The organism is Paucibacter sp. KBW04 (genome assembly GCF_003852425.1).
Lineage (GTDB): Bacteria > Pseudomonadota > Gammaproteobacteria > Burkholderiales > Burkholderiaceae_C > Paucibacter_A.
In genome coordinates this window covers 114,531-300,291 of the sequence record NZ_QAJN01000007.1, presented here as the reverse complement: position 1 = coordinate 300,291, position 185,761 = coordinate 114,531, and the positions used below count along the sequence as shown (strand labels likewise).

The 185,761-nt window shown below is 64.7% G+C and carries 158 protein-coding genes and 1 pseudogene; 82 read left to right on the top strand and 77 right to left on the bottom strand.

Translation table 11 applies throughout. The features are described 5' to 3' along the window. Positions 1-38: 38 nt before the first annotated feature. From DBR47_RS09465 to DBR47_RS09455, 3 genes are all read right to left on the bottom strand, one after another. The gene (locus DBR47_RS09465) at positions 39-719 is read right to left on the bottom strand and encodes a hypothetical protein (RefSeq protein WP_124449296.1); all 681 of its coding nucleotides are present in this window, start codon (positions 717-719) and stop codon (positions 39-41) included. A gap of 176 nt (positions 720-895) precedes the next feature. Then, complete coding sequence (locus tag DBR47_RS09460; RefSeq protein ID WP_124449294.1) at positions 896-2,893, bottom strand: cation:proton antiporter; 1,998 nt, start codon at positions 2,891-2,893, stop codon at positions 896-898. A 23-nt stretch (positions 2,894-2,916) separates the two neighbouring features. Further along, entirely contained in the window at positions 2,917-3,465 is a 549-nt protein-coding gene (locus tag DBR47_RS09455) for a GNAT family N-acetyltransferase (protein ID WP_124449292.1), read from the bottom strand. 183 nt (positions 3,466-3,648) lie between these two features. Here DBR47_RS09455 and DBR47_RS09450 point away from each other — a divergent pair, with 183 nt between their 5' ends. From DBR47_RS09450 to DBR47_RS09440, 3 genes are read left to right on the top strand one after another with little or no spacing between them, the layout of a single operon-like run. After that, a complete protein-coding gene (locus tag DBR47_RS09450) occupies positions 3,649-4,884 on the top strand; it encodes an efflux RND transporter periplasmic adaptor subunit (protein WP_231512214.1) in 1,236 nt (411 codons plus the stop codon). Beyond that, complete coding sequence (locus DBR47_RS09445; protein ID WP_231512213.1) at positions 4,881-5,603, top strand: ABC transporter ATP-binding protein; 723 nt, start codon at positions 4,881-4,883, stop codon at positions 5,601-5,603. Before DBR47_RS09450 ends, DBR47_RS09445 begins: the two co-directional genes overlap by 4 nt. Beyond that, positions 5,600-6,817 (top strand): ABC transporter permease, encoded by a 1,218-nt coding sequence (locus tag DBR47_RS09440; protein ID WP_231512212.1) that lies wholly within the window; start codon positions 5,600-5,602, stop codon positions 6,815-6,817. The genes DBR47_RS09445 and DBR47_RS09440 overlap by 4 nt, the downstream gene beginning before the upstream one ends. Before the next feature lie 586 nt (positions 6,818-7,403). Here DBR47_RS09440 and DBR47_RS09435 read toward each other — a convergent pair. The 3 genes from DBR47_RS09435 to DBR47_RS09425 all read right to left on the bottom strand — a co-directional run bounded on the left by DBR47_RS09435 (position 7,404) and on the right by DBR47_RS09425 (position 10,556). Beyond that, positions 7,404-8,102, bottom strand: coding sequence for a DUF4160 domain-containing protein (locus tag DBR47_RS09435; protein ID WP_231512211.1), 699 nt, complete (start codon positions 8,100-8,102; stop codon positions 7,404-7,406). 122 nt (positions 8,103-8,224) lie between these two features. Further along, positions 8,225-9,358, bottom strand: a complete 1,134-nt coding sequence (locus tag DBR47_RS09430; RefSeq protein ID WP_124449286.1) for a DUF3696 domain-containing protein — start codon at positions 9,356-9,358, stop codon at positions 8,225-8,227. After that, positions 9,336-10,556 carry a DUF262 domain-containing protein gene (locus tag DBR47_RS09425; protein WP_124449284.1) on the bottom strand — a complete coding sequence of 407 codons (1,221 nt, stop codon included), beginning with the start codon at positions 10,554-10,556 and terminating at the stop codon, positions 9,336-9,338. Before DBR47_RS09425 ends, DBR47_RS09430 begins: the two co-directional genes overlap by 23 nt. A gap of 934 nt (positions 10,557-11,490) precedes the next feature. Here DBR47_RS09425 and DBR47_RS09415 point away from each other — a divergent pair. Next, positions 11,491-12,762, top strand: a complete 1,272-nt coding sequence (locus DBR47_RS09415; protein ID WP_124449280.1) for a Glu/Leu/Phe/Val dehydrogenase — start codon at positions 11,491-11,493, stop codon at positions 12,760-12,762. 84 nt (positions 12,763-12,846) lie between these two features. Here DBR47_RS09415 and DBR47_RS09410 read toward each other — a convergent pair whose 3' ends face one another. The 3 genes from DBR47_RS09410 to DBR47_RS09400 all read right to left on the bottom strand — a co-directional run bounded on the left by DBR47_RS09410 (position 12,847) and on the right by DBR47_RS09400 (position 14,443). Then, positions 12,847-13,224: a ribbon-helix-helix domain-containing protein gene (locus DBR47_RS09410; protein WP_124449278.1), complete on the bottom strand. Its 378-nt coding sequence runs from the start codon at positions 13,222-13,224 to the stop codon at positions 12,847-12,849. 34 nt (positions 13,225-13,258) lie between these two features. Then, positions 13,259-13,840: a DJ-1/PfpI family protein gene (locus DBR47_RS09405; RefSeq protein WP_124449276.1), complete on the bottom strand. Its 582-nt coding sequence runs from the start codon at positions 13,838-13,840 to the stop codon at positions 13,259-13,261. An 87-nt stretch (positions 13,841-13,927) separates the two neighbouring features. Beyond that, the gene (locus tag DBR47_RS09400) at positions 13,928-14,443 is read right to left on the bottom strand and encodes an HPP family protein (protein ID WP_124449274.1); all 516 of its coding nucleotides are present in this window, start codon (positions 14,441-14,443) and stop codon (positions 13,928-13,930) included. A 144-nt stretch (positions 14,444-14,587) separates the two neighbouring features. On the opposite strand from DBR47_RS09400, the gene DBR47_RS09395 reads away from it, so the two are divergent. From DBR47_RS09395 to DBR47_RS09365, 7 genes are all read left to right on the top strand, one after another. Continuing rightward, entirely contained in the window at positions 14,588-15,157 is a 570-nt protein-coding gene (locus tag DBR47_RS09395) for a TetR/AcrR family transcriptional regulator (RefSeq protein WP_124449272.1), read from the top strand. 74 nt (positions 15,158-15,231) lie between these two features. Further along, positions 15,232-16,221 carry an SIS domain-containing protein gene (locus DBR47_RS09390; protein ID WP_197046962.1) on the top strand — a complete coding sequence of 330 codons (990 nt, stop codon included), beginning with the start codon at positions 15,232-15,234 and terminating at the stop codon, positions 16,219-16,221. After that, positions 16,221-16,811 (top strand): HAD family hydrolase, encoded by a 591-nt coding sequence (locus tag DBR47_RS09385; RefSeq protein WP_124449270.1) that lies wholly within the window; start codon positions 16,221-16,223, stop codon positions 16,809-16,811. The genes DBR47_RS09390 and DBR47_RS09385 overlap by 1 nt, the downstream gene beginning before the upstream one ends. Before the next feature lie 68 nt (positions 16,812-16,879). After that, the gene (gene lptC, locus DBR47_RS09380; protein ID WP_231512210.1) at positions 16,880-17,548 is read left to right on the top strand and encodes an LPS export ABC transporter periplasmic protein LptC; all 669 of its coding nucleotides are present in this window, start codon (positions 16,880-16,882) and stop codon (positions 17,546-17,548) included. Then, on the top strand, positions 17,545-18,342 hold the full coding sequence (locus DBR47_RS09375) for an SDR family oxidoreductase (RefSeq protein WP_124449266.1): 798 nt from the start codon (positions 17,545-17,547) through the stop codon (positions 18,340-18,342). Before lptC ends, DBR47_RS09375 begins: the two co-directional genes overlap by 4 nt. Before the next feature lie 2 nt (positions 18,343-18,344). Beyond that, positions 18,345-19,058, top strand: coding sequence for an autoinducer binding domain-containing protein (locus tag DBR47_RS09370; RefSeq protein WP_124449264.1), 714 nt, complete (start codon positions 18,345-18,347; stop codon positions 19,056-19,058). Between the two features lie 442 nt (positions 19,059-19,500). Beyond that, positions 19,501-21,807 (top strand): carbohydrate binding family 9 domain-containing protein, encoded by a 2,307-nt coding sequence (locus DBR47_RS09365; protein WP_124449262.1) that lies wholly within the window; start codon positions 19,501-19,503, stop codon positions 21,805-21,807. Between the two features lie 103 nt (positions 21,808-21,910). On the opposite strand, the gene DBR47_RS09360 is transcribed toward DBR47_RS09365, so the two are convergent. Then, positions 21,911-22,384: an RNA-binding protein gene (locus tag DBR47_RS09360; protein ID WP_124449260.1), complete on the bottom strand. Its 474-nt coding sequence runs from the start codon at positions 22,382-22,384 to the stop codon at positions 21,911-21,913. A 299-nt stretch (positions 22,385-22,683) separates the two neighbouring features. Here DBR47_RS09360 and DBR47_RS09355 point away from each other — a divergent pair, with 299 nt between their 5' ends. Then, complete coding sequence (locus DBR47_RS09355; RefSeq protein ID WP_124449258.1) at positions 22,684-23,628, top strand: hypothetical protein; 945 nt, start codon at positions 22,684-22,686, stop codon at positions 23,626-23,628. 2 nt (positions 23,629-23,630) lie between these two features. Beyond that, the gene (locus DBR47_RS09350) at positions 23,631-24,416 is read left to right on the top strand and encodes a helical backbone metal receptor (RefSeq protein WP_370454895.1); all 786 of its coding nucleotides are present in this window, start codon (positions 23,631-23,633) and stop codon (positions 24,414-24,416) included. Here DBR47_RS09350 and DBR47_RS09345 read toward each other — a convergent pair. Further along, entirely contained in the window at positions 24,389-25,273 is an 885-nt protein-coding gene (locus tag DBR47_RS09345) for a DMT family transporter (protein ID WP_124449254.1), read from the bottom strand. The two genes, DBR47_RS09350 and DBR47_RS09345, sit on opposite strands and share 28 nt — an antisense overlap. Positions 25,274-25,386: 113 nt before the next feature. On the opposite strand from DBR47_RS09345, the gene DBR47_RS09340 reads away from it, so the two are divergent. Genes DBR47_RS09340 through creD form a run of 5 tightly spaced genes read left to right on the top strand, consistent with a single transcriptional unit; the run spans position 25,387 to position 30,958 of the window. Beyond that, positions 25,387-26,721: a PLP-dependent aminotransferase family protein gene (locus tag DBR47_RS09340; protein WP_124449252.1), complete on the top strand. Its 1,335-nt coding sequence runs from the start codon at positions 25,387-25,389 to the stop codon at positions 26,719-26,721. Between the two features lie 25 nt (positions 26,722-26,746). Then, the gene (locus DBR47_RS09335; RefSeq protein WP_124449250.1) at positions 26,747-27,385 is read left to right on the top strand and encodes a MarC family protein; all 639 of its coding nucleotides are present in this window, start codon (positions 26,747-26,749) and stop codon (positions 27,383-27,385) included. Positions 27,386-27,389: 4 nt separating this feature from the next. After that, complete coding sequence (gene creB, locus DBR47_RS09330) at positions 27,390-28,064, top strand: two-component system response regulator CreB (RefSeq protein WP_197046961.1); 675 nt, start codon at positions 27,390-27,392, stop codon at positions 28,062-28,064. Positions 28,065-28,073: 9 nt separating this feature from the next. Further along, complete coding sequence (gene creC / locus DBR47_RS09325) at positions 28,074-29,543, top strand: two-component system sensor histidine kinase CreC (protein ID WP_124449246.1); 1,470 nt, start codon at positions 28,074-28,076, stop codon at positions 29,541-29,543. Positions 29,544-29,602: 59 nt separating this feature from the next. Further along, positions 29,603-30,958 carry a cell envelope integrity protein CreD gene (gene creD / locus DBR47_RS09320; RefSeq protein ID WP_124449244.1) on the top strand — a complete coding sequence of 452 codons (1,356 nt, stop codon included), beginning with the start codon at positions 29,603-29,605 and terminating at the stop codon, positions 30,956-30,958. Positions 30,959-30,982: 24 nt separating this feature from the next. Here the strand turns inward: creD and DBR47_RS09315 are convergent, their stop codons facing one another. Continuing rightward, positions 30,983-31,777, bottom strand: coding sequence for a spondin domain-containing protein (locus DBR47_RS09315; RefSeq protein WP_124449242.1), 795 nt, complete (start codon positions 31,775-31,777; stop codon positions 30,983-30,985). 224 nt (positions 31,778-32,001) lie between these two features. Here DBR47_RS09315 and DBR47_RS09310 point away from each other — a divergent pair, with 224 nt between their 5' ends. The 5 genes from DBR47_RS09310 to DBR47_RS24950 all read left to right on the top strand — a co-directional run bounded on the left by DBR47_RS09310 (position 32,002) and on the right by DBR47_RS24950 (position 38,470). Then, on the top strand, positions 32,002-32,790 hold the full coding sequence (locus tag DBR47_RS09310) for a response regulator transcription factor (RefSeq protein ID WP_124449240.1): 789 nt from the start codon (positions 32,002-32,004) through the stop codon (positions 32,788-32,790). Then, positions 32,787-34,316, top strand: a complete 1,530-nt coding sequence (locus DBR47_RS09305; RefSeq protein WP_124449238.1) for a cell wall metabolism sensor histidine kinase WalK — start codon at positions 32,787-32,789, stop codon at positions 34,314-34,316. Before DBR47_RS09310 ends, DBR47_RS09305 begins: the two co-directional genes overlap by 4 nt. A gap of 35 nt (positions 34,317-34,351) precedes the next feature. Beyond that, complete coding sequence (locus DBR47_RS09300) at positions 34,352-36,007, top strand: GMC family oxidoreductase (RefSeq protein WP_124449237.1); 1,656 nt, start codon at positions 34,352-34,354, stop codon at positions 36,005-36,007. A gap of 111 nt (positions 36,008-36,118) precedes the next feature. Beyond that, positions 36,119-37,690, top strand: coding sequence for an oligopeptide:H+ symporter (locus DBR47_RS09295; RefSeq protein ID WP_231512209.1), 1,572 nt, complete (start codon positions 36,119-36,121; stop codon positions 37,688-37,690). 144 nt (positions 37,691-37,834) lie between these two features. Further along, the gene (locus DBR47_RS24950) at positions 37,835-38,470 is read left to right on the top strand and encodes a PEP-CTERM sorting domain-containing protein (protein WP_231512208.1); all 636 of its coding nucleotides are present in this window, start codon (positions 37,835-37,837) and stop codon (positions 38,468-38,470) included. 117 nt (positions 38,471-38,587) lie between these two features. Here the strand turns inward: DBR47_RS24950 and DBR47_RS09285 are convergent, their stop codons facing one another. After that, positions 38,588-39,796 carry a PAS domain-containing sensor histidine kinase gene (locus tag DBR47_RS09285; protein ID WP_124449233.1) on the bottom strand — a complete coding sequence of 403 codons (1,209 nt, stop codon included), beginning with the start codon at positions 39,794-39,796 and terminating at the stop codon, positions 38,588-38,590. Further along, positions 39,786-40,367 carry a response regulator gene (locus DBR47_RS09280; protein WP_197046959.1) on the bottom strand — a complete coding sequence of 194 codons (582 nt, stop codon included), beginning with the start codon at positions 40,365-40,367 and terminating at the stop codon, positions 39,786-39,788. Before DBR47_RS09280 ends, DBR47_RS09285 begins: the two co-directional genes overlap by 11 nt. 104 nt (positions 40,368-40,471) lie before the next feature. Between DBR47_RS09280 and DBR47_RS09275 the strand changes: the two genes are divergently transcribed. The 5 genes from DBR47_RS09275 (at position 40,472) to DBR47_RS09255 (ending at position 47,252) form a co-directional block, all read left to right on the top strand. After that, positions 40,472-41,737: an efflux RND transporter periplasmic adaptor subunit gene (locus DBR47_RS09275; RefSeq protein ID WP_124449229.1), complete on the top strand. Its 1,266-nt coding sequence runs from the start codon at positions 40,472-40,474 to the stop codon at positions 41,735-41,737. Next, positions 41,734-42,420, top strand: a complete 687-nt coding sequence (locus tag DBR47_RS09270; protein ID WP_124449227.1) for an ABC transporter ATP-binding protein — start codon at positions 41,734-41,736, stop codon at positions 42,418-42,420. The genes DBR47_RS09275 and DBR47_RS09270 overlap by 4 nt, the downstream gene beginning before the upstream one ends. Continuing rightward, positions 42,417-44,903, top strand: a complete 2,487-nt coding sequence (locus DBR47_RS09265) for an ABC transporter permease (RefSeq protein ID WP_124449225.1) — start codon at positions 42,417-42,419, stop codon at positions 44,901-44,903. The genes DBR47_RS09270 and DBR47_RS09265 overlap by 4 nt, the downstream gene beginning before the upstream one ends. Before the next feature lie 50 nt (positions 44,904-44,953). Continuing rightward, positions 44,954-46,258 carry a hypothetical protein gene (locus DBR47_RS09260; protein ID WP_124449223.1) on the top strand — a complete coding sequence of 435 codons (1,305 nt, stop codon included), beginning with the start codon at positions 44,954-44,956 and terminating at the stop codon, positions 46,256-46,258. Between the two features lie 166 nt (positions 46,259-46,424). Continuing rightward, positions 46,425-47,252 carry a DUF5694 domain-containing protein gene (locus DBR47_RS09255; RefSeq protein ID WP_124449221.1) on the top strand — a complete coding sequence of 276 codons (828 nt, stop codon included), beginning with the start codon at positions 46,425-46,427 and terminating at the stop codon, positions 47,250-47,252. Positions 47,253-47,270: 18 nt separating this feature from the next. Here DBR47_RS09255 and DBR47_RS09250 read toward each other — a convergent pair whose 3' ends face one another. From DBR47_RS09250 to DBR47_RS09240, 3 genes are all read right to left on the bottom strand, one after another. Further along, positions 47,271-48,020 (bottom strand): hypothetical protein, encoded by a 750-nt coding sequence (locus DBR47_RS09250; RefSeq protein ID WP_124449219.1) that lies wholly within the window; start codon positions 48,018-48,020, stop codon positions 47,271-47,273. Positions 48,021-48,236: 216 nt separating this feature from the next. Then, entirely contained in the window at positions 48,237-49,685 is a 1,449-nt protein-coding gene (locus DBR47_RS09245) for a M17 family metallopeptidase (RefSeq protein ID WP_124449217.1), read from the bottom strand. Between the two features lie 125 nt (positions 49,686-49,810). After that, positions 49,811-50,224, bottom strand: a complete 414-nt coding sequence (locus DBR47_RS09240; protein ID WP_124449215.1) for a thioredoxin family protein — start codon at positions 50,222-50,224, stop codon at positions 49,811-49,813. Between the two features lie 244 nt (positions 50,225-50,468). On the opposite strand from DBR47_RS09240, the gene DBR47_RS24560 reads away from it, so the two are divergent. Then, positions 50,469-50,639 (top strand): hypothetical protein, encoded by a 171-nt coding sequence (locus DBR47_RS24560; RefSeq protein ID WP_156089041.1) that lies wholly within the window; start codon positions 50,469-50,471, stop codon positions 50,637-50,639. 57 nt (positions 50,640-50,696) lie between these two features. Here DBR47_RS24560 and DBR47_RS09235 read toward each other — a convergent pair whose 3' ends face one another. Then, entirely contained in the window at positions 50,697-53,561 is a 2,865-nt protein-coding gene (locus DBR47_RS09235; RefSeq protein WP_370454892.1) for a DEAD/DEAH box helicase, read from the bottom strand. Positions 53,562-53,642: 81 nt separating this feature from the next. On the opposite strand from DBR47_RS09235, the gene DBR47_RS09230 reads away from it, so the two are divergent. Beyond that, entirely contained in the window at positions 53,643-54,884 is a 1,242-nt protein-coding gene (locus DBR47_RS09230) for a hypothetical protein (protein ID WP_124449213.1), read from the top strand. Then, the gene (locus tag DBR47_RS09225) at positions 54,875-55,471 is read left to right on the top strand and encodes a tRNA-uridine aminocarboxypropyltransferase (RefSeq protein WP_124449211.1); all 597 of its coding nucleotides are present in this window, start codon (positions 54,875-54,877) and stop codon (positions 55,469-55,471) included. The genes DBR47_RS09230 and DBR47_RS09225 overlap by 10 nt, the downstream gene beginning before the upstream one ends. Positions 55,472-55,602: 131 nt before the next feature. On the opposite strand, the gene DBR47_RS09220 is transcribed toward DBR47_RS09225, so the two are convergent. The 3 genes from DBR47_RS09220 to DBR47_RS09210 form a co-directional block, all read right to left on the bottom strand. After that, positions 55,603-57,072, bottom strand: a complete 1,470-nt coding sequence (locus DBR47_RS09220; RefSeq protein WP_124449209.1) for an alginate export family protein — start codon at positions 57,070-57,072, stop codon at positions 55,603-55,605. A gap of 42 nt (positions 57,073-57,114) precedes the next feature. Beyond that, on the bottom strand, positions 57,115-59,070 hold the full coding sequence (locus DBR47_RS09215; RefSeq protein WP_124449207.1) for a radical SAM protein: 1,956 nt from the start codon (positions 59,068-59,070) through the stop codon (positions 57,115-57,117). Positions 59,071-59,168: 98 nt separating this feature from the next. Further along, positions 59,169-60,623, bottom strand: a complete 1,455-nt coding sequence (locus tag DBR47_RS09210) for a TIGR03790 family protein (RefSeq protein ID WP_124449205.1) — start codon at positions 60,621-60,623, stop codon at positions 59,169-59,171. Between the two features lie 479 nt (positions 60,624-61,102). Between DBR47_RS09210 and DBR47_RS09205 the strand changes: the two genes are divergently transcribed. Beyond that, positions 61,103-61,864, top strand: a complete 762-nt coding sequence (locus DBR47_RS09205) for a TSUP family transporter (RefSeq protein ID WP_124449203.1) — start codon at positions 61,103-61,105, stop codon at positions 61,862-61,864. A gap of 182 nt (positions 61,865-62,046) precedes the next feature. Here DBR47_RS09205 and DBR47_RS09200 read toward each other — a convergent pair whose 3' ends face one another. Together DBR47_RS09200 and DBR47_RS09195 are read right to left on the bottom strand one after the other, a co-directional pair. Then, a complete protein-coding gene (locus tag DBR47_RS09200) occupies positions 62,047-64,563 on the bottom strand; it encodes a sensor histidine kinase (RefSeq protein ID WP_197046958.1) in 2,517 nt (838 codons plus the stop codon). Between the two features lie 20 nt (positions 64,564-64,583). Then, on the bottom strand, positions 64,584-65,363 hold the full coding sequence (locus DBR47_RS09195) for a DNA-binding response regulator (protein WP_197046957.1): 780 nt from the start codon (positions 65,361-65,363) through the stop codon (positions 64,584-64,586). 201 nt (positions 65,364-65,564) lie between these two features. Between DBR47_RS09195 and DBR47_RS09190 the strand changes: the two genes are divergently transcribed. Further along, positions 65,565-66,383: an HDOD domain-containing protein gene (locus DBR47_RS09190; protein WP_124449199.1), complete on the top strand. Its 819-nt coding sequence runs from the start codon at positions 65,565-65,567 to the stop codon at positions 66,381-66,383. 32 nt (positions 66,384-66,415) lie between these two features. Here the strand turns inward: DBR47_RS09190 and DBR47_RS09185 are convergent, their stop codons facing one another. From DBR47_RS09185 to recA, 11 genes are all read right to left on the bottom strand, one after another. Then, on the bottom strand, positions 66,416-67,633 hold the full coding sequence (locus DBR47_RS09185; RefSeq protein WP_197046956.1) for a GGDEF domain-containing protein: 1,218 nt from the start codon (positions 67,631-67,633) through the stop codon (positions 66,416-66,418). Positions 67,634-67,763: 130 nt separating this feature from the next. Beyond that, on the bottom strand, positions 67,764-68,429 hold the full coding sequence (locus tag DBR47_RS09180; protein ID WP_124449195.1) for an FHA domain-containing protein: 666 nt from the start codon (positions 68,427-68,429) through the stop codon (positions 67,764-67,766). Positions 68,430-68,658: 229 nt separating this feature from the next. Further along, positions 68,659-69,447 (bottom strand): Stp1/IreP family PP2C-type Ser/Thr phosphatase, encoded by a 789-nt coding sequence (locus DBR47_RS09175; RefSeq protein ID WP_124449193.1) that lies wholly within the window; start codon positions 69,445-69,447, stop codon positions 68,659-68,661. Beyond that, the gene (locus DBR47_RS09170; RefSeq protein ID WP_124449191.1) at positions 69,444-70,523 is read right to left on the bottom strand and encodes a serine/threonine-protein kinase; all 1,080 of its coding nucleotides are present in this window, start codon (positions 70,521-70,523) and stop codon (positions 69,444-69,446) included. Before DBR47_RS09170 ends, DBR47_RS09175 begins: the two co-directional genes overlap by 4 nt. Before the next feature lie 27 nt (positions 70,524-70,550). Further along, positions 70,551-71,297 (bottom strand): TerC family protein, encoded by a 747-nt coding sequence (locus DBR47_RS09165; RefSeq protein ID WP_124449189.1) that lies wholly within the window; start codon positions 71,295-71,297, stop codon positions 70,551-70,553. A gap of 140 nt (positions 71,298-71,437) precedes the next feature. After that, the gene (gene sucD / locus DBR47_RS09160) at positions 71,438-72,331 is read right to left on the bottom strand and encodes a succinate--CoA ligase subunit alpha (RefSeq protein WP_124449187.1); all 894 of its coding nucleotides are present in this window, start codon (positions 72,329-72,331) and stop codon (positions 71,438-71,440) included. 34 nt (positions 72,332-72,365) lie between these two features. After that, positions 72,366-73,526: an ADP-forming succinate--CoA ligase subunit beta gene (sucC, locus tag DBR47_RS09155; protein WP_124449185.1), complete on the bottom strand. Its 1,161-nt coding sequence runs from the start codon at positions 73,524-73,526 to the stop codon at positions 72,366-72,368. A 24-nt stretch (positions 73,527-73,550) separates the two neighbouring features. Beyond that, the gene (locus DBR47_RS09150) at positions 73,551-74,153 is read right to left on the bottom strand and encodes a DUF2889 domain-containing protein (RefSeq protein WP_124449183.1); all 603 of its coding nucleotides are present in this window, start codon (positions 74,151-74,153) and stop codon (positions 73,551-73,553) included. A 188-nt stretch (positions 74,154-74,341) separates the two neighbouring features. Beyond that, positions 74,342-74,965: a regulatory protein RecX gene (locus tag DBR47_RS09145; RefSeq protein ID WP_124449181.1), complete on the bottom strand. Its 624-nt coding sequence runs from the start codon at positions 74,963-74,965 to the stop codon at positions 74,342-74,344. A gap of 45 nt (positions 74,966-75,010) precedes the next feature. After that, positions 75,011-75,412, bottom strand: coding sequence for a nuclear transport factor 2 family protein (locus tag DBR47_RS09140; RefSeq protein WP_124449179.1), 402 nt, complete (start codon positions 75,410-75,412; stop codon positions 75,011-75,013). Positions 75,413-75,466: 54 nt separating this feature from the next. Continuing rightward, positions 75,467-76,504, bottom strand: coding sequence for a recombinase RecA (gene recA / locus DBR47_RS09135; protein WP_124449177.1), 1,038 nt, complete (start codon positions 76,502-76,504; stop codon positions 75,467-75,469). A gap of 156 nt (positions 76,505-76,660) precedes the next feature. Here recA and DBR47_RS09130 point away from each other — a divergent pair, with 156 nt between their 5' ends. Both DBR47_RS09130 and DBR47_RS09125 read left to right on the top strand, forming a co-directional pair. Then, positions 76,661-77,332, top strand: coding sequence for a response regulator transcription factor (locus DBR47_RS09130; RefSeq protein WP_124449175.1), 672 nt, complete (start codon positions 76,661-76,663; stop codon positions 77,330-77,332). 30 nt (positions 77,333-77,362) lie between these two features. After that, the gene (locus DBR47_RS09125) at positions 77,363-78,868 is read left to right on the top strand and encodes a sensor histidine kinase (protein WP_124449173.1); all 1,506 of its coding nucleotides are present in this window, start codon (positions 77,363-77,365) and stop codon (positions 78,866-78,868) included. On the opposite strand, the gene rodA is transcribed toward DBR47_RS09125, so the two are convergent. The 5 genes from rodA to DBR47_RS09100 all read right to left on the bottom strand — a co-directional run bounded on the left by rodA (position 78,869) and on the right by DBR47_RS09100 (position 84,905). After that, positions 78,869-80,023: a rod shape-determining protein RodA gene (gene rodA, locus DBR47_RS09120; RefSeq protein ID WP_124449171.1), complete on the bottom strand. Its 1,155-nt coding sequence runs from the start codon at positions 80,021-80,023 to the stop codon at positions 78,869-78,871. Further along, positions 80,020-82,194: a penicillin-binding protein 2 gene (mrdA, locus tag DBR47_RS09115; protein WP_124449169.1), complete on the bottom strand. Its 2,175-nt coding sequence runs from the start codon at positions 82,192-82,194 to the stop codon at positions 80,020-80,022. Before mrdA ends, rodA begins: the two co-directional genes overlap by 4 nt. A gap of 27 nt (positions 82,195-82,221) precedes the next feature. Further along, positions 82,222-82,743 carry a rod shape-determining protein MreD gene (gene mreD, locus DBR47_RS09110; RefSeq protein WP_124449167.1) on the bottom strand — a complete coding sequence of 174 codons (522 nt, stop codon included), beginning with the start codon at positions 82,741-82,743 and terminating at the stop codon, positions 82,222-82,224. After that, positions 82,740-83,717, bottom strand: a complete 978-nt coding sequence (mreC, locus tag DBR47_RS09105; RefSeq protein ID WP_124449165.1) for a rod shape-determining protein MreC — start codon at positions 83,715-83,717, stop codon at positions 82,740-82,742. The genes mreD and mreC overlap by 4 nt, the downstream gene beginning before the upstream one ends. Before the next feature lie 144 nt (positions 83,718-83,861). After that, positions 83,862-84,905, bottom strand: coding sequence for a rod shape-determining protein (locus DBR47_RS09100; protein ID WP_058722426.1), 1,044 nt, complete (start codon positions 84,903-84,905; stop codon positions 83,862-83,864). Positions 84,906-85,265: 360 nt separating this feature from the next. On the opposite strand from DBR47_RS09100, the gene gatC reads away from it, so the two are divergent. From gatC to gatB, 3 genes are read left to right on the top strand one after another with little or no spacing between them, the layout of a single operon-like run. Beyond that, positions 85,266-85,565 (top strand): Asp-tRNA(Asn)/Glu-tRNA(Gln) amidotransferase subunit GatC, encoded by a 300-nt coding sequence (gatC, locus tag DBR47_RS09095; protein ID WP_124449163.1) that lies wholly within the window; start codon positions 85,266-85,268, stop codon positions 85,563-85,565. After that, a complete protein-coding gene (gene gatA, locus DBR47_RS09090) occupies positions 85,565-87,064 on the top strand; it encodes an Asp-tRNA(Asn)/Glu-tRNA(Gln) amidotransferase subunit GatA (protein WP_124449161.1) in 1,500 nt (499 codons plus the stop codon). The genes gatC and gatA overlap by 1 nt, the downstream gene beginning before the upstream one ends. Positions 87,065-87,077: 13 nt before the next feature. Further along, positions 87,078-88,538: an Asp-tRNA(Asn)/Glu-tRNA(Gln) amidotransferase subunit GatB gene (gene gatB, locus DBR47_RS09085; RefSeq protein WP_124449159.1), complete on the top strand. Its 1,461-nt coding sequence runs from the start codon at positions 87,078-87,080 to the stop codon at positions 88,536-88,538. Between the two features lie 45 nt (positions 88,539-88,583). Here gatB and DBR47_RS09080 read toward each other — a convergent pair whose 3' ends face one another. The 3 genes from DBR47_RS09080 to DBR47_RS09070 form a co-directional block, all read right to left on the bottom strand. Next, entirely contained in the window at positions 88,584-89,351 is a 768-nt protein-coding gene (locus DBR47_RS09080) for a hypothetical protein (protein ID WP_124449157.1), read from the bottom strand. Further along, entirely contained in the window at positions 89,351-90,031 is a 681-nt protein-coding gene (pyrE, locus tag DBR47_RS09075; RefSeq protein ID WP_124449155.1) for an orotate phosphoribosyltransferase, read from the bottom strand. The genes DBR47_RS09080 and pyrE overlap by 1 nt, the downstream gene beginning before the upstream one ends. A 271-nt stretch (positions 90,032-90,302) precedes the next feature. Continuing rightward, positions 90,303-92,543, bottom strand: a complete 2,241-nt coding sequence (locus DBR47_RS09070) for a TonB-dependent receptor (protein ID WP_370454891.1) — start codon at positions 92,541-92,543, stop codon at positions 90,303-90,305. A gap of 319 nt (positions 92,544-92,862) precedes the next feature. Between DBR47_RS09070 and DBR47_RS09065 the strand changes: the two genes are divergently transcribed. Next, positions 92,863-93,663, top strand: a complete 801-nt coding sequence (locus DBR47_RS09065) for an exodeoxyribonuclease III (RefSeq protein ID WP_124449153.1) — start codon at positions 92,863-92,865, stop codon at positions 93,661-93,663. Here the strand turns inward: DBR47_RS09065 and DBR47_RS09060 are convergent. After that, positions 93,653-94,111: a hypothetical protein gene (locus DBR47_RS09060; RefSeq protein ID WP_124449151.1), complete on the bottom strand. Its 459-nt coding sequence runs from the start codon at positions 94,109-94,111 to the stop codon at positions 93,653-93,655. The genes DBR47_RS09065 and DBR47_RS09060 overlap by 11 nt on opposite strands. A 67-nt stretch (positions 94,112-94,178) precedes the next feature. Continuing rightward, entirely contained in the window at positions 94,179-94,568 is a 390-nt protein-coding gene (locus DBR47_RS09055) for a hypothetical protein (protein WP_124449149.1), read from the bottom strand. A 100-nt stretch (positions 94,569-94,668) separates the two neighbouring features. Between DBR47_RS09055 and DBR47_RS09050 the strand changes: the two genes are divergently transcribed. The 3 genes from DBR47_RS09050 to rnk all read left to right on the top strand — a co-directional run bounded on the left by DBR47_RS09050 (position 94,669) and on the right by rnk (position 97,119). Next, positions 94,669-95,640 (top strand): GlxA family transcriptional regulator, encoded by a 972-nt coding sequence (locus DBR47_RS09050; protein ID WP_124449147.1) that lies wholly within the window; start codon positions 94,669-94,671, stop codon positions 95,638-95,640. A 123-nt stretch (positions 95,641-95,763) separates the two neighbouring features. Beyond that, on the top strand, positions 95,764-96,321 hold the full coding sequence (locus DBR47_RS09045) for an NUDIX domain-containing protein (protein ID WP_124449145.1): 558 nt from the start codon (positions 95,764-95,766) through the stop codon (positions 96,319-96,321). 378 nt (positions 96,322-96,699) lie between these two features. After that, positions 96,700-97,119, top strand: a complete 420-nt coding sequence (gene rnk, locus DBR47_RS09040) for a nucleoside diphosphate kinase regulator (RefSeq protein ID WP_124449143.1) — start codon at positions 96,700-96,702, stop codon at positions 97,117-97,119. Between the two features lie 9 nt (positions 97,120-97,128). On the opposite strand, the gene DBR47_RS09035 is transcribed toward rnk, so the two are convergent. Further along, the gene (locus DBR47_RS09035) at positions 97,129-98,274 is read right to left on the bottom strand and encodes an HD-GYP domain-containing protein (protein ID WP_124449141.1); all 1,146 of its coding nucleotides are present in this window, start codon (positions 98,272-98,274) and stop codon (positions 97,129-97,131) included. Between the two features lie 311 nt (positions 98,275-98,585). On the opposite strand from DBR47_RS09035, the gene DBR47_RS09030 reads away from it, so the two are divergent. Continuing rightward, on the top strand, positions 98,586-99,308 hold the full coding sequence (locus DBR47_RS09030) for a type 1 glutamine amidotransferase (RefSeq protein WP_124449139.1): 723 nt from the start codon (positions 98,586-98,588) through the stop codon (positions 99,306-99,308). Between the two features lie 78 nt (positions 99,309-99,386). Here the strand turns inward: DBR47_RS09030 and DBR47_RS09025 are convergent, their stop codons facing one another. After that, positions 99,387-99,575 carry a hypothetical protein gene (locus DBR47_RS09025; protein WP_124449137.1) on the bottom strand — a complete coding sequence of 63 codons (189 nt, stop codon included), beginning with the start codon at positions 99,573-99,575 and terminating at the stop codon, positions 99,387-99,389. A 210-nt stretch (positions 99,576-99,785) separates the two neighbouring features. Here DBR47_RS09025 and arsC point away from each other — a divergent pair, with 210 nt between their 5' ends. Next, positions 99,786-100,214 (top strand): arsenate reductase (glutaredoxin), encoded by a 429-nt coding sequence (gene arsC, locus DBR47_RS09020; protein WP_124449134.1) that lies wholly within the window; start codon positions 99,786-99,788, stop codon positions 100,212-100,214. 44 nt (positions 100,215-100,258) lie between these two features. On the opposite strand, the gene DBR47_RS09015 is transcribed toward arsC, so the two are convergent. Both DBR47_RS09015 and DBR47_RS09010 read right to left on the bottom strand, forming a co-directional pair. After that, positions 100,259-100,954, bottom strand: a complete 696-nt coding sequence (locus DBR47_RS09015; protein ID WP_124449132.1) for an MOSC domain-containing protein — start codon at positions 100,952-100,954, stop codon at positions 100,259-100,261. A 101-nt stretch (positions 100,955-101,055) separates the two neighbouring features. After that, positions 101,056-101,604 carry a carboxymuconolactone decarboxylase family protein gene (locus tag DBR47_RS09010; RefSeq protein WP_124449130.1) on the bottom strand — a complete coding sequence of 183 codons (549 nt, stop codon included), beginning with the start codon at positions 101,602-101,604 and terminating at the stop codon, positions 101,056-101,058. Between the two features lie 137 nt (positions 101,605-101,741). Here DBR47_RS09010 and DBR47_RS09005 point away from each other — a divergent pair, with 137 nt between their 5' ends. Both DBR47_RS09005 and DBR47_RS09000 read left to right on the top strand, forming a co-directional pair. After that, positions 101,742-102,638: an AraC family transcriptional regulator gene (locus DBR47_RS09005; RefSeq protein ID WP_124449128.1), complete on the top strand. Its 897-nt coding sequence runs from the start codon at positions 101,742-101,744 to the stop codon at positions 102,636-102,638. A gap of 224 nt (positions 102,639-102,862) precedes the next feature. Next, positions 102,863-103,789, top strand: a complete 927-nt coding sequence (locus DBR47_RS09000; RefSeq protein WP_124449126.1) for a hypothetical protein — start codon at positions 102,863-102,865, stop codon at positions 103,787-103,789. 13 nt (positions 103,790-103,802) lie between these two features. Here the strand turns inward: DBR47_RS09000 and DBR47_RS08995 are convergent. Beyond that, a pseudogene (locus DBR47_RS08995) lies at positions 103,803-105,254 on the bottom strand (coniferyl aldehyde dehydrogenase); the annotation flags it as partial. Positions 105,255-105,388: 134 nt separating this feature from the next. After that, positions 105,389-106,396 (bottom strand): AraC family transcriptional regulator, encoded by a 1,008-nt coding sequence (locus DBR47_RS08990; protein WP_124449122.1) that lies wholly within the window; start codon positions 106,394-106,396, stop codon positions 105,389-105,391. A gap of 153 nt (positions 106,397-106,549) precedes the next feature. On the opposite strand from DBR47_RS08990, the gene DBR47_RS08985 reads away from it, so the two are divergent. From DBR47_RS08985 to DBR47_RS08960, 6 genes are all read left to right on the top strand, one after another. After that, on the top strand, positions 106,550-107,149 hold the full coding sequence (locus DBR47_RS08985; RefSeq protein ID WP_124449120.1) for an HD domain-containing protein: 600 nt from the start codon (positions 106,550-106,552) through the stop codon (positions 107,147-107,149). Then, on the top strand, positions 107,146-108,060 hold the full coding sequence (locus DBR47_RS08980) for a sterol desaturase family protein (protein ID WP_124449118.1): 915 nt from the start codon (positions 107,146-107,148) through the stop codon (positions 108,058-108,060). Before DBR47_RS08985 ends, DBR47_RS08980 begins: the two co-directional genes overlap by 4 nt. Next, positions 108,057-108,839, top strand: a complete 783-nt coding sequence (locus DBR47_RS08975; protein ID WP_124449116.1) for a class II aldolase/adducin family protein — start codon at positions 108,057-108,059, stop codon at positions 108,837-108,839. Before DBR47_RS08980 ends, DBR47_RS08975 begins: the two co-directional genes overlap by 4 nt. Before the next feature lie 195 nt (positions 108,840-109,034). Further along, positions 109,035-110,549, top strand: a complete 1,515-nt coding sequence (locus DBR47_RS08970; RefSeq protein WP_197046955.1) for a peptide MFS transporter — start codon at positions 109,035-109,037, stop codon at positions 110,547-110,549. A gap of 233 nt (positions 110,550-110,782) precedes the next feature. Further along, complete coding sequence (locus DBR47_RS08965; RefSeq protein ID WP_197046954.1) at positions 110,783-111,463, top strand: LuxR C-terminal-related transcriptional regulator; 681 nt, start codon at positions 110,783-110,785, stop codon at positions 111,461-111,463. Positions 111,464-111,603: 140 nt separating this feature from the next. Continuing rightward, positions 111,604-112,245: a Crp/Fnr family transcriptional regulator gene (locus DBR47_RS08960; RefSeq protein WP_124449112.1), complete on the top strand. Its 642-nt coding sequence runs from the start codon at positions 111,604-111,606 to the stop codon at positions 112,243-112,245. A gap of 8 nt (positions 112,246-112,253) precedes the next feature. On the opposite strand, the gene DBR47_RS08955 is transcribed toward DBR47_RS08960, so the two are convergent. After that, positions 112,254-113,246 carry a M48 family metallopeptidase gene (locus DBR47_RS08955; RefSeq protein WP_124449110.1) on the bottom strand — a complete coding sequence of 331 codons (993 nt, stop codon included), beginning with the start codon at positions 113,244-113,246 and terminating at the stop codon, positions 112,254-112,256. Positions 113,247-113,364: 118 nt separating this feature from the next. On the opposite strand from DBR47_RS08955, the gene DBR47_RS08950 reads away from it, so the two are divergent. From DBR47_RS08950 to DBR47_RS08935, 4 genes are all read left to right on the top strand, one after another. Continuing rightward, on the top strand, positions 113,365-113,880 hold the full coding sequence (locus DBR47_RS08950) for a flavin reductase family protein (protein ID WP_124449108.1): 516 nt from the start codon (positions 113,365-113,367) through the stop codon (positions 113,878-113,880). A gap of 341 nt (positions 113,881-114,221) precedes the next feature. Beyond that, positions 114,222-116,990: a TonB-dependent receptor domain-containing protein gene (locus tag DBR47_RS08945; RefSeq protein WP_197046953.1), complete on the top strand. Its 2,769-nt coding sequence runs from the start codon at positions 114,222-114,224 to the stop codon at positions 116,988-116,990. A gap of 9 nt (positions 116,991-116,999) precedes the next feature. Next, on the top strand, positions 117,000-117,599 hold the full coding sequence (locus DBR47_RS08940) for a biliverdin-producing heme oxygenase (protein WP_124449105.1): 600 nt from the start codon (positions 117,000-117,002) through the stop codon (positions 117,597-117,599). 8 nt (positions 117,600-117,607) lie between these two features. Next, entirely contained in the window at positions 117,608-118,774 is a 1,167-nt protein-coding gene (locus tag DBR47_RS08935; protein ID WP_124449103.1) for a TonB family protein, read from the top strand. Here the strand turns inward: DBR47_RS08935 and DBR47_RS08930 are convergent. Beyond that, on the bottom strand, positions 118,764-119,027 hold the full coding sequence (locus DBR47_RS08930) for a hypothetical protein (protein WP_124449101.1): 264 nt from the start codon (positions 119,025-119,027) through the stop codon (positions 118,764-118,766). The genes DBR47_RS08935 and DBR47_RS08930 overlap by 11 nt on opposite strands. A gap of 34 nt (positions 119,028-119,061) precedes the next feature. Further along, complete coding sequence (locus DBR47_RS08925) at positions 119,062-120,984, bottom strand: potassium transporter Kup (protein WP_124449099.1); 1,923 nt, start codon at positions 120,982-120,984, stop codon at positions 119,062-119,064. Between the two features lie 453 nt (positions 120,985-121,437). On the opposite strand from DBR47_RS08925, the gene DBR47_RS08920 reads away from it, so the two are divergent. After that, positions 121,438-122,585 (top strand): IS3 family transposase gene (locus tag DBR47_RS08920; RefSeq protein WP_124449097.1). Its coding sequence is split into 2 segments (ribosomal slippage): positions 121,438-121,699 and positions 121,699-122,585, totalling 1,149 coding nucleotides; the frame shifts between segments, so codons are not numbered across the junction. Between the two features lie 222 nt (positions 122,586-122,807). Here DBR47_RS08920 and DBR47_RS08915 read toward each other — a convergent pair. The 10 genes from DBR47_RS08915 to DBR47_RS08870 all read right to left on the bottom strand — a co-directional run bounded on the left by DBR47_RS08915 (position 122,808) and on the right by DBR47_RS08870 (position 132,921). Continuing rightward, the gene (locus tag DBR47_RS08915) at positions 122,808-123,227 is read right to left on the bottom strand and encodes an NUDIX hydrolase (protein WP_124449095.1); all 420 of its coding nucleotides are present in this window, start codon (positions 123,225-123,227) and stop codon (positions 122,808-122,810) included. A gap of 64 nt (positions 123,228-123,291) precedes the next feature. Next, entirely contained in the window at positions 123,292-123,768 is a 477-nt protein-coding gene (locus DBR47_RS08910; RefSeq protein WP_124449093.1) for a GNAT family N-acetyltransferase, read from the bottom strand. Positions 123,769-124,325: 557 nt separating this feature from the next. Continuing rightward, positions 124,326-126,035, bottom strand: coding sequence for a serine hydrolase (locus DBR47_RS08905; RefSeq protein WP_124449091.1), 1,710 nt, complete (start codon positions 126,033-126,035; stop codon positions 124,326-124,328). A 37-nt stretch (positions 126,036-126,072) separates the two neighbouring features. Further along, a complete protein-coding gene (locus DBR47_RS08900) occupies positions 126,073-126,765 on the bottom strand; it encodes a response regulator (RefSeq protein WP_124449089.1) in 693 nt (230 codons plus the stop codon). Then, a complete protein-coding gene (locus DBR47_RS08895; protein WP_124449087.1) occupies positions 126,762-128,393 on the bottom strand; it encodes an ATP-binding protein in 1,632 nt (543 codons plus the stop codon). Before DBR47_RS08895 ends, DBR47_RS08900 begins: the two co-directional genes overlap by 4 nt. Before the next feature lie 68 nt (positions 128,394-128,461). Next, positions 128,462-129,166 carry a hypothetical protein gene (locus DBR47_RS08890; protein ID WP_124449085.1) on the bottom strand — a complete coding sequence of 235 codons (705 nt, stop codon included), beginning with the start codon at positions 129,164-129,166 and terminating at the stop codon, positions 128,462-128,464. Positions 129,167-129,542: 376 nt separating this feature from the next. Then, positions 129,543-130,073, bottom strand: a complete 531-nt coding sequence (locus tag DBR47_RS08885) for a hypothetical protein (protein WP_124449083.1) — start codon at positions 130,071-130,073, stop codon at positions 129,543-129,545. A 25-nt stretch (positions 130,074-130,098) separates the two neighbouring features. Then, positions 130,099-131,571 (bottom strand): hypothetical protein, encoded by a 1,473-nt coding sequence (locus tag DBR47_RS08880; RefSeq protein ID WP_124449081.1) that lies wholly within the window; start codon positions 131,569-131,571, stop codon positions 130,099-130,101. 1 nt (position 131,572) lies between these two features. After that, a complete protein-coding gene (locus tag DBR47_RS08875; protein ID WP_124449079.1) occupies positions 131,573-132,508 on the bottom strand; it encodes an ABC transporter ATP-binding protein in 936 nt (311 codons plus the stop codon). After that, positions 132,505-132,921 carry a GntR family transcriptional regulator gene (locus DBR47_RS08870; protein ID WP_231512205.1) on the bottom strand — a complete coding sequence of 139 codons (417 nt, stop codon included), beginning with the start codon at positions 132,919-132,921 and terminating at the stop codon, positions 132,505-132,507. Before DBR47_RS08870 ends, DBR47_RS08875 begins: the two co-directional genes overlap by 4 nt. Before the next feature lie 93 nt (positions 132,922-133,014). On the opposite strand from DBR47_RS08870, the gene DBR47_RS08865 reads away from it, so the two are divergent. After that, entirely contained in the window at positions 133,015-134,820 is a 1,806-nt protein-coding gene (locus DBR47_RS08865) for a PglL family O-oligosaccharyltransferase (protein WP_197046951.1), read from the top strand. A gap of 11 nt (positions 134,821-134,831) precedes the next feature. Here the strand turns inward: DBR47_RS08865 and moaC are convergent, their stop codons facing one another. Next, entirely contained in the window at positions 134,832-135,329 is a 498-nt protein-coding gene (gene moaC, locus DBR47_RS08860; protein ID WP_124449075.1) for a cyclic pyranopterin monophosphate synthase MoaC, read from the bottom strand. 178 nt (positions 135,330-135,507) lie between these two features. On the opposite strand from moaC, the gene DBR47_RS08855 reads away from it, so the two are divergent. Beyond that, positions 135,508-137,124: a M48 family metalloprotease gene (locus tag DBR47_RS08855; protein WP_231512204.1), complete on the top strand. Its 1,617-nt coding sequence runs from the start codon at positions 135,508-135,510 to the stop codon at positions 137,122-137,124. Between the two features lie 9 nt (positions 137,125-137,133). Here DBR47_RS08855 and DBR47_RS08850 read toward each other — a convergent pair whose 3' ends face one another. Further along, entirely contained in the window at positions 137,134-137,490 is a 357-nt protein-coding gene (locus DBR47_RS08850; protein ID WP_124449071.1) for a phage holin family protein, read from the bottom strand. Between the two features lie 452 nt (positions 137,491-137,942). Here DBR47_RS08850 and DBR47_RS08845 point away from each other — a divergent pair, with 452 nt between their 5' ends. From DBR47_RS08845 to DBR47_RS08810, 8 genes are all read left to right on the top strand, one after another. Continuing rightward, complete coding sequence (locus DBR47_RS08845) at positions 137,943-138,905, top strand: TerC family protein (protein ID WP_124449069.1); 963 nt, start codon at positions 137,943-137,945, stop codon at positions 138,903-138,905. 294 nt (positions 138,906-139,199) lie between these two features. Beyond that, positions 139,200-140,039 carry an energy transducer TonB gene (locus DBR47_RS08840; protein WP_124449067.1) on the top strand — a complete coding sequence of 280 codons (840 nt, stop codon included), beginning with the start codon at positions 139,200-139,202 and terminating at the stop codon, positions 140,037-140,039. Positions 140,040-140,104: 65 nt separating this feature from the next. Then, positions 140,105-140,845: a MotA/TolQ/ExbB proton channel family protein gene (locus DBR47_RS08835; protein ID WP_124449066.1), complete on the top strand. Its 741-nt coding sequence runs from the start codon at positions 140,105-140,107 to the stop codon at positions 140,843-140,845. Between the two features lie 20 nt (positions 140,846-140,865). Continuing rightward, entirely contained in the window at positions 140,866-141,285 is a 420-nt protein-coding gene (locus DBR47_RS08830; protein WP_124449064.1) for a biopolymer transporter ExbD, read from the top strand. A gap of 305 nt (positions 141,286-141,590) precedes the next feature. Then, positions 141,591-143,858 carry a TonB-dependent siderophore receptor gene (locus DBR47_RS08825; RefSeq protein ID WP_124449062.1) on the top strand — a complete coding sequence of 756 codons (2,268 nt, stop codon included), beginning with the start codon at positions 141,591-141,593 and terminating at the stop codon, positions 143,856-143,858. Between the two features lie 83 nt (positions 143,859-143,941). Beyond that, positions 143,942-144,625 (top strand): Fe2+-dependent dioxygenase, encoded by a 684-nt coding sequence (locus tag DBR47_RS08820; protein WP_124449060.1) that lies wholly within the window; start codon positions 143,942-143,944, stop codon positions 144,623-144,625. After that, positions 144,622-145,737 carry an alpha-hydroxy acid oxidase gene (locus tag DBR47_RS08815; RefSeq protein ID WP_124449058.1) on the top strand — a complete coding sequence of 372 codons (1,116 nt, stop codon included), beginning with the start codon at positions 144,622-144,624 and terminating at the stop codon, positions 145,735-145,737. Before DBR47_RS08820 ends, DBR47_RS08815 begins: the two co-directional genes overlap by 4 nt. Before the next feature lie 216 nt (positions 145,738-145,953). Continuing rightward, on the top strand, positions 145,954-146,382 hold the full coding sequence (locus DBR47_RS08810) for an SWIB/MDM2 domain-containing protein (protein WP_124449056.1): 429 nt from the start codon (positions 145,954-145,956) through the stop codon (positions 146,380-146,382). A 96-nt stretch (positions 146,383-146,478) separates the two neighbouring features. On the opposite strand, the gene DBR47_RS08805 is transcribed toward DBR47_RS08810, so the two are convergent. Next, entirely contained in the window at positions 146,479-146,877 is a 399-nt protein-coding gene (locus tag DBR47_RS08805) for a response regulator (protein WP_124449054.1), read from the bottom strand. A gap of 390 nt (positions 146,878-147,267) precedes the next feature. Here DBR47_RS08805 and DBR47_RS08800 point away from each other — a divergent pair, with 390 nt between their 5' ends. Then, positions 147,268-148,077 carry an MHFG family PEP-CTERM protein gene (locus DBR47_RS08800; protein ID WP_255420741.1) on the top strand — a complete coding sequence of 270 codons (810 nt, stop codon included), beginning with the start codon at positions 147,268-147,270 and terminating at the stop codon, positions 148,075-148,077. Positions 148,078-148,148: 71 nt separating this feature from the next. On the opposite strand, the gene uvrA is transcribed toward DBR47_RS08800, so the two are convergent. Then, positions 148,149-151,070, bottom strand: coding sequence for an excinuclease ABC subunit UvrA (gene uvrA / locus DBR47_RS08795; protein WP_124449050.1), 2,922 nt, complete (start codon positions 151,068-151,070; stop codon positions 148,149-148,151). 320 nt (positions 151,071-151,390) lie between these two features. On the opposite strand from uvrA, the gene DBR47_RS08790 reads away from it, so the two are divergent. The 4 genes from DBR47_RS08790 to DBR47_RS08775 all read left to right on the top strand — a co-directional run bounded on the left by DBR47_RS08790 (position 151,391) and on the right by DBR47_RS08775 (position 158,612). Continuing rightward, positions 151,391-151,684, top strand: coding sequence for a hypothetical protein (locus DBR47_RS08790; protein WP_124449048.1), 294 nt, complete (start codon positions 151,391-151,393; stop codon positions 151,682-151,684). A gap of 389 nt (positions 151,685-152,073) precedes the next feature. Beyond that, on the top strand, positions 152,074-154,086 hold the full coding sequence (locus DBR47_RS08785; protein WP_197046950.1) for a PAS domain-containing sensor histidine kinase: 2,013 nt from the start codon (positions 152,074-152,076) through the stop codon (positions 154,084-154,086). Between the two features lie 61 nt (positions 154,087-154,147). Further along, on the top strand, positions 154,148-155,407 hold the full coding sequence (locus DBR47_RS08780) for a hypothetical protein (protein WP_124449044.1): 1,260 nt from the start codon (positions 154,148-154,150) through the stop codon (positions 155,405-155,407). Positions 155,408-155,501: 94 nt separating this feature from the next. After that, positions 155,502-158,612 carry an AAA family ATPase gene (locus DBR47_RS08775; RefSeq protein WP_124449042.1) on the top strand — a complete coding sequence of 1,037 codons (3,111 nt, stop codon included), beginning with the start codon at positions 155,502-155,504 and terminating at the stop codon, positions 158,610-158,612. On the opposite strand, the gene DBR47_RS08770 is transcribed toward DBR47_RS08775, so the two are convergent. Beyond that, positions 158,601-162,146 carry a Dyp-type peroxidase gene (locus DBR47_RS08770; protein ID WP_124449040.1) on the bottom strand — a complete coding sequence of 1,182 codons (3,546 nt, stop codon included), beginning with the start codon at positions 162,144-162,146 and terminating at the stop codon, positions 158,601-158,603. The genes DBR47_RS08775 and DBR47_RS08770 overlap by 12 nt on opposite strands. A 275-nt stretch (positions 162,147-162,421) precedes the next feature. Between DBR47_RS08770 and DBR47_RS08765 the strand changes: the two genes are divergently transcribed. The 7 genes from DBR47_RS08765 (at position 162,422) to DBR47_RS08735 (ending at position 172,022) form a co-directional block, all read left to right on the top strand. Beyond that, entirely contained in the window at positions 162,422-162,682 is a 261-nt protein-coding gene (locus DBR47_RS08765; protein WP_124449038.1) for a hypothetical protein, read from the top strand. Positions 162,683-162,858: 176 nt separating this feature from the next. After that, positions 162,859-164,916, top strand: coding sequence for a hypothetical protein (locus DBR47_RS08760; protein ID WP_124449036.1), 2,058 nt, complete (start codon positions 162,859-162,861; stop codon positions 164,914-164,916). Between the two features lie 182 nt (positions 164,917-165,098). Then, the gene (locus DBR47_RS08755) at positions 165,099-165,383 is read left to right on the top strand and encodes a hypothetical protein (RefSeq protein WP_124449034.1); all 285 of its coding nucleotides are present in this window, start codon (positions 165,099-165,101) and stop codon (positions 165,381-165,383) included. A gap of 126 nt (positions 165,384-165,509) precedes the next feature. Further along, positions 165,510-166,451 carry an ABC transporter ATP-binding protein gene (locus DBR47_RS08750; protein WP_124449032.1) on the top strand — a complete coding sequence of 314 codons (942 nt, stop codon included), beginning with the start codon at positions 165,510-165,512 and terminating at the stop codon, positions 166,449-166,451. Positions 166,452-166,480: 29 nt separating this feature from the next. Then, positions 166,481-167,782 (top strand): ABC transporter permease, encoded by a 1,302-nt coding sequence (locus DBR47_RS08745; RefSeq protein WP_124449030.1) that lies wholly within the window; start codon positions 166,481-166,483, stop codon positions 167,780-167,782. 143 nt (positions 167,783-167,925) lie between these two features. Continuing rightward, on the top strand, positions 167,926-169,953 hold the full coding sequence (locus DBR47_RS08740; RefSeq protein WP_124449028.1) for a hybrid sensor histidine kinase/response regulator: 2,028 nt from the start codon (positions 167,926-167,928) through the stop codon (positions 169,951-169,953). Next, the gene (locus DBR47_RS08735; protein WP_124449026.1) at positions 169,950-172,022 is read left to right on the top strand and encodes a hybrid sensor histidine kinase/response regulator; all 2,073 of its coding nucleotides are present in this window, start codon (positions 169,950-169,952) and stop codon (positions 172,020-172,022) included. Before DBR47_RS08740 ends, DBR47_RS08735 begins: the two co-directional genes overlap by 4 nt. A 7-nt stretch (positions 172,023-172,029) precedes the next feature. Here DBR47_RS08735 and recQ read toward each other — a convergent pair whose 3' ends face one another. Continuing rightward, positions 172,030-173,907, bottom strand: a complete 1,878-nt coding sequence (recQ, locus tag DBR47_RS08730) for a DNA helicase RecQ (protein WP_124449024.1) — start codon at positions 173,905-173,907, stop codon at positions 172,030-172,032. Between the two features lie 29 nt (positions 173,908-173,936). Here recQ and DBR47_RS08725 point away from each other — a divergent pair, with 29 nt between their 5' ends. After that, positions 173,937-174,440 (top strand): cupin domain-containing protein, encoded by a 504-nt coding sequence (locus DBR47_RS08725; protein ID WP_231512203.1) that lies wholly within the window; start codon positions 173,937-173,939, stop codon positions 174,438-174,440. Between the two features lie 14 nt (positions 174,441-174,454). Here the strand turns inward: DBR47_RS08725 and DBR47_RS08720 are convergent, their stop codons facing one another. The 3 genes from DBR47_RS08720 to DBR47_RS08710 are packed head-to-tail and all read right to left on the bottom strand — an operon-like array spanning position 174,455 to position 177,106. Beyond that, on the bottom strand, positions 174,455-175,189 hold the full coding sequence (locus tag DBR47_RS08720) for a head GIN domain-containing protein (protein WP_124449020.1): 735 nt from the start codon (positions 175,187-175,189) through the stop codon (positions 174,455-174,457). Next, positions 175,186-175,980, bottom strand: coding sequence for a LytTR family DNA-binding domain-containing protein (locus DBR47_RS08715; RefSeq protein WP_124449018.1), 795 nt, complete (start codon positions 175,978-175,980; stop codon positions 175,186-175,188). Before DBR47_RS08715 ends, DBR47_RS08720 begins: the two co-directional genes overlap by 4 nt. Before the next feature lie 25 nt (positions 175,981-176,005). Then, positions 176,006-177,106, bottom strand: a complete 1,101-nt coding sequence (locus DBR47_RS08710; protein ID WP_197046949.1) for a sensor histidine kinase — start codon at positions 177,104-177,106, stop codon at positions 176,006-176,008. A 178-nt stretch (positions 177,107-177,284) separates the two neighbouring features. On the opposite strand from DBR47_RS08710, the gene ssb reads away from it, so the two are divergent. Both ssb and DBR47_RS08700 read left to right on the top strand, forming a co-directional pair. Beyond that, positions 177,285-177,851 carry a single-stranded DNA-binding protein gene (gene ssb, locus DBR47_RS08705; protein WP_124449014.1) on the top strand — a complete coding sequence of 189 codons (567 nt, stop codon included), beginning with the start codon at positions 177,285-177,287 and terminating at the stop codon, positions 177,849-177,851. A gap of 260 nt (positions 177,852-178,111) precedes the next feature. Then, a complete protein-coding gene (locus DBR47_RS08700) occupies positions 178,112-179,419 on the top strand; it encodes an ATP-binding protein (protein WP_124449012.1) in 1,308 nt (435 codons plus the stop codon). A 19-nt stretch (positions 179,420-179,438) separates the two neighbouring features. On the opposite strand, the gene DBR47_RS08695 is transcribed toward DBR47_RS08700, so the two are convergent. The 5 genes from DBR47_RS08695 to DBR47_RS08675 all read right to left on the bottom strand — a co-directional run bounded on the left by DBR47_RS08695 (position 179,439) and on the right by DBR47_RS08675 (position 185,686). Next, on the bottom strand, positions 179,439-180,080 hold the full coding sequence (locus DBR47_RS08695; protein WP_124449009.1) for a PEP-CTERM sorting domain-containing protein: 642 nt from the start codon (positions 180,078-180,080) through the stop codon (positions 179,439-179,441). Between the two features lie 293 nt (positions 180,081-180,373). After that, a complete protein-coding gene (locus tag DBR47_RS08690; protein ID WP_124449007.1) occupies positions 180,374-181,039 on the bottom strand; it encodes a thiol:disulfide interchange protein DsbA/DsbL in 666 nt (221 codons plus the stop codon). Positions 181,040-181,113: 74 nt separating this feature from the next. Next, positions 181,114-182,490 carry a Gfo/Idh/MocA family protein gene (locus DBR47_RS08685; protein WP_197046948.1) on the bottom strand — a complete coding sequence of 459 codons (1,377 nt, stop codon included), beginning with the start codon at positions 182,488-182,490 and terminating at the stop codon, positions 181,114-181,116. Between the two features lie 46 nt (positions 182,491-182,536). Further along, positions 182,537-184,123 carry a sodium/solute symporter gene (locus tag DBR47_RS08680; RefSeq protein ID WP_124449005.1) on the bottom strand — a complete coding sequence of 529 codons (1,587 nt, stop codon included), beginning with the start codon at positions 184,121-184,123 and terminating at the stop codon, positions 182,537-182,539. Next, complete coding sequence (locus tag DBR47_RS08675; RefSeq protein ID WP_197046947.1) at positions 184,124-185,686, bottom strand: HAD-IB family phosphatase; 1,563 nt, start codon at positions 185,684-185,686, stop codon at positions 184,124-184,126. Positions 185,687-185,761: the final 75 nt, after the last annotated feature.

Sequence of the window (185,761 nt, the reverse complement as noted above, 5' to 3'; positions counted from 1 at the left end):
TTAAATCACTCTGACCCCATATTCCGGGATTTAGGGGATCAAGACTTGCGTGTTTGGCGGCGCACCATGGCCATGGCGGCCAGGGCCGTCAGGCCCAGGGCCAAGCCGGCGGGCTCGGGCACCTGATTGGCATCGGGCTTTTGCGATTCTTTGGCGACGATGAAATCCTGGCTGTTGGCGTTGTAAAGCCTTTGCACCTGATAGCTGCTGGTGATGCCCGACAAGCCCGCCAGCCAGGCCGAGGCCTGGTTGCGCACCGCGGTGCTGCCGCCGGAGTCCAGCGAGAAGTTGCCGCTGCTCAGGCTCAGGCTGTTATTGGTGTCGTAGAGGATTTCCCAGATGGAGAGCTGGAAGGCCGCGCTCTTGGTCGTGCTGTCGATGGCGCCGGCCTCGGTGTAGAGCCGGCCCAGCAGATCGGCCTGCTTCGCGGTGAAGCCATTGGCCGAGCCATTGGCCACCAAGGTGTAGTCGTAATTGGTGTTCCAGTTGAAGCTCTGGTAGATGTCGGTGCAGAAGGTCAGGATGTCCACCGGGCCTGCACCCAGGTCCATCTTGCCCTTGAACTGGCCGACCGAGACCAGATTGGACATGCTGGTGTCGATGTTCTCGTAGCCCATGGAAAAACCGCTGAGCGTGAGCGGTGAAGCCTGTGCGCCAGCGCAGGCCGCCAGCAGGCTGAGGGTGGCGGCGAGGCGGGGGAGTTTGGATTCGGTTTTCACGGGGGGGCTCCGGTCTTGCAGATGGCTTGACCGCAGTGTCTGCCCGGAGCTCTCGCTCAGTCACCCCCTATCGCAGGGGTTCTAGGCCCCGCCAAGGCCTTGTGTGTGAACAAATGCGCAAGCCCGAGCGGCTTTGTCGCGGCTTTGTCGCGGCTTTGATGCCGCTTGCCCCGCCTTTACGCCCGCAGCAGCTTCTCTTCGGCCAAGGCCAAGGCCTCGGGCACGCCCGACAGCACCAGGGTGTCACCGCCATGCAGCAGCAAATCATCAATGGCCTGCACCACCGCGCCATTGGCCCGCCGCACCGACACCACCGACACGCCGGTGGCATGCAGGGCGAGCATGCCCAGGGCTTGCTGGGCGTAGGCACTGGCCGTGGGCAGGGTGACGGAGCGCAGGCGGGCGTGGTTGTGGTCCTCGGCACTGTCATCGTCGGCGCCGTGGAAGTAGCCGCGCAGCAAGCCGTAACGCGCATCCCGCGCGTCACGGGTCAGGCGAATCACCCGCCGCATGGGTACGCCCACCAGGGCCAGGGCATGGCTGGCCAGCATCAACGAGCCCTCGATAGCCTCGGGCACCACCTCGGTGGCACCGGCGGCGCGCAGGCGCTCCAGATCGCTGTCGTCGATGGTGCGCACCACCACCGGCACCTGCGGCGCATGCGAATGCACCAGATGCAAGATCTTCAGGGCCGAGGCGGTGTCGGGGTAGCTCACCACCACGGCGCTGGCGCGGGCCAGGCCGGCGGCCATCAGGCTTTGCAGGCGAGCGGCGTCGCCAAACACCACGCTTTGGCCGGCCGCCGCGGCCTGGCGCACCCGGTCAGGGTCCAGGTCCAGGGCCATATAGGGAATGCCTTCGCCCTCCAGCAAGCGGGCCAGGTTCTGCCCGCTGCGGCCGTAGCCGCAGATGATGACGTGGGCGTCCGCCTTGATCGCCTTCTTGGCAATGGTGGTCAGCTGCAGGGACTGCAACATCCAGTCGCTGCTGGACAGCTTCATCACGATGCGGTTGCTGTACATGATGAGGATGGGCGAGGCCAACATCGACAGCACCATGCTGGCCAATACCGGGCTCACATACTGCGCGGGGATCAGCTGGTGCTGGCTGGCCAGGGTCAAGAGCACAAAGCCGAACTCGCCTGCCTGGGCCAGAAACAGGCCGGTGCGCAGCGAGACGCCGGTGGGCGCCTTGAACAGCTTGGCCAGGCCGGTGATGAGGGCGAACTTGGCCAGGATGGGCAAGGTGCTGAGCAGCAGCACCAGCGGCCATTGCGCCAGCAGCAGGCGCCAGTCCAGCTTCATGCCAATGGTGATGAAGAACAGGCCCAAGAGCACATCGTGGAAGGGACGGATGTCCGTTTCCACCTGGTGCTTGTACTCGGTCTCGGCGATCAGCATGCCGGCCACAAAAGCGCCCAGGGCCAGGGACAGGCCCGCATGCTCGGTCAGCCAGGCCAGGCCCAGAGTCACCAAGAGCACGTTGAGCATGAACAGCTCTTCGCTCTTGTGGCGGGCCAGGAGGGTCAGCCACCAGCGCATCACTTTTTGCCCACCCACCAGCAAGAGCGTGAGCAAGACCCCGGCCTTCAGCGTCGCCCAGGCCAGGCTTTGTGCCATCTCAGCTCCGCTGCTGTTCAGGGCCGGGATCATCACCAACAGGGGCACGACGGCCAAATCCTGGAACAACAGCACGCCGATGACGCGCCGGCCATGCTCGCTCTCCAGCTCCAGGCGTTCGGCCATCAGCTTGACGACGATGGCCGTGCTGCTCATGGCCATGGCCGCGCCCAGCACCAGGGCGCCCTTCCAGCCCAGATCCCACTCGACGCCAAACCAGGCGAACACATGGTCCAGGGCCCAGTTGCCGAAGATGGCGCCCAGAATGGTGAGCAGCACCTGCAGCAGGCCCAGGCCGAAGACCAGATGGCGCATGCTGCGCAGCTTGGGCAGATTGAACTCCAGCCCGATCACAAACATCAGGAAGACCACGCCGAACTCGGCCAGATAGTGCACATCGGCCGTGTCGCCCGACAGCGCCAGGGCATGCGGGCCGATCAACACACCGGCGGCCAGATAGCCCAGCATGGGCGGCAGCTTGAGGCTGCGGCAGACCACCACGCTCAGGACGGCGGCGATCAGATAGAGCAGGGCGAGGTCCAGGGAGGAGATCATGCCTCCATATTAAACGCCGGGCCTCAGTGCCGATGGCCGGGCCGCCGCTCGCGGGCTAGCAGCCAGTCTGCGCGGCTCATATCGTGGCGGGCCATGTCCAGGTCGTACCAGTGTTCGATGCCGGTGTAGCCCATGCCCAGCCGCTCCATCACCTTGCCCGAGGCGGCGTTGGCGGGGTCACGCACAGCGCACAGCGATTCGGCTTGCAGGTCCTCAAACGCGAAGTCGGCCATGCGTTCGGCGGCCTCGGAGGCAAAGCCCTGGTGCCAGCGGTCGCGCCGCAGGCGCCAGCCGATTTCCAGCGGCCCGCTCTTGACCCGGCCCAAGTGCTGGATGCAGCCCGCGCCTATCAGCTCGCCCGTGGCCAGCTCGATAAAGCCCCACCAGGAGTAGCCCCACTCGGCCCAGCGCGCCTTGACCCGGTCGATCATCAGCTGGGTGTCGGCCAGGGTGTCGGGCTTGCCGGTGATGTAGCGCATCACCTCGGGGTCGCTATTGAGCCGGTGCAGGCCTTCGAGGTGCGCGTCCGTCAAGGGCTCCAGACGCAGGCGAGGGGTGTGGAGAACAACCATGGGCAAGCCTCCCGGCAATAGGTTTGTGAGATCTGACCCTTCATTCTTGCATTTGAAGCATCAGCACTGAGATGGGGGCAAGACCTGACCCTGGGGTATCTAAGAACCATGACTTTGGGTGAGCCCGCCCGAGCCCGACGATACTGCAGCACGCTGGAAACCTTTGCCTTTTTGGAGCTTGCTTTGACTCGACTTAAAAAACGCCTGAGCCTAGGCCTGATTGCTTTGGCCGTTCTGGGGGGTGGTGGCTGGTGGATGAAGTCGCAATCGGCTCATGCACCCAAGCCCGCTCAGTTCCGCAGCAGCGAGATCGACGAAGGCGCCATCACCCAGGTGGTGATGGCCAATGGCAATCTGCAGCCGGTGACGGTGGTGACCGTGGGCTCCCAGGTCAGCGGCACGGTGGCCCAGCGCCTGGTGGACTTCAATGACAAGGTCACGAAGGGTCAGGTTTTGCTACGCCTGGACCCGGCGAACTTTGAGGCCCGTGTGCGCCAGGCCCGCGCCAGCATGCGGGCGGCCGAGGCGCAAGTGGCGTTTGCGCGCGGCAACTTCGAGCGCAACGAGGGCTTGGTGGCCAAGGGCTTTTTGTCCCTGCCTCAGCGCGACCAGAGCAAGCGCGAGCTGGACGCGGCCCTGGCCCAGGTGGAGGTCAGCCGCGCCCAACTCGACGCCGCCCAGACGGACCTGGGCAATAGCGTGATCCGCTCGCCGGTGGATGGCGTCGTGATCAAGCGCAGCGTGGACGTGGGCCAGACCGTGGCCGCCAGCTTCCAGACGCCCGAGCTGTTCCTGATCGCCAAAGACCTGCGCGAGATGGTCATCCAGACCAATGTCTCCGAGGCCGATGTGGGCCTGCTGCGCGAGGGCCAGGCGGTGCGCTTTGTGGTGGATGCCTTTCCTAACCGCGAGTTCGAGGGCAAGGTGCAGCAGTTCCGCCTCAACGCCACCAATACCCAAGGCGTGGTCACTTACACGGTGATCGTCGATGTGCCCAACGAGGACGGCTCGCTCAAGCCTGGCATGACGGCCCAGACCCGCATCGTCGTGGCCCAGCGCCCCAAGGCCTTGCGCCTGCCCACGGCGGCCCTGCGCTTTGTGCCGACCGAGGAGGAGTTGAAGGCCTCGGCTGCTGCCAGTGCTTCCGCTTCCGCGGCCTCTGCGCCGGCCTCGGCCACAGCCGCCGCCTCCGCGCCGTTGAACCGGCCGGACGATGACGGCGTGCTCTCCACCCTGCGCGGCAGCTCACGCGTCTACAAGGTCTACACGGTGGACAAGGATCAACGACTGACCGCGCATGAGGTCACGGTGGGCATCTCCAACACCAAGTTCACCGAACTGCTCAGCGGCAATTTGAAGCGCGGCGATACGGTCATCACCCGCCGCATCCTCAAGGACGGCAATAAGGACGGCTTGTGAGCGGTGCCAGCCAAAATTCTCCGGTGCTGGCCCTGCGCGGCATCACCAAGAGCTACCGCACGGGCGATGTCATAACGCCTGTGCTGCACGGCATCGACCTGACCGTGCAGCGCGGCGACTACCTGGCCTTGATGGGTTCCAGCGGCTCGGGTAAGAGCACCTTGATGAATCTGATGGGTTTGCTGGATCGCTGCGACGGCGGTGAGCTGCTGCTGCAAGGGCGCGACGTCAGCCAACTCTCCACGGCCGAGCACGCGACCCTGCGCAACCGCGAGATCGGCTTTGTGTTCCAGAGCTTCAATCTGCTCAAGCGCATGAGCGTGCTCGACAACGTGGCCCTGCCCCTGATTTACGCGGGCAAGAGTCGCAGCCTGGCGCGGGCCCGGGCGCAAACCTTGTTGGACCAAGTTGGCCTGGGTCAGCTGGCCAAGCGCATGCCCAATCAGTTGAGCGGCGGCCAGCAACAGCGGGTGGCGATTGCCCGCTCGCTCGCCAATGAGGCGCCCCTGCTCCTGGCCGACGAGCCCACCGGCAATCTGGACACCCAAACCACCACCGAGGTGCTGGCCATTCTGGAGCGGCTCAACCGCGAGATGGGCCTGACCATCGTCTTGGTCACCCACGAGCCCGATGTGGCCCTGCAAGCCAAGCGCCTGGTGCGTTTGAAAGACGGGCGAGTCGCCTTTGATGGCGCCCCCTCAGAACAGGCCCACCTATGAACGCAGCCCAAGTTTTCCTCGAAGCCCTGCGCTCCCTGAACGCCAACCGCCTGCGCAGTGCCCTGACCATGCTGGGCGTGGTGATCGGCATTGCCTCGGTGCTGATGATGCTCAGCGTGGGCGACGGCGTGCGCAACTTCATCGACAAAGAACTCTCGGTGCTGGGCAGCAACCAGCTCATCGTGCAGCCAGGCACGCCGGTGGACGGCGGCGGCGTGCGCCGGCGCAGCGGTGAGGTGCCCAACCTCACCGTGGACGACGCCCGCGCCCTGGCCAAGCTGCCCTCGCTCAAGGGCGCCGCGCCGGCATTGCAAGGCTTCTTCCAGCTGCAATACGGCGACAGCAATAGCAACCAAACCGTGTTGGGCGTGACGCCCGCCATGATCACCCTGCGCAACTGGCGGGTGGAGTCCGGCGTGGCCCTGGATGAGCGCGATGTGCAGGCCGCGAACCGGGTGGTGGTGATCGGTTCCAAGCTGGCGCAAACCCATTACGCGGGCCGCGACCCTTTGGGCCAAGTGCTGCGCATGGACGGCCAGCCCTTCACCATCATCGGCGTGATGGGCGGCTCAGGCCGCACCCTGGACGGCACCGAGCTGGGCGAGCTGGTGCTGGTGCCCATCAGCGCCATGCCCTTGCGCCTGGCCCGGCCCGGCCTGGTGCACTACATCAGCCTGCAGGTCAAAGACGCCAGCGGCATGGAAGACGCCAAGCTCGACGTGGCCGAGCTGCTGCGCGACCGCCACCGCATCACCGGCGACAAGCTGGACGACTTCGCCATCACCGACCTGGCCAGCATCGCCAAGACCGGCGCGGCCATCGGCACGGGCTTGTCGCTAGGCCTGGGCGTGATCGGCGCCATCTCCCTGCTGGTGGGCGGCATCGGCATCATGAACATCATGCTGGTCAGTGTGAGCGAGCGGGTACGCGAAATCGGCATCCGCATGGCCATCGGTGCCAAGCCGCGCGATGTGCTGTGGCAGTTCCTGGGCGAAGCCGTGTTGCTCTGCGTCCTGGGCGGCCTGATCGGCCTAGGCCTTGCAGCCCTGGGCGTGGCCGGCGTCAACGCCACCGGCAAGTTCGAGATGGTGCTGGCCTTCAAACACATCCTGGTGGCCGTGGGCTTTGCCAGCGCGGTGGGCATCTTCTTCGGCTACTACCCGGCGAGAAGGGCGTCCAAGCTGTTGCCGATTGAGTGTTTGAGGCAGGATTGATGGCGCTTGGCTGCCATTTCGCTTTGGGCCGCATGCCTGGAGGGTCCGGTCGGAAATGACTCAGTCCATGCCCCACCTAAGCATGACTGGGAATTCCAAGGCTGCGATCGCTGTGCCCGCTGACGGGATGAAGTTCTCTGTGGCCGTTTAAATATCCATAGCCGGATGGGGGTTCCCAAAGCGAAGTTCACACTCAAGCTTGGAAGTCAGCTCTGCAGCGGCTGTCGACGCTGACCGGTGGCGGACGTACTCACGGTTACTACCCCAAAGCGGGCATGGGCCGTGTGGCCTCCGCGAGTCCGAACGGCCGCAGGACGAGGTGGCGCAGTTGTAGGCCTCGTGTGATCTGGAAAGCAAACCGCCCCCGACAGCCTAGCCGCTACCTGGACTGGCGGTACCGCCATTTCCGGGCTTAGCCCGACGGCAGCGCTCGGCAAGTCGACCTCTCATCGCCGGCATGGGTGGTCAGCAAGACTGGACTCTGCAGTTGGTCAAACTTGTTTGGCCCGGTTGGTCAGAATGGCCTGTTGATCTGTAGTTATGCACGTAGGCGCGCCGGTCACTAAGTGGTAGCGAATGCGCATGCTCAGAGCTTGAGGGGGAACTTGCCTGCTTGACAACGCTCCCAAGACTTAAGCAGGGCATTCCGATGTTCGGCTATCCACGCACCCATCTTTGCGTCCAGCCCCGCTGGATTTCGGCTCGTTAACGCCTCGAACTTGTCGACCCGATACTTTGCATTCAGTGAACTATCGTCTTGAGCGTGCACGTGAAGGTGAGGGTGACCATGGTCAAGTGGATACATGATGAACAGAAGACCATCAACCTGAGCAATAACGTGATTGGCTGAGACGGTCTGGCCCCATGTTGAGAATTCATCTGCCCAGTTCTCGGCGTGCGGGTCAGACGCCAAGTTGCGCACTTCAACCTCAGTGACTTGGTCATGTTCAACGGATACCCTATCAGCCCGGATCATCGAATCGATTGCCCCGGTCTCAGGAAGTGCCAAACTCCAGGCCCAGGTGTCAGCCAGATGTGCTCGAGTGACTCCCTCGCCCGGCCTTCCAAGAACGGAGAGCTCACAGTCAAGCTCTGCGAATGGCGGCACCCCTTGCTGCATGGGCTGAACTGCTCGTCCCTTTAGCTTTTGGGCCCGCTCCTTGCCGAGCCACAGTTCCAGCCAACTTAGGAACGGTCTTTCTGCCACTATGCCGTGGAAGAATCCGCGCGAAAACGAGATTCGCACATCTGGACGCAACTTTTGGGCCTTGAAGAACTCATCCATAGCGCTACGGGCCAATTTAGGCCATCGCGGATTAGTTTCGAGGTCTTCGGGTGTTGCATTCTGCGGAACTGAGATCTCGTTCCAGTGCAGTAGTAGGAGTCGATCGGACATTGAAAATGCCCTTAGTCCAGCAGGGCGTCTAAGCTCTTGTCCCACTGGTCAAAGAACCCTTCAGGCCACCTGTCCAGTTGTCCGTCAGGAAGTATCCTAGGGGACTCAGTCTGACTTTCGCCACTAAGAATTTCGCGCTGGAAGTAGTGCAGCGCGACGCTATCTGCATCGATTGCTTTCTGCTTTACTGCAACCCGTATGCCATTCAACAAGTGATCGCTGTGCGTTTCGACAATTATCTGAACTCCATCGGCGCAGCACATGGCAAGAAGCCGTCCAAGCGCAGCTTGGCCCCTTGGATGAAGGTGCGCCTCGGGGTTCTCAAGCAGCAATATGGCGCCAGATTCTGCGGCTAGGCACGCGACGATGATCGGCAGGGAGTAGGTTAAGCCGAAGCCCACGTTTGAGGGCCGATGCTCCCGGGTACTGGATGCAATATCGGTACTGGTGTATTGGAATCGAAGCGACGTTGCATCAGCGAGGTCTACGGGAATCGCCCTCAGACGAACACCTGGACTGAGCATCTGCAGCCACGCAGCAGTCTGGTCGCCAAGCCTTGGCGTGGGCGCTATCAGCCTTAGAAGAGCCGCATCTAACTTGAAAACATCGCCGGGGCAAAGTCGTCCGTCTGTTACGCGCTTACCTTCGTTTCGCTGAAGATAGTCGACAGTGAACTCACCACGACAACCCAGCCAGCCTCGCTGTTGGTCGGGCGTACTAGCTTGGTCATACTGCGGCGCAGGCGTCATACGATCAGCTTGAATGAACTGAAACCAAGTGCCTAGTTCACGCTTAAGCAACGCCCAGTCGCCTTCGACAGTTAATTCCAGAGTGTCAGCTTCATCTTTGGCTGCACTGACGAATCGGACGAGGCCCGCAGAGGAGCGAATCGCCAACGCTAACTTCGAAGTTTCGGCGCCCTCAAAATGAACATCCTCACTGCGGCCTAGTCGAACAAGTGCGCCTCGGAGAGGAAGCGTCTTGGGCGCTTCGCCTTGATCCAGTGTTTGCTTCAGTAGAGCCACTGCCTGTAGGACTGAACTTTTGCCTGATCCGTTCAAACCAGCGAGAACAGTGAGCGGGCGCAGGTCAATCTCCAGATCCTTGGCTGACTTGAAGTTCTCAAGCTTCAGATAGCTCAGCATTTATCACCTCGTTCATGATCACAGCCAGAGTTTTGATTCGGATATTTGATGCAGTGGCCGACCCCGTGGCATACAGCAACGACTGAATGAAGTCACCATCGCTGTCCAGCGCCTCGGCAAACTTCATCTCAACGAGGTCCCGTCTGAGTTGCACCTTCTGAAGATTTTCGGGGCTAAGGATTCCGCATACGACAAGTTGCGACTCGAAAAGTCCTCGGTTGATAGGTCGCCGCCGCTGACCAGGCACGCTCTTGCGAAACGCGTGTTTGCCAAAGACCGATCGGGTAGCTTCGATCGAGTGGATAAAGGCATTCCCCGCGTCTTGCCACATTCCGTCAGACCACTGAGAAAGCTGTTCCTCGACAACCGCATTCAAAAACTCGTCAAGTGTCTGATTCGCAGGACGCTGGAAAGGCGCCCCAAGCTGCCATAGCGCAATAAAGCGCAGCACAAGTTCAACATCTTGCTGGCGCTCCGTTCGTACCTTACCGTCTGTCGCCTTTCGGAAGGCTTCGCTCTCAGCCAGTGCCTTGATCTTCTTTCTCCAAACGCCAGGGAAGATCGCATTTCGAATCTCCTGGGCATTTAGTGGCATGCCCCCTTGATTCAGACGAGCGAAGACATTGAACTTCACTGCTGGCGGAGTGTTAGCACGAATGACGTTCGCAGTTATTTCAAGCTCTGAAATGCGCCGCTGGAACTTGCGATCCAATTCGTCGAAGGTCTTGCCATTTAGCTCCTTGAGGTACTGCAGATCCTGCAGCTCGAGGGGCGCTAGTTTCACGCCAGTTGCGGCCGCCAACGCCCTCGGCTTCATAAAGTGAAAGATGGCGCAAAGGCGCTGAAGTCCATCAACCACGGAATAGGTGCCTTCGCTGTCCTCACTGAAGTAGAAAGAAGGCAGAGGGATCCGCAAGAAGATCGATTCGATGAGTCTCGACTTTCGCTTGTAATTCCACACGTTGGCTTGCCGCTGGAAGTCTGGTGTAAGGTCTAATTCCTCGTTCTCTAGCCTTGTCTCAAGGCTTCCAATCGTCATTGCCTTGACAATGATGTCGATCTTCATCGGATCGAACGGCACCTCAATCTCAGAGCCTTCATCGCTCTCCGGGTCCAAGCCGCTTGCATCGGATTCGTCGCCCTCGACGAGTTCGTCTGGTTCATCGGCCCCCACGCTGTATGTCTTTGGTCCGGACATGGCTAGCTTTCTTATGATGTGGTTCAGGATGCTTGGGCTCGCTCAGCTGCACTTGAGCCCACGTGGCCTGCGGTGGATAAGGGCGTGACTTGTTCAATCAAGATATCCGCCTCGTTCATGCTCATGGCGCTTCCCTTGCGCCTTGGTCTTCGCCGCTTTCACCAACACCGCCAGCTCGTACCCACGCATCCACCACATAGAGCTGGAACCTCCAAAGGAGACCGACTTTGTGCGCCGGCAAGCCCTTGTGCTCCCGCCAGCAATAAACGGTCCTCATTTGCCTGCTACCTGTTCTGCTGCCACCCATGGTTCTTTGTCCTGGTGCACTGCGTCGGCCATGTCGCCTAGAGTCGTCTTCAAGGGTCGTCAGTCTACCCTGGCATTCCTTCGGAATGAACAGATGCAGTAGGCCTCGGCAACCTGAGCGCGAACGTCCCGGCGTGACGTTGGGTACCGGGACATTGCCAAGCCTTGCATAAGGCTCACGAGCGACATGGATTCAGGCTGTTGGCGGTCTTGCCCGTTCTCGTTTACACGCCTTGTGGGGCGGGAACTTGCCGGGCGCTCGGCGATGTGCGACAGCTTTGAATTTACAGCGGCCGGACAACGATGGGCCGGTTCCGGCGGCGGCAGCCATTCGGCCGCCAGTCCTGACCGGCAGCAACCAGCCTGTAGCCGAAGTTCGTGCAACTTCGTCTTTGGGCACCAAGTCGCCTCCCTCCTGTCCACGTTCCCGGGCGCATGCTTTGGTCAATCTGCGCCGGCCCAGAGGTGCAACAGGCGAACCACTTGTGCGAAAGCCGCGGCTAATAGGCCGCCGCACCCACCCTATGCGCAAGCCGCATAGCCGCATGTGCACTCGGCTTCGGACTTTGGGGCCGGACAGGGTCAAGTCTTGATACCGTTCGGGCCATCAAAAGTTACGGAGCATTACATGCCCAATTTGTCCTTCGTTTCGCCGACCCGCAACAGCCCCTGGGGCACGTATTTGTCGCAGATCGACGCGGTGGAGCCTTACCTCGGCAATCTGGCGCGTTGGGTTGAGACCCTGCGCCGCCCCAAGCGTGCGCTGATCGTCGACATCCCCATCGAGTTGGACAACGGCACCATCGCTCACTATGAAGGCTACCGCGTGCAGCACAGCCTGACGCGTGGCCCGGGCAAGGGCGGCGTGCGTTATCACCCCGACGTGACGCTGGAAGAAGTGATGGCGCTGTCGGCCTGGATGACGATCAAGAACGCGGCCGTCAACCTGCCTTACGGTGGCGCCAAGGGCGGCATCCGCCTGGATCCCAAGACCTTGTCGATGAAGGAGCTGGAGAAAGTAACGCGCCGTTACACCAGCGAGATCGGCATCATCATCGGCCCGCAGCAAGACATCCCCGCGCCTGACGTCAATACCAATGGCCAGATCATGGCCTGGATGATGGACACCTACTCGATGAACACCGGCGCCACCTCCACCGGCGTGGTGACGGGCAAGCCCATCGCCCTGGGTGGTTCGCTGGGCCGTGTGCAGGCGACCGGCCGTGGTGTGTTCGTGATCGGCCGTGAAGCCATGCGCCGCCTGAACATCGAGATGGAAGGCGCACGCATCGCCGTGCAAGGTTTCGGCAATGTGGGCTCCATCGCCGCCAAGCTGTTCGCTGCTGCGGGTGCCAAGATCGTGGCGGTGCAAGACCACACCGGCACCATCCTGAACGAGCGTGGTTTTGATATGCAAAACCTGCTGGACCATGTGGCCAAGACCGGCGGCGTGGGCGGCTTCTCGGGCGGTGACCGCATTGCGAATGAGGACTTCTGGAAGGTCAAGAGCGACGTTCTGATCCCGGCCGCACTGGAAGGCCAGATCAGCAAGGAACGCGCCGAAGGCCTGCAGACCCGCCTGGTGCTGGAAGGCGCCAACGGCCCGACCACGCCCGACGGCGACGCCGTGCTGGCCGACCGTGGCATCGTCGTCGTGCCCGATGTGATCGCCAACTCGGGTGGCGTGACCGTGTCCTACTTCGAGTGGGTGCAGGACTTCAGCTCCTTCTTCTGGACCGAAGACGAGATCAATGTCCGCCTGGACAAGATCATCACCGGCGCCTTCAAGCACATCTGGGACACCAGCGAACATCACAAGATCTCGCTGCGCACCGCCGCCTTCGTGGTGGCTTGCACCCGGGTGCTGGAAGCGCGTGAAGAGCGCGGCTTGTATCCCTGATCTAGTGCTGATCCTCGACGGATTGCTGCACCAAAACAAAAGGCCCGTGAGGGCCTTTTGTCGTTTGGCAAGAGCGCGCGCGGCTTAGCCCAGCCTCACCCGCTGCGCTGGGCTGGCCCAGCTGGCGGGCAGGTCTTGCAAGACCTGGTGAGGCTCCAGCGAGCGAATGGCCACGCTCAGGTCGGTGGGGATGCGCTGGCGTGCCTGCAAGGCCATGTAGCGCAGAGCGCTGACGCGCAAGAAGGAGGCGAAATTGCCCACCGCGCCGCGCGCCTGCACCAGCTCGTCGTAGAGTTTTTCGATCAGCTGGGTGACGCTCATGCCGTCGCGTCGGCCGATTTCTTCCAGCACCTCCCAGTGCAGGTTTTCCAGCCGGATGCTGGTGATCACGCCGTGCAGACGAACCGAGCGGGTGCGCGATTCATAAGACTCGGGATTGGCGCTGATGAAGACTTCGCACATGGCTGGCTCCGGCGGGTGAGGGCTTATTCTCGGCTCAGTGGCTGATCCGCGTGCCCAGCAGGGCCAGGAACTGCGCCAGCCAGGCCGGATGGGCGGGCCAGGCCGGGGCGGTGACGAACTGGCCATCGGTGACGGCCTGGTCTACCGCGATCTCGGCATAGCTGGCGCCGGCCAGCTCCACCTCGGCGGCGCAGGCCGGGTAGGCCGAGATGCGCTTGCCGCGAATCACGCCCGCCGCCGCCAGCAGTTGCGCACCGTGGCAGACGGCGGCAATCGGCTTGCCGCTCTGCGCGAAGTGCCGCACCAGGGCCAGCACGCCGGGCATGGTGCGCAGGTACTCGGGCGCGCGGCCGCCGGGAATGACGAGCGCGGCATAGTCCTCGGCCTGGATGTCGGCGAAGGTGGCGTTGAGCACAAAGCGGTGGCCGGGTTTTTCGGAATAGGTCTGCGCGCCCTCGAAGTCGTGGATGGCGGTCAAGATGTGCTCACCCGCCTTCTTCTCGGGGCAGACCGCGTCCACGCTGTGGCCCACGGCCAGCAGGGTTTGGTAGGGCACCATGGTTTCGTAGTCTTCGGCATAGTCGCCGACCAGCATCAGCAGCTTCTTTCCAGTCATCACGGTCTCCAAGCGTTGTGGGTGTGAGCCGATTGTGGAAAGCAGCACCCCTGGGCAGGTAACAGCCGACTATTGCAATGCCCCGGATTACCACCAGTAACGCGGGTAGCTGCCGCGCTGCCTGGCGTTGTTGAGCAGCCAGGCCAGGGCCACGATGCTCAGCGCCCCGGCCAACACCGGGGTCAGCAAAAATTGCAAGGAGGCCGTCTGGCCAGCGAACAGCACCAGCGGGTCGGCACCGGCCGGCGCGTGGACGCTGCGGCTGAGCTGCATCAAGGCCAGGGCCAGGCCCACGGCCAAGCCGGCCGCCCAGAGGTTGTTGCCGATGAAGTGCAGGACCAGCAGGCCCGCCAGGCTGGACAGCAGATGACCCAGCACAATGCTGCGCGGCTGGGCCAGGGGGCTGTCCGGCAGCCCAAAAGCCAGCACGCAGCTGGCACCAAAGGGCGCCATCAACCAGGGGTGGCCGCTGGCCAGGCTCAGCCAGCCCGTCAGGCTGATGGCCAGGGCAGCGCCCAGGGCGGAACTGAGCACAAAGCCCAGCGAGGGGCGGGCCGGGGCGGCCGAACGGCCTAAGCGGAGCAGGAGGTGGTGGCTGAACATGGCTATTGCTTTCGAGTGCGGTGAGGGTGGGTGAGTGAGCGAATGCCGGAATAGTAAACAGATCGGTATACCTCGGTCAACCGATCGGTTTACTTTTGTCGCTTGGGAAGGGATACTCGCTCCATCGCTTCGACTCCCTCTGCAATGAAGAAGTACGACCAATTGCTGGACAGCGCCATGGCCTTGTTCTACCGCCAGGGCTTTCATGCCACCGGGGTGGACCAGCTCAGCCAAGAGGCCCAGCTGACCAAGAAGACGCTGTACCGCTACTTCCCCACCAAGGAGGCGCTGGTGCAAGCCGCCCTGCGCCAACGCGATCAATGCTTTATGGACGGCTTGCGCAGCCGCCTGGAGGCGGTGCCGGTGGCCGAGCGGCCGCTGAGCTATCTGGACTTCATCGAGGACTGGACGCGGGAGCCGGGCTTCCACGGCTGCGCCTTCATCAATGCGGCGGCCGAGTACCCCGATCTGGCCGACCTCAGCCATGCCATCGCGGCCGAGCACAAGCAGGGCCTGCGCGACTACCTGACCCAGGTCTGCGCCGAAGCCGGTCTGGCCGAGCCATCCCAGGCCGCGGCCCAGCTCTTTTTGCTGGGCGAGGGCTTGACGGTGGCGGCCCAGGTCTCGGGGCCGGACGAAGACTTGCTGGCTCAGGCGCGGGCCATGGCGGCGCAGCTGCTGGGCAAGCGCAGAAAAACCGCCCATCGGGCTTAGGCCTGAGTAAAACAGGCCCGGGCAGAGCCCAGACTGGCCCCGCCCCCAGAGGTGCCCTCGATATACTTCCGCCCATGAACAACGCCCCCTCTCTAGACACGGCCCGCGCCATCCAAATGGGCCAAAAAGCCCTGAGCATCGAGGCCGCTGCGCTGACGGCCATGGGCCCGCGCCTGGGTGCGTCCTTTGTGGCCGCCGTGCAGGCGGTGCTCAATTGCGGCGGCCGTGTGGCCGTGATGGGCATGGGCAAGAGCGGCCATGTGGGCCGCAAGATCGCCGCCACCCTGGCGTCCACCGGCACGCCCTCGCTCTTCGTCCACCCGGCCGAGGCCAGCCATGGCGATCTGGGCATGGTGACGCCCGGTGATGTGGTGCTGGCCCTGTCCAACTCGGGCGAGAGCGATGAGCTCAACGCCGTGCTACCCGTGCTCAAGCGCCTGGGCGTGACCATCGTGGCCATGACGGGCCGCGCCGAATCCAGCCTGGCCAAGCACGCCCACATCGTGTTGGACAGCTTTGTGGCCGAGGAGGCCTGCCCGCTCAATCTGGCTCCCACCGCCAGCACCACGGCCCAGATGGCCCTGGGCGATGCCCTGGCCGTGGCCTTGCTCGATGCACGCGGCTTCAAGCCAGAGGACTTTGCCCGCTCCCACCCCGGTGGGGCGCTGGGCCGCAAGCTGCTGACCCATGTGCGTGACCTGATGCGCAGTGGCGCCGAGCTGCCCCGCGTGGCGCCCGAGCTGCCCTTCACCGACATGATGCGCGAGATGTCCGCCAAGGCCTTGGGCGTGGCCATCGTGGTCGATGCGCAAGACCGGGTGCAAGGCATCTTCACCGACGGCGATTTGCGTCGTCTGGTCGAGAAGGGCCAGGTTCTGCGCGATTTGACCGCCGGTCAGGTCGCCTCCAAGAACCCCCGCACCGTTTCCGCCGAAGCCCTGGCCGTGGACGCGGCCGATCTGATGGAAGCGGCCCGCATCACCGTCGTGCTGGTGGTGGATGAGACGCGGCAGCTGCAAGGCGCCATCACCATCAATGATTTGATGCGCGCCAAGGTGATCTGATGTCAGTCACGCTGCAAGCTGCTCTGCGTTTCTCGCCCGAACTCCTGCTCAAGGCCCAAGGCCCCGGCCTGGGTCTGAAGGCCGCCATCTTCGATGTGGACGGCGTGCTGACCGATGGCCGCATCTATATCAGCGAGGCGGGTGAGAGCTTCAAGGCCTTCTCCACCCTGGACGGCCATGGCCTCAAGCTGCTGGACCAAGCCGGCATCACCCCCATCATCATCACCGGGCGTGATTCGCCCGCCGTGCGTCGGCGCGTGGCCGATCTGGGCCTGCGCCATGCCGTTTACGGCGCCAAGGACAAGCTGGCCGTGGCAACGCCCCTGCTGGCCAGCCTGGGCCTAGCCTGGGCTGAGGTGGCGGCCATGGGCGATGACTGGCCCGATCTGCCCCTGATGACGCGCGCCGGTTTTGCCTGCGCACCGGCGCAAGCCCATGCCGAGGTCAAGGCCGTGGCCCACCACATCACCCAGGCCGCTGGCGGCCATGGGGCGGCGCGCGAGTGTTGCGACCTGATTTTGCAAGCCAGCGGCCGTTACCAATCGCTGCTGAACAGCCATCTGGATACCTTGGACGGGGGCGCGCCCTGATGGGCAGTCCCGCTTCCACGCCGACGCCCGCGGGCCTGCAGCCCGCCCGGCCTCGGCTGACGCCGCTTGTGAAGCAGCCGCTGAGCTGGCGCATCCAGGCCTTGCTCTCGTCCTATCTGCCCCTGATCCTGATGGCCTTGCTGGCCAGCTTCACCTGGTGGCTGCTGAAGAACACGCCCAAGCCCGACGCGCCCAAAGAGGCCGCGCCGCTGCGCCATGAGTTCGACTACCGCATGCGCAACTTCGATCTGCAGCGGGTCGGTGCCGACGGCAAGCTGCGCGTCCATGTGCAGGGCAGCGAGATGCGCCACTTCCCGGATACCGACACGCTGGAGATCGACGGCATACGCTTGCGCGCCGTGGCCGCCGATGGCAGCCTGACCCTGGCCAGCGCCGGCCGCGCCCTGGCCAACGGGGATGCCAGCGAGATCCAGCTGCTGGGCGCCGTCCATGTGCAGCGCTTTGATGTGCTGCCCAATGGCGAGGCGCAGGCCAAACCCAAGCTGGAGATGCGCGGCGAGTTCCTGCACGCCTTTGTCAACACCGAGGTCTTGAAATCTCACGTGCCCATGCAGATCAGCTATGCCAATGGCCAGATCCAGGCACAGGGCTTTGAGTACAACAATCTGAGCGGCAAGCTCAGCTTCAGCGGCCAGACCCGCGCCCAATTCAGCTCGCTGGCCGGGCGCGCCATACGTGGCCCGGTGAGCAGCAAGCCAGCAGGTCAGCAGCCATGAGTTCAAGCGCCAAATCCACCACGCCCCTGGTCTACATCACCGGCGCCTCCAGCGGCATCGGTCAGGCCCTGGCCTTGCAGTACTACCGCAGCGGCTGGCGCTTGGCCTTGGTGGCGAGGCGCACGGCAGAGTTGCAGGCTTGGGCCGAGGCGCAGGGTTTGAGTGCCGAGCGCTATGCCATCTACGGCGCCGACGTCTGCGATGTGGAAGCGATCGCCGGAGCCGGCCAGCGCTGCATCGCGGCCCAGGGCCTGCCCGATGTGGTGATCGCCAACGCCGGCATCAGCATCGGCATGGACACGGCCATCTTCGAAGACCTGGCAGTGATGCAGCGCGTCTACGCCACCAACAATATCGGCCTGGCCGCCACCTTCCAGCCCTTTGTCGCGGCCATGAACGCACGCGGCAGCGGCAGCCTCGTCGGCATCGCCAGCGTGGCCGGCATCCGCGGCCTGCCCGGCCATGCGGCTTATTGCTCCAGCAAGGCGGCCGTCATCAGCTATTGCGAAAGCCTGCGCGGCGAGTGCCGGCCCTTTGGTGTCAAGGTGGTGACCATTGCGCCGGGCTATATCGACACCCCGTTGACGCGCGAGAACCGCTACAGCATGCCCTTCTTGATGCAGCCCGAGGCCTTTGCCAAGAAGGCCTTCGACGCGATTCATGCGGGCGCCAGCTTCCGCGTCATCCCCTGGCAGATGGGCGTGGTGGCCCGGCTTTTGCGCCTGCTGCCCAATGCCTTGTTTGACCGCGCCTTGAGCGGCCGCCCACGCAAGCACCGCGCCGGCGAGTCCTGAGCATGAAGGGGTGGCAACTCAGCCAACTGCGCCTGGTGCGCTCGGCCCAAACCCAGGACGAGGCCTTTGTGGCCTTGCTGCCCGAGGTGCAGGCCCTGGGCTTTGAGTACTGCTCTTTTGGCATGAAGTCGCCCGTGCCCCTGGCCGCGCCGCGGGTGGTCTGGTGCAGCAATTACCCACCCGCTTGGCAAGCGCGTTATGTGGAGCAGGGCTATCTGAACAGCGACCCCATCGTGCAGCGCGGCCTGATGAGTGATGAGGCCTTTCTCTGGACGGACGAGCTTTTCGCCAGCAACCCCCAGCTCTATGCCGAGGCGCAGAGCTTCGGCCTGCGCTATGCCTGGTGCCAGCCGCGCCGCGATATGCGCGGCATGTCCAGCCTGTTCAGCGTGGTGCGCGGCGGCCCGGCTCTGGAGGCCGAGGAGTTGGCGGCCAAGATCGAACGCCTGCAATGGTTGAGTTATCTCTGCCACGAGGCCATGGCCAAGGTCTGGGTGAAGGAGTTGCAAGGCGATCTGGAGCTAGGGCTGAGCGAGCGGGAGCTCGAAGTGCTGCGCTGGACTTGTGATGGCAAGACTTCGTCCGAGACGGCTCAGATCATGGGCGTCGCCGAGGCCACGGTGAACTTCCACACCCGCAACGCTTGCAGCAAGCTGGGCGCCAGCAACAAGACCGCTGCGGCCGTTCGCGCCGCCGTGCTGGGGCTCTTCCACTGAGTTTTGCGCTTGTTGCTGGGGCGGCTCTGGCGCGCCCTGCAGCGGGGCCAAGGGGTCGATCAAGGTCAAAAGCAGGGCGCTCGCCAGCGCGCCGCAAAGCGCAGCGGCGTGGAGGGGAGTGGCGGCCTGTAGATTCGACATGATGGCTTGAATGCTAGGGACAAAGCCTGGCTTTGACAGCTAGCAAACTTGATAGTGCGAGCAGCAACAGGCCGGGCCCAGCTCGGCTTGGTCGCGGCAAAAGCCCTGGCTATACTGCGACCCAAACAAAGCGCCCGCGCTGTGAAGCGGCGGGCAAGGAGCACAAGATGAACAAGGTTCTGCATCCCTGCTAGCTGGCCGTTCCAGCACCTTTTGCAGCTGACGTGCGTTCGCGCGTCGAGCACCTTTGTGTTCCGAGCCATGGCCCTTTTTGCGTCGCCAGGCTCTATCGGCATCTCTTATGAAACAAGTCTTTTGGGGCCTGGTGCTTGCCTGCACCCAGCTCATGCCCGCCCATGCTTCGCTGGGCCCCCAGGTCTTGCGCCTGGCTGAATCGCAAGCGGCCGAGCTGCGCATCGACGGGCGCCTGGACGAGGCTGTCTGGCAGCGCGCGCCGGTCTTTGATCGCTTTGTGCAGTTCCAGCCCGAGGACAAGAAACCCGCGGCCTGGCGCACCACGGTGCAGGTGCTGGCCAGCGAGGAAGCCCTGATCATCGGCATCCGTGCCTATGACCCGGTGCCCGAGTTGATCCGCGCGCCGCTGTCCCGGCGTGACAAGATCGCGCGTGATCAGGACTTTGTCGCCGTCTATCTGGACCCGGTCGGCCACCGTCGCTCGGCCCAGTTCGCCCGCATCAGCGCGGCCGGGGTGCTGGCCGACGGGCTCATCATGGCGGCCGACGACGCGGTGGACTACTCGCCCGATTTCGAGCTGCAAGCCGCCGCCCAGCGCCTGCCCGATGGCTATAGCGTGGAGCTGCGCTGGCCTTTGTCGGCCCTGCGTTTCCCGCACAGCGAGGGCCTGCCCTGGCGCATCATGGTCGCGCGCAACATCCCGCGTGAGGCGGCCACTCTGGTCGTCAGCGCGCCCTTGGATCGCGAGTCGCAGAGCTTTATCGCCGAACTGCAGGTGCTGGAGGGCCTGGGCGATCTGGCCCAGCAGGCGCGCGAGCGCAGCTTTCTTAGCCTGCGACCCGAGCTGACCCTGCGCCAGCGCCGCGACGAGCCTGGCCCCGGCCAGCCAGTTCAGCACCAGCGCGAACTCAGCTTGGGCGCCGAGCTGAAATGGCGACCCCGCGCCGACTGGGTGATCGACGCCACCCTCAACCCCGACTTCTCCCAGGTGGAGCTGGACGCGCCGCAGCTGGCCGGCAATACCCGCTACGCGCTCAGCCTGCCAGAGAAGCGCGCCTTCTTTCTGGAGAGCGGCGATGTGGTGGGGCAAAGCCTGGTCGACGGCAATGCCCACACCCTGGCGGCCTTTTACTCGCGCGCCATCACCGATCCCGACTGGGGTCTGCGCGCCACCTGGCGAGGGGCCGCCGCCGAGGCCACGGCCTTGAGCGTGCGCGATGCCGGTGGGGGTCAGGTCTTGCGTGCCGATGCCTATGGCACCGAGGTCTATGCTCAGCCAGGCGCCTCGCGGGCGAGCTTTCTGCGCGGCCGCCAGCAGCTGGCGCCGGGTCGGGATCTGGGCCTGCTGCTGTCCGAGCGTGACTATGGCGGCGGGCTCTACAACCGCGTGCTCGGTGCCGACGGGCATTGGCAGCTCAACGAGCAGCATCAGCTGCGCGGCCATCTGCTGCTCTCGCGCAGCAGTCTGGGCTTTGACGAGCAGGGGCAGGCGCAGGCCATCGCCGCGAAGGCGGGCCAGCACCTCTGGCTGGGTTGGCGTCATCTCAGCGAGGACTGGAGCAATCTCTGGGACCTGGAGGAGGTCAGCCCCGGCTTTGCCCACGACAACGGCTTCATCAGCCAGGCCGGCTATCGCCGCCTGACGGCGCATCTGGCCAAGCGTCAGCCGGGCCTGGAGCTGGCGCCCTTGGGCGAGTGGTCGCGTTTTCCCATCTACGAGCTGGAGTGGCAGCTGATGCTGCAGCAGTCGCAAACCCTGGCCGACGCACGCTTGGGTGTGCCCGGGGCCGAGCTGATCGACCGCAAGCTGCAACCCGGCTTCTGGTTTGCCACGGCGCGCAATAGCGGGGTCTGGGGTCATCTGGGCCTGGATGCCGTGCGTGCCCACAGCGGTGGCCGTCTGCATGCGCCGCGCACGCTGAGCTTGGGCTTTGAATCCAATCCCAATGCCTGGTTGAGCTTTTTGATGGCCGAGCTGGAATGGGGGCGTCGCCTGGATGTGGCTGCCGACCGCCTGGGGCGCGGCGCCAATCTCACCGTCGAAGCCAAATTGCGCATTCCCCTGCCCCAAGGTTTTGGGCTGGAATGGGAACAGCGCTGGGGCGAGGGTTTTGTGGCCGGGCCACAGGGCGGACGCAGCTTGACGGATAGCAATCGTCAAACCCTGCTAATTCTCCATTTAAGCGCACGCGATTCTGTCCGCCTGATTCATCAGGCCACTTATTTCGAGCGGCGCGCCGAATTGGGACTATTTCCCGCTGAGGAGAAAACCCGCCATCGCTCCCTGGTTTATCAGCACCGGGACGGGCTCGATCGGGTGTTCAGCCTGGGCCTGAGCCAGGCCGATGAGTCGCCCACGCAGGCGCGTGGCACCGAGCTGTTTGCCAAGGCGCTGTTGGCCTGGCAACGCTGAACAAAGGAAGTGGCCCTGCAGCAGGGGCCGCCCTTGGCAAAGTCCAGACGTGAAAAAGGCGCCCAAGGGCGCCTTTTATTCGCTGTGCGAGCTGGGGGGCTGATTAATAGCCGCCGCCACCCGAACGGCCACCGCCGTAGCCGCCGCCGCCACCGGAACGGCCACCGCCGCCACCGAAGCCGCCGCCCGAACGGCCACCGCCGCCGTAGCCGCCACCGCCGCCACCACCGTAGCCGCCACCGCCGCCGCCGAAGCCGCCGCCACCCGAGCGACCGCCGCCGAAGCCGCCGCCACCCGAACGACCGCCGCCGAAGCCGCCCGGACGCTCTTCACGAGGACGAGCCTCGTTCACGACGATGGCACGACCGTCCAGGTCTTGACCATTCATGCCGTTGATGGCCGATTGTGCTTCTGCATCAGAGCCCATTTCCACGAAGCCAAAGCCCTTGGAACGACCTGTGTCACGATCCATCATGACCTTTGCAGAGGTCACCGAACCAAATTGCGCGAACGCTTCGTGCAGCGACTCATCACGCACGCTATAGGCAAGATTGCCGACGTAAAGCTTGTTTCCCATGGGGAAGCCCTTTCAATACCAAGAAATACCATGTGGAGCTTCAGCCCATCGTGAACCATTCAAGCGAAGGTGCGGCTTCCAAACACAGGTAAAACATTATGGGCGAAGGGTCTAGCGCTAGGTAAAGCTGGGGTGGCAAGTGTTGTTTTTCGGAAGATAGAAGAAACCCTGGGGGTTTGGTGTGTGCGATTCATGGATTAGTTTGGTCCGCCATCGCCCTTCTCCCGGCTTGGTTCGGCGACAGAGAGTGTCTGCATGGCGGCGGCTTGCCTGCTGAGCGGCTGGCTATGATCCCGCCCATGTCCCCAAGAAAACTCAGCCTGCAAGACTTGAACCGGGTGCTGGCCAGCCTGGATGCCCCGCGCAACGGTCAGGCGCTCTATGCCTTGCTGAGTGCCTTCTGCCTGGCGGGCCTGATGCTGGCTTCGGCCGAGTCCGCGCTGGCCAAGGCCAATGCCCTGTCGGGCGGGCTCTGGGCCGCTGGCGCCCTGGTGGCGGCCTTTCTGGGCCTGAACACCACCGGCCTGCTGCTGATGGACCAGGCGCGGGGGCGGCCGGTGCGCGACCTGGTCGATGCCTTTCGGGCCTCGCTGCGCTGCGCGCCCAAGGTTTTACTCTGCCTGGCTTTGATGTTGGCCTTGGTCGGCCTGGGCGTGGCCGCCTTGCTTGGCCTGCTGTGGGCCGTGCGCCTGCCCTGGGTGGGCGTGCCCTTGTTTGCCTTGCTCGTGCCTCTGGGCGTGGTGTTTCTGGGGCTGGTCACCTTTGCCTCGGTCGTGCTGGTGGGGCCTTTGACGGGCCCCTCGATCTGGACCGGGCATGGCGTGTTGGAGACCCTGCGCATGCTCTTGACTCAGCTGCGTCGTGGGCCATTGGAGGCGGCGGCCTTGATGGCGGCTGCGCTCCTGGTGTCAGGCCTGGTCAGCGCCGCCGTCAGCCTTGTGGTGATGAGTGGCGGGCGGGCCTGGTCGCTGCTGGTGGTCTGGCTGACCGGCATCGATGTGCCGGCCCAGCAGCTGATGGCCGGCCTGTTCGGCTACGGCCTGCGCAGCCTGGGTGCGGCCGGTGCGCCTGTGGCCGCCACGCCCTTGGGCATGGCGGCCCTGGTGGGTGGCGGCACGGTGTTTGCCGTGGCCCTGGTCTTGCCCACCCTGGTGTATCTGCGCGGCTGCTGTGCTGTTTTTCTGGTGCTGCAAGACGCCCAGAACGAGGAGCGCGCCCGCGCTGGCGAAAGCCGCCTGCTGTGAGCCTGGCCACGCCCGCATCGGCTGCGCCGCGCATCGCCAGCCTGGTGCCCAGCATCACCGAGTTGCTGATCGCACTGGGTTTGGGGCCCTATCTTGTGGCACGCACAGGCTTTTGCATCCATCCGGCGGCCGCGCTGCGCGAGGTGCCCAAGGTCGGCGGCACCAAGGATGTGAACCTGGACAAGCTGCGCCGCCTCGCCCCCAGCCATGTGATCGTCAATGTGGACGAGAACCGCCTGGAGACGGTGGAGGCCTTGCGTGAGTTTGTGCCGCACATCGTCGTCACCCACCCGCAAGGGCCCGAGGACAACGCCGCCCTGCTGGCGCAGATGCTGGCGCTGTTCGGCGGCAAGCCCGGCGTGGCCGAGGCCGTGGCGCGGCTGCGGGCCGAGCTTCAACAGGCGCTGGCGCGCTGCGCTGCTCAGACCTGGCCTGCGCAGCGGGTGCTCTATCTGATCTGGCGCGAACCCTGGATGACGGTGGCGCGCGACACCTACATCGCCCGCATGCTGGCCCAGGTGGGCTGGCAGAGCTGGCCCGAGGCCTGGGGCGGCGAGTCGGGCGCGGCCCGTTACCCGGTCTTGCAAGGCGATGAGCCTTGGCTGGCCCGAATCGACCGGGTCTTGCTCAGCTCCGAACCCTATCGCTTTGATGTGAACCATCTGAGCGAAGCCCAGGCCCTGTGCCCGCAGGCGCGGGTGCAGCTGGTGGATGGCGAGTTGCTGAGCTGGTACGGCCCGCGGGCGGCGGCCGGGCTGGACTATCTGCGCGAACTCGCCTCGGCCTGAGCGGCGCGCCTGGCCCCGGCCACGCAGAAGAGCACGGCGCCGGTGATCGCCAACATGGCCGGGCTCACCGGTTCATGCAGCAGCCAGGCCGCCAGGCCCAGGCCCATCAAGGGCTGCAGCAACTGCAGCTGACCCACGGCCGCGATGCCGCCTTGCGCCAAGCCGCGGTACCAGAAGACAAAGCCGATCAGCATGCTGAACAGCGAGACATAGGCCAGGCCCAGCCAGGCCGGCGTTTGCACCTGAGCCAGCGTCATCGGCCGCTGAACAACAGCCAGCGCCAGCATCAAGGGCAGGGCCAAGACCAGGGCCCAGCAGATCACCTGCCAGCCCCCCAAGCTGCGCGAGAGTTTGGCGCCCTCCGCATAGCCCAGGCCGCAAACGAGGATGGCTGCCAGCATGAGGCCGTCGCCCCAGAGCGAGGCCGACAAGCCCTGCGACAGCGCAAAGCCCGCAATCAGCAGGCTGCCCAGCAGGGCGAATCGCCAGAAGGTCGGCCGTGGCCGCTCGCCGCCTCGCCAGACACCGAAGACCGCCGTGGCCAGGGGCAGCAGGCCCAGAAAAACGATGGAGTGCGCCGCACTCAGCTCGCGCAAGGCCAGGGCGCTCAGCAGGGGGAAGCCCAGCACCACGCCCAGGGCGACAAGGAGCAGGCCGCGCCATTGCCCGGCCCTAGGCCGCGCTTGCCGGAACAAGAGCAGGAGCGCCAGCGCCAGCAAGCCGGCAATGCTGGCCCGGGCCGCGGTCAGGAACAGGGGCTCGAAACCCTGCACCGCCAAGCGGGTGGCGGGCAGTGAGCCGCTGAAGATGAGCACGCCGATAAAGCCGTTCAGCCAGCCGCCGCTGCGCTTGTCCATGGTTTGATGTTCCAGTGAGTGGGCGGCCAGACTAAAACCCTCACTCAATACAATCAAATAATTGTCATGGATACATCAAGAGTCCATGGCCCAGCCGACGGAGGCGGCGAGACATGGCAGGTGCGCGCTACAAGACCCTGGTTGACCGCTTCGCCGAGGACATCCGCTCGGGCCGGCTGGCCCCGGGCACACGCCTGCCCACTCACAGACAGCTGGCGGCCCGCGAGGGCTTGGCCCTGGTGACGGCCAGCCGTGTCTATGCCGAGCTGGCCGCCATGGGTTTGCTCAGTGGGGAGACGGGCCGCGGCACCTTCGTCAAGGAGATCGCCCTGCCGCCTGGCCTGGGCCTGGATCTGGTGGCCGCGGCCGCCGATGTGGTGGACCTGAACTTCAACTACCCGGCCTTGCCCGGCCAGGCCGATCTGCTGCGCAACGCCCTGCGCCGTTTGGCGCGCGGCGGCGAGCTGGAAGCCTTGCTGCGCTATCAGCCCCACGGTGGCCATGCCCGCGAGCGCGCCATCGTCGCGCGCCATTTGGCGCGTCGGGGTTTGGCGGTGGAAGGTGCTCAGCTGAGCCTGGTGGATGGCGCCCAACATGGCCTGAGCAGCAGCTTGATGGCCTTGCTGAAGCCGGGCGATGTGGTCGCGGTGGATGCCCTGACTTACCCGGGCTTCAAGCTGATCGCCGAGACCTTGCATCTGGAGTTGCTGCCCCTGCCCGCAGCGGAAGACGGGCCCGATCTGGAGGTCTTGAATCGTCTGTGCAAGCGCCGCAAAGTACGCGCCATCTACACCATGCCCACCCTGCACAACCCCATGGGCTGGGTGATGAGTTTGCAGCGCCGCCAGGAACTGGTCGAGCTGGCGCGCCGCCACGGGCTGATCATTCTTGAAGATGGGGCCTATGCCTATCTGGTGGACAAGGCGCCGCCGCCCCTGGCGGCCCTGGCCCCGGAGCTGACGGTCTATATCAGCGGCTTTTCAAAGAATCTGGCCGCTGGTTTGCGGGTTGGCTATGTGGTCTCGCCCCTGCCCTGGGTGGCCAAGATTGAGCGAGCCCTGCGCGCCACGACCTGGGCCACGCCGGGGGTGATGACGGCCCTGACCTGTGCCTGGCTGGAAGACGGCACGGTGGACAGACTGGAGGCCGAGAAGCGCCAGGATGCCCGCCTGCGCCAGCGCCTGGCGGCCAAGATACTCGGCGCCTGGCCGCGCATCGCGCATGCCAACTCTTATTTCGTCTGGCTGCCCCTGGCCGAGGGCATGCGCGCCGATCAAATCGCCGCCGAGCTTTTGGCGGCCCGGGTCTCGGTGTCCACCGCCCAGCCCTTTGCCACCACGCCCCAGGTTCCGCATGCGATTCGTCTGGCCCTGGGTTCGGTGGCATTGCCAACCTTGCAGCAGGGTTTGTTACGGGTCAGCCAAGCCCTAGAGACGAGAAGTTTTTAGTCGGTTTACCCGCACAATCTCGCCCATGGATATTTACAAGCCCCTGGTCGCCCTGCTGACCATCGTGAATCCGATCGGCGTCGTGCCCTTCTTCATTCACTTCACCGGTCATCTGACCCGTGAGCAGCGCCGCCACACCATTCTGGTCAGTTCCTTTACCGCCTTTGTGGTGATCGGCTTGAGCTCCTTGCTGGGGCTCAAGATCCTGGAGTTTTTCAATATCTCGTTGGCGTCCTTCCAGGTGGGCGGCGGCACGCTGCTCTTGATCAGCTCCATCCAGATGCTTAGCGCCAAGCAGGTGGATTCGGGGCCCGAGGTGGTGGATGCTGCCGAGAGCAAGGCCGACGCCGGTGCCAGCATCGCCGTCGTGCCGCTGACGATTCCCTTGCTGACCGGCCCGGCCACCATCTCCACCATGGTGATCTATGCCGAGAAAACCCGCCACTGGTGGGAGCTGGCCGTGCTGGTGGGTTATGGCGTGGTGGTGGGTGTGATCACCTATGTGGTGTTCTCCGCTGCCGGACGTATCGCCAAGGCCTTGGGCCGCACCGGCATCAATATCATGACCCGCCTGATGGGTTTGATCCTGGCCGCCCTGGCCGTGGAGCTGCTGGCCGATGGCTTGATGAAGTTGTTCCCAGTGCTGGGATCGCATCTGGGTTGAACCGGTGGCCGCCCGCATCCTGCTGCTGGAAGATGATCCTGCCATTGCTCAAACGGTGAGCTTTGCGCTGGAGCGCGAGGGCTTTGTGGTCGAGCACAAGAGCTGGTTGCACGAGGCGCGCAGCAGCCTGGCGGCCAGCCCGCCCGATCTGGCTTTGCTGGACCTGGGCCTGCCCGATGGCAATGGCCTGGACCTCTGCCGCGAGCTGCGCCAGCAAGGCGGCCGCCTGCCGGTGATGATTCTCAGCGCCAGGGCCGAGGAATGGGACCGGGTGCTGGGCCTGGAGCTGGGCGCCGACGACTATCTGGCCAAGCCCTTCAGCCCGCGCGAGCTGGTGGCGCGGGTGCGCGCCCTGCTGCGGCGGGCGGGCCCGGCCCCCAGCCCGCAGGCGGAAGGATTTGTGATCGAGCCGGATGGCTTGCAAGTACGCTTTCGGGGTCAGGTCTTGCCTCTGACGCGGCGCGAGCTGGGATTGCTTCGTCATCTGCTGGCCGCGCCCTCGCGCATCCACAGCCGCGAGGCCTTGCTCTCGGCCGTCTGGGGCCAGTCGGCCGAGAGCCTGGATCGCACGGTGGACACGCATATCAAAACCCTGCGCGCCAAGCTGCGCGTGGCCGCACCCGAGCTGGACCCGATACGCACCCATCGCGGCATGGGTTACTCGATAGAACTGGCCTGAAGTGCCGAGATGAAGATAGGCCTGCGCCTCTTTCTGGCCTTTTTCTTGATCGCGGGCCTGAGTGCGTTTTTCATCCTGCGGGTGATCCTGGCCGAGGTTAAGCCCAGTGTGCGCGAGGTGATGGAAGACCTGATGGTGGACAGCGCCCATGTGCTGGCCGCGCTGGCGGTGGATGAGATGCAAGCCTATGAGCAAGGCCGGGGCCAGCCGCTCGCCCAGACCCGCCTGGCCCAGCAATTGCGTGAGTACGCGCAGCGGCCGGTGGACGCGCAGATCTGGGGCCTGCGCAAGCAAAGTCTGGACTTTCGCATCTACCTCACCGACGCCCAGGGTCAGGTCTTGCTGGACACCGGCGAGCAGCCCGCCGTGGGCCAGGACTATTCCCAGTGGCGTGACGTGGCCCGGGTGCTGCGCGGTGAGTACGGCGCCCGCACCAGCCAGTCGGTGCAGGGCGATCCGAGCAGCCATGTGATGTATGTGGCCGCCCCGGTGCTTGAGCCCGGCAGCGGCCGCACCCTGGGCGTGCTCACCGTGGCCAAGCCCTTGGCGACGGTGCAGCGCTTCATCGACCGGGCCGAACAGCGCATCTTGTTTGCGGGGCTTTCGCTCTTGGGCCTGTCCTTGCTGATCGGCGTGGCCGTGACCGCCTGGTTGGTGCTGACGGTGCGGCGCTTGCGCGATTACGCGCAGAAGGTGCAGGCCGGCGGCGAGCGTCAGGCGGTGCCCCGGGTCAGCGGCGAACTGGGTGAGCTGGCCCAGGCCATGGATGCGATGCGGGCCCGCCTGGAGGGGCGTGAACATATCGAGCAAACCGTGCGGGCGCTGACGCATGAGTTGAAAAGCCCGCTGGCCGCCCTGCGTGGCGCGGGCGAGTTGCTGCAAGAAGAGCTGGCTCCGGCCGACCGTCAACGCTTTGCCACCCAGGTGGTGGAGCAGACTGAGCGCCTGCGCGAGCTGGTGGACCGCATGCTGGAGCTGTCCAAGCTGGAGCTGCAGAGTGCGCCGGCCCACCCCGAGCGCTTGCAGCTGGAGCAGGTCTTGCAGCGGGTGCTGGACCGGGCCGAGCCGCGCCTGAGCCAGCGCGGCTTGCAGCTGCAATGGCTGCAGCGCGAGGCCATCGCCCTGCAGGCCGACCCCGAGCAGCTGGAGCTGGCCCTGTCCAATCTGCTGGGCAATGCCCTGGACTTTGCGCCGCCCGGCTCCAGCCTGGAGCTACGCCTCTGGCGCGAACCCGGCCGCGCCTGCTTCTCTGTGCGCGACCACGGCCCCGGCGTGCCGGCCCTGGTCTGGGCGCAGCTGGGTCAGCGCTTTTTCTCCACCGCCAGACCCGCTTACGGGAATGCCGGTGGCGGCAAGGGTTCGGGCCTGGGCCTGGCAATTGCCCGCCAGGTGGCCTTGCTGCATGGCGGCACGCTGCAATTCGAGGCGGCCGAGCCGGGTTTGCGCGTGATCTTCACACTGGCTTCACACAGCACCTAGAGCCCTCACCCAAGGCGGCCAGACTGCAGTCCTTCGATTCAAGAATGAGGAGTGCAGAAATGGCGAAACCTTGGGTGATCAAGCTGATGATTTTGTCGGCCGTGGGCTTTGTATTGGCCCTGGTTTTGACGCGCATAGGCTGGTTGGTGGACGAGCGCCAGGGCCGCCAGGCCGAGGCGGTGCAGGGGGTGGAGGAGTCGCTGGCCGGCGCGCAAACGCTGATCGGCCCGGTGCTGTTCCGCGCCTGTGCGGAGACCTGGGACGAGGTGCAGTTGGATGAAAAGAACGGGGGCAAGTACCGCCGCCTGGTCAGCGAGAAGCGTGAGTTCATCCTCAGCCGCGTGCCCACGGTTTTGCAGGTGGGCGGCAAGCTCGATCACGAGGCGCGCTACCGCGGCCTCTTCAAGGTCAATGCCTATGCCGGCCGTCTGCAACTGGATGCGCAATGGGCCTCCCTGGACGGCCTGACGGCCAAGCCCGAGCACAAGGGCGGGCAGATCACATGCGGCGGCTATCGCGTGATGCTGGCCACCTCGGATGTGCGGGGCCTGCGCGGTGTGGCGCTGCGCCGGGGCGAGCAAAGCCTGACCGTGCTGCCAGGCACCCAGTACCCCAGCTATCACAAAGGCCTGCATGCCGAGTTGGGTGAGCTGAACCCGGCCGAGGTCAATGCCAAGACGCCGCTGGCCCTGCGCCTGCAGCTGGACCTGGTCGGCACGCAGCGCTTTGCCCTGGTGCCGGCCGCGCAGTCCACCCGCTTGGACCTGCAGTCCAACTGGCCCCACCCCAGCTTTGGCGGCCGCTTTTTGCCCAATCAGCGTGAGGTGGGTGAGCAAGGCTTCACGGCGCATTGGCAGGTGTCTGAGCTCGCCTCCACCGCCGCCCGCGCGGTGGAGCAGGCGGAGAGCCCGGAGAAGCTGGAGCACCTCGGCTTCGAGATGCTGGACCCGGTGAACCCCTATGTGATGAGCGACCGCGCCATCAAATACGGCCTGATGTTCATCCTGCTCACCTTCACCTGCGTGGGTCTGGTGGAGTTGCTCTCGGGCCGCCGCGTGCACCCGGTGCAATACCTGTTGGTGGGTCTGGCCATGAGCTTGTTCTTCTTGCTGCTCCTGAGCTTGTCCGAGCATCTGAGCTTTGCTCAGTCCTATCTTTGGGCGGCAGGCGCGGCCCTGAGCCTGCTGGCTTTTTACGGCGCTCACATCCTGGGTGGCTGGCGGCGCGGCCTGGGCTTTGGCGCGGCCTTGGGCCTGCTGTACGGCGCGCTCTACGTGCTGCTGCAACAGGAACAGGCGGCCTTGCTGCTGGGCTCAATGCTGCTCTTTGGCGTGCTGGCCACGGTGATGGTGCTGACCCGCAAGCTGGACTGGTACAGCCTGACCTTGCCCAACGAGAAGGCGGCAAGGTCCTGAGCCCCTGCCGCGCTCGCCGCTCACTCAGAGCTTTTGCTGGCGACGACGCAGGACGGCGCCCATCAGCAGCAGGCCGGCGCCCATCAGCGCATAGGTCTGCGGCTCGGGCACCGCCGCCACGCTGAAGCTGATGCGGTAGATGTCCTGGTCATAGCTCAGGCCGCTGTTGAACACATAGCCTGCGCCGGTCGTCAGGCCGTTGAAGGCGGCCAACTCGGCGAAGTTGGTATTGATCACCCCGCCTTGCGCGGTGCGAAGGCCTGCATTGCCCACAAAGGCAGCGGCGGCGGGGTCATAGACCTCGGAGCCTGCGTCCCAAATCTGCCGAGCTTTTTGGGTGATGCTGCTGATCTGCAGATGGCCGGCGCTGTCGAAGAGTTGGTATTGCTTGGCATTGTCATTGCCGATGAAGAAGTCGTTGCTGGGCACCACCATGCCGATGAAGGAGAAGTAAGTGTTGGCCGAGGTGTCCACCGTGAAGGTGGCGCTGCTGGTTTGCCCGGGCTGTAGCAGGCCGCCGACAGTGCCATGGCTGGCGCTGGGGTTGGCGGCGGCCAGGGCTGCCTGCCACAGAGAGCCGTCGCCGAGTTCAGCGGCGCGTTGTACCGCGGCGCTGGCCGTCTCGCCCAGATTGAAGGCGTCGAAACTGCCGTTGTGGAAACCCACGTTTAATGGCGCGAAGGTCACGCTATTGGGGGCGACCAGGCTTTCCACCGTGACATGAACTTGCATGGTGGCGGCTTGAGCGGGGCTCAGGCCGAAGGCAGCGATGGCCACGCCGATGGGGCCTAGAAGAAGGGGTGAGAGCTTGAATTGCATCATGCGTCCTTGCGATTGAGTTTGGGGGAAAAAGGGCCTGCCGCATGACGCGTTCAGCTGCGGGCTGCGCAGCCGTCATCACGGTGGCCCGATGCTAGAAAGCCCGGGCGGCGCAGTTATCACCAATTGCTAACGCAGGTCTAAACAATTGAGATCCGGGGTGGACCCTGGGCATGTGATCAATTCGTGAAGATTTTTTCCGCGCCAGGCGTTCCAATGCATTCATGTCCGCCCCTTCTCACCTCGCGTCTCACCCCGCGTCTCACCCCACCTCTGGCCCAGACCCGCTGCCGCTGTCTGGCGCGACACCCAAGGCCGGCTTGCGGCGCATCCTGGTGGTGGAGGACGAGCCCGATATCGCGGCCCTGCTGCACCTGCATCTGAGCGAGTTGCCGGCCGAAGTCGTTTGTGCCAGCGACGGGCCCCAGGGGCTGGCGCTGGCCCTGGGGCAAGGCCCTTGGGATGCTTTGGTGTTGGACCTGCGTTTGCCTGGCATGGGCGGCTTGGAGCTGTGCCGTGAGCTGCGCGAGCGTGGCCAGCGCCTGCCCATCCTGATGTTGACGGCGCGCAACTCCGAGTTGGACCGGGTGCTGGGCTTGGAGCTGGGGGCCGACGACTATCTCACCAAGCCCTTCAGCATTCTGGAATTGCAGGCGCGCATCCGTGCCCTGTGGCGACGCCTGGCGCATGCCGAGGTCTCGGTGCTGGCGGGCAAGGCGCCGGGCGAGCTGAGGTTTGGGGCCTTGCACATTCATCTCGGCCAGCGCCAGGCCTGGTTGGAGGGCAGGGAGCTGGTGCTGACGCCGCGCGAGTTTGACCTGCTCTGGCATTTCGCCTGCCAGCCCAAAAAGGCTTTCAGCCGGGCCGAGTTGCTGGATCAAGTCTGGGGTTACGGCCATGATGGCTACGACCACACGGTCAATACCCACATCAACCGCCTGCGCAACAAACTGGGCGCGGGCTATATCCATACCGTCTGGGGGATTGGTTATCGCTTCGAGGCGCAAGCATGAGCGTGGCCGCCGAGCCGCGCCCGCGCCTGGCCTGGCGCAATCGCCTGGACCTGCGACTGGCCCTGGTCGTGGTGGTGGTCTTGACCCTGCTGTGTGGGCTTTTGTTGAACTGGCAGGGGCGCCAGGCGCAGCGCCGCTTTGACGCCTACGAGCAGTGGCAAAACTTCAAGCTGGCCCGCTATATCGCCGATCGCCAGCCCCAGGCCATGATCGATGCGCAAGGCCAGGTTCGACCCCATGCCCTGGCCGATACGGCCATGTATATCGGCATGATCCACCCGGCCTTGGAAGTCTATTTGCTGGACCGCCAGGGGCGCGTCATCCAGCACAGCTTGCCCGCGCCTGGCCCAGCCTTGAAGCAGGTGGACTTGGGCAAGGTGCAGAGCTTGATCATGGCCAGTCCACCCAAGGTCTTGCCGGTCTACGGGGATGACCCCCGCCTGCCCGGCCAAGCCAATCTGGTCTCTATCGCGGCCTTGCCCAACGATCTCAATCCTCAGGGCTATCTCTATGTGGTCTTGCGCGGCGCCGCCGCCGGCTCATTGCAAGCCGAGACGGCGGGCCAGTCGGCTCTCGGCCCGGCCTGGGGACTGACCTTGGCGGCCATGGCCGTGGCTGGGCTTTGCATTGTTGGGGTGCAGATGAGCATCACCCGCCGCCTGCGCCGCTTGGTGAATCAAATGCAAGCCTTTCGCCAGCCCGATGGTGCCCAGCTGCTGCAGATCGAGGCCGGTCAGGACGAGATCGATCTGGTGGCCAGCGCGGCAGACCGGCTCCAGCAAAGAGTGCAGCAGCAGTTCCGCCAGTTGGAAGACAGCGACCGGCTGCGCCGTGAGTTGGTCAGCAATATCACCCACGACTTGCACACCCCGCTGGCCAATGTGCAGGGCTATATCGAGACCCTGCTCTTGCGCGGCGAGGGCCTGTCCGCACCGACCCGGGATCAGTACCTGCGCATCGTGCTACAGCACTGCAAGCGGCTGGGGCGGCGGGTGGCGGAGTTGTTCGAGCTGGCGCGCCTGGAGTCGGGCCAGGCCCAGGCGCAGTTCGAGCCTTTTTGCATGGCCGATCTGCTCAACGATGTGGTCCAAAGCCATCAGCTAGCGGCCAAGCAGAACGGGGTGAGTCTGTGCATCAGTGCGGATATCGAGCCCGCCGCGCTGCAGGCCTTGGTCCTTGCCGATGTCCGCCTGATTGAGCGTGTCTTGCAAAACTTAGTCGACAACGCCTTGCGGCATACCCAGGCGGGAGGGCTTGTTGAGCTGACGGTGCAGCTGGCGGGCTCGCAGCTGATCGTGCGGGTGCGTGACAACGGCCAGGGCATTGCCAGCGAGGACTTGCCGCATATTTTTGAGCGCTACTGGAGCACCCGTGAGCGCCAAGATGAGCAGCCCCTGCCCGCTCAAAGTGCGGGCCTGGGTCTGGCCATCGTGCAGCGGATTCTGGCCCTGCACGGCAGCCGCGCCGATGTGCAGTCCAGCCCCGGCCAGGGCAGCGTGTTCAGCTTTGCCTTGCCGACTCAGTAACAACGCCCTTGTTCTTGTAAGCCTGCTGAGTCAGCATGGCCGCCATGAGCTTTGACTACATCATCGTGGGGGCCGGCACGGCCGGTTGTTTACTGGCCAACCGTTTGTCGGCCGACCCGGCCAAGCGGGTGCTTTTGCTGGAGGCCGGCGGGCGGGACGACTATCACTGGATCCATATCCCGGTCGGCTATCTCTATTGCATCGGCAATCCGCGAACCGACTGGTTGTTCAAGACCGAGCCGGATGCGGGCCTGAACGGCCGCAGCCTGCGCTACCCGCGCGGCAAGGTCTTGGGCGGCTGCTCCAGCATCAACGGCATGATTTATATGCGCGGCCAGGCGCGTGACTACGACGCCTGGGCCGTGGCCGCGGCCGACCCCGCCTGGCGTTGGGACCAGTGCCTGCCCCACTTCATCCAACACGAGAACCACTGGCGCCTGGACAAGGGCCAGACCGCCTCGGCCGCCTTCCGCGCCCTGCACGGCCATGGCGGCGAATGGCGGGTGGAAAAACAGCGCCTGCGCTGGCCGGTGCTGGACGCTTTTGCCGCCGCCGCGCAACAGGCCGGCGTCCCGGCCAGCGATGATTTCAATAGCGGCACGAACGAGGGCGTGGGCTATTTCGAGGTCAACCAGAAGAGCGGCTGGCGCTGGAACACGGCCAAGGCCTTTTTGCGCCCGACCTGTTATGGCCGCCCCAATTTCGAGCTGTGGACCGGCGCTCAGGTGCAGCGCCTCAGCCTCAGCCGTGAGTCCGGCACCCTGCAATGCACGGGCGCCGAGGTAGCCACGCCGCAGGGCCTGCAAACCCTCGCCCTGAACCCGGGTGGTGAGGTCTTGCTGGCGGCCGGGGCCATAGGCTCGCCGCAGATTTTGCAGCTCTCGGGCCTGGGCCCGGCCGAGCTGCTGGCCCGCCACGGCATTGCGGTTCAGCAGGATCTGCCCGGCGTGGGCGCTAACTTGCAAGATCATCTGCAGATCCGCGCCGTCTTCAAGGTGGAGGGCGCCAAGACGCTCAACACCATGGCCAACACGCTCTGGGGCAAGGCCAAGATCGGCCTGGAATACGCCTTTACGCGCAGCGGGCCCATGAGCATGGCGCCCTCGCAGCTGGGTGCCTTCACCCGCAGCTCGCCCGCCAAGCGCTGGCCCGATCTGGAATACCACGTTCAGCCGCTCTCGCTGGAGGCTTTTGGCGAGCCCCTGCACGACTTCAATGCCATCACCGCCAGCGTCTGCAATCTGAACCCGACGAGCCGGGGCACGGTGCAGATCCGCTCCGCCGATGCCTCGGAGGCGCCGGCCATCGCGCCCAACTACCTCAGCACGGCCGAGGACCGCCGGGTCGCCGCCGAGAGCCTGCGTTTGACTCGTCGCATCGTGGCTCAGCCCGCGTTTGCTGCTTACCGGCCGCAGGAATACAAGCCGGGCCTGCAGTTCCAGAGCGATGAGGAACTGGCCCGCCTGGCCGGCGACATCGCCACCACCATCTTCCATCCGGTGGGCACTTGCAAGATGGGCCGCAGCGACGATGCGATGGCCGTGGTCGACAGCCGCCTGCGTGTGCGCGGCGTGGCCGGCCTGCGGGTGGTGGATGCCAGCATCATGCCCTTGATCACCAGCGGCAACACCAATTCACCGACGCTGATGATTGCGGAGCGGGCGGCCAGCTGGATTCTTGCGGGCGAATAGCGCCCAAGGGCGACGGGTAAAATCTCGGGGCTCGGCCTTGCAGCATCTCAGCATCTGCGAGGCCTTTTCATTTCCGCCCCAATAAGAATTCCCTGAACAAGGATGCCTGCCATGCAGCAAGTCCCGGTCAAGTCTTCCGACCACGCCGCCGCCCCCAAGATGCCGGGGCAGATCCCCTACATCATCGCCAGCGAGGGTTGCGAGCGCTTCAGCTTCTATGGCATGCGCAACATCTTGACGGTGTTCCTGATGACCAGCTTGCTGATGTCCATGCCCGAATCCATGCGGGCGGGCACGGCCAAAGAGGTTTTCCACACCTTCGTCATCGGCGTCTACTTCTTCCCCTTGTTGGGCGGCTGGCTGGCGGACCGCTACTTCGGCAAATTCAACACCGTGCTCTGGCTGAGCCTGGTGTATTGCGCGGGTCATGCCTGCCTGGCTATTTTTGAGAACAACCGCAACGGCTTCTTTTTCGGTCTGTTCCTGATCGCCCTGGGCTCGGGCGGCATCAAGCCTCTGGTCAGCTCCTTCATCGGCGACCAGTTTGATCAGAGCAATCGCTCGCTGGCGCAAAAAGTCTTTGACGGCTTTTACTGGATCATCAATTTCGGCAGCTTCTTTGCCTCGCTCTTGATGCCCATCTTCTTGCAGAAGTTTGGCGCCAGCGTGGCCTTCGGCATCCCTGGCATCCTGATGTTCATCGCGACCCTGCTGTTCTGGGCCGGCCGCAAGAAGTATGTCGTCGTGCCGCCAGCGGCCAAGAACCCGCATTCCTTCCTGAACGTGGTGCGCACCGCCTTGCTGGCCGAAGCTCCGGGTCAAGGCCGTGGCGGCTTGTTCCTGGCCTGTGCGGGTGTGGCGCTGGCCATTGGCTCCATGTTCCTGATCCCCGGCATCAGCATCGTCGCGGCCCTGTGCCTGGCCCTGGTGTTTGTCTTGGGCTTTGGCGGCATGGGGGCCTGGATGCAGCTGGAGCGAGCACGCGGCCTCCACCCCGATGAAGCGGTGGACGGCGTGCGCGCCGTGCTGCGCTTGCTGGTGCTGTTTGCCCTGGTCACACCTTTTTGGTCTTTGTTCGACCAAAAAGCCTCGACCTGGGTGCTGCAGGCCGATCAGATGACGAAGCCCGAGTGGTTCCAGTCCTCCATGATGCAGTCGCTCAACCCGGCCCTGGTCATGATCCTGATCCCCTTCAACAACTTCGTGCTCTACCCCCTGCTCAAGCGCATGGGCCTGGAGTTGACGGCGCTGCGCCGCATGGGGGCAGGCATCGCCTTCTCCGGCCTGGCCTGGATCGTGGTGGGCCTGATGCAGCTTTCGCTCGACGAGGGCAATGCCTTGTCCATCGTCTGGCAGATCCTGCCCTATGCCTTGCTGACCTTCGGCGAGGTGCTGGTCTCGGCCACCGGCCTGGAGTTCGCCTACAGCCAGGCGCCCCTGGCCATGAAGGGCGTGATCATGAGCTTTTGGAGCTTGTCGGTCACCATCGGCAATCTGTGGGTGCTGCTGGCCAACTCCAGCGTCAAGAGCGCGGCGGTGACGGAGCAGATCAAACAGACCGGCATCAGCGTCACCGGCTTCCAGATGTTCTTCTTTGCTGGCTTTGCCTTGCTGGCCGCCTTGCTGTTTGCGCTGTATGCGCGGACCTACAAGCTGCAGAACAATTACCGGCAGGCGGCTTGATCGGCCTGGCCCCGGCCGCCGCACTGTGGTTTTTCATCCTAGGGATTTCCACTGGCACCTAAACGCGGGATTGCGGGAGTGGACCATGTTTGGAAAAGTACGGAGGCCGAGGCAAATTTTTGTGCCTCAGGAATTGGGGAACAAATGAAAAAGACATTGGGAATGCTTCGCGCGGCGGCAGTCGTCGCCCTGGCTTGTGCCTCGCAGGCGCCGGCTTTTGCGGCCTTGGGAATTGCCGAGGACTTCCAGACGGGTCTGGGCGGCTGGACGGATCGCGACCCGCGCAGCCCCGAATCGGCCGTGGTGGCGGACCCTCTCGATGCTGGCAACAGCGTGCTGAGCTTCCTGCGTCTCGGCTATGGCGGCAGCCTGATGTCCAACACCGCGGTGACCTCCAGCGGCCTGTTCACCATCTCTTTTGACTACCTGGGCCAGCCGGGCAAGGGCGGTGTGGCGGGCAATCTGGGCGGCTATCTGGGCGTCAGCTCGGGTGTGTTCAGCGGCAGCGAAATGTGGCTGGCCGGCACCGGCGGCGGCACCCCCATCGACCTGATCGATGATGGCAGCTGGCACCACTACACCCTGACCTTCCAGTCGACCATCGGTCAGTCTCTGCACGTGATGATTGAAGACTTTGACGGTTCCGGCGGCGTGGCTGGCGACGTCTATTTCGACAATGTGCGCATCACCTCGGCCGTGCCGGAACCCACGTCGGTGGCCATGGCTCTGGCGGGTCTGGTCGGCCTGGCCGTGGTGCGTCGCCGCGCCAATCGCGCCTGAGTTTCTTGATCGCAAGCGAGACCTGATTTCGCTTTGATCTACACAAACAGACACAAGAAAGGGCCGTCATCGACGGCCCTTTGTTTTTGTCTCGCGCCGCCTTGGCCTTTGTCTTGCTCAGAAGCTCAAGACAAAGGCTGCCCCGCCTTCCAGCGGCCGCACATGGCGCACCCGGCCACCCATGCCGTGCACCAGCTGACGCACCACGGCCAGGCCTATGCCTTGGCCGCCTTCAAGGGATTCACCATCGTCTCTGGCGCTGAAGAAGGGCAGAAAGATCTGCCGCTCCAGCCCCGCCGGCACGCCGGGGCCGTTGTCCCGCACACTGATCTGCAGTCGCCCACCACGCCCCTGGCGGGCTTGCACCCACAGGCGCGGCAGCGCCAGTTTGGCGGTGGCCTGGGCGGCGTTTTGCAACAAGGCCAACAAGGCTTGTTCCAGCTGGGCCTCATCGGCCAGCAGCTGCAAGCGGGGTGAACTCAACTCGAAGCTGGCCTCGCCGCCTCTGGCAAGCCAGGCCGGCGCCGTGGCTTGCTGCAGGCGTTGGAAGAAGGCTTGCAAGTCTAACGGGGCCATTCTGGGCGCCGGCCATTGGCTGACCCGGCGGTAGTTGCGCACAAAGCGGGACAAGCCTTCGCTGCGATGCGCGATGCCGTTCAAGGCCGTGCGCAGATCCGCTTCACTGTTCTTGGCGCTGGCCGGCTCGTCTGAACGCTCGTCTAAAAGCATCAAGGCCGTTTGGCTGAGGCTTTTGATGGGGGTGAGCGAGTTCATGATCTCGTGCGTCAGGATCTGCACCAGCTGCTGCCAGGCCTGCAGGGATTCGCTCTCCAGCTCCTTCTCCAGCGGCACCAGCACCAGCAGGGTCTGGGCCTGGCTGTCCAGCGTCAGCGCCTGGCGCTGCAGCTGCCAGCGCTCGCTGCCGCGTTCGGTGTCCAACAGCACGGGGCCGCTGCTGCTGGCGCTGAGCAGCAGGGCTTGCAGCGCGGCCTTGTCGCGCACGCCGCCCGGCGCGCTGAGTCGACGCGCGCGGTTGGATAGCGCCTGTAGGCCTTGCTCGCTCAGGCACCAGGCAGCCACCGGCAGATGCTCCAGCTGGGCCTGCAGCTCGGTCAGACGCTGTGCGTCCACAGCAGGAGCGGGCGGCTCGCTCAAGTGCGGGACGGGTTTGCGTTTGAGCGTGCTCAGGGCCAGCCCCAGGCCGATGAATGCCAGCAAGGCCGCGCCCGTCAGCAGCCGCGCCGAGCCCTGGCCCGCCTGCGCCAGGGCTCCGGCGGCCAGCCAACAAGCGGCCGCCAGCAGCAGACGCAGGGTTTCATAAACCATGTTTTTCCAGGCGTCGGTACAGGGCTGCACGCGAGAGCCCCAGCAGGCGCGCGGCGGCGCTCAGATTGCCTTCGGCCTCCGCCATGGCCTGGGTCAAGGCGGCGCGTTCCTGCACGGCCAGGGAGCGGGCAGGTTCGGCGTTAGGAGCTGCCAGGCTGGGCAGGGCAGGCGCCGAACCTGCTCGGGCCTTCTGCAAGGCCTCCTGGCAGGTGGCGATCAAACGAATATTGTCCCAGGGCTTGGTGATGAAGTCGAATGCGCCCGCCTTCAAGGCCCGGATGGCCAACTCCAGCTCGGCATAGGCCGTCATCACCACAACGACAGGCGCTTGTGGCCGGGCCAGGACCTCGGCCAGCAAGCGCATGCCTTGGGCGCCATCGCTGCGGCCGGGGCCGAAGTTGAGGTCCAGCAGCAGCAGGGCGGGATGGAGCTTGTCCAAAGCGGCGCTCAGCTCGGCTGGCCGGCGCAGCAGCTGCAAGGGCGCCACCCGGCGCTGCAGCAGCAACTGAGCGGTCAGGCCCACATCGGGGTCGTCGTCCAGCAAAAGAATGGTGGGCAAGGATTCGTTCACGGCTCGCATCTTCGCTTCAAAACGCGCGCGCGCGCCAGGGCCCTGTTCGGAAGCGGACAGGGGGCTTGGCTGGGCGGGTGCAGGTCGCGATGCTGTGAACCCTGATGAAGACGAAAACCCAAGATCTCAGCGGCGCAGCCATGGACCGCCGCCTTAGCCCCCCGCCGCCTTGGCGCCGCTGGGCGCCGCGCCTTGGCGCGGGCTTGGTTTTGAGCGGCCTCGTCGTGGGCCTGCTGCTGTGGGGCCGCCAGGCGCAGACAAAAACGGTGGTCGCGCCTCAGCTCGCGACCGTGCGTGCCGGTGAATTTCGGGATGAGTTGCTGCTGCGCGCCCGGGTCGAGCCCTTGCGCTCCGTCCAGCTCGATGCCGCCGAGGCCGGCCGCGTCCAGGCCGTGCTGGTTCAAGAGGGCGAGCGGCTGGCTGCCGGCGCCCCGCTCTATCGTCTGCACAGCCCCGAACAGGAGCAGCTCTTGATGCAGCGCAGCGCCGAGGTGGCGCAGCAGATGGCTAACGTTTCGGTGCAGCGCAGCGCCCAGGCGGCCAGCCTGGCGCAGAACCGGCGCGAGCTGGCGCAGATGCAAATGGCTCAGCAGCAGGCCGAGGCCGAGCATCAGCGTCAGATGAAACTGGCGGCTGCGGGCTTTGTCTCGGTGGCCGCGCTGGAGCAGGCGCAGCGCCAGGCCCAGCTGGCCAGCCAGCTCTTGCAGCAAGCGCAAGCCGACCAGCGTCTGGAGGCCGACACCCGCCAGCAGTCTCTGGATGAAATGGCCCGCGCCGTGCAGGGCCTGCAGCGCGGCCTGCTCCTGCTGGAGCGCTCGCGCGAGCGCCTGCTGCAGCGCGCGCCCATTGCGGGCCGGCTCAGCGGCTTTGTGCTGCAGGTGGGGGCCAGCGTGCGGCCGGGTGATCGCCTGGGCCGCATCGACGATCTCAGCGGCGGCGTGCAACTGGTGGCCGAGGTGGATGAGTTCTATTTGCCGCGCCTGCAGGTTGGGCAGGCGGCCTTCGTCGGCCAGGGCGAGGCGCCCGCCGAGCTGCATCTGGCCCAGGTCTTGCCGCAGGTGCTGGCGGGCAAGGTCAAGGTCCTGCTGCGCTGGGGTGAGGGGCGATCGCCAGCCCACCTGTCCCCCGGCCAGGCGGTGGACTTGCGCCTGCAGCTGGACCACGCCCGGCCCGCCTTGCTGCTGCCCGAAGGCCCGGGCGTGCAGGCGCAAATCTATGTGCTGGAGGGGCGTGAACTGCGCCGCCGCAATATTCAGTTAGGCCGTCGTGCCGCCGGCCAGGTTGAGGTGCTGGCCGGCCTGCAAGCCGGTGATCAAGTCTTGCTTTCACAAACTCCGAATGACTCAGCAGAAAGTTATCGACTGCCATGATTGAACTGACCCAACTCAGCAAACGCCACCGCAGCGGTGAGATTGAAACCACGGCGCTGGATGCCATCGACCTGCAGATCGAGGCGGGCGAATACCTCGCCATCACGGGGCCCTCGGGCTGCGGCAAATCCACCCTGCTGGGTTTGCTGGGACTGCTGGATGCGCCCAGCAGCGGCAGCTACCGCCTGCAAGGCGAGGAACTGGTGGGCAAAAGCCCGCGCGAGCTGGCCGCCATACGCCGAGGGCGCATCGGCTTTGTGTTCCAGAGCTTCAATCTGATCGACGAGATGACGGTGCAAGACAACGTCATGCTGGCCCTGCGCTACGGCCCCTTGCCTGAGAAAGCCCAGCGCGCCCGCACGGCCGAGGTGCTGGAGCGCTTGGGCCTGGCCCACCGCGCGGCTCATCACCCCAGCCAGCTCAGCGGCGGCCAGCAGCAGCGGGTGGCGATTGCGCGTGCCATCGCGGCCCGGCCCGCGCTCTTGCTTGCGGACGAGCCCACCGGCAATCTGGACAGTGCGCATGGCCAGGAGGTGATGCGTTTGCTGCGCGAGTTGAATGAAGAGGGGACGACTTTGGTGATGGTGACCCACAGCGCCGAGCACGCCGCCCTGGCCTCGCGCACCGTGCGATTGCTTGACGGTCGGGTGCTGGTGGATGCCCATGCGGGGCAGCTGCAATGAAGGCCTTGCTCATGGACGTGTTGCGCGGTCTGCGCAGCCGCAGCGCTGCCACCGCCGTGGCCCTGGGGGGCTTGATGCTGGCCCAGGCGGCCTGCCTGCTGGTGGCCTTGCTGGCGATGGCTTTGTCCGACCCCGACCCCGGCATCACGGCGCCCGAGCGGGTGGTGTTGCTGGACTTCAAGGGTAATCTTCCGGGCGAGAGCAACTTCTGGTTCACCGCTGCGCCCCTGTCTTTCGCCGACATGCTCAAGCGCCGCCAAGTGCCCTTGGAGCACATCAGCCGGGTGGCGCAGGGCGGCCTGGATATCAAGATCGAAGGCCGCTTGCAAGCCAGCTATCTGTTGATGGCCGACCCGGACATTGCGCCCCTGCTCAATCTCAAGACCTTGGCGGGTGATTTGCCCGCCAGCCTGGCTCGGCGTGATGGCATCGCCATCAATACCGACCTGCTGCGAAAACTCTGGGGAGAACTGCCTCCGGCCCAGGCCATGGGCCGGAGCATCGAGGCTGAGGGGCGGCTCTACACCGTGACCGCCGTGCTGCCCGACTTGGACCCGCGCAACCCCTTGGCCAATGCCGGCACCCTGCCCTCGGTGGGCCGTGCCATGGCCATGGTGGGCTATGACTCCCAGGCCAATACCCGCACGCCCGAACAGCGCGAGGCTATCTACCTCATCAACGGCCGCGTCTTTGCGCGCTTGAAAGCAGGCGCTTCTGCCGCCCAAGTGGGTGGCTGGATGCGTGAGGCCTTCGAGGCCAATCCGCTCTACGCCAAGCTGCCGGCCGAGTGGAAGTTGAATGGTCGTCAGGCCGCTTTCTTTCGCGGCCTGCCCCTGACCCAGCTGCCTTTCGAGGGCGATGCGGGGCAATTGCGCTGGCAACTGCTGGGCGCTGTGGGCGCGGCCTGCGCCTTGCTGCTTTTGCTGGCCGCCTTCAATTCCATGAATCTGCAGACGGCCAGCCTCTTGCAGCGCCAGCGTGAGACCGCGCTGCGCCGCAGCTTGGGTGCGGACGGCCCGCGCCTCTTGCAGCTTTGGGGCCTGGAAGTCTTGCTGCCCCTGCTCCTGGCCGCCGCCGGAGCCTGCCTGCTGGCCTGGTGGCTGGCGCCCGCCCTGGCCGCGTGGATAGGCCTGGATCCTCTTCACCCGATAGCCGACCCCATGCCTGGGCGTGCCCTGCTGGGCCTGGGGCTGAGCGTCTTGCTGCTGCTGCCCATGACTCTGGCCCTGCCCGCTTGGGGCGCCTTGAAGCGTGCGCCCGCGCCGGCCTTGCAAGGCCGCACAGCCAGCGAGGGGCCTTGGGGGCGTCGCCTGCGCCAGATTTTGCTAACTTTTCAATTGAGCGGGTCTATTTTGCTCTTGGGCATGGCCGGTGTGCTGGCCTTGCAACAGCAGCATCTGCTGACCTTGGATCGGGGTTTTGAAACCCACAATCGCCTTTGGTTGGGCCTGGTGGTCAACCCAGAAAAAGTCCCCAATCTGCAGCCCTTGATCGCCGCGTTGAACCAACACCCCGCCATCAAACACTGGGCCTTCAGCGAAGTGCGTCCGGCCCGCGACACCATGGGCGAGCGCGATCCGCATGTGAGCGCCAGCGGCCACAAGCAGACGCTGCGCATCAGCCGCGTCTCGGCCAGCTTCTTCGACACCTATGGCATGACCGTGCTGGCCGGTGACCCCAGGGCCGGTGGCGCTTCAGCCAGCAGCGATGCCAAGGGCGAGGGCGAGAAGCGCCTGGTGATCGACGCCAAAGCCGCGCGCCTGCTGGGCTTTGCCACGCCGCAGGCGGCAGTGGGCGCCTTGCTGAGCGGTGGGGGTGAGTGGCTGCAAGCGGGCACGGAGCCGCGCCGGGTGATTGCGGTGGTGAAGGATGTGCGCCTGGAGTCGGCCCGCGAGCCGGCCTTGCCCCAGGGCTTCTTGATCACCGAGGCGCCGCAATGGGACATCAGCGTCTACGGGCCCGAGCCGGTGGCCCTGCGCCGCGCCCTGGATGAGATCTGGGCGGCGCACGGCCCGGCAGTCCATGGCGTTGAAATCAGGCATGAGATCCAGTCCGTCGACGAGCAACTGGCCGAGGTCTATCAACAAGAGCAACAGATCACCGCCTTGCTCAGCGGCATCGCTCTGATGGCCGTGGGCGTGGCCATGCTGGGTGCTTATGCCCTGGTGGCCAACACCCTCAACCGCCGTCGCACCGAGTTCGTCTTGCGCCGCCTGCACGGCGCCAGCGATGGGCAGATCGCTGCCCAATTGGCGCGTGAGTTTCTGACGCCCTTGCTCAGCGCCGCGGCCCTGGGCCTGCCCCTGGCTGCCTATCTGGGCTGGCTGTATCTGGGCGGCTTTGAGGAGCGGGCGGGCCTGGGCCGGGGCTTGTTCCTGCCTCTTGCCCTGGCCTGTGTTGTTACCCTGCTGGTGACCGCGCTGGCGGCGCTGCGGCATCTGCGCCAGGCCCTGGCCTTGCCGCCGATGGAGGCTTTGCGCTGAGAAGCTGCGGTGTCGCAGGGCGCTAGACTCCCAGCCAAAAAGGGGGGCTGATGACTCGCATACGCCGCTGGATCGTGGCTGCTTTCTTGGGGGCAATGCTCTTGCTGCTGGTCAAGTTCCTGGCGACGGGAAAGCAGGCCAGCGAGGCCGTGGCGCACGAGCCCCCGCAGGTTAGGCCATCTTCCGCCAGTGATGCGCAAGCACCTAGCCCGGCTGTACCTGTTCCTGTCCAGCCTGGGTCAGCCACGCAATTTCAGCCGCCGGGCTTGTCGGAGCGGGCCCGTCGCATGCAGGCTGACTGGTGCGGGTTTGGCGCCAAAGAGTTGGCGGCCGAACAGGCCAAGCACTTCGAAGGCAAGGAGATGATTGGCCCTGCCGAGATCGCCGAACAGGCAGCCAAGCCCAAAGGCGAAGGCGAGCAGGTGTTGGCCCTGGCAAGGGAAGAGGTGGTCCAGCGTTGGATCCATGCCTTGCGCCAGCGGGGCGAGCCGCGGGCTTTGGCCCTGGCCGAGTTTCTGGGGGCAAGCGGCGTCGGCAGCAAGGCCCGCTTGCAAGCGATGGCATTGAGCTCCACCGATCCCATGCTGACGGCCTTGGCCCTGCAGCGCCTTTGTGATCCAGGGGCTTGCAGAAATGTGGAAGCGTCGCAATGGTCGCGCTTGGAGCCTGAGAATGTTTATGCTTGGTTGCAGATGCTCAGCGAGCCTGGCCAAAAGCAAACGCAGGGTGCCTACCTCTTGGAACGGATGGCCACCCAGGCCCGCTACGCTCGCGGCTATCAGCAGGAAGTTGGGCAGTTGTTGGTGAGTGTTTTGCAAGCTGGAGCACCGGGCCTGGCGCATCAAGCCGAAACCGAGAGCCTGATGGGTGTTCTCGCCGCTTGGCCTATCCCAAGCTTTTCCACTTTGATGCGGCTCTGCCGCGAGAGTCCAGGGCAGCCGGGCCAGGCGATGCGCTGCGAAGCCGTGGCGGCGGCTGTTTGGTCGCAGGGCCACATATTGGACCGGCTTATCGCTTTGGCCTTGGCTCGCGTGGTGGCGCCCAAGTCCACGCCGCAGCGGCCACTTTGGGAGCGGCGGGCGCTGGAGTTCGAGGCGGTGCAAAGCTATGAGGACGAGCGTCGGCGTCGAGAGCTGGAGGCCATGTCAATGCCTGCAGACGCGGAGTCCAACTACTGCTGGGGCCAGCCACTCATGCGGACTTTGATACAGGACTACGCCATTCGACACGACTGGGACGAGGCCCGTGCTCATCTGCATGCGGAGGGCGCAGATCTCAATGCCTGGGCCAAACGTTGGCGAGACAGCAATGGCCGCGGCGTTCTGGATCCCATGCCACAGAACTCCGAGAAGTGAGGGCAGCCGCGCAGGTCGCGCCCGTTCGGCGCTGTGTTTTTGCGCTTCGTCAACGCTTCTTTGCAGCCTGTCGAATCCAAAGTCTTGCCCCGGGCCAAGCGAGGCAAAGTTCGCACTTTCAAGTTCGACTGGCCAGCCAAGGGTCAGCAAGAAGAAGGGAAAAGCCATGCGCAAACCAATCGCCGTCTTGTTCTGCTGGGCCTTGCTGGGCTCGTCTAGCGCCTTCGCGCAGGAGGCCCCGGGCGGCAGCTCCGCGGCCAGGGCCGAGGTGCTGGTGCTGGGCACTTATCACATGGCCAATCCAGGGCGGGACATTTTCAATATGCAGGCCGACGATGTGCGCTCCGAAAAGCGTCAGGCCGAGATCGCCCAAGTCATCACGGTGCTCAAGCGCTTCAAGCCCAGCAAGATCGTGGTGGAGCGTGAACCCGGCGATGCCCGCCTGGGCAAGGACTACCCCGCTTATCTGGCAGGCAGCTATGAGCTCAAGCGCGGAGAGGATGAGCAGATTGCCTACCGCCTCGCCAAAGAACTAGGCCACAAGGCCGTGTACGGCGCCGATGCCGACGGTGAGTTTCCTTATCCGCGCTTGCTCAAGTATGCCCAGGCCACCAACCGAGCCAAGGAGTTGGAGGCGTTGATGGCGGGCTTTGGCGCCAAGTCCAAGGCGCAGGCGGCTTATCTGGCAAGCCACTCCATCCTCGACACCTTGCTCGCCATGAACTCGGATGAGGAGGTCAGACTTGAGATGGGCTTGTACTACCGGCAAGCCCATTTTGGAGAGCCCGGTGATTGGGCCGGGGCCGATCTGCTTGCCGATTGGTTCCGCCGCAATATGCGCATCCACAGCAATATCGTGCAATTGGTGGACTCAGGGAATGAGCGAATTTTGGTGATCTACGGTGCCGGCCATCTGGGCTGGCTGCAGAACAGCATCGCAGCCGATCCCACGCTGCGTTTGCGCAAATTGGCGGAGTTTGTCAGCGGCCCCTGAGCCTCTCAATGCTCGCGTCTAGCTTCTTGCCGCAGCCAGGCGCTTGAGCACCGTCTCATTCATCTCGCGCGTGGCGCGGGTCCACTGCTTGGTAATGCGCGTCATCTCGAGATCCAGGCTCTGAACGGTGGCCGCTTCGCTTGCGCCCTGCCCGAGCGCCCAGATGCAGTACTCGGCATAGGCCTCAAAGCTGCCGAAGCGTTGGATGGCGGATTCATACTCGGCCTTGGCCAGCGCGTGCTGATTCGTGCCGGCTAGCGCACGGGCCCGCAGCAGGCTGATCTGATCCTGGCGAAAGCTGGGGTTGGTCTGGCGTATGAAGTCCAGATGACTCAAGGCCTGGCTAGGCTGCTGGCAATCTGTGTAGGCCTGGGCAGCGCCGAAGCGCACTTCAAGATCCGAGGCAAAAGGGCCTTGGAGGCAGGCCGCGTAGACCTCGGCGGCCTCTTGCGCCTGGCCTGCCGCCAGCAGGGCTGAGGCCAGCCGCATCTGGTTTTGCGCAGTTGGCGTGGCATCCAGAAGTTCGCGCGCGAGGCGGACTTCTCGCATCGGGTCTATGACCTTGGTCGCCACAGAAACCGCGCGCTGGGCGCCGCGCTGCAGATTGCGCGAATCCGGCAAGTAGATGGCGATGAAGTAAACCACGCTGCCGAGCAGGGGGAACATGAACAAGATCAGCAGCCAGTACAGGGGCTGGCCCGAACGCACGGCATGAACTGCGCAAAACAGCGCCAAGAGGATGTGTAGACCTATCCCAAGAAACGGCATCGTTGATTCCCTCCGGGCGCGCGCGGCTTGTTGCTGCACCGGGTCGCGCTCTCAGTTCGAAAATTGCTATTCGAACACAGGTGCAAGCCTCATTGAGGCCGTGGAAAAGCACAAAGCCATCGCGCCGCGCCGATAAGACGCGAGGCGATGGCCCGATGTCTGGCAGGCTCGCTGGCTCAAGGACTGAGCCAGTGCCTGCATTCATCAATCTACGCTTCAAGCCGCGTAGCGCTGCTCCAAATAGTTCAGCAAGGTGCGAATGGTCTGGGCTTCGCCGCCGATGGGGCGGCCGGCACGGGCGGTGTCGTTCCAGGCGAACAGGTCGATGTGCAGCCAGTCCTGGTTTTCGTTGACGAAGTACTCCAAGAACAGGGCGGCATTGATAGCGCCGGCGAGGGCGCTCTTGCCCGTGTTGACGATGTCGCCAATCGTGCTTTCGATGCCGCTCTTGTAGGGCGCCCACAGCGGCATATGCCACAGCGGGTCGTCCAGCTTTAGCCCCAAGTCAACCAGGTCACGGGCGGTGTCGAAATGCTTGCTGAACAGGGCGGGCAACTGGGCGCCCAGGGCCACGCGGGCGGCACCGGTGAGGGTGGCCATGTCGATGATGAGGTCGGGCTTGCCTTCGGAGGCATAGGCCAGGGCGTCGCTGAGCACCACGCGGCCTTCGGCATCGGTATTGCCGATCTCGATGTGCAGGCCCTTGCGGGTCTTGATCACATCGCCGGGGCGGTAGGCATTGCCGGCGATGGAGTTTTCCACCGCGGGGATCAGCACTTGTAGGCGCACGGGCAGCTTGCAAGCCATCACCAGGGCGGCCAGGCCCAGGGCGTTGGCGGCGCCGCCCATGTCCTTTTTCATCTGGCGCATGCCCTCGGCGCCCTTGATGTCCAGGCCGCCGGTGTCAAAGCAGACCCCCTTGCCGACGATGGTCAGCAGCGGCGCCTTGGCCGAGGCCGAAGCGGCGACGCCGGACCAGTTCAACTCGATTAGGCGCGGCGCGCGGGTGGAAGCGCGACCCACGGCATGAATGGCGGGGAAGTTGTGCTTGAGCAAGGCGTCGCCAACGATCTGTTTGAACTTGGCGCCATGCTGCTTGGCCACGACTTGGGCGGCCTGGGCCAGCTCTTCCGGGCCCATATGTTCGGCCGGGGTGTTGACCAGATCGCGGGTGGCGCAGATGGCGGTGGCTTGGGCCAGACCGCGCTGCACCTCGGGGCTGCTCTGCAGCTGCAACTGGGCCGGGGCACGGCGGCGCGGCTTGTAAAGGTCGAACTGATAACTGCCCAGCTCCCAGGACAGGGCGGCCTGCTCGGCGGCCACCGTGAGGCCAAGGGCTTCGTTCAGCGCATACACACCCTCCGGCAGGGCCTGGGGCAGGGCAGACAGGGCGAAGGGGTGAGCGGCATGGGCCACGCCGGCGAAGACCTCGCCCAGCCGGCCATCGGCGCCGGGCACCAGGGCGTGGCTGTCGGCAGCGCCGGTGAAGCCGACGGCGGCCAGCCAGTTGCGCGTGGCTGTGGGCAGCGAGGGGGCCAGGGCTTGGAAGGACGCCCGGTCCACCACGGTGATGGGGGTGAGGGCTTGGGCGGCTGTGCTGGCTTTGCTGCTACGACCCTTGGTGGGGGTCTTGGCTGTGCTTGTCTTTTGGAGCAGAACGGTCATGGCTTGGGCTCACGCGGGTCGCGCAAGAGTTAGAAACGGGAGGGAAATGAAAGATTTTGTAGCCGCGAGGGCGGGAAAGACAGCAATTGTCCCTCTCTTGCCCGGCATCGAGCGCTGGGGGGCGCTCAGCAGCTGCTTTGCAAGCGCACCAGCAAGGCCTGGGCAGCCGGGCTGGCGCTGACCATGGCGGCTTGGCCGCTGGCCTGGGTGGCGGTTTCCAGCAGGCGTTGGGCGGTGGCCAGCTGGGGCGTCACCGGGCCGACAAAGCGCAGTTCCTCACCCACGCCGATCAGCAAGGTGGGAAAGGTCTCGACGTCCAGATCGCCCACCAGCTCCTCATCGTCCTCGGTGTCCACCCAGACGAAGCGGAACTCGGGGAACTGCTGGCGCAGGGCGGCAAAGGTCTCGTGATAGCCGTCGCAGGTGCGGCACCAGGCCGCGCAGAGGCAGGCGACCAGGGTGGTGTGGGCGTGGCGGGTGTGGGCGTCGGTGGGCACGCCGCTTGAGGCGGTCGCCGGGGAATTCGCAAGAGGCTTCATAAGCTGCCAAGCTTAGCGAGAAACCGCCCGCTCCAACCCGAGCGGTGGCTTGGCGGGCGAGTTTTTCCACGCATTTGCTTACTTTTTGAGCAGCAAGCACGCCCATACTGGGGGCGAAAGGAGTTGAAAAATCTTTCGCCAACGCTGTCAACCTCGCCTCCGGGGTCGGCGTTGAGATCAGCAGACGGCCCGAAAGCCCATAGGGATGGACCCCAGGGACGTCAGGAGAAAAGGCAAGAAAGCCATGAAAACTCAGCAGCACCCCGAACAACAACCGCGTCGCGTCCCCTGCCCTGAATGGCATATGGGTCAGCTGGACAAGGGCCGCAAGCACGAAGCGTTTGAAGCCGGATTTGGCGGCGGCGACCGCCGCAGCTTGGCACGCGCCGGCATCCGCTTCGACCGCAAGCGTTGATTTTTTCTTCTTTGAATTGAACCGGCCGGGTCTCCCCGGCCGTTCTCATTTCTGGCATCAGGCCAGCGGCGCCAGCAGCAGATCCAGATCCTCGGGTTTGAATTTGAGCGTCTCGGCCGCGTCCGAGCCCAGCACCCCTTCGGCCAGTTTGAGCTTGCGGGCCTGCAGCTCCAGCATGCGCTCCTCGATGCTGCCCGCCACCACCAGCTTGTAAACAAACACCGGTTTGTCCTGCCCGATGCGGTGCGCCCGCGCGCTGGCTTGCGCCTCCACGGCCGGGTTCCACCAGGGGTCCACATGGATGACGGTGTCGGCCGCCGTCAGGTTGAGCCCGACCCCGCCCGCCTTCAGGCTGATCAGCAAAATCGGCACTTCCTCGGCCTGAAAGCGCCGCACCAGCTCGGCCCGTGCGCCCACCGGCGTGGCCCCTGTCAGGCTCAAAAAGGGCAGGCCCAAACGCTGCAACTCGGCGGCGATCAGGCTCAGCATCTCGGCAAACTGCGAGAACACCAGCACCCGCCGCCCTTCGCTGACCAGCTCGGGCAGCATCTCGCCCAGCAGCTCCAGCTTGGCGCGCTCCATGCCGGGGGCGATCTCCATGCTTTTCACCAAGAGCGGGTCGCAGCAGACTTGGCGCAGCTTGAGCAAGGCATCCAGCACCGAGATCAGCGCGCCCGAGAAGCCGTGTTTGGCCAACTCGCGCCGCACCTGCTTGTCGGCCGCCACCCGCACGCTTTCGTACAGCTCTTTTTGCGTCCCAAACAAGGGGATGCGCCGTATCACCTCGCTCAGGGCCGGCAGCTCGGTCGCCACCTCGGTCTTGCGGCGGCGCAGGATGAAGGGTCGCACCCGGGCGGCCAGCAGCTCGGCGCGCAGGCTCTCGCCGTTCACCTCGATGGGTTTGCGCCAGAGCCGGGCAAAGCTGCGCGAGTCACCCAAAAAGCCGGGCATCAGAAAGTCGAACTGCGCCCACAACTCGCCCAAATGGTTTTCCAGCGGCGTGCCGGTGAGGCAGAGGCGATGCCGCGCAGACAACTTGCGTACCGAGCGGGCCGCGCGGCTGGCGGCGTTCTTGACCGTTTGCGCTTCGTCCAGGATCAGCAAATGCCAGGGCTGGGCGGCCAGGGCCGAGATATCGCGCCACAGCAGGGGGTAGGTGGAGAGCACCAGGTCGTAGTCGCCTAACTGCTTGAAAAAGCGGGCCCGCTCCGTGCCTTGCAAAACCAGCACGCGCAGATCGGGGGCGATGCGCTGGGCCTCGGCCAGCCAGTTGAAGAGCAAGGAGGTAGGCAGCACGGCCAGGGCCGGGCGGTCCAGGCGGCCGGCTTGTTTCTCGACCAGCAGATGGGCCAGGGTCTGGGCCGTCTTGCCCAAGCCCATATCGTCGGCTAGGATGCCGGCCAGACCTTGCGCACGCAGGTATTGCAGCCAGGCTAGGCCGGCCAGCTGATAGGGCCGCAGCTGCAGGCCCAGGCCGGCCGGCGGGGCCACGGGCTGGGGCGTGCCGGCAGCCTGCAGGCGGCGGGCCAGCAGGCGCAGATCGGCGTCGCCCTGGATCTGCCAACGGCTGCGTGCGTCGATGTCCAGCAGGGCCAGGCGGGTGGCGTCCCAGTCGCTGATCTGCAGCGGGCCGGCGGCGCGCTTGGGGTCGGTGAGCAGGTCCACCATGGCGCCGATGATGGTCTTGAGCGTCAGCGCCGGAGCCTCGATGCGCCGCCCGCCGGGGGCGTGCAGCAGCACGGTGGCCTCGTCCTCGATCTCATCCAGCTCCTCGCGCTTGAGCCAGCGGCCGTCGCGCTTGATCAGATCGGCAATCATGGGGGCCAGATCCAGGGTCTCGCCCTCGATCTCCACGCCCAGGCTCAGCAGCCAGGAGCCCTCGCGCGATGGCAGGCTGAGGCGGTCAATCTTGATCTTCCAGCCCTCTGCCTGGGCGGGACGGTGGGCAAAGCCCGGCAGCACCTGGATCGCCCAGCCCTGGGCCTGCAACTGGGGTACGCGCTCCAGATAAAAGGCGCCAAAGAATTCCTCTTGCGCCAGGGTCCACCAAGGGCCGGGCAGGGCGGCGGCCGGGTTGCGCCATTGCAGCAGCTTGGCGTCCAGGGGAATGAGGTTAAGGCTCCAGAGCTGATCGCGTGCATCGGCCTCTTTGATCAGATCGCGGGCCAGCAGGCGGCCCTCCTCCAGCGCTTGCAAGGCAGCGGGGCGGCCGCCCAGCAGGCTGCGGGGAGCGGGGGTTTCCCAGCGCAGGCCGGCTTCGCCCGTGTAGGTCCAGTCCACCTTGGCCACCGTCACTGCATCGCCGCGTGGCCCTAGCTTGCCGCTGGGCGAGAGGCCTAACAGGCCATCGCCACGGTGCAGGGTTTGCAGGGTGAGGCGGGGTTGGAAGCGGGCGGGCTCGCCTTGCGGCAGGGGCGGCGGCTTGTTTGCGGGTTCAGCGGGTGCGAGAGGGGTGGGGGCGGCATCCTCCAGCAGCAGATCCATCAGCTTGACGGCGTCTTCATCGGGCAGGCGGGGCAGGGCCTTCAGCTCGGTCTTGGTGGCCTTGCGGCGCAGCGCCTCCACCCAGGTTTGCAGCAGGGCGGCCCGCTGGGGTGCATCGGCTTCGGCCTGCAGCTTGAGCATCAGGGCAGCCGCATGTTCGCAAAAACGCTGGGTCTTGCAGGAGCAAAGGGCTTGGTAATGTGGGGTGCCCCCGGCCTGAGCCAGGCCTTGCACGCTGAGCTCATAGCGCTGGCCCGCAGCGCCCACCCAGCGGGCGCTGGCCCCCTCGGGGCCTGCCTGCACCTCCACCAGTTGGGCCTGCAGCGTGCGCCCGCGCAGCAAGCGGGCTCGCTCGAACAGGCGAGCCAAGGTCTCTGCGCTGGGCGGCCAGACTCGGTCCGGCTGGGCGGGCTTGGGAGGGGCGGGGATTTGGGGCATTGCGCACATTGTCTCTGCCCGCCCGGGATGGTGGCCTCGCGGAGCCTTCCTGCGTTTGGATTTGCTGGCAGACTGCGCGGCATGAAGAAGTGGATCAAACGAATTTTCTGGGGCTTGCTCTTGGGCCTTTTCTTGGCTGTGTTGCTGGCCTTGCAAACTCAGCCCAGCCTGCCCCCCGCCGCCGAGGTCAAGACCGCGGATCTGAGTCGGGCCAAGGACTTTCTCAAGCGCAACGACCCGCGCCAGATCGACGGTGGTTCGCATCGCCTGGTCACCATCAGCGAGAAAGACTTGAACCTGTTGCTGGGCCAGGCGGCCTTGTACTCGCGCAGCGGCGCGGCCCAAGTGCGCCTGCACGCTGGTTTGGCGGATCTGCGCATCGCCTATGCCTTGCCTAAGCTGGGTCTGTGGCTGAATGTGGAAGCCTTGCTGCATGAGACCCAGCGCCTGCCCGAGTTCGAGAGGGTGCGGGTGGGGCGATTGCCGGTGCCGGCCTGGATGGCGAATCTGGCGCTGCGCAGCGCGCTCAAGCATTTGCCAAAGCCCCAGGACGTGCAACTGGCCAAGGACTTGATCGAGCGCATCGGCTTTGGCGAGCAATACGCGCAAGTGCGCTATCAGTGGCAGCAAGACAGCATGGCGCGGGTGATGGCCTTGGTCTGGCCTGCGCCCGAGCAGCAGCGGGCCATGGCCTACCACGAGCATTTGCGCCAGCTCAGCGAGGCCTACCCCGCCAATTCAGCGGTCTCGCTGGCGGCCTTGCTGCCGCCCATGTTCGATTTGGTACGCCAGCGCAGCCATGGGGACGAGCGCCTGATGACGGCCGAGAACCGCGCCGCCATCCTGACGCTGACTCTGCACGCCAGCGGCAAGAGCTGGGCCGTGCTGATGCCGGCGGCAAGGCACTGGACGCCGGTGCGACCCTTGGTTGTGAGCTTGGGCGGGCGGGACGATTTCGCTCAGCATTTCTTAGTTTCAGCAGCTTTGGCTATTGAGGGTGGCGGCCCTCTGGCCGATGCCATCGGGGTCTACAAGGAAGTGGCCGATTCGCGCGGCGGCAGCGGCTTCAGCTTCAACGACATCGCGGCGGACCGAGCCGGCACCCGCTTCGGCGTGTTGGCGGCCAAGAACCCCGCGCGCTTGCAGATCGCGATGAGCGCGGGCCTGCAAGAGCGCGACTTCATGCCCGATGTCAGCGATCTGCCCGAGTTCTTGACCGAACGCGACTTTCAGCAACGCTACGGGGCCATCGGTTCGCCCGTCTACCGCGAGACCATGGCCGAGATCGAAACTCGCTTGGCCGGGCTCAAGCTGTGGAAGTGACGGGTCGGCCGCTTTGCAGCGGCTGTGAGCTGCCCTTGGCCGCCTGCCTGTGCGCCTGGGTCAGGCCGGTGGACAACCAGGTGGAGCTGATCGTTTTGCAGCACCCGGCGGAAGCGCAGCAGGCCAAGGGCACGGTGCGCCTCTTGCAACGCTGCCTCGGCCGCTGCCAGGTCTGGGTGGGCGAGCAGTTTGATGAGGCCCGTCTGCGTGCCTTGCCGAAGGCGGACACCGCCTTGCTCTACCCCATGGACGACACGGCCAAGGCCGGTACTTGCGCGGCCGACGCGAAGGTCGAGCGCCTGATTCTGCTGGACGCCACCTGGCGCAAGAGCCGCAAGATGCTGCACCTCAACCCCTGGCTGCAGACCTTGCCCCGGCTGGTGCTCACCGAGCTACCGCCCTCGGCCTACGCCATTCGCCGCGCGCAGCGGCCCGAGCAGCGCTCCAGCCTGGAGGCCGCCGCGCTGGCCTTGCAGCAATTGGAGGCTCAGGTCTCGCCCACGCCGGACAGGTATAGACCTTTGTGGGAGGCCTTTGAAGGCTTTGTGGCACTGCGGCAGAGCTGGTCAGCGGGCAAACGGGGTTAGTGCGAGCTTGGTTGCCAGTTGAAGTGGGGCAGTGCACGGACTTTGTGGAGGCGATCGCCAAGCAATTCAAAGCCTGCTGCAGCCGCCGAGCCGGACCGGGATCTCGCCTGCGCCTAAAGCCCTCTATCTTTTCAGCGGTCAAACACCAGATTGAGATAGCCGCCGCTCCAGTTGGGCGCGCTGCCGCCTGTCACATCCCGAATGCCCTTGCCAGGCTTGGAGATGGCCAGCCCAGCAGAGAGGAATAGATGGCGACTGATCAGGTGGGAGTATTCGAGGAAAAGATCCCTGGCCAGATCTGCCGTGGTGACACCGGCAACCAGATTGGCGCTTTCGCCGGAGGTCTCAAAGCGGGTCGCTTGGCCAAACTGGATGGGACTGCGCAACTGATTGGCGCTGATCACCGCATAACGCAGTGTCAACACGTCTTTTTCCGAAGGCTTCAACTGCAGTGCCAGCATATGTGCCTTGACATTGGAGTTCACGAAAGCCATCGAAGACTTGGAGCCGGTCGACCAAGCGCTGGGGTTGCCCTCGTAGTACAGAGGGTCGAAGCGCTCTAACTTTGTGGTGTTGGGGTCGTCCCCTGAAAAGCTCTGATAGGTGTAGTTCAGACTTGGCGCCCAGGGCAGCGGCGCGAGGCTGTACTTGGCTTGCAAGCGCCCAGCCCAGGCGCGCAGCTGGACGGTGTCGTTCCACTGATAAGCGTAGTCGGCGGCGAATTGCCAGCGTGCCAGGGGCCCATTCATCTGACCGGTGGCGACATAGCCGCTGATGACGCTAGTGCCGTGTCGCGCCCCCGGCAAGATCGTGGGAGCGCCCAGCCCCCCTGCTGCTGCCTGAACATAGGGCGACTCAGAGTTGAGTGCTCTGAGCCAGGTCGCACCTGCAAAGCCACCCTGCGGTTCATCCCAGCGCATATCGATGCCTGCCAGACGGTTTTTGCCATCGGAGGAGGGTAGTTCGTTCGGGTCGACAAAAAAGGCCGTACCGCTAAACCCCCCCGAGCTCAGCTTGGCCACGGCATTCATGCCCCAGGCTTTGCGGGGCCCGAATTTCAAGGCGCCCCGCTCAAAACCGCTGGAGGCCCCGTTGGCAATCAGCATGCCGGTGCCGAGTTTGAGTTCACGCGGGCCGACCGACAGCTCCAGCTCCGCGCCGCCAGCTGTTTGGCCGCGTAGCCCCACATAGGCATCTTCCAATGTGATGGCGCCGGTGTTGCCTCCGGCGAAAGCGTCCGTGCCGTTGGTATAGGAGGCCACGGATGACAGCCTGCCAAACAGCAGCCAATCCCCCATCACTCGCTGCTGCACGCTGAGGCCGGGCTTGATATAGGACTCCAGCCATTGCTTGTTGGGCAGGTAGCCGCTGTCCGGGGCGGCTTGCGCTGCCAGGTTCCAAAACAAATGTTGTTCAGCCACGGCATTCACGCCAGCCTGGAAGTGCAGACGCCAGACCGTTGAATTGAACGCCGCCTCGGTCTCTTGCACCAGGGCTTGCGCGTTGACGCCGGCTACCGCCAAGGTTCCCAGCCCAGCGACCGCGGTGCGCCGCAAGGCATGCAGAACGCGTCCAGCAGGCAATGCATTGATCGTCTTCATGGGTTTTCTGTATTTCGGACAGCTGCGAATTTCTTTCGAGGCTCAGGGCTTCAGACCCTGCGGCTGCTGCAAGGCTCTTGCGATGCGATGCCTTGAGACCGTGGGCTTGGGCACTTTGATTGTGAACCAGCTGCGCACATCCTCTTCCAAGCCGATGCCGTGCATATAGTTGTAGATGGCTTTTTTGAGCGCCTTGCCGAGCACATCGTGGTCCACGCCGGTTGGGTCGACAAAGCCCACATCGTTCTTGGCAAAGCCGCCGGGCGGCAGGGGTAGCAGGCTGACGCCGTAGTCCTGCGGGCTCTTGCCCACGGGGGAATGCACGGTGCAGGCGAAGCGGTGGAAGAAGCCGCTCTGGATGCAGCCGTTCTCAAACAGCTGGCGCACATACTCCAAAGCGTCGACGGTGTCCTGCACGGTCTGTGTCGGGAAGCCGTACATCAGATAGGCGTGCACCAAGATGCCCGCGTCGGTGAAGCTGCGGGTGACGCGCGCCACTTGCTCGACCGAGACGCCTTTTTTCATCAGGTTCAGCAGGCGGTCCGAGGCGACCTCCAGGCCGCCCGAGATGGCGATGCAGCCGCTGTCGGCCAATGCCTGGCAAAGCTCGGGGCTGAAGGACTTTTCGAAGCGGATATTGCCCCACCAGGAGATGTCCAGCTGGCGCGCCTTCAACTCGGCGGCCAGGGCCTTGAGGGCCTTGGGCGGGGCGGCTTCGTCGACGAAGTGAAAACCGGTCTGGCCAGTTTCTTGGACGATGGCTTCGATGCGGTCCACCAGGGTGGCGGCGGAGGCGCCCTCGTAGCGGGAGATGTAGTCCAGGCTCACATCGCAAAAGCTGCACTTCTTCCAGTAGCAGCCATGGGCCACGGTGAGCTTGTTCCAGCGCCCGTCGGACCAGAGCCGGTTCATGGGGTTGAGCATGTCCAGCAAGGACAGATAGCGGTCCAGGGGCAGGCCGTCCCAGGTGGGCGTGCCGACTTCGGCAAAGGCGATATCGGGCTCGACGAAGTTGATGTAGCGAACCTCGCCCTCTTCACGCAGGAAGGTGCGCACCAGGCGTGAGCGCGAGCGCTGGCCCTGGCAATGCTCGATCAGCGCCAGCAGGGGGCGCTCGCCGGCGTCCAGGGTGAGGAAGTCGAAGTAGTCGAACACGCGCGGCTCGCTCAGCTCGCGCAACTCGGTGTTCACAAAGCCGCCGCCCAGAGCCAGCTTGATCTGCGGGAAGCGCTCGCGAATCGTTTGCGCGATGCGAAAGCCCGCGTATACCGCACCGGGGAAGGGCACGGACACCAGCACCAGCTCGGGCTGGTGTTTTTCAATCGCTGCCAGGGTCAGGTCTTGCAGGGTCTCGTCGACCAGATTGAGCGGGGCGGCCAGGGCCTGGGCCAGGGGCTCGAAGCTGGGCTGGCTGGTGGCCAGGGACTCGGCATAGCGCACGAACTCGAAGCGCGGGTCCACCGCCTCACGCAAGACATCGGCCAGATCGTTCAGATACAGGGTGGCCAGGTGGCGGGCGCGGTCTTGCAGCCCCAAGGCACCGAAGGCCCAGGCCAGCGGGTCGCCGCCGTCCTCGTCCACATACACCTCGAGCGACTGGAACCGAGGCCCCTCGGGCAGGAATTGGCGGCTGTTGATGCGGTGGGCCAGGGTGGGGTCGCGGCCCTGCAAAAAGGCGATGGTGGGCGTGATGGTGGAGCGGTAGCGCTCGTACCCATTCAAAAAATGCTGCACCGTGGCTGCGCGTTTGGCCTCAGCCTGGGCTTGGGCGCGTTCTTGCAGGGCTTGCAGGCCCTCGCGCGAGAACAGCTTGAGCATCAGGGCCAGGGCCAGGTCTTCCTGCACGGCCGGGATGCCGCGCGAACGCAGAAAGCCGGTGATATAGGCCGTGGACGGGTAGGGCGTGTTGAGCTGCGTCATCGGCGGGATGAGGGACAGCACACGCAGGGGCGCCGTCGTCGAAGCCGAGGGCAGGGAGGAAGTGGAAAGGCTGGACATGGCGGCGCTTGGATGCGCGTAAAGATGGCGTCAAAGCTTGGGTCGGTGACGCGGGGCAGGGTGCGCCATTTTGCCAGCCCTTGGGTTTTGAGCTGGAATCAGTTGCTGACGCTCAAGGCGCACTGCAGCAAGGCATTGCTGCCGCAAGGGCCCATCCAGCGTAGCTGTGTCGCATTGGCTGGTGGCAGCGGGCTGCTCAGCGCTTGCGGCGGCACGGCGCCGATCGCAAATGTGGCCAGGCTGGTCCAAGTGCCGCTGGCGCCCACGCGGTACTCCAGGGCATAGCTGCTATTGGGGCGCAGGGCGCGGGTGAGGATCTGGTATTGATTGCCCACCAGGCTGAAGCTGGGCTTGTCGGCAAAGGGCTGAGCCAGCGGTTCGCCAACGAAGAGGCCTTGGCCGGGCCAGTCCACCGACTTCCAGTAGGCTTCAATCAGCGTCGCGCCGCGGTAGTACTGGTCGATCAGGCTGGAGGCCTGAGGGAACTTATTGGTGTAGTTGCAGGGCTCTTCCACCGTGCCGTAACTGCCGGTGGCACCGGCGGCGAGCCAGTCCACCGCCGACATCTGGCCCGCCCCGGGGATCAGGCCGCCGTAGGAGGTGAGATGGTCGGCCACCGCGCCGGGCCTGAAGCTATTGCTCGCGAGGCTGGGCACCGAGGCCAGGCCGGTGAAGTAGAACAAGACATTGCTCTTACCGCTGATGGCGTTGTTGGCGCTATTGGTGGAGGCGTCGATATAGCTGAGTTGCAGCCGGCCCGCCCAGGCGGCAGGCTGGGCCGCGAAATCGGCATAACGCACGCTGCGGGCGGCGTCCGAGGTACGGATTAGGTAGCCATCGCCCGTGGGGTAGCTGGCATCGGCCTTGACCCCGCGATCGATCAAGGCCTTGGCGGCTTCGAGCGTGCTGGCGCCCAAAAGCATTGAGGGGCGAAGCTTCAGGTCGGTCCAGGGCCGCTGGGACTCGGACTCGAAATAGCCGGAGCGTGTCGTGCCATTGCAGCCGCCGCAGTATTTGACGTCATAGCCCAGGGCCAGGGCACTGGTGATGCCCATGGCGCAGGCGCCGACCACGCGCGAGGGCGCGGCCCAGGTCACGAGTGTGGCCTGGACTCCGGAGGGCAGCTTGGCATCCACATCGGCCTTCAGCGTGGCGAAGTCGGCGGCGGAGATGCTGGCGGAGGCGGTGTTGACCTTGACCCGGATGATGTTGGCGGCTGGGATGCCGCGTGCTGTTTGGTAGTAGGCCGCGACCGCCTCCGAGAGCGGATCGCCCTCGGCCACGATGACTCCCAGATCGGCGGCCACCAGGCCTTGGCGCGGCAGCGTCAGACCAAAGGTTGTGTTGGCGCTGCCTATCGGTTGGGGTGAACTCGGGCTGGGGCTGGCCGGGGTGCTGACGCTGGGGGCGCTGCTGCCGCCTCCACCGCCGCCGCAGGCCGCCAAGCAAAGGCTCAAGGCCAGGCCGACCCAGTACGCCCAGCCCTGGCGCGAAGCTTGGGAGTCGGTGCCAGAGGAGCTGGCGCGCACGCGGGAGTTTATGACTGCAAACATGGCTCGAGTGTTCCATTCCCTTGCGGCCTTATTGGCCGGAGATGGGCGGTCAATTCGGCGCTGATTTTGTCAAAACGCGACAAAGCCTGTGATTTAGTGCCGGCAGCGCACAGGGATTTGACGCCTTCTTCCCCCACAAAAGTGCATGTTCTTATTCTCCAATTCGGCAAAGCTTATGAAGAATATGGAAAGTAAGTGCATGCAAACGACACCAGGTCGGTGCGTGCGGCCGGTAAAAACCCCAAGTGCGTGCATCTCTGGCGACCCCTACATTTGCCCCACGTAATGCATGGGCCGCGTCAAGCAGCCCAAGCAAGGCGGGCTGAGGAGACAAACTCAAGCTGTTTGAGAAAGACGATAGACGACGAAAAAAGTGACACTGTCACAATCACGGGCGCCAGGAGCTTTGCTTCAGGCGCCCGTTTTATTTGCGGCTGCCATGCGCCTGTCTTTCACTTTTCCCCTCCACCTGCCTGCCCATGCTTGAACTTTCGATTGTTGCCCTGGCCTCTTTGCTGGCCGGTTTTGTGGATGCGGTGGTGGGTGGCGGTGGGCTGGTGCTGGTGCCGGCCTTGTTCAGCGTATTCCCGCAGGCCGCGCCGGCCACGCTGTTTGGTACTAATAAGGGCGCCTCGGTGTGGGGCACGGCCTGGTCTACCGTGCAGTACGCGCGCCGGGTCAGCCTGAATTGGCAGGCCTTGCTGCCGGCGGCGGCGATCGCCCTGGTCGGCAGCTTTGTGGGCGCCTGGACGGTGACCCTGATCAGCGCCGATTTTCTTCGCCGCGCCCTGCCCCTGATCTTGCTGGCGGTGCTGATCTACACCCTGGCCAAAAAAGACTTGGGCCGGGTTCATGCGCCTCGTTATGCCGGACGCAAAGAGACCGCGGTGGCGGCCCTGATCGGCTTCACCATCGGTTTTTACGACGGCTTCTTCGGCCCGGGCACCGGCAGCTTCTTCGTCTTCCTCTTTGTGCGCCTGCTGGGTTACGACTTTCTGCACGCCTCGGCCACGGCCAAGCTGATGAATGTGGGCACCAATATCGCGGCCCTGAGCTTGTTCGCGATGAAGGGCCATGTCTGGTGGCATATTGCCCTGGTGATGGCGGTGACCAATGTGATCGGCAGCCTGATCGGCACCCGCATGGCCCTGGCGCGCGGCGCGGGCTTTGTGCGCGGCATGTTTGTGTTCGTCGTCGGTGCCTTGATTCTGAAGACCGGCTGGGACGCGTTTTTCCGCTAGGAGTCTGCGCGGCAGAAGGCGTCGATAGCGAGAAGTGGCACCAGCGAGGCCAGTTTTTGCAGGATTTGCAGCCCCATAGCGGGGCTATGGGGCAAAAAGCCGGTGAACACGAAGTGAGGCAAAGCCAAAAGTGGACCGCTGCGGTCGCTTCGCAGCCGACGATTCTTCTGCCGCGCAGACTCCTAGTCGGCTTTGGATTGCGGCTGCAGCAGCGCGACCAGCGCCGGCCACCATTCTTCGTCACGCGCTGGCTTGAGCACAAAGGCCTGGCCTGCCCAGTCCTGGGCCTTGGGCGGCAAGGCGCAGCAAAGCAGCAGTTGCAACTGGGCCTGGCTGGCCCGCAGACTCGGCCAGGCTGGGGCGAGCGGGCCGTCGGGCAGCAGGGTCTCGCTGACCAGCAGGTCCAGCGTCTGGCCGCGTAGCAAATCGAGGGCCTGGGCCAGGCTATGGGCCCGCCAGACCTCAAAGCCGGCTTCCAGCAGGCGTTCGGCATGGCGGTCCTGCATGGCCAGGCAGGGCTCCAACACCAGGGCACTGCGCCCTTGCCCTAGCTCCAGGCAATGCCTGGGCAATGACTGGCCCAGAGGCATCAGCACGTCTTGCTCTTGCCCGACTTGCAGCGCCAGCGCAAAGCTGAAGCAGCTGCCCTGAGCCAAGGTGCTGCTGACCTGGATCTCGCCACCCAAGGCCCGGGCGGCCTGGGCGGCAATGCTCAGGCCCAGGCCCATGCCGGGCAGGTGGCTGGTGCCAGGGGCGCGCTCAAAAGGCTTGAACAGCAGGCCCATGTCCTGCTCGGCGATGCCAGGTCCGTTGTCGCTGATGTCGAAGTGCAGGCGCCCGGCTTGCACGCTGGCGCTGAACCTCACCTCGCCGTTCTCGGTGAATTTGGCCGCATTGGACAGCAGGTTCAGCAATACCTGGCGCAGCAGTTTGGCGTCTAGCACGACGACCGCCGGCAGGTCCTCGGCGAGCAGCAGGCTGAAATGATTGCCGCCGACCCGCGCCAGCAACTCGCCCTGCGCCGCCAGATCCTGCAGCAGACCGTGCAAATAGCAGGCGCCTTGCAGGGGTTCGGGGCTGGGCTTGTCGCTCGCTTTGGCGGCGATGCCGCTGGGCGTTTGTTCCTGGCCGGGGGCGTTGCGGGCAAAGGCCTGCAACTCGTCGATCATGTCCAGCAGCATCAGGCAGCTGCGCTCCAGGCCTTGGCGCACGCGCTCCACCTGGGCCCGCGACTCGCTGCTCAGGCTGCGGGTCAGATGCAGCACCGAGGCCAGGGGGGCGCGCAGATCATGGCCGATATAGGCCAGCAGCCGGCTCTTGGCGGCATTGCTGGCCTGGGCATTGGCACTGGCCAGGGCCAGCTCGGCGGTGCGATGGGCCACGGCGGCTTCGAGGCGCTCTTGTTGGGCATGGCGCTCGGCCAGCAAATGCTCTTGCGCGCTGCGTTTGTCGCGCTCGATCTGCAGCAACTGGGCGATGGTTACGCACAGGATGAGCAAGCAGGACAGCAGGCCCAGCAGGGGCAGGCCGTACTCGCTCCAGGCACTGTCCGGGCTCAGCCCCAGGCGGGCCGATTGCCGCGCCGACCAGCCCAGGCCTTGCAAGACGATGGAGGCGAGCAGGGGCCAGGCCAGGCGGGGGCTGTAGCGTGTGGCGCGGGCGGCAATCAAGGCGCTGAGCATGAAGATGCCGAGATTCATCAGCATCAAGAGCAGCGCGCCCTGACGGTACTCGCCCAGGATGGCGTAGCTCAGCAAGGCCAGGTCCAGGCCCACCAGCAGCCAGCCCAGGCGGTAGAGCCTGGGCTGGCGCTGCTGCACGTCCAGCATGCTGCAGTGGCTCAGGCCCAGCAACAAAACCATCAGATTGCCGAACACGCCGATGGCGCGCGGCGCCCAGTCCAGGGCCGTGGGCCACAACAGCATGAAGGCATAGCCCTTGACGCTGGCTTCATAGAACAAATAGCTCAGCAAGAAGGCGCTGATCAGCAGATAGGTGGGTCGGCGCAGCGAGATGAACAGAAGCAGGGCGATCAAGGCCATCAAGCCGTGGGTGCCTGCCAGCGCGCCCGCCAGGCCGTCGTGCTGGCGATCAAAGCGAGTCAACTCACCGGCACGCCATAACTTCATGCCCAGGCTGATTGAGGGTCTGCCCGCGACGCGGACCAGCAGCAAGGCCTCGCCATGTGGCGGCAGTTCCAGTTCCAGAGCGCTGAGCCGGTGTGGCAGCTCGCGCCGCTCAAACACCTGATCCATGCCCGCCGTGCTGTGCCGCCATTGCTGACCTTGGCGCAGATGAAAGCTGACGGTTTCCGCGCGGGCCGAGTCCACCGTCAGGACGCGGTAGGCCGGCTCTGCGCCCGAGTTGCGCAGGCGCAGGCAGAGCCAGAAGGCGGAGGCGCTATAGCCGGGCTGCAGCAGGGCCTGGTTGCCGGCCATGGGCGTGAACAAGGCTTCGCCGCCTACCAAGATCTGTTCGTGGCTGAGGCTGGCGCTGCTGTCCTCGCGCACGCTCATATAGCTCTGCAAGGTCAGGCGAGGTGGGCTGTTGGCCATGTCCAGCACTGGCGTGGCCGCGCTCGCGCCGCCGGGCCAGGCGATCAAGACCAGGGCCAGCAAAAAGGCGCCTAGCGCCCATAGCAGAATTGACAGCGGCGAGGGCAGGGGTGAGGAGGCAGGCCCGGGGCCTGGCAGCAGCACTTGCGTCGCCCCCTGCTTCATCAAAGATTGGGTGTTGCGGCGTCGCGGGCGGTCTGGCGATAGGCCAGAGGCGTCACGCCAAAGCGTTCCCGGAAGGCGGTGGCGAAATTGCCGGCGTTTTGAAAGCCCACCGTGCTGGCGATGTCGTGGATGGACATGGCCGTGTCGCCCAGCAAGCGCTGGCCGGTGCGCACCCGCTCATCGCTGATGAAGCCCGACACGGTCAGGCCCAGATGCTCGCGGAACAGGGCCAGCAAGCGCTTCTCGCTGAGGCCGATCTTGCGCGCCACATCGGCCACCGAAGGCAGGTGGGCGAGGTTGTCGCGGATGTATTGCACGGCGCCCTGCACCAGCAACTCGTCCGGGTTGCGGGCTGGGGTTTCGCTGCTTGTTTGCTGCCCTTGCTCGGCGCGGCTCAGCCGCTGATGCAGGTGCAGGTGCACGCGCACGCGGGCCTGGACCTCGTCGGGCAAAAAGGGCTTGCCGATGTAGTCCACACCGCCGCGGGTCAGGCCCTGAACCCGTCGTTCGGGCGAGTTATCCGCGCTGAGGAAGATCACGGGGATTTGCGCCGTTAGCGGATCGGCCTTGAGCAAGCCGCAGGTAGCCAGGCCGTCCATATCGGGCAGGTTGAGGTCGAGCAGGATCAGGGCGGGTTGCAGGGCTTGCGCTCTTTGCAGGCCGCCGTGGCCGCTGTCGGCACTGGTCAGCCGGTAGTCCAGGCGCAGCAGGTCGGCGAGCTGACGCAATTCCTCTGGCTGATCATCGATCATCAAGATCAGTGGCGCGGTCGGAATCACGGTGTGGCGACTTTGAACATGAGGGGGCAGATTGTTACCCGACGTCCACGACGCCGCGTGCGCACAGAGTACAGTTGAAGCCGTTCATGTCTGCGTCCTGATTCGTGTACCTGCAGGCGCTAGCTTGCCAGAAAATCACCCCGTGTTCTTGTGCGGCCCGCCAAGATCACGACTTATGCGACCAGAGAGGGGAGTTTGTCCATGTCAGTTGATCCACAGCTTCGTACGCTTGAAATTGAAATCCCGACCCAGCCCGAGGTGCTGGTCAAGTTGTCCCTGCTGATGGCGGCCGAAGACATTGATTTGCTGGCCATGTCCGCCCTGGTCGAAACCGATATGGCCCTGGCCGCCGCCGTGCTCAAGGCGGTCAACTCCTCGCTTTACGGCTTGCGCGGCAAGGTGCAGACGGTGCATCAGGCCCTGACCTATCTGGGCATGCGCGAGGTTTCCGGCATCACTTTTGAGATGGGGCTGCGCGCCGCATTTCCGCCCGCCGCCGAGCTGGAACCGGTGTGGAAGCGTGCCTCCGAGCGCGGTGTGATGATGGGCCGCATGGGCCAGATGTTGGGCGTGGACCCCTGGGCTGCGCATTCGGCCGGCCTGTTCGAGGAGTGCGGCAAGGCCGTGCTGTATCGCCATGCACCCCAGCATTACACGGCCATGCTGCGCGCGGCCACGCGTGACGCGGAGTTGGTGGAGCTGGAGCACCGGGCCTTTGGCGTCAGTCACGATGCTCTGGGCGCGGCCCTGTGCGAGAGCTGGGGTTTGGCCCCGGCCTCGGTGGCCAGCGTGCGTCACCATGTGCAGGTGCAGGAGACTTTGATCATGCCCGAAGCCTTGCAGCGCCGTGGGGTCAGCGCGATCTCCACCATGGCCTGGGCCATGCTGCTATGCCCCGAGCGTCTGGAAGAAGTGGCGCATGAAATCTCGCCCCAGGCCTCGCTGGACGAAACCCTGGTGCTGCGCGCCTCGCGCCGGGTCACCGAGCAGCTGCAGGTCGCCCAGGAACACGGGCGCTGAAATCGAGCCCGCCAAGGCTGTGAAGGGCCGGCTCAGCCGCGTGCGCTGGCTGCGCGGCTGAGGCGATCGCGCCCGGCGTGCTTGGCGATGTAAAGCGCCTCATCGGCCGCCTGCATCAGGGCTTGTGAACTCAGATAGGGTTCGGCCGGACTGAAGGCGGCCAAGCCTATGCTCACCGTCAAGACCTTGGCCTCGCCCACCCCACCGGAATGGGGAATTTGTAGGGCGCGCAAGTCTTCGCTGAGTTGCTCCAGCAGGTTCTGGCTGACCTCCAGCTCGAAGCCGGGCAGCAGGGCCACAAACTCTTCCCCACCCAGGCGGGCCACCAGATCGGTGTCGCGCTTGAAGCGTTCGCCGAGCAACTGGGCAAAGCGCTGCAAGGCCTGGTCGCCGGCGGCCTGGCCGTAGCGTTCATTGAAGTTCTTGAATTGGTCCAGGTCCAGCACCGCCAGGGCCAGGCGCCCACGATGACGCTGGGCACGCTTGAACTCGCGCCGCAAGGCTTCATCGAACTCGCGGCGATTGGGCAGGCCGGTGAGGGCGTCGATGCGATTCAGGTGGTCCAGCTCCTGGGTGCGCTGAGCCAGGGCTTGCTCGGCCTGGTGCAGGGCAGCGGCCTGGCGTTCGGCCTCGGCGCGGAAGGCTTCGGCTCGCTGCTGCTCGCGCTGGGCACGCTGAATCCACTGCTGCTGGGCGCGTTGGATGGACTGGCTCAGGCCGGCCAACTCATTGATCTGGGTGCTGGGCGACAAGGTGCTGGGCCCCTCCTCGGCCAGGCTTTCGGTTTCCTTGGCCAGGCCGCGCAGGGGGCGCATCACCAGGCGGTCCAGCAGCCAGATCAGGCTGAAACTCAGCAACATCACCAGCACGATGTCGCGCGCCAACATGGCGGGCAGGTGCTCGCGCCACTGCGCTTGCTCAGTCGATGTGTCGGCCGGGGCGGCGGTTTGTTCGGCAGGGTTGCCGGTGGCCGGCGCTTCGAATGTCAACTCCTGGCCTTTGGTCTGCAGGGGGGCGACGCTGTTGCCGGCACTCTGGCTCAGGCCGGGTGGTCGAGGGTTGCTCTGTCGCAGCTGGTGCTGCACATGCAGCAAATCGGTCAGTCCGACGATCAGGCTGCAGCATAAAAGCACGGCCAGGCCCATGCGCAGGCTGATGGAATGCAGGCGGCTGGGCTTGCTGAGGGCCGAGTTGGCTAGCTCCGCAGCACCGAGCTCGGCATTGACTTGTGGATGAGAGTTGTGGCTCACGGCAGGGCAATGCGATGGGGCGAACACCATAGTTCGCACATCAATTGTGCATCGCAACACCCGTTCTTGGGGCCCGAAAAGCCCAGGGTATGCCCTGGAAAAGCCAGCGGCGCGGGGTGGCCGCGCGCGCTCAGGCGTGCACGAACTGCATCTGAGTGCCTGCCAACTCGATCACATCGCCATTCTTCAAGGCGATGGATTCACCGGTCAGCGCCACACCGTTGACGGTGGGACGGGCCAAGCCTTCGACATGGGCAAACACATAGCCGCTGGGGCGCTTGGTGATGGAGGCCACCTGCACGCCGGGCTTGCCGACGGTGGTGACGACCTTGGTCAGGCTGACCTCGCGGCCGGCGGCGGCGCCGGTCAGCACCTTGATGGTGGCGGGTAGGGCGGAGGCGGCCGTGGGCAGATTGCCGAAGGCCGAGGGCGAGCCAAAGCCGCTGGGCGTGGCACCGTGATTGGCCGCAGCGGACTTGAGAATCATGGTCTTCTCGTAGTCGCCGTTGTCTTCCAGCAGGAATTTGATCTTGTACTTGCCGATTTCGACGATGTCGTTATTGGCCAGCAGCTGCTTTTTGATCGCCTTGCCGTTGATATAAGTGCCGTTGGTGGAGTTCAGGTCTTCGATGAAGACATCGCCGCCCACCATCTGCAGCACGGCGTGCTCGCCGCTGACGGCCAGGTTGTCGATGACGATGTCGTTGTAAGGCCGGCGCCCGAGCGTGGTCTTGTCCTTGGTTATCTGGACATCCTTGATCACCACACCATCGAGCGAAACCACCAGCTTGCCCATCTTTGACCTCAAATCCTGTTGTCTTGTTTGCTTCTCCGCGACCGTGGCTTGTCGCCCGTCCCATGCCGCCGAACTCTGCAGCCAGCTTGTTGCCCGGGCGGCCACAATACCTCGCGAAGCATCGACGACGGAGATGATAGCCGCCGTCGATGGCACTCAGCTTCGGGTTGCCCCTGTTTGGGCCTGTTTGACAATTTCTGACGCGCTGTCGCGACGCCCGCAGGCGCTTTCAGCGTCGACCGAAGGGCCACCAGGAGCGCGGCTCGGCCTTGGGCTTGCCTTCGGCCCGTACCAGCACCAGGGCGATATTGTCGCGGCCGCCCGCTTCATTGGCCGCGTCCACCAGGGCTCGGGCGGCCTCGGGCAGTGCTGGGCGGGCGCACAGGATCTGACGCAAGGCGTCGTCTTCCAGCATGTCGGACAAGCCGTCCGAGCAGAACAGGAATTGGTCGCCGGGCAGCACCTCGTGCAGATGTAGCTCCAGCATCACCGTGTCTTCCACACCCACGGCGCGGGTGACGAGGTTTTTGTTGTTGGAGTAGACGGCCTCTTCCGGCGTCAGCAGGCCGGCATCCAGCTGTTCTTGCAGCAGGGAATGGTCGCGGGTGATCTGGGTCAGTTGGCCAGCACGCAGGCGGTAGCCGCGCGAGTCGCCCACATGGCCCAGCAGCAGGCCTTCTTCGCGGAACACGCCCAGCACCAGGGTGGTGCCCATGCCGGCATAGCGTGGGTTGGTGTTGGCGGCGTTGAAGATGGCGCGGTTGGCGTTGTCCACGCAGATGTCCATGGCCCGGCGCACATCGGCCGGGCTGGCGGCCGCGCCCGATTCCTTGAGCCAGCGGCCCAGTTCGGAGCGAATGAAGCTGGTCAGCATCTGGCTGGCGACTTCGCCGGCGTTGTAGCCGCCCATGCCGTCGGCCAGCACGGCCAGGCCGACGTCCTCGTCCAGGGCTACCGAGTCTTCGTTGTTGTCGCGCGCGCGGCCGACGTCTGTGGCACTGAAGAACTCCAAGCTCATGGTTTTTCTGGGTGATGAGATGCAGGAGGATTCTGCCCTGCTTCGGTCAGCTCCAGCCGTACCGTGCGGGCAAAAGGATCGGTCAAATTGTCAGAAAGGTCCGGGTCTTCCTGACTTTTTATCTCAGCGGATTCGGGCCCTGGCTGGGTCTGAGGCAGTGCTTGCAGCACGGCCGCCAGGTCCTGCGCCATCTGCTGGCCGCTGGCATAGCGCAGCTCGGGGCGTTTTTCCAGCGCCAGGGCCAGCACCAGGGCCAGGGCCTCGGGCAGTTCGGGCCGGTAGTGGCGCACATCGGGCGGGGCCTGGTTGGCGATCTGGTACATCAGCTGGGCCATGGAGTCGGCCTGATGCGGCAGGCGGCCGGTCAGCAACTGGTAGAGCATGGCGCCCAGGGAATAGAGGTCGCTGCGCCCGTCCACCTTGAGCCCCGCCAGTTGCTCGGGCGACATGAAGGAGGGCGTGCCCAAGACCAGGCCGGTGCGGGTGCGGCTGCCGTCGGCGATGCGAGCGATGCCAAAGTCCATGATCTTGAGCTCGCCGCTGCTGCGCTCCAGCATCACATTGGCGGGCTTGATATCGCGGTGGATCACGCCTTGGCGGTGGGCGTAGTCCAGGGCCAAGGCCAGGCGCTGGCCGATGTGCAATACCTCGGCCACCGGCAGCAATTGGCCGGCGCGTATGAAGTGGCTGAGGTCCTGGCCCTGCACATACTCCATGGCGATCCAGTTGTCCTCGCCGTCCACACCAGCGTCCAGCACCTGCAGGATGTCGGCGTGCTGCAAATGACCGGCGGCGCGTGCCTCGCGCATAAAGCGCTGGCGCACATCGGCCAGGTCTTCGGCGGCAAACTCGCGTTGCAGGGCCAGGCGCTTGATGGCCACCTGGCGGCCACTGGCCTTTTCGGTGGCCAGGTGGACCACGGCCATGGCGCCGCGGCCCAGCAACTCTTTGAGCTCGTAGGCTTTCAGCCCCTGGCTGCTTTTACCGACACTCTTGTGATCGATGCCGACCGAACCCGCAGCCTTGGCCTGCGAGTCCGCTGATCGCCCCAGAATGCGCTGCCAGAAGCTGCTCATTGACGCCTTTTTAAAGCCCCCAGAGGCTCAGCCTGCTTGGGTGGTGGAGGGATTCTGGCGCGCGGCAAACCATTTGCCCAGTGCCAAGACCAGCAAGGCGCCGGCAATGCCACAGCCGTAGTGCAAGGCAGGCGAGACGACGGCGGCGGCGCCAGGCTTGGCGGCTGCGGTGCTGGGCACCCAGGCACTCAATGCGGGGTCGCCCACCATCATGGTGCCGGCAATCCAACCCAGCAGCATGGCCCCCAAGACGATGACCATGGGGAAACGATCCATCAGCTTGATTACCAACTGGCTGCCCCAGACGATGATGGGGATGGAGACCAGCAGGCCGAAGATCACCAGCGGCATCTGGTGCGAGCCGCCTGCGCCCTGAGCGGCACCGGCGATGGCGATGACGTTGTCCAAGCTCATCACGAAGTCGGCCACGATGACGGTCTTGACGGCGGCCCAGAGCTTGTCGCTGGCCTGGATATTGCCATGCTCATCCTCGTTCTCGGGGATCAGCAGCTTGATGCCAATCCACAGCAGCAGAGCGCCGCCAATCAGCTTGAGATAGGGCAGTTGCAAGAGTGTGATGGCGAAGAAGATCAGCACCACGCGCAAGACGATGGCACCGGCCGTGCCCCACAAAATGCCGCGGGTGCGCTGCGCGTCGGGCAGCTTGCGGCAGGCCAGGGCGATGACGACGGCGTTGTCCCCGCCCAGCAGGATGTCGATCATGATGATCTGACCGACGGCCAGCCAGAACTCGGGGCTTAGAAAGTTTTCCATGGACTTGTTTGTTTTTGTTTTGCGTGTTCGCAGTGCCGACCGACTATACCGAGGGTGGGCGAAGGAATGAAAAAAGGGGCCTGAGCCCCTTTTTATTCTTCAGGCGAGGGCTCTTGCGAGCCTCGCTGGGATGCTGTGGATTACAGCAGACCCTTGAGCAGCTTGCCCATTTCGGAAGGATTGCGGGTCACGGTGAAGCCGCACTCTTCCATGATGGCCAGCTTGGCATCGGCCGTGTCAGCGCCGCCCGAGATCAGGGCACCTGCGTGACCCATGCGCTTGCCGGCAGGCGCCGTCACGCCAGCAATGAAGCCGACCACGGGCTTCTTCATGTTCAGCTTGCACCAGCGAGCGGCTTCGGCCTCGTCCGGGCCACCGATCTCACCGATCATGATGACGGCGTCGGTATCCGGATCGTCGTTGAAGGCTTGCATCACGTCGATGTGCTTCAGACCGTTGATCGGGTCGCCACCGATGCCGACGGCCGAGGACTGGCCCAGACCGATTTCGGTCAGCTGTGCCACGGCTTCATACGTCAGGGTGCCCGAGCGCGAGACCACGCCGATACGACCCTTGCGGTGGATGTGCCCGGGCATGATGCCGATCTTGATTTCGTCGGGCGTGATCAGGCCGGGGCAGTTGGGGCCCAGCAGCAGGGTGCGCTTGCCACCGGCGGCTTCCTTGGCCTTCATCTTGTTGCGCACTTCCAGCATGTCGCGGACGGGGATGCCTTCGGTAATGCAGATGGCCAGGTCCAGATCGGCTTCAACGGCTTCCCAGATGGCGGCAGCAGCGCCTGCGGGCGGCACGTAGATCACCGACACGGTGGCGCCGGTCTGGTGAGCGGCTTCCTTGACGGTGGCGTAGATTGGGATGTCCGAGAACTTCTCGCCCGCCTTCTTGGGGTTCACACCGGCGACGAAGGCGTTCTTGCCGTTCGCGTAGGCTTGGCAGCCCAGGGTGTGGAATTGACCGGTCTTACCCGTGATGCCCTGGGTGATGACCTTGGTGTCTTTATTGATGTAGATGCTCATAGCGAATTCTTTCTAATCAGTCTGGGGCAGCAACTCAGGCGACGGCAGCGACGATCTTGGTCGCGGCTTCGGCCATGGAATCGGCAGCGATGATGGGCAGGCCGGATTCGGCCAGCATCTTCTTGCCCAGTTCTTCGTTGGTGCCCTTCATGCGCACGACCAGCGGCACGGACAGATTCACGGCCTTGCAAGCGGTGATCACGCCTTCGGCGATGGTGTCGCACTTCATGATGCCGCCGAAGATGTTGACCAAGATGCCCTTGACTTCAGGGTTCTTCAACATGATCTTGAAGGCTTCGGTGACCTTCTCGGCCGTGGCGCCACCGCCCACGTCCAGGAAGTTGGCCGGCTCGCCGCCGAACAGCTTGATGGTGTCCATGGTGGCCATGGCCAGACCAGCGCCGTTCACCAGGCAGCCGATATTGCCGTCCAGCGAGATGTAGGCCAGGTCGAACTTGGAGGCTTCGACTTCGGCCGGATCTTCTTCGTCCAGATCGCGGTAGGCGACGATCTCGGGGTGACGGAACAGCGCGTTGGCGTCGAAGTTGAACTTGGCGTCCAGAGCGATCAGATTGCCCTTGGAATCGCAGTTCAGCGGGTTGATTTCAACCAGCGAAGCGTCGGTGTCCATATAGCACTTGTAGAGCTTGGCGAACAGGTCGACGGCTTGATCCACCGAAGCGCCGGTCAGGCCGATGGCCGCAGCGATCTTCTTCGACTGCTCGGCGGTCAGGCCGGTCAGCGGGTCGATCATCTCGGTGATGATTTTCTCGGGGGTGGAGTGAGCCACTTCCTCGATGTCCATGCCGCCTTCGCTCGAAGCGATGAAGGCCACCTTCTGCGTGCCACGGTCGGTCACCAAGGAAACATAGAGTTCCTTGTTGATGTCGGCGCCGTCTTCGATGTAGAGGCGACGCACCTTCTGGCCTTCGGGGCCGGTTTGGTGCGTGATCAGCTGCATGCCCAGAATTTCTTCGGACAGCTTCTTCACGTCTTCCAGCGAACGGCCCAGCTTGACGCCGCCGCCCTTGCCACGGCCACCGGCGTGGATCTGTGCCTTCACGACCCAGACCGGGCCGCCCAGCTTTTGTGCGGCTTCAACCGCTTCTTGCACCGTGAAAGCCGCATGGCCACGCGGCACCGGCACTCCGAATTGGCGCAGGATTTCCTTGGCCTGGTACTCGTGAATCTTCATAGGGTTCTCGCTTTTTTGGGGAAGTCAGGAAGAGGAAGCAGGCACCGCTTGGGGCTGTTCGGCATTCGCCGCCTCAGCCATGCTGCGATACCAGCGAGGGTAGTGAGTCCGCACAACTTCGCCGTCACGCCGCAGGGCGTGGCAACGGTCGATCTGGAACGGCGGCTGACCGTCGGCGGAGCCTTCACGGGTGTCGATGACGACGCCTGCAAAGGCTTGAATCACGCCGGTCGGCAGTACTTGACACAACTCGGTCAGATGGGTGCAGCCCTTGGCACCGCTGAGGCGGTCTTTGACGCCAAGGCGGAAGCCCTTCATCAGATTGAGGCCGACCAGACGCTGATAAGCCTCGCCATGCTGATCGCAGGCGCCGGGGTAGGGCATCCAATGGGTGGCCGAGTTGGCTTCGAGAATATTCATCTGCGTATCGATCAGCAGATGCAACTTCATCTCGTGAATCGGTTCGCCCGCATGGCGAATCTCACCCGCCAGGGGGATGTCCTGGGTCTTGGTGTCCGACAGACCGGCTTCGACTTCATACAAATGGTCGTCGCGTGCAAAGACTTGCACATCGATGGCGCGACGATGTATCAAGCGGCGCGGAGATGAGGGAATGGGTGAGGACATGGGCGAATACGGCTTCGCTGAGGAACGGCTGCTGAGGGTCGAACAGGGGTCGAGCAGCAGCAGGCCGCCGGTTAGCGCAGACGGCAATGTAGCATGTTGCGCTGCGGCAAGCCTTTCACAGAACTGTCAGCGCCCGCAAACTTCGACCGCTTTTGCACCAGATTTGGGCTTTTTTGATCGGCCGGCACTCATTCCTGAGCCGCATCCTTCCTCTCCGCCTGCTCCTCTTCCAAGCTGCGCAGCAGCTTGCGAATCAAGTCCGGTGCAAAGCCTCGTTGCACCAAAAAACGTGTTTGCTTGGCGCGCGTGGCAGCCAGCGCCGCATGGCTCTGGTCCAGGCTTTTGCCAGCAGATGGCGGGTCAATATCGCCAAATCTGGCGCCAAATTTGCGCTCCCAGACGCCACGGGCCCGTTCCAGCTCGCTGACTTTCAGGCGCTCCAGATGCTCGGCATCCAGGCTCAGGCCATGCTGGGCCAACTCCTGTTTGATGCGGCTGGCACCGAAACGAGATGCACGGGCATGCAGGCGCGACTCGACGAAACGCGCTTCGCTCAAATAAGAGTGAGCCTGCAGCCAGACCAGCAGGGTCTCCACCGCCTCGGCGATTTGGGTCGGGGCGTCGTGCCCATCTTGCTCCCCCTCGTCCGACATTGGCGCGGTGCCGAATTCGCCAGCGGCTGCTTGTTCCTTGCGCAGCCTGTCTCGCTCCATGCGCAGCAGCTTGCGTCGCAATTCGCTGACGCTGTGCTCGCGCTGAGCCAGCAGGGCGATGGCGCGCGCCTTCAGCGACAGGGGTTTGGATGACTTCATGCGAGGAACTGAAATGCCTGAGGCCGGCGGCAAGCCGGCACGCCGTTAAAAGCGCTCGATGCAGTCGCAGGCGCGGGGCGGCGGTGCGTAGGGCGCCGGCCAGTGGTCGACGATGCGGCAGATGCGAGCGGTCGCGTCGAACTCAAAAAAGGAAATACCGGTTTCCGTCCTCACGCCATGGGCGTCGCGGACATGAAAGGCGATCTCGGAAACCGCCTGGCCGCCCTGGCTCTTTCCTTCGCCCACGACCCGTAGCAACTCGGCTTCCCAGTTGCCGGGCCAGGTCTGGTTGAAGACCAGATAGGCGGCACGGCCGCGCACCCGCTCTCGGGTTTGCGGCACTTCGTAAACAATGTCCTCGGCCAGCAGCTCGGCAAATGCCGCCCAGTCGCGGGCGTTGGCGGCCTGCCAGTAGCGTCTCACCAGGTCCTGGCTTGTGTGCTGCATGGCAGGCGGCTGCCGGGGCCGGTTCTTGAATTGCCCGGTGAATGACTCGCCGAATTACTCCGCTTGGGCGGCCAGCAAGGGCACGCCCAGGGAGTCACGCACCTTGTTCTCGATTTCGCGGGCGATGTCGGCGTTCTCGCGCAGGAACTCGCGTGCATTGTCCTTGCCCTGGCCGATCTTCTCGCCGTTGTAGGCGTACCAGGAGCCGGACTTCTCGACCACCTTGGCGACCACGCCCATATCGATGATCTCGCCTTCGCGGCTGATGCCTTCGCCGTAGAGGATGTCGAACTCGGCCGTCTTGAAGGGCGAGGCCACCTTGTTCTTGACCACCTTGACCTTGGTTTCGCTGCCGATGACCTCGTCGCCCTTCTTGATCGAGCCGATGCGGCGGATGTCCAGGCGCACCGAGGCGTAGAACTTCAGCGCATTGCCGCCGGTGGTGGTTTCGGGGCTGCCAAACATCACGCCGATCTTCATGCGGATCTGGTTGATGAAGATGACCATGCAATTGGTCTTCTTGATGGTGGCGGTCAGCTTGCGCAGGGCCTGGCTCATCAAGCGAGCCTGCAGGCCCGGCAAGGAGTCGCCCATTTCGCCTTCCAATTCGGCCTTGGGGGTCAGTGCCGCCACCGAGTCGACCACGATCAGATCCACGGAACCGGAGCGCACCAGGGCGTCGACGATTTCCAGGGCTTGCTCACCGGTGTCGGGCTGGCTGATCAGCAAGTCTTGCAAGTTGACGCCCAGCTTTTGCGCGTACTGGATGTCCAGGGCATGCTCGGCGTCGATGAAGGCAGCCACGCCGCCGACTTTTTGCATCTCGGCAATCACCTGCAGGGTCAGGGTGGTCTTGCCCGAGGATTCAGGGCCGTAGATTTCGACCACCCGGCCGCGTGGCAGGCCGCCGACGCCCAGTGCAATGTCCAGGCCCAGGGAACCGGTGGACACCACTTGGATGTCCTCAATCACCTCGCCCTCACCCAGGCGCATGATGGAGCCCTTGCCGAACTGCTTTTCGATCTGCGACAGGGCGGCTTGCAGGGCTTTGGCTTTTTCGGTGCTGATGGTGGGTTTCACTGGGGCGTCCATAAATATCTCCTCGATGAGCTGGCTGGATTATGGCGCAATCTGTATGTTTGTACAGTGGTTTTGAAAATTCATGCGCGGGAATGTCTTGAAGCGGCACGGACGGTGTCAAACCTAGAATGACCGAACCAAGAACGCGAAACCGCCGGAGACCACAGCATGCGTATTTTGATCGCTGAAGACGACCAGGTGTTGGCGGATGCCTTGCTACGCTCCCTGCGGGCTTCGGGTTATGCCGTCGACCAGGTCGGCACCGGGACCGAGGCCGATGCGGCCCTAGCCTCGCATGAGTTCGATCTGGTGATCCTGGATCTGGGCCTGCCGCGTCTGCATGGGCTGGAGGTCTTGCGCAAGCTGCGCGCCCGCGGCTCCTCGATGCCGGTGCTGATCCTGACCGCGGCCGACAGCGTCGAGCAGCGGGTCAAAGGTCTGGATCTGGGCGCCGACGACTATATGGCCAAGCCTTTTTCCCTGCAGGAGTTGGAGGCGCGGGTGCGCGCTCTGACCCGCCGCGGCCTGGGCACGGCCTCCAGCATCATCAAGCACGGGCCGCTGTCCTTTGATGCGACCGGCCGGGTGGCCTATATCAACGAGCAGATGGTGGAACTCTCGGCCCGCGAGCTGAGCCTGCTGGAAGTGCTCTTGCAGCGCGCCGGCCGCCTGGTCAGCAAGGACCAGTTGGTGGAGCGCCTGTGTGAGTGGGGTGAGGAAGTTAGCAATAACGCCATCGAGGTCTATATCCACCGCCTGCGCAAGAAGATCGAGCAAGGCCCCATCCGCATCGCCACGGTGCGCGGCCTGGGCTATTGCCTAGAAAAAATCCCCGGTTGATGTTGATCCGATCGGCAGTGAGGGGCAGTTATGGCCGCTGAATCCGGCCAACGCTCCCTCTTCGGCGAGATCCTGGATTGGATGCTGGCGCCGCTGCTCTTGATCTGGCCCATCAGCGTGGCCTTGACCTGGCTGGTCGCCCAAGGCATTGCCGGCAAACCCTATGACAGGGAGTTGGGCGAGATGGCTCGCACCCTGGGTTTGCAGGTGGCTTCGCCCTCGGTGGCGGCTGCCGCCGGGCGCACCGGGCGCTCGCAGTACGCCTTGGCGCCTGAGGCGGCGGCGCTGCTGCGGGCGGATGAAACCGATACCGTCTTCTTCCAGGTGCTGGGCCTGCGCGGCGAGTTGCTGAACGGCGACGCCAAGCTGCCGGTGCCGCCCGACGATGACCCCATCGTGCCCTGGGAGCTGCACTTTCGCGATGACGAGGTGGGCAATGAGCGGGTGCGGGTGGCCTACCTCTGGGTCTCGCCCGAGGGCATGGCGGGCAGCAGCAAAACCATGTTGGTGCAGGTGGCCGAGACCCTGGGCAAACGTGGCCGCCTGACGAATGAAATCATCAAGGGCGTGATCCTGCCGCAGTTCGTCATCCTGCCCTTGGCCGTGCTCTTGGTCTGGTTGGCGCTGGCGCGCGGCATCGCGCCGCTGAACGAGTTGCAGCGCCGCATCCGCTCGCGCGAGAGCTCCGACCTCAGCCCCATCGACGAGCGCCGCATCCCGGAAGAGGTGGCGCCCCTGGTGCGCGCCATCAATGATTTGCTGGCGCGGCTGGATCAGTCCATCAGCAGCCAGAAGCATTTTTTGGCCGACGCGGCCCACCAGCTGAAGACTCCTTTGGCGGGCCTGCGCACGCAGGCCGAGTTTGCCCAGCGCGAGATCGACGAGGGCCGCAGCGAGCCCGCTGAGTTGAAGCGTTCGCTGCAGCAGATCGCGCTGTCCAGCCAGCGTGCCGCGCACATGGTCAACCAGCTTTTGGCCATGGCGCGGGCCGAAGATCAGGAGCACGCGGCCCGGCGTAGCGAGGTCAATCTGCCCGAGTTGGCGATCGAGACGGTGCGCGATTTCGTGCCACGTGCTTTTGATAAGCGCATCGATCTGGGCTATGAGGGCCCAGAGCAGGAGCAGAGCAGCCTGAGCGTTCTGGGTCACCCCTTGCTGATCCGCGAGCTGATCCGCAATCTGGTCGACAACGCCTTGCTCTACACCCCGGTCGGCGGCACGGTGACGGTGCGGGTGGTGGAAGACCCCTTCGGCCAGGTCAGTGTTTTGCAGGTGGAGGACTCCGGCCCCGGCGTGGCCGAGGCCGAGCGCGAGCAGGTCTTCCAGCCTTTTTACCGCGCCCTGGGCACCAATGTGGACGGCTCCGGCTTGGGGTTGGCCATCGTGCGCGAGATCGCGCAGCAGCATGAGGCCGAGGTGACCTTGGATGAAACCCGCCCGCGCCGACCGGGCCAGGCGGAGCCGGACGGCCAGGGCCCGGGGGCGCGGTTTACCGTGCGCTTCTCTGCTCACCCCTTGCCAGAGACCGAGAGCTGATCAGTAGCGGGGCCGCCGCGTCTTGGCGATAGACATCAACAGCCCCAGGCCCAGGCCCAGGGTCACCATGGCGGTGCCGCCATAGCTGATGAAGGGCAGGGGCACGCCCACCACGGGCAGGATGCCGCTGACCATGCCCATATTGACGAAGACGTAGACGAAGAAGGACAGCGTCACCGCGCCCGCCATCAGGCGTGAGAACAGGGTCGGCGCTTCGGAGGCAATCATCAGCCCGCGCAGGATCAGGGCGGTGAAACCGGCCAACAGGGCCAGGGCGCCGATGAGGCCGAACTCCTCGCCGAAGGCGGCAAAGATGAAGTCGGTGGTGCGCTCGGGGATGAACTCCAGATGGGTTTGCGTGCCCTTCATGAAGCCCTTGCCCTGGATGCCACCGGAGCCGATGGCAATCTCGCCCTGGATGATGTGGAAGCCCTTGCCCAGTGGGTCTTTATTGGGGTCCAGCAGGGTGCAGACGCGGTTCTTTTGATACTCGCGCAGCACCGGCCATTCCACCTCGGGCTGGCAGATTTTCTCCTCGCTCATCACCAGAGCGGTGATGGCGACGGCGCCGATCACGAAGGCCGGGATGATCAGGCGCCAGCTCAAGCCGGCGAAGAAGATCACGAAGAAGCCGGCCGAGAACACCAGGATGGAGGTGCCCAGATCGGGCTGCTTGGCCACCAGCAGCACCGGCACGGCCAGCAGCAGGAAGGCGGCGATGAAGTCGGGCAGACGCAAAAGCCCTTCACGCTTTTGGAACCACCAGGCCAGCATCAAGGGGGTGGCGATCTTGAGAATCTCCGAGGGCTGGATCTGGGTGATGCCGATATTGAGCCAGCGGGTCGCGCCCTTCTTGGTGATGCCGAACAAGGCCGTGGCGATCAGCAAGAGCACGCCCACGGTGTAGAGCGGAATTGCCAGCTGCATGATGCGCTGCGGCGGGATCTGGGCCACGAAAAAGATCAGCGCCACCGAGATCAGCATATTGCGCGAGTGGTCGACAAAGCGCGTGCCGTGGTCATAACCGGCCGAGTACATGCAGATCAGGCCCAGGCCCATCATCCAGGCGATGGCCAGCAGCAGCGGGACGTCAAAGCCGCTGAACCAGGGCTTGAGGCGTTGCCACCAGCTGGGTTTGTCGAAAACGGCGTTCATCGTGAGGAGGCTCCGCTGGCGGGTGGCGCGGCCAGGGGGCGGGCGACGGCACTGGCCTTGGTTGCGGGGGCAGACGCACTGGCGGGCAATGCGGCGGGCTTTTTGATCGGGGTGGCGGTGGCCGCAGAAGTGCTGGCTGCTGGAGCCGAAGCCGCTGAAGCCGCCGATGCCGCCGATGCCGCCGAAGCGGCAGCTTCCGCCGCGCTCGGTGCCGAGGCCGGCACGCCGGGCAGGGGCACGCTGGCGATGGCGCGCGGCGTACCAATGGGCGCGGTGCTCTTGCCGATCTGGGTCAGGGCGATGTCTTCCTCGCTGGGGTACTGGCCCATCAGCACATAGTCGAACACCCGTCGGGCAATCGGGGCGGCCGAGGTGGAGCCGAAACCGGCGTTCTCGACGATCACCGCCAGCGCGATGGTGGGCGCATCGGCCGGGGCAAAGGCGACGTAAAGCGAGTGGTCGCGCTTGCGCTCATCGGCCTTGATGTCCTTGTACTTCTCACCCGCCCGCAGGCCCACGGCCTGGGCCGTGCCGGTCTTGCCGCCGCTTTTGTAGGGCGCACCGGCAAAGGCGGCGCGCGAGGTGCCCTCGATGGTCACGCCATACATGGCATTGCGTATGACGTCGACATGCTCTTTCTTCAGGGGCAGCGGGTCAAGCGCATCGCTGGCGGTGCGGCGCTGTTCATGTTTGACCACATCCTCGATCTCGCGCACCAGGCGCGGCCGGAAGCGCTGGCCACCGTTGGACAAGGTGGCATAGGCCGAGGCCAGCTGCAGAATAGTGAAGCTGTTATAGCCCTGGCCGATGCCCAGGGAGATGGTCTCACCGGCAAACCATTTTTGATTGGCCGGGCTTCTGGAGAAATAGCGGCGCTTCCACTCCTGCGAAGGCAGCACGCCGGTGACTTCGCCCTGCAGATCGATCTCGGTGCGGCGACCCAGACCAAAGGGTTCCAATTCGTCGTGGATCAGGTCCACGCCCATCTCATTGGCCAGGCTGTAGAAGTAGACGTTGGAGCTGCTGACGATGGCCAGGCGCATGTCTTTGGGGCCGGGGCGGTCGCTCTCGGGGCTGCCGAAGGTACGGCCGCCGAAGCTGTAGGTCAGATTGTCCTGAATGACGACGCTGGGGCCGCGCTTGCCGCTGTTCAGTGCCGCCATTGCCATCAGCGGCTTGTACGTGGAGCCAGGCGGGTAGGTGCCGCGCAGGGCGCGGTTGAGCAGGGGCTTGTCGGGGTTTTCGTTCAGATCGCGCCAGCTGTCGACATCGATGCCATCGACGAAAAGATTGGGGTCGAAGGTGGGTTTGGAGACGAAGGCCAGCACCTCGCCATTGCGCGGGTCGATGGCGACCAGGGCGCCGCGGCGGTCCTTGTACAGCTCCTCCACCAGGGCTTGCAGGCGGATGTCGATGGACAGCTGCAAGGTATTGCCCGGCGTCGGCGGCCGGTAGGCCAGGCGGCGCACGGCGCGGCCGGCGGCGCTGGTTTCCATCTGCTCAAAGCCGGTGATGCCGTGCAGCTCGCGCTCATAGCTCTGCTCCAGGCCCAGCTTGCCGATGTATTCGGTGCCGCGGTAATTGGCGATGTCTTCCTCTTCCCAATCCTCCATGGCCTTTTTCTCGGCCTGGTTGATGCGGCCGATATAGCCGATCAGATGGGCGCCCACCTCCCCCAGCGGGTAGCTGCGGAACAGCCGGGCCTTGATCTCCACGCCAGGAAAGCGAAAGCGCTGGGCGGTGAAGCGGGCCACCTCGCCGTCGCTCAGCTTGGTGCGTATGGGCAGGGACTCGAAGCTCTTGCTCTCCTCCATCAGGCGCTTGAAGCGGCGGCGGTCGCGGGCCTGGATGTCCACCACCTGGGCCAGCTCGTCGATGGTGGCCTCCAGATCGACCACCTTGGACGGGGTGATCTCCAGCGTGTAGGCCGAGTAATTGCTGGCCAGCACGATGCCGTTGCGGTCCTTGATCAGGCCGCGATTGGGCACGATGGGCACGATGGTGACGCGGTTGGACTCGGCGCGGTCCAGCAGGCTGTCGTGCTGGATCACCTGCAAAAAGATCAGGCGCGCCACCAGCAAGCCGAAGCAGAACAGCACAAAGCCGGCCGCGGCCACCAGGCGCAGGCGGAAGCGCGACAGCTCTTGTTCGAGATTCTTCAGGACCGTCATGGGGCAATGCGCCGGCGTGAGCCTGCTTTACAGCGGGCGGTTGGCATCACGGTCCGGGGCACGGCGTTGCGGCGCCAGCAGCAGCACCGTGGCCAGCGGCCACAGCATGGCCTCGAACACCGGCGCCAGCATCAGCGTCCAGCCCGGCCACATGCCGCCCACCAGCATGCGCACCGCCAAGGACACGGCATGGGCCATGGCAAACAGGGGCAGCACATGCAGGGCTTGGGTGATCAAACCGAAGCTGGGCAGGCGGCGATGCAGGCTCACCGCGCCATAACTCAGGATGCTGTAGGCCAGGGCATGTTGGCCCAGCAAGGAGCCGTGGTGCACATCGATCAGCAGGCCGAAGGCAAAGGCCCAGCCCACGTTGACGCGGCGGGGTTGATGCACGCCCCAGAACACCAGCACCACCGAGAGCAGGTCCGGCATCAGGGCCGTGCGGCCCAAGGGCACCAGATCGGCCACCAGGGCCAGCAAGAGGCTGAAGGCGATGAAGACAGGATTGGCCGGCAGCAAAAGCTGGCCGGAGCCGCGCGGCATGATCATGGCTTGCCTCCGGCTGAAGCCGCCTTGGCCGCGGCCTTGACGTTCTTGATGGCGGCCTTGGTCTGGGCGTGGGCGGCGGCTTCGGAAGCGGCGGCTGCTGCCGCCTCGGCCTGGGCGGCCTCATGCTGGGCCAGGGGCTGCAGCACCAGCACATGGCGCACGCTGTCGGCCTGCGCCACGGCTTGCAGGTCCACGCGGGCAAAACTGCTGTCGCCACGGCGCTCCACCAGGGTGACCTTGGCGACGGGCAGGCCGGGCGGGTAGATGCCGTCCAGGCCTGAGGTGGCGAGCAGATCGCCTTCCTTCACATCGGCATTGGCGGCCAGAAAGCGCAGCTCCATGCCGCTGCCGTCGGCATTGCCGAAGGCGGCATTGCGCTGCTGGGTGCGGGTGTTGAGCACGGGAATGGCGGCGTCCTTGTCGTTCAGCAGGGTGACCTCGGCGGACAGGGTGTAGAGCCGGGTGACCTGGCCCAGCACGCCGGCGTCGTTGATCACCGGGGCGCCCAGCTGCACGCCGTTGGCACTGCCGCGGTCGATGACGACGCGGCGGGAATAGGGGTCCGGCGCCTCGTACAAGACCTCGGCCGCTTGCGAGCTGACCTGCAAGGCCGGGCGCAGGCCCAGCAAGGCCCGCAGGCGCTGGTTCTCGTCTTGCAGCTGCGATGCGCGTGAGAGCTTCTCGGCCTGCTGCACCAGCTGTTGGCGGGCCAGGTTCTCGGCCGTCATGGCGCGCTGGGTGCCGCGCAGATAGTCGCCAAAGTTGTCCCAGGCATCGACCGGCGTCAGCAGCAGGCGCTGCACCGGATGCAGCAGCAGGGCCAGGCCCGCGCGGGCCGGCTCCACCACCTTGAAGCGGGCGTCGGCCACCATCAGAAAAACCGCCGCGGCCGCGCACAGCAGCAGCTTGGTCAGGGCCGAGGGGCCTTGACGGAAGATGGGGGGCGTCGTGCGATCTGGAGGACCGAGGGGCATGGCGAAAAAGGTTCAGCGTTGCCAGCCGTAGCGAGCCGAGCTTAGGCTAGGCGGACGGAGCGCAGGAACCGGAGCGACCTCGAGGGTCGTGAGGATTCCGAGCACCGCCCAACGACGCATAAGCTTGGCGTAGTAGGCCCGAACTTACTCGTAAGTGAAGATGCTGCCCAGGCGTTCCATGCGCTCCAGCGCCATGCCGCAGCCGCGCACCACGCAGGTCAGCGGATCCTCGGCCACCAGCACCGGCAGGCCGGTTTCTTCGGCCAGCAGGCGGTCCAGATCGCGCAACAAGGCGCCGCCGCCGGTCAGCATCATGCCGCGCTCGGCGATGTCGGCACCCAGCTCGGGCGGGGTCTGTTCCAGCGCGTTCTTCACGGCGGAGACGATTTGGTTGAGCGGGTCGGTCAGGGCTTCCAGAATCTCGTTGGACGAGATGGTGAAGCTGCGCGGCACGCCTTCGGCCAGATTGCGGCCCTTGACCTCGATTTCCTTGACCTCGGAGCCGGGGAAGGCCGAGCCGATGTTCTTCTTGATCGCTTCGGCCGTGGGCTCACCGATCAACATGCCGTAGTTGCGGCGGATGTAGTTGATGATGGCTTCGTCGAACTTGTCGCCGCCGACCCGCACCGAGCCCTTGTAGACCATGCCGCCCAGCGAGATCACGCCCACCTCGGTGGTGCCGCCGCCGATGTCCACCACCATCGAGCCGGAGGCTTCCGACACCGGCAGGCCGGCGCCGATGGCGGCTGCCATGGGTTCCTCGATCAGATAAACCTCGGAAGCACCGGCGCCCAGGGCCGATTCACGGATGGCACGGCGCTCAACCTGGGTCGAACCGCAGGGCACGCAGATGATGATGCGCGGGCTGGGGCGCAGCATCTTGGAGTCGTGCACCATCTTGATGAACTGCTTGAGCATCTGCTCGGTGACGGTGAAGTCGGCGATCACGCCGTCCTTCATCGGGCGAATCGCCTCGATATTGCCCGGCACCTTGCCCAGCATGGCCTTGGCTTCGTGGCCGACGGCTTGAATGGTCTTCTTGCCGTTGGGGCCGCCTTCGTGGCGGATGGAGACAACCGAGGGCTCGTCGAGCACGATGCCCTTGCCGCGGACGTAAATCAGCGTGTTGGCGGTGCCGAGGTCGATGGCGAGGTCGGTGGAGAAGTAGCGGCGCAGGGAGGCGAACATCATGTTTTTGGCGGGCGCGGGCTCTGGCATCTGGGCCTTGGGCTGCAGATCGCTTCAAGCACCGCGCATGGGTAGCGGCTGAATTGGGTTCTTCGGGGCGCGGCCAGCTGATTCAAGGTCGGCTGCGCCAGGGCGGCATTCACAGATTGTTTCAACTTCATCTCCAGATGTGCGACGAGGCTGCGGGTCCAAGAAGGACATGCAGCCCCGGTGCCATGGAGATAAGCGGAGATAATAACTGATCACCCCTTAAATTCTTCACCGCACGGGCCATATGTTTGCTAGTGGCTCACCATTGCTCGCACTCTCGCGTGCGCGATGGTTGGCCTGTGTTTTTCCAACCTCGGAATCGCATTGCCCATGGCACTGACCTCTCAAGACGTAAGCCGCATCGCCCATCTGGCGCGGCTGGACCTGCAGGCTGCTGAAAGCAGCGAAATGCTGACCCAGCTGAATGGGTTTTTCAAGATCGTGGAGCAGATGAGCGCCGTCGACACCCGTGGTGTCGAGCCCCTGTACACGCCGCTGTCGGCGGTGCAGGAGGTGGCCCTGCGTCTGCGTGACGACGCCGTCACCGAAGGCAATCAACGCGAACTCAATCAGCGCAGCGCCCCGGCGGTGGAAGACGGTCTGTTCCTGGTTCCAAAGGTCATCGAATAATGACAACGACAAAAGCTTCTTTGCATGATTTGGGCGTGGCCGATTTGAGCCGCGCGCTGGCCGCCAAGAGCGTGTCCAGTTTTGAGGTGACACAACATCTGCTTGCGCGTGTTACCACCCATTCGCCACTGGGTTGCTTCTTGCACGTGGACGAGGCCCTGGCTCTGGCCGCGGCCCAGGCGGCCGATGCACGCCGCGCCGCCGGTGAAACCGGGGCGCTGATCGGTGTGCCCCTGGCCCACAAAGACATCTTCGTCACCCAGGACATGCCCACCACGGCCGGCTCTAAGATCCTGGTCAACTACCAAAGCCCCTTCGACGCCACCGTGGTGGCGCGCCTGAAGCAGGCCGGCACGGTGTCACTGGGCAAGCTCAATTGCGACGAGTTCGCCATGGGCTCGGCGAATGAGAACTCGGCCTTCAAGCCGGTGATGAACCCCTGGGATCACGACCGCGTGCCCGGCGGCTCCTCGGGTGGCTCGGCAGCGGCCGTGGCGGCTCGCCTGGTGCCCGCCAGCACCGGCACCGACACGGGCGGCTCCATCCGCCAGCCCGCCAGCTTCACCGGCATCACCGGCATCAAGCCCACCTACGGCGTTTGCTCGCGCTTCGGCATGATTGCCTTTGCCTCCAGCCTGGACCAAGCCGGCCCCATGGCCCGCACGGCCGAGGACTGCGCCCTGCTGCTCTCCGCCATGAGCGGTTTTGACGAGCGCGATGCCACCAGCATCCAGCAGCCGCCGCAAGACTTCCATGCCCAGATGCTGCAGGCCCGCGAAGGTGCGACGGCCGCCCAGCCGCTGAAGGGCTTGCGCATCGGTCTGCCGCGCGAGTTCTTCCCGGCCGCCCTGTCGGCCGATGTGGCCAGCGCCGTGCGCCAAGGTCTGGCCGAGTTGGAAAAGCTGGGCGCCACCCTGGTCGATGTGAGCCTGCCACGTACCGAGCTGGCGATTCCGGTTTACTACATCATCGCCCCGGCCGAGGCCAGCTCGAACCTGAGCCGTTTTGACGGCGTCAAGTTCGGCCATCGTGCGGCCCAGTACGACGATCTGCTGGACATGTACAAAAGGACCCGTGCCGAAGGCTTCGGCCCCGAGGTCAAGCGCCGCATCATGATCGGCAGCTACGTGCTGAGCCATGGCTATTACGACGCCTACTATCTGCAAGCGCAAAAGCTGCGTCGCATGATTGCCGACGACTTCCAGCAAGCCTTCCAGCAATGCGATCTGATCGCCGGCCCGGTGGCCCCCACCGTGGCCTGGAAGCATGGCGAAGGCAAGGACGATCCGGTCAAGGCCTATCTGGCCGACATCTTCACCCTGCCGGGCTCCCTGGCCGGTCTGCCCGGCATGAGCGTGCCGGTGGGCTTGGGTGCCGAGGGCATGCCTGTCGGTCTGCAATTGCTGGGCAATTACTTCAAGGAAGGCCAGCTTTTGCATGCGGCCCATGCCTTGCAACAGGCCACCGATTGGCACGCCGCCGCCCCCGCAGGAATCTGAGCGAAACAAGCACATGAGCGCAACACAGCAAAGCAAACTCGTGCGTGGTTATGAGGTCGTGATCGGCCTGGAAAACCACGTCCAGCTCTCCACCCAGTCCAAGATCTTCAGCGGCTCCTCTACCGCCTTCGGTGCCGAGCCCAATACCCAGGCCTCGCCGGTGGATCTGGCCCTGCCGGGCACCCTGCCGGTGATGAACCGGGGTGCCGTCGAGCGCGCCATCCGCTTCGGCCTGGCCGTGGGCGCCAAGGTCGCACCCTTGTCCATCTTCGCGCGCAAGAACTACTTCTACCCCGACCTGCCCAAGGGCTACCAGATCAGCCAGTTCGAGATCCCGGTGGTGCAGGGCGGCACGGTGGAGTTCTTCGTCGGCGATGTGAAGCACAGCGTCAATCTGACCCGCGCCCACCTGGAAGAAGACGCGGGCAAAAGCCTGCATGAGGACTATCACGGCCAGTCGGGTATAGACCTGAATCGCGCCGGTACACCGCTCTTGGAGATCGTTAGCGAGCCCGATATGCGCTCCGGCGCCGAGGCCTGCGAATACGCCAAGACCTTGCACGCCCTGGTGATGTGGCTGGGCATCTGCGACGGCAATATGCAGGAAGGCTCTTTCCGCTGCGACGTCAATGTCTCGGTGCGCAAGCCAGGCAGCCCCTATGGCACGCGGCGCGAAATCAAGAACCTGAACAGCTTCCGCAATCTGCTGCAGGCGGTGGACTACGAGGTGAACTGGCAGATCGACGAGATCGAGGACGGCCGCACGATTCAACAAGCGACCGTGCTCTTCAACCCCGATACGGGCGAGACCCGCGCCATGCGCAGCAAGGAAGATTCGGCCGATTACCGCTACTTCCCCGACCCCGATCTGCCACCCCTGGTGATCGCGCCGGAATGGGTGGAGCGGGTGCGTGGCGAGATGCCCGAGCTGCCGGCCGTGATGGCGGCGCGCTTTGAGAGCGTCGATGGCCTACCCGCCTACGACGCCGCCTTGATGACCCAGAGCCTGGCCACGGCGCGCTTTTATGAAGCCGCCCGCGACGCCTGCAAGGCCCCCAAGCTGGTGGCCAACTGGCTGCAAGGCGAGTTCTCCCGCCGCTTGAATGCGGAGGAACGCACGATCGAATCCAGCCCGGTCTCGGCCGCCACCCTGGCCGCCTTGATTGGCCGCATCCAGGACGGAACCATTTCCAACAACGCCGCGCGCCAAGTCTTCGAGGCTTTGTGGACGGGTGAAGGCCAGGATGTCGACGCATTGATCGAAGCCAAGGGACTTAAGCAGATGAGCGACACGGGCGAGCTGGAGCGCATCCTCGACGAGGTGCTGGCCGCCAATGCCAAGTCGGTGGAGGAGTTCCGTGCCGGCAAGGACAAGGCCTTCAACGCCCTGGTCGGTCAGGCCATGAAGGCGACCAAGGGCAAGGCCAATCCGGCCGCTGTCAATGAGTTGCTGAAGAAGAAGCTGGAAGGCTGATTCCAGCCAGACAAAGGGCCGCTCTAGCGGCCCTTTTGTTTTGTCTCAGCGCTTGCCGTCGGGTGCGGCGTCAGCACCGGCGCCGACCTCGGCCTTGCTCGGCCCCAAGCTACCTGGCGCGGCGCCGGCCCACAGGCGCTTGAGTCTTGAGAGCTCCGCGTCGTAGCGGCTGTTGATGCGCACCAGTTCGGCCTTTTGGTTCTCGATCAGCTGTTGCTGGGCCTCGACGGCCGCGTCGTTCGCGTCCATCTGCTGTTTGAGCTTGGCCGGCAGGGCACGGCCCTTGTAGAACTCGGCCTCGTCCAACAAGGGCTTGCGCTCTTGGGCCAGATCCTTGATTCGCCGCTCCGAGATCAGCATGGCCTTGCTGGCATCGTCCAGCGCGGCGCTGCGGGCGGCCTTGTGGCTGGGCTCGTTGGGGAAGCGCTGCATCAGATTGCGATCCCGCCGCACGGCATCCAGCTGCGCGGCCCGGTCGGCCGCATGTTTGCGATCGCGTGCTTCCTGCGCCGCCCGCTCTTCGGGGGACATGGCCGGTGGCAGGGTGGCGCGCTGGGAGCCGTCGGCATTGAGGATGCGTTGCTCGCGCGAGCTGCACTCGACGATGGGGCGGTCCGAGGTCAGGCGGCGACCGTCCAGGGTGGTACAGGAGTAGATGCTGCCCTTGCTGCTGTCCTTGCTGGGCGGCTGCGCCAGGCTGGCGGGCGCAAGTAGGCAGGCCAAGGCGGACAGCAGTGTGCTGCGGCCTAGCAAGGCGCAGCGCTGCAGCATGGTTCCGTCCTCAAAACGCCTTGTGCGCAGGTGATGGTGCATCAGACCCCGTACTTGTCCCGATAAGCTTGGACGGCCTCGGCAAAAGCCGTCACCGAACTATCGTCCGCTGAGCGTAGATACTGAAGCAGATCGGCCAGTCCGGCAATCGCGATTACCGGCATCTGTAGTTGCTGCGTGACGTATTGCACCGCCGAGTGCGGCAGATCCACACCGTTCTCGGCCGCCTTTTCTTGGCGATCCAGGGCGATGGTGACGCCGCAGGGCGTGGCGCCAGCGGCCTTGATCATGGCGATGGACTCGCGCACCGAGGTGCCGGCCGAGATCACATCGTCAATGATCAGCACTCGGCCCTTGACCGGCGCGCCTACCAGGGTGCCGCCTTCGCCGTGGTTCTTGGCCTCCTTGCGGTTGTAGGCAAAGGGCTTGTTATGACCCAGTCGGGCCAGCTCGATGGACAGGGCCGCGGCCAGGGTGATGCCCTTGTAAGCGGGGCCAAAAATCATGTCGAACTCCAGGCCGGAGGCGATCAGACGCTGGGCGTAGAACTTGGCCAGGGCGCCGAGCTTAGCGCCGTCATCGAACAGGCCAGCGTTGAAAAAATAGGGGCTCAGACGGCCGGCCTTGGTCTTGAATTCACCAAAGCGCAGCACGCCGGCTTGCACCGCAAAGGCCACAAATTCCTGGGCAAGTTGATCGGGGGTGTGAGTGGCTTGGGTCATGGCGCGGGTGTTTTAGGGCGACGCTGAATAAGTTCCCGTGATGCTGCGCGCCACGGTTCGGAATGCCCAACAAGGCGCAAACCACAGCCATAGCCGCAGCTATGGCGAGGATTTGCAACGCCGTTGGGCGCCCGAAACGGGGATGCGCAGCGCACGAGGGACTTGTTCAGCGTCGCCTTAGCTGATGAACAGGGAGTGGGCGGAATTGTAGGGCTGCAAAAAAGCCCGGCTGAGCGGGGGCTCGGCCGGGCTTGGGCTTGCCGACGGGGCTTTAGAAAATGACCTTGAACTGCGCGCCATAGGTGCGCGGGTCATTGATGAAGCCGGTCAGATTGTTGAAGTCGATGGCGCCGGTGACGCGAGTCTGGTTGGTGATGTTGCGCACAAAGCCGGCGGCCTCGTACTTGCCATTGCCCCAGACATAGCCCACGCGCAGACCGCCTTCGGTCAAGGCCTTGCCGGTGAATTCCACCGACTCGTACAGGAAGAAGTTGACGGCGCTGCGATAGGCCCAGTCGGTGTAGACGTAGAGTTCGTCGCCGCCGGCCAGGGGGATGCCATAGCGGGCGGTTAGATTGCCCACCCATTTCGGTGCCTGCGGCAGCTGATTGCCGTCGATATAGAACTGGCCGCCGCCTGCCGGGCGGTTGGTCACCGTGCAGCCGCCGCCGCAGCCGCCCACCGTCAGATTGGCGTCGTGGATTTTGGCCTCGTTATAGCTGCCGCTCAGGGTGAGGACCAGGTTGTCGATGGGCAGCAGGTCCAGGTTCAGCTCGATACCCTGGCCGGTGGCCTTTTTGGCGCTCTTGACCGAATTGCTATTGCTGCCGCCGCCGACTTCGGTAAGCTGCAGATCGTTCACGTCATAGCGGAACATGCTGGCCGAGAGGCGAGCGCGGCGGTTCCAGAAGTCGCTCTTCACACCCACTTCGTAGGAAGTGAGGGTTTCGGGCGCGGCCTTGCTCAAGGGGCCGAAGGCCGAGGCGGGCAGGATGGCGGCGCCGCGGAAGCCGGTACCGACACGGGCGTAGAGATTGGTGCTCTTGTCCAGCGCATAGGTGCCCGACACATCCCAGGTCCACTTGGAGTCCTTGGTGTCGGCGCTCAGGCCGTTGGCGGTGTTGAGCGGCACGTCCTTGGACTCGCTGACCAGGGTCTTTTTGTCCTCGGTATAGCGCAGGCCGGCGCGCAGCTTGAAGGCATCGCTGACGTCGTAGTTGATGGAGCCGAACAGGGCGGCCGCCTTATTGGTCTGGCTGGTGCGTGAGGAGGTGGTGGGGCCGTGGAAGATGCTGTCGTAGTTGACGCTTTCCATGGTGTAACGCTCATCAAACAGATAAACACCACCTTGCCAGCGCCAGGGGCCCTGAGCATTGGACTCCAGGCGGAATTCCTGGCTCAGCTGGCGGTGGTCTTTCAGTGCGTCCGAGGTCTCGGCCGAGAAGGGGATGAAGCCCGGGCCGTACTTGCCATCGGGAGCATAGGGGGCGCCAAAGCCGCCATCCACATCGCCGCGGCTGAAGGGCTGGACGGCTTCCACTGCGGTGATGGAATGCAGGGTCGCGCCACCCAGATTGAATTTCAGGCGGGCGCTGGCACCGCTGGCATGCAGCAGCTGCTCGTTCGTCCCGTCGATGGACATCTTGGCCGGATCGAAACCATCGACCAGATCATTGGTCCCGGGCTTGATGATGTTGGCGCGGAACAGGCGCGGGCTGCCCTTGAGTTCACGGTTGTGGATGTTCAGCAGGGCGCTGAAGTCCTTGCTGGGCTCGTACAAGGCTTGCACGCGCACGGCGCGGTCGTCATAGCCTTCGGTGGACTGGCTGCCCGTCTTTTGAGTGTTGTGCACCCAGTCGTCGCGGTGCTGCAGCTGGGCCGAGAAGCGCAGGGACAAGTCCTTGTTCAGGACCAGATTGGCCGCGCCTTCGAGATTGGCCGTGCCGTAGGTACCGTAGGAGGCATTGAAATAGCCTTCCTGGCGCTGCGAGGGCTTGGCCGAGTCAAACTTGACCACGCCGGCCGGCGTGTTGCGGCCGAACAAAGTGCCTTGCGGGCCGGCGATGACTTCGATGGCCTTCAGGTCAAAGGCGGGGAAGCCCTTGAGGATGGGGTTCTCCTGCACCACATCGTCGTAAATCAGCGAGACGGGCTGCGAGGCGTTGAGGCGGAAATCGGTATTGCCGTAGCCGCGGATGTAAAAGCGCGGGAAGGCTCGGCCGAAGGAGGACTCGATGTTCAGGCTGGGCACGCGGCCGGACAGGAAGCGGATGTCCTGACCGCTGGAGTTCAGCACATCCAGCTTCTCGCCGCTGATGCTGGAGACGGCGTTGGGCACGTCCTTGATGTTCTCGACGCGGCGCTCGGCCGTGATGACCACGGTTTCCAGCTGGGTCTTGTCGGCGGACTTTTCTTGCGCGAGGGCTTGGCTCGCAGGCCAGGCGGCAAGCGCCAGGGCGACGGACAGCGCGATCTGGCGCGGGGCAACAAGCGATGATTGGGGCATGCTCATACGGGGACTCCGGGAGGGGCAGAAGGGAAGGAATGAAGGCGGGGCTTAGGGTGTCGGACAAGCGCCGTTTGAATGCGCGGTGAACGGTGGACCGGGGCCGCGGGGCTGCTTGTTTGACAGGCTGTCGAATCTAGCAAGCCACGTGCATGAAAGTCATCTTCTCGTCGCAAAGCCGCTTTATAGCGGTCCAGTGCCGCCCTTTTTGTTGTCTAAATGCAGCAGACTGGCCGACATCCGCCCTCTTGACTCCTGCCAAAAGCGGGCATGGTCAGCTGCGATACTGGCCGCTTCTTATGAATACCACCGGCCCACGACTCCTATGCGCTTCATCACCGCCAATCTGAACGGCATTCGTTCTGCTGCCAACAAGGGTTTCTTCGACTGGCTGCCGCAGCAAGAGGCCGACGCCCTGGGCGTGCAAGAGGTCAAGGCTCAGGACGAGCATGTGGCCGGTGTTTTTTGCAGCTCCGGCCCGCTCAAAGGCCACTTCCACTATGCCCAGAAGAAGGGCTATTCGGGCGTGGGCCTCTACACCCGCGAGGAGCCCAGCGACATCATCATCGGCATGGGTGTGCCTGAGTTTGACTTCGAGGGCCGCTATATCGAAAAGCGCTTCGACAAGCCCGGCCGCAAGCTCAGCTTGATCAGCTGCTACTTCCCCAGCGGCAGCAGCGGCCCCGAGCGGCAGGAAGCCAAGTACCGCTTTCTCGACGCCATGCGTCCTCATCTGGCCGCCCTCAAGGCCGAGCGCGAGTTCATCCTGGTGGCCGACGTCAATATCGCCCACAAGGAAGCCGACCTGAAAAACTGGAAGGGCAATCTGAAGAACTCGGGTTTTCTGCCCGAGGAACGCGCCTGGCTGGATGAACTCTTCGGTACCGGCAAAGGCCAGGGCGGCCTGGTCGACGTTTACCGCCAGCTGCACCCCGACACCACCGACGAGTGCTACACATGGTGGAGCAACCGCGGCGCCGCCTATGCCAAGAACGTGGGCTGGCGCCTGGACTATCACTTCGCCACGCCCAAGTTGGCGGCTTTGGCCAAGCGTGCCGCCATCTACAAGGCGGAGAAGTTCAGCGACCATGCGCCGCTGACGGTGGATTACGACTTCAAGCTCTGAAGGCGAGTAGAGGGAAGGCCAGGATCAGCAGCCACTTCGCGCTGGACGCGAGCCCGGCAAGCACAAAGGCTTGCCTGGGCAGGCTGCCCGGCGCAGCGGCGAGAAAGCGCTGATGCAGCAGATTCTCCAGGGCGTCGCAGGCAGCGGCCAGGGGCAGGACCCAGCACAGGGCTTGGCCGCTGGCCGCTGATTGCAAGGCCCGCCCGAGCAGAAAACCCAGCCAGCCGTAGCAAAGCAAAAAACAGTAGTCCAAGGGGAAATGCGAGCGAAAGCGCTCCCGCCCCTCTGGCCCCCAGCGCTCGATGATGGCGCGAAAGCTCGCCTCCGAAAACGTCAGCTGCACCCAAACGATATTGGGCTGGAGCCGGCCCAGGCGCCGCTGCATGGCGATGAACAAGGCTGTTGCGGCGATGGCGAGGGCGGCGATGGGGATGACGATGGCCTGCATAGGGGCTCGGCAGTTCGGCGATGGATCCGCCAACAAATATAGCCGCAAGCGCCGCCCCAGCCGCGAGCTACCAAGCCTTGCTCAGTGCCAGTCCTGGCGCGACCGCCGAGGCGGCCAGGGCAAGAGCAATCAGGGCAAAGAAGCTGCCCAGCCAGAAGTTCATGGATCTGGGCTTGGCGCTACTCAAGAGCAGCAGCGCCGCCCCTGTGTTGGAAACCAAGCCCATCATCACTACGCCCCAGGGGAGTTGCTGGTGCTCCGCGCTGGGGATGCCAAAGCCATAGCCCACCAGCAGGGCGGTGATGGCCACACCGTAGAGGCGAAAGAAGATCGGTCGCTTGGCACTCAGGCCGGTGGCAGCCTCCAGGCGTGCCTGCGGCCCGAGCAGAAAGGGCAGGGCCACCAGCAAGGCGGTGATGGCGATCTTGGTGATCAGCAGCAGGGATAGAAAAGTCACGATGGGTTCTCGGTTGAGGGAAGGATGACTCGTGGGCTTGTATTGCAGCCTGCCGCCGCTGAGAATGCCAGCGTCCGAATCGACATCTTTCAAGCGATAAATGACATCGACTGATTTCACCGTCCTGCTGCTGCAAGGCGCGTACGCCAGCAGCGTCGCGCTAACGCTGGATTTGCTTGGTGCTGGCCGCGCTGTGGCCGAGCGCGCCGGCCAGCCCGGCCCGCGCTGGCGCTTGGTTTCGATGGACGGTGGTCGCTTGGATCTGCAGGGCGGGATGTCGCTGCAGACCCTCAGGGCTCAGGCCAGCCATGCCGGCGATGGCTCGATCTGGATCGTGCCCGGCCTGGGGCTGGACTCGGCCACCGCTTTGTCCGAGCGCCTGGCCCAGCCCGATGCGCTGGCCGCGGCCGAGCTCCTGCGCGCGCATGGTCGCAAAGGGGGTGCGGTGGCGGCCTCTTGTTCGGCGGTGTTTTTGCTGCAGCGGGCCGGCTTGCTGGCGGGGCGGCGGGTCAGCACGGCTTGGTGGTTAGCTGCGCAGCTGCAGCGGCTGGAACCGGGCTGCCAGGTGCAGGCGGAGCGCATGGTCTGCGCCGATGGGCCACTGCTGACGGCGGGTGCTGCCATGGCGCAAAGCGATCTGATGCTGCACCTGCTGCGCACCCGTCTGGGTGAGGACTTGGCCGAGGCCGTGGCCAGAGTGCTGCTGATCGACGCTCGGCAGGCGCAAGCACCTTTTGTCGTGCCCGAGCTCTTGGCCAGCGGCGACGAGTTGATCTCTCAACTGACGCGCAAAATCAGCCAGGCCTTGCCCAGCCCACCCTCGGTGGAGGAGATGGCGCGAGACCTGTGCATGTCCACCCGCACCCTGTCGCGCCATGTTCAGCGGGCCACCGGCCAAGGCACGCTGGCCCTGGTGCAAAGCGTGCGCCTGCAGCATGCACGGCAATTGCTGCAACGCAGCCGCATGAGCGTGGAACAAGTCGCCGCCGCCGTGGGCTATCAAGACGCCACGGCCTTGCGCCGCCTGCTGCGCAAGAGCGCGGGGCTGACGCCGAGTCGAATGCGGGGCTAGGGAAGAGACCCCCATAAGTTTGTCGCCCTGTCCGCAGGATGCCGCTAGCAATGGCTGTCGCAGCGGTGCTCAGCATCAAAAACGCCCGAGCGGGTTTGATTACAAGAAAAAGGAGCATGCCCCATGAGAACCAAAATCCGCCGCGAACTGCAAGCCATCCAGCCTTGGGACGCGCAAGAGCAGCGAGATTTGGCGGATGCTTTAGCCTGGCTGGACTCGGGGGCGCCGCTATGCCGCGTCGCCAAGCCCGCCCTGCCGCCTCAGCATTTGGTTTCTTACTTTGTGCTGCTGGACGAGGAGCACATGCTGCTGGTGGAGCACCGCAACGCCGGACTGTGGCTGCCCACCGGTGGCCATGTGGAGCCGGGTGAACATCCGCGCGCCGCGGTGGTACGCGAGCTGCAGGAAGAACTGGGCTTGCAAATGGCCGAGAGTGAGCTGGGGCCGCCGCTCTTCATCACCATCACCGAGACCGTGGGCCTGACGGCCGGCCACCGCGATGTTTCGCTGTGGTATCTCGTCAAGTCCAGGCGTGAGGTCGAGCTGGTTTTCGAAAGGGAGGAATTCCATTCGCTGCGGTGGTTCTCTCTGGCTGACTTGCCCCTGGGCAAGAGCGATCCGCAGCTGGGCCGCTTTGTGGCCAAGCTGCGCTCAGGCCTTGCCTCCTGCGAGCAGGGTTGAGCGCGGAGGCTGGGGCGTGGCTCAGGCCTTTGTTGCGGCCGACCCGTGATTTGCGTTCCACCCGCTTGTCGCCCATTCGGACGCGGCGAGCGGCTAGACTCGGGCCATGAGTTCCACGAGCCCCCATCTGCTGTCCCTGCACCGGCCTTGGCCCGGTGAAGGCTTGCGGCAGCCTGGGCGCCGCAGGCCCGCCATCGCCGCACATTCCTGAGCCCGGCTCCCCACTCTTCGCCCACTGAATCAAGCGCGCGCATCGGGGACGGCCGGGCCAGCCACACAAGTCGCGCTGCTGGGCAGCCGAGCACCTGCAGATGCACCAACCGTTGCAAGCGGGTGCCGGACTCGCCCTCTCCTCACTGGAATGAAGGCTGCAAACTCATGCAAACAATGACTCATGAAATGGCTGGGCGCACGCTCACCGAACTCGACCATGTCCGCCTGGAGGCCTTGCTGCGCCGTGGCGCCCACCCGGCATCGCTGACCCTGGTGAACCAGTTGCTGGATGGTGCCGATCTGCTGCCCTCGCGCCAGATCGCGCCCGATGTGGTGACCATGAACTCACAAGTCCAGCTGGTCGATCCGCAAGACGGCCGCCGCCGCATGTTGACGCTTTGCTATCCCGCCGACGCCGATGCCGAGGCGGGCCGGGTGTCGGTGTTTTCGCCCCTGGGTGCCGCCTTGCTGGGCTGCCGTGTCGGCGATCTGGCGCGTTGGCAAACGCCCTATGGCGAGCCGCTGATGGCGGAGATTCTGAGCCTCTTGTATCAGCCGGAGGCCAGCGGCGACTACACGCTGTAGCTTCCGAGGCTAGGCATGCGCACTGATCAGGCTGACGATGCGCGCGTCGGTCAGCCGCATGGGCATGGACTGGGCCGAGAGCAGGGCCACCACCGCATGTTCACCGCGTGCGCTGTCGCGCATCAGCGCGCTCTTGCGCGATTCCCCGCGGCTATTGGTCAGTGCCGCCACCAGCGGGTGATAGGCCTTGGCACCGTTGCGCACCACCATGCCCAGCTCGCCCGAGGCCAGCTTGACCATGCTGCCCGGCGGGAAGATGCCAAAGGCCTTGATCAGGGCTGCGGCCAGCGGGCTGGCCTCGGCCATCTGCAAGATCTCGCGCCCGGCCTGGTGGGCGCTCATGGCCGGCCGGCGGGCGCGGTGGCTGAGGCGGGCGGTGTAGATATCGGCAAAGCGCAGCAACTCGGCCAGCTCGGTGATGCAGCTGCTGCCGCTGGGATAGCCGGAGCCATCGGGCTGCTCGTGATGTTGCAGCACGGCCTCCAACCAGTCCTGATCGTCGATGCCGGCCTCGCTGAGCAGGGCCACGCTGCGCTCCGGGTGTTCGCGTATGGCCTCGCGCTGCCGGGCGGTGGGCGCTGAGACCTGGGTGGCCAGGCGGGCTTGCAAATCGAGCATGCCCAGATTCATGCTCAGCGCGGCCTGGAAGGCGCGGCGCTGCTCCATCGGGCTCCAGCCCAGATAGCGCGCCGTGGCCAGGCAGGCGGTGGCCGCGTGGATGGAGTGGTCGACGCCGTAATGCCCCGCACCGCCCTCTTGCTGGCGCACCACCTGCGACAGGGCCACATCGGGGGCCAGATCGATCAAGCCCAGCATCTGGTCGGTGCTGGCGTGCAAGGCCTCGGCCAGCTGGGCCGGGGCGGCGCTGAGGGCCAGTTGCACATCCAGGCTGCTGCGCTCCCAGTCCTGAGGAAGGCGGGCCAGGGCTTGGGCGGCGGAAGGCGGCTTTTTGGGCTGCTTGCTCACCATGGCCTCGGCCAGCTCATCCACCTCCACCAGGGCACCGCGCAGCAGCAACTCTTCCAGCTGGGTTTCGTTCGCGATGACCTGTCCGCGCGCCAACAAGAGCATGCGGCTGGCGTCGCGCACGCTGAAGGGCAGCGGCGTGCCCAGCACGATGCGATTCCTGACCGAGGAGAGTGAGCAAATCCGCATGGCGGTCCGATATGAGGCAAAGCCCAGGCCTGCCAAGAAGCGGCGGGCGACCGTCTTCACTTCGGAGGCCTGATTGCTAACTTGAGATGCAAACGGGGCCCAGCAGCAAGAGCCGGGCGAGCTGCGCACAGAGCAGGCGCAGCGTCATTCGCCGCTGCGACTTTTCACACGAATGCAAGCAAGACCCAGCCCGGGTCTCGCACTCGTGCGCGTCAATTTCCTTCACCAAATATTGATGCGGCCTCTGCGCAGTTCAACAGGGTTTTGATGCCCGCAAGGCAAAGATCAAAGCTCCCTAACAACCCTGTCAGATGCATATGAAACCAGTGGCCATTGTTCAACACGAAGAGTTCCTGGGCCCCGGCAGCTTGCAGACCGTGCTGCAACAAGAAGGGGTGCCGCTGCGCCTCATCCGCGCGGACCAGGGTCAGGTCTTGCCCGAGGACGCGCGCGAGTTCAGCGGCCTGGTGCTGCTGGGCAGCGAACGCAATCTCAGCGACAACCTGCCCTGGATGCGGGCGGAGCAGCGCTTGTGCGCATCGGCACTCAGGCACGCCGTGCCGGTGCTGGGCCTGGCCTTTGGCGCCCAGCTGCTGACGGTGGCGGCCGGGGGCAAGGTCTTGCCCAGCACCACGCCAAGTTATGGCTGGCAGCATTCCTGGGTGACGCCGCATTTGAGCAAGTTGATCGCGCCGCCTACCGAGCTGGAGCTGTTCAACGCCCATGCCCACAGCCTGGAGCTGCCGCTGGGCGCCGAGCGCGTGCTGTTCGACAAACGCTGCCGCAACAAGGGCTTTGCCCTCGGCCCCCATCTGGCCCTGCTCTGCCATGTGGAGCTGGACGAAGCCAGCCTCAAAATCTGGTGCGAGCGCAAGAACACCCGCATGAGCAAGGCCAGCGGCCCCGATGTGCAGAACCGCATCACCATGTTGCGGGCCCTGCCTGAGCGCATGCGCAATCTGCGCAATTTCTCCGAGCAGATCACCCGCCACTGGAGTCGCCAGCTGCAGCGCGAGGCCGCTTTGGCGGAATGAGGGCGGCCTTGTTGTCTCGGCCGCTTTGAGACGAACGGGGCAGGGCTTTGTGGCCCCGCCCCGTTCCCGCGTTTGGGTTCAGATCAGCCCAGCCTTCTCGTACAGCGGCCGCATCACCTGGGCCGGCAGAAAGCGCACGCCGCGGCGCGCGCATTCCTCGGCCCGCAGCTGCAGGCGCTGCTGGCTCAGCAGGGCCTCGCGCGCCTTGGGGTCTTGAGGCAAGCTGGGCTTGCCGGCGGGGGTGTTTGAACTTGCTTTGATGCTCATGTTTTCTTCTCCGGTTGAGCCACAGCGCAGGCGAAGCTCGGAGCTTGCAGAAGGCGTGGCTGCGGGCATTGAAGCAAACAAGGTGTCAAGAGCTTGCACAGATTGAGGGCATCGGTATCAGGATCTTGTGCTGAATCGCGCGAAGGGATCGACTACGATTTCCGCCTTCGCCTTCCCCTCAATTTTTCGCGCGCCTGCCGCTGACCGTCCATGTCTCAGATCACGATTTATCACAACCCCGCCTGCGGCACCTCACGCAACACGCTGGCCCTGATCCGTCATGCGGGGCTGGAGCCCGTGGTGATCGAATATCTGAAGACCCCGCCGACGCTGGAGACGCTGCGCGAGCTGGTGGCCGCCGTCGGCGTGGGCGTGCGCGGACTGCTGCGCGAGAAGGGCACACCTTTTGCCGAGCTGGGGCTGGCCGACGCGAAATGGACGGATGAGCAGCTCTTGGACTTCATCACCCAGCACCCGATCTTGTTGAACCGGCCCATCGTGCTCACGCCCTTGGGCGCCAAGCTCTGCCGCCCCTCGGAAGAGGTGCTGGAGCTGCTGCCGGTGGGCCCGCTGCCGCCTTTCACCAAGTCGGATGGTGAGGTGGTGAACGACACCGGCCTGCGCCGCAAGCCGGTGTGAGCTGAGTTGAACTGAACCGAGTTGAGCTGACTCGACGGGCGTTCTTATTCCTCTCCCATGCGCGGCGCCCAGGCCTCGATCTGCCCAGAGTCGAGGCGGCCCGCAAACAAGCGGCGCCAAGATTCGGTCAGCGGCAAAGCCAGCAGCTCGCGCAACTGGGCCGGGTCTTGCTCGCGGTCGCGGATGGCGCGCAGCAGGCGGGCCACGCTGGCCTGTGGGTAAGGCCGGGCCAGCAGCTCGATGGCGTCGCCCGCGCCGATCTCGCCGGGCCGCTCGACGCGCAGATACCAGCCCGCGCGCAAGCTCGTCTGTACTTGCTTGGCCATGTCTTTCTGGCCGAAGCGATCGTTGAGTTTCCAACAGGGCTGGCGGCCCTGGCTGAGGCTGAAGCGCGCCGTCCCTATGCGCAGCTGGTCGCCCAGGCAGATGCTTTCTTCGTCCACACCGTCGACGCTGAGGTTTTCGCCAAAAGCGCCAGGTGCCTGCAGCAGGGCGCAGTCGGGCAGGGCCTCGCGCCAGGCTTGGTAGTGAGACCAGCTGTAGCAGTGCACGGCCTTGTCCGGCCCGCCATGCACGCGCAAATCGCCTTGTTCATCGCCAAGCAGGCCCAGTGGGTGCACGGCGATGCGGCCTTCCACCGGTTGTTTGGCAATGGCGCTGAGCACGCCTGGGCGCGAGGAGGGGACAGCGCGGCCTATCAGCACGCTGCGCACATGGCCGAGGAGGGTGGGGCTGTTCATGGCGGGGAGATTCAAAACATTGGTGAAAGAAAGATCGAAGCGAAGATGCGGTGCAAGCCGCATCTTCGGTTCATTTCAAACGCGTGGGCTCCGCGCCGTGCTCAAGCCGCACGGCGCAGACGGGTGGCGGGGAAGTCCACCGGCGTGTCCAACGCCACATTGATGTAGTTGGTGAAGGTGTTCAAGGCCACATGGGCAATGATCTCGACCAGGGCGCTGTCATCAAAGCCTGCGGCGCGCAGGGCCTGCACTTCTTCGGCGCTGACGGCGCCGCGGGCCTCCACCAGGCGCAGGGCAAAGCGCAGGGCGGCGGCGGTCTGCGGGTCGCTGGACTCGCCCAGTTGCGCGGCATGCAAGGCCTCGGCGCTGAGCCCGGCCTTGCGGCCCAGGGCCGTGTGGGCGGCCAGGCAGTAGTCACAGCCATTGCGATCGGCCACGGCCACGGCGATCTGCTCGCCCAAGGCGGCCGGCAGCGTGCCGCCACCCAGGGCGCCAAAAAAGCTCCACATGGCTTGCAGTGCGGCCGGCGAGTTGGCCACGGCGCGGAACATATTCGGCGTGCCGCCGAAAGCGCCTTGGACCTGGCCCAACAAGGCTTGGGTCGGGGCGTGGGTGGTGGTGGCGGCGGTGAGGAGGGGAACGCGGTTCATGAGGATGCTCTCTTTCGATGGCTTGGAAGGTTGGAGGATTCGCCGCTTGCTGTCTTGGCTGCGGCGTGATCCCAGTGTCTGGCGCTTGGCGCTACGATAGGTGTCGTTTCGTCCGCAAAACAAACCCAATCGTCCAAATGACTTCGCAAGCCCACACCGCCTCAGTCGCGCCCGCGCTGGACCGCTTGTCCGCCCTGTTCGAGCGCTTTCCGGTGCGGGCGCATCTTTTTCATGCTGGGCCCTTGTGCGGGCTGACGCATTTCGCGGCCGAACCGGGGCGGGGCTTTTTGCATGTCTTGCGGCGCGGCGAGATGGAGCTGCGTCACGCCGCGGCGGCCACCCGCGCCGGTGCGCCCAAGCGCTTGCGCATCAGCGAGCCGACCTTGCTGTTCTACCCGCGCCCCTTGGCACACGACTTTCATAACGCGCCGGTGGAGGGCTCCGATTTCGTCTGTGCCACGCTGGACTTTCACGGCGGCGCCGCTCACCCGCTGGTGCGCGCCCTGCCGCCGCTGATCTGCCTGCCGCTGCGCGAGGTGCCGGGTCTGGAGCAAAGCCTGGCGCTTTTGTTCGCCGAGACCGAGCAGCTGCGCTGCGGCCAGCGCCTACTGGCGGATCGTTTGTTTGAGGTGGTGCTCTTGCAGCTTTTGCGCTGGTTGCTGGATCACCCGGCGGCCGATGCGCCCTCGGCCGGGCTTTTGCTCGGCCTGGCCGATGAGCGCCTGGCTCGCACCCTGACGGCCTTGCATGAGCGGCCCGGCGAGGCCTGGAGCCTGGCGCGCATGGCCGAGCTGGCCGGCATGTCGCGCAGCGCCTTCGCGGCCCGCTTCAAAGCGCAGCTAGGCCTGACGCCGGCCGACTATCTGGCCGACTGGCGTCTGGGTCTGGCCCAGGCCCAGCTGAGCCGGGGTCGGCCGGTCAAGACCATTGCCGCCGAGCTGGGCTATGCCAATGCCTCGGCCTTGTCGCGCTTGTTTGCACAAAAGACCGGGCAGTCGCCGCGCGCTTGGTTGCAGGCGCAGGCCGAGGCCTAAGGGCCGCAAAAAGCAGACGAGGCATTGCTCGAATGCCTAGCTCGGGCTGATCATCCTCAAGCCAGCTGTTCCCGACGCCCGAGTAGGACTTTGCCGACTGGGTACGTACCCATATGAAAGCTCTGACTTAGCTTGTGAATTCTTCTGCGCTGCCCGTTGCCAAACTGCGCCTAAAGTCCGCTTGACATGGTCGTTACTTATTGGCCCCCTCGGGCTCGCCTTGCATGTTCAACAAGACTCTTTTCGCTGCTCTGCTGATGGGCAGCTTGCATTTAGCTGGCCATGCCGCGCCCGCTGCAGATTCGCCGCTGGCCCAGGTGGAAGCGCTGTTCGCTTGGGAGCGCAGCGCGTCTTGGGACAGCACTTTGCTGCGCAAGCAAGGGATGTTGGCCGCCTACCAAAGCTTGCGGCCCTGGGTGCAGAGCAGCAAGAGCCGTTTGCAGGAGTTGAGCGAGGCTGAGTTGCGTGCCCTGTTCAAGCTGATGGACCTCTTGGGATGGAGCGTGGGTGGCAATGAATATGCCGACTTGATGCAGGCCTTGGTTGGCGAGTTTGAGGCGCGCGGCGCGACGGATCTGAAGCAGTTGGAAGAAACGCTTGCCATCAACCTAGTTGCGCTGCGCCGCTTTGACGAGGTGCGCGCCCTGCACCAGCGCAAGCCCCATCTGGCGATCGAATTCCTGCCGCCGGTGCTGGATCAAAGCCGGGCGCTTGCTCCCGGATACAGGATCTACCAGCCCGATGCGAAAACTCAGTCCTTGCGTCTGCTGGATGTGGTCAGCAGCCCCGAGCTCAGGGTCTATGTGGTGGGCACCATCGCCTGTGGCTTCAGCCGCAAAGCCAGCGACGCCATCGAGGCCCATCCCGAGCTCAAGGCGCGCATGGCCAGCAGCTCCTTGTGGTTTGATTCTGCAGTGGGCCGCCTCTATTTCAAGGACGTGCTGAGCTGGAATGCCAGCCATCCGGCCACTCAGCTCAACTACGTGGTGAGCGAGGACGATTGGCCCTTCATCGACTCCTGGGCCACACCGACCTTTTACTTCGTCAAGAACGGGCGTTTAGTTCAGAAGGTGCAGGGCTGGCCGGACAACAAGACGGGTGTTGAACGCCTGCTGAAGGCTTTCGCTGCCGCCGAGTCCGCAGCGAGTTGACGCTGCGTCACGCCTATTTGGTCAAAAACGCCAGCACCCGATCCGCGAACTTGCCGTAAGGCGGCATCAGGAATTTGAGGCTGGAGAAACGCGCCTGGTAGAACACCGGGCGCAGCTTGGAGAAGGTGTCAAAGCCCTCCCGGCCGTGGTAATGGCCCATGCCGGATTCGCCCACGCCGCCAAAGGGCAGATCGTGCTGGCCCACATGGAAGAGCGCGTCGTTGACCGAGACCCCGCCCGACATCACCCGGTCCAAGAGCATCTGCACCGTCGGCTTGTCGTAGCTGAAGGGGTAGAGCGCCAAGGGGCGCGGGCCGGCGTTGATGGCCGTGACCACTTCTTCCAACTTGTTGAACGGGCGGATCGGCAGGATGGGCCCGAAGATCTCGCGTTGGGCCAGCTGGCTGTTCGCGGGCGCGTTCAAGACGATGGTGGGGTTGATCTTGCGCGTGGCGCGGTCAAAGGCGGGGCCGGGCAAGAGCGGGATCAGCTGGGCGCCGCCGGCCTGGGCTTCGTCCAGCGCGCTCAAGAGGCGATCAAAGCTGCGCTCGTCGATGATGGCGGTGTAGTCGGGCGAGGCCAGCGTGGGGTAGCGGGCCGAGACGATCTCGCGCGCGGCGCTGACAAAGCCTTCGACGCGATCGGCAGGCATCCACAGATGATCGACCGTGGTGCAGATCTGGCCGGCGTTCAGGCACTTCACAAACATGATGCGCTCGGTGGCCAGGCGCAGGGGGAAGTCGGCGCAGAGCACGGCCGGGGCCTTGCCGCCTAACTCCAGGGTCACCGGGCAGAGATTTTGCGCGGCGGCCGCCATCACGGCGCGACCGGTCTGGCCCGAGCCGGTGAAGAGCAGGTGGTCAAAAGGCAGCTTGGAGAACTCCACCCCCACGCCGCCGGTCTCATCAAAGAACTGCAGCTTCTCGGGCGGGAAGTAGGCGGGCATGCGCTCGATCAACAACTTGGCCAGATGGCGCGAGTTCTCGCTCATCTTGACCATGGCGCGGTTGCCGGCGGCGAAAATAAAGGTCAGCGGGATCAGGCTCAGATTGACGGGGAAGTTCCAGGGCACGATGACGCCCACCACGCCCAGGGGCTGGGGGATGACGCGGTTGCTGGCGCCCAGGAAGTTGCGCACATCGACCGCGCGGCGCTGCGGGCGCATCCAGCGCTTGAGGTGTTTGAGGACTTGGTCGATGCCGTCGATGGCGGGGAAGATCTCGGCCAGCAAGGTCTCGTGCTTGGAGCGATGGCCGTAGTCGGCGCTGATGGCCTCGCACAAAGCGTCTTTGTGATCGCGGATGAAGCGTTGCAGGGTGCGCAGATCGTCCCGGCGCTGGGCCAGGCTGGGGACGGGGTCCGCATGGTAGGCGGCGCGTTGCAGCAGCAGGCAGTTCTGCAGCTGTTCTTGGGTTGAGGCGCTCATATTCATGGCTGGGCTTTCAGACAAGGCAGGGGAGACAAGGTCGGCGGGGCTGGACTGCGGTGCCCGACGACCGGATCCGGTCGAGGATGAGGCCTGGCAGGCGTTCTGGCCTTGGCTTTGCGAGACAAAAGATTGTCATTTGGCGACAGGCTGGGAAAGTCCGTAGGGCCCGCTCAAGCCTTGGCGCGCATTTCGGACGGACTGCGCCCAAACCAACGCTTGGCGCTGCGGCTCAGGGCCGAGGGCTCGGCATAGCCCAGCATATCGGCCAGGGTGGCGATGGAGGGGCCATCGGGCTTGAGGATGAGTTGCTCGAACAGCTTGCGGCGCTCCAGGTCCTTGAGTTGCTCAAAGCTGCTGCCTTCGTCGCTGAGCCGGCGCTGCATGGTGCGGGGATGGATGGCCAGGCGCTGAGCCACCTGCTCATGCGAGGCCTGGCCGGTAGCCAGCAGCTGGCGCAAGAGCACCCGCACCCGGTCGGAGAACAGCAGTTCGGGTTGGCTGAATTGCTGGTCCAGATAGGCCTGGGCCAACTTGCGCAGTAGCTCATTGCTCTTGGGCAGGGCCTGGTTGAGATCGCGTGCGACCAGGCGCGCGGCGGCATAGGGTTGCTCGAACAAGACCTCGGTGCCCAGGGCCTGGGCATAGGCCGCGGGGCTGCCCTGGCGCGCATGCGGCAGCAAGACGGCCAGCAAGGGGATGCGGCCCTGGCCCAGCAGGCGCAGACAGCGCAACATCACGCCCAGGGCCAACTCCAGGGCCTGGGCATGGGGCGGGGCGTCCGGCATATCGATGTGATAGCAAAGGTCGAGTTGATCGGCATGGCCGGGCACCCGCTCCACCGCCATGCGTACCGCCGAGCTGTGCACAAAGATATAGCGCGTCGCCAGGGTGATGGCCTCGTGCAGGCTGGCGGCATGCTCGATCACCACGGCCACCGGCCCCAGCTTCTCCAGGCCCTGACCGTTGGACAGGCGCAGACCCAGATCGGGGCAGTTGGCCTGCGCCGCGCTGTGCTCCAGCAGCTCCATCATGGCGCGGTAGGGGATCAGGCAGTCCGGGTCGGCCAGGGCTTGGCGGCTCAGGCCGAAGCGGCGCAGCAGGGCCGCTGCGTCCAGTCCCAGGGCGCTGGCCTGCTCTTCATAGCCGGACAGGGCGGCGGCCCGGATCAGATGGTTCATGACGCAGGGAGTGGGAGAGGGGGAGGGTGTTCCTGGGGTGACGCGCCATGGTAATTGTTTGTCGCCAAATGACAAGTCTTTGCAAGAGCGGGCTCGCAGAATGGGGCCGAGACAGGTTGAACCTGCAAGCCTCTAGGACTGGAGACAAACCCTATGAATGCACGCGCCCAATTCACCCGCATGGAAGACAGCACGGCCGCCGAGTGGCGGCTGATCGGGGCCGAGTTCATGCAGTTCGCGGCCCAGCTGCCCGACCGTGTGATCGCCCACCTCAAACTGCTGGAGAACGATTACGGCGGCTTCCCCATCGACCGCTACAACCACTGCTTGCAAACCGCCACCCGCGCCCTGCGCGACGGGCGCGACGAGGAGTACGTGGTCTGCGCCCTGCTGCATGACATCGGCGACACGGTGGGAACCTTCAACCATGCGGACATTGCCGCCGCCATCCTCAAGCCCTTTGTCAGCGAGGAGAACCACTGGATGGTGGCCCACCACGCCATCTTCCAGGGCCATTACTTCTTCCATCATCTGGGCATGGATCGCGATATGCGCGATCAGTTCAAAGACCATCCGGCCTATGCCCGCACGGCCGAGTTCTGCGCTCTCTATGACAACCCAGCGTTTGACCCGCAGGGCGAGACCCTGCCGATTGAGGCTTTTGAGCCCATGCTGCGCCGGGTGCTGGCCCAGCCCAAGCAATCGCTCTACAAGGCCGCGATGACTAAGAAGCAGGCGGAGACCCAGGCATGAGCAGCACGCAATACCTGCAGCTGGCGGCCCTGTTCCTGGGTTTCACCCTGCTGGAGTTCCTGCTGGGGCGGGCCAAGGGCTTCAAGGCCAGCGCGGCCGACAATGTGCTGGACCTGGTCGGCTTTGGCCTGCTGGCCGCCGTCAGCCAGCCGCTGGTGTTCTGGATGGTGGCCAAGCTGGGTCTGGCCTTGGCACCCGGCTATCAGAACGCTTTGCACGAGCTGCCTTGGGCGGCGGGCTTTGCGCTCTTTTTGGTGGGCGACGATATGTTGCAGTACTGGTGGCATCGCTGGTCTCACAAGCCCTTGCTGTGGCCGCTGCACCGGGCTCACCATTCCGCGCAATACATGAGCGCGCGCATCATCTACCGCAACAACTTCTTCTACTACATCGGCATGCCGGCCATCTGGGTCTCGGGCCTCTTGGTCTATCTGGGGCTGGGCCATGTTTATATGGTCTATATCGTGCTGAAGCTGGCCGTCATCACCGGCGCGCACTCGGCCGTGCGCTGGGATGAGCCGCTCTATCGCATCAAGGCGCTCCGCCCCCTGATGTGGCTGGTGCAACGCACCATCTCCACCCCGGCCACCCACTTCGCTCATCACGCCATGAGCAATGCCGACGGCATCGGTCACTACACCGGCAATTACGGCAATCTGCTGTTCTTCTGGGACATCCTCTTCGGCAGCGCCCACATCACCCAGCAGTACCCGCGCGAGATCGGCCTGCGCGACGACCAGCTCTTCGGCAAGGAGAAATGGTGGATCGAGCTGTTCTACCCCATCTTCCGCTCGCAGCGTCAGCACACCGCGCTGACGCCGGGCGGCAAGCCCTACGACCATCCGGGCGATCTGCTGCCCGCCAAGACCGCGAGCGGCCAGCCCGCCCGCCACCAGGAGACCTCCGCATGAGCAAGAGCATCAATGAATCCCTGAACATCCCCAGCCTGCAAGGCAAGGTCAGCGAGGCCGAATGGCAGCTGCGCTGCGAGTTGGCGGCCGCCTACCGCCTGGTGGCCTTGTATGGTTGGAGTGATCTGGTCTTCACCCATATCAGCGCGCGCATCCCCGGGCCCGAGCATCAGTTCCTGATCAACCCCTACGGCCTGATGTTTGATGAGATCACCGCCTCCAGCCTGATCCGCATCGACCAAGCCTGCAACAAGCTCAGCGACTCGCCCTTCCCGGTCAACCCCGCGGGCTTCACCATCCACAGCTGCATCCACCAGGTGCGCGAGGACGCGGCCTGCGTGCTGCACACCCACAGCCGTGCCGGGGTGGCGGTGGCGGCGCAGAAGTGCGGGGTGCTGCCCATCAGCCAGCAGTCGACCTTTGTCTTGGGCTCCCTGGCCTATCACGACTACGAGGGCGTGGCCTTGCGCGAGGCCGAGCAGCCGCGTCTGCAGGCCGACCTGGGCACGAACCGCTTCCTGATGCTGCGCAACCATGGCCTCCTGACCGTGGGCGCCAGCATCGCCGATGCCTTCTTGTCCATGTATATCTTCGAGAGCGTCTGCCGCATCCAGATCGACGCCCAGGCCGGCGGGGGCGAGCTGCACCAGGTGCATCCGCAAATCCTGCAAGGCATGGCGGCGGTGATGAAGACGGCCACCGCCGGCATGGGTGCCGACATCGCCTGGCCCGCCTTGATCCGCAAGCTGGAACGCCTGGACCCCAGCTATCGCAGCTGAGCCCCCGGCGGCTACCCCCTTGTTTGAAGGGCCCATCCAGCGGGTGGGCTGCTTCAAATCTCTTGGAAATGGCTTGGAATCGAGGGAAAACCCGAATTCGACCCCCGCCAATCGCCCAAAGCCAGCGGTGACAATGCGGCCTCGCCGCGCGGCCATGAGCTGCGCGATGCGTGCCTATTCTTCGAGGGTCTTTCAGTGATCAACTCCGCCGTCTCGCCAGCACCGGATCAAGCCGGGGCTGCCGCCTCCACTCCCACCAGCCTGCGCCAGCCGCCCGGCCTCAAGGTCATCTTCTTCGCCGAGATGTGGGAGCGCTTCAGCTACTACGGCATGCGTGCCCTGCTGGTGCTGTATCTCGTCAATGCCCTGGGCTACACGCGTGAGAACGCGCTGGCGCTGTACGGCATGTACACTGGCCTGGTCTATCTGACCCCCATGATTGGCGGCGCCATCGCCGACAAATACCTGGGCAAGCGCCGCGCCGCGGTGATCGGCGGCACGGTGATGATGCTGGGCCACTTCGCCATGGCCTTCGAGCCGCTGATGCATGTGGCCCTGGGCCTGCTGATCGTGGGCAATGGCTTCTTCAAGGCCAATACCAGCTCCATGGTGGGTGACCTCTACGACGGCGAAAGCGATCCGCGTCGTGCCGGTGGTTACTCCATCTTCTATATGGGCATCAACCTCGGCGCCTTCCTGGCGCCGCTGGTGGCCGGCACCCTGGGTGAGAAGATGGGCTGGCACTACGGCTTCGGCGCTGCCGGTGTGGGCATGGGCCTGGGCCTGATTCAGCTGCTGTGGGGCCAAAAGCTCTTGGGCCGTGCTGGCCTGATGCCGCATCAAAAGCCTGTGGGCATGAGCGACCTGGGCCTGATCCTGGGCTGGACCGGTGCCAGCGTGGCCCTGGTCTACGGCGTCATCGGCGCCTGGTCGGTGGTCGGCCCCTGGTACGGTGGCTTGCCGACCGGCTTGCGTGTCGGCCTGGCCGTGGCCTTCATCGTCGGCCTGCTCTTGGCCATTGCCCGCCCCTCCAAGGACAGCGAGCTGCCACCCATGAGCAGCCAGGACTGGGGCCGTGTGCTGGGCATCGTCATCGTGATGGTGTTTGTGATCGCCTTCTGGACCGGCTTCGAGCAAGCCGGCGGCACCATGAGCTTGTTTGCTGACAAGCAGACCGACCGCGAATTCTTTGGCACCGTCATCCCGACCACCTGGTTCCAGTCCATCAACCCGCTGACCATCGTGCTGCTGGCGCCGGTGTTTGCCCTGCTCTGGACCCGTCTGGACCAAAGCCGCTATGCGCTGAGCGATGTGGCCAAGCAGGCCCTGGGCATGATTGTGCTGGGCCTGGGCTTCTTGGTGATGACCCAAGCCCAGTCGATTGCCGATCTGAACGGCAAAGTGGGTGCCCAGTGGCTGGCCTTGGTCTATGTGATCCACACCATCGGTGAGCTGATGCTGTCGCCGGTGGGCCTGTCCATGGTCTCGCGCATCGCGCCGGCCCGCCTGGCCGCTCTGCTGATGGGCGTCTGGTTCCTGTCCTCTGCCGCCGCCAACTACCTGGCCGGCACCCTGGAACATATGCTGGAAGGCACGGGCATTCCGCTCTATCCCTTCCTGGCCGGCTTGTCGATCGGCGCCGGCGTGCTGCTGTTCTTGATCACGCCGCTGCTGAACCGCTTGATGGGTTTGCGCAAGACGACGGCCTGATTTTTTGCCCCTTGTTTAAAAAGCCGAGTCCTCTGACTCGGCTTTTTTTCGTCCGTGCGTGTGGGAGGCTCGAATCGAGAGATGCTAATAGCCATGGGCTTTTTCTCGAAATGTCGCCGTAAATTGATCACAAAGCATTCTTTGAAGATTTACGGCAGTCCTCCGGGTGATGGACCTACGCTTGGCCCTGCCTTGTGTCGCCATCGATTGGCCCCATGCTTCAGGAGTTTGGTATGAGCAGTACATTCGCCACCCCGGTCGGCAGCCCCGCCCTCAGCAGTTTCAATCCCCGCGCCAGCCACCCCGAACGACGCCAGGCCGACTCCCTCAGCAGCCATTGGATGAGTCTGGTGTTGGAGGAGCTGGACTACGGCGTGCTCCTGCTCAATGCGGCCGGCCGCGTCCTGCACTGCAATCTGGCGGCCCGGCGCAGCCTGGATGCAAGCCATCCGCTGGAGATCAGCGCCAACCAGATCCGCAGCCGCGAGGCCAAGGACGCCGCTCCCCTGGCCGATGCCTTGCTGAAAGCCGAGCGCGAAGGTCGCCGCTGCCTGCTGCGCCTGGGTGACGGCGAGCGCCGCGCCAATGTGGTGGTGGTGCCGCTGAACAAGGACGTGTCCCAGGCCGCCGTGCTGCTGGTGCTGGAGCGCGGCCAGCTCTGCGGTGATCTGGCCGCCCAGTGGTTTGCCCTGCGCTACGGCCTCACTCCGACCGAGACCGAGGTCTTGAAGGCGCTCAGCGCGGGTGTGCGCCCTAACTTCGTGGCCGAGCAGCAAGGCGTGGCCATCTCCACGGTGCGCACGCAGATCCAGAGCATTCGCGCCAAATCCGGCGCCGACAGCATTGGCGAGCTGATGCGGCAACTGGCCGTGCTGCCGCCGCTAATGTCCACCCTGCGTATGGAAGTCAACTGAGTTTTAGCGATAAGCCTGCGCGTCAATTGAGACTTGCCCTTGGCTTGTAAGAGGGTGTGTCGCATGAGCGCGACGAATGAGGGGCGCGGCTCTCGTAACATCCGCTCGCGACCACAACCGTCTGCTGTGGCGCGACTCCCATGGAAACTGCTGACTCGCTGGCCACCGCCGCCGACTTCTCTGAATTGCCCCTCTCCCTGCGCTCGCTGGCCGGGCGCGGCGTGGCGCGAAGCTACCGCCGTGGCACGGTGCTGATCGAAGAGGGCTCGCAGGGCGATGCCATCTACCTGGTCTTGTCCGGCAGCCTGCGGGTCTACGGCTGTGATGCGCGTGGACGCGAAGTTACGTACGGCATTTATGGGCCCGGTGAGTATGTGGGTGAGATGAGTTTGGACGGCGGCCCGCGCTCGGCCAGCGTCATCACCGAGCAGCCCTCGCGCTGCGTGATCCTGACCCGCTCCAGCCTGCTGGCCCATATCAGTGAGCATCCTGAGTTCGCATTCGAGCTGCTGACCAAGGTGATCCGCCGCGCCCGCGCCGCCACCTTGTCGACCAAGCAGCTGGCGCTCAACGATGTTTACGGCCGTTTGAAGGCCTTGCTGGAGTCCGCCACCGTCACTACCGACGAGGTGCAGCTGACCCACCAAGCCATGGCCCAGCGCCTGGGTTGCTCGCGCGAGATGGTGTCCAAGCTGGTCAAGGACCTGGAGCAGGGCGGCTATCTGGTGCGCGTGGCCAATGGCCGTTATCGCCGCCTGAAGGCCTTGCCGGCGCGCTGGTAAGGCCGCTTTTACTGCGGCGCCGCGCGGCTCTGCAGGGCAGGCGCCACATCAAAGCGCTGCTTGGGTTTGTCGGCCCGCGCGTACAAGCCCTGCACCTTGGGCAGATTGGCCTGGATGTCCTTGATCCGGGTCGGCCCCGCCGGGTGGGTGGACAGCCATTGCGGCGGCGCGCCCTTGGAGGCCGCGCCCATTTTTTGCCACAGCGAGATGCCCGCCGCCGGGTCGTAGCCGGCGCGCGCGGCCAACTCCATGCCGACCAGATCGGCCTCGCTCTCGTCCTCGCGGCTGAAGGTCAGGGTCAGCAATTGCCCGCCCATGCTCAGCAAGGTGTCGCCCACGCCGCCCAGACCTAGCAGGCTGGAGACCACGCCCAGACCCAGCCGGGTGGCCTGCGTCTTGGCCATGCGCTCACGCGCATGCTCACGCAAGGCATGGGCCACCTCGTGACCCATGATGGTGGCGACCTCGTCGTCGGTGAGTTTGAGCTTGTCCAGAATGCCGTAGTAGAAGGCGATCTTGCCGCCCGGCATGCAAAAAGCGTTGAGCTGCGGGCTGGCGATCAGATTGACTTCCCAGCGCCACTGCTTGGCACGCGGGTTCCAGGGCTCGGACTGCGGAATGATGCGCTTGGCAATCTCGCGCAGGCGGATTAGCTGGGGGTGATTATTGGGGGCCAGGGCGCGCTGCTGGGCGGCCTGCTGCATCATTTGCTGGTATTGCTGGGCACCCGCGGCCTCGACCTGTTCGGCCGGGACGAGCTTGGCCACCGAGCTGCTCTTGCCCACATCCACACCCTCGCGGGCCCAGGCGGGGGCCATGGGCGCCAGCGCCGCCGCGCCCAGCAGGCCGGTGAACAAGCGCCTGCCGCTTTGCCGCGGCCGGCATGCGCCTTCTGCGCAGCCGCATCGGCCAAAGCCATGGCTGGGCGCGCTGGGCAGCAGCGGGTCGGCATGGGGATCAAACGAGGCGGATGAAAAGAGGGCGTCGGTTCTGGCAGTCATGTTGCGAGCTTAGCGGCAAAGCATCTGAGCCTCGGGGTAGGCAGGCGCTGAGCAGAAGATCTGGGGGCATTTTCACGCCCTGCAAGACGGCCTCGGCCTGAGGCCCGACAATGCGCGCATGCCTCAAGCCCCTTTTTCTGCAGCCCCCACCGCCTTGGACAGCCAACTGGAATTCCGCGCCGCCCTGGGCATGTTTGCCACCGGCGTCACCATCGTCACCGCCCGCGCCCCCGATGGCAGCCTGGTCGGCCTGACCGCCAATTCCTTCAACTCGGTCTCGCTGTCGCCCCGTCTGGTGCTGTGGAGCCTGGGGCAGAAGGCGGGCTCCATGCCGGTGTTCAGCCGCGGCTCGCATTACGCCATCAACATCCTGGCGGCCGATCAGAAAGAGCTGGCCCAACGCTTTGCTACCCGCGACATCGACCGCTTTGCCGGCGTGGCCTGGCGCGAAGGTGCGGGCGGTGCGCCGGTGCTGGACGGCGTGGCGGCGGTATTTGAATGCGCCAACCGCAGCCAGTATGAAGAAGGCGATCACGTCATCTTCGTCGGCGAGGTGGAAAGCTGCAGCCGCCGCGAGGGCGCTCAGCCTTTGATCTATCACGGCGGGCGCTACTACACCGAGCTGCCGATTTAAAGACGGAAGATGTCAAAGGCCCGCCGCGAGCGGGCTTTGTTTTAATGACATAATGCGAATAGTTCCTATTTGCATCAATGAGGCCCAGCCCTCTTGGCAAACAGGAGCGCTGCATCACCACGCATCCCGAGCCTGTTGCTGAAACTGGCGCTTGATCGCGCAGCTTTTGCGTCCGAGCTGGCAGCAGCTCGATGCACCTCGCCCGTCCACCCGCCCGCCCCGGCGCGCCCGCCCGTTCTTCGCCTGAACGTCAGAGCCGGCCGCCTCAGCCAGCCCCCGGTGTCGACTCATGTCCACCGGCCGCCCATCGGCCATTGCTCGCTTCGTCCATCATGTTTCTCGTGTCCGCACGTCCCTGTGGCCTCCCTCCTGTTTTGCGGCGCAGCCGTTTGCAGACCCGTCTGCAGACCGCCTTGCTCAGCCTGCCCTTGCTGCTTGCGACGGCGGCCAGCCAGGCGCAATCCGCCGAGGCAAAGCCGGCCCAATCCGCCAAGCCAGGCCCCGACGCCCCAGCCGCGCCCATGCAGCTCGCACCCTTGCGTGTTCAGGGGCAGCAGGCGCAGCCTGGTGTGGCCTTGCACCCTTCAGCGGCCGAGGCTGCTCAAGCGCCCTACAAACAGGCGGGCTCCTCCGTGCATATCGCACGTGAAACCTTGGAGCGCTTCCGCGGCACTTCGCCTGCCGACATGCTCAAGGGCGTGGCCGGTGTGCAGATGGCCGATGTGCGCAACGGCCATGCCCTGGACGTGAATATCCGTGGCATCCAAGGCCAGAGCCGCGTCCCGGTGGTGATCGACGGCAGCCAGCAGTCGCTGGAGGTTTACCGCGGCTATGCCGGCCAGCAGCAGCGCAGCTATCTGGACCCCGATCTGATCAGCAGCGTGACGGTTGAGAAGGGCCCGGGCTTGAGTCTGGACGGCGCTGGCGCCATCGGCGGCGTGGTCAACATGACGAGCTTGCAGGTCGCCGATGTGCTGGCCGAGGGCCAAAGCCAAGGCTGGCGCCTGCGCGGCGGCATCGCCGACAACAGCGTGCGTGAACAGCAAGGCTTCAGTGTCTTCAACCGCAAGGAGCGCAACAACATCTTCTCGCCGCAGTCTTACTTTGGCACGATCGCCTATGCCAGCAAGAGCGAAAAACTGGATTGGCTCGCCGCTTATGTGCGGCGCTCCCAGGGCAATTACTTTGCCGGCACGCGGGGTGCCGAGGCCTATGGCCAATCGCGTCTGGACGCCCCCGGCACCGGCATGAACGCCGATCCGGTCTACACCTATTACCGGGTGGGAGAAGAGGTGCTGAACACCCACAGCAGCAATGACTCGGTGCTGCTCAAGGCGACGATCCGGCCCAATGCAGACCAGGCGCTGGAGCTGGGCCTGCGGCATCTGAGCGCGCTTTATGGTGAGGTGATGCCCTCGGCGATCTCGCGCACACCGGCTTCGAGTGAATGGGTCACTTATGTTGATCCTGAAAACACCATGCAGCAGTTCGAGCCGGGGCAGATGAAGCTGACGGCATTGACGGCGCAGCACCGCTGGCAGCCGGCGGGCCAGGCCTTGATCGATCTGAAGAGCCGGCTTTGGTTCACCCGCAGCGACAGCACGATGTTCAATGCGGTGGTGGGCTCGGCCCCGGTGGGGCGCGACCTGCCCAGCAATCAGCTTGGTGACCCGCAGGGCGATAGCTACGCCCAGGCCCTGCGCTCCAATGTGCGCGGCCAGCGCTGGGGCGCGCAGCTGGGCAATACCTCGCTGTTCTTCCTTGGCGAGGGGCAATCGCTGGAGGCCAAGTACGGCCTGTCGTACACGCACGAGAAGACCGGCCCCGGCGTCGATACGCCGGTGGTGGAGGCCGATTTGCGCAACAACCGTTTTGTGCGCTCGGCCGTGCGCCAGGAGGCCAGCCTGGTGGGCTCGCTGGAATGGAAACCCGTCGAGGCCTTGAGTCTCTTGGCCGGTGGGCGGCTGCTCCAGTACGAGGTGCGCGACCTCAACCGCCGAGCCCATGTGACCGAGACCAGGCAGGTGCCTCGGCGCGCCGTTCATCTCTACAAGAATGGCCAGGCGCTCGAGTACGTCAGCTGGTACCCCGATGCCCAGGGCCAGTTCACCGAAGCCTCGCTACGCGCCAGCCCGCACCGCTTGGGCACGCTGGGTGATTTGGGCTACGACAGCTGGAAGCCCAACGGCCCCAATAACGGCGCCTATATGGACAGTATCGCCAGCGCCTGGCGCTACGACGAGCCGCTGCGCCGCAAGGGCAGCAAGTTCGCCCCCAGCTTCAGCGCCAGCTATCAACCGAGCGAGGGCAGCTTGATCTATGCCCGCTACGCCGAGGGCTTCAAGATGCCCAGCGTGTTCGAGGCCACCGTGGGCAACCACTTCATCACCCCCAACCCCGATCTGCGCCCCGAGAGCAACCGCAGCTGGGAGCTTGGTGCCAGCGGCAGCCTGCGCGACCTCTGGCGGGCGCAAGACCGGCTGTCGCTCAAGCTGGCTTACTTCGAAAACCGTGTCCGCGATTACATCACCCGCAGCTACGACCCCAGCAGCTACAGCTTCACCATGAGCAATATGGAGCGCTTCGAGACCGCCGGCTGGGAACTGCAGACGGCGTATGACAACGGAAGCTTCTTTGCCGACGTCTCGGGCACGCTGTACACCCGCGCCCAGACCTGCGACGCCGAACTGGCCCAGAAGCTGCGCAAGGCCCGCTACGGCAAGACCCAGGCCACGCCCGATTGCGTGGACGGCGGCTTTGGCGGCAGCTATGCCAACACCCAGAACCCGCCTAAGTTTGCCCTCAACACCAGCCTGGGCGTGCGCCTGTTGGAAAGGCGCCTGACCCTGGGAGGGCGAGTGGTTCGCAATAGTGCGCCACTGCATCGCCTGGACAAGCCTTGGAACACCAATGCCTACACCACGCTGCAGCAGTACTACCCGGCCACCCTGATCGTCGACGCCTTCGCCAGCTACCAGCTGAACAAGCAGACCCAGCTGAACTTCAAGGTCGACAACCTCACTGACCGCTACTACCTGGACCCGCTGGCCCTGTCCCCCATGCCCGCACCGGGTCGCACCGTGCGCGCCGACTTCAGCCTCCACTTCTGATTCGTCCCCATGACTTCAACGATAGACCGCCCCGTCGCCACGGCCTTCAGCCACAGCCAAGCTCTCAAGGCGGCCAGCCATGGCACGCATGAGCGCCTGGACCAGCGCATCATGCGCGCCCAGCCCTTCGCCAGCCTGGCCAACTATCAGCGTTTTTTGCAGGTGCAGCTGCGCTTCCATCAAGACATCTCGCCCTTGTATCAGCACGCTGAACTGGGCCGTTTGCTGCCCGATCTTGGGCAGCGCCAACGCTTGCAGGAGATCCGGCAGGACCTGATTGATCTGGGCCATCCCGCCACTTTGCCCAGTGCTTCGCCCTGGCTCCGCGCTACAGAACCTCTGCCCGTGGCCCTGGGTTGGTTTTATGTGGCTGAAGGCTCCAATCTGGGGGCCGCCGTGTTGTTCAAACTGGCGGTCAAGCTGGGCCTTGACGCTGGCCATGGTGCGCGCCATCTGGCCGGCCATCCGGAAGGGCGCATGCGGCATTGGCGGGGTTTCACCGGCATGCTGGATGGCTTGGCGCTTAGCCCGGCCGAACAAGCCCTGATGCAGGCCAGCGCGCGTGCCGCCTTTGAACGGGTGCACGGCCATGTGGCCGAACTTTTGTGAGCGCCGCCATGGCCGCCCGGCCAGAGGCGCAGCGCGGCTGGGCGCGGCCACTCTGGATGCTGCTAGGCCTGCTCAGCCTGCTGTGTGCCTTTATCGGCGCCCTGCTGCCGCTGATGCCCACGACGGTGTTCCTGATCATGGCCGCCGCCTGCTTCGGCCGCGCCTCGCCGCGTTGCGAGGCCTGGCTGCTGCGCCACCCGCGCTTTGGCCCGCTGCTGCGGGACTGGCGCGAGCAGGGCGCCATGAGCGTGCGCAGCAAGGTCATGGCTTGCTTGGGCATAGGCTTGGGGCTGGGCCTGTTTTGCTGGCGGGCCGATGCGGGGCCTGAGCTCAAGCTGCTGGTGGCGGCCCTGATGGCGGCCTGCGCTTTGTATCTGCTGAGTCGGCCTTTGCCTTCGCCTTCGCCGGTGCGGGCCATCCAGAGACTGACGCTCACGCAGCCCAAAGAGCCGCGCGGCGTTTTGTCTTGGGCCTGGCTGATCAGCCTGGGCTTGCACCTGCTCTTGTGGGGCGGCTTGCTGGGTGCCAGCCTGGCCAAGCCCGCGCCGACGCCCGCGCCCGAACTGCCGGTGCTGATGCAGCTGCAATGGCTGCCGGCGGCCGCTCCACCTCAGGTCTTGGAGGAGCGGCTGGCGCCAGAGCAGCGCGCGCAAAGCCAGCCTCGCCGAGCCTTGCCCCGAGACCCGCAGCAACCCCCCGTCGAGGCCGCCAAGCCAGTAGTCGTGACCCAGCCCAGCTTGCTGAGCGCGCCAGAAACGAGCAGCACCATGCAAGCCAGCGTGGCGGACTCCGTGCCTAGCCAAGCGCCAGCCCCTGCTTTGCAAGAGTCCTCCCAAGCGGCGGCACCGCGCGCACCGTCCTTGCCGCCAGCGCCGCAGGCCGGGGGCCGCGCCAGCGAGAGCTGGCAGGCCCGGGTGCTGGCGCGCTTGGAGCGCTTTCGCAGCTACCCGCCGGGTGCGCGCGCAAGGCGGGAGCAGGGCGTGGTGGTTTTGCAGCTGCGGGTGAATCGGGAGGGTCAAGTCTTGTCAGCGCGTGTGCAGCAGGGCAGTGGCCATGCCGAGCTGGACCGAGCCGCCTTGGCCACCGTGCAGCGTGCCCAGCCCCTGCCGGGCATTCCGCCCGATTTGCCTCAGGAGCTGGACTTGCTGGTGCCGGTGGAGTTCTTTATTTCTTAGTCTCAGCGCCCCATTGCCAGCGCGGCGGCTCGCCCTTGAGCCAGCAGATGCCTGTCAGCAGCAGGGACAAGAGGGCGAGGCTGAGCCCGAAGGCCAGCGGGTGCTGATCTGGGGGGAACACCCAGCTGCTGAGAGCCGTCAGCCCGACAAAGCCCAGCAGTACCAACCAGCCCTGCCAGCGCAGCGGCAGGCCCCAACCCCAGCCATAGCTTTTGCGTGGGAACCAGACGTCGGCTTGATCTCGTTTGTTCATGCTGATTTGCTCCTTGCAACATGGGATCAAGTGCTCAGATCTGCACCCGCGTACCCAACTCCACCACCGCGTTGTCGGGCAGGCAGAAAAACTCGGCCACGCTGCCGGCATTGCGGCTCATGGTGGCGAACAGGTTTTCGCGCCAGTCGGCCATGCCCGAGCCCGGCGTGGGCACGACGGTCTCGCGGCTGAGGAAGTAGCTGGTTTCAAACACCGGGATGCGCAAGCCCTTGGGCTCGCAAAGCGCCAGGGCGCGCGGCACATCGGGTTGGTCCATAAAGCCAAAGTGCAGGGTCACGCGCCAGAATCCAGCGGCCAGCTCCTGCACCTCGACCCGCTCCGCGTCACTGACCCAGGGCACTTCGTGGAAGACCACCGTCATGATCACATTGCACTCGTGCAGCACCTGGTTGTGCTTGAGGTTGTGCAAAAGGGCTTGCGGCACGGTGTCGGGGTTGGCGACGGCGTAGACGGCGGTGCGCAGGGCGCGGTTGCACTCGCCTTGTTGCAAGCTCTGGACAAAGGGGGCCAGCTCCAGGCCTTCCCGCTGGATGCTGCTCATCAAGAGCTGGCGGCCGCGTGCCCAGGTGCTCATCAGCACGAACAGGCTCAGGCCCATGGCCAGGGGGAACCAGCCGCCGTCCAGGAACTTGATGGCGCAGCCAGCCACCAGCAAGGCGTCCAGAATCAGAAAGATCACGGTGGCCCCGATGGCGATGGGTGCAGGCAGGCGCCAACCCTCGCGCACCACAAAATAGGTCAGCACTGTGGTGATCATCATGGTCAGCGTGACGGCGATGCCGTAGGCGCCCGCCAGGGCCGAGGAGCTGCCGAACAGCAGCACGGCGGCCACCACGCCCACCAGCAAGGCCCAGTTGACGGCCGGCATATAGATCTGGCCGAACTCGCGCGCCGAGGTGTAGCGCAGCTCCATGCGGGGCAAGAAGCCCAGCTGAATCGCCTGCTTGGTCATGGAATAGGCGCCCGAGATGACGGCCTGCGAGGCGATCACCGCTGCGGCAGCGGCCAGCACCACCATGGGGATCAGCAAGCCTTCGGGGAAGAGGCGGAAGAAGGGGTTCTCAATCGCGTCGGGCTCGGCCATCAGCAAGGCGCCCTGGCCCATGTAGTTGAGGATCAGCGAAGGGAAGACCAGGGCCGTCCAGGCCAGGCGTATGGGCTTGGCGCCGAAGTGGCCCATGTCTGCATACAAAGCCTCGGCACCGGTCAGGGCCAGCACAAAAGCGCCCAGGGCGGCAAACACATGCCAGCCGCGCGCCATCAAGAAGTTGAAGGCCTCCAGCGGATTCAGGGCGGCGAGGATTTGCGGCTGGCGCTGGATGTGGACCAGGCCGATCACCGCCAGCACCACAAACCATAGCGTGATCACCGGCCCGAACACCTTGCCCACCGCATGGGTGCCAAAGCGCTGGATCAAAAAGAGCGCCAGCAGCACGCCCAGGGACAGGGGCAAGACATAGGCCTTGAGGGCCGGGTTGATGACCTCCAGGCCCTCGATGGCGCCCATCACCGAGACGGCAGGGGTGATGACGCTGTCGCCGTAAAACAAGGTGGCGCCAAACACACCTAACAACAAAAGCGAGCGGCGCAGGGCGGGCTTGTCTTTGACCGCCTGCGTGGCCAGTGCCGTCAAGGCCAGGCCACCGCCTTCGCCGCGGTTGTCGGCCCGCAGGATCAGGATCACGTATTTGAGCGTGACCACCAGCATCAGCGCCCACAGGATGACCGAGACGGCGCCGATCAGATTGGCGCCGTTCAGCGCCACCCCGGTAGCTGGCAGAAACACTTCTTTGACGGTGTAGAGCGGGCTGGTGCCGATATCCCCGTAGACGACGCCGATGGTGCCCAGAGTCAAGGCACCCAGGCTTTGGCGGCCCAGGCCGTGGCCGCCCTCGCCGGAGGCGGTGGGAACAGGGTCTGTGGAAGAAGAGGACATGGCGTCGGCACTTTTGTTTCGTTACGACAATCCTGAGCCCGCAGGCATCAGGATCGCATAAGTGCCGGCCGAAAAGCCTCCGTCCCCGACCAAATCGCGTGTCGGGAGGGCCCTAACGTGAGGAGTACCGGAGAGTGCGTGCTGTGCTGAGCGCACTCAATTGGGCAGCTGTGGGGCGGGTGCCCAGCCGGGGATGCCGCCATGCCTTTCGCAAGTCGCGCGTCCCGGCTGGACATTTCAGCGGCGTCCCAAGTCCTTCTGTTGATTTCTTGCACATCGTCGAACTGAACGATGGGGGCGCCCGCTGGTCGTTCTCGGCTTGGCTCGATCAACTCACGTAAACGACCCGGTGCGGACATTCGTCGTGACTGTCTCGCATCTCAGTCGCGCTCTGGGCTGCTGCCGGTTTCATGGACACCTTGTTAAGGTGTGAAATGAAATTGGAGGTTTGGTATGGGAACAAGACGGCAGTTCAGCCGGGAGTTCAAGGTTGAGGCGGTGAAGCTGGTGAAGGAGCGCGGCGTGTCGATCACGCAGGCGGCGCTGGATCTGGACATTCATCAAACGATGCTGCGAACGTGGATTCGAGAGTTGGCGGCTGATCCGCAGCAGGCATTTCCCGGCAAGGGCGTCATGAAGCCGGAGCAGGCGGAGATCGAGCGGCTGAAGAAGGAGGTCGCCAAGCTCAAGATGGAGCGCGACATCTTGAAAAAAGCCGCGGCCTACTTCGCGAAGGACTCGCTGTGAAGTTTGAGTTCGTGGCGAAGCACCGAGGGGTCTGGCCGACGGGGGTGATTTGCGAGGCGCTCGGTGTCTCGCGCAGTGGGTTTTATGCCTGGCTGCAAAGGCCGCGTAGCCAGCGCAGCTTTACCAACGAGAGTATCGGCAAGCAAGTTAAGCAGAGCTTCCTGGACAGCGACCGCACATACGGTGCGCGACGCGTCTGGCGCGATGTGCTGGCCAGTGGCGTCAACTGCGGACTGCACTTGATCGAGAAGCTGATGCTGCAGCAGGCGCTGCGGGCCAGGCCTCGCCGGCGCGGTCTGCCCAAGGACGATGGCCAGCGCAGTGACGCGGCCAGCAACGTGTTGGATCGGCAATTCACGGCAGACGGACCGAACCAGAAATGGGTGGCAGACTTCACCTACATCTGGACGGCCGAGGGCTGGCTGTACGTGGCTGTGGTGCTGGATCTGTTCTCGCGCCGTGCGGTGGGTTGGTCCATGCAGGCGAGCATGACCTCTCAGTTGGTGGCCGATGCGCTGATGATGGCGGTATGGCGAAGGGGCAAGCCGGTGGCGCTGCTGCACCATTCGGATCAGGGCAGTCAATACACCAGCGGCCACTTCCAGCAGTTGCTCAAAGACCAGGGGATCACCTGCAGTATGAGCCGGGCGGGCGAGGTCTGGGACAACTCGGCGATGGAGAGCTTCTTCAGCTCAATGAAGACGGAACGCATTGCGCGCAAAGTCTTCCGGACGCGGGACGAAGCACGGGCAAAAGTCTTCGACTACATCGAGCGCTTCTACAACCCGACTCGACGTCATTCGACCATAGGCTATGTCAGCCCCGTACAGTTCGAACAAGCTCAACGAGCTTAGGTCGGTGTCTACAAAATCGGCAGCAGCCCAGGCCTCAACCGTCGCATTTAGTGGCAGGCAGGTGAAATCAGGCTGCGCGACATGGAGCCCAGTCGTCGTCCGCTTGTTCGGATGGATGAAATAGCGATCATGTAGGCGAAAGGCGCTGACGGTGCTCATGAGACCTATCGTTCGAGGTAGCCGTCATGCCGCGAAATATCCGGTTGACTGCGGGGTTATGCGTTATCCCGGTACGAAGCCGGAATGTAAGAGTGCCGCCACGGGAGCAAACAGCGGTGAGGGCAACTCGTTCCAGGAGAACCAATGCCAGCCTTCGCACTTGTGAGGCTCAACGTTGACCGGAGTACCTTTTGACTGCCGAGCGACCACGAAGAGCGTGACGTGCTGTTGGCCGAGCTCTGGGAAGGAGTCGTTTGAGTATGGTCCGGCAGTGACCGGCCCAAGCTCAAGCCCTGTTTCTTCCATCAACTCCCGGCGGGCACACTCCTCGATGGACTCGCCAAACTCAAGCCTCCCGCCAGGACCGGCCCAAGTTCCCGCCCCATGGGAACCGGTTCTTTTGCCAAGGAGTACCTTTCCTTCGCGCACAACGAGCACTCCGACTCCTACGCCAATGTATCGAATGGCCTCGGTTGTTTGCATCTGACGCCTAACTTTTGAATTCACCGGCCTCCGAAGGCGGTCCGGTGGAATGATGGGTTGGACTTCATACGATACGAAGCCTCATGAATGCATTTGGAATGACGACGCCTCGCACTTTGGGCTGCCGCTGCTCAATGACTGTGAACCCAAACTTTTCGTAGAACGGTTGAGCTGTACGGCTTACATCGGATGTCAACTCATGCAGGCCTGTCGACATTGCCTCTTGAAGAATGTGATTCATGAGCGCGGTTCCTATGCCGCATCGGGCATGACTACCAGACACAAAGAAATGGTCAATGTATCCGCTTGGCTGAAGATCCGAGTAGCCAACAAGCTCGCCATTCAGCTCGGCGACGAACGGGTTGATTCCCCGAATTCGCTCTTCCCACAGGCTGGCGTCACGATCCCGAGGAGCCCAAGCTTGAATTTGCTCCTGTGAATACTCTCGAGTGGCCAATTGATGGACCGAGGTGTAGTACACGTTGAAGAGAATGGACTCTTCTCCAGGGTTGTACCGGCGAATGCGGGGCGCAATTTTCATGAGGCCCAAATTGGATACATGGAGACAGCAGTGACGCATAGCTTGGCGCCCTGTCCCCATAGCATGTTAGATGTGACGAGGCCACAAGCGGCTTGTAGCTTGGCTCTGTGCGGCATATTCTGTGCAAAAAACAGTCTTGAATAACAGGCAAAAACCTCAACTGGTTTCTGGCTGGATTGATCGGTAGCAACCCACATTGGGGCACCGATGTGCATTGGAAATGCACATGCCTGATCCGTCCATCGCTCCGTTGGGGGGAAGACAGATGCAAGGCCCCTTCACCCAGACCTTGCTTCACTGAACCTACCTGCGTTGAAGTTGCCACTGCCTTTGGATCAGCTACGCAAACGCATCAGTTTGCAGCGCTGAAAGCGGACTCAGATCAATGACTGCTTTCCGACGAGGCTCAGATCCAACGATGCTCAGTCGGGTTACCGTTCTGGGCACATTGCCGCCACTGAGGACTGCTGACCGGCCGGCTTCTTCAGGTGACCCATCTTTGAACCCAGATCGCTGTCGCGCCTAACGCGCCAGCGCATAGGCTTCAGCGGCCGACCTCAGGGCTCACGCGGCCCCTCCAGGCTTTGTCCGTTTTGATTCAGCACCAGGTTGCGCACCTGGCCGGCTTCATCACGCTTGAAGCTCAGCACTGCGCCCACGGCCTTGATTTCTATTTTGTCCTTGGCCGTGAGTTCGGCGGCGATGGCGCTTTGCCCGGTGGCCTGGGCCATCAGGCGGCCGCTTGCATCTTCAAACAGGCGCAGCTTGAAATGAGGCATCAGGGCATAGCTGCCGACGTACTCTTGCCAAGCCGGGTTTGTGCCTAGCGAGCCCTTGGCCTGAGCCTCGGTGGCGGCAATCTTGCGCTGCAAGGGCAGGGCACCGCCGCCTTGGCGCCACACAGCCTCAATCACGCGGCCGTCTTGCAGCACGGGCGTCAGCAAGGCGTTGAAATCCTGCGGATAGAAGTCGCCCCGGCTGTCGTAGTGCAACTCAAAAGCGGCTTGGCCGGCGGCTTGCATTCGCAGGTGGCCGTCCTCCTGCCACAGGCGCACGGCCATGCTGCCCAGGGTGTAGTCGCCCGCCATGGACGCCAGCAAATCGGCGCTGGCCTTGCTGGCGCGACGCGGCTCGGGTGGCGTCTTCTCCAAACCCAGCAGGGCGTGGCCCAGGGGGCTCAGGCCGCCCAGATCGGTCAATGCGGTATCGGCCAGCAGCACGACCGCGCGCTGGGCCTGGGGCTGCAAGGCCACCAGGGCGGAGAAGCCGCCGGTGCCGCCCTCGTGGGCGACGAGGTCCTGGCCCTTGAACTGGTAGCGCATCCAGTTCATGCCGAAGGGCGCTTTCAGGGGCTGCTGGGTCAGTTGCATGGCAGCCAGAATGGACTTGGCTTGCGCCCTATCCAGGCCTGGCTTGAACCCGCTGCGCTGCCCCAGCTGGGCCTGGGCATAGCTCACCATGTCATTCAGGCTGGCCTTGACCATGCCCACACCGGCCAGATTGGTCTGCGCGTTCCAGGCCGAGCTGGCCTTGCCGCCGGGCAGATGGCCTTGCACCCGCAGGCTGCCCAGAGGTGACTTGTTGATGAAGGCGCCGTCCATTTGCAGGGGCTCGAAGAGGCGCTGGCGCAGGGTGGCTTCCAGGTCGCCGCCGGTGCTGCGGGCCAAGGCGGCCGAGACAATCATCATGCCGAAGTTGGAGTACTCGCTGCGGCTGCCAATGGGCGCGCTCAAGCGGGTCTTGGCCAGCGCGGCCAGCAAGTCGGCCTCGCTCAGATCGGCGTAGGGGTCGTCCATGGACTTGGGCGCGAATCCGGGCGGCAGGGCCGGCAGGCTGGCGCTGTGGGTCAGCAGATCGCGTACCAGGATCTGGCGCTCGCCCTGGCGCGGCACTTGGGTGCCGGGCGGCAGATGTTTGGCGATGGGGTCGTCCAGCGTCCACTGGCCGCGGGCGATCAGATCGGCCACTAAAAAGGCCGCCATGGTCTTGCTGACCGAGCCGATCTCGAAGGGGCGCTGAAAATCAGGCTCGCCCTGGAGCCGTGGTTTGGCGCAGAAGCTGCCGCGCAAGACCTGAGTCTGTTCGATCACGGCCGCCTGCACGCAAGCGCCGCTGCGGTCGCCGTCCAGGGCCTGCTGCAGCAAGGCTTGCACGCGATTGGCTTCGGCCGCCCCGGCGTGGCTGTGCAGCGCTAGCAGGCCGGCGGCCAAGCCGATTAAGTGCGAGCGGCTGCCTTGCCAGAAGTTGTTGATGATGATCTTGCGCATCTTTGTTTTCTCCCTTGGTTTGAACTCATGCGGTCTGTCAGCCCGGCCCGTCCAGCCGGTAGCCCACGCCGGGTTCGGTCAGCAAGCGCTGCGGGTCGGCTGGGTCGCGCTCCAGCTTGGCGCGCAGCTGGCCCATATAAAGGCGCAGGTAGTGGGTGTGTTCGGTGTACTCCGGCCCCCAGACATCGCTGAGCAGCGTTCGATGGGTCACCACCTTGCCGGCGCTGCGCACCAGGCGGGCCAATAACTTGAACTCAGTGGGCGTCAGATGAGCTTCCTGCCCATTCAAGCTGACCTGGTGGGCCTCCAGATCCACTACCAGGCCCTGCTGCTCGTAGCGGGTCAGGGCCGGGCGGGTGTGCACGCCGCGATGGCGCAGGGCCACCCGCATGCGGGCCAGCAGCTCGCGCACGCTAAACGGCTTGACGAGGTAGTCGTCGGCGCCGTCGTCTAGCAAGCTGATCTTCTGCCCATCCTGCTCGCGGGCCGAGATCACCAGCACCGGCGTGCTGTGATCGCGCCGCAGCTCGCGCAAGAGTTCGCTGCCCTCGCCATCGGGCAGGCCTAGGTCCAGCAAGATCAGATCGAACTCGCCGCCATGCTTGAGCAGGGCTTGGGCCTCGGCCAGGCTGGCGGCGGTTTGTACCTCATAACCTTCTATTCGCAGGGACTGACACAGGGTAGCGCGGAGCTCCCGGTCGTCCTCGATCAACAGCACTTGCAAACTCATGGCAGCAATGCCTCCTGGGCTTGAGAGGGGGCGGCCTGCAGCGGCAGCCAACATTCGAAACTGGCGCCACCGTGGGCACGGGCGCGGTAGCGCATCGCACCGCCATGGGCAAGTGCGATGGCACGGCAGGCGGCCAAGCCCACGCCGGCACCACGGCGCTCCGAACCATCGGGCCGGCCGGATTGCGCCTCGGCGCCGCGCTGGAAGGCCTTGAAGATGCGCTCCTGCCAGGCTCGCGAGACACCGGGGCCGCGGTCGCGCACTGACAACACGATGTGCGGCTCGCCTTGCTGCGGGCCGGGATCGGGCCAGGGCAGGCTGCGCGCCAGGATCTCGACCGGGCTGCCCGCGCCGTACTTCAGCGCGTTGTCGACCAAGTTGTCCAGCAGCTGGCTGAGCAAGACGGCATCGCAGCGCAGCAGGGGCAGGCCAGGCTCCACCCGAGCGCGCAGACGCGGCGGCGCGGCCTCCGGCTCGCCCTCCCGCTCACCCAGGCTGGCGCGGCGCTGGCGGCTGCGGCGCAGGGCGCCCCCTATGAGTTCCTCGGCCGATTCCCAGTCCAGGCTCAGCGTCACACCGGGCGCGTCCAGGCGCGCGAGCTGCAGGCTGTTGTCGGTCATGCGACGCAAGGCCTCGGTTTCGTCGAGGATGGTGGCGGCCAGGCGTTGGCGTTGGCGGGCGTCCAGGCGAGCCTCTTGTTCCAGCAGGGAGGAGGCCGCGCCCATGATGCAGGCCAGCGGCGTGCGGTAGTCGTGTGAGATGGCGGCCAGCAAGGCATTGCGGGTGGCTTGGCTGCTGGCTTCGTCGCGGGCCAGCCGGGCGGTCTGCTCGGTGGCCTGGCGTTCCAGGGCCAAGCCCATCTGATCGCACAGCGACTGGGCGTGGGCGCGCAGGCCGGGTTCTTCAGCCTGCCCGCCGGCCGGCAGATGCAGCAAGGCCGCGCCATAGCTGGCATGGCGGCCGCGCAGGGGCAGATACCAGGCCTTCAGGTCCTGATGCCGGCCGGTGCCGGGGCCGAAGGCGCGGCCCTCGCGCAGGCACAGCCACAGGCCGGTGGCCTGGTCGGCATCGGCCTCGGGCCCCAGCCACAGGGCGGCCTCGGCGTCGTTGCGCGGCGGCAGCTGGTTTTTGAGAACAAGCAACTGCACCGGCTCGGGCCGCAGGGCGTCCAGTTCCTGATGCAAGAGCGGCGCCAGGGACTGCGGCTCGTGCACGTCACGCAAGCTGTCGCTGAAGGCGCGCAGCTGCTCGGCGCGCGCGCCCATCAGCCGGGCCTGCGCCGTCTGGCGGCGCGAGCGCCCCATCAGCAAGGCGGTGATGCTGCACAAGCTCAGCATGGCGAACAGCAGCAGGGCGTGGGGATGGTGCTCCACCGTGAAGCTGAAGCGCGGCGGCACAAACAGCCAAGCAAAAGCCAGCACGGCCAGGGCGCTGCTCAGCAAGGAGGCCCGAACGCTCAGCCACCAACCCGCCACCGCCGCGGCCAACACCAGCAGCAAGGCCAGATTGGCCAGCTCCACCACGCCGTCCAGACGCCACATCAGCCCAAAGGCCGAGGCCCAGGTCAGGGCGGCCAGGGCCAGGTCTTGCCTGCGTGCGGCCTTGGGTGCTGAGGAACTTTTGCTCATGATGAGCAAGTTAGCAGATGCGGCATCAGGAAAGCATCAGGATGATGCTGGGCCGCTTTACCAGGCCCTCAGCGCGCAAATTTTTGGTAGTCGCCGGCCCGCATCGCTGCAACCATCTCCTGCGCCAAGGCTTCCACCCTGCGTCGCTCCTCCGTGTCTTGCGGTGAGTTCATGCGGTGGAGTTCGATGAAGTCTTTGGCGCAATGGCCTTGGCTCAGGCATGCAGCAAGCAGGCGGATGTCTTGATCAGGCGCAACGGTAGGCGCGGTGGCCAATTTGACGGCCAGGTTCATTGCCCCGTTGTAGACCTGCCGATCGCCCTCTTCTGTCATCGCCTTGCCGTCCCAATAGGGCAGCATTGGCAGAAAGTGCTGCAGTTGACCTTGCTCCGCAAGTATCTGGGCAAACTGGCGGGCTTTGCCGGTGGCGAAAAAGTAGGGAAAAAGGTAGATGGCCTGGTTCAGGGTTTGACCAGGGTGGTCGTCGGCCAGAGGCATATCGATGTCTCTGTGTTGGCTAAAGGCTAGGCAGCGGCGCTCCAAGGAGTCGCGGGCCTGTACGCGTTGCGCGTAATTGGGCTCATTTTTTCCGCGCAGCAAGGGGTCACTGTCTGGTCCGAGAAGTTCACCTGCCCGAACCTGCCCCATGGCCGAACGGCAAGCGTGAGTCAAGGTCAGTGCTGCTCCGAATGAGCCGGGCAGTCGGGCATCGCGCAGCCGCAGCGCCAGGGCATAGGGCTGCTCGCTGCTGAAGCCTTGGGTCCATTGGGCCATGACATCGGGGGTGACAGCGGGCTTGGGCAAGCTGGGTGTTGATGCGGCAGCCGCTACGACCTTGAGCGCAGGGCTGGCTTGGGCGGCAGGTGGGGGCTCTTGAATTGAGTTGCTGGGCCCTTCGATGAGGGCGGGCGGCGTCTCTGAACCTGGCCAAAGCCAGCAGGCGCCGAGCAGGCCTGTAAACATGAGCAAGAGAGAGAGGCGCAGTGGTTTCATTTTTCCCATGAGTGAGGCCGCGCAAATTGTGCGCCGCGCGCTTTGTGCCAGCCGCTTGTGAGCCTAAGAAGTTCAAATACGCAAATAAGAAATACGATCAACGTCAATGTTATGTCGATATGGCGTCGGTTCTCTGGCGAGGCGGCGGGGAGCTTCCCTAGCCTCGCCTTTTTTGACCAAGGCGACGAAGTCGCATCCAGACCTTGCGCCACAGCGAGGCTTCAAACGCCATCAAGCGGGCCACCCATGGCGGCATGCCTTCGCCCACCATTTGAGTCTCGGCCTCCTGGCGCGATTGACCTTTGAGAACCACGGCCTTGTACAAGGCGAGCGCCAGTTTCAGCTCCAGCGCCAGCAGGCCCGCCAAGCCCAGATAGCGCAGCCAAGTCAGCGCAGGCAGGAACTGCTGCTGTTCGGCTGGGATGGCCTTGCCGCAAAGCCAGATGCCGAGGCAGGCCAGGCCGATGGCCTTGAGCAGCGCGGGCTTGCCTTGGTGTCGATAACAAACCCAATACAGGGCGGGCAGCAGCAAGGCCAGATCGAATAGCAGGGCCGCTTCCAGCAGCTGCGAGCCCTGCCAGTCACCCAGCCGCGCGGCGCTCAGATCGCCTGCGACGATCAAGCCCGCGAGGGGCAGGAACCAATGCTTGCTCAGCCATGCGGCGGCTGGTGTGGATTGTTCGGTCATTGGCTTTCCTTGCTCAGGTGTCAGATCAAAAACTCAATCGCCCCACCGGCATGGCTTGCGGGCCACCGAGCACCCAGCGCTGCCAGCGGATGTACACCAGCGCCAGGGTGATCAGAACTGAGGCGATGGCGAAAGGCCACAAGCTCAGGTTCAGCCACCATTGCAGGGCGGCAATGGCGCCGCTGCAGATGCCGGCGGCGATGAAGGCCAGGGCCGCCCAATTGCCGTTAGGCTGGGCCTGGCGCGCCCAGTCGCGCAACAGCAGGCTGCCCATGGGCAGGACGACCAGCAGAATGTGCAGGCCCGAGAAGCGCCCGGCGAAATCGGTGGGCGTGGCCTTGAGCAGGCCTTGTACCAAGGCCAGGGCGATCAGCCATTGCAGGCCGAACTGGATCAGCAGGCGCCGGCTCATGGCGGCATTGAGCGCCTGGCCGCGCGGCATATGGGGCAGCAGCATCAGCAGCGCCTGCTCGCGGCGGCTGCCGTAGAGGCTGCCGGCCAGGCCGAAGAGCGGGCTGATGGCCATGCTGATGAGGCCGATGTGCAGGCCCGCATTGCTGTGGCCAAAAAACAGGCGCCAGTCATAACCGTAGATCGCTTGGGTGAGAGCGATGATGGCCCCTGCTGCGCCGAAGATGATGCTGAAAGCGCCCAGGGCGCTGGCCCAGTGCACATTGCCCAGGGTGACCAGGTCCAGCCTGGCCATCAGGCTGCGGGTGCTGGTGTTGGCCTGGGCTAGCAAATAGGCGGTCCACAAGGGCCGCGGCCAGTTGAACAAGCGCGTTATCCAAAATCCTCCAGGCGACAAGGTCTTGGGCGTGACCATGCCGCCGCGCATCTGCTCTTGCATGGCATGGCGCAAGTCCTCCTGCACCTGGTAGTTCTTCAGATGGGCGTTGCCACCGCCCTGCAGCATTCGGCTCAGCAGCCAGGGCAGCAGGATCAGGGCCGCGGCGGCTAAGGTGGCGGGCTGCTGCTCGTACCAGCTCAGCAATCCTTGCTTCAGCCAGGGCCAGACCGCCGATCTGGGCCACAGCCAGTAAGGCGCGGGGAGCAGCCAGATGAGGAACCACAGGCGCGGCCAACGCAGGCAGGCGGCGATGGACAGCATCAGGCTGGCCAGACCCAGGGCCCAGGCCAGTGCTTGGCCTGTGCTCAGGCTCAGTATCAAGCTGCCGAGAGCAGTGAACGTTAGCAAAGCAGCCACGGCCGTGGCACGCAAACGCTGCAGATGCTGGGGCACCAGATGGGCACTGGCGGGGTGGTTTTGGCGCCGCAGATTGCTGAAGAGCAGGCCCCAGAGGGCGAGCAGCAAGAGCAGGCTGACGGCCTGGCCCGCGATCTGCGCGGCGCGCCAATCGACAGCCAGGCCCAAGGTGAGCAAGGTGCCCAGGCACAACAAAGCCAGCACGGGCACAAACCAGCGCGAACCCAAGTTGCGATGCTGCTGCCAGGCGCAAAGCAGGATGGGGCGGTAGGGTGCTAAAGCGGTGCCCATGTCAGGTCAGCTCCATGAACAGGTCTTCCAGATTCAGGGCTTGCAAGCCCTCAGTCTGCGCAAGAGGCGGCGCGTCGAGCGGCAGGCGTATCAACCAACGGGCCTGGCCGTTTTCCAGGGCGTGGCGGCGCAGCACCTCGGCGCCCAGGCGGCTGACCATGCTTTGCAGCTGGGCCGTGCTGCCCTGCACGCTGCGCAGCTGCTCGATCAATTCGTCCAGCGGCGCTTGGCAGCTGATTCGGCCTTCGCTCATAAAAGCTAGGTTGAATGCGACCCGCTCCAGGTCGGACAAGATGTGGGTGGAGAAGACCACGGTCGTGCCGCGGTCCAGCACCTGCTCCACCAGCTCGCGCAGAAAGTCGCGCCGGCCGGCCGGGTCCAGGCTGGCCACGGGCTCGTCCAGCACCAGCAGATCGGGCTCATGGGCCAGGGCGCGGATGATGGAGAGGCGCTGCTGCTGGCCGCCGGAGAGCTTGGCGATGGGCTTGTCGCGGGCGATGTCCCAGCGCGACAGCAGGCCCTCGACCTTGGCCTCGTTCCAGCGCGGGTAAAAGCTCCTGAAGTAAGCCAGCAACTGAGCGGGCGTGAAGCCCTCGAACAAATCGCTTTGCTGGGGCACATAGCCGATGCGGGCGCGGGCCGCGTCGTCGATCTGCAAGGCGGCTTGGCCGAACAGTTCGACCCGGCCCGCTTGCGGCTCGCGCAGGCCCAGCAAGGTCTCCAGCAGCGTGGTCTTGCCCGCGCCGTTGCGGCCGAGCAGGCCGACCACCTGGCCGGGCAAGAGCTGCCAGCTCAGGTCACGCAGCACGGTTTGTTTGCCATAGCCCAGCTGCACGCCGCTCAAGCAGGCGCTGGCGCTGGGTTGTTGGATCGCACTGCTGTGCAGGCTGAGGTCGGCGGGGCGCAGCGTGCTGCTGGGATGGGTGCTGGCGTTCATGCGGCGTCTCCCTCTTGAGGGTCAGGAAGTTCTTGGAGGATTTGTTCAAACAGCTGCAGGGCTTGGGCGGCGCTCAGCTCCAGCTGGCGTGCGGTCTCGGCCGCTTGCTCTAGGCTGGGGCGCAGCAGCTCGATGCGCGAGGCTGCGCTCTGGGCCTTTCTGTGCTGGGGCGCGATGCGCATGGCCAGGCCACGGCGGCGCTCCAGCAGGCCTTCGGACTCCAGCAGGCTGTAGGCCTTGGAGATGGTCATGGGGTGCACGGCCAGGCTTTGCGCCAGCTCGCGCACCGAGGGGATTTCATCCCCCGCACTCAGCTGCCCGCTGGCCACCCGCCGACGCAGCTGTTCCATCAGCTGGCGGTAAATGGGCTCGGTGGAGCCGGTGTTGATGCTGAAGATCTGTTCGTGGTTCACGGTACTCCTTGCGTGTACTAGTACTGTAGTACACATAAATCGAGCAGGTCAAGCGGTGCTTGCGGGGGCGGGACTCATGTGATGATTCGGCCCATGTCACGCGCCATCTCTTCTTCTCCGTCCACTTCTACCGCGCCCCAAGGCGCCCAAGCCCTGCGCGGCCCCGGGCCGCAAATCCTCCAGCCCCTGGCCTTGACGCTTTTGCTGCTGGCCAGCGTGATCCCGCCTTTGCTGGCCTTCAATATCAGCCCGTCGGCAACGCTGTTCAATCAGCTGGCGGCCCTGGGCGGTTGGGCTGCGGTGCTGTGCCTGCTGGCGCGTGAGTGCCCCAAGGTGCGCAGCACGGCGGCTTTGTGGGCCCTGGTGCTCTTGATGCTGGCCCCGCTGGCCTCGCATCTATGGACCGGCCTGCCCTTGTCGCTGGCTCTGTCCAGCGGCGCCATGCTGGCGGCGGCGGCGCTGCTGCTCTTCGGCGCCCAAGGCCTGAACGACCGCGCGCGCCAGCTCTGGTTCGAGGTCTTTTGCTGGGGCTTGCTGGTCGCGGGTCTGCTGAGTCTGGTCGTCAGCCTGGTGCAGGTGTTTGCGCCGCAGTTTGCCGACGGCAATGTGATCGCGCGCTCGGGCGTGCCAGGGCGTGCCGTGGGCAATATGCGTCAGCCCAATCATCTGGCCAGCTTGTTGATGTGGTCTTGTGTGGCGGCCGTTTACCTGGGCATGCCGGGTCGGCTCAATCCTTTTGGCCGCGCCTGGGTGCTGCCCTCGATTCTGTTTGGCCTGATCTTTGCCGTGGTTTTGAGTGGCTCACGCACCGGCGTGATCGGTGTGCTGATCCTGGCTCTTTGGGGTGCGCTGGACCGGCGCCTGCCGCGCCTGGCCCGCTTCTCCTTGCTGGCCACACCGTTGATGCTGGCCCTGTGCTGGTGGCTGGTGGCGGCCTGGTCGGCCAGCAGCGGCCATGCCCTGGGGGTGGAGTCACGCCTGGCCGAGGGCGCGGGTTCGCCCTCCCGCATCGCCATCCTGAGTAATGCCTGGGTCTTGCTCAAGCAGAACCCTTGGCTAGGCGTGGGCTGGGGTGAATTCAATCTGGCCTGGACCATGAGCGAGTTCCCCAATCGCCCGGTGGCCTTCTTCGACCATTGCCACAACCTGCCCATGCAGCTGGCGGTGGAGCTGGGCCTGCCGCTGAGTTTGACCGTGCTGGGCCTGCTGAGCTGGTCGCTGTGGCGCGCCCTGCGCATGAGCATGCAGGCCAAGGACGCTGGCCAGGCCTTGATGCGCCGCTGCGCCTTCATGCTGGTCTTGATGATTGGCCTGCACAGCCTCTTGGAATACCCGCTTTGGTACGCCTACTTCCTGCTGCCCACGGCCTTTGCCTTCGGTCTGGCTCTGGGTCGGCCGGACGATCAGCCGCAGCGTGGCGCCGAGGTCGAGGGCTTGCCGCGCCTGCTGGCCGTCACCGGCGTGATTCTGATGCTGGGCACGGCTTATGCGCTTTGGGACTATCAGCGCGTGGTGGTGATCTACTCACCCGGTGAGTCCGCCGCGCCCTTGCCGGAGCGTATCCACGCCGGGCAGAAATCGCTGTTCTTCTCCACCCAGGCCGACTACGCCGCGGCCACCAGTCTTGGCTACGGCCCGCAAGCGCTTGCGGCGGCCAAGCGCAGCGCGCATCAGCTGATCGATGCGCGCCTGATGATGGCCTGGGCCAAGTCCTTGCACGCGGTGGGTGACGATCAAAAAGCCAGTTATGTGTCCGAGCGCCTGCGCGAGTTCCGCAACAAAAGCAGCGAGGCCTTCTTCGCCGAGTGCACGGCGCTCGAAGAAGCCGAGTTGGCTACGCTCAAGCCCTACCAGTGCCTGCCGCCGCAGCAGCAGATCGAGTGGCGGGAAATGCGTTGATCGGGCGTTGATCAGGCACCAGGCCCGAGATCGGCCGACCAGTCGCCGCTCTTGCCACCCTGCTTCTCCAGCACACGGATCTGCTCCATCACCATGCCGCGGTCCACGGCCTTGCACATGTCGTAAACCGTGAGCAGGCCGATCTGCACCGCGGTCAGGGCTTCCATTTCCACGCCGGTGCGGCCCAGGGTTTCGACTTGCGCGCGGCACTGCACGGCGCAGGCCGCTTCGTCTAACTCGAAGTCCACTGTCACCCGGGTCAGGGGCAGGGGGTGGCAGAGCGGGATCAAATCCGCCGTGCGCTTGGCGGCTTGGATGGCGGCGATGCGGGCAATGCCGATGACGTCGCCTTTTTTGGCGCTGCCGCTGCGGATCAAGGCCAGGGTGGCGGGCTGCATGCGGATGCGGCCGGCGGCCACGGCCACGCGGTGCGTCACATCCTTGGCGGCCACGTCCACCATATGGGCCTGGCCCTGGGCATCAAAATGGGTGAGGAGATTGGAAGTCATGCCGGGGCTGAGGGTTCGATTGGCAACAATTGGGCAACAAAGGCGAAACGATGGGGAGTGCCTTGGGCCTCATCATAGTGAAAGCGTAAAGGGTGAATGCAGATGCAGGCGCCCATCTATGTCAGACTCGCCCTGTTCCCGAGACCCCTGCTCTCTGCCCTTTGGAGATTCTTTTTTGTTGAAGAACAAGGAAAAGACCGGCCCCGCGCCGCACCCTTTGCGCAGCCGCTTGATGGCCAGCTTGATGGCGGCCCTGATCTTGAGCGGCGGGCCAAGCCTGAGCTTCGCCCAGGTCAATCTGCCGACTCTGGGCGACTCGGTCTCGGCCGATCTGGATGTGGGCGCGGAGCGGCGCTTTGGCGAGCAGATCATGCGCCAGATCCGCCCCGACCCGGACTATCTGGACGACCCGCTGCTGCTGGAGTATGTGCAGAGCATCTGGTCGCCCCTGGTGCTGGCCGCCACCCGCCTGGGCAATATCGGCGACGAGACCAAGGATCACTTCGCCTGGGAAACCTTTCTGGTGCGCGACAAAAGCGTCAACGCCTTTGCCCTGCCGGGCGGCTTTGTGGGCGTGCATCTGGGCCTGATCTCGATGACGGTGTCGGCCGATGAGTTGGCCTCGGTCTTGGGCCATGAGTTATCGCATGTGACCCAGCGTCATATCGCGCGCCGCATCACCGGCGACTCGCGCAACAGCCTGCTGGCCACGGCCGGCATGATCGCCGGCCTGATCGTGGCGGCTCGCAGCGGCAGCGTGGACGCCGCCAATGCCGCCATCGTGGGCAGCCAGGCGGCCGCAGCGGCCGCTTCGCTGGCCTTCTCCCGCGATATGGAGCGCGAGGCGGACCGCGTGGGCTTCAATGTGATGAGTCAGGCCGGCTTTGCACCGGCCGGCATGCTCAGCATGTTCGAGCGCATGGAGCAGACCTACCACCTGATGGATGCGGGCAACTACCCCTATCTGCGCTCCCACCCCTTGACCAGCGAACGCATCGGCGATGCCCGCACCCGCCTGGGCACCGAGGCCTTTGTGCGGCCGCCGGGCCTGGCCGTTCATGCCTTGATGGCGGCACGCGCCAAGGTCTTGATGGACCCGCGGGCCGAGACCTGGGCCCAGCTGCAAAACCTCGACGCGGGCGTGCGCGACACCAGCGCCGCTGGCCCCGGCAGGGGTTTTGAGCAACTCGGCGCGCGTTATGCCGGTGCCCTGGCCTCGATCAAGATGCGCGACTTCGGCCGCGCCGAGAACGCCTTGCGCAGTGCGGAGCTAACCTTGCAATTGATCGGCACCGACCCGCAAGCCGCTCGCATGCTGAGCTATTTGCGCGCCGAGCTGGCCCAGGCCAAGGGCCAGGCGGCGGACGGCTTTGCCGCGCTCAAGCCGCTGGCGGGTGAGCGCTCACGCGCCATGCTGATGCAGCGCGCCCAGCTGGCCATGGTGGACAGCCGGGGCCTGGAGACGGCCCGCCAGGCGGCCGACGATTTGCAGACCTTTGTCAGCCTCAACCCCAAGGATGCGGGCGCCTGGGCCCAGCTGGCCCAGCTCTGGGAGCGTCTGGATCAGCCCTTGCGGGCGGTACGCGCCCAGGGCGAGGTGAGGGCGGCCATGGGCGATTTGAACGGTGCGATCGATCGCCTGCGCTCCGGCCTGCGCCAGTCGCGCAGCCGTGAGGCTGATCAGATCGAGGCCGCGGTCATCGACTCGCGCCTGCGTGCGCTTTTGTACGAGCGCCGCCAGCTGCTAGCCGAGATGTACCCGCGCGGCGTGCCAGCGGGCGCCGAGCTGCCTTGAAACCCCGCCTCAGTCCTGGGGCGGGAACAAGCGCTCCATGACGGTGTCGATCAACATGCCGCACAGGCTGTAGATCAGCGAGCCAATCAGGGCGGCGGTGAAGCTCTCCACGCCGAAACCGCTGAGCAGATAGGCGGCCGACCAGAACATCAGCGCGTTGATCACAAACAGGAACAGCCCCAAGCTGATCACCGTGACCGGCAGGGTCAGCAGCACCAGAATCGGCCGCAGCAAGGTGTTGAGCAAGCCCAGCACGGCCGCCGCGATCAGGGCCGAGGTGAAACTCTTGACCACCACGCCAGGGTAGAGATGGGCCACCAGCAAGAGGGCGCCGGCCAGCAAAAGCCAACGGATCAATGTTTTCATCATCTCGGACGGGTCCTTGTTTTCTTTTTGACGGGGAGGGGTCTGCGGGTCAACACCGCCGCCGACATGCCTCTCAAGCGTACTGTATCCGGCGCCTACTGCCCCGCGTATTCGCCCTATCCGTGCACCCCGTCACGGCCCTTAAGCCCGTGGCGGGGGCAGGTCTTGCCTGATCTTTGCTAGAATGCGTACTTCCGAAAGGGGAGTAGCTACGCGGCTCAAAGTCTGAATTCTTCAGAATCAGGCTGCGGTCGTGGCAACGGTCCGTCAACACGGCGTCTGTGAAGACACCCGGGCCCTGCAGCTGGTGATTGGTGGTCTGACAAAAGACACCCGCATCCTGTCCCGCAAGACCTTTCTGCCTTGGCCTTGGCCCTGGTTTCAGTCAGACTCTGGCTGGAGCCAGCTGGGTCGTGTCCGGTTCGTGATGGTTTTTTAGCGGGAGACTCTGGATGAGTACGATTGCGCCTCTTTGGCTATGGTTCTTTTTTGCGGGCTCCGTTGTGGTGGCCCTGTTCGTGGACTTCGTCGTCTTGCGCAAGCAAGGCGCGCACGAGGTCTCGGTCAAGGAGGCCATCAACTGGTCTCTGGTCTGGGTGGCTCTGAGCCTGGCCTTCAACGGTTTGTTCTGGTGGGCGGTCAAAGACAGCACGGGTGATGTGGCGCTGGCCAATACCAAGGCGCTGGAGTTCTTGACCGGCTATCTGATTGAGAAGTCATTGGCGGTCGACAATATCTTTGTCTTCCTGATGATCTTCACCTACTTCGCCGTGCCTGCGGCCTATCAGAAGCGGGTGCTGATGTACGGCATCATCGGTGCCATTGTGCTGCGTACCGGCATGATTCTGGTGGGTGGCTGGCTGATCGCCGAGTTCCACTGGGTGCTGTACATCTTCGGTGCCTTCTTGCTGCTGACCGGTATCAAGATGTGGTGGGCTTCGGGCCAAGAGCCTGATCTGGAAGCCAACCCGGCTCTGAAGTTGCTGCGCAAGACCATGCCGGTGAGCAAGAACTTCGACGGTGAGAAGTTCTTCACCATCGAAAACGGCAAGAAGCTGGCCACGCCTTTGCTGCTGGTGATTGCCCTGGTGGGTATGACGGACGTGATCTTCGCGGTGGACTCCATCCCGGCGATCTTTGCCATCACGAATGACCCCTTCATCGTGCTGACCTCCAATATCTTCGCCATCCTGGGTTTGCGTGCCATGTACTTCCTGTTGGCTGCCATGGCTTCCAAGTTCCACCTGCTGAGCTATGGCCTGGCGGTGATCCTGGCCTTCATCGGCACCAAGATGATGTTGATCGACATCTACAAGATCCCGGTCATGGTGTCCCTGGGTGTGGTGGTCGGCATCTTGGCCATCACCATGGTCTGGAGCTTGAAGACTGCTCCCAAGATCGCCGAAGAGAAGTAATCCTCAGGCGACTGGCCGTATCGGCCGTGGCGGGGTGGGTTCGCAAAGAACCTGCTCCTGCCCCAGGCCCCGGCCTCCCAAATCAAGGCCCAAGCGCGTATGCGCTTGGGCCTTTTTTCATGGCCTGGCGCCGGGCGTGCTTGCGCTCGGCTGTGTCCAAGACGGCGCCGTGCCCTGCGATCCCTAGCTTTTTGTGCGCAGATATCTCTTGTGTTGCTGATTTGCACAAATAAGAATCGTTCTCATTAGTGTTATGATTTGTGAATTCTGACCCGGCTGCCCGCCGCAACTCTTGTGAATTCCTTGTCTGTTTCCATCGCCAGCGCAGATTCACTGCCCGCCCTCGCCGCGGCAGCGCCCTCGGCTGCCAAGCCGCAGCCCTTGCGCGCCGTAGCCGTGGTCGATTCGCAAGGATTGCGGCCCCAGCCGGCGCTGAGCCGCGAACTGCAGTGGGGCGCCGGGCTTGTGATGTTGTTGGTCCATGCGGCCGCCATCTGGGCCTTGCTGAATCTGGTGACCCAGGTGCCGGCGCCCGTGGCAGCCCAGCCCTTGATGGTCAGCATGGTGGCCCCGGTGCAGCCGCAGGAAGTGCCGCCGCCACCGCAGCCCCGCCCGCAGCCGACCCAGACGCCGACGCCTGCCGCAGCCGCCCCGCAGCCGCGCCCGGTCAAGACCCAACCCTTGCTGGTGGCCGAAAGCCCGGCCGCGGCCGAGAGCTTTGTGGCGATCAAGGCCGAGCCCGCGCGCGAGCCCAGCCCCGCGCCTGTTCAAGTGCTGGAGAAAGCACCTGCCCTGGCCGCGCCCACTACGCAATCGCTCGCGCCAGCGGCGCCCGCCGCGCCGGCCGTTAAACAAATCGCGCCCAGCGCTCTGCGCTATCTGGCCGAGCCTCGCATGACCGTGCCCTTGCTTTCGCGCCGCCTGGGCGAGAGCGGCCTCGTGCATCTGCGCATCGTGGTCGATGCCAAGGGCCGCTTGCAAGAAGCCAGCGTGAAGAAAAGCTCGGGCTTTGAGCGCCTGGACAAACAGGCGCTGGAAGACATACGCAGCGCCCGTTTCGCGCCCCATATCGAGAACGGCCAGCCGGTGCTGGTGGAAACCACCGCCTTGCTTTCTTACGAGCTTGATCGCTAAGGCGGCCCGCGCCGCTTCGCTTTCGCCGCCCATCAAAAATTCACTCTGACCCCAATTTCGAGACTATGGAACCCACAAGCACTGTTGGCTTCGGCCACTTCATCGCGCAATCCGACTTCGTTGGCAAGTTTTTGCTGGCCGTGCTGGTCTTGATGTCGGTGGCCTCCTGGGCCTTGATCGCTGCCAAGGGAATAACGCAGTACGTGAAGGGCAAGCGCGCGACCCAGTTCCTGGACTTCTTCTGGAATGCGCGTTCGCTGGACGCGGTGCAGGCCGAGATCAGCACCCATGGCGCGCGCGATCCCTTCTCGCACTTGAGCGCCCATGCTCTGCATGCCCAGGCCCATCATGCTCGCCACGGCGCAGCGCGCTTGGCCGAGGCCGGTTCGGCCAATGACTTCATCACCCGCACGATCAAGAAAGTGTTGGACGAAGAAACCACCCGCCTGGAGTCCGGTCTGACCACTCTGGCCACCATCGGCGCCACCGCTCCCTTTGTGGGCTTGTTCGGTACCGTGTGGGGCGTGTATCACGCCCTGGTCGCCATCGGCATGACGGGCGCAGGCACCTTGGACAAGGTGGCCGGCCCGGTGGGCGAGGCCTTGATCATGACCGGCTTGGGCCTGGCCGTCGCCATCCCCGCCGTGATGGCTTACAACGCCTTCAGCCGCAGCAACCGCGTGCTGAGCGGCCGCCTCGACGCCTTTGCCTACGAGTTGCACAGCTTCCTGACCCTGGGCGAAGCGCCGGGTGCCGCCGTGGCTCAGACCGCCAATGTTCGGCCGCTGAAGCCGGCCACGGCCTAAGAGCGAGCGGAGCATTCATCATGGCTTTCGCTTCTTTTGACAGCAAACGCTCGGCCGGCCCAGTGGCCGAAATCAATATGGTGCCGCTGATCGACGTCATGCTGGTGCTGCTGGTGATCTTCATCGTCACCGCGCCCCTGCTCAGCCACGCCGTCAAGCTGGACCTGCCCAAGGCCAGCGCCAGCGCCAATGTGCTGAAGGCCGAGAAGATCGATTTCAGCATCGACGCCGCGGGCCAGCGCTTCTGGGACGGCCAGCCCATCAGCCGAGCTGAGGCTGCTGCCCGCTTCGCCGTCGAAGGCCAGAAGGCCAGCCAGCCCGAGGTGCATCTGCGCGCAGATCAGGACGTGGCCTACCGCCTGGTGGCCGAGACCCTGGCCGATGCCAGCAAGGCTGGCCTCAGCAAGGTCGGCTTCGTCAGCGAGCCCGAGCGGCCCTGATCGTCGACCGCCCACATACCCGATTTTTCTTCCTCGCCAGCCTTCCGCCAGCCAAGTCTTTGAACAAGCAAGCGCCGTCCACAAGAGACGGCCTCGGCGCAGCTTTAGGCAACGCTGAACAAGTCCCTCGTGCGCGGCGCATCCCCGCTTCGGGCGTCCAACAGCGTTGCAAATCCTCGCCATAGCTACGGCTATGGCTGCGGTTTGCGCCTTGTTGGTCCTCCCGAATCGTGGCGCGCCACATCACGGGAACCTATTCAGCGTTGCCTTTGCCCGAGCTCACATCAATTCAGGAGTTATCCACCATGTCCCGCAATCTCAAGCGCCCCGCATCCGCGCTGCTGCCCTTGGGCGCTCTGGCCGCCGGCTTCGGCCTGGCCTCGGCCGCCCTGGCTCAGACCAGCACGGCCCCTGCTGCGGCTGAAACCAAGGCCGAGACCAAGAACGACGCCAAGGCCGAAACCGCCCTGCCCATCGTGCGCGCCCGCGCCAGCGCCGAACGCGCCGGCAAAGAGGACTACCAAGCCGTGGACACCCGCATCGGCAAGGGCAAGCAAGAGCTTCGCGACATTCCTCAGTCGGTCACGGTGGTGACCGAGAAGCTGATCAATGACCGCAATCTGGACACCATGAAGGAAGCGCTGAAAAACACCGCCGGCATCAGCTTCATGGCGGCCGAGGGCGGCGAGGAAGACATCCGTCTGCGCGGCTTCTCCTTGCAAGCCACCGGAGACATCTTCTCCGATGGCATGCGTGACCCCGCTTTCTACGAGCGTGACACCTTCAACTACGACCGCATGGAAGTGCTGCGCGGTTCGGCCTCGATGCTGTTTGGTCGCGGCTCCACCGGCGGCGCCGTCAACCAGGTCAGCAAGCAGCCCCTGCTGGTGACGCAAGGTGAAGTCGCCGCAACGCTGGGTTCGGGCAACTATCTGCGCCTGACCGCCGATGCCAATATCCGTACCGGTGACGAGTCCGCACTGCGTGTCAACGCCATGGTCACCGACGCCAAGAACTACGGCAACAAGATTGACAAGAAGGGTGTGGCCGCAGCCTATCGCTTTGGTATCGGCAATGTGGACGAGGTGCTGATCAGCGCCTACTACCTCGACAACAACAACGGCATCAACTACGGCCTGCCCTGGATCGCGAAGTCCAAGACCGATCCGACCCGGGTGATGTTGCCCATCGATGCGCGCAATTACTACGGCGCCGCCAGCGACTACAACGCCGGCTCCCTCACCCAAGGCACGCTAAGCCACACCCACCGCTTCAGCAGCAGCAATGAGATCAAGACCACGCTGCGCCTGGCGACGATCGACCGCGACCAACGCGCCAGCGCCATCCGCTTCACCGCGCCGGTGACGGCCGAGACCTTGAATGATCAGACCGTGCTGGCCCGTTCGGGTGGCGGCGTGCACGCCAAGATCCAGAACATGGACACGGCCTATCTGCAGAGCGACTACAGCGGCAAGCACCAATGGTTCGGATTCACCCACAGCATCCAGGCCGGCGTGGATCTGGCGCGTGAGAAGTTCAACAACTTTGGCATCTCGCCGCAAAGCCCGGTGATGCCCAAGCCCACCACCACCATTGGCACGCCTAACGACGGCGCCTGGGTGGATGAGTCGCGCCGCGTCACCCGTCTGACGAGCAATTTCGACGCCAAATCAGTGGGCATCTACGCCCAGGACTTGCTGCAACTGAGCCCGCATTGGAAGCTCTTGGGCGGCCTGCGTTGGGACCGCTTCGATGGCACTTACTGGCAGCCCGAGTTGCGCAATGCGGCCGACAAGGTGACCCAGATTGAGGCCACCCGCGCCCGCGTCGATTCGCTGTGGAGCAAGCGTGCCGGCCTGCTGTATCAGCCCAGCGCCACGCAGTCCTACCACCTGTCGTACAGCACCTCGTTCAACACCTCGGGTGACACCTATCGCTTCGACCCGCTGGGCAGCAACACCCCGCCCGAAGGCAGTCGCAACACCGAGCTGGGCGCCAAGCTGGACTTCTTCGACGGCCGCATGAGCACCCGCTTTGCCTTGTTCTATACCGACAAGTACAACGAGCGCAATCGTGACGAGCTGACGGTGGACCCAACCAACTACGTCCTGTCCGGTGCCCGCCATGCTGCCGGTCTGGAGTTTGATATCTCCGGCCGCATCACACCGCAATGGGAGGTCTACGGCTCCTATGCCTTCATCCCCGATGCCAAGGTGGACAAGGGCTCGGCCGTCAACGGTGTCAGCCTGCAAGGTGAGGCGGTGGGTTCGCGCCCCGGCTTGACCCCGCGTCATAGCGGCACGATCTGGACCACCTACAAGCTGAACGAGGCTTGGCGCGTCGGCGGTGGCCTGAATGCCCGTAGCAGCGATAGCCCGCAGCTGTCGCCCACCATCGTGGCCCCCAGCTTCGTGACGGCGGACCTGATGGCGGAGTACACCAACGGCAATCTGTCGCTGAAGTTCAATGCCACCAATATCACCGACGAGCTGTATGCCGATGTGCTCTACCGTGGCCACTATGTGCCAGGTAAGCCGCGCACATATCAGCTGACCTTCGCGCACAAGTTCTGATGATCTTGTTGCTTTGAAATACTCAGGGCCGCAGCTTCTGCTGTGGCCCTGAGCGCTTTGCCGAAAGACTTGCGAGCCCGCCCATGTTGATTCGAATTCCCCAAGTCCTGAGTCCTCAAGCCCTGGCCCAGGCTCAAGCTCTGCTGGCCGACGCCGATTGGCAGGACGGACGCCTGACTGCCGGCCCGCAGGCCTTGCAGGTCAAGAACAACGAGCAGCTCGCACCCTTGTCTGAAACTTCGCGTCAGCTGCAAGCCCTGGTGCTGGGTGCGCTGGAGCGCAACACCAGCTTCTTCTCGGCGGCCTTGCCCAAGCGGGTTTTGCCGCCCATGTTCAACCGCTACGGTGGGGCCAGCAATACCTACGGCAATCATGTGGATCAGGCCATCCGCTATGCGCCTGGCACCGGTCAGCGTGTGCGCACCGACCTGTCTTGCACCCTGTTCCTGGCCGAGCCGGCAGATTACGAGGGCGGCGAGCTGGTGATCGCCGACACCTATGGCGAGCAGCGCGTCAAGCTGGCCGCGGGCGATGCGGTGCTCTACCCCGGCACCAGCGTGCACCGGGTCGAGCCGGTCACGCGCGGCGCCAGGCTGGCCAGTTTTTTCTGGATCGAGAGCATGGTGCGTGGCGATGAGCAGCGCCGCCTGCTGTTTGAAATGGATCAGGCCTTGATGCGTTTGCGCGGTGAGCATGGTGAGAGCGAAGCCGCGGTGCAGCTCACCGGCACCTATCACAACCTGCTGCGCATGTGGGCCGACACATGAGCTTGTCTGCCCTGCAAAGCATTCCCGAAGGCGTCGTCAATCTGGCCGACTTCGAGCCCCATGCCCAGGCTGCGATGCGGCCGCAAGACTGGGCTTATTTAAACGGCGGCGCGGCCGATGAGATCACGCTGCGCGCCAATCGCGCCGCCTGGGATCGGCTGGGCCTGCGCCCGCGCGTGCTGCGCGATCTGAGCGGTGGCCACACGCGAGTGCGTTTGCTGGGCCGCGAACTGGCACAGCCGGTGCTGTTGGCGCCCATCGCTTACCAACAACTGGCCCATGCCGATGGCGAGTTGGCCTCGGCCTATGCCGCGGCGGCGCAGGGTGCAGGCATGGTCTTGAGTGCTCAGTCCAGTGTGGCCATGGAGCCGGTGGCGCGGGTCTTCGCGAATGAGCCGGGCAGCGGGCCGCTGTGGTTCCAGCTCTACTGGCGTGATGACCGAGGCTTTATGCGCGAGCTTTTGCAGCGCATCGAACAAGCCGGCTTTGAGGCCTTGGTGCTGACGGTGGATGCCCCTGTGCATGGCGCGCGGGATCGTGAGCGCCGTGCGGGCTTCAAGCTGCCGGAGCACATCCGTGCCGTTAATCTCGGCGGGCTCAAAAAGCCCTTGGATCTGCAAGCAGGGCAAAGCGCCTTGTTCGACGGCTTGATGCCGCGTGCCGCCACCTGGGCCGAGATCGCCTGGCTGCGTGAACACAGCAAGCTGCCCCTGCTGCTCAAAGGCGTGACCCATCCCGAGGATGCGGTGCAGGCACAGGGCTTGGGTGCGGCGGGTCTGGTCGTCTCCAATCACGGCGGGCGCACGCTGGACACGGTGCCAGCCACGGCGCATTTGTTAGCAGATGTTCGTGCGGCGCTGGGCGCCGACTATCCGCTGCTGGTGGACGGCGGTATCCGGCGCGGCAGCGATGTGCTCAAGGCCATCGCCCTGGGTGCCGATGCGGTGCTGCTCGGTCGACCTTATGTGCATGCGCTGGCGGCAGCGGGCGCGCTCGGTGTGGCCCATGGCTTGCGGCTTTTGCGCGATGAACTCGAGATTGCCATGGCCTTGTGCGGCTGCAAGACCTTGGCCGATGCGGGCCCGCATTTGCTTTGGCCAAGAGGTGTTTGAGCCATCCACTGTGTTTAAGTGATGCGGGTGCGCGACACCCAGGGTAAACAAGGGTCAATTCCGGGCGTGATCGCGCTCGCTTCCCCTGTGAAAGCCTTCTCAATGCAGAAGGTGCGCAGTACCATTGCCCTCGCTAGGTGCTAGAGAGAATTGAAGGCTTATGCGGTCTTCACCCGGACCCAGCACATCAACAACACTTTGATGGAGAGAATTGAAATGGCAACTGCGAAGAAGGCCGCGCCCGCTAAAAAAGCGGCACCGGCAAAGGCCCCTGCGGCTAAGAAAGTGGCCGTGAAGGCTGCGGCACCGGCGAAGAAAGCAGCTCCTGCAAAGAAGGCTGCCCCCGCTGCTAAGAAAGCTCCTGCGGCCAAGAAGGCTGCAGCTCCTGCCAAGAAGCGCACGCCTAACGCTGCCTTCATGAAGGCACTGACTCCCAGCGCCGCTCTGGCCGCCATCGTCGGCGCAGCTCCGCTGCCCCGCACCGATGTGACCAAGAAGGTTTGGGAGTACATCAAGAAGCACAAGCTGCAGGACGAAGTGCAAAAGCGCATCATCGTTGCCGACGCCGCCCTGAAGGAAATCTTCGGCAAGGCCAAGGCCGATATGTTCGAGATGACCAAGCTGATCAACAGCCATCTGAAGTAATGCGCTGAGCCCCGCTGGCCTTGTGCTCGGCGGTGCTGCTCAAGCGTCTGCGGGCCCGGTTCTTCCGGGCCTTTTTTTCGGGCAAAAAAGAACTTTCTACCTGCTTGCTTGAGCGGCAAGGTCTTGCTGCAAGAGGCTGACGAAGCGCGTTACATCGATGGGTTTGGCCCAGTAGTCGCCGAAACCTGCCTGCAAGGCTGCATGCACTTGTTCGGCCTGATCGTCGGCCGACAGCGCAATGCAGCGCAGGGCCGCGCAATGGGCTTGGGCACGCACTTGCTGGAAGAGTGCCAAGCCATTGGTGTCGGGCAGATTCATATCGATCAGCAGCAGCTGGGGCAAGGGCTGGCTCTTGAGCAACTCCATGGCCTCGGCGCCTGACTCCGCGCAAATCAGCTGCCAGCCGGGCAGGCGTCGGAAGACTTCTTCCATCAGGACGATATTGATCCTGTCGTCTTCAACATAGAGCACTTGCGGTGCCGAATCGAGCTGCATGAGTGACGAGTTTGAATAGAAGGAAAGAAGGTGGCGGGGTCGGATCAGTCGAGGTGAGCCTAGCTAGCTGCCCCTCAAGGAGCGTGATTCCGGCCGCATGAGGAAGGCGTGATCAAGGCATCGAGGCGGAACAGGGTGCGAAGTGCATCGGGACTCGCTTGTGGGGCACCCCGAGAACAGGGGGGGTAAATCGGCAAAATCGTGATTTTCCTCACCGGCCCTTGTCTGGCTGTTGCGCGGATGCGCAATCTCGCCTGGGGTCCTTATTACACTACGCACATAGCGAGTCTCAGAAGAAGAGGGTTTCTCCGAATACTGTATTTCTTGCTTCGATAAATTTACTGAATCATTTCAGCAGATATTATCAAATTAAACCAGTCAGGATCGTCTATGTCTTTGCTTGCAACACTCGCACTCGCGGCTTCAGGAGCGGCTTCCGGCGCCGTCCTGCCGCATTGCTCTTGGGACAAGCCGGGCGTGAATCCTTTCATGGGCGATGTGGTGGCGGCCGTGGATCGCTACACCGACATCCCGGTGGCGGTTCGTGAGCGCTTGAAAGAGCGCATGAAGAAGCGCGACTACGACGAATTGGTCAGCATTCAGCGTGATGGCATCAAGGGCAAGGCCCAGTACGGTGCCGACATCCGCGATATGCACTTCGGCGCCAACAATGTCTGCAAGACCGTCAGCCGCGCCAAGTGGACGCAGAAGGCGGAAGAGCGCGGCCTGGTTTACTGCGAAGAGAACCAGTGCATTCTGGTGCCCACCGTCTGCCGCAATGTGAGCCGCATCAACCGCGTGCCCGGCCGTGCCGCAGCGCCAGGTGGCGCGCAGAACGTGGCTTCCTCGGCCCAGGACATGGTCGAACCGCAGACACCGCTGGACATGGAGCCTACCGGCGCCGGTCCGCTTTCTACACCCAACTCACCTGGCAGCTTTGCCCAGGTGGCCGGTGGCGGTTCGGGTCTGGATGGTCTGCCCGGCACCACGCCCGGCGGCGGCACCATCTTCCCCGGGGGCGGCGGAACCGGTGGACCTGGCATCGGCCCCATTGTTGTGCCCAGTCTGCCTCCCGGCACGACGACCCCGCCCGTCATTCCTCCGGTGACGCCCGGCGTGCCCGAGCCCGAAACCTGGGCCCTGATGTTGGGTGGTTTGCTGGCCGTGGGCTTTTTGTCCAGCCGCCGTAAGAAGGCCTGATCGGTCGTCTGCCCAAACAAAGAACGGTGCGCCTTGGCGCACCGTTTGTCATTTGAGAGTGGCTTCTTACATCAGGCCAGCAAGTGCTTGAGATAGCGGCCGGTGTGGCTGCCCTCATGCGCGGCCAGCTGTTCCGGCGTGCTGGCCAGCAGCAACTGCCCGCCGCCAGAGCCACCCTCGGGGCCCATATCGATCAGCCAATCGGCCGTCTTGATAACGTCCAGGTTGTGCTCGATCACGACGATGGTATTGCCCGCGTCGCGCAGCTGATGCAGCACCTTGAGCAAGAGGGCGATGTCGGCAAAGTGCAGGCCGGTGGTGGGCTCGTCCAGGATGTAGAGGGTGCGGCCGGTGTCGCGCTTGCTCAGCTCCAATGCCAGCTTGACCCGCTGTGCCTCACCACCCGACAGCGTGGTGGCGCTCTGGCCCAGCTTCACATAGCCCAGGCCCACGTCCAGCAGGGTCTGCAGCTTGCGCGCCAGGGCCGGCACGGCACTGAAGAACTGGTGGGCGTCCTCGATGGTCATGCCCAGCACCTGGGTGATGTTCTTGCCCTTGTAAAGCACCTCCAGGGTCTCGCGGTTGTAGCGCGCGCCGTGGCAGGTGTCGCAGGGCACGTAGACGTCGGGCAGGAAGTGCATCTCCACCTTCAGCACGCCGTCGCCCTGGCAGGCCTCGCAGCGGCCACCGGCCACATTGAAGCTGAAGCGGCCGGGGCCATAACCGCGTTCGCGCGCGGTGTTCATCTCGGCGAACAGCTCGCGGATGGGCGTGAACAAGCCGGTGTAGGTGGCGGGGTTGGAGCGGGGCGTGCGGCCGATAGGGCTCTGGTCCACATTGATGACCTTGTCGAAGGCGTCCAGGCCTTCGATCTCGTCATGTGGTGCGGGGTCGGCATGGCTTTGGTACAGCTTCTTGGCCACGGCCGTGTAGAGGGTGTCATTGACCAGGGTGCTCTTGCCCGAGCCGGACACGCCGGTCACGCAGGTCAACAAGCCCACGGGAATCTCCACCGTCACGCCCTTGAGGTTGTTGCCGCGGGCGTTGACGATGCGCAGCGCCTGGTGCTCGGCCTGCGGGCTGACCTGGTGGCGCTGCTTGGGGACTTCGATCTTGGCCGTGCCCGAGAGGTAGCGGCCGGTCAGTGAGGCCGGGTTGTTGGCGACCTGATCAGGCGTGCCCTGGGCAATGATGTGGCCGCCGTGCACGCCGGCGCCTGGCCCCAAGTCCAGCACATAGTCGGCGGCGCGGATGGCGTCTTCGTCGTGCTCGACCACGATCACCGTATTGCCCAGATCGCGCAGGCGGCGCAGGGTGGCGATCAGGCGGTCGTTGTCGCGCTGGTGCAGGCCGATGCTGGGCTCGTCCAGCACATACATCACGCCGGTCAGGCCCGAGCCGATCTGCGAGGCCAGGCGGATGCGCTGGGCCTCGCCGCCCGAGAGCGTATCGGCGCTGCGGTCCAGGCTCAGATAGTTGAGCCCCACATCGTTGAGAAAGCGCAGGCGCGAGGTGATCTCGCGCACCACCTTGTCGCCGATCTCGGCCTTGGCGCCCTTGAGCTTGAGCCCTTCAAAATAATGCAGGCAATCGCGAAGGGTCGAGTGTTCAACCTCGTAAATCGGCCGCCCCTTGCTGCCGGGTTCGGCGTCGGCCGGTTGCAGCACCACATGGCGGGCCTCGCGGCGCAGGCGTGAGCCCTCGCAATGCGGGCAGGGCTTGGCGGCCATATAACGGGCCAGATCCTCGCGCACGGCGGTGGAGTCGGTCTCCTTGAAGCGGCGCTGCAGATTGGGCAGGATGCCTTCAAACGGGTGGCTGCGCTTGACCGAGCGCTTGCGGCCCGACGGTCCACTCTCCGCCTGATAAACGAATTGAATCTCTTCCTCGCCGGAGCCATACAGCAGGGCCTGGCGCGCGTTCTCGGGCAATTGCTCGAAAGGCAGCTCGATGTCGAACTGGTAATGCGCGGCCACCGCCTCCAGCATGGAGAAGGTGTAGGCATTGCGTCTATCCCAGCCCTTGACCGCGCCGCTGCCCAGGCTCAGCGTGGGGAAGGCGACCACGCGCTCGGGGTCGAACACCGTCATCTGGCCCAGGCCCTCGCAAGAAGGGCAGGCGCCCACCGGTGAGTTGAAGGAGAACAGGCGCGGCTCCAACTCGGGCAGGGAGTAGCTGCAGATGGGGCAGGCGAACTTGCTGGAGAAGATCTGCTCCGCGCCGCTGTCCATATTCAAGACCAGGGCGCGGCCCTCGGCCAGGCGCAGGGCGGCCTCAAAGCTCTCGGCCAGGCGTTGGCGCAAGCTCTCGGCGTTGTCGGCTTTGAGCTTGATGCGGTCCACCACCACATCGATATCGTGCTTCTCGGTTTTCTTGAGCGCCGGGAAGTCCGGCGCATCCACCGTCTGGCCGTCGACGCGGAAGCGGATATAGCCCTGCGCCTGCATCTGTTCAAACAGGTCCAGGAACTCGCCCTTGCGGTCGCGCACCACCGGCGCCAAGAGCATCAGCTTGCTGTCCTCGGGCATGGCCAGCACGGCGTCCACCATCTGGCCGATGCTTTGCGCCTCCAGGGGCAGGTGGTGGTCGGGGCAGAAGGGTGTGCCGGCGCGGGCGTAGAGCAGGCGCAGATAGTCGTGAATCTCGGTCACCGTGCCCACGGTGGAGCGCGGGTTGTGGCTGGTGGCTTTTTGCTCGATGGAGATGGCGGGCGACAGGCCCTCGATCACATCCACATCGGGCTTGTCCATCAGCTGCAGGAACTGCCGCGCATAGGCCGACAAGCTCTCTACATAACGGCGCTGGCCTTCGGCATACAGGGTGTCGAAAGCCAGGCTGGACTTGCCCGAACCCGACAAGCCGGTGATGACCACCAGCTTGTTGCGGGGCAGATCGACGTCGATGTTCTTGAGGTTGTGGGTGCGTGCGCCGCGCACGCGGATCATCGGCACATCCGCAGGAGGTGAGGCAGGGCGGGAATCGACGTCGGACATGGCGGAATGAAACTGCGGTAGCAAGGGCAGAAGTGAAAAAACAACCGGTCATCATAGGACGACTCAAGGGTTTCGCCTGTTTTGCGTACTCAAGCCCTGCAAACAGGCCTGTTTCGAGCGCTTGTGCGGCGCGGGCTGCCAAAAAAGCACGCGATCCGGGTCTTTGGGGTCCAGGGTAAACCCTTCGTCGCGCGGCTGAGCAGTTCAAACGCGCAAGCCCGCTGTTCGTCGCAAGAGGCGGGCACGCGCCCGGGGTTTTCTCGACACTGAGTTCATCGAAGCAGGTTTTGCTGCATCGAGCAACCCAACAGGAGATCACCATGAGCACTTCGTCTTTCAGCCGCACCGCCCTGCGTTCCAGCCTTGCCCTGGCTCTGAGTCTGGCCGCCGCCTGGGCCAGCGCCGCGCCGCAAGCCCAAACCGCCAGCGAGACCGTGGTCCATGTGCTGCCCCGCGTCGTGGTGACGGCCAAATCGGTTCCCGCCAGCCCCGTGGTGCAACTGCCCCGTGTGGTGGTCACCGGCAGCTCGACCTCGGCTCCCGCCGTCGAACAGGCCGCGCTGCCGCAAGCCCAAACCGTGCTGATCGCCAAGGCCCAGCCTCGCCGCGGTTGAGCCGCTTGGCGCGCAAGACCTGACCCCGCCTTGAAACTTATGAGCGAGCGTGAATTTGATGCAGTTTTTGAATCAGTCTGTGAAGCCGGGTAGTTTTGGCGTTAGTGAAAGATTTTTCTGAGCAGGGTTTGAAGTCCTCGAACCGAGTCGCAGTGTCGTGAAAAAGTCTGTTGGCCTCGCGCCACTGCGATTCGGCTTGAACTTTGAATCCAACCCTCCGCAGTCCTTGGGATTAAAGTCCTCCCTGTTTCAGTCGATGATTTGACCAATGCTTGAGTGCATTGGCGAAACGCTTGTCGATGAACGGAAGCGCGCGACGATTGGGGTCGCGCCAAGGAGAACATTGAATGGGTGTTGCGAGTAGGGCTCAGGCAGTACCGAGCCTTGCAGTGGAACAACGCTTGCTGCAGATTGCGGCGCGTTTTTCCGAACTGGGGGCATGGCTGCAGGAGAGCGGACCTGCAGGGCTTTTCCATGCCAGCCCCAAAGTGCACGAGATCCTGGGTGCCGAGCCCGGTGAGTTGAAGACCCTGCGGGACTGCTGGGCGTTTTTGCATGCAGACGACCGTGCCCAGGCCGAGCAGGCCCAGGCCCTGTGTGAGACACAGGCGCGCGCCTATTCCCTGGAGTTACGCCTGGCCCGGCCCGGCGTCACCGAGAGCTGGGTGCGCTTGCAGGTCTCGCCCCTGCTGGAAACCTCGGGCCAACTCAAGGGCAGTGAAGGCGCTTTCTGCGATATCAGTGCGGTCAAGATCACCGAGGCAGTGCTGCAGGAAAGCGAGATGCGCTTTCGCTCGCTGATCGAAGGTGTGGACAAGGTTTCGGTGCAGGGCTATGACAGCCAGCGCCGGGTGATCTTCTGGAACAAGGCCAGCGAGAAGCTCTATGGCTATAGCGCCGCCGAGGCCATCGGTCGGCAGCTGGAAGACTTGATCATCCCGCCCGCCATGCGCGAGCTGGTGATTCAGGGCACGCGGCAATGGCTGGAGTCGGGCGTGGTCAGCGTGCCTTCCGAGGAATTGGTGCTGCGCCACAAGGATGGCTCGGACGTGCCGGTGTTCTCCAGCCACGCCATGCAGCGCAGCCGCAGCGGCGAGGCTTTTCTCTACTGCGTGGATGTGGACCTGAGCGAGCGGGTGCAGGCCGAGGCCACCCGCGCCAAGCTGGAGTCGCAGCTGCGTGAGGCGCAGAAGCTGGAGGCCATGGGCACCATGGCTGGCGGCATCGCGCATGACTTCAACAATGTTTTGGGCGCCATCCTGGCCAATATCAGCCTGGCCAGCGAGCAGCTCAGCGATGACCATCCGGCTATGCGCCATATGCGCTTGATCAGCCGGGGTGGCGAGCGGGCCCGCAATATGGTGCGCAAGATGCTGGCCTTCAGCCGCCACCAGCCGCACGCCTTGGAGCTGCTTGAGTTGGGCGAGCAAATCGGTGAAAGCCTGGCCTTGCTGCGCGCCAGCCTGCCCAAGGGTGTGAGCCTGCAGCTGGATGCGCTGGACGGCGATCTGCTGGTGCAGGCCGATGCCAGCGAGTTGCAGCAGGTCTTGCTCAATCTCTGCACCAATGCCTGGCAGGCCTTGCCGGCCCAGGGCGGCCATGTCCATGTGGGTCTGCGGCGGGCGCAGCTGCCGGCCGATAGGCCCGAGCTGGAGATGCCGGCCGGGCCCTATGCCGAGCTGTTTGTGCGTGACGACGGTTGCGGCATCGATGCCCTGACCCAGGCGCGCATCTTCGAGCCCTTCTTCACCACCAAGCCGATTGATCAGGGCACCGGCCTGGGTCTGGCCGTGGTGCATGGCATTGTGCGCAGTCATCATGGTGCCATCGCCATCGACAGCGTGCTGGGCAAGGGCAGCTGCTTCCATGTCTATCTGCCGATTGCCGAGGGTCAGGTCTTGCCCATGCCCGCCCCCCAGCCGCTCACGCCTGCGGCTTTGGCACAGACGCCGGACCACAACAAAGCCAAGCAAGCGCCACTGGGCCAGCGCCTGATTTATGTGGACGACGACGAGGTGATGCGCCTGACGGTGGAGGGCTTGCTTTTACGCGCGGGCTATCGGGTCGGCCTTTGCTGCAGCGCCGATGAGGCTCTGAACCTGCTGCAGGACAGCGAGGGCCAGGATGTGGCGGCCTTGATCAGCGATTACCACATGCCCGAACGCGATGGGCTCAGCCTGGCCAATGCCGTGCTGCAGCAGTACCCCGGCCTGCCGGTGCTCTTGTCCTCGGGCTATATCAGCGAGCAGCTGCATGAGCAGGCCTTGTCCCTGGGCGTCTCCTGCCTGATCAAGAAGGAAAACCTGCTGGAAGAGCTATTGCCCAGCATCCAGACCTTGCTAGGTGAAACACCCAGCGCCACAGGCCCAAGTCTGCCCCTCGGTGGCGAGCTGGCTCGTTGACAATGCGCGCGGCGCCGGCTGCAAGAGGGCCGGGCGCATCGTTTTGCAAAGAGGTTGAGGCATGGGTGCGAGTACGCGTTTGAATGAGGTGATTCGCCAGCGCAAATCCTGGTTGGACGGGTTTATGGCCTATGCCTTGCCTGAGGGTTTGAGCGAGGCGGAGTTGCGCGACCACATCGTCACCCTGGATCAGCTGCTTTACGGCCTCTGGAATCTGGGTGAGAACTTGGTCTATGCCTGGACACCCCTGCCGCAAGGCCTGCGGCTCTTGCTCGCCCCCCATCCCTTGCTGACCGAGTATGTGCAAGGTCAGTCCCAGGCCGGCGGTGAGGCCCTGCCTGCGGCCGAGGTGCAGCGGCGCAGCCGCTTGCTCGACGAGGTGCTGGCCCAACCCGGCCACCTGGCCGATACCCAGTTTGAGCGCCTGGCGGCCGAGTTTGGCTTGGAACCGGTGCAACTGGCCCTGCCTTTCTCGCCCAGCGCCGGCCTGGGGCTGAGCCTGGTGGCGGCCATCGTGGCGCGTTATGGCATTCGCCTGGTGGAAGACCGGGCGGTGATCCTGTTCGACACCGTGGGCTTTTCCTTGCTGACGCCCTTGCAGCAGGTGGTGCAGCTCAACAGCCTGTCCTGTTCGGTCAATGCGGCCTATGCCAAGCTGCTGGACCGCGAGATCAATATCAACTTCGCCCGCACCACCACCGGCGACGGCTTCTACATCTGGAACCGCATGCGCGGCATCGAGGCCAATGTGGAGCTCTACCAGCTGCTGCAATTCATCCTGGCGGACAACGCCCTGGCCAGAGAGCGAGCGCAGCGGCCGGAGTCGGTGCCGCAGCTGCGCGCCGCCTTCCACGTCGGTTCGCACTACGAGTTTTATCAGTCGGAGGGGCTCAACCCCACCTCCTTCAGCTATTTGGTCGGGCAGGTCACCATCGAGCTGGCTCGTATGCTGGAGCGCGCCCTGCCGGGGCAGATCCTGGTGGGTAAGTTCAGCACCTTGATGCGCGATGAGCAGGACGGGCAGCAGCGCCGCATCGACAGCCTGGGCTTTGTCGAGCGCGCCCGCAACCCGCTCAAGCAGCTGGGCGGGCTCAATCTGGGTGGGGCGGAGATCGATGAGATCGCTTGCTACCTGACCGGCAGGCGGGACGAGCGGGGTGAGTTCGGCATCAGCGAATTCGAGATCAGCGATAAGCATGGCCTGCCGCACCGGGTCTATAACGCCAAGATCAATATCCACCGTCGGCGGGGCGAGCCCATCTATTTGGGGCTGCAAGAAGAGGAAATGCACAAGTTTTCGACCCCAATTGCACGAACTTAGAACGTGAATAGTGCCGAGGCCATCGTCAAGCGGTAGGATGGCGCTGCGCAGCGTTGGTAGGGAACCACGCGCGCATGCGAACGAGAGCTGAGGCATGACCATTCAGTCCGATATCGCGCCGGCGCTGGGGGTCTTAGGGCAGCGGCGCAACTTGACCCTGTTATTTGCAGATTTGTCCGAGTCGACACGTCTCGCGGATGCCATGGAGGCGGAAGACTACGCCTTGATGCTGAGCGAGCTGCGCGGCCTCTACCAGGGCCTAGTGCGGCAACACGGCGGCATGGTGGTGCGCATCCAGGGCGATGGCATGTTGGCCATTTTTGGCTATCCGAATAGCGGCGAGGACGACGGCCGCCGCGCCGCCTACGCCGCCCTCGACCTGCACGAAGCCGTGCGCGCCATGCGGCCCAGCTCGGGCGCGCCTTGCTGGCCGCATCGCCGCAGCCTGACACTGCATTCCGGCATCCACGCCGGCCTGGTGCTGATGGAGGCGGGCGACGAGGTGCGCGGCCGCTTCGAGCTGCTGGGCAATGTGCCCAATATCGCCGCCCGCCTGTGCGAGGCGGCCGCTGCCGACGAAATCCTGGTCAGCGAGGTCAGCCTGGGCCTGCAAGGCCAGTTCTTTCAGCTGGATGAGCGCCGCAGCCTGCTGGTGCGGGGCCGGGCCACGCCCTTGTCGGTGTGCAAGGTGCTGGGCCGCAACGACATCAAACGCCGTTTTGAGGCCAGCCAAAAGCGTGGCCTGACACCCTTCGTCGGTCGTGACTTTGAGATGAGCTTGCTGGAGCAGGCCCTCCATGCGGCCTGTGCCGGGCGCCCGCGCTGGATCAGCGTCCGCGCCGGCGCTGGCGTGGGCAAGACGCGCTTGACCGAGGAGTTCTTGCAGCGCGCCGCCGATGAGCATTGCCAGATTCACCGTGGCTATTGCGAGTCGCACCTCAGCGCCGAGCCCTTGCAGCCCTATCTGCAGATGCTGCGCAGCCTGCAGGGTCCGGGCAAGCCGGCCGCCGAGGCGGTGCTGCAGCTGCAGCCCAAGGCGCGGGCCGAGGCGGTGCTGAGCCTGATGATGGAGCTGGCCAGCGACTTGCCCCAGCTGCTCTTCATCGACGATTTGCAATGGGCCGACGATGCCAGCGTAGCCTTGCTGCACCGCTTGCGCGCGGTGGCGGCCGAGTTCAAGCTGCCCCTGCTGGTGTTGACGGCCACCCGTCCGCACAGCCAGAACTCGCTGGAAAGCCTGCCCGAGCTGATCAGCCAGGCTGCCAAGGTGCGCAGCGACGCCGAGGTGCAGGTGCATGAGTTGCAGCCCTTCACCGAGCAGGAGTCTCTGCACGCCACCAGCCAGCTGCTACCCCATGTCGACCCCTTTTGGGCAGCGGAGATTCAACGCCACGCCGGCGGCAACCCCTTGTTTATCGAGGAGCTGTGCCATGCGCTCTCGCACGAGGGCAGCGCCGAGGAAGCAGCGCGCAATTTCGGCGCCTTTGCCAGCCATGCGGCCTCGCCCGAAGGCAGCAGCCTGGGCAAGCAGGTGGGCTCGGGCAGCGCCTGGTTGTCTTCTCTGGTCGAGTCGCGGATGGCGCGCTTGCCGGCCGATGAGGCCGAGCTGCTGCGCACCGCGGCCGTCATCGGCAATGTGATCCCGGTTTGGCTTTTGCAGCGCGTCACCGGCTGTGACGAGTCGCACCCGGCCGTGCGCCGCCTGGCCGAACAGGATTTTGTCTTCCCCGCCCAGCGCCCCGGCCAGCTGCGCTTCAAGCACGGCATGGCCCGTGATGTGGTCTACGAGGCCATCGGCCTGCAAGCCCGCCAGGCCATGCATCGCAAGATCCTGGCCGAGCTGCTTGCAGTGCCGCAAGACGGTGTGCGCGAGGAGCCGGCCAATGAGCTGCTGGCCTATCACAGCCGCGCCGCCCAGCAGTGGGAAGCCGCCGCCCATCATGCCGAGCAAGCGGGCGACCAGGCCCTGGCCAGCTCGGCCCTGGACCGCGCCAAGAAGCAATACCGTGCAGTGCTGGAGGCCTTGGAGCATCTGCCGCAAACCGACGAGGTGGCGCTGCGCTGGATCTCCATCGCCCTGCGCTTCGGCATGGCCTGCGTGTTCGACGCCTCGCGTGCCGATCTGCGGGTGATGCAGCATGCCGCCAAGCTGGCCCAGCTGAGCGGCAATCCGGACTTGATCGCCCGCACCGAGTACTGGCTGGGCTATGTCAGCTATGCCCTGGGCCAGGCCCGCGCCAGCACCCTGCACTGCGAACGCGGCTTGGCCGCGGCCGAGCAGGGGGGGGACGCCGCCTTGCTGGCCCAATTGCATGGCACCCTGGGCCAGGTGCGGGCCGCCGCCGCCGACTACGAGGCCGCCCTGCAATTGCTGGACGGCACCATCGCCTTTCAACGCCCGCGTCAGCGCCCCGGCCGCCCGCCCGTGGGCCTGGCCTACTCGCTGGCCTGCCGTGCTTATGTGCTGGGCGACCGAGGTGAGTTCGCCCAGGCGCAGGCGGCCTTCGACGAGGCCCTGTCCAGCATCCAGGGCAGCAACCATGCGGTGGAGGCGTCCATCCTAGGCTGGCGTGCCGCCGTGCTGCTGTGGCAGGGGCGTTGGAGTGAGGCGCAGGTCTGCGCCGCCGATTCACGTCGCATCGGCACCCTGGTGCGCAGCCTGTTCACCTGTGCCATGGGCCATGCCGCCCAGGCTTACGGCCTGTGGATGGCCAGCCGTTCACCGGTGGCGCGGCAGGACTTGCTCAATGCCACACATTGGCTGGCCCCGCGCGGCGGCGGCCTGTTCAATTCGCTCAACCATGGCTGGCTGGCCGAAATCCTGGTCAGCCAGGGCGAGGCCAGCCTGGCCCGCCACCACATCGCCCAGGCCCTGTGCCGCGCGCGCCAGCACGATTTGATCGGCGTGGCCATGGCCTACCGCGCCGCCGCACGCTTGACGGCCTGCCCGGCCATGGCCAGGCAGGGTTTGAGCGAGGCCCAGCGAGACCTTGAAATTGAGCGTTATCTGGCCCGTGCCGACCAGGTGGCCCGGCGCCGCGGCTCGGCCCATGAGTTGGCGGTGAACCAGCTTTGCCGCGCCGAGCTGGCGCAGATGCTGGGACGCCGCGCCGAGCCTGAGCTGGATCAGGCCGAAGCGGCGTTTGGCCGCCTGGGCATGGCCTGGCACTTGGGTGAGGTCAGGCGCTTGCGTTCAGACTTGTAAGCCCAACACCGTCGGCGAGCCCGTGAATCGCAGAGTGCCGGCCTCCAGCACCGCCGCCGCCACCCCCAGCATCACCCCCATGGCCATGGCATAGCCCGGGCAGGCGTGCAGGGGGGCGGGCAAGACCGCGTCGCGGCGGTCGCCGCCAAACATCAGGGTGTGATTGCGAGGGTCTTGCTGGGTGGCCGAGGCGATGCCCACGATCACGGTGTCGCCCTGCTGCACTTCCACTGCGCCGATTCGATGGGGCTTGCGCGCCGTGCGCCAGACCATGCCCGGCACCGGGCGGCCCACCATGGTGGCGAGCAGGGTGGGCCTTAGGGCGGCGACGGCCTGGGCATAAACCTGCGCGGATGGCGTGCCGGCGGCAAAGCGCGGCCAGTCTTGCTGCACATCCCAGAGCTTTTTGCTAAGGACCCAGGCCCCCAGACAGGCGAGGGTGTTGCCATGCACGGTGGGCGGGAAGCCCAGCATGATGCCGGCGATGGTGCGCGGGATGATGTCGGGGTCTTGGCCGCTTTGGCCTTGCAGCGCGTCTTTGATCGCCTGGCTCAGCTTGGGCAGGGGCGCATCGGGCGCTTGAGCGGCCAGCCACTGCTTGACGGCGGCTTGCAGGCCCTGGCCTTTCTTGCTCGCCACCTTGCCGACCACCTCGCTGGGATGGGGGCCGAAGACGAAGCGTGAGACGGCGAAGAAGTCGCGCGGGCAGCGCGGTGCTTCCTGGCCATCGGCTGGCTTGGCATGCCACTCGGTGCCCCACATGGCCTGGCCATCGGGCAGGCCGAACCAGGTTTTGCACAAGGCCGCCAGCACATGCTCCGAGAGCTGCTCCACATCCAGCAAGGCTTCTTTGAGATGCAGCTGCTGGGCGCCGCCGCGCACCCGGGCGACGACGGCGGCCGCCACCGCGTGGGCGGCGGCGAAGGCGCTGGCTTCGTCGATGCTTTCGATCGCCGCATTGATGGCAGGCGCTTGCTCGGCATGGCCGCTGTCCTCGTCCATGCCCAGATAGCCACGGCCGATGGACTGGGCCATGCGCGAGCCATAGCCCGTCACCGAGTAACGCGACTCGCGGTCGCGGAAGACCTCGCAGACCTCGCGCGCCTCGCCCACCAGCACGCCGTAAGCGGTGCGCAGCACGCCACCGGGTTGGCTGCGCACATAGGCCCAGGCGGCGTCGCGGCTGCTGCTGTCCTCCAGCCATTGCTGCCAGGCCTGGGCATCGGCCGTATCGGGGGCGCGGCTGGGCAGGGCGATGGGTGTTGGGAAGGCGGGCAGCTCCACCAGGGCCGGCAGCAGGCGTAGGGCTTGCAGCGAGGGCACGAAGAAGTAGGCGCCCCATTGCAGCTCGACAAAGGGCTGGTCGCCCAGGTTCAGATGTTTGACCTCACCCTGATGCTCAAAGCGGTAGATGCGTGGGGTGGTGGAGGGCAGGGCCTTGGCGGCCGGCGTTTGCGGCACGGCCACGCCCAGGAAGGGGTCGGCCTGGCCGGCATAGCCACCGCTGGCATTGCCGCCGGAGATCCAGCGTTGAATGATCTCGAACTGCTCGGCCAGATTGGCGTTGTAGGCCATGAAGATCAGGCCGCGGTCCTCGGCATCGGGTGTCTCGTTCTCGCTCGTGCCGTGGGCCGGGCCGTAAGACATGCCGCGCCGCAGGATGCGGGGCACGGGCAGGCCGGGGATGTCGGTGCGTGGGTTGGCGCGGCGGATGTGCGCATGGAAGGGGCAGGCCGAGCCCTTGGCGTCTTCGCTGTAGTTAAAGCCGTTGGTCGCGCCAATGCTGGGCGCGGCCAGCGGCGTGCCGTCGGTCCAGCGGCCCATCATCTTGCCCAGCAGTTCTTCACGGTTCAGACCCAGCTGGGGGGCTTGGGCGTCCAGGCAGTTGTGCAGGCGATCCACATACTGGCGCAGCTTGCGCACGACCAGGAAGGTGCCCTTGTCCAGCAAGGCATCGGCCGCCTCGGGCACGGCGCAGGTATCGCGGTCGGTGCGGAAGCCCAGGAGCAGCTCGCCACGGTGCACCGCGTCCGACCAGGGCTGACCGGGGCCTTGGCGCTGAGGCTGGCCGACCTGGGGCTGGCTGATGCCGTCCACAAAGCCAAAGCTCTCGCGCGTCTGCTGCGGGTTCTTGGGGTTGATGCCCCGGCGCATGGCTTGCACCGACAGCACCTGCAAGCCCGTGTCTTGTTCCAGCTGAGCGATGGCGGCATTCAAGCTGCTGCCCGCGGGCAGGGCGCCGTGGCGCAGCTGGATCAGCACATGCACGGCGCCTAAGTCCACCGGCCGACCGTCGGCCTTGGACTCGGGCCAGTTGCGGGTGGGCAGCTTCCAGTAGCGCGGGTGGTTGTGGCGCACATCGCCCAGCACGCCGGCACGGGCTTCCATGCCTTCGATAAAGGGCTGGGGGAATCGCTCCAGCCGCGTGTTGCTAACGCCCAGGGCCCGCAGGCCGCTGAGGCTTAGCGCCAGATTGCGATAGAAGCCGTCGGCAGGCTTTTTGCCGGCCACCGTGTCGGCCTCGCTATTGAGTGACAAGTTGCTGAGATAGGCCACGGCCTTGGCCGCCTGCGTCACCCGCAGCAACACCATGGCGCCGCCTTGCAGATCGGGGTAGGCGCTGAGCATGCCGCCTTGGATGTCGGCATCGCTGTAGTCCAGCGCCCGGGCGGGCAGCTCGACCTTGGGCGGCGCTTGCTCAAACCAGTCCAGCATGCGGTAGTAGGCCTCCCGCAAGGGGCTGGCGGGCGGGAAGAGGGTGGCGGTGTCCAGCTCCACCAGCTCGAAGAGGATGTCGCGCGCCGCGCGGATCAGGCAATAGCCGTCGGGCGCACCGGCCAGGAAGTAGCGGTCCAGGGTGTAGAGCGTGGCCAGGGCCGGCAGGCCGCGCACGGCCATGGCCATTCGTGCTGGCATCTGGCTGGTGTCAGGCAGGGGATTGCTGGCGCCGGGCAGGCCGGTGTGCAGCTGGGTGGCGAGCAGATCATTGCTGGGATGCAGCTCGCGCTGCTGCCATTCCAGGGCGGCGAGGTATTCGTGGTCGCTGGTGCTGCGGCCGGACTCGAAGTAGAGGAAGTCGGCCGAGATCTCGTGCTCGCGCACCCATTGCTTGTAGCGCTCGAAGCTGGTTTCCCGGGACAGGTGATAGCCCTCCGCATGGCAGAGGATCAGGTCCAGCATGCTGCCCAGCTGGTCCCAGATCACCCGCATATAGGGCTCCCAGCCGCCGTCGAAGCAGACATTGAGCAGCAGCTTGTGCGGCTCGCCCAGGGGGGCGTCGGGCTTGGGCTCGATGATGGCCCAGCGGAAGGAGTGGACGATGCGGAAGCGGCTCACCACATCGGTGAACAGGCCCGGCACCTCGCTGGACTCGCGCGCGCCCAGACGCAGGGCGTTGAGAGACTTGAGCACGCGGCGCAGGCGGTCGACGTAGCTGATGGTTTCAAAAGCCGTCACAAAACCAGCTTTGACCGGGGTGATGAGCACCAGATCGGTGATGCCTTGCAGCTGGGTTTCGGGTTTGTTGAATGGCATGAGAGGGCTCCCTGAGGTCTTGTTGTTCCCGGCCGAAACCATAGGCGTAAGGCTCTCGCCTGTCATCCAAATAAAAAGGGATTGCGACCATTTCCGCCTTCGCCTATTCGTCACCAAAGCCCATGGGCACTGCGATTCATCGCCGCAAAGAACCGCTGGCGCGTCACTTCCGCCACTTCGTCGCTTGGCCCTGGCAAGCCCACCCGCTCTTGCCGACACTGTGAACACAGCAGCAAAACCCGCCCTCAATTCCGGCCACTCACACGGAGCCCATCATGCAAAAGCTACTCTCCTTCAGCACCTTGTTCACCGCCTTTATCGCCGTGGCCGCTGCCGCGGCACTGGGCATGAATCTGGCCGATGAGATGAGCCCGCCGCAGCCCACGCCGGTGGTCAAGCTGGAGCGTGTGGTGGTGCAGGGTCAGCGCACGGCTGCCGTGCAGCTGCCCCGGGTGGTGGTGCAGGTTTCCCGCAGCGTTGAGAAGCAGCAGTCCGCCCTGGCCACCCAGCTGAGCGCCGATCAGCATGCTTGCTGAGGCCGGGGTTTTGAACTGCTGTGTGCTTGTTTATTGAAGCTTGATGACAGCGGCAAGACCTGACCCCCGGGGTGAATCTTGCCCATGGGCCTGGCTGCGGGAAACTCTGCGCCATCCGCCCCTGAACCCCCTTGTAATATGGCCGCCTCCCATCGCCGCCGATGCAAGGAAGCGCCTTGATTTCTCGATTCCGCCGCCTGTTTTTCTTCAGCAAAGCGAGTGATTTTTCGGCCGCAGCTTGGCCGACCCGTCTCTCCCCATCCGGCCGATCGCGCAGCGCCTATTCGTTTTGCCTGCTGGCCCTGCCCGCCTTGATGACGGCCTGCGGGGGTGGTGGCGGCGGCAGCGCCCCCGACGTCCCGACGCCCACCCCGATTCCGCTCGAACCGCCCGCCCTGAGCAGCCGCTGTGAACCGGGTTCGGTGGCCCGGCTGGCGCTGGAGGCCGCCCCGCAGCAGGGCCGCAATACCGAGCTGAGTCTGCTGGCTTGTGGCGCGGCCGGCCTGAGCAGCCTGAAGTGGACGCAAACCGCCGGCCCGGCCTTGAACAACCTGAGCAGACGCGCCCAAGCCATCAGCGTGGAACCTGCTGCCGCTGGCCCCTACCGCTTTGATCTGAGCTATGTGGACGGCCAGGGGCGCAGCTTTGTCGCCCCGGTGCAGTTCAGCGCCGCGCCGGCCAGCGAGGCCTTGCAGCTGGTCTTGCGGGGCGAGCCCTCGGCCCTGAGCGGGACCAAGCTGTCCCTGCGCGCTTGGCTGCCCCAGCTCACGCCCGCCGAACTCGCCCAGGCCACGGTGAGCTGGAGCCAGACGGCCGGCCCTACCGTGGACCTCAGCAACGGCGGCAGCAGTAGCAGCTTGCGTCTGGTGCTCAGCGCGCCGGTGGTCAGCAGCGACAGCATCGTGACCTTGAGCGCCAGCCTCAGCCTGCCCGATGGCCGCCGCGCCAGCGGGCAGTTCAATCTGCTGGTGCAGGCGCCGGGCAGCGTGCCCAGCGACCCGCTGTTCAGCGGTAGCGATGCGGCCAGTCGCGTCTACCCCTATCTGGCCCAAGGCCCCTATGCCACGGCGCTGCGGGACTGCATCTACAGCCCCACGCTCAGCCGCAGCAATCTCTGCACCCTGAATCGCCTGCCCATCCTGGGCCAGCAGACGGCCGGAGCCGCGCCCACGGTGGAGCAGGTGATGCAGCGGGTGCTGGTGTCCAACGACTGGATGGCCGAGGTGTTCGAGCGTTTTTTGCGCGAGCAAGATGTCCATGGCGACTTCCGCCGCATGCTCTCGGCCGTCACCGCCGTGGTGATTGGCGGCCAGGTACGGCCGGCGTTCTACTGGAACGCCACCGGCGCCATCTATCTGGACGCGAGCTATCTCTGGCTGACGCCCGAGCAGCGCGACACCCTCAGCGAAGCGCCGGACCCGCGCAGCGCCAATGGCCAGAGCTTGCAATACGCCACGCCTTGGCGCTATGTGAAGAACAACCAGCATGCGGTCACCAGCTATGCCGTGCTGCAGCGCCAAAGCCGCGGCCTGGACGAGCTGCCCAATGAGCTGGGCCGCTTGCTGTATCACGAGCTGACGCATGCGGGCGACTTCCTGCCGCCCGCCGTGCAAGCCAGCTTGGATGGCGCCAAGCGGGTTTACGAGGCCAGCCCGGCGCTCACCCCGTCGCAAGACCTGTTCAACCGCCTGCCTTTTTACTCCAGCACCATGCAGGGCCTGGCCCGGGTGCTGTCCTTTGGCGAGGCGCCCTCGCTTTTGCAGAACAGCTACACGCCCAGCGACATCACTTACTTTTTCAGCAACGACCGCGTCAACGACGACTACAGCTACTCGGTGCCCTCGGGCGCGGCCTTCTCCCGCGAGGACGCGGCCATGTTGGTGGAGGAGGCCATGATGCAGCTTCGCTACGGCGTGCTGCGCGACTACGCCATCACCAATCAGCTGGCCGTAGGCGCCAGCAGCGCCGACCTGCTCGTCAACTGGGGCCAGCGTGGCCGCATTGGCGAGCCCGCGATACGCCCCCGCCTGCAGCTGGTGCTGAATCAGCTCATGCCCTGGCTGCCGCCTAATTTCAGCGCCAATCTGGCGCCGCCCCTGGCCTTGCGCGCCGGCCAGACCTGGGGCGCCAATCTGGATCAGGCCGCGCTGGCGGCGGGGCTTAGCCGGGCCTTGAGCAGCCAGCAGCGCTTCAACGAAGAGGAGCAAACCAGCCGGGTGTTGCGCAGTCGATGATGGGCGTTAGCAGCCAGAGCGAGGGAGGGGCGCGAGAGCCAAAGGCGCGCATTCATCGCAGCGGGCTGCAGCTCATTCGCTCCGCTTGCCACTTGATCGCTTGTGCCTGGAAATAGGCGAGGTCAAGGCCGAAACTGCATTCATGGTCAACGCTGGTGTTGGCCTCGCAGGGAGCCAAGACCATGTTTAGCCAAACCAAGAAGTTCGCACTCGTCACCTTTGCCGCGGTCGGTCTCATGGCCGGTGCTAGCGCGGCCTATCTGAGCCATGCCAAGAGCAGCGCCCCCGCTGTCGCCACCGTCAAGCTGGAGCGCGTGGTCATCACCGCCAAGCGCCAGCAAGTCGCCGAGGCCAGCCAGGCCCAGCACATCGAGCGCCTGCCTCGCGTCGTGATCGAAGCGCGCCGCGTCGCCGAGCCGGTGCAAGTGGCCGCCGCCAAGACCTGCAGCGCCCCGCTCGTCTGCTGATTCCGTTTCGCAGCTGGCGCGGGCTGTTGTCGATTCACCCTCGCCGCTGACCGTTCGTCCCAAGCCGCTCGCGTTTCTCGCCCTTCTCCCTAAGATCGCGCCATTCCTTCTGATGGGGCGCGATTGATGAACACCACGGTGCTAGAAGTCCAGGGACTCAAGAAAAACTACGGCTCACGCCAGGCGGTGCGTGAGATCTCTTTCTCGGTACACGCAGGCGAGCTCCTGGGCTTGCTAGGCCCCAATGGCGCGGGCAAGTCCAGCACCCTGGGCATGATGGCCGGCCTGACCGCGGCGGATGCCGGCAGCGTCAGCGTGGCTGGCATCAGCCTGGCCCAGGACGAGGCCGGCTACAAGGGCCGCATCGGCCTGGTGCCGCAAGACATCGCGCTGTTCGAGGATCTGCCCGCTCAAACCAATCTCGAACTCTTCGGCGCGCTCTACGGCCTGCCCAAGGCACGCCAGCGCCAACGCGCCGCCGAGGTGCTGGAGATGGTGGGCCTGGCCGACCGGGCCCGCGACAAGCCGGCCAGCTTCAGCGGTGGCATGAAGCGCCGCCTCAATATTGCCTGCGCCCTGGTGCATGACCCCGATGTGCTCTTGCTGGACGAGCCCACCGCCGGTGTCGACCCGCAAAGCCGTAACGCCATCTTCGAGCAGCTGGAGCGCCTCAAGCGCGCCGGCAAGGCCCTGGTTTACACCACGCATTACATGGAGGAGGTGGAGCGCCTGGCCGATCGGGTGCTCATCATGGACCATGGGCAATTGCTGGCCAGCGGCAGCTTGCCCGAGCTTTACCGCACCTTGCCCGCCGCCCAGACCTTGCAGCTGGAGATCAGCGACGCCGCTCGCGTCGACCTGCCTGCCCTGCGCAGCCTGCCCGGCGTCAAGCAAGCGGAGCTGCGCGGCAGTCAGCTGCATCTGGGCATGGACGAGCTGACCCAGGGCAGCCAGGCCGTGCTGCAGGCCTTGAGCCTCGCCGGCGTGCAGGTGCGCCACCTCAGCTCGGGCCGGGCCAATCTGGAAGATGTGTTCCTGGCCCTGACCGGCCGCCAGTTGCGCGACTGAAAAAACAAGAACGACAAGGAGAACATGCCATGAGCGCCTTCATCGCCCTGCTGCGCAAAGACCTGCTGCTTTACTTCGCCAACCGTCGCGCCGTGCTGATGAGCATCGCCGCGCCCATTCTGATCGCCGCTTTTTTCGGCAGCCTGTTCGGCAATAGCGATAGCAAAACTGCCGCCGTGCCCGTCGCCATCAGCGATCTGGACCGCAGCCCCATGACGGGCAAGATCATCGCGGCCATGAAGGCCGACAGCAGCCTGCTCGTCATCGAGCTGGCGCCCGAGGAGGCGCTGGCCCAGGTCAAGGCCGGCAAGCAGCGCGCCGCCGTCACCTTTCCGGCCGGCTTCGCCGATCAGGCCTCAAGAGCCTTGTTTGGCGGCGGCAAGAAGCCGGAGCTCAGGCTGGACTACGACCCCTCCCAGGCCATGGCTCTGCCCATGGTGCGCGGCATCTTGTCCCAGCATGTGATGGCTCAGGTGACGCAGGACGTCTTCAGCGGCAAGAGCCCCATGCTCAAGGACATGCGCACCCAGCTGGACCAGGACAGCACTCTGCCCGATGAGCGCCGCCGCGATCTGATCAAGATGTTTGACAGCATTGCCAAGGTGCAGGAGCAGGGTGCCAGTGGCCCCGCCGCCGAGGGCGCCTCAGCAGCCGCTTCAGCCCCCGCCTCCGCAGGCCTGAGCATGCCCTTCAGCACTCGCGAGCTGGAGGCCAGCGCGCGGGTAGAGACGCGCTACAACAGCTACTCGCATTCCTTCGCCGGCATGGGCGTGCAGTTCATCCTGATGATGGGGGTGGACATCGGCGTTGGCCTGCTGCTGATGCGACGCCAAGGCCTGTGGCTGCGCCTGCGAGCCGCGCCGGTGTCCCGGCCGGTGCTGCTGGGCAGCCGCATTGCCAGCTGCGCGCTGATCTCCTTGATCGTGTTCATGGCCATCTACGCCGTCGCCTTCGCGGTGTTCAAGGTCAGGGTGGAGGGCAGCTGGCTGGGCTTTGCGGCCGTGCTCGTTGCCTTCTCGATCTTGACCGCGAGCTTTGGCCTGCTGATCGCCGCCATCGGCAAGACGCCCGAGGCCACCCGTGGCCTGGCGATTCTGGTGACGCTCTTGATGGTGATGCTGGGCGGCGCCTGGGTGCCCTCTTTTGTCTTCCCCGAGTGGCTGCAGACCATCTCCTTCTTTGTGCCCACGCGCTGGGCGGTCGACGGCCTGGACGCCATGACCTGGCGCGGCTTGGGGCCCGAGGCGGCGCTGGCGCCGGTGGCGGTGATGCTGGGCTTCTCGGCCCTGTTCGCGGCCCTGGGGCTGGCCCGCTTCAAATGGGAGGAGTGAGGCCGGCGACGGCGCCCCTGAATCAGGGGGCGCGAGCAAGGGGATTGGGGATAGCCCCGCCAGTTCCACCATGCTAGGGTCGCGCTACTCGGTTTGAGCATGGCGCTGGCGTGAGATCGGCCGACCGAACCGGTGGGCTATCCATGCAAACTGCTTTCTCTTTCTTGGACAAGGGCTTGCGCGGACTTGGGTCCTGGCTGCCGCCATGGCCCTTGCTGCCGCGGCGGTTTGAGGGCGAGCGCGAGCAAAATTTTCTGCTCGACTTCACCGCTCGCCTAGCCCCGCTGCGCCGCACGGCGCTAATCCTGGGCGGGCTGACCTGGTTGTCCTATCTGCTGCTGGACCACGCCCTGGCCGCAGCCGACGCCAACTACCGCGCCGTGGTGCGCGAGGTGGTGATGGTGAGATTGGGGGCTGCCCTGCTCTTCGTGATCCTGTTCCTGCTGACACGGCGGCCGCGCTTCAAGCAGGACACCGCGTATGCCGATCGTCTGGTGCTGCTGGGCTCGCTCACCGCCTATATCGCCATGTGCATGCTGACGGTGATCGTGCCTCACCCCTTTGATCAGCTCTACTTTTTTACCGGCATGGTGGTGGTGGCGGTGGCGGTGTTTACCCTGTTCGGTCTGCGCGCCAGCCAGGCCTTGCAGCTGGCGGCCTGCCTCAGCATGTTGAGCGCGCTCACCATCGGCTGGTGCGTGCAAGGCAAGGGCCAGAACTTCAACTTGGTGCAGTCTCAGCATTACCCGCTCAGCACCGCGCTCTTCCTCAGCACCGTGGGCGTGATGGGCTGTGTGGTCTGCTATTTGTTGGAGGTGTTCGCCCGCCGCTCCTTCATGGCCCGCGAGGATTTGGCGCATCAGAACGAGGCCGTGCGCTTGCAGGGCGAGGAATTGCACCGGGTCAATCTGGCCCTGGCGCAGACCAATCGTGAGGTGCAGGAGCGCATGCAGGCCGTGCTGGCCTTGAAGGAGCGCCTGCGGGTCGAGGCCGAACAACGCAGCCGCGACAAGTCCCGCTTCATCGCCAGCGCGGTGCACGATCTGCGCCAGCCCGTGCAAGCCATCGTCAATGTGCAGCGCCCCTTGGAACGGGCCATTTTGCAGGCCGATGTCAGCGAGGCGCGGGCGCTGCTGAGCTTGTCCCGCATGGCGGCGGCCAGCTTGCACGAGCAGCTGGCCGCCATTCTGGACATCTCGCGCCTGGAGTCAGGCATGGTCAAGGCGACGCCGATGCCGGTGGATGTACGGGCCCTGATTCGCTCCTTGCAGGAAGGCTGGGAGGCGCAGGCGGCCGAGCAGCAGGCGCGCTTCTACTGCGAGATGCCTCAAGAGCCCCTGCCCTTTGTGGGTTTCACCGACCCGCAGTTCTTGCTACGCATCCTCAACAATCTGATCTCGAACGCCATCAAGTACCGCGATCCTGCGCGGCCCGATGGTGCCTGGTTGAAACTGCAATGCCGCCAACAGGGTCAGGTCTTGACCATGACGGTGGTCGACAACGGCATCGGCATCCCTCAATCCCTGATCGACGAGGGCAGCATCTTCCGGCCCTTCTTCCAGGCCAACAACCATCTCAGCCAGGGCGACAAGGGCGTGGGTCTGGGCTTGGCCATCGTCAAGGCCTTGCTGGCCTTGTTGCCCGACCACCAACTGGGCCTGCAGTCGCGCCTGGGTGAGGGCAGCAGCTTCAGCCTGACCCTGCCTGCGGCTTCGCCCGGCGCCGCCCGCTCCAGCCCGGGGCTGCCCTCGGACGGCCATCACTATGAGCATCTGCAGGGCCTGTATGTGCTGCTGGTGGAGGACGACGATCTGGTGCGGGATTCCACCCAGCGTCTGCTGGCCTCGGCCGGCATGGTGTGCGAGGCTTTTGCCAGCTTGCAGGCCTTTGAGGCGGCCCTGCCCGGGCTGGAGCGTGAACCCGATGTGGTGCTGAGCGACTACCGCCTGCCCGGCGATCGCACCGCCGTCGATGTCTTGCGCAGCCTGCGCCAGGGCGTGGGAGAGATACCGATGCTGGTGTTCTCGGGCGAGTCGGGCGACTTCTCCCGAGTGCCCGAGCTGGCCGATCTGCCTGCACTGCGCAAGCCGGTGACGCCCGAGACCTTGTTGCAGGCCTTGTTGACGTTGTGCCCACCGCGCCCCGACGCGGGGACGACGCAGCCCGAGTGAACGCGCCCCAGGTCGAGGCCGTCTGGCAGGGCCAGCTGAGCCAGCCCGTCAACGGGAGCTTTTCCTCCGCCCGAGTGCTGCGTCCGCCCCGGCCGTTTGAGGCCGAGACGGAAAAAGCTTTTGTGCAGGACTATGTCTCCAAGCTGGCCCAGCCGCGCAGGCTGGCGGCCCTGCTGGCCACCCTGATGTGGACCTTGTTCGTGGGCCTGGACCTGGTCTGGATGGCGCATGACCCGGTGTACGCGGCGCGCGGCCCGCTGATCATCGGCCTGCGCCTGCTCACCACCGTGCTGCTGATGCTGCTGATCAGCCGGCTCTGGAGCCCGCGCTTTGGCAAGGACGCGAAGTTTGCCAACCGCGTTTTGAGCAGCGGCGTCATGCTCGGTTTTTTCTCCAGCTGTGTGCTGGCCTTATTGGCCCCCGCGCCCTATGACGAGCGCTTTTTCTTCACCGGCATGCTGGCCGCCACCCTGGCCTCGTTTGCCTTGTTCGGCCTGCCTTGTCGGCTGGCCCAGCGCCTGGCCGCTTGCTATGCCTTGTGCTCAGGCTTGACCGTGCTGAGCTGTGACTACCTCAAGCCACGCGGGCCCGGCTTGGGAGCGGCGGACGAGCATTTCGTGCTGGCATTTGCCCTGTGCATGAGCACGGTCTTGCTGGTGGGCATCTTCGTCAGCTGGTGTCTGGAGGTGTTTGCGCGAGGTTCCTTCCGCCTGCGTGAAGAGCTGGCAAGGCAGCACCGCGCCTTTGTGCTGCAAGAGCGGGAGCTGGCGCGCCTGAACAAGGCCCTGGCCCGCAGCGGGCGCAAGGCCCAGGGGCGTATGCAGGCGGTGCTCAATCTGAAGGAAAGGCTGGGCCAGGAAGCCGAGCGGCGCAGCGCCGAGAAGTCCCGCTTCATCGCCAGCGCCGTGCATGATCTGCGCCAGCCAGTGCAGGCCTTGCTGAGCGCCCAGCGCCCGCTGGAGCAAGCCATCTTGCAGGCGCAGCACCAGCCTGCGAGAGACTTGCTGCGCCTGACCCGCCAGGCCACCCAAGCCTTGCACGAGCAGCTGCGTTCGATTCTGGACATCTCCCATCTGGAGTCGGGTCAGGTCCAGGCCAGTTTGCAGCCACTGGACCTGGGCCTTTTGCTGCAGGACTTGCAGGAGGCTTGGCAGCGCCAGGCGGCCGACGCCGAGCTGGACTTGCTGCTCAGCCTCCCTCCGGCCGGCGCAGCGCTGCGCGCGCACAGCGACGCGGAGTTCCTGCGCCGAATCCTGGACAACCTGGTTTCCAACGGCATCAAGTACCGGCGCAGCCCCGCTGCGGCTGAGGGCAGGGGCGAGCCCGCGCGGCTGCGCCTCAGCGCCTGGCGTGAGGGCGCTGAGATCCATCTCGCCGTGGCCGATAACGGCGTGGGCATGGCACCGGCCCTGGTCGACGAGGGCATGATTTTTCGGCCCTTTTTCCAGGGCGGCAAACACCCGGTGCTGGGCGGGCGTGGTGTGGGCCTGGGCCTGACCATTGTGAAGGCCTTGCTCCAGCTCCTGCCCGCCCATCGCCTGGCGGTGAGCTCTCAGCTGGGCGTGGGCAGTTGTTTCACGCTGAGCCTGCCGGCGCTGGCCTTGCAGCCTCGGCTGGAGCCACGCCCGCCCGTGGCCATCTCAGGCGCGGAGGAGTCGGCGGAGAGCCTGGAGGGTTTGGCGGCGCTGCGCGGCCTGCGGGTTTGGTTGGTGGAGGACGATGCCCTGGTGCGCCTGAGCACCCAGCGCCTGCTGGAGTCTTTTGGCCTGCAGCTGCGTGCCTTCGCGGACCTGGCCTGCTTTGCCGCGGCCTGGTCGGCTGAGCCTCGGCCCCAGCTGGTGTTGAGCGACTTCCGCCTGCCCCAGGCGCGATCGGCCTTGGATGTGCTGCGCTTGGTGCGCATGAGCGAGCCCGATCTGCCGCTGGTGATCTTCTCCGGCGAGAGCGGGCCTCTGGTCGAGCCCTCCGAGCAGTCCGAGCTGGCCAATCTGCTGGTTCTGCGCAAGCCGGTGGCGCCGCGGGATCTCTTGCAGGCCTTGCTGGATCAGCATGTCCAGGCCCCAGACTGAGAGCGCCTCAACTCTCGCCCAGCACCCGCAGAATCTCCGCCCCGTAGGCTTCCAGCTTCTTGGCGCCCACGCCGCTGATGTGGGAGAGCGCGTCCAGGCTTTGCGGATGTTGGCGGGCCATCTCGGCCAGGGTGACGTTCTGGAAGATCACATAAGCCGGCAGGCCATGTTCCTTGGCCACCTCGGCACGCCAGGCCTTGAGCTGATCGAAACGGGCCTGGGCCGCTGCGTCCAGATCCTCGGGTGCACCGCTGCTGCCGCTGCGGCCCGAACTCGGTTTGCTCGTGCGCGAGAGCTTGCCCCGCTTGGGTGCCACCGTGGGCACGCGCAAGAGCAGCTGCACCTCGCCCTTGAGCACGGCGCGGGCCGAGTCGGCCAAGACCAAGGTCATGTACTCGCCCTCGGTCACCACATGGCCCAGCGAGATCAGCTGGCGCAGCACGGCGCGCCACTGCGTTTCCGGCAGATCGGCGCCCACGGCCCAGGTGCTCAAGCTTTGGTGGCCGTACTGGGTGACCTTGTCGGTGACCTTGCCGCGCAAGACGTCGATCAGATGGCCGGCGCCAAAGCGCTGGCCGCCGTTTTGTTGGAAGCGGTAGATGCAGCTGAGCAGCTTGCGTGCGGCCTCGGTGCCGTCCCAGGTGGCGGGCGGGAACAGGCAGTTGTCGCAGTTGCCACAGGGTTTGCTTTCTTCGCCAAAGTAACTGAGCAAACGTACGCGACGGCAGTCGGTCGCCTCGGCCAGGGCCAGCAAGGCGTCCAGCTTGCCGCGCTGGCCTTGCTTGAATTCCTCGCCCGCCGGGCTCTCGTCGATCATGCGGCGCTGGTTCACCACATCGGCCAGGCCATAGGCCATCCAGGCGTCGGCGGCCTCGCCATCGCGGCCGGCACGGCCGGTTTCCTGGTAATAGCTCTCGATGTTTTTGGGCAGGTCCAGATGGGCGACGAAGCGCACATCCGGCTTGTCTATGCCCATGCCAAAGGCGACGGTGGCCACCATCACGATGCTGTCCTCGCGCAAAAAGCGGTCCTGGTGTTTTTGGCGCAGGGCGGCGTCCAGGCCGGCGTGATAGGGCAGGGCCTTGATGCCCTCGCTCACCAGCCAGTCGGCGGTTTCTTCCACCTTTTTGCGGCTCTGGCAGTAGACAACGCCCGCATCGTCTTCGTGTTCATCACGGATGAAGCGCAAGAGCTGCTCGCGCGGCTTGTCCTTCTCGACGATGGCGTAGCGAATGTTCGGCCGGTCAAACGAGGAGATGAAAACGCTGGCCTCTTCGAGCCGCAGGCGCTCGATGATGTCGGCCCGGGTCAGGTCGTCGGCCGTGGCCGTCAGCGCGATGCGTGGAACTTCGGGGTAACGCTCATGCAGCAGGGAGAGCGCCAGGTATTCGCTGCGGAAGTCATGCCCCCACTGGCTGACGCAATGCGCCTCGTCGATGGCAAACAGGCTCAGCAGACCGCGCTCGTACAGCGAATCCAGCTGGGCCAGAAAGCGCGGGTTGGTGATGCGCTCGGGTGCGGCGTACAGCATCACCAGGCGGCCACTCATCATCTCGCGCTCGACATGCGAGGCCTGCTCATTGCTCAGGGTCGAGTTCAGAAAAGCCGCGTGCACACCGGCCTCTTCCAGCGCGCCGACCTGGTCATGCATCAGCGCGATCAAGGGGCTGACCACCACCGTCACGCCCTGCCCCGCGCGGTGCCGGGCGATGGCGGGGATCTGGTAGCAAAGGCTTTTGCCGCCGCCGGTAGGCATCAGCACCAGGGCGTCGCCGCTGCCCGTCACATGCTGGATGATGGCTTCTTGGGCGCCGCGGAATGCGCCATAACCGAACACCTCTTGCAGGATGTTCAGCAGGACTGGATGATGGGGATGCTGGCTCATGGAGTCGGCCATTGTCGGGGAGAACCGAGTTGAGTGAATCTAGCAGCAGCCGCGCCGAAGAATTGCGCCACCAGTTGATCCGCAACCACCAGACCGTGGCACGCGAACGCTTTGTGCGCGCGCCGCGCTACGACAGCCTGATCGGAGGCGTCTCCGAGGGCACCAAAGCCCGCAAGCTGGGTTGCGGGGTGGACACGGTGGCGCCGGGCCAGCAAAGCTGCCCCTACCACTTCCATCACACGCAAGAAGAAATGTTCATCGTGCTCGCAGGTAGCGGCACGCTAAGGGTGGCCGGTGAGATGCTGCCAATTCAAGCGGGCGATGTGATCTTCATCCCCTGCGGGCCCGATTACCCGCATCACATTCTCAATACCTCGGACGCGCCGCTGAGCTATTTGTCCATCAGCACCCAGGAGCGGCCCGAGGTCTGCGAATACCCCGACTCCGGCAAGATCGGCGTCTTCGCCAACCAGGGGCGCAGCTTTGTGCAGAGGCTGGAGAATGGCCTCGATTACTGGGAAGGCGAGCCGTGATTGAGCGTGCGCGGCTAGCGCTTTTCCCCTAAGGCCTTGATCGTTGCCAGCCCGCTGGTTTGCCTTGTGATCTGCGGCTGGCCCCAGTACTCCACCGAGCCCACGCCGGAGATGTGCACGGCCAGATCCTCAACCACCCAGAGTTGGGCATTGCCGATGCCGCTGATATTGACCTGGGCGCGGCCGGCACGCAGCTGCTCGGCCAGCAGCTTGCCCTTGCCCGAGATGCCCAGATTGAGCTGAGCGACCTGGCCGCGCAACTGGCCGTCTCCAGCGCCCGAAACATTGAAGTCCAGGCGCTCGGCCGTCAAGTCGTCCAGCCGCACCTGGCCGGCCCCCGAGATGCGCACCGTCAACCCGTTCAGCTTCAGCGGGCCGGGCGCATGCACATCGCTGGCCCCGGCCAGGGTCAGCTGCTTGAGGTCACGCAAGGTGATCTCCATCTGTAGGCGCGCGTTGTTCCAGAACTTCCAGCCGCCGCTGGGCTCGATGCGCAGTTGTTTGTTGACCAGCTGGAGCTGCACCGTTTTTTGCAGCTCGGGGTCGCCCACGATAAAGACCTGGTCCTTGTCCCCCTGGCTGAGCTTGACCTGGCTCAGCCCTTCCACCTGCAGGCGGTCGAAGGGGCCGGGGCTGTAGAGCTGGCCCTCGACCTCGCCACGGCCTTGGGCCAGGCTGTGGCCCATGCTGGCGCCCAGGGCCAGGCTCAGCAAGGCCAGGCGAGCGAAGGCGAAGTAAGAGGCGCTCATATCGATTGCTCCCGCAGTTTTTTGGAGACCTCACGGCTGGCCGTGAAGCGGCTGCCGTCCCGCATCTGCACCAGCAGCTGCGAGTTCTCGTCCGGCGTCATGGCCTCGACGAAATCCAGATTGACGATGCAAGAACGCTGCAGCTTGATGAAGCGCAGCGGGTCCAGTCTTTGCTCGAAGGCGGTGATGGGCAGGCGCACCAGGTATTGGCGGCCTCGGCTCGCGACGGCGGTGTACTTGGTGTCGGAGCGCAGGTACTCGATGGCATCGACTTGCAGGGGAAAGATCTTGCCCTGGTCGCGCACCAGCAGGCGGCTCAGGGGCTCCAGCGGCAGGCCTTGCTCGGCGCTCCCTCCTTCCTCCGCCCGTTCCACTTCTTGCAAGGCCTCATTCATGGCCTTGGGTGAATTGCGACTCTGCAAGGCGTGTTGCACCGCCTCTTTAAAGCGCTCTTGCGAGAAAGGCTTGAGCAGATAGTCCACCGCATGCAGCTCGAAGGCGGTCAGCGCATATTCGTCGTAAGCGGTGGTGAAGATGACGGTGGGCAGGGGCCGGCCTTCCAGCTCCAGGTCTTGCTGCAAGGCGCGCAGCACCTGCAAGCCCGTCATTCCGGGCATCTGGATGTCCATGAAGACCAGCTGCGGCCGCAGGCGGCGGATCTCGGCCAGGGCTGTGGGGCCATCGGCGCACTGGGCTTGCAGCTGCAGCTGGGGCAGCTGGCTCACCCATTCGGCCAGGCTCTCGCTGGCCAGGGGCTCGTCTTCGGCGATCAAGGTGCTGATGCTTTGCATGGGCTCTGTTCTTGCTGGCTTGGTTTCAATATTGGGGTATCCACAAATCGACCCGGAAGCCCTGGCCAGGCGCGGTGTGGATCTGCATACGGGCCTGGCCCTCAAAGTCCAGGGCAAAGCGGCGGCGCAAGGCGCTCAGGCCCACGCCACCGGAGCTGCCCGGTTTGGATTGGCGTTCGGTCTGGCCGGGCTCGCAGCCCTGGCCGTCGTCGCGCACACAGAGCTGCAGGGCCTGGGTCATGGCATCGCGCTGGGCGCTGATGATGATCTCGCCGCCCTGTGGCAGGGGGGCGATACCGTGGCGCACGCAGTTTTCCACCAGGGGCTGCAAGCTCAGGGGCGGGATCTCGTCCAGCAGGGTTTGCGGGTCCAGCTGCCAGTTCACCCGCAGGCGTGGGCCCAGGCGCAAGGCCTCCAGCGCCAGATAGTCGCGCACAAACTCCAGCTCGTCCTGCAGGGCCACGCGTTCGCTGGCCCCGCGCTTTTCGGCCAGCACATAGCGCAGCATGCCGGCAAAGCGCAGCAAGCCTTGCTCGGCCGCCTTGGCGTCCTTGCGGGTCAGGGCGATCAGGGAGTTGAGGGTGTTGAAGAGGAAATGCGGGTTGAGCTTGCCGCTGATGGCCGAGAGTTCGGCCCGGGCCAGGGCGGTTTCCGCCTGCACCTGGGCCAGCTCCAGCTGCTTGGCGCGGCGCGCGTTCAACACGGCGCTGAAGGCCGTCAGCAGGGCCAGATACACCAGCGCACCCCAGAGCGCGCGCCAGAGAATGGCCTGCGCCAGCATCGCGTGGGCATGCGCGCTGCCGAACAGCCACAGGGCTACCGCATAGTCCAGCAACTGCCAGACCTCGGCAAACAAGAGCGCCCCCAGCAGGTGCCAAGCGCACAGCGCCCACAGCGGCCGCTGCCGACGGTTCAGCCAGCCCAGCCAGGGCCAAACGCCCAGGCCCAGCAGCATGGGCGGCCACAGGCTCATGCTGGCCTGGTACATGGCTTCCCAGAACTGCCACAGGCCGGGTTGGAACTCGGTCACCCCCAAAACAAAGAGCAACCAGGTGAGTAGGCACCCACCTGCATAGGCCAGCCAGAGCCGGCGATTGCTGTGTGTGGGAGGGGCGGTGGAGAGCATGGGGTGAATCTTAGGTAGGCTTTGGCCGGTGCTGGAGGCCGAGGAGATCAAGTGCCGGATTCGGGGCATCATTTGCGGTCGGCCAGGGCCACTAGGGATAGCCGCCAACTCGCCGGGAGCGGCGGGCGGCATAATCCCGGCTTTGGTTTTCTCTCTCTCTCGCTACGCGGAGCGCAATATGGCCTCGGTCAATAAAGTCATTCTCATCGGTAATCTGGGGCGCGACCCCGAATTGCGCTACAACCCCAGCGGCGTGGCCTTCTGCACCATCAGCCTGGCCACCACCCGCAACTGGAAAAACCGCGAATCCGGTGAGCGCCAGGAAGAGACCGAATGGCACCGCGTCGTCTTCAATGACAAGCTGGCCGAGATCGTGGGTCAGTACTGCAAGAAGGGCAAGCCCATCTACGTCGAAGGCCGTCTGCGCACCCGCAAGTGGCAAGACAAGGAAGGCCGCGACACCTACACCACCGAAATCATCGCCGACCAGATGCAGCTGCTGGGCGGCCGCGATGGGGGGGGTGATGAGGGTGGCGGCAGCAGCTACGGCGGCGGTCGCAGCGCGGGTGGCGCAGCTGCAGGCGGTGGCGGCTACGGCAGTGGCGACGACTACGGCGATCAGCAGCCCGCGGCTCGCGCGCCCGCTCGTCCTCCCGCACCGCGCGCCCCGGCGCCCCGTGCACCCGCCCCGGCCCCGCGTGCGGCCACGGGCTTTGACGATATGGATGACGACATTCCCTTCTAAAGCTAGATCGTCCCTTCGGAGGACGATATGGATGACGACATCCCGTTCTAAAAAGTACTTAGCAATAGACTGTCAACATCAGGCCCGCTGCCCAAAAGCTGCGGGCTTTTTCTTGCCCGCCTCATTCACTTGACGTCTAAACAAGACATTAGCTCACCGCTTTGATGCCAGGTTCTCGCTGGTCAGATGCCAGCCATTTCGCTAAGCTTGCTCAGAGAATCGGCATCCGCTTGAATGTCGAGTCAGCGGAGGAGAGCCAGATGCCTTACCGTCGTCACGAAGTTCCCAGCGAAGTGCTTGGGAAATGGCAGGAAACAGCGAACGCCATGGCCGGCATTTTTGAAGTGCCTGCGGCCTTGATCATGCGGGTCCATCCCGAGCAGATCGAGGTTCTGGTTGCCGCGCATCGTGAGGGCAACCCTTACGAGCCGCATGAGACGGCACGTCTGGGCACGGGGCTTTACTGCGAGACCGTGATGGCCAGTCGCAGCCTGCTGGAAGTGCCCAATGCGCTGGAGGATCCGCTCTGGTCCAAAAACCCCGATATCGCGCTGAACATGATTGCCTATCTGGGCGTGCCGCTGCTGTGGCCCGACCAGTCGGTGTTTGGCACCATCTGCGTGCTGGACAGCAAGCGGCGCCAGTTTGAGGCGCGCTATGTCGAGCTGCTGTGGGAGTTAAAGAAAACGGTGGAGCGCGACTTCGCCCTGATCGACCGCCAACTGCAGCTGGAGCGCAGCAATCAGGAGCTGGCCAGCACCTTGCAGCAATTGCAGCAGGCCCAGGCCCGGCTCTTGCAGGTGAAAAAGAATGCGGCGCTGGACAGCCTGGTCGCCGGCCTGGCCCATCAGCTCAACACCCCGATTGGCAATGGCTTGATGGTGGCCAGCACCATGCAAGACCGGGTGCGCGAGTTTGCGGCCCTGCCGCCGCGCTCCATCTCCGGCCAGGGCCTGCGCGACTTTCTGCAAACCCTGGGCGATGGCACCGAGATCTTGATGAGCAGCCTGGGCAAGGCCAGTGAATTGGTGCTGGACTTCAAGCAACTTGCGATTGAGCCGGGCAGCTGGCGCCGCCATCGTTTCAGCGTGGCCGCGGTGGTGGAGGAGGCCTTGACCGGCAGGGCCAAGGCCTTGCGCGAGGCCGATTGTTCTCTCTGTGTGGATGTGCCCGAGGGCCTGGAGATGGACAGCGCCGCCAATGCGCTTGCTCAGGTCCTGAGCCGGCTGCTGGACAACAGCTTGCGGCATGCCTTCGGCGGCGACGCGGCCCCGCCTCGGGCGCAGATCGAGATCCGCGCACGGGCGATGTCGGAAACGGAAGTCCTGATCGAGCTCAGCGACAACGGCCGTGGCATTGCCACCGAGCTGCAGAGCCGCATCTTCGACCCCTTTGTCACCGGCCGCCTGGGCCAAGGCGGCAGCGGCCTGGGTCTGCATGTGGCGCACAACCTGGTCACGGTGGCGCTGGGCGGCGAGATCGAGCTACACAGCCGCCCGGGCGAAGGCACCCGAGTGCTGTTGCGCCTGCCCATGCAGGGCCCGGGCGTGGCGGCCGAGCTGCATTGAGCGCCACGGGCGCGGCCCCTCAGTCGCGTCGACGGCGCATCAGGCCCAGGGCGCTCAAGCCCAGCGCCATCAAGGCGTAGCTGGCTGGCTCGGGGACGGCTGCGGCCGTGAAGTTGATATTGTCCACCGCCACCCAGTCGTCAAAGCTGCCCGCTGCCACGACCACGCTGGTGAAGCTGCCGCCGCTATAGCTCAGGGTGAACTGCCCCGTGCTGCTGCCGGCGACGGTAGAAACAAGCGTGGCGCCGTTGTAGACAAAGATTCGGGTGTCGGCAAAGTCGGTGACGCCGGCAAAGTCCATGCTGATGGACTTGATGGGGGCGGCGAAGTTGATGCTGAAACTTGGGTCACCATCTTCACCGAACCAACCGCCAAAGCTGTGCAAAACCATGCCGCTGACCAAGGGGGGCGAGCCCAGGCTGCCCACATCGCCAGTCACCGAATGGGTGATGGTCATATCGGTATTGCTGGCCCAGTCCATGCCCGAACCTGAACTGCCCGCCCCGCTGAATGCATTGGGTGTGAAGGTCACGCCCAGGCCCGCGTACTGGTTGGACAAGGTATCGCCCTCGGCGAGATCGTCAAAATTGATGGTGGTGGCGCCCGCCTGGGCTGCGAGCAGCGCGGCGGCGGCGGCAAGAAGGGAGGGATGCAGTTTCATGGTCTTCAACCTCTTTCGTCGAAAGCACTTGAGCTCGCAAACGCTGCGAGCAGCGAGGTGGCCCGCCCTCAAGCCTTAGGAGCTTGTTGGCAGAGCCCGTGTGCGTTCTCGTTGAGATGACGAGTCGGCAAGCTCAAGAATCGCTGCTCGTGGCCAGCCCCTCCATTCGGGTTGGACCTGAAGACTCACTTGAACCTAGGGGGAACAACGGGTTTGGGTGACAAGGCCTGGATGTGGCTTGCCATCGTGCCTGCGCTGCATTAGGCCTCCCCCGATGAGGCGCGCTTGAGCGCTCAAGCCTTCTTGCCCAGCCCCAGCAGATAGTCCACCACCGTCAGTGCCGCCTTGTCGCCCCCCGCCATGGCCGGCGTGGTGACGAAGCGGCCGTTGACGGCCAGCATGGGCACGCCCGTGCCCTCATAGGCTTGGATCAGGCGGTCCGCTTGCTGGCAGCGTGACTGCACGCTGAAGCTGCCGTAGACCTGGGCGAACTTGGCCGCGTCCACCCCGAGCTTGCTCATCAGGGCTTGGATCTCGGGCAGCTCTTGCAGGGCGGCCGAATCGGCCTGCACCGCGGCAAAGACCTGGGCGTGCAGGCGTTCTTCCAGTCCCATGGCATCCAGGGCGTAGAAGATGCGCTGATGCGATTTGCTCACCGCGTGAATGATGGAGGGCACACGCTTGAAGCTCACATCGGCGGGCTTGCGCGCCAGCCATTGATTCAGCGCCGGCTCCAGCTTGTAGCAGGCCGGGCAACCGTACCAAAAGAACTCCAGCACCTCGCCGCGCTCATTGCCGGTGTTTTGCGGCGTGCGCAGGCGGCGATAGTGTTGGCCCTCGACAGGCTTGCCTTGGGCATAGGCCGCTCCCGCTGCAAAAAAGGGCAAGGCGGCTGCACTGGCGACCCGGCAGAAATGGCGGCGGCTGCAAGGCTTGGATTCAGAATTGAAAGGGCTCAAAAGTGTGCTCCAGGGCGGCTGATGGCAGGAGCGAAAAGTTTAAGCCGCCGCCCGCCGCGGTTCTCTCGTTTGTTTCATAGCCGCACATCTTCAATCGTGCGTTGGAGGCGGCTACGCTCGGCGGCAAAAGCCATCAGATGGCTTTCGACCGACTCGGCGATGGATGAGCTCAGCAGCGTCGCGTCCTGCTGGCCTACGGCCTGCACCCAATCGCGCACCATGGCGTGATCGCCACCGCCATGGGCATCGGTCTTCATACGCCAGCTGCGCCTCTTGCCCGTCTTGAAGCTGGTCAGAGTAAAGCTCTCCATATCGCCCGTGACATCGCCGAGCGAACCCATGATGCGTGTGCGGCGTCCTTCGTAGGACACAAAGGCCTCCATGGAGAAGGCGGCAGTCACTTCATTCTTGAACAAAATATTGACGGTCAGGTGGTCGGGTTGGTCGTTGTCCATGCGGTAGACGCAGCGGCCGTAGTCGCTGGTTTTTAAGTTCAGCAATATGGTGGCGTCCCACAGCGTGCTGTCCTCTGGCAGATCAAAAACATAGAGCCGCTTGCGATCGCGCAGATAAATTTGCAGGGCTGAATAGGGGCACTCATGCTCCACCTGGCAGCCGTCGGTACAGCGCTCGGTGCTGCCTTGGGGTGCGTTGGCGTTGGTGAACCATTTCAAATTGCCGAAGCAATGCACATTGTCCGCATGGGCATTGACCAACCAGCGGATGATGTCCGTGTCGTGGCAACTCTTGGCCAAGATGATGGGCGTGCTGCTTTCGCTCTTGCGCCAAATGCCGCGCACATAGGAGTGACTCATGTGCACATGCTCAATCGGCTCCAAATGCTGGATGCTGATGAGTTCGCCGATCAAGCCCTTATCGAGCAAGGCCTTGAGTTCACGAAAGTAAGGGGTGTAGCGCAGCACATGGCAGACGCCTACCAAGCGCCCGGTGGCCTGGGCCTTGGCGAGTATGGCGCGGCATTCGGCCTCGGTGGGCGCAATGGGTTTTTCCAGCAACACGTCATAGCCCAGTTCCAGCGCCCTTAGGCAAGGCTCACTGTGCAATGCGTCAGGCGTCGCAATGATGACGGCATCGGCCATGCGAGGGCGATCAAATACCTGTTCCCATCGATCAAGGCAGCGCTCGGAGGCGACGCCGTGCAAGCGGGCCAAGCGGTCGCGGCGGTGGGGATTGGGATCGGCCACGGCCACAAGACGCATTTCGGCCGGATAGCGCGCGGCGAAGTTGGCATAGACAGTGCCGCGATGACCGGCCCCAATCAGCACCACCGTTACAGGTCGGCTTAAGGGCCGATGCCTTGGGTTGGCGTACAGATCCTCCTGCAAACCCAGGGCTTGAGCAGTCTCATCCCAGCCGTGAACAAGCCCGTCTTTGACGGCAGCCAGTGCCCGCGTGAGCGGGCGCAAGGACATGAACTGTCTGAGGGACATGCCGACAGCCTCCTGTGAAATTTCGTCCGTAAGCCTTTGTCGCGGCTCAGCCTTGCCTGACCCCCAACCATAGCGCAAGCCCGCCCATGGCCACGGCCCAGCCAAGCAATAAGGTGATCAAGCCTTTTTGCTGGGATACGCCGCGCCACAGCGCCTGCGCATCCAAGGTGGTGCCCAGCAGCTGAGCGGGCTGCGGCGGCGCGATCAGGCGACTGCCCACCCACGTCACCACCGTGGCCACCAGCAGCCCGGTGATGTTCCACCACATCCAGAACAGGTTGGCGCCTAGCGTGCTGGCCAACAAAAGATTGATCGCCAAACCCACGGCCACGCCAGCCAAGACAGCGGGGCCGCGGGCGCGGCGGTCCAAGATTCCGCAGGCAAAGGCAGCGAGCAAGGGGCCGTAAAACAGAGCGCCGATGCGATTGATGCCTTCAACCACGCTGCTGGCCAAGCCGCCGACGGTGAGGGCAAATCCAACGATAGTCAGCCCCCAGATCAAGGTTACCCATCGGCCTGCGCGCAAGGCTTTGGCGGGGCCAATCCGCGGTTCAACGAAATCACGCAAGGTCGCAGCCGACAGGCTGTTCAAAGCCGAGTCCAGACTGGACATGGCGGCCGCCAAAATGGCGGCCACCAGCAAGCCGCGGGCCCCACTGGGCAGATAGAGCTCGATGAAGCGCGGCACCAGCAGGTCCAGGCGATTGGCGGGCACCGCATCGCGCAAGGCCGGATGTTTTAGCGCGACGGCACCGATCGCCAAACCCAGCCCCGCATAGGCCAAGGTGAGGGGGAAGCGCAAGATGCCGTTGAGCACCAGCGCACGCTGGGCGCCGCTCACATTGATGGCGGATAGGGTGCGCTGAGCCTGGCTTTGGTCGACGCCGTAATAGCTGATGTAAAGCACCAGGCCTCCCGCCACAAAGCCCCACAGCGGGGCCCGGGCGCCGTCTCCTACGCCATGTGCCCATTCGATAGCGGCCAAGCGAGCCGGATCTTGGGCCGCGATGATGGCCGCCCCGCCGCCACTCATATCCCAGGCGATGCTTGCGCACAGGACGATGCCGCCCAGCAACACGGTCATTTGCGCCACGTCCGTCCACACCACCGCGCGCATGCCGCCCATGGTGTCGTAGATCACGGTGATGCCGCCCGTTAGAACAATGGCCCAATGCAGGGGCAGACCCGTGCTGACCTGGACCACCAGCGCCGCAGCGTACAAGGCTACGCCCGTGGCCAGCCCGCGTGAGAGCAAGAACACCACGCTCAGCCAAACCCGGGTGCGGCGGTCAAAGCGGCGCTCCAGATACTCATAGACGCTGATCACGCCCAAACCACGCAGCACAGGAACCAGTACCACCATCACCACAATCATGGCCAGGGGCAACATCAATTCATACTGCAACCAAGTCAGGCCGCCGCCTTGAACCAAGGCCACATAGGCCGGAATGCCAATAAAGGAATTGGCCGACGATTGCGTGGCGAGGATGGAGATGGCCAAGGCCCACCAAGGCAGGCTGCGGCCTCCCACGTAGTAGTCGGCGGCACTGGTTTGGCGCCGGGCAAACCAGGCGGACAGGCCCAAGGTTCCCGCCAGATAGCCACAGATGACCCACCAATCTAGGGGCGACATTCAAGCCGCCTCGGGATGTTCTGCAGGTACATGGGCCAGCAGCTCTTCAAAGCCCTTGACCACGATTACGCCGGGGACCTCACGCAACTGGGCTGATTTGGGCTCCATCGCGAAGGCCTTGTCGGCGCTGCGCAGCATCGCAAGATCATTGATGTTGTCACCCATCGCCCAGATCTCAGCCACCGGCGGTTCGCCCAGGTCCTCACGCAATCGGCGCAGCACATGGCTCTTGCAAATGCGGCGCTCCTCGTCCGCCGGATGGGCGAGAAAGCCCGAGTTCAAAAGCAGTCGTCCGGCGCAAATCTCCGCGTCAAATTGCAGCAAATGGGCCAGCGCGAAATCGGCGAAGAGGCGGCGGTGCACGATGTCGGCCGCAACAAAATAGCTGTCGCTGACCAAACCGACCATGAAGCCGGCACGGCGCATGCGGTTGACAAACTCGATGGCGCCCGGACGCAGCTCCAGCTTGTGGGCCACGCGCTCGAACTCGCGCTGGTGCACAAACTTGAACAGGGCGGCAATGCGGGCGCTGCGGGTGGCTGCGTCGTCGTTGGGGCCGTCAAGCAGGGTCATCAATTCCGCTTCTCGTCCGGTCGCCCGGGCCAACTCGAGCGCAAAGCGTGAACGCGTCACCGTGCCGTCCATATCCAGCAAAAGAATGCGCTGCCGCCCGCGCCGGCGGGTCAGGATGTAGTCCAGCTCGGCCTGGGCCTGGCGCTGGGTTTCGTACATGGCGATCACCTGCTCGACATGCAGGCGGCCGCTGGCGCGCGCGCGGGAATAGATCACCCGTGCGACCTCATTGGCCATCAGGGTCAGGTCGAGCAGGGGCTGGCTGTCGTGTTCCAGTGAGCCGATGTCGACCTCGACCAAACGCGCGCCTGCGCGATGGGCGTCCAGCAGCAGGCCGATGTCCACCCCATAGCCCCCCTCAAAACTGAGCGAGCGCATCAGGCTGCGTCGGGCCGCAATGATGCCGCCCAGGGGTTGGCCCAAATGAGCCACTTCGGGAAAGAAGACCTTCAGCATGGGTTTGGCCGTTAGCTCCGTGACGCGACCGCCGCTGCGGCCGAAACGAGCTTTGACGAAGTCGGCCTCGTCGCGTAGCAGGGGCCGACACAGCTTGCTGACAATGCCTGGCTGCAAGCCGGAAAGATCACCGTCTAGATAAACCAGCAGGTCTTCCTTGGCACTCAAAGCACCATCGCACATGGAGGCGCCCTTGCCAAGAATGGTGCTGGTGATCACACGCGCACCGGCTTCGCGCGCGAGGCGCGCGGTGTCGTCGATCGAGCTGTCGTCGATGACCAAAACCTCGGACGTGGCCTCATCGGCCAGCGCATAGCGCACGACCTCGGCAATGCGACGCGCCTCGTTCAAGGCCGGAATGATGACGGTGGCATAACGAGTCATGGGCATGGCGATCGTCGGCGACCCGCCAAGCGCCCTGTCCTTGGCCAGCGACTCTGGGGCCTTGGAGGCCGGGCGCTTGCTCGCGCCCAAGCCCTGCCACCAAGCACTCAGACGGCGCTTGATCGTGAGAAAGAAATGAGGGATGCGCATAGGAGGCCTTTCTAGAGTTTTCGGCGGCAGCCCATGGGGCGGATACCGTCGATGAGTCTGTGGAGGGGCCGCTAA

Coding starts and splice junctions, on each gene's coding strand:
- moaC (WP_124449075.1), bottom strand. CDS start 135,329: ATGACTTCCAATCTCCTCACCCATTTTGATGCCCAGGGCCAGGCCCAT.
- DBR47_RS09255 (WP_124449221.1), top strand. CDS start 46,425: ATGCGCAAACCAATCGCCGTCTTGTTCTGCTGGGCCTTGCTGGGCTCG.
- DBR47_RS08875 (WP_124449079.1), bottom strand. CDS start 132,508: ATGAACGCCAGCACCCATCCCAGCAGCACGCTGCGCCCCGCCGACCTC.
- DBR47_RS08850 (WP_124449071.1), bottom strand. CDS start 137,490: ATGAAAACATTGATCCGTTGGCTTTTGCTGGCCGGCGCCCTCTTGCTG.
- rnk (WP_124449143.1), top strand. CDS start 96,700: ATGCAAACAATGACTCATGAAATGGCTGGGCGCACGCTCACCGAACTC.
- DBR47_RS09190 (WP_124449199.1), top strand. CDS start 65,565: ATGTCAGTTGATCCACAGCTTCGTACGCTTGAAATTGAAATCCCGACC.
- DBR47_RS09060 (WP_124449151.1), bottom strand. CDS start 94,111: ATGCAGGCCATCGTCATCCCCATCGCCGCCCTCGCCATCGCCGCAACA.
- DBR47_RS08695 (WP_124449009.1), bottom strand. CDS start 180,080: ATGAAACTGCATCCCTCCCTTCTTGCCGCCGCCGCCGCGCTGCTCGCA.
- DBR47_RS08885 (WP_124449083.1), bottom strand. CDS start 130,073: ATGACCGAACAATCCACACCAGCCGCCGCATGGCTGAGCAAGCATTGG.
- DBR47_RS08960 (WP_124449112.1), top strand. CDS start 111,604: ATGGAAACTGCTGACTCGCTGGCCACCGCCGCCGACTTCTCTGAATTG.
- DBR47_RS08835 (WP_124449066.1), top strand. CDS start 140,105: ATGGAACCCACAAGCACTGTTGGCTTCGGCCACTTCATCGCGCAATCC.
- DBR47_RS09045 (WP_124449145.1), top strand. CDS start 95,764: ATGAGAACCAAAATCCGCCGCGAACTGCAAGCCATCCAGCCTTGGGAC.
- DBR47_RS09285 (WP_124449233.1), bottom strand. CDS start 39,796: ATGGTTTATGAAACCCTGCGTCTGCTGCTGGCGGCCGCTTGTTGGCTG.
- DBR47_RS09165 (WP_124449189.1), bottom strand. CDS start 71,297: ATGGAAAACTTTCTAAGCCCCGAGTTCTGGCTGGCCGTCGGTCAGATC.
- DBR47_RS09410 (WP_124449278.1), bottom strand. CDS start 13,224: ATGTGCGAAGTCTTCATCAGCGCCAATCCCGAGTCTTATGAATCGCGC.
- DBR47_RS09355 (WP_124449258.1), top strand. CDS start 22,684: ATGTCCCCAAGAAAACTCAGCCTGCAAGACTTGAACCGGGTGCTGGCC.
- DBR47_RS08895 (WP_124449087.1), bottom strand. CDS start 128,393: ATGAGCAAAAGTTCCTCAGCACCCAAGGCCGCACGCAGGCAAGACCTG.
- DBR47_RS08935 (WP_124449103.1), top strand. CDS start 117,608: ATGGCCGCCCGGCCAGAGGCGCAGCGCGGCTGGGCGCGGCCACTCTGG.
- DBR47_RS08775 (WP_124449042.1), top strand. CDS start 155,502: ATGACCATTCAGTCCGATATCGCGCCGGCGCTGGGGGTCTTAGGGCAG.
- DBR47_RS09305 (WP_124449238.1), top strand. CDS start 32,787: ATGAGCGTGGCCGCCGAGCCGCGCCCGCGCCTGGCCTGGCGCAATCGC.
- DBR47_RS09010 (WP_124449130.1), bottom strand. CDS start 101,604: ATGAACCGCGTTCCCCTCCTCACCGCCGCCACCACCACCCACGCCCCG.
- DBR47_RS09065 (WP_124449153.1), top strand. CDS start 92,863: ATGCGCTTCATCACCGCCAATCTGAACGGCATTCGTTCTGCTGCCAAC.
- DBR47_RS09150 (WP_124449183.1), bottom strand. CDS start 74,153: ATGTCCTCACCCATTCCCTCATCTCCGCGCCGCTTGATACATCGTCGC.
- DBR47_RS08680 (WP_124449005.1), bottom strand. CDS start 184,123: ATGTCGCCCCTAGATTGGTGGGTCATCTGTGGCTATCTGGCGGGAACC.
- creC (WP_124449246.1), top strand. CDS start 28,074: ATGAAGATAGGCCTGCGCCTCTTTCTGGCCTTTTTCTTGATCGCGGGC.
- DBR47_RS09050 (WP_124449147.1), top strand. CDS start 94,669: ATGACATCGACTGATTTCACCGTCCTGCTGCTGCAAGGCGCGTACGCC.
- uvrA (WP_124449050.1), bottom strand. CDS start 151,070: ATGTCCGACGTCGATTCCCGCCCTGCCTCACCTCCTGCGGATGTGCCG.
- DBR47_RS08915 (WP_124449095.1), bottom strand. CDS start 123,227: ATGCAAACAACCGAGGCCATTCGATACATTGGCGTAGGAGTCGGAGTG.
- DBR47_RS09180 (WP_124449195.1), bottom strand. CDS start 68,429: ATGGGCAAGCTGGTGGTTTCGCTCGATGGTGTGGTGATCAAGGATGTC.
- DBR47_RS09005 (WP_124449128.1), top strand. CDS start 101,742: ATGACTTCGCAAGCCCACACCGCCTCAGTCGCGCCCGCGCTGGACCGC.
- DBR47_RS09240 (WP_124449215.1), bottom strand. CDS start 50,224: ATGAAGCCTCTTGCGAATTCCCCGGCGACCGCCTCAAGCGGCGTGCCC.
- DBR47_RS09205 (WP_124449203.1), top strand. CDS start 61,103: ATGCTTGAACTTTCGATTGTTGCCCTGGCCTCTTTGCTGGCCGGTTTT.
- rodA (WP_124449171.1), bottom strand. CDS start 80,023: ATGAACGCCGTTTTCGACAAACCCAGCTGGTGGCAACGCCTCAAGCCC.
- DBR47_RS08685 (WP_197046948.1), bottom strand. CDS start 182,490: ATGTCCCTCAGACAGTTCATGTCCTTGCGCCCGCTCACGCGGGCACTG.
- DBR47_RS09080 (WP_124449157.1), bottom strand. CDS start 89,351: ATGCACCATCACCTGCGCACAAGGCGTTTTGAGGACGGAACCATGCTG.
- DBR47_RS09315 (WP_124449242.1), bottom strand. CDS start 31,777: ATGCAATTCAAGCTCTCACCCCTTCTTCTAGGCCCCATCGGCGTGGCC.
- DBR47_RS09460 (WP_124449294.1), bottom strand. CDS start 2,893: ATGATCTCCTCCCTGGACCTCGCCCTGCTCTATCTGATCGCCGCCGTC.
- DBR47_RS08710 (WP_197046949.1), bottom strand. CDS start 177,106: ATGCTCTCCACCGCCCCTCCCACACACAGCAATCGCCGGCTCTGGCTG.
- DBR47_RS08950 (WP_124449108.1), top strand. CDS start 113,365: ATGCCTCAAGCCCCTTTTTCTGCAGCCCCCACCGCCTTGGACAGCCAA.
- DBR47_RS09310 (WP_124449240.1), top strand. CDS start 32,002: ATGTCCGCCCCTTCTCACCTCGCGTCTCACCCCGCGTCTCACCCCACC.
- DBR47_RS08955 (WP_124449110.1), bottom strand. CDS start 113,246: ATGACTGCCAGAACCGACGCCCTCTTTTCATCCGCCTCGTTTGATCCC.
- DBR47_RS24950 (WP_231512208.1), top strand. CDS start 37,835: ATGAAAAAGACATTGGGAATGCTTCGCGCGGCGGCAGTCGTCGCCCTG.
- DBR47_RS09170 (WP_124449191.1), bottom strand. CDS start 70,523: ATGAGCAGCTTCTGGCAGCGCATTCTGGGGCGATCAGCGGACTCGCAG.
- DBR47_RS09455 (WP_124449292.1), bottom strand. CDS start 3,465: ATGGTTGTTCTCCACACCCCTCGCCTGCGTCTGGAGCCCTTGACGGAC.
- DBR47_RS08830 (WP_124449064.1), top strand. CDS start 140,866: ATGGCTTTCGCTTCTTTTGACAGCAAACGCTCGGCCGGCCCAGTGGCC.
- DBR47_RS09175 (WP_124449193.1), bottom strand. CDS start 69,447: ATGAGCTTGGAGTTCTTCAGTGCCACAGACGTCGGCCGCGCGCGCGAC.
- DBR47_RS08845 (WP_124449069.1), top strand. CDS start 137,943: ATGAGTACGATTGCGCCTCTTTGGCTATGGTTCTTTTTTGCGGGCTCC.
- recQ (WP_124449024.1), bottom strand. CDS start 173,907: ATGAGCCAGCATCCCCATCATCCAGTCCTGCTGAACATCCTGCAAGAG.
- sucC (WP_124449185.1), bottom strand. CDS start 73,526: ATGAAGATTCACGAGTACCAGGCCAAGGAAATCCTGCGCCAATTCGGA.
- DBR47_RS09145 (WP_124449181.1), bottom strand. CDS start 74,965: ATGAAGTCATCCAAACCCCTGTCGCTGAAGGCGCGCGCCATCGCCCTG.
- DBR47_RS08755 (WP_124449034.1), top strand. CDS start 165,099: ATGTTTAGCCAAACCAAGAAGTTCGCACTCGTCACCTTTGCCGCGGTC.
- DBR47_RS09390 (WP_197046962.1), top strand. CDS start 15,232: ATGAACAACGCCCCCTCTCTAGACACGGCCCGCGCCATCCAAATGGGC.
- DBR47_RS09210 (WP_124449205.1), bottom strand. CDS start 60,623: ATGTTTGCAGTCATAAACTCCCGCGTGCGCGCCAGCTCCTCTGGCACC.
- DBR47_RS09335 (WP_124449250.1), top strand. CDS start 26,747: ATGGATATTTACAAGCCCCTGGTCGCCCTGCTGACCATCGTGAATCCG.
- pyrE (WP_124449155.1), bottom strand. CDS start 90,031: ATGACCCAAGCCACTCACACCCCCGATCAACTTGCCCAGGAATTTGTG.
- DBR47_RS09345 (WP_124449254.1), bottom strand. CDS start 25,273: ATGGACAAGCGCAGCGGCGGCTGGCTGAACGGCTTTATCGGCGTGCTC.
- DBR47_RS09030 (WP_124449139.1), top strand. CDS start 98,586: ATGCATATGAAACCAGTGGCCATTGTTCAACACGAAGAGTTCCTGGGC.
- DBR47_RS09000 (WP_124449126.1), top strand. CDS start 102,863: ATGTTCAACAAGACTCTTTTCGCTGCTCTGCTGATGGGCAGCTTGCAT.
- DBR47_RS08890 (WP_124449085.1), bottom strand. CDS start 129,166: ATGGCCCAATGGACCCAAGGCTTCAGCAGCGAGCAGCCCTATGCCCTG.
- DBR47_RS08820 (WP_124449060.1), top strand. CDS start 143,942: ATGTTGATTCGAATTCCCCAAGTCCTGAGTCCTCAAGCCCTGGCCCAG.
- DBR47_RS09415 (WP_124449280.1), top strand. CDS start 11,491: ATGCCCAATTTGTCCTTCGTTTCGCCGACCCGCAACAGCCCCTGGGGC.
- DBR47_RS08905 (WP_124449091.1), bottom strand. CDS start 126,035: ATGCGCAAGATCATCATCAACAACTTCTGGCAAGGCAGCCGCTCGCAC.
- DBR47_RS09360 (WP_124449260.1), bottom strand. CDS start 22,384: ATGGGAAACAAGCTTTACGTCGGCAATCTTGCCTATAGCGTGCGTGAT.
- DBR47_RS08800 (WP_255420741.1), top strand. CDS start 147,268: ATGTCTTTGCTTGCAACACTCGCACTCGCGGCTTCAGGAGCGGCTTCC.
- DBR47_RS09250 (WP_124449219.1), bottom strand. CDS start 48,020: ATGCCGTTTCTTGGGATAGGTCTACACATCCTCTTGGCGCTGTTTTGC.
- DBR47_RS08805 (WP_124449054.1), bottom strand. CDS start 146,877: ATGCAGCTCGATTCGGCACCGCAAGTGCTCTATGTTGAAGACGACAGG.
- DBR47_RS08900 (WP_124449089.1), bottom strand. CDS start 126,765: ATGAGTTTGCAAGTGCTGTTGATCGAGGACGACCGGGAGCTCCGCGCT.
- DBR47_RS09265 (WP_124449225.1), top strand. CDS start 42,417: ATGAAGGCCTTGCTCATGGACGTGTTGCGCGGTCTGCGCAGCCGCAGC.
- DBR47_RS09370 (WP_124449264.1), top strand. CDS start 18,345: ATGAAGGGGTGGCAACTCAGCCAACTGCGCCTGGTGCGCTCGGCCCAA.
- gatB (WP_124449159.1), top strand. CDS start 87,078: ATGAGCGCAACACAGCAAAGCAAACTCGTGCGTGGTTATGAGGTCGTG.
- DBR47_RS09275 (WP_124449229.1), top strand. CDS start 40,472: ATGAAGACGAAAACCCAAGATCTCAGCGGCGCAGCCATGGACCGCCGC.
- sucD (WP_124449187.1), bottom strand. CDS start 72,331: ATGAGCATCTACATCAATAAAGACACCAAGGTCATCACCCAGGGCATC.
- DBR47_RS08985 (WP_124449120.1), top strand. CDS start 106,550: ATGAATGCACGCGCCCAATTCACCCGCATGGAAGACAGCACGGCCGCC.
- DBR47_RS09365 (WP_124449262.1), top strand. CDS start 19,501: ATGAAACAAGTCTTTTGGGGCCTGGTGCTTGCCTGCACCCAGCTCATG.
- DBR47_RS08825 (WP_124449062.1), top strand. CDS start 141,591: ATGTCCCGCAATCTCAAGCGCCCCGCATCCGCGCTGCTGCCCTTGGGC.
- DBR47_RS08880 (WP_124449081.1), bottom strand. CDS start 131,571: ATGGGCACCGCTTTAGCACCCTACCGCCCCATCCTGCTTTGCGCCTGG.
- DBR47_RS08925 (WP_124449099.1), bottom strand. CDS start 120,984: ATGTCCTCTTCTTCCACAGACCCTGTTCCCACCGCCTCCGGCGAGGGC.
- DBR47_RS09230 (WP_124449213.1), top strand. CDS start 53,643: ATGAAGAAGTGGATCAAACGAATTTTCTGGGGCTTGCTCTTGGGCCTT.
- DBR47_RS08745 (WP_124449030.1), top strand. CDS start 166,481: ATGAGCGCCTTCATCGCCCTGCTGCGCAAAGACCTGCTGCTTTACTTC.
- DBR47_RS08815 (WP_124449058.1), top strand. CDS start 144,622: ATGAGCTTGTCTGCCCTGCAAAGCATTCCCGAAGGCGTCGTCAATCTG.
- DBR47_RS08700 (WP_124449012.1), top strand. CDS start 178,112: ATGCCTTACCGTCGTCACGAAGTTCCCAGCGAAGTGCTTGGGAAATGG.
- DBR47_RS08765 (WP_124449038.1), top strand. CDS start 162,422: ATGCAAAAGCTACTCTCCTTCAGCACCTTGTTCACCGCCTTTATCGCC.
- DBR47_RS09140 (WP_124449179.1), bottom strand. CDS start 75,412: ATGCAGCACACAAGCCAGGACCTGGTGAGACGCTACTGGCAGGCCGCC.
- DBR47_RS09375 (WP_124449266.1), top strand. CDS start 17,545: ATGAGTTCAAGCGCCAAATCCACCACGCCCCTGGTCTACATCACCGGC.
- DBR47_RS09260 (WP_124449223.1), top strand. CDS start 44,954: ATGACTCGCATACGCCGCTGGATCGTGGCTGCTTTCTTGGGGGCAATG.
- DBR47_RS08790 (WP_124449048.1), top strand. CDS start 151,391: ATGAGCACTTCGTCTTTCAGCCGCACCGCCCTGCGTTCCAGCCTTGCC.
- DBR47_RS09025 (WP_124449137.1), bottom strand. CDS start 99,575: ATGAGCATCAAAGCAAGTTCAAACACCCCCGCCGGCAAGCCCAGCTTG.
- gatC (WP_124449163.1), top strand. CDS start 85,266: ATGGCACTGACCTCTCAAGACGTAAGCCGCATCGCCCATCTGGCGCGG.
- DBR47_RS08930 (WP_124449101.1), bottom strand. CDS start 119,027: ATGAACAAACGAGATCAAGCCGACGTCTGGTTCCCACGCAAAAGCTAT.
- DBR47_RS09125 (WP_124449173.1), top strand. CDS start 77,363: ATGGCCGCTGAATCCGGCCAACGCTCCCTCTTCGGCGAGATCCTGGAT.
- DBR47_RS09440 (WP_231512212.1), top strand. CDS start 5,600: ATGAACGCAGCCCAAGTTTTCCTCGAAGCCCTGCGCTCCCTGAACGCC.
- DBR47_RS08810 (WP_124449056.1), top strand. CDS start 145,954: ATGGCAACTGCGAAGAAGGCCGCGCCCGCTAAAAAAGCGGCACCGGCA.
- DBR47_RS08715 (WP_124449018.1), bottom strand. CDS start 175,980: ATGCAAAGCATCAGCACCTTGATCGCCGAAGACGAGCCCCTGGCCAGC.
- DBR47_RS09245 (WP_124449217.1), bottom strand. CDS start 49,685: ATGACCGTTCTGCTCCAAAAGACAAGCACAGCCAAGACCCCCACCAAG.
- DBR47_RS08740 (WP_124449028.1), top strand. CDS start 167,926: ATGCAAACTGCTTTCTCTTTCTTGGACAAGGGCTTGCGCGGACTTGGG.
- DBR47_RS08720 (WP_124449020.1), bottom strand. CDS start 175,189: ATGAGCGCCTCTTACTTCGCCTTCGCTCGCCTGGCCTTGCTGAGCCTG.
- DBR47_RS09400 (WP_124449274.1), bottom strand. CDS start 14,443: ATGTTCAGCCACCACCTCCTGCTCCGCTTAGGCCGTTCGGCCGCCCCG.
- gatA (WP_124449161.1), top strand. CDS start 85,565: ATGACAACGACAAAAGCTTCTTTGCATGATTTGGGCGTGGCCGATTTG.
- DBR47_RS09300 (WP_124449237.1), top strand. CDS start 34,352: ATGGCCGCCATGAGCTTTGACTACATCATCGTGGGGGCCGGCACGGCC.
- DBR47_RS08780 (WP_124449044.1), top strand. CDS start 154,148: ATGGGTGCGAGTACGCGTTTGAATGAGGTGATTCGCCAGCGCAAATCC.
- DBR47_RS09385 (WP_124449270.1), top strand. CDS start 16,221: ATGTCAGTCACGCTGCAAGCTGCTCTGCGTTTCTCGCCCGAACTCCTG.
- DBR47_RS08940 (WP_124449105.1), top strand. CDS start 117,000: ATGACTTCAACGATAGACCGCCCCGTCGCCACGGCCTTCAGCCACAGC.
- DBR47_RS08990 (WP_124449122.1), bottom strand. CDS start 106,396: ATGAACCATCTGATCCGGGCCGCCGCCCTGTCCGGCTATGAAGAGCAG.
- DBR47_RS09220 (WP_124449209.1), bottom strand. CDS start 57,072: ATGAAGACGATCAATGCATTGCCTGCTGGACGCGTTCTGCATGCCTTG.
- DBR47_RS09425 (WP_124449284.1), bottom strand. CDS start 10,556: ATGTCCGGACCAAAGACATACAGCGTGGGGGCCGATGAACCAGACGAA.
- DBR47_RS08965 (WP_197046954.1), top strand. CDS start 110,783: ATGAGCAGTACATTCGCCACCCCGGTCGGCAGCCCCGCCCTCAGCAGT.
- DBR47_RS09295 (WP_231512209.1), top strand. CDS start 36,119: ATGCAGCAAGTCCCGGTCAAGTCTTCCGACCACGCCGCCGCCCCCAAG.
- mreD (WP_124449167.1), bottom strand. CDS start 82,743: ATGATCATGCCGCGCGGCTCCGGCCAGCTTTTGCTGCCGGCCAATCCT.
- DBR47_RS08975 (WP_124449116.1), top strand. CDS start 108,057: ATGAGCAAGAGCATCAATGAATCCCTGAACATCCCCAGCCTGCAAGGC.
- DBR47_RS09430 (WP_124449286.1), bottom strand. CDS start 9,358: ATGCTGAGCTATCTGAAGCTTGAGAACTTCAAGTCAGCCAAGGATCTG.
- ssb (WP_124449014.1), top strand. CDS start 177,285: ATGGCCTCGGTCAATAAAGTCATTCTCATCGGTAATCTGGGGCGCGAC.
- DBR47_RS09405 (WP_124449276.1), bottom strand. CDS start 13,840: ATGACTGGAAAGAAGCTGCTGATGCTGGTCGGCGACTATGCCGAAGAC.
- DBR47_RS08675 (WP_197046947.1), bottom strand. CDS start 185,686: ATGCGCATCCCTCATTTCTTTCTCACGATCAAGCGCCGTCTGAGTGCT.
- DBR47_RS09100 (WP_058722426.1), bottom strand. CDS start 84,905: ATGTTCGCCTCCCTGCGCCGCTACTTCTCCACCGACCTCGCCATCGAC.
- DBR47_RS09015 (WP_124449132.1), bottom strand. CDS start 100,954: ATGAACAGCCCCACCCTCCTCGGCCATGTGCGCAGCGTGCTGATAGGC.
- creD (WP_124449244.1), top strand. CDS start 29,603: ATGGCGAAACCTTGGGTGATCAAGCTGATGATTTTGTCGGCCGTGGGC.
- DBR47_RS09215 (WP_124449207.1), bottom strand. CDS start 59,070: ATGTCCAGCCTTTCCACTTCCTCCCTGCCCTCGGCTTCGACGACGGCG.
- DBR47_RS08770 (WP_124449040.1), bottom strand. CDS start 162,146: ATGCCATTCAACAAACCCGAAACCCAGCTGCAAGGCATCACCGATCTG.
- DBR47_RS08865 (WP_197046951.1), top strand. CDS start 133,015: ATGTCACGCGCCATCTCTTCTTCTCCGTCCACTTCTACCGCGCCCCAA.
- DBR47_RS09130 (WP_124449175.1), top strand. CDS start 76,661: ATGCGTATTTTGATCGCTGAAGACGACCAGGTGTTGGCGGATGCCTTG.
- DBR47_RS09070 (WP_370454891.1), bottom strand. CDS start 92,543: ATGAGCATGCCCCAATCATCGCTTGTTGCCCCGCGCCAGATCGCGCTG.
- DBR47_RS09270 (WP_124449227.1), top strand. CDS start 41,734: ATGATTGAACTGACCCAACTCAGCAAACGCCACCGCAGCGGTGAGATT.
- mreC (WP_124449165.1), bottom strand. CDS start 83,717: ATGCCCCTCGGTCCTCCAGATCGCACGACGCCCCCCATCTTCCGTCAA.
- DBR47_RS08750 (WP_124449032.1), top strand. CDS start 165,510: ATGAACACCACGGTGCTAGAAGTCCAGGGACTCAAGAAAAACTACGGC.
- DBR47_RS09035 (WP_124449141.1), bottom strand. CDS start 98,274: ATGCGGATTTGCTCACTCTCCTCGGTCAGGAATCGCATCGTGCTGGGC.
- DBR47_RS08910 (WP_124449093.1), bottom strand. CDS start 123,768: ATGAAAATTGCGCCCCGCATTCGCCGGTACAACCCTGGAGAAGAGTCC.
- DBR47_RS09235 (WP_370454892.1), bottom strand. CDS start 53,561: ATGCCCCAAATCCCCGCCCCTCCCAAGCCCGCCCAGCCGGACCGAGTC.
- DBR47_RS09340 (WP_124449252.1), top strand. CDS start 25,387: ATGGCAGGTGCGCGCTACAAGACCCTGGTTGACCGCTTCGCCGAGGAC.
- DBR47_RS09435 (WP_231512211.1), bottom strand. CDS start 8,102: ATGGATGAGTTCTTCAAGGCCCAAAAGTTGCGTCCAGATGTGCGAATC.
- recA (WP_124449177.1), bottom strand. CDS start 76,504: ATGGACGCCCCAGTGAAACCCACCATCAGCACCGAAAAAGCCAAAGCC.
- DBR47_RS08980 (WP_124449118.1), top strand. CDS start 107,146: ATGAGCAGCACGCAATACCTGCAGCTGGCGGCCCTGTTCCTGGGTTTC.
- DBR47_RS24560 (WP_156089041.1), top strand. CDS start 50,469: ATGAAAACTCAGCAGCACCCCGAACAACAACCGCGTCGCGTCCCCTGC.
- mrdA (WP_124449169.1), bottom strand. CDS start 82,194: ATGACGGTCCTGAAGAATCTCGAACAAGAGCTGTCGCGCTTCCGCCTG.
- arsC (WP_124449134.1), top strand. CDS start 99,786: ATGTCTCAGATCACGATTTATCACAACCCCGCCTGCGGCACCTCACGC.
- DBR47_RS09395 (WP_124449272.1), top strand. CDS start 14,588: ATGAAGAAGTACGACCAATTGCTGGACAGCGCCATGGCCTTGTTCTAC.